Annotated in this window: 192 protein-coding genes, 3 tRNA genes and 6 pseudogenes; 86 read left to right on the top strand and 115 right to left on the bottom strand. The window is 68.3% G+C overall.

Annotated elements, in window-relative coordinates; genetic code table 11:
• Positions 1 to 73: 73 nt before the first annotated feature.
• The 7 genes and pseudogenes from proA to KO481_RS15175 all read right to left on the bottom strand — a co-directional run.
• Positions 74 to 200: pseudogene (gene proA / locus KO481_RS44750) on the bottom strand (glutamate-5-semialdehyde dehydrogenase); the annotation flags it as partial.
• Between the two features lie 113 nt (positions 201 to 313).
• Positions 314 to 3562: pseudogene (locus KO481_RS15200) on the bottom strand (DUF6531 domain-containing protein); the annotation flags it as partial.
• 59 nt (positions 3563 to 3621) lie between these two features.
• Positions 3622 to 5007: an ADP-ribosylglycohydrolase family protein gene (locus tag KO481_RS15195; protein ID WP_215917742.1), complete on the bottom strand. Its 1386-nt coding sequence runs from the start codon at positions 5005 to 5007 to the stop codon at positions 3622 to 3624.
• Positions 5008 to 5025: 18 nt separating this feature from the next.
• Entirely contained in the window at positions 5026 to 9072 is a 4047-nt protein-coding gene (locus tag KO481_RS15190) for a putative T7SS-secreted protein (RefSeq protein WP_215917741.1), read from the bottom strand.
• Positions 9073 to 9669 (bottom strand): type VII secretion target, encoded by a 597-nt coding sequence (locus KO481_RS15185; protein WP_215917740.1) that lies wholly within the window; start codon positions 9667 to 9669, stop codon positions 9073 to 9075. It lies immediately after the preceding gene.
• A 3-nt stretch (positions 9670 to 9672) separates the two neighbouring features.
• Entirely contained in the window at positions 9673 to 10077 is a 405-nt protein-coding gene (locus KO481_RS15180) for an SseB family protein (RefSeq protein WP_215917739.1), read from the bottom strand.
• A 227-nt stretch (positions 10078 to 10304) separates the two neighbouring features.
• Positions 10305 to 11651, bottom strand: coding sequence for a glutamate-5-semialdehyde dehydrogenase (locus tag KO481_RS15175; protein ID WP_215917738.1), 1347 nt, complete (start codon positions 11649 to 11651; stop codon positions 10305 to 10307).
• A gap of 32 nt (positions 11652 to 11683) precedes the next feature.
• On the opposite strand from KO481_RS15175, the gene KO481_RS15170 reads away from it, so the two are divergent.
• Together KO481_RS15170 and KO481_RS15165 are read left to right on the top strand one after the other, a co-directional pair.
• Complete coding sequence (locus KO481_RS15170) at positions 11684 to 12583, top strand: FadR/GntR family transcriptional regulator (RefSeq protein ID WP_215917737.1); 900 nt, start codon at positions 11684 to 11686, stop codon at positions 12581 to 12583.
• Positions 12583 to 13989 carry a CynX/NimT family MFS transporter gene (locus KO481_RS15165; protein WP_245400996.1) on the top strand — a complete coding sequence of 469 codons (1407 nt, stop codon included), beginning with the start codon at positions 12583 to 12585 and terminating at the stop codon, positions 13987 to 13989. Before KO481_RS15170 ends, KO481_RS15165 begins: the two co-directional genes overlap by 1 nt.
• Before the next feature lie 27 nt (positions 13990 to 14016).
• Here the strand turns inward: KO481_RS15165 and KO481_RS15160 are convergent, their stop codons facing one another.
• The gene (locus KO481_RS15160) at positions 14017 to 14583 is read right to left on the bottom strand and encodes a TetR/AcrR family transcriptional regulator (RefSeq protein WP_215917735.1); all 567 of its coding nucleotides are present in this window, start codon (positions 14581 to 14583) and stop codon (positions 14017 to 14019) included.
• A gap of 120 nt (positions 14584 to 14703) precedes the next feature.
• On the opposite strand from KO481_RS15160, the gene KO481_RS15155 reads away from it, so the two are divergent.
• Positions 14704 to 16443 (top strand): nitroreductase family deazaflavin-dependent oxidoreductase, encoded by a 1740-nt coding sequence (locus KO481_RS15155; RefSeq protein ID WP_215917734.1) that lies wholly within the window; start codon positions 14704 to 14706, stop codon positions 16441 to 16443.
• Positions 16444 to 16569: 126 nt separating this feature from the next.
• Here the strand turns inward: KO481_RS15155 and KO481_RS15150 are convergent, their stop codons facing one another.
• From KO481_RS15150 to KO481_RS15135, 4 genes are all read right to left on the bottom strand, one after another.
• A complete protein-coding gene (locus KO481_RS15150; RefSeq protein ID WP_215917733.1) occupies positions 16570 to 17445 on the bottom strand; it encodes a VOC family protein in 876 nt (291 codons plus the stop codon).
• A gap of 12 nt (positions 17446 to 17457) precedes the next feature.
• Positions 17458 to 17715 (bottom strand): hypothetical protein, encoded by a 258-nt coding sequence (locus KO481_RS15145; protein ID WP_215917732.1) that lies wholly within the window; start codon positions 17713 to 17715, stop codon positions 17458 to 17460.
• A gap of 11 nt (positions 17716 to 17726) precedes the next feature.
• Positions 17727 to 18860: a 3-ketosteroid-9-alpha-monooxygenase, oxygenase component gene (locus tag KO481_RS15140; protein ID WP_215917731.1), complete on the bottom strand. Its 1134-nt coding sequence runs from the start codon at positions 18858 to 18860 to the stop codon at positions 17727 to 17729.
• 105 nt (positions 18861 to 18965) lie between these two features.
• Positions 18966 to 19484: a flavin reductase family protein gene (locus KO481_RS15135; protein ID WP_215917730.1), complete on the bottom strand. Its 519-nt coding sequence runs from the start codon at positions 19482 to 19484 to the stop codon at positions 18966 to 18968.
• A 194-nt stretch (positions 19485 to 19678) separates the two neighbouring features.
• Here KO481_RS15135 and KO481_RS15130 point away from each other — a divergent pair, with 194 nt between their 5' ends.
• Both KO481_RS15130 and KO481_RS15125 read left to right on the top strand, forming a co-directional pair.
• Positions 19679 to 20560, top strand: a complete 882-nt coding sequence (locus KO481_RS15130) for an IclR family transcriptional regulator (protein WP_215917729.1) — start codon at positions 19679 to 19681, stop codon at positions 20558 to 20560.
• Positions 20561 to 20598: 38 nt separating this feature from the next.
• Entirely contained in the window at positions 20599 to 21225 is a 627-nt protein-coding gene (locus KO481_RS15125; RefSeq protein ID WP_215917728.1) for a PadR family transcriptional regulator, read from the top strand.
• A 25-nt stretch (positions 21226 to 21250) separates the two neighbouring features.
• Here the strand turns inward: KO481_RS15125 and KO481_RS15120 are convergent, their stop codons facing one another.
• Positions 21251 to 21916 (bottom strand): class I SAM-dependent methyltransferase, encoded by a 666-nt coding sequence (locus KO481_RS15120; protein WP_215917727.1) that lies wholly within the window; start codon positions 21914 to 21916, stop codon positions 21251 to 21253.
• 152 nt (positions 21917 to 22068) lie between these two features.
• Between KO481_RS15120 and KO481_RS15115 the strand changes: the two genes are divergently transcribed.
• Entirely contained in the window at positions 22069 to 23298 is a 1230-nt protein-coding gene (locus KO481_RS15115; protein WP_215917726.1) for a bifunctional 3,4-dihydroxy-2-butanone-4-phosphate synthase/GTP cyclohydrolase II, read from the top strand.
• 26 nt (positions 23299 to 23324) lie between these two features.
• Here KO481_RS15115 and KO481_RS15110 read toward each other — a convergent pair whose 3' ends face one another.
• Together KO481_RS15110 and KO481_RS15105 are read right to left on the bottom strand one after the other, a co-directional pair.
• Entirely contained in the window at positions 23325 to 23687 is a 363-nt protein-coding gene (locus tag KO481_RS15110; protein ID WP_215917921.1) for an MmcQ/YjbR family DNA-binding protein, read from the bottom strand.
• 57 nt (positions 23688 to 23744) lie between these two features.
• The gene (locus KO481_RS15105) at positions 23745 to 24656 is read right to left on the bottom strand and encodes an LLM class F420-dependent oxidoreductase (protein WP_215917725.1); all 912 of its coding nucleotides are present in this window, start codon (positions 24654 to 24656) and stop codon (positions 23745 to 23747) included.
• 121 nt (positions 24657 to 24777) lie between these two features.
• Between KO481_RS15105 and KO481_RS15100 the strand changes: the two genes are divergently transcribed.
• A complete protein-coding gene (locus tag KO481_RS15100) occupies positions 24778 to 27102 on the top strand; it encodes a LuxR C-terminal-related transcriptional regulator (protein WP_215917724.1) in 2325 nt (774 codons plus the stop codon).
• 74 nt (positions 27103 to 27176) lie between these two features.
• Here KO481_RS15100 and KO481_RS15095 read toward each other — a convergent pair whose 3' ends face one another.
• Entirely contained in the window at positions 27177 to 27341 is a 165-nt protein-coding gene (locus KO481_RS15095; RefSeq protein WP_215917723.1) for a hypothetical protein, read from the bottom strand.
• A gap of 89 nt (positions 27342 to 27430) precedes the next feature.
• Here KO481_RS15095 and KO481_RS15090 point away from each other — a divergent pair, with 89 nt between their 5' ends.
• From KO481_RS15090 to KO481_RS15075, 4 genes are all read left to right on the top strand, one after another.
• The gene (locus KO481_RS15090; protein ID WP_215917722.1) at positions 27431 to 27799 is read left to right on the top strand and encodes a DUF397 domain-containing protein; all 369 of its coding nucleotides are present in this window, start codon (positions 27431 to 27433) and stop codon (positions 27797 to 27799) included.
• A gap of 123 nt (positions 27800 to 27922) precedes the next feature.
• Positions 27923 to 32512 carry a DUF6531 domain-containing protein gene (locus KO481_RS43940; protein ID WP_215917721.1) on the top strand — a complete coding sequence of 1530 codons (4590 nt, stop codon included), beginning with the start codon at positions 27923 to 27925 and terminating at the stop codon, positions 32510 to 32512.
• Positions 32509 to 32892, top strand: coding sequence for a hypothetical protein (locus KO481_RS15080; RefSeq protein ID WP_215917720.1), 384 nt, complete (start codon positions 32509 to 32511; stop codon positions 32890 to 32892). Before KO481_RS43940 ends, KO481_RS15080 begins: the two co-directional genes overlap by 4 nt.
• Positions 32893 to 33052: 160 nt before the next feature.
• On the top strand, positions 33053 to 33631 hold the full coding sequence (locus KO481_RS15075; RefSeq protein ID WP_215917719.1) for an Imm15 family immunity protein: 579 nt from the start codon (positions 33053 to 33055) through the stop codon (positions 33629 to 33631).
• A gap of 46 nt (positions 33632 to 33677) precedes the next feature.
• On the opposite strand, the gene KO481_RS15070 is transcribed toward KO481_RS15075, so the two are convergent.
• From KO481_RS15070 to KO481_RS15060, 3 genes are all read right to left on the bottom strand, one after another.
• Positions 33678 to 34199 carry a DinB family protein gene (locus KO481_RS15070; RefSeq protein WP_215917718.1) on the bottom strand — a complete coding sequence of 174 codons (522 nt, stop codon included), beginning with the start codon at positions 34197 to 34199 and terminating at the stop codon, positions 33678 to 33680.
• A gap of 69 nt (positions 34200 to 34268) precedes the next feature.
• The gene (locus KO481_RS15065) at positions 34269 to 35207 is read right to left on the bottom strand and encodes a tyrosine-protein phosphatase (RefSeq protein ID WP_245400907.1); all 939 of its coding nucleotides are present in this window, start codon (positions 35205 to 35207) and stop codon (positions 34269 to 34271) included.
• A 93-nt stretch (positions 35208 to 35300) separates the two neighbouring features.
• Complete coding sequence (locus KO481_RS15060) at positions 35301 to 37676, bottom strand: PEP-utilizing enzyme (RefSeq protein WP_215917717.1); 2376 nt, start codon at positions 37674 to 37676, stop codon at positions 35301 to 35303.
• 188 nt (positions 37677 to 37864) lie between these two features.
• On the opposite strand from KO481_RS15060, the gene KO481_RS15055 reads away from it, so the two are divergent.
• Positions 37865 to 38893, top strand: coding sequence for a glycoside hydrolase family 172 protein (locus KO481_RS15055; protein ID WP_215917716.1), 1029 nt, complete (start codon positions 37865 to 37867; stop codon positions 38891 to 38893).
• Between the two features lie 65 nt (positions 38894 to 38958).
• A complete protein-coding gene (locus KO481_RS15050; protein ID WP_215917715.1) occupies positions 38959 to 39729 on the top strand; it encodes a maleylpyruvate isomerase family mycothiol-dependent enzyme in 771 nt (256 codons plus the stop codon).
• Between the two features lie 26 nt (positions 39730 to 39755).
• Here KO481_RS15050 and KO481_RS15045 read toward each other — a convergent pair whose 3' ends face one another.
• Positions 39756 to 40751, bottom strand: a complete 996-nt coding sequence (locus KO481_RS15045; protein ID WP_215917714.1) for a GlxA family transcriptional regulator — start codon at positions 40749 to 40751, stop codon at positions 39756 to 39758.
• A 71-nt stretch (positions 40752 to 40822) separates the two neighbouring features.
• On the opposite strand from KO481_RS15045, the gene KO481_RS15040 reads away from it, so the two are divergent.
• A complete protein-coding gene (locus KO481_RS15040; protein WP_215917713.1) occupies positions 40823 to 42226 on the top strand; it encodes an MFS transporter in 1404 nt (467 codons plus the stop codon).
• 60 nt (positions 42227 to 42286) lie between these two features.
• Here the strand turns inward: KO481_RS15040 and KO481_RS15035 are convergent, their stop codons facing one another.
• The 4 genes from KO481_RS15035 to KO481_RS15020 all read right to left on the bottom strand — a co-directional run bounded on the left by KO481_RS15035 (position 42287) and on the right by KO481_RS15020 (position 46843).
• Positions 42287 to 42760: a thioredoxin family protein gene (locus KO481_RS15035; RefSeq protein WP_215917712.1), complete on the bottom strand. Its 474-nt coding sequence runs from the start codon at positions 42758 to 42760 to the stop codon at positions 42287 to 42289.
• Between the two features lie 272 nt (positions 42761 to 43032).
• Positions 43033 to 43878, bottom strand: a complete 846-nt coding sequence (locus KO481_RS15030; protein ID WP_215917711.1) for a glycoside hydrolase family 32 protein — start codon at positions 43876 to 43878, stop codon at positions 43033 to 43035.
• A gap of 69 nt (positions 43879 to 43947) precedes the next feature.
• Positions 43948 to 44706: a tyrosine-protein phosphatase gene (locus tag KO481_RS15025; RefSeq protein WP_215917710.1), complete on the bottom strand. Its 759-nt coding sequence runs from the start codon at positions 44704 to 44706 to the stop codon at positions 43948 to 43950.
• A complete protein-coding gene (locus KO481_RS15020; protein ID WP_215917709.1) occupies positions 44696 to 46843 on the bottom strand; it encodes a pyruvate, phosphate dikinase in 2148 nt (715 codons plus the stop codon). The genes KO481_RS15025 and KO481_RS15020 overlap by 11 nt, the downstream gene beginning before the upstream one ends.
• A 238-nt stretch (positions 46844 to 47081) precedes the next feature.
• On the opposite strand from KO481_RS15020, the gene KO481_RS15015 reads away from it, so the two are divergent.
• On the top strand, positions 47082 to 48704 hold the full coding sequence (locus KO481_RS15015; RefSeq protein ID WP_215917708.1) for an AMP-binding protein: 1623 nt from the start codon (positions 47082 to 47084) through the stop codon (positions 48702 to 48704).
• Between the two features lie 87 nt (positions 48705 to 48791).
• Here KO481_RS15015 and KO481_RS15010 read toward each other — a convergent pair whose 3' ends face one another.
• The 3 genes from KO481_RS15010 to kstD are packed head-to-tail and all read right to left on the bottom strand — an operon-like array spanning position 48792 to position 52062.
• The gene (locus tag KO481_RS15010) at positions 48792 to 49613 is read right to left on the bottom strand and encodes an SDR family NAD(P)-dependent oxidoreductase (RefSeq protein WP_215917707.1); all 822 of its coding nucleotides are present in this window, start codon (positions 49611 to 49613) and stop codon (positions 48792 to 48794) included.
• 20 nt (positions 49614 to 49633) lie between these two features.
• Positions 49634 to 50365, bottom strand: coding sequence for a glucose 1-dehydrogenase (locus KO481_RS15005; RefSeq protein ID WP_215917706.1), 732 nt, complete (start codon positions 50363 to 50365; stop codon positions 49634 to 49636).
• A gap of 2 nt (positions 50366 to 50367) precedes the next feature.
• Positions 50368 to 52062 carry a 3-oxosteroid 1-dehydrogenase gene (gene kstD / locus KO481_RS15000; RefSeq protein WP_215917705.1) on the bottom strand — a complete coding sequence of 565 codons (1695 nt, stop codon included), beginning with the start codon at positions 52060 to 52062 and terminating at the stop codon, positions 50368 to 50370.
• A gap of 196 nt (positions 52063 to 52258) precedes the next feature.
• On the opposite strand from kstD, the gene KO481_RS14995 reads away from it, so the two are divergent.
• The 5 genes from KO481_RS14995 to KO481_RS14975 all read left to right on the top strand — a co-directional run bounded on the left by KO481_RS14995 (position 52259) and on the right by KO481_RS14975 (position 56789).
• The gene (locus KO481_RS14995) at positions 52259 to 53386 is read left to right on the top strand and encodes an LLM class flavin-dependent oxidoreductase (protein ID WP_215917704.1); all 1128 of its coding nucleotides are present in this window, start codon (positions 52259 to 52261) and stop codon (positions 53384 to 53386) included.
• A gap of 27 nt (positions 53387 to 53413) precedes the next feature.
• A complete protein-coding gene (locus KO481_RS14990; RefSeq protein ID WP_215917703.1) occupies positions 53414 to 54172 on the top strand; it encodes a glucose 1-dehydrogenase in 759 nt (252 codons plus the stop codon).
• A 10-nt stretch (positions 54173 to 54182) separates the two neighbouring features.
• A complete protein-coding gene (gene lipP1, locus KO481_RS14985) occupies positions 54183 to 55124 on the top strand; it encodes a LipP1 family hormone-sensitive lipase (RefSeq protein ID WP_215917702.1) in 942 nt (313 codons plus the stop codon).
• Entirely contained in the window at positions 55121 to 55462 is a 342-nt protein-coding gene (locus tag KO481_RS14980) for a hypothetical protein (RefSeq protein WP_215917701.1), read from the top strand. Before lipP1 ends, KO481_RS14980 begins: the two co-directional genes overlap by 4 nt.
• A 103-nt stretch (positions 55463 to 55565) precedes the next feature.
• Positions 55566 to 56789: an RtcB family protein gene (locus KO481_RS14975; RefSeq protein ID WP_215917700.1), complete on the top strand. Its 1224-nt coding sequence runs from the start codon at positions 55566 to 55568 to the stop codon at positions 56787 to 56789.
• A gap of 124 nt (positions 56790 to 56913) precedes the next feature.
• On the opposite strand, the gene KO481_RS14970 is transcribed toward KO481_RS14975, so the two are convergent.
• Positions 56914 to 57396 (bottom strand): hypothetical protein, encoded by a 483-nt coding sequence (locus tag KO481_RS14970; RefSeq protein ID WP_215917699.1) that lies wholly within the window; start codon positions 57394 to 57396, stop codon positions 56914 to 56916.
• A gap of 144 nt (positions 57397 to 57540) precedes the next feature.
• Between KO481_RS14970 and KO481_RS14965 the strand changes: the two genes are divergently transcribed.
• Positions 57541 to 58431, top strand: coding sequence for an alpha/beta fold hydrolase (locus tag KO481_RS14965; protein WP_215917698.1), 891 nt, complete (start codon positions 57541 to 57543; stop codon positions 58429 to 58431).
• A gap of 207 nt (positions 58432 to 58638) precedes the next feature.
• Here KO481_RS14965 and KO481_RS14960 read toward each other — a convergent pair whose 3' ends face one another.
• Entirely contained in the window at positions 58639 to 59502 is an 864-nt protein-coding gene (locus KO481_RS14960) for a hypothetical protein (protein WP_308166615.1), read from the bottom strand.
• Between the two features lie 770 nt (positions 59503 to 60272).
• Between KO481_RS14960 and KO481_RS14955 the strand changes: the two genes are divergently transcribed.
• Entirely contained in the window at positions 60273 to 62360 is a 2088-nt protein-coding gene (locus tag KO481_RS14955; protein ID WP_215917918.1) for a RecQ family ATP-dependent DNA helicase, read from the top strand.
• Between the two features lie 16 nt (positions 62361 to 62376).
• Here KO481_RS14955 and KO481_RS14950 read toward each other — a convergent pair whose 3' ends face one another.
• Together KO481_RS14950 and KO481_RS14945 are read right to left on the bottom strand one after the other, a co-directional pair.
• Complete coding sequence (locus tag KO481_RS14950; RefSeq protein WP_245400906.1) at positions 62377 to 62856, bottom strand: DinB family protein; 480 nt, start codon at positions 62854 to 62856, stop codon at positions 62377 to 62379.
• Between the two features lie 167 nt (positions 62857 to 63023).
• Positions 63024 to 63659 carry a maleylpyruvate isomerase family mycothiol-dependent enzyme gene (locus tag KO481_RS14945; RefSeq protein ID WP_308166614.1) on the bottom strand — a complete coding sequence of 212 codons (636 nt, stop codon included), beginning with the start codon at positions 63657 to 63659 and terminating at the stop codon, positions 63024 to 63026.
• 440 nt (positions 63660 to 64099) lie between these two features.
• On the opposite strand from KO481_RS14945, the gene ligD reads away from it, so the two are divergent.
• Together ligD and KO481_RS14935 are read left to right on the top strand one after the other, a co-directional pair.
• Positions 64100 to 65077: a non-homologous end-joining DNA ligase gene (ligD, locus tag KO481_RS14940; protein WP_215917696.1), complete on the top strand. Its 978-nt coding sequence runs from the start codon at positions 64100 to 64102 to the stop codon at positions 65075 to 65077.
• A 273-nt stretch (positions 65078 to 65350) separates the two neighbouring features.
• Positions 65351 to 66280, top strand: a complete 930-nt coding sequence (locus tag KO481_RS14935; RefSeq protein WP_215917695.1) for a D-isomer specific 2-hydroxyacid dehydrogenase family protein — start codon at positions 65351 to 65353, stop codon at positions 66278 to 66280.
• Between the two features lie 6 nt (positions 66281 to 66286).
• On the opposite strand, the gene KO481_RS14930 is transcribed toward KO481_RS14935, so the two are convergent.
• A complete protein-coding gene (locus tag KO481_RS14930) occupies positions 66287 to 66775 on the bottom strand; it encodes a pyridoxamine 5'-phosphate oxidase family protein (RefSeq protein WP_245400905.1) in 489 nt (162 codons plus the stop codon).
• Between the two features lie 130 nt (positions 66776 to 66905).
• Positions 66906 to 67385 carry a DUF4254 domain-containing protein gene (locus KO481_RS14925; protein WP_215917694.1) on the bottom strand — a complete coding sequence of 160 codons (480 nt, stop codon included), beginning with the start codon at positions 67383 to 67385 and terminating at the stop codon, positions 66906 to 66908.
• Between the two features lie 362 nt (positions 67386 to 67747).
• Between KO481_RS14925 and KO481_RS14920 the strand changes: the two genes are divergently transcribed.
• The 3 genes from KO481_RS14920 (at position 67748) to KO481_RS14910 (ending at position 70327) form a co-directional block, all read left to right on the top strand.
• On the top strand, positions 67748 to 68452 hold the full coding sequence (locus KO481_RS14920; RefSeq protein WP_215917693.1) for an ESX secretion-associated protein EspG: 705 nt from the start codon (positions 67748 to 67750) through the stop codon (positions 68450 to 68452).
• A 478-nt stretch (positions 68453 to 68930) separates the two neighbouring features.
• On the top strand, positions 68931 to 69305 hold the full coding sequence (locus tag KO481_RS14915; RefSeq protein WP_215917692.1) for a hypothetical protein: 375 nt from the start codon (positions 68931 to 68933) through the stop codon (positions 69303 to 69305).
• Positions 69302 to 70327 carry a hypothetical protein gene (locus tag KO481_RS14910; RefSeq protein WP_215917691.1) on the top strand — a complete coding sequence of 342 codons (1026 nt, stop codon included), beginning with the start codon at positions 69302 to 69304 and terminating at the stop codon, positions 70325 to 70327. The genes KO481_RS14915 and KO481_RS14910 overlap by 4 nt, the downstream gene beginning before the upstream one ends.
• A gap of 130 nt (positions 70328 to 70457) precedes the next feature.
• Here the strand turns inward: KO481_RS14910 and proB are convergent, their stop codons facing one another.
• The 9 genes from proB to KO481_RS14865 all read right to left on the bottom strand — a co-directional run bounded on the left by proB (position 70458) and on the right by KO481_RS14865 (position 83357).
• Complete coding sequence (proB, locus tag KO481_RS14905; protein WP_443677996.1) at positions 70458 to 71585, bottom strand: glutamate 5-kinase; 1128 nt, start codon at positions 71583 to 71585, stop codon at positions 70458 to 70460.
• Between the two features lie 250 nt (positions 71586 to 71835).
• On the bottom strand, positions 71836 to 73296 hold the full coding sequence (gene obgE, locus KO481_RS14900) for a GTPase ObgE (RefSeq protein WP_215917690.1): 1461 nt from the start codon (positions 73294 to 73296) through the stop codon (positions 71836 to 71838).
• Positions 73297 to 73440: 144 nt separating this feature from the next.
• Positions 73441 to 73707 (bottom strand): 50S ribosomal protein L27, encoded by a 267-nt coding sequence (gene rpmA, locus KO481_RS14895; protein WP_215917689.1) that lies wholly within the window; start codon positions 73705 to 73707, stop codon positions 73441 to 73443.
• A gap of 40 nt (positions 73708 to 73747) precedes the next feature.
• A complete protein-coding gene (gene rplU, locus KO481_RS14890; protein ID WP_215917688.1) occupies positions 73748 to 74059 on the bottom strand; it encodes a 50S ribosomal protein L21 in 312 nt (103 codons plus the stop codon).
• Positions 74060 to 74463: 404 nt separating this feature from the next.
• Positions 74464 to 77805, bottom strand: a complete 3342-nt coding sequence (locus tag KO481_RS14885; RefSeq protein WP_215917687.1) for a translation initiation factor IF-2 N-terminal domain-containing protein — start codon at positions 77803 to 77805, stop codon at positions 74464 to 74466.
• 484 nt (positions 77806 to 78289) lie between these two features.
• The gene (gene ndk, locus KO481_RS14880) at positions 78290 to 78706 is read right to left on the bottom strand and encodes a nucleoside-diphosphate kinase (RefSeq protein WP_215917686.1); all 417 of its coding nucleotides are present in this window, start codon (positions 78704 to 78706) and stop codon (positions 78290 to 78292) included.
• A gap of 84 nt (positions 78707 to 78790) precedes the next feature.
• Positions 78791 to 79198 carry a DUF4233 domain-containing protein gene (locus KO481_RS14875; protein WP_215917685.1) on the bottom strand — a complete coding sequence of 136 codons (408 nt, stop codon included), beginning with the start codon at positions 79196 to 79198 and terminating at the stop codon, positions 78791 to 78793.
• A gap of 2 nt (positions 79199 to 79200) precedes the next feature.
• Positions 79201 to 80643 carry a bifunctional tetrahydrofolate synthase/dihydrofolate synthase gene (gene folC, locus KO481_RS14870; RefSeq protein WP_308166613.1) on the bottom strand — a complete coding sequence of 481 codons (1443 nt, stop codon included), beginning with the start codon at positions 80641 to 80643 and terminating at the stop codon, positions 79201 to 79203.
• An 11-nt stretch (positions 80644 to 80654) separates the two neighbouring features.
• Complete coding sequence (locus tag KO481_RS14865) at positions 80655 to 83357, bottom strand: valine--tRNA ligase (RefSeq protein ID WP_215917684.1); 2703 nt, start codon at positions 83355 to 83357, stop codon at positions 80655 to 80657.
• A 347-nt stretch (positions 83358 to 83704) separates the two neighbouring features.
• Here KO481_RS14865 and KO481_RS14860 point away from each other — a divergent pair, with 347 nt between their 5' ends.
• On the top strand, positions 83705 to 84067 hold the full coding sequence (locus KO481_RS14860) for a hypothetical protein (protein ID WP_215917683.1): 363 nt from the start codon (positions 83705 to 83707) through the stop codon (positions 84065 to 84067).
• A 12-nt stretch (positions 84068 to 84079) separates the two neighbouring features.
• On the opposite strand, the gene KO481_RS14855 is transcribed toward KO481_RS14860, so the two are convergent.
• The gene (locus tag KO481_RS14855) at positions 84080 to 84967 is read right to left on the bottom strand and encodes a diacylglycerol kinase (protein WP_215917682.1); all 888 of its coding nucleotides are present in this window, start codon (positions 84965 to 84967) and stop codon (positions 84080 to 84082) included.
• Positions 84964 to 86607, bottom strand: coding sequence for an FAD-binding oxidoreductase (locus KO481_RS14850; protein ID WP_372452031.1), 1644 nt, complete (start codon positions 86605 to 86607; stop codon positions 84964 to 84966). Before KO481_RS14850 ends, KO481_RS14855 begins: the two co-directional genes overlap by 4 nt.
• An 86-nt stretch (positions 86608 to 86693) precedes the next feature.
• Here KO481_RS14850 and KO481_RS14845 point away from each other — a divergent pair, with 86 nt between their 5' ends.
• The 3 genes from KO481_RS14845 (at position 86694) to KO481_RS14835 (ending at position 89700) form a co-directional block, all read left to right on the top strand.
• Positions 86694 to 87332, top strand: coding sequence for a TetR/AcrR family transcriptional regulator (locus KO481_RS14845; protein ID WP_215917681.1), 639 nt, complete (start codon positions 86694 to 86696; stop codon positions 87330 to 87332).
• Between the two features lie 28 nt (positions 87333 to 87360).
• Positions 87361 to 88902, top strand: a complete 1542-nt coding sequence (locus tag KO481_RS14840) for a glycerol-3-phosphate dehydrogenase/oxidase (RefSeq protein ID WP_215917680.1) — start codon at positions 87361 to 87363, stop codon at positions 88900 to 88902.
• A 228-nt stretch (positions 88903 to 89130) separates the two neighbouring features.
• Positions 89131 to 89700, top strand: a complete 570-nt coding sequence (locus tag KO481_RS14835) for a DinB family protein (RefSeq protein ID WP_308166612.1) — start codon at positions 89131 to 89133, stop codon at positions 89698 to 89700.
• 57 nt (positions 89701 to 89757) lie between these two features.
• On the opposite strand, the gene KO481_RS14830 is transcribed toward KO481_RS14835, so the two are convergent.
• Positions 89758 to 90555 carry a VOC family protein gene (locus KO481_RS14830; RefSeq protein ID WP_215917679.1) on the bottom strand — a complete coding sequence of 266 codons (798 nt, stop codon included), beginning with the start codon at positions 90553 to 90555 and terminating at the stop codon, positions 89758 to 89760.
• 152 nt (positions 90556 to 90707) lie between these two features.
• Between KO481_RS14830 and KO481_RS14825 the strand changes: the two genes are divergently transcribed.
• Together KO481_RS14825 and KO481_RS14820 are read left to right on the top strand one after the other, a co-directional pair.
• Positions 90708 to 91397: an SDR family NAD(P)-dependent oxidoreductase gene (locus KO481_RS14825; protein WP_215917678.1), complete on the top strand. Its 690-nt coding sequence runs from the start codon at positions 90708 to 90710 to the stop codon at positions 91395 to 91397.
• 54 nt (positions 91398 to 91451) lie between these two features.
• Positions 91452 to 92498 (top strand): S-adenosylmethionine:tRNA ribosyltransferase-isomerase, encoded by a 1047-nt coding sequence (locus tag KO481_RS14820; protein ID WP_215917677.1) that lies wholly within the window; start codon positions 91452 to 91454, stop codon positions 92496 to 92498.
• Between the two features lie 30 nt (positions 92499 to 92528).
• On the opposite strand, the gene KO481_RS14815 is transcribed toward KO481_RS14820, so the two are convergent.
• A complete protein-coding gene (locus tag KO481_RS14815; RefSeq protein ID WP_215917676.1) occupies positions 92529 to 92966 on the bottom strand; it encodes a MarR family winged helix-turn-helix transcriptional regulator in 438 nt (145 codons plus the stop codon).
• 100 nt (positions 92967 to 93066) lie between these two features.
• Here KO481_RS14815 and KO481_RS14810 point away from each other — a divergent pair, with 100 nt between their 5' ends.
• Positions 93067 to 94500, top strand: coding sequence for an MFS transporter (locus KO481_RS14810; RefSeq protein WP_215917675.1), 1434 nt, complete (start codon positions 93067 to 93069; stop codon positions 94498 to 94500).
• A 135-nt stretch (positions 94501 to 94635) separates the two neighbouring features.
• On the top strand, positions 94636 to 97944 hold the full coding sequence (locus KO481_RS14805) for an arabinosyltransferase domain-containing protein (protein WP_245400982.1): 3309 nt from the start codon (positions 94636 to 94638) through the stop codon (positions 97942 to 97944).
• Positions 97945 to 97979: 35 nt separating this feature from the next.
• On the opposite strand, the gene KO481_RS14800 is transcribed toward KO481_RS14805, so the two are convergent.
• A complete protein-coding gene (locus KO481_RS14800; protein WP_215917674.1) occupies positions 97980 to 98942 on the bottom strand; it encodes a hypothetical protein in 963 nt (320 codons plus the stop codon).
• 216 nt (positions 98943 to 99158) lie between these two features.
• Positions 99159 to 99620 (bottom strand): hypothetical protein, encoded by a 462-nt coding sequence (locus KO481_RS14795; RefSeq protein ID WP_215917673.1) that lies wholly within the window; start codon positions 99618 to 99620, stop codon positions 99159 to 99161.
• Positions 99621 to 99780: 160 nt separating this feature from the next.
• Between KO481_RS14795 and KO481_RS14790 the strand changes: the two genes are divergently transcribed.
• The 4 genes from KO481_RS14790 (at position 99781) to KO481_RS14775 (ending at position 105201) form a co-directional block, all read left to right on the top strand.
• Entirely contained in the window at positions 99781 to 102084 is a 2304-nt protein-coding gene (locus KO481_RS14790; protein WP_215917672.1) for an FdhF/YdeP family oxidoreductase, read from the top strand.
• Positions 102085 to 102293: 209 nt separating this feature from the next.
• Complete coding sequence (gene fdhD / locus KO481_RS14785) at positions 102294 to 103160, top strand: formate dehydrogenase accessory sulfurtransferase FdhD (protein ID WP_215917671.1); 867 nt, start codon at positions 102294 to 102296, stop codon at positions 103158 to 103160.
• A 117-nt stretch (positions 103161 to 103277) separates the two neighbouring features.
• Entirely contained in the window at positions 103278 to 103649 is a 372-nt protein-coding gene (locus KO481_RS14780; protein WP_215917670.1) for a nuclear transport factor 2 family protein, read from the top strand.
• 952 nt (positions 103650 to 104601) lie between these two features.
• Positions 104602 to 105201: a TIGR03086 family metal-binding protein gene (locus tag KO481_RS14775; protein ID WP_308166610.1), complete on the top strand. Its 600-nt coding sequence runs from the start codon at positions 104602 to 104604 to the stop codon at positions 105199 to 105201.
• Positions 105202 to 105271: 70 nt separating this feature from the next.
• Here the strand turns inward: KO481_RS14775 and clpX are convergent, their stop codons facing one another.
• The 4 genes from clpX to KO481_RS14755 form a co-directional block, all read right to left on the bottom strand.
• Positions 105272 to 106552, bottom strand: a complete 1281-nt coding sequence (clpX, locus tag KO481_RS14770) for an ATP-dependent Clp protease ATP-binding subunit ClpX (protein ID WP_215917668.1) — start codon at positions 106550 to 106552, stop codon at positions 105272 to 105274.
• 324 nt (positions 106553 to 106876) lie between these two features.
• Positions 106877 to 107545, bottom strand: coding sequence for an ATP-dependent Clp protease proteolytic subunit (locus tag KO481_RS14765; RefSeq protein WP_215917910.1), 669 nt, complete (start codon positions 107543 to 107545; stop codon positions 106877 to 106879).
• Between the two features lie 382 nt (positions 107546 to 107927).
• Positions 107928 to 109313, bottom strand: a complete 1386-nt coding sequence (gene tig / locus KO481_RS14760; protein ID WP_372452028.1) for a trigger factor — start codon at positions 109311 to 109313, stop codon at positions 107928 to 107930.
• 129 nt (positions 109314 to 109442) lie between these two features.
• Positions 109443 to 110021 (bottom strand): FKBP-type peptidyl-prolyl cis-trans isomerase, encoded by a 579-nt coding sequence (locus tag KO481_RS14755; protein ID WP_215917666.1) that lies wholly within the window; start codon positions 110019 to 110021, stop codon positions 109443 to 109445.
• Positions 110022 to 110137: 116 nt separating this feature from the next.
• On the opposite strand from KO481_RS14755, the gene KO481_RS14750 reads away from it, so the two are divergent.
• Positions 110138 to 112621, top strand: coding sequence for a phosphoketolase family protein (locus tag KO481_RS14750; protein ID WP_215917665.1), 2484 nt, complete (start codon positions 110138 to 110140; stop codon positions 112619 to 112621).
• Position 112622: 1 nt separating this feature from the next.
• Here the strand turns inward: KO481_RS14750 and KO481_RS14745 are convergent, their stop codons facing one another.
• Positions 112623 to 113324: an NAD(P)-dependent oxidoreductase gene (locus tag KO481_RS14745; RefSeq protein ID WP_215917664.1), complete on the bottom strand. Its 702-nt coding sequence runs from the start codon at positions 113322 to 113324 to the stop codon at positions 112623 to 112625.
• A 98-nt stretch (positions 113325 to 113422) separates the two neighbouring features.
• Here KO481_RS14745 and KO481_RS14740 point away from each other — a divergent pair, with 98 nt between their 5' ends.
• Positions 113423 to 114124, top strand: a complete 702-nt coding sequence (locus KO481_RS14740) for a TetR/AcrR family transcriptional regulator (protein ID WP_215917663.1) — start codon at positions 113423 to 113425, stop codon at positions 114122 to 114124.
• A 25-nt stretch (positions 114125 to 114149) separates the two neighbouring features.
• Here KO481_RS14740 and KO481_RS14735 read toward each other — a convergent pair whose 3' ends face one another.
• The 9 genes from KO481_RS14735 to KO481_RS14695 all read right to left on the bottom strand — a co-directional run bounded on the left by KO481_RS14735 (position 114150) and on the right by KO481_RS14695 (position 125661).
• Complete coding sequence (locus KO481_RS14735) at positions 114150 to 116732, bottom strand: polynucleotide kinase-phosphatase (RefSeq protein ID WP_215917662.1); 2583 nt, start codon at positions 116730 to 116732, stop codon at positions 114150 to 114152.
• Positions 116729 to 118444, bottom strand: coding sequence for a 3' terminal RNA ribose 2'-O-methyltransferase Hen1 (locus tag KO481_RS14730; protein WP_308166609.1), 1716 nt, complete (start codon positions 118442 to 118444; stop codon positions 116729 to 116731). The genes KO481_RS14735 and KO481_RS14730 overlap by 4 nt, the downstream gene beginning before the upstream one ends.
• A gap of 86 nt (positions 118445 to 118530) precedes the next feature.
• Positions 118531 to 120543: an ArnT family glycosyltransferase gene (locus KO481_RS14725; RefSeq protein ID WP_215917660.1), complete on the bottom strand. Its 2013-nt coding sequence runs from the start codon at positions 120541 to 120543 to the stop codon at positions 118531 to 118533.
• A 463-nt stretch (positions 120544 to 121006) separates the two neighbouring features.
• On the bottom strand, positions 121007 to 122335 hold the full coding sequence (locus tag KO481_RS14720) for a bifunctional glycosyltransferase family 2/GtrA family protein (RefSeq protein WP_215917659.1): 1329 nt from the start codon (positions 122333 to 122335) through the stop codon (positions 121007 to 121009).
• Between the two features lie 118 nt (positions 122336 to 122453).
• On the bottom strand, positions 122454 to 124118 hold the full coding sequence (locus KO481_RS14715) for a sensor histidine kinase (RefSeq protein WP_308166608.1): 1665 nt from the start codon (positions 124116 to 124118) through the stop codon (positions 122454 to 122456).
• Positions 124119 to 124385: 267 nt separating this feature from the next.
• The gene (locus KO481_RS14710) at positions 124386 to 124859 is read right to left on the bottom strand and encodes an NUDIX hydrolase (RefSeq protein WP_215917658.1); all 474 of its coding nucleotides are present in this window, start codon (positions 124857 to 124859) and stop codon (positions 124386 to 124388) included.
• Complete coding sequence (locus KO481_RS14705; protein ID WP_215917657.1) at positions 124856 to 125350, bottom strand: VOC family protein; 495 nt, start codon at positions 125348 to 125350, stop codon at positions 124856 to 124858. Before KO481_RS14705 ends, KO481_RS14710 begins: the two co-directional genes overlap by 4 nt.
• A gap of 119 nt (positions 125351 to 125469) precedes the next feature.
• A tRNA-Pro gene (locus tag KO481_RS14700) sits at positions 125470 to 125546 on the bottom strand.
• 44 nt (positions 125547 to 125590) lie between these two features.
• Positions 125591 to 125661 (bottom strand) — tRNA-Gly (locus KO481_RS14695).
• Between the two features lie 475 nt (positions 125662 to 126136).
• Here KO481_RS14695 and KO481_RS14690 point away from each other — a divergent pair.
• From KO481_RS14690 to KO481_RS14680, 3 genes are all read left to right on the top strand, one after another.
• On the top strand, positions 126137 to 127141 hold the full coding sequence (locus KO481_RS14690) for a GGDEF domain-containing protein (RefSeq protein ID WP_215917656.1): 1005 nt from the start codon (positions 126137 to 126139) through the stop codon (positions 127139 to 127141).
• 90 nt (positions 127142 to 127231) lie between these two features.
• Positions 127232 to 128032: a F0F1 ATP synthase subunit B family protein gene (locus KO481_RS14685; RefSeq protein WP_215917908.1), complete on the top strand. Its 801-nt coding sequence runs from the start codon at positions 127232 to 127234 to the stop codon at positions 128030 to 128032.
• A 25-nt stretch (positions 128033 to 128057) separates the two neighbouring features.
• Positions 128058 to 128660 carry a class I SAM-dependent methyltransferase gene (locus tag KO481_RS14680; protein ID WP_215917655.1) on the top strand — a complete coding sequence of 201 codons (603 nt, stop codon included), beginning with the start codon at positions 128058 to 128060 and terminating at the stop codon, positions 128658 to 128660.
• Positions 128661 to 128683: 23 nt separating this feature from the next.
• Here KO481_RS14680 and KO481_RS14675 read toward each other — a convergent pair whose 3' ends face one another.
• The 3 genes from KO481_RS14675 to KO481_RS14665 form a co-directional block, all read right to left on the bottom strand.
• Positions 128684 to 129499 (bottom strand): Fpg/Nei family DNA glycosylase, encoded by an 816-nt coding sequence (locus tag KO481_RS14675; protein WP_215917654.1) that lies wholly within the window; start codon positions 129497 to 129499, stop codon positions 128684 to 128686.
• 103 nt (positions 129500 to 129602) lie between these two features.
• Positions 129603 to 130076 (bottom strand): ribose-5-phosphate isomerase, encoded by a 474-nt coding sequence (locus KO481_RS14670; RefSeq protein ID WP_215917653.1) that lies wholly within the window; start codon positions 130074 to 130076, stop codon positions 129603 to 129605.
• Positions 130077 to 130155: 79 nt separating this feature from the next.
• Positions 130156 to 130803 (bottom strand): mycothiol-dependent nitroreductase Rv2466c family protein, encoded by a 648-nt coding sequence (locus KO481_RS14665; protein WP_215917652.1) that lies wholly within the window; start codon positions 130801 to 130803, stop codon positions 130156 to 130158.
• A gap of 148 nt (positions 130804 to 130951) precedes the next feature.
• On the opposite strand from KO481_RS14665, the gene KO481_RS14660 reads away from it, so the two are divergent.
• The 4 genes from KO481_RS14660 to KO481_RS14645 all read left to right on the top strand — a co-directional run bounded on the left by KO481_RS14660 (position 130952) and on the right by KO481_RS14645 (position 134633).
• A complete protein-coding gene (locus tag KO481_RS14660; protein WP_215917651.1) occupies positions 130952 to 132172 on the top strand; it encodes an NAD(P)/FAD-dependent oxidoreductase in 1221 nt (406 codons plus the stop codon).
• A 124-nt stretch (positions 132173 to 132296) separates the two neighbouring features.
• On the top strand, positions 132297 to 132698 hold the full coding sequence (locus KO481_RS14655) for a YciI family protein (RefSeq protein ID WP_215917650.1): 402 nt from the start codon (positions 132297 to 132299) through the stop codon (positions 132696 to 132698).
• Positions 132691 to 134241, top strand: coding sequence for an RNA polymerase sigma factor (locus KO481_RS14650; protein ID WP_215917649.1), 1551 nt, complete (start codon positions 132691 to 132693; stop codon positions 134239 to 134241). Before KO481_RS14655 ends, KO481_RS14650 begins: the two co-directional genes overlap by 8 nt.
• Positions 134238 to 134633: a DUF1801 domain-containing protein gene (locus KO481_RS14645; RefSeq protein WP_215917648.1), complete on the top strand. Its 396-nt coding sequence runs from the start codon at positions 134238 to 134240 to the stop codon at positions 134631 to 134633. Before KO481_RS14650 ends, KO481_RS14645 begins: the two co-directional genes overlap by 4 nt.
• A 6-nt stretch (positions 134634 to 134639) precedes the next feature.
• Here the strand turns inward: KO481_RS14645 and KO481_RS14640 are convergent, their stop codons facing one another.
• Positions 134640 to 135497 carry a phosphoribosylaminoimidazolesuccinocarboxamide synthase gene (locus KO481_RS14640; RefSeq protein WP_215917647.1) on the bottom strand — a complete coding sequence of 286 codons (858 nt, stop codon included), beginning with the start codon at positions 135495 to 135497 and terminating at the stop codon, positions 134640 to 134642.
• Positions 135498 to 135986: 489 nt separating this feature from the next.
• Here KO481_RS14640 and pepN point away from each other — a divergent pair, with 489 nt between their 5' ends.
• From pepN to KO481_RS14625, 3 genes are all read left to right on the top strand, one after another.
• The gene (gene pepN / locus KO481_RS14635) at positions 135987 to 138617 is read left to right on the top strand and encodes an aminopeptidase N (protein WP_215917646.1); all 2631 of its coding nucleotides are present in this window, start codon (positions 135987 to 135989) and stop codon (positions 138615 to 138617) included.
• A gap of 197 nt (positions 138618 to 138814) precedes the next feature.
• Positions 138815 to 139420, top strand: coding sequence for a ClpP family protease (locus KO481_RS14630; RefSeq protein WP_215917645.1), 606 nt, complete (start codon positions 138815 to 138817; stop codon positions 139418 to 139420).
• Positions 139417 to 140007 carry a ClpP family protease gene (locus KO481_RS14625; protein ID WP_215917907.1) on the top strand — a complete coding sequence of 197 codons (591 nt, stop codon included), beginning with the start codon at positions 139417 to 139419 and terminating at the stop codon, positions 140005 to 140007. Before KO481_RS14630 ends, KO481_RS14625 begins: the two co-directional genes overlap by 4 nt.
• Here the strand turns inward: KO481_RS14625 and KO481_RS44745 are convergent.
• From KO481_RS44745 to KO481_RS14590, 7 genes are all read right to left on the bottom strand, one after another.
• Positions 139946 to 140404 (bottom strand): carboxymuconolactone decarboxylase family protein, encoded by a 459-nt coding sequence (locus tag KO481_RS44745; RefSeq protein WP_372452043.1) that lies wholly within the window; start codon positions 140402 to 140404, stop codon positions 139946 to 139948. The genes KO481_RS14625 and KO481_RS44745 overlap by 62 nt on opposite strands.
• 121 nt (positions 140405 to 140525) lie before the next feature.
• Positions 140526 to 140975 carry a hypothetical protein gene (locus KO481_RS14615; RefSeq protein WP_215917643.1) on the bottom strand — a complete coding sequence of 150 codons (450 nt, stop codon included), beginning with the start codon at positions 140973 to 140975 and terminating at the stop codon, positions 140526 to 140528.
• A 363-nt stretch (positions 140976 to 141338) separates the two neighbouring features.
• Positions 141339 to 141671 carry a helix-turn-helix domain-containing protein gene (locus KO481_RS14610; protein ID WP_215917906.1) on the bottom strand — a complete coding sequence of 111 codons (333 nt, stop codon included), beginning with the start codon at positions 141669 to 141671 and terminating at the stop codon, positions 141339 to 141341.
• A gap of 580 nt (positions 141672 to 142251) precedes the next feature.
• Positions 142252 to 142728: a DUF5130 family protein gene (locus tag KO481_RS14605; RefSeq protein ID WP_308166607.1), complete on the bottom strand. Its 477-nt coding sequence runs from the start codon at positions 142726 to 142728 to the stop codon at positions 142252 to 142254.
• A complete protein-coding gene (gene ctaJ, locus KO481_RS14600; RefSeq protein ID WP_215917642.1) occupies positions 142715 to 142987 on the bottom strand; it encodes an aa3-type cytochrome oxidase subunit CtaJ in 273 nt (90 codons plus the stop codon). Before ctaJ ends, KO481_RS14605 begins: the two co-directional genes overlap by 14 nt.
• A 78-nt stretch (positions 142988 to 143065) precedes the next feature.
• Complete coding sequence (locus tag KO481_RS14595) at positions 143066 to 144604, bottom strand: glycoside hydrolase family 13 protein (protein ID WP_308166633.1); 1539 nt, start codon at positions 144602 to 144604, stop codon at positions 143066 to 143068.
• A gap of 230 nt (positions 144605 to 144834) precedes the next feature.
• A complete protein-coding gene (locus KO481_RS14590) occupies positions 144835 to 145281 on the bottom strand; it encodes a globin (RefSeq protein WP_215917640.1) in 447 nt (148 codons plus the stop codon).
• A 383-nt stretch (positions 145282 to 145664) separates the two neighbouring features.
• Between KO481_RS14590 and KO481_RS14585 the strand changes: the two genes are divergently transcribed.
• On the top strand, positions 145665 to 146372 hold the full coding sequence (locus KO481_RS14585) for an HNH endonuclease (protein WP_215917639.1): 708 nt from the start codon (positions 145665 to 145667) through the stop codon (positions 146370 to 146372).
• Positions 146373 to 146917: 545 nt separating this feature from the next.
• Positions 146918 to 147859, top strand: coding sequence for an NAD-dependent epimerase/dehydratase family protein (locus tag KO481_RS14580; RefSeq protein WP_215917638.1), 942 nt, complete (start codon positions 146918 to 146920; stop codon positions 147857 to 147859).
• A 196-nt stretch (positions 147860 to 148055) separates the two neighbouring features.
• On the opposite strand, the gene KO481_RS14575 is transcribed toward KO481_RS14580, so the two are convergent.
• Positions 148056 to 148628, bottom strand: a complete 573-nt coding sequence (locus KO481_RS14575; RefSeq protein WP_215917904.1) for a helix-turn-helix domain-containing protein — start codon at positions 148626 to 148628, stop codon at positions 148056 to 148058.
• Positions 148629 to 148704: 76 nt separating this feature from the next.
• Between KO481_RS14575 and KO481_RS43025 the strand changes: the two are divergent.
• From KO481_RS43025 to KO481_RS14560, 3 genes and pseudogenes are all read left to right on the top strand, one after another.
• Positions 148705 to 149367, top strand: a pseudogene (locus KO481_RS43025) (AzlC family ABC transporter permease); the annotation flags it as partial.
• A 356-nt stretch (positions 149368 to 149723) separates the two neighbouring features.
• Positions 149724 to 150038, top strand: a complete 315-nt coding sequence (locus tag KO481_RS14565; RefSeq protein ID WP_215917636.1) for an AzlD domain-containing protein — start codon at positions 149724 to 149726, stop codon at positions 150036 to 150038.
• A gap of 77 nt (positions 150039 to 150115) precedes the next feature.
• Positions 150116 to 150877 (top strand): phosphatase PAP2 family protein, encoded by a 762-nt coding sequence (locus KO481_RS14560; protein WP_215917635.1) that lies wholly within the window; start codon positions 150116 to 150118, stop codon positions 150875 to 150877.
• A gap of 22 nt (positions 150878 to 150899) precedes the next feature.
• Here the strand turns inward: KO481_RS14560 and KO481_RS14555 are convergent, their stop codons facing one another.
• The 3 genes from KO481_RS14555 to KO481_RS14545 form a co-directional block, all read right to left on the bottom strand.
• Positions 150900 to 151601: a DUF8185 domain-containing protein gene (locus tag KO481_RS14555; RefSeq protein WP_372452026.1), complete on the bottom strand. Its 702-nt coding sequence runs from the start codon at positions 151599 to 151601 to the stop codon at positions 150900 to 150902.
• A gap of 13 nt (positions 151602 to 151614) precedes the next feature.
• Positions 151615 to 152076, bottom strand: a complete 462-nt coding sequence (locus KO481_RS14550) for an acyl-CoA thioesterase (RefSeq protein ID WP_308166606.1) — start codon at positions 152074 to 152076, stop codon at positions 151615 to 151617.
• A 127-nt stretch (positions 152077 to 152203) separates the two neighbouring features.
• Positions 152204 to 153061 (bottom strand): MerR family transcriptional regulator, encoded by an 858-nt coding sequence (locus KO481_RS14545; RefSeq protein WP_245400901.1) that lies wholly within the window; start codon positions 153059 to 153061, stop codon positions 152204 to 152206.
• A gap of 119 nt (positions 153062 to 153180) precedes the next feature.
• Between KO481_RS14545 and KO481_RS14540 the strand changes: the two genes are divergently transcribed.
• Together KO481_RS14540 and KO481_RS14535 are read left to right on the top strand one after the other, a co-directional pair.
• Positions 153181 to 153591, top strand: coding sequence for a hypothetical protein (locus tag KO481_RS14540; RefSeq protein ID WP_215917633.1), 411 nt, complete (start codon positions 153181 to 153183; stop codon positions 153589 to 153591).
• Between the two features lie 8 nt (positions 153592 to 153599).
• A complete protein-coding gene (locus KO481_RS14535; protein WP_215917632.1) occupies positions 153600 to 154397 on the top strand; it encodes an alpha/beta fold hydrolase in 798 nt (265 codons plus the stop codon).
• Positions 154398 to 154847: 450 nt separating this feature from the next.
• Here KO481_RS14535 and KO481_RS14530 read toward each other — a convergent pair whose 3' ends face one another.
• The 5 genes from KO481_RS14530 to KO481_RS14510 form a co-directional block, all read right to left on the bottom strand.
• A complete protein-coding gene (locus tag KO481_RS14530; protein ID WP_215917631.1) occupies positions 154848 to 159740 on the bottom strand; it encodes an NAD-glutamate dehydrogenase in 4893 nt (1630 codons plus the stop codon).
• A 281-nt stretch (positions 159741 to 160021) separates the two neighbouring features.
• Positions 160022 to 161698, bottom strand: coding sequence for an energy-dependent translational throttle protein EttA (gene ettA / locus KO481_RS14525; RefSeq protein ID WP_215917630.1), 1677 nt, complete (start codon positions 161696 to 161698; stop codon positions 160022 to 160024).
• A 10-nt stretch (positions 161699 to 161708) separates the two neighbouring features.
• Positions 161709 to 162203 (bottom strand): single-stranded DNA-binding protein, encoded by a 495-nt coding sequence (locus KO481_RS14520; RefSeq protein WP_215917629.1) that lies wholly within the window; start codon positions 162201 to 162203, stop codon positions 161709 to 161711.
• A gap of 173 nt (positions 162204 to 162376) precedes the next feature.
• Positions 162377 to 163321: a threonine/serine dehydratase gene (locus KO481_RS14515; RefSeq protein WP_308166605.1), complete on the bottom strand. Its 945-nt coding sequence runs from the start codon at positions 163319 to 163321 to the stop codon at positions 162377 to 162379.
• Positions 163318 to 165357 (bottom strand): bifunctional copper resistance protein CopD/cytochrome c oxidase assembly protein, encoded by a 2040-nt coding sequence (locus KO481_RS14510; RefSeq protein WP_215917628.1) that lies wholly within the window; start codon positions 165355 to 165357, stop codon positions 163318 to 163320. Before KO481_RS14510 ends, KO481_RS14515 begins: the two co-directional genes overlap by 4 nt.
• A gap of 184 nt (positions 165358 to 165541) precedes the next feature.
• Between KO481_RS14510 and KO481_RS14505 the strand changes: the two genes are divergently transcribed.
• Positions 165542 to 165615 (top strand) — tRNA-Arg (locus tag KO481_RS14505).
• Positions 165616 to 165759: 144 nt separating this feature from the next.
• Here the strand turns inward: KO481_RS14505 and KO481_RS14500 are convergent.
• A complete protein-coding gene (locus tag KO481_RS14500; RefSeq protein ID WP_215917627.1) occupies positions 165760 to 166350 on the bottom strand; it encodes a hypothetical protein in 591 nt (196 codons plus the stop codon).
• A 209-nt stretch (positions 166351 to 166559) separates the two neighbouring features.
• Between KO481_RS14500 and KO481_RS43020 the strand changes: the two are divergent.
• Positions 166560 to 166767, top strand: a pseudogene (locus tag KO481_RS43020) (transposase); the annotation flags it as partial.
• A 92-nt stretch (positions 166768 to 166859) separates the two neighbouring features.
• On the opposite strand, the gene KO481_RS14495 reads toward KO481_RS43020, so the two are convergent.
• From KO481_RS14495 to KO481_RS14460, 8 genes and pseudogenes are all read right to left on the bottom strand, one after another.
• A complete protein-coding gene (locus KO481_RS14495; protein WP_215917626.1) occupies positions 166860 to 167642 on the bottom strand; it encodes a DUF8020 domain-containing protein in 783 nt (260 codons plus the stop codon).
• A 185-nt stretch (positions 167643 to 167827) separates the two neighbouring features.
• Positions 167828 to 169216 (bottom strand): DUF1254 domain-containing protein, encoded by a 1389-nt coding sequence (locus KO481_RS14490; protein ID WP_215917900.1) that lies wholly within the window; start codon positions 169214 to 169216, stop codon positions 167828 to 167830.
• Positions 169217 to 169482: 266 nt separating this feature from the next.
• A complete protein-coding gene (locus tag KO481_RS14485; RefSeq protein ID WP_215917625.1) occupies positions 169483 to 170436 on the bottom strand; it encodes a 3-hydroxyacyl-CoA dehydrogenase in 954 nt (317 codons plus the stop codon).
• 51 nt (positions 170437 to 170487) lie between these two features.
• Positions 170488 to 170712, bottom strand: a pseudogene (locus tag KO481_RS14480) (AMP-binding enzyme); the annotation flags it as partial.
• A gap of 304 nt (positions 170713 to 171016) precedes the next feature.
• A complete protein-coding gene (locus KO481_RS14475) occupies positions 171017 to 171577 on the bottom strand; it encodes a 2,4'-dihydroxyacetophenone dioxygenase family protein (protein ID WP_215917624.1) in 561 nt (186 codons plus the stop codon).
• Positions 171574 to 171819, bottom strand: coding sequence for a hypothetical protein (locus tag KO481_RS14470; RefSeq protein ID WP_215917623.1), 246 nt, complete (start codon positions 171817 to 171819; stop codon positions 171574 to 171576). The genes KO481_RS14475 and KO481_RS14470 overlap by 4 nt, the downstream gene beginning before the upstream one ends.
• A gap of 154 nt (positions 171820 to 171973) precedes the next feature.
• Positions 171974 to 173260, bottom strand: coding sequence for a PucR family transcriptional regulator (locus tag KO481_RS14465; protein ID WP_215917622.1), 1287 nt, complete (start codon positions 173258 to 173260; stop codon positions 171974 to 171976).
• A 389-nt stretch (positions 173261 to 173649) separates the two neighbouring features.
• The gene (locus tag KO481_RS14460) at positions 173650 to 175524 is read right to left on the bottom strand and encodes a T6SS phospholipase effector Tle1-like catalytic domain-containing protein (RefSeq protein WP_215917621.1); all 1875 of its coding nucleotides are present in this window, start codon (positions 175522 to 175524) and stop codon (positions 173650 to 173652) included.
• A gap of 254 nt (positions 175525 to 175778) precedes the next feature.
• Between KO481_RS14460 and KO481_RS14455 the strand changes: the two genes are divergently transcribed.
• The 3 genes from KO481_RS14455 (at position 175779) to KO481_RS14445 (ending at position 178968) form a co-directional block, all read left to right on the top strand.
• Positions 175779 to 176567, top strand: a complete 789-nt coding sequence (locus KO481_RS14455; protein ID WP_215917620.1) for a hypothetical protein — start codon at positions 175779 to 175781, stop codon at positions 176565 to 176567.
• On the top strand, positions 176564 to 177556 hold the full coding sequence (locus KO481_RS14450; protein WP_215917619.1) for a hypothetical protein: 993 nt from the start codon (positions 176564 to 176566) through the stop codon (positions 177554 to 177556). The genes KO481_RS14455 and KO481_RS14450 overlap by 4 nt, the downstream gene beginning before the upstream one ends.
• 209 nt (positions 177557 to 177765) lie before the next feature.
• A complete protein-coding gene (locus KO481_RS14445; protein ID WP_215917618.1) occupies positions 177766 to 178968 on the top strand; it encodes a N(5)-(carboxyethyl)ornithine synthase in 1203 nt (400 codons plus the stop codon).
• 30 nt (positions 178969 to 178998) lie between these two features.
• Here the strand turns inward: KO481_RS14445 and KO481_RS43015 are convergent, their stop codons facing one another.
• The 4 genes and pseudogenes from KO481_RS43015 to KO481_RS44740 all read right to left on the bottom strand — a co-directional run.
• Complete coding sequence (locus KO481_RS43015; RefSeq protein WP_245400900.1) at positions 178999 to 179202, bottom strand: DUF5994 family protein; 204 nt, start codon at positions 179200 to 179202, stop codon at positions 178999 to 179001.
• A 488-nt stretch (positions 179203 to 179690) separates the two neighbouring features.
• Positions 179691 to 182159, bottom strand: a complete 2469-nt coding sequence (locus tag KO481_RS14440) for an FHA domain-containing protein (protein WP_215917617.1) — start codon at positions 182157 to 182159, stop codon at positions 179691 to 179693.
• A gap of 340 nt (positions 182160 to 182499) precedes the next feature.
• The gene (locus KO481_RS14435; RefSeq protein WP_245400899.1) at positions 182500 to 184857 is read right to left on the bottom strand and encodes a serine/threonine-protein kinase; all 2358 of its coding nucleotides are present in this window, start codon (positions 184855 to 184857) and stop codon (positions 182500 to 182502) included.
• Positions 184858 to 184887: 30 nt separating this feature from the next.
• A pseudogene (locus tag KO481_RS44740) lies at positions 184888 to 185079 on the bottom strand (PhoU domain-containing protein); the annotation flags it as partial.
• A 322-nt stretch (positions 185080 to 185401) separates the two neighbouring features.
• On the opposite strand from KO481_RS44740, the gene KO481_RS14430 reads away from it, so the two are divergent.
• Genes KO481_RS14430 through KO481_RS14410 form a run of 5 tightly spaced genes read left to right on the top strand, consistent with a single transcriptional unit; the run spans position 185402 to position 190376 of the window.
• Complete coding sequence (locus KO481_RS14430; RefSeq protein ID WP_308166603.1) at positions 185402 to 186757, top strand: MFS transporter; 1356 nt, start codon at positions 185402 to 185404, stop codon at positions 186755 to 186757.
• 55 nt (positions 186758 to 186812) lie between these two features.
• Positions 186813 to 187460, top strand: coding sequence for a GntR family transcriptional regulator (locus KO481_RS14425; RefSeq protein ID WP_308166602.1), 648 nt, complete (start codon positions 186813 to 186815; stop codon positions 187458 to 187460).
• An 11-nt stretch (positions 187461 to 187471) separates the two neighbouring features.
• A complete protein-coding gene (locus KO481_RS14420) occupies positions 187472 to 188233 on the top strand; it encodes an aspartate/glutamate racemase family protein (RefSeq protein ID WP_215917614.1) in 762 nt (253 codons plus the stop codon).
• Complete coding sequence (locus KO481_RS14415) at positions 188230 to 189648, top strand: amidohydrolase family protein (protein WP_215917613.1); 1419 nt, start codon at positions 188230 to 188232, stop codon at positions 189646 to 189648. Before KO481_RS14420 ends, KO481_RS14415 begins: the two co-directional genes overlap by 4 nt.
• A gap of 5 nt (positions 189649 to 189653) precedes the next feature.
• Positions 189654 to 190376: a maleate cis-trans isomerase family protein gene (locus tag KO481_RS14410; RefSeq protein ID WP_215917612.1), complete on the top strand. Its 723-nt coding sequence runs from the start codon at positions 189654 to 189656 to the stop codon at positions 190374 to 190376.
• 11 nt (positions 190377 to 190387) lie between these two features.
• Here KO481_RS14410 and KO481_RS14405 read toward each other — a convergent pair whose 3' ends face one another.
• Together KO481_RS14405 and KO481_RS14400 are read right to left on the bottom strand one after the other, a co-directional pair.
• Entirely contained in the window at positions 190388 to 191686 is a 1299-nt protein-coding gene (locus KO481_RS14405; protein ID WP_215917611.1) for an MFS transporter, read from the bottom strand.
• A gap of 216 nt (positions 191687 to 191902) precedes the next feature.
• A complete protein-coding gene (locus tag KO481_RS14400; RefSeq protein ID WP_215917610.1) occupies positions 191903 to 193870 on the bottom strand; it encodes a carbamoyltransferase C-terminal domain-containing protein in 1968 nt (655 codons plus the stop codon).
• A 319-nt stretch (positions 193871 to 194189) separates the two neighbouring features.
• Between KO481_RS14400 and KO481_RS14395 the strand changes: the two genes are divergently transcribed.
• The 3 genes from KO481_RS14395 to KO481_RS14385 are packed head-to-tail and all read left to right on the top strand — an operon-like array spanning position 194190 to position 196241.
• Positions 194190 to 195572, top strand: coding sequence for a hypothetical protein (locus tag KO481_RS14395; RefSeq protein WP_215917609.1), 1383 nt, complete (start codon positions 194190 to 194192; stop codon positions 195570 to 195572).
• 55 nt (positions 195573 to 195627) lie between these two features.
• A complete protein-coding gene (locus tag KO481_RS14390; RefSeq protein WP_215917608.1) occupies positions 195628 to 195957 on the top strand; it encodes an AraC family transcriptional regulator ligand-binding domain-containing protein in 330 nt (109 codons plus the stop codon).
• The gene (locus KO481_RS14385; RefSeq protein WP_215917607.1) at positions 195942 to 196241 is read left to right on the top strand and encodes a helix-turn-helix transcriptional regulator; all 300 of its coding nucleotides are present in this window, start codon (positions 195942 to 195944) and stop codon (positions 196239 to 196241) included. The genes KO481_RS14390 and KO481_RS14385 overlap by 16 nt, the downstream gene beginning before the upstream one ends.
• 25 nt (positions 196242 to 196266) lie before the next feature.
• On the opposite strand, the gene KO481_RS14380 is transcribed toward KO481_RS14385, so the two are convergent.
• The 4 genes from KO481_RS14380 to KO481_RS14365 form a co-directional block, all read right to left on the bottom strand.
• Positions 196267 to 197493, bottom strand: coding sequence for a CHAT domain-containing protein (locus tag KO481_RS14380; protein WP_245400968.1), 1227 nt, complete (start codon positions 197491 to 197493; stop codon positions 196267 to 196269).
• Positions 197494 to 197865: 372 nt separating this feature from the next.
• Positions 197866 to 199413: a tetratricopeptide repeat protein gene (locus KO481_RS14375; RefSeq protein WP_215917606.1), complete on the bottom strand. Its 1548-nt coding sequence runs from the start codon at positions 199411 to 199413 to the stop codon at positions 197866 to 197868.
• A gap of 125 nt (positions 199414 to 199538) precedes the next feature.
• The gene (locus KO481_RS14370; RefSeq protein WP_215917605.1) at positions 199539 to 200870 is read right to left on the bottom strand and encodes a hypothetical protein; all 1332 of its coding nucleotides are present in this window, start codon (positions 200868 to 200870) and stop codon (positions 199539 to 199541) included.
• Positions 200867 to 202177, bottom strand: a complete 1311-nt coding sequence (locus tag KO481_RS14365; protein WP_215917896.1) for a hypothetical protein — start codon at positions 202175 to 202177, stop codon at positions 200867 to 200869. Before KO481_RS14365 ends, KO481_RS14370 begins: the two co-directional genes overlap by 4 nt.
• A gap of 159 nt (positions 202178 to 202336) precedes the next feature.
• Between KO481_RS14365 and KO481_RS14360 the strand changes: the two genes are divergently transcribed.
• A complete protein-coding gene (locus KO481_RS14360; protein WP_215917604.1) occupies positions 202337 to 202993 on the top strand; it encodes a lipoprotein LpqH in 657 nt (218 codons plus the stop codon).
• Positions 202994 to 202995: 2 nt separating this feature from the next.
• A complete protein-coding gene (locus KO481_RS14355; RefSeq protein ID WP_215917603.1) occupies positions 202996 to 203793 on the top strand; it encodes a hypothetical protein in 798 nt (265 codons plus the stop codon).
• Positions 203794 to 203809: 16 nt separating this feature from the next.
• Here the strand turns inward: KO481_RS14355 and KO481_RS14350 are convergent, their stop codons facing one another.
• On the bottom strand, positions 203810 to 204187 hold the full coding sequence (locus tag KO481_RS14350; RefSeq protein ID WP_245400897.1) for a winged helix-turn-helix transcriptional regulator: 378 nt from the start codon (positions 204185 to 204187) through the stop codon (positions 203810 to 203812).
• A gap of 52 nt (positions 204188 to 204239) precedes the next feature.
• Here KO481_RS14350 and KO481_RS14345 point away from each other — a divergent pair, with 52 nt between their 5' ends.
• The gene (locus KO481_RS14345) at positions 204240 to 205220 is read left to right on the top strand and encodes an NAD(P)-dependent oxidoreductase (RefSeq protein ID WP_443677995.1); all 981 of its coding nucleotides are present in this window, start codon (positions 204240 to 204242) and stop codon (positions 205218 to 205220) included.
• Positions 205221 to 205289: 69 nt separating this feature from the next.
• Here KO481_RS14345 and KO481_RS14340 read toward each other — a convergent pair whose 3' ends face one another.
• On the bottom strand, positions 205290 to 206264 hold the full coding sequence (locus KO481_RS14340) for a pirin family protein (RefSeq protein WP_215917601.1): 975 nt from the start codon (positions 206262 to 206264) through the stop codon (positions 205290 to 205292).
• 100 nt (positions 206265 to 206364) lie between these two features.
• On the opposite strand from KO481_RS14340, the gene KO481_RS14335 reads away from it, so the two are divergent.
• Positions 206365 to 207357 carry a Gfo/Idh/MocA family protein gene (locus tag KO481_RS14335; RefSeq protein WP_215917600.1) on the top strand — a complete coding sequence of 331 codons (993 nt, stop codon included), beginning with the start codon at positions 206365 to 206367 and terminating at the stop codon, positions 207355 to 207357.
• Positions 207358 to 207574: 217 nt separating this feature from the next.
• Here KO481_RS14335 and KO481_RS14330 read toward each other — a convergent pair whose 3' ends face one another.
• Complete coding sequence (locus KO481_RS14330) at positions 207575 to 208519, bottom strand: oxygenase MpaB family protein (RefSeq protein WP_215917599.1); 945 nt, start codon at positions 208517 to 208519, stop codon at positions 207575 to 207577.
• 160 nt (positions 208520 to 208679) lie between these two features.
• Here KO481_RS14330 and KO481_RS14325 point away from each other — a divergent pair, with 160 nt between their 5' ends.
• The gene (locus KO481_RS14325) at positions 208680 to 209366 is read left to right on the top strand and encodes a TetR/AcrR family transcriptional regulator (RefSeq protein ID WP_215917894.1); all 687 of its coding nucleotides are present in this window, start codon (positions 208680 to 208682) and stop codon (positions 209364 to 209366) included.
• Positions 209367 to 209542: 176 nt separating this feature from the next.
• On the opposite strand, the gene KO481_RS14320 is transcribed toward KO481_RS14325, so the two are convergent.
• From KO481_RS14320 to KO481_RS14305, 4 genes are all read right to left on the bottom strand, one after another.
• On the bottom strand, positions 209543 to 210745 hold the full coding sequence (locus KO481_RS14320; protein WP_215917598.1) for a cytochrome P450: 1203 nt from the start codon (positions 210743 to 210745) through the stop codon (positions 209543 to 209545).
• Between the two features lie 27 nt (positions 210746 to 210772).
• Positions 210773 to 211639 (bottom strand): DUF3159 domain-containing protein, encoded by an 867-nt coding sequence (locus KO481_RS14315; protein ID WP_215917597.1) that lies wholly within the window; start codon positions 211637 to 211639, stop codon positions 210773 to 210775.
• Between the two features lie 278 nt (positions 211640 to 211917).
• On the bottom strand, positions 211918 to 213267 hold the full coding sequence (locus tag KO481_RS14310; RefSeq protein WP_215917596.1) for a sensor histidine kinase: 1350 nt from the start codon (positions 213265 to 213267) through the stop codon (positions 211918 to 211920).
• A 69-nt stretch (positions 213268 to 213336) separates the two neighbouring features.
• On the bottom strand, positions 213337 to 214071 hold the full coding sequence (locus KO481_RS14305) for a response regulator transcription factor (protein WP_308166601.1): 735 nt from the start codon (positions 214069 to 214071) through the stop codon (positions 213337 to 213339).
• Between the two features lie 162 nt (positions 214072 to 214233).
• On the opposite strand from KO481_RS14305, the gene KO481_RS14300 reads away from it, so the two are divergent.
• Complete coding sequence (locus tag KO481_RS14300; protein ID WP_215917595.1) at positions 214234 to 215466, top strand: FAD-dependent oxidoreductase; 1233 nt, start codon at positions 214234 to 214236, stop codon at positions 215464 to 215466.
• A gap of 27 nt (positions 215467 to 215493) precedes the next feature.
• On the opposite strand, the gene KO481_RS14295 is transcribed toward KO481_RS14300, so the two are convergent.
• Entirely contained in the window at positions 215494 to 216348 is an 855-nt protein-coding gene (locus KO481_RS14295) for a helix-turn-helix transcriptional regulator (protein ID WP_215917594.1), read from the bottom strand.
• 74 nt (positions 216349 to 216422) lie between these two features.
• On the opposite strand from KO481_RS14295, the gene KO481_RS14290 reads away from it, so the two are divergent.
• The gene (locus KO481_RS14290; RefSeq protein ID WP_215917593.1) at positions 216423 to 217100 is read left to right on the top strand and encodes a class I SAM-dependent methyltransferase; all 678 of its coding nucleotides are present in this window, start codon (positions 216423 to 216425) and stop codon (positions 217098 to 217100) included.
• A gap of 45 nt (positions 217101 to 217145) precedes the next feature.
• Here the strand turns inward: KO481_RS14290 and KO481_RS14285 are convergent, their stop codons facing one another.
• From KO481_RS14285 to KO481_RS14275, 3 genes are all read right to left on the bottom strand, one after another.
• Positions 217146 to 217637, bottom strand: a complete 492-nt coding sequence (locus KO481_RS14285) for a nuclear transport factor 2 family protein (RefSeq protein ID WP_308166600.1) — start codon at positions 217635 to 217637, stop codon at positions 217146 to 217148.
• 21 nt (positions 217638 to 217658) lie between these two features.
• Positions 217659 to 218021 (bottom strand): hypothetical protein, encoded by a 363-nt coding sequence (locus KO481_RS14280; RefSeq protein WP_215917592.1) that lies wholly within the window; start codon positions 218019 to 218021, stop codon positions 217659 to 217661.
• Between the two features lie 141 nt (positions 218022 to 218162).
• Entirely contained in the window at positions 218163 to 218750 is a 588-nt protein-coding gene (locus tag KO481_RS14275; RefSeq protein ID WP_215917591.1) for a TetR/AcrR family transcriptional regulator, read from the bottom strand.
• 52 nt (positions 218751 to 218802) lie between these two features.
• On the opposite strand from KO481_RS14275, the gene KO481_RS14270 reads away from it, so the two are divergent.
• Positions 218803 to 219681, top strand: a complete 879-nt coding sequence (locus KO481_RS14270; protein ID WP_372452020.1) for an alpha/beta fold hydrolase — start codon at positions 218803 to 218805, stop codon at positions 219679 to 219681.
• Positions 219682 to 219690: 9 nt separating this feature from the next.
• Here KO481_RS14270 and KO481_RS14265 read toward each other — a convergent pair whose 3' ends face one another.
• On the bottom strand, positions 219691 to 220239 hold the full coding sequence (locus KO481_RS14265) for a helix-turn-helix domain-containing protein (protein ID WP_215917590.1): 549 nt from the start codon (positions 220237 to 220239) through the stop codon (positions 219691 to 219693).
• A 58-nt stretch (positions 220240 to 220297) separates the two neighbouring features.
• Here KO481_RS14265 and KO481_RS14260 point away from each other — a divergent pair, with 58 nt between their 5' ends.
• Complete coding sequence (locus KO481_RS14260) at positions 220298 to 221137, top strand: alpha/beta fold hydrolase (RefSeq protein ID WP_215917589.1); 840 nt, start codon at positions 220298 to 220300, stop codon at positions 221135 to 221137.
• Between the two features lie 9 nt (positions 221138 to 221146).
• On the opposite strand, the gene KO481_RS14255 is transcribed toward KO481_RS14260, so the two are convergent.
• A complete protein-coding gene (locus tag KO481_RS14255) occupies positions 221147 to 222151 on the bottom strand; it encodes a LacI family DNA-binding transcriptional regulator (protein WP_215917588.1) in 1005 nt (334 codons plus the stop codon).
• 171 nt (positions 222152 to 222322) lie between these two features.
• Between KO481_RS14255 and KO481_RS14250 the strand changes: the two genes are divergently transcribed.
• The 6 genes from KO481_RS14250 (at position 222323) to KO481_RS14225 (ending at position 229246) form a co-directional block, all read left to right on the top strand.
• Complete coding sequence (locus KO481_RS14250; RefSeq protein WP_245400896.1) at positions 222323 to 223315, top strand: sugar ABC transporter substrate-binding protein; 993 nt, start codon at positions 222323 to 222325, stop codon at positions 223313 to 223315.
• A complete protein-coding gene (locus KO481_RS14245) occupies positions 223312 to 224316 on the top strand; it encodes an ABC transporter permease (protein ID WP_308166599.1) in 1005 nt (334 codons plus the stop codon). Before KO481_RS14250 ends, KO481_RS14245 begins: the two co-directional genes overlap by 4 nt.
• A gap of 9 nt (positions 224317 to 224325) precedes the next feature.
• A complete protein-coding gene (locus tag KO481_RS14240; RefSeq protein WP_215917586.1) occupies positions 224326 to 225090 on the top strand; it encodes an ATP-binding cassette domain-containing protein in 765 nt (254 codons plus the stop codon).
• 141 nt (positions 225091 to 225231) lie between these two features.
• Entirely contained in the window at positions 225232 to 226179 is a 948-nt protein-coding gene (locus KO481_RS14235) for a ribokinase (protein ID WP_215917585.1), read from the top strand.
• 76 nt (positions 226180 to 226255) lie between these two features.
• Positions 226256 to 226645: a D-ribose pyranase gene (rbsD, locus tag KO481_RS14230; protein WP_215917584.1), complete on the top strand. Its 390-nt coding sequence runs from the start codon at positions 226256 to 226258 to the stop codon at positions 226643 to 226645.
• A 150-nt stretch (positions 226646 to 226795) separates the two neighbouring features.
• Positions 226796 to 229246 (top strand): MFS transporter, encoded by a 2451-nt coding sequence (locus tag KO481_RS14225; protein ID WP_372452019.1) that lies wholly within the window; start codon positions 226796 to 226798, stop codon positions 229244 to 229246.
• Positions 229247 to 229309: 63 nt separating this feature from the next.
• On the opposite strand, the gene KO481_RS14220 is transcribed toward KO481_RS14225, so the two are convergent.
• Positions 229310 to 230662 carry a 2OG-Fe(II) oxygenase gene (locus tag KO481_RS14220; protein WP_215917583.1) on the bottom strand — a complete coding sequence of 451 codons (1353 nt, stop codon included), beginning with the start codon at positions 230660 to 230662 and terminating at the stop codon, positions 229310 to 229312.
• Positions 230663 to 230686: the final 24 nt, after the last annotated feature.

Below are 230686 nucleotides of genomic sequence, written 5' to 3'. Positions count from 1 at the left end.
CAGTAGTGCGGGACAGGATCTTTCGCCCTGTTTCGACAGCACCTAATCGATTTTCACGATCTGCCGCACCCACCTACACCGGACGAATCTGCCCGCCTCCCCAGACGATCCACTTGGTGGAGGTCAGTTCCGGTAGCGCCACCGCGGGCGGGCAGCTTCCGAGTCCAGGTGCCGAATTCCGTGCCGAAGCCGAATCCTTCCGGCATCCGAGCTGGACCGGGCGCTGGTCAGGCATGCCGCAAAGGCCCAGAAACGCATAGACGTCGGAGGCGGTGACTATTGTCGGCAATCGGGGAATGTTTTGATAGACGAGAGGATTCGGACTCGAATCGCGACCGAGCGGGTCCGGAGTGATGTATCGACCGGTCCCAGGATCGTAGTAACGCTGATCGTCGTAATGCAGGCCGGTCTCGGGATCGTGGAACCCGCCCGGGAATCGCAGCGGTGTGCTGTTACCAGCGTGCCAGACGATTTGCCCCCACAGGTCGCTTTCCGCAGAACCCGCGATCTGCCCGGTGTCGGCCTCGATGAGGTCTGTTCGTGAACCGGTGGGATCGGTGAGTACGGCGAGGAATTCGCGGTCGACGACACCCGCCCGGTCCGTAGTCTGCGTGACGGGCACGAAGGTGTGGGGTTCGTAGTTCCACCGGGTGATCGAGTGTTCTGTTTCCTGCTCGATCAGACGGATTCCATCCCAAGTGAAGTCGGCGCTTTCGACGACGGTTCCATCGGTTCGGAGGAGAAGTTTGGTGACGCGACGCCCCAGGCCGTCGTAGGTGTAGTGCCACCATTGCCGGGTGGGAGTCCACACATCGGTGAGCTGGCCGAATGCGTTGTAGCGGTGGTGCCAGGCTTCGGTTTCCCGCGACCGGTGGGTTCTTTCCTTCCGAATGAGCCGCGCGGACCGGTCGTAGTGGTAGCGGGTGTGACCGGCACGAATGAGCAGGTTGCCGCGGTACTCTCGGCTGCCGTGCTCGTCGAACACCAGCCCTGTGTCACCGGCGGTGGCGTGTGGAACAGTCGCGGCGACGATGTTGCTCAGTGGATCGTATTGGTATGCCGTGGAGGGGATTCCGTTCCGTGAGACAGCGGTCACCCGGCCGACGGGGTCCAGGGTGTATTGCCGTTCGACCGGTTCGGCCCCGGTGCCATCGCTCCTGTGGGCGGTGACGTATCCGTCCGGGCGGTAGGAGTATTCGTCGCGGCGTATCGACATCGGGTCGGGACGGTCGCCCGACCCCAGGTCTAGACTCAGCGACACCGCGGGGAATGCGATGACCTGTTGTTCGGAAACACATCCGTATTCGGTGTGAGCTCTGCTGCAATCGATTTCACCGACGCGCCATCCGGTAAGACGGCCGAGCGGATCATACGAGAAGTCCACACAATGATCGTCGGTATCCATGCTTCGGATGTGGCCGGCGGAGTTGTACTTCCACGATGTGACAGCACCGCTGGGACTCGTTCGTCGGGTCGGCCGTCCCTGCGAGTCGTATTCGTACCGCATGGCAGGCTCGTCGTCGAGCTGCTGGGCCGCACACTCGCCGGTCACGGTGTAGCCGAAGGCCAACGTGTGCCCGATCTCGTCGCCGGTCCCGGAGGTGGCGGTGCGGACGCGCCCAGCCGGGTCGTAGGTGTACCTGACGAATTCTCCTGTGTCGGCGATGGTTTCGATCGGGCGGCCGAGGAGGTCGTAGCTGTGATGAACGGTGACGCCGGTGTCGGCGATAGTCGTCGCGACGCGCCCATTCCGGTCGTAAGTGAAGCGCGTGACCACGCCACTGTAGTCGGTTTCGGCGATGAGTCGCCCGGCGAGGTCGTATTCGTAGCTCCAGCGCTGGCCCAGTGGGTTGATCACACCGACGAGACGGCGCTGCGAGTCGTAGCGGAAGTCGGTGGTGGAGCCGTCGGGGTCGGTTCGGGAGGCGAGAAGGGCGAACGGTCCGTAGGTGAACGAAGTCAGTCCCCCGGCGCGGTCGGTGTGGGTGAGCAGACTGCCTTCCCCGTCGTAAGACCACGACTCCGTGTGCCCGTCAGAATCTGTGCGGCTCAGCAGCTTTCCTGCAACCGACCACTCGTAGTGGATCTGCGCGCCGAGGGGATCGATGCTCAGGACCGGGCGACCGAACCCATCACGATCGACGCTGGTGACCGCGCCCGCGGGATGGGTGATCCGCGTCGACAGCCCGGCCCCGTCGACTTCAATCATGGTTCGAACACCACCCTCGCCGATCACCTCGGCGACAGCGCCATTGGGATGGTACCGGTATTCGGTGCGGGCTCCGGCGGGATCGGTCACCGCAATGAGGTTGCCCGAGCCATCCCATTCCTGATGGCGCACACTGCCGTCGACATCGGTGCACACTGTCGGCCGCCCGCGGAATGCGTACTCGAACGACAGGGCATGCTCGTCGGGCCGCCTGATCTGCGCGATGTCACCGTCGGCGGTGTAGCGATAGTGGGTAAGCGCGCCATCGGGGCCGATGACCTTCAACGGGCGGCGGTCGACGTTGTAGTCACGGTGCGTGTGCCCGCCGCCAGGGTCGACCAGATCCCGCAACTGTAGATCGTGGTCGAAGCCGTAACGGGTGACCGCCTCGAGAGAATCAATCACAGTGGTGAGAGAACCAGTGTTGTCGGGGAATTCGGCGTATATGAAGTCGCAGTCGAGGACGCCGAAGATGCCGCGCTGGAACACCACACGCCCGGAATCGTCGTAGGTGTTCACCATCTGGTTGCTGTTGGAGTCCGTCCACGCAGTCATCCGATGCTCGTCGTAGGTGTACTGTGTGCTCGCACCAACGGCGTTGGTTTCAGTAACCAATTCACCTGCCTCATAGGCGAATTCGCGCATCGGAACGACCGAACCGCGGTCGTGTACCGACAGCCGCGTAACCCGTCCGGACTCGGTATCGATCAACACCCGGTATCCACCGGAATGTGAAACCTCCACCGGCACACCGCGTCTGTCGTAATGGAACCGGACGCGGTTGCGGAACCGGTCGGTGATCGCCGACACCGCATAGTTCCCGAGCTGAGACTCCTCACCGCCCAGTCCCGGCTCGGGCGCGAAATGCCAAATCAGTTCCCGGCGTTGATCCCACAACTGATAGGCGCCGACCTCGGTGTGCGTCAGCGTCCACCGCTGCACGCCGGTAATCGGTTGCACCGCGACGCCGTCTCCAGGGTGCGGAAACGCGAGCATGACACCGTCCTCGCTGAGGAAGGTCACCCCCTCGCGCTCGACCACCAGTCGCACATCCAGCGTCGCCGACCACGACGGACCAAACCACCGCCCGAACCGGTAATTCGAGCAGTGCGTGCGCCGCAATACCAGTGACAGCACACCGGGTAGCTCGACATCGGTCTGCGCCAGAAAGAGCTCACCCGTAGCGAGGTCGACATGGTTGTCGGAGACAGTTTTCTCGTGCTCGGTACGGTTGCGGGCGGCGCCGGAGGTCAAGGCTTCTTCGTGAGCGCCCTGGTCGGCGGCGGCTCGGCTGTGCGGTGAATGATCAGCGTTGCCATGTGGAAGTGATTGTGGTGCAGCGGTATCGGGCATTTGAACCACCCGCTCGACATCTGGCTGAACACCGCGCCCGGCTTCCTCGAATCCCGCCATCAGGTCGGCGGATAGCGCCGGCGCCATTCGTCGTCGGTGAGGACGTCGCGGAGTTCGGTGGCGATATCGGTGGCGAGCATGTCGATGATTTCGGTCGACTCGACCGGGTCACGAAAGACCTTGGGAACCGCACGAATCCCATACTCGGCGCCGATGAGCATCCCCGCCGTCGCGGCGACCGGGCGGGCATGGGCGTCGGCATAATTCAATGCCAACAGCAGCGCCTCGCGCACGTAATCACCGAGCATTGCGCTGTAGAGCGCGATGCCGAGTACCTCGGTGGCGTCCGCGCCACCGCCGGGGAAATGTCGGCGCAGATTCTCCGGCTGCATGGGTGCACGCTCATTACGCACCAGACCGACTACATTGTCGATCATCGCAGAGGTTCGCTCATGACCGGGCCTGGCCATCAACTGGCGATAACCATCGGCCAGGCAATCCATGAAGGGGCGGGCCCGGATCTGCTGGTGCAGAACCACGGCCAGCGTGCCCGCGGCCAGATAGTCATCGGGATGAGGGTGGGTCAGTGCGGCAATGGCGACGGCGAGATCGAAAGTCTCCGACAGATCTTCCGACCAGACTGCGGCAAGAGCGGCCCGCGCCAGGACATCGCCGCCGCGCGCCGCGCTGCGCGGATCCGCGGGGGTCGAGCGAATGCCGGTGGCGGCGAATGCTTTCAGGGCATCGATGACCGCTGCATCAGGCTCCTGCTGCACCCTGAACTCGGTTTCTTCCGACAGTGGGCCGTCCGGGGCGTCGTCGTCACCTGATTCGCGCGCATAAGGCCCCCCGTAGGTGCGCCACTCGCCCGGCACTCTTACATCCCGCAGCATACGGTAGAGCCACCGCTGATAACCGTGCTGCACGGTCGATACCGGATCGACCGAATGCCCGGCACGTCGCCCCGTCAGCGCCCGGATCAGCCCTTCGCCGGTGTACCCCATCAGTTGAGTGATCCAACACGACAGCATTCGGTCGATCGGCAAGTAGTCGACCAGCGCCTTGCCCGGCACGCCGCAATACCAGGAATACTCCTTCAAGGCACCGCGAGAACCTGCGAAGGCATCACCAATTGCCGCTGATACCATTGCCCCCCGCAACCGCTCGGCCCCGGTCGGCAACGGCAACCGCACCACGCGTCTCGGGCGCTCACCGCTGATTTCGTTATCCCGCTCGCCGTATTCCACCTCGGCTTCCAGCGGTGCCTCGACATCCACGTAGTGCAGGTTGTAATCACTGTTATCAACTACTCGACTGTCCGGCCGGAACGGCACCCGCTCGCTCCATCGATCCGACCAGTCGAAATGCCAGTTCTGCCCTTTATCGCGAAGTCGCTTCTTCTCGTCGGTCGGCCAGCCCTTCGGGGCGATCCGGGGATCTCTCACGATCCAATCCTACTCATACTAGAAAACGTACTTCCCATGCCAACTGATCCTCTCACCGAATTCCATGAACACGCGCTTCCCCAAATACGACAACTCCTCCGACTGCCCGGGAAGCAACCCCGCCGGCCTACCAAGCTCTGTGATTGCCCTCGGCGTGGGGAAATCAGGAGAGCCGACCCTGAAGTCATCGAGCATCTTTTCGCCTTTTTCGATCATCGAACTATGCTCTTTAATCTGTTTTACAAGGGCGTCCCTCTCCGGTCCCACAGGCAGCGAATCCCGGTCACGCGCGAGCTGCTCGACCTCGCTACGTGCATTGGACAGCTCGTTCTCCAGTCGGGGTCGAATAAGCTCGACGGCCTCCGCTTGGTCCGCGAACTCAAAGCCCTGCCGCGCAAAAGCGTAGCTTCCGACATCGATATTAGCCAGCAACCTCGACTCAGCTACTCCAGATTGTCTATACCAGTCAAACATGGAATTCTGCCACTCCTTGGCAAACCCGTTGCCCTGGAATTGGGGCCTCAGCGTGGAAAGCTCATGATGGGCGATCAGATTATCCCCCTCCTTGAAATAGAACCGGTCAGCCAACCCGGCATGCCTGCCAATTTGGTCGGTGAACTTTATCTCCACATGCAGCCTGCCCTTTTCTATATCGAAATTCACGTCGTGGATTTCGACACGCAGTCCACGATATTCGCCCTCGATCGCTTGCCGGAACTGCGGCAACAGCCGCTCCTTGTCGAACGGCATGCCGTCCTGCGGAAACAGATCGCGAAGATTCGGTTTGGGCTCGCCCGGTTCGGACCGGCCCGCGGCTCCCGGGGGTTCGGGTGGCTCGGGCGGGCCGCCGGGCGGACCGTCATGTTCCGGTGCGGCACGCCCCGGCTGCCCCGGACCCGGACGCTCGGGGCGAAGGTCATCCCTCGGCCCTGGTTCGGACCGAGGCCCCTGGGGCTCACGAGATTCCCCGGGGTCGTCCGGGCGCCGAGGCTCATCCGCGCGTCGAACCGCATCCGGACGCCGCGGCTCCGGCGAGCTGCGTGGTGTGTCGGGTTCTGGGTGCGGTGAGGCGTCAGCAGAGCGTGGTTCGGGTGCCCGCGGTTCGGACGTCGGCTCGGGCAGATCAGCAGGGAACCGGTCGGGTTCCTGGTCGAGCCAGCTGGGCCGTGATGATTCGGCAGGAGTGTCGTATCCGGGCGCTGCGTCGGTGGGGCGTGGTTCCGGTGCGGATCTGGGGCCTAAGGGGTCGGGGAGGTCGAGTGAACCGAACTGTGCGGGTTCGGGTTCCGGTGTTCGGGGTTCGGCGGATCGCGCTGGGTTGTCGGGGGCATCCGGGTCGGGTGTGGGATCTGTGGCTTCTGGTGAGTGCGGGCTGTCGGGAGTATCGGTGGCGGGTTCTGGTGATGTGAGTTCTTCTGGGTCGGCGGGGTCAGGTGAGTTGTGCGGTGCGGGTTCAGGTTCCGGTGGTTCGGGGTGGGGGTCCGGGGCCGATGTGTCGGGCTCGGTCGGCTCGGGGTGGGTGTCCGGGGCCGATGTGTCGGGCTCGGGTGCTTCGGGGTGGGTGTCCGGTGCCGACGTGTCGGGCTCGGCTGGGCTGGTGGGGGTTTCGGGTGTGTGTGGGCCGGCGGGGGCCTCCGATGGGCCGGAGGGCGCCATCGACTCGGGTTCCGCGGGCGCGGGCCGTTCGTCAGCGGAATGTGGGGCGGTGGTCTCAGGTTCGGGCGTTGGGCGAGCCGGTGTGGGCGCTTCTGGCGCTCGTATGGGCTGGTCGGGCGGGCTCAGCGACGGCCCGGGGCGGGCGCCGGGGGCATCCGGGCGGGATCCTGTCGGCGTTTGTGGGTTGCGGGTGGGTGCGGGGTCGGATGGTCGTGGCCTAGGGGGCTCGGATGCAGGTTTGGCCGTGGCCGGCTCGGGGCGGGTAGCGGTGCCCGCCGACCGGGGCGCCGATGTCTGCGGGCCACCGGTGGGTTCGAGTGCCGGGCGATCACCCGGGCGGAGGAGCCCGCTGTCGGCAGATCGGATCGACGGCGTCGAATGCACCTGCGAACCCGCCGACGTCGGTTGCGGTCGTGCGGTCGATTCGGGTGCGGTGTTGGTGAGTCCCGGCGAGTCCACCTTCGCCGCTGTGGCGGGTTGAGCTGTGGATGTCTGGACGACGGATGGTTGTGCGTTGGTGTCCAGATGGCTTGCGGTATTGGAAGATTGGCTCGTTGCCTGCGCCGACTCGGGGGCGGCGTCGGTATGGGGGGCCATTGTCGCTGATGTGGGCGCCTGAACAGGTTGTGAAGACTGTGGCGTGGGCGTGGCAGACTGCGCCGGTGCCTCGGAATGACTTGCCAGATCGGCAGACCGACCCGGCACCTGCGCTGATTCCGGCGCCTGAACCGCATGCGACGTTTGCGACGCGGGCGCTGCCGACTGCGCAGGCGCCTCCGAATGACTTGCCAGATCGGCGGATCGGCTCGGCACCTGCGCGGGCTCAGCTGTTTGAGCAGCGTGCGGTGTTTGGGACGCGGACGGAGCAGACTGCGCAGGCGCCTCGGAATGACTCGCCAGATCAGCAGACCGACCCGGCACCTGCGCCGACTCCGGCGCCTGAACCGCATGCGACGTTTGCGACGCGGGCGCTGCCGACTGCGCAGGCGCCTCCGAATGACTTGCGAGATTTGCGGATTGACTCGGCGCCTGCGCGGACTCGGGCGCCTGAACGGCATGCGAGGGCTGCGGCGTGGACGGGGCGGGTTGCGCCGGCGCCTCGGAATGGCTTGTGACACTGGAGGGCTGGCTCGGCGCCCGCGCGGGTTCGGGCGCCTGAGCGGGATGCGCCGCTTGCGGTGCGGGTGCGGTGGGCTGTGCGGGCGCTTGTGGGCGCGGCGCGGGTTCGGTGGCTTTCGGGGCGGATTCGGCAGTCTTTGCGGCGTTGGTCGCGGAGTCTGTGACCTTGGCCGCGGATTGGACTGTGGTGTCGGCGGTTTCGGCGGTGCGAGCGGCGGCAACGGCGGTGTCGGCAGCATCACCCGCGGCGACGACATCGCCCGCGCCTCCGGTGGCGGCCCCGAGGGCGGCCTGCCCGACCAGCGAGCCTGCGAACGCGGCCGGATCGGTGCGGACGCTGTGCAGGAACGAGTGCACCGTCGCGGCCCCGTCCGCGGTGGCGACCACCATGCCCGTAGTCAGGTCGGCCTGAGCCTGGTAGTACTGCGCGGGATGGGTCACGTTGTAGGCGTCGGCCGGGTTCACCTGCCGCAGGAACTTCACGATCCCGGTGAGGCTGGTGACCAGGCCCTTGAGGAAATGTTCCTTCAGGTCGTCCACGGCCGCAGAGGCGTCGCTGAAGTCGTCCTTCATCCGCTGGGTGAACGAGGGTGTCTCGGGAGCCTCGGCGGTCGCGGCCCGCAGCTTCGACGCCGCCGTCACGGCCGCGGCATCCCGCTGTGATCGTGCACCGGACAGAATTTGTTGCGCCGCTTGATATATCGGGGTCCAGGTATCGGTCAGCGGCGTTTCGGCTCGTTGTTCGCTCGTCAGCCGGTTCCACGCGTCCTTGGCGCGGGTTTCGGTCGCACGGGCCTGATTCCATTTCGCGATCGCCTCGCCGGCCTTGGTTTGCGCGGCGGTCACCTCGTGGAACCAGTCGTCGAGCGCGCTCGCCGCGGCATGCATGGCATCCGCGCCGGTCCACCACAGTTTGGGTACACGGTCGTACTCGCTGCGGAATTTATCCGCGGTCGCGCCCTTCCAGTCACCGACGTCGATCTTGCGCAGCGCGTCCCCGGTCTCGCCGATGCCATCGCCCATCTGCCTGCACCGCTGCGCCGCCTGATTGATCTTGCTCGTCTCGCCACGGACCAGCTCGGTCGGGTCGTCGGTTTCGCCGAGCTGCAACTCGATCAGCGAACCGCCGTAGGCGTCAACGATGTGGTCCCCGACCTTGTCGAGTGCCTTTGCCACCGAGTCCGCGCCGACATTGTGTGCCACGGAGGCAACACTGTGCAGCCCTGCGTCCGCGAGTTCGCCGACCGATTTCTCTGCGGCGGAGATCGCGTCGCTGAGGTCGTCGAACATTCACTTCTGTCCCGGCTGCCCGAGAATGGCCCGGGCCTTCACCGCCGCTGCGGGGTCCGCCGATTTCCAGGGTGTGATCGGGTTCGCCACGACTCCCGGTGCGGCCGCTATGACCGCCCGTGCGTCGTTGAAATTGTGCGCCGCCATCTGCTCGAACGACTTCTGGCTGTAGTCGGGATGAAGGGCGTTGTTGACCATGTTGTCCGACAACGTCTGCCCCCACGATTGCGCATCGACCTGCTGGGCGGTCAGGTGCGGATTGCTGGTGAGGTCCGCGTACGCCTCCTTGAACATGTTGGAGAATTCCTCGTCCTCTTCGTGGTACAGCCCAGCGGCCAAATTCAGAGTGTCCGCGATGTCGTTGCCGTCCTGCACCAACGCCCGCACTCCCCACGACCAGCGGTCACAGAACGTGCCGAATGCCTCCCGCACCGATTCGTTTCCCGCCTCCATCGGCGACAGCCTCGTGTCCGAGAATCCACGCCCGACCACGGCGGTCGATTCGATACCCACGTCGGACAACTCGCCGACGATCTTGTTGATGCCGTCGGCCGCCTCCTGCAGCAGCTTCGGGTCGACATCCAGCTGATCGGCCACCGGTCAGACCACTCCCGCCACGGTTCCGTCCGGTGACATGTCACCGACCTGCGGCGGAAACACCATCGGCGCCGTACCCGCCGCATCCACCACCACCCCGGTCGGCTCCGGCCGCGATGCCGCGTGCGCGGCCAGCCGCCGGCCGCGCACCGTGTGGTACCGGTATTCCCGATCGGGGACGACCGTGCGGCGCACCAGGAATCGCGCGAACTCTCCCACGCTGGTGAAGGCGCAGATCCATCCGACGCCCTCGAATTGCGATACCAGGATCCGGTCGTCATCGGTGATCTGGATCAGCAGTACGGCATCGGCGAACGCGTCCATCAAGAGCTCGGGCTGCCCGAACCCGGAGTAGAAGGCGGCGATCTCCGCTTGCAGCGCAGCACTATCCCCCCTGGTGGCAAGCAACCGAGTGTTCCCCCCTCCACGTATCTTCAAGGACCAGATCGTATCTCATGCGAGTTCGAGCAACCCTGGGATCGATGCGCAGGCAACCTGCCGCCGCAACCCGGGCACTGGTATTCATCACCAGCCGTGATCAGCGTTGTCACAGTGCGGATCCCGGTGTGCCGGCAGCGAACCGAATGCCGAGCTGGTCGGCCTGTACACCTCGGCCGGACCAGCTCGCCGGGCACCTACACCGGGCGAATCTGCCCGTCTCCCCAGACGATCCACTTGGTGGAGGTCAGTTCCGGTAGGCCCATCGGGCCGCGGGCGTGGAGCTTCTGGGTCGAGATGCCGATTTCGGCGCCGAAGCCGAATTGTTCGCCGTCGGTGAAGGCGGTGGAGGCGTTGACCATGACGGCGGCCGAATCCACGCGGTCGGTGAATTCGCGGGCGGCGCGCAGGTCGGAGGTGACGATGGCCTCGGTGTGGCCGGTGCCCCACTGGTTGATGTGTTCGACGGCGGCGTCCAGGTCCTCGACCACCTTCAGGGCGATGTCCATCGAGAGATATTCGTCGGCCCAGTCGGTGTCGGTGGCCGGCACCAGGCCGGGCAGATCGCCGTGGACGGTGACCCCGGCGGTCTCGAGCGCCGAGATCAGCCGGGGCACAGCGACATCCGCGACCGCGCTGTCGATCAGCACCGTCTCGGCGGTGTTGCACACACTGGGCCGTCGGGTTTTGGCGTTGAGCAGGATGGACTCGGCCATGTCCAGATCCGCGGCGGCGTGCACATAGACGTGGCAGTTGCCGGTGCCGGTCTCGATCGTGGGCACCTGCGCGTCGCGGACGACCGCGTCGATCAGTCCGGCGCCGCCGCGCGGGATGACGACGTCGACCAGGCCGCGCGCCTGGATCAGATGGGTGACGCTGGAGCGGTCCTGGCTCGGCAGCAGCTGCACCGCGTCCGGCGGAAGATCCTGCGCCGCAAGCGCTTCCCGCAGCACCTCGACCAGTGCGGCATTGGAGCGCGCGGCCGAGGAGGAGCCGCGCAGCAGGGCCGCGTTGCCGGATTTCAGCGCCAGCCCGAAGGCGTCGACGGTGACGTTCGGCCGCGCCTCGTACACCATGCCGAGCACGCCGAGCGGCACCCGCACCTGCTTGATCTCGAGGCCGTTGGGCAGCGTGGAGCCGCGCACCACCACGCCGACCGGATCGGGCAGGCCCGCGACCTGACGCAGCCCGGAGGCGATCCCCTCGAGCCTCGCCTGGGTCAGGCGCAGCCGGTCCAGCATGGAAGCGGCGGTGCCCGCGGCCCGCGCGGCCTCGATGTCCCCGGCGTTGGCGGCCAGCACGCGATCGGCGGCGGCCAGCAGCGCATCGGCGCACGCGTGCAGCGCCGCATTCTTCTCGGCGGTGGTAAGGCGGGCGAGCGTGCGCGAGGCCACCCGGGCCCGGCGCGCCGCGTCGTGCACCGCCGCGCGAACGTCGGTGCCGGTGGCGGTGGGAGCATTCATGCCCACCAGCCTACTGACCGGGTGATTCAACCCACGCCGGCATCCCCGCCGCCCCCTTGTCCGGCCGTCGCTCCCGCCCATAAGATGTCTGACATCTGACAGGAGGAGCAGTGGTGGAACTGACACCGGTCTCGGCCGGATCGACGGTGGACGCGGTCCTGGACCAGCTGCAGGCGACCGTGCGGAGCGGGGCATGGGCCGTGGGACAGCGGATTCCCGGCGAGCTGGAGCTGACCCGGCAACTGCGGGTCAGCCGCCCGGCGGTGCGCGAGGCGATCCGCGCCCTGACCCATATCGGCGTGCTCGAGGTGCGGCGCGGCGACGGCACCTACGTGCGCAGCGCCGCCGACCCCCGGCCGCTGCTGCAGCGGATGCAGCGCTGCGATGTGCGCGACGTGTTCGAGGTGCAGCTGGCCTACGACGTGCAGGCCGCCAAGCTGGCCGCCCGGCGACGCACCGAGGCGGATATCGCGCGGCTGCACACCCTGCTAGAGGCGCGGAATTCCGCTACGGGCGCAGCCGAATTCGGTGATACCGATGCCGAATTCCACCTAGCGATCATCGAGATCACCCGCAACCCGGTGCTCGTGGAGGCCGCGCGCTTCTTCGCGGCGCAGTTGCGGCAGGCGTTGGGAGCGGTGCGCCGGGACCACGAGGTACCCGAGGCGGGTCCGGCCGCGCACCGCGCGGTGGTCGACGCAATCGCCGCCGGTGACGCCGAGGCGGCGGGCCGGGCGGCAGCAGCGGTCGTGGAACCGACACTGGCCGTGCTGGATTCGCTCGCGGAGGCCGAAAATACTGGCGCTGCAGTCGATCCTGCGATGCCCCACCGCGCGACCCGGACGGCGAACGCCAGGGCTCCCCGCGCGAAGGCCGGCGCGGATACCGATACGCCGAACACTCCGGAAGTCCGCATCCGGAGTACGCCGGAGGGCACGAGCGATTCACGAAGACAACCCGGCTCGCGGTCCCCGGAATCGCCTGCGGCACACGACAGAAAGTCGGCGCGGTGATGTCCGGGCAGCAGTGGGCGTACCTCCGCATTCGCTCCGGCCGTGCGCGGTCTACCGACGGCTCCGCCGACAGCACCCTCTCGGCGTACCTCCGCATTCGCTCCGGCCGTGCGCGGTCAACCGACGGCTCCGCCGACAGCACCCCCTCGGCGTACCTCCGCCGTCACCCCGGCCGTGCGCGGCCTCTCGGCGGCTTCACCGACAGCGCCCCGCTCAGGCTCCTACTCATCGTCCTGGTGGCCGTCAATCTGCGGCCCGCGGTGACGGCGGTCGGTCCGATGTTGTCCGAGATCCAGCACGAGCTGCATCTGTCCAGCGCCGCGGCGGGCGCGATGACGACGCTGCCGCTGGTCTGCTTCGGCATGTACGGCTTGATCGCGCCATTCCTGCGGCGCTCGCCAGCGCCGGAGACCCTGCTGGTCGCGGCGATGGGGCTGCTGACCACGACGCTGCTGATCCGGGTCATCCCCGTGACGGCGGTGCTGTTCGCGGGATCGCTGCTGGCGGGCGTGGCGATCAGCATCGGAAATATCGCGGTGCCCGCGATCATCAAGCGCGACTACCCCGATCGGGTCACGACAGTGACCGCGGTGTACTCGGTCGCGGTCACCGTCGGCGCGGCCGGGGCCTCGGCGCTGGCGGTCCCGATCGAGCACGGACTTCACACCGGCTGGCGAATGCCGTTGGCGCTGTTGGCGATTCCGGCGGCCGTTGCGGGGCTGGCCTGGCTCCCCAGGCTGCGCCGCGGCGGAGATCCAGGGGCGGCGGCGCCGGGCGGGCACTGGGAGCTGTGGCGCGACAAGCTGGCCTGGCAGGTCACCGCGTTCATGGGCCTGCAATCCGTGCTGGCCTACGCGATCATCGGCTGGATGCCGACCATCTACATCGATCGTGGTCTGGGCAAGGAGGCCGCCGGGTACGCCGTCTCGCTGGTCAGTCTGACGCAGGCCGTCGGCGCGATGGCGGTGCCGCTGTTCGAACGGCGGCTGCGGGATCAGCGCCCGCTGGTCGCCGCGGCGGTGGTGCTGAACGTCATCGGGTTCGCCGGAATCGCCTGGGCGCCGGTCGGATCGGTGTGGGCGTGGGCGGTGCTGCTGGGTCTGGGCCAGGGCGCTGCGTTCGCGACCGCGCTGTCCTTCCTGGGCCTGCGCTCCTCCGATGCACAGACCGCGCGCCAATTATCCGGCATGGCACAGGGTGTCGGCTACGTGATCGCCGCGGCCGCACCGCTGGCGCTGGGCGCACTGCACGACGCGGTCGGCAACTGGACCGTGCCGATGATCGTCATGCTGGGCGTTGCCGCGCTCACCGGGCTACCCGGCCTGGCCGCGGGCCGCAATCGGACGGTGCTGCCGCATCGCGCGACGACGGCGGCCGGTCAGGAGTGCGCGCCGGCCGCGGGCTGAACTCGCACAACATATTTCGACGCGGCCTCAGGCGGCCCCGGTGTGGTGCGCCACCAGATCGGCCAGCTGCGCCGCGACCCGCTCGAGCGGGGCGGCGGACCGGGTCGCCAGGGACATGACCACCGCGCCCTCGACCGCGGCGACGACGGTGGTCGCCAGCGAGAGCGCCAGCTCGGGATCGACCCGCTCGGCCCGGAGCCGCTCCGCGACGATGCCCTCCCACTCGGCGAAGGTCTCCCCGGCCGCATCGGCCGCCTCGGGCGCCTCGCTGCGGCCTAGTGCAGCGGCCACGATCGCACACCCGGCGGTGAAGTCGCTCGCGATCACCATCTCGCGCCATATCGCCGGGACCTGGGCCACGCACGAGGCCAGGTCAGCGCCCGCGAGCATGGTGCGCATCACCGCGCTGTACGCCTGCCCGACGGTGCGGGTCGCCTCGGCGATCAGCTCGGATTTACCGGACGGGAAATTGAGGTAGACCGAGCGCCGGGAGACGCCGCTGCACTCGAGTAGCTGCGCGATTCCGGTGCCCGCCACACCATTTCGCCGCATCAGCTCGACCGCGCCTTCGATCAGCCGATCCCGGGCTCCCATCGCGCACCTCCCTCGTCCGTTCGGCCCAGCATACTCTTGCGAGTATACCGATCGGTGTACTAGCCTGCTCACTACACCGATCGGTCTACCTGGGCCCGATCCATAGGAGGGCATACGACGATGGCAACCCTGCACGATCCACTGCCGCTCCCCTGCGGCCGGACGCTGCCCAACCGGATCATGAAGTCGGCGCTGAGCGAGGGCCTCGGCACCGCGGACCTCGCGCCCGGCGAGCGCCTGGTCCGGCTCTACGACCGCTGGGGCGCCGGCGGCTTCGGGCTCATCGTCACCGGCAACGTGATGATCGATCGCACCCAGCTCGGCGAGCCCGGCAACGTCGCGGTCACCGACGAGCGCGACCTCGGTGCGCTGACCCGCTGGGCGAAGGCCGCCAAGCAGGGCGGCGCCCCGGTCTGGATGCAGGTGAATCACCCCGGACGCCAGGCCAATCCGCTCGCCACCCGGCATCGGCCGGTGGCGCCGTCCGCGATCGCGCCGGGCATCCCCGGCATGCCGACGCCACGTGCGCTGACCGAGGCCGAGATCGCGGACCTCATTCAGCGATTCGCCACCACCGCCCGGGTGGCCGAGGCCGCAGGATTCGACGGCGTGCAGATCCACGGGGCGCACGGATATCTGGTCTCGCAGTTCCTCTCACCCCTGTCGAACCGGCGTACCGACGACTGGGGCGGAGACGGCCCGCGGCGGATGCGATTCGCGCTCGAGGTGGTGCGGTCGATCCGCGGCGCGGTGGGTCCCGGATTCGCCGTGGGCATCAAGCTCAACTCCGCCGATTTCCAGCGCGGCGGATTCACCGAGGACGAATCGCGGGCGGTGCTCGAGGCGCTGTCCACCGAGGGGCTCGATCTGATCGAAATCAGCGGCGGCAGTTACGAATCCCCGGCGATGATGGGCCGTCCGCGCGCCGGGGCGAGCACCCGGGCGCGCGAGGCCTACTTCCTCGAGTACGCCGAATCGGTGCGGCGGACGGTATCCGGCATTCCACTCGCCGTGACCGGCGGGTTCCGTTCCAGGGCGGCGATGTCCTCGGCCGTCGAGTCCGACGCCTGTGACGTCGTCGGCCTAGGCAGGCCGACGGCCGTACAGCCCACCGCCGCGGGCGAACTGCTGACCGGCCGCACCGATGTGCTACGCCCACCGGTCATCTCGCTGGGCCTGCGCGGCAGGCTCGCGCGCAGCGGCGCCATGAAGTCCTTCGATGGCGCGCTGGATCTGCAGTGGCACACCGATCAGCTCCATCGGCTCGGCGCCGGACTCGATCCCGACCCGACCCGCTCTCCGTGGAAGACCGCTGCCACCATGCTGCGACGCAACGGATTCGATGCCCTGCGTCCGCGCCGCGGCGCGACCGGCGACCCGCGGGACCGGGATGCCCGCAAGTTCGCGATCCTGTTGTGGGCCAACCGCAACGTCATGAACCCGACCATCCGCGGACTAGACCGGATCGGCATCCGGACCACCCTCGCCACCGAACTGGAGACGACCGGCCGCAAGTCGGGGCTGCCGCGCCGCGTGCCGGTCACCGTGCGGTTCGACGAGACCGGCGCGTGGCTCATCTGCCAGCACGGCAAGCTGTCCGGGTGGGGCAGCAATATCGCCGCCGACCCGAATGTCCGGGTACGCAAGGGCACGCAGTGGCTCACCGGAATCGCGGAGCTGCGCCCCGACGACGACGTCGTCGCGCGCGCCCGATCCTTCGCACCGCTCCGCATGCTCGCGCCCCTGACCGCGGCGGGTTTCGCCGCCCTGCAGACCACTCCGGTCTCGGTGCGAATCACCTTCACCGACAAAGTATCCCGGGAGCCGGACCGGAGCCGGGCGGTTCAGTCGACAGCCTAGGCGCGCCAGGATCCGGATGCGATCGTTCGGTGGCACAGCGTCGACCGCGCACGAGCCGACCGGCGAGGCCCCGGACAGCAAACGGCCCGCCGTGCACTGCACGGCGGGCCGCTCGTCGATCAATCCCTACCTAGCCCACTCGTGGCCCCAGTAGCTGTCGGCGGTCATCTCCTCGGCCACATAGTCCGGGCCGACATGCATTCCCTCGCAGCCGAATTCGAGATCCCAGCCGCCCGGCGTGCGGACGTAGAACGAGATCATCTTGTCGTTGGTGTGCCGACCCAGGGTCGAGGACAGGTGGTAGCCCGCCTTCGTCACCCGGTCCAGCGCGCGGCCCACGTCGTCCAGCTGGTCCACCTCCACCATGATGTGGACCAGACCCGGCCCCTCTGAACGGGATCCGGGGATCAGGGCCAGGCTGTGGTGCCGCGCGTTGACGCCGAAGAACCGGATCCAGATCGGATGGTCCGGCGGGCCGACGCGGAACGAGCCACGGGCGGAGAAGTCGAGCACCTCCGCGTAGAACCAGCGGGCGGCCTCGAGGTCCGGCACCGGCAGCACCACGTGGCCCAGACCCAGTCCGCCGGTGACGAATCGGGCGCCGTGCCGAGTCAGCACCGGGCTGTGGTCCAGCAGCGGCCCGTGGAACACCTCGATCGTGACGCCGGAGGGATCGGTGAAGCTGATGGCCTCCTCGACGTGGCGGGCGACGGCCTGCTGGAGCGTCAGTGCGGTGACGCCCACCCCCGCCTTCTCCAGGGCCTCACGCACCAGCGCCAGCGAGGTGGCGTCGGCGACCTGCCAGCCCACCGCCAGCACCTCGTCGCGCTCGCCGGGCACCAGCTCCAGCCGGTAGGTGTGCTCGTCCATCCGCAGATAGATCGAATCCTCGTTGGGCCCTTGACCTTCGGCGAAGCCGATGGTCTCGAACGCGAAGGTGCGCCAGGCCTCGGGGTCGGCGATGCCGATCCGCACATAGCCGAGGGAGCTGAAGGCAGCCACTGTGTTTACTCCTTATCCGATTCCGGGAAGCGGCACGCGGCCGCGGTTGTGCACGTCCATCTCGCGCGTGCTGACGCCGATCACTCCGGCGGCCACGGCGTCGTCGATGCTGTCGCGCAGCATGTGGCAGGTGCGCATGCGCCCGTCGTCGCCGGCGATCTCGGGGCACGCCGCGACGGCCGCGGCATTCCACTGCACGCTCGTGTGCTGCATGCTGTACTTCTCCACCAGCACGCACGAGCCGCACGTCCGGCACGAAACCTGTTCCATGGCACCTACTTTCACACGTCGGCCGCCGCCCGCTTGGCCAGATTCTCGGCCACCTCGGCCTCCCAGGCGGTCACGGCGCGGGTGGTGTCCACCTCGAATTCGAAGCGGTCGGTCATCTCCGCGCTCACCTCGGCGGCATCGGTGTAGAACTGCTCGTACCAGCGGCGCAGCTGGTAGACCGGGCCGTCCTCCTCGCACAGCAGCGGATTGTTGATGCGGGATTTACGCTTCCAGATTGCCGCGTCCTGCTCGAATCCGCGGCCCAACCCGCCGACGAACTTCTCCGCGATCTGCTGCGCCTGCTCCGGCGGAACGCCCTGGGGCCGCTTGGCGATGGCGCCGTACTGCAGCACGAACCGATTCTCGGTGATCGGGTAGTGGCAGTTGATCAGATAGCCCTCCACCGTGAGGCCCGGGCTCTCGCTGCGCAGGTAGTCGATCATGTACGAGGGACCGTAGTAGGAGGCCTCGGACTGCAGGGTGTTCTTGCCGCCCAGCGCCTTCGCGGTCTCGCCCATCATGTCCTCGCGGGAGATGGAGGTCATGTACTGGCTCGCGGTGTGGCCGGAGAAGACGTTCTTGAAGTAGGTCGGGAAACCGTAGTGCACGTAGAAGAAGTGCGCCATGTCCACCACGTTGTCGACGACCTCGCGGCAGTTGGCCTCGACGATCATGGTGTTCCAGGTCCAGTCGGTCCACTCGTCGTCGAACGCGGCGTCGATCCGGGGAATCGCCAGCTCCGCGGGGGGTTTGGAACCCTCCGGATCGTTCCAGACGAATAGCTGCTTGTTCTCCTCCAGCGTCGGCCACGCCCGGGTGCGGGCCAGCGGCGGCACCCGGCGCGCATACGGGATGCCGGTGCAGCGGCCGTTGCCGCCCCAGCGCCAGTCGTGAAACGGGCAGGCGATGGAGTTGCCCTTGACGGTTCCGTCGGCCAGATTGCCGCCCATGTGCGGGCAATAGGCGTTGAGTACGTTGAGTTTTCCGTCCTCACCGGCGAACACCACCAGTTCGGTGCCGAACGCGGTGACGGTGTGCGGGGTGCCGTCGCGGAAGGTGTCCGCGAGACCGAGGCAGTGCCAGCCGCGGGCGTACCGTGCGGGCGGTCCGGCCGCATCTATGACGCGGATCTCGGCGTCGGTCATGTACTTCCTCCAAATACTTCGGTCGATACCGATAGTGCCGTCGGGTGAGCTCGCCGACAGGTCGAAGTCCCGCTGGGCGGGAGCAGGTTCGCGTCGGGCCCGGGTCTACCGCTCGAGCCGCTCGAACGCGGACCGGTAGAACAGCAGCGGCGGCTCCTGCGAGTGCTCGACGAGATCGGTCACCCGGGCGATCACGATGGTGTGGTCCCCGCCGTCGACTTCGCGGTCGAACTCGCAGTCGATGGCCGCCAGCGCGCCGGCCAGCCGCGGCGCCCCGTTGTACGAGGGGGTCCAGTCGACCCCGGCGAACTTGTCGGTGCCGCTGCGAGCCAGCGCGCGGCACACGTCCTGCTGGTCGTGGGCCAGGATGTTGACGCAGAACCGTCCGGCCCGGCGGATGCGCGGCCACGAGGTCGAGGTGCGCGCGGGAAAGAAGCAGACCGCGGGCGGATCCAGGGACAGCGACGAGAACGACTGGCAGCTGAAGCCGACCGGTGCACCGTCGTCCAGGGCGGTGATCACCGTGACGCCGGTACAGAACCGGCTCAGCACGGCCTTGAAGTTCTCGCCCGCATCCGGCGCTTTCACCGTCTCCACGGCGCCCTCCTTATTTCGATCAGTCATATAGCTGACAGTCATCAGACCAGGTCGGGGCGCCTATGGGGCAATACGTAGACCCGGTCACCGGGAACAAATACGTAGTTCCACCGATTCGCCATGCGCGCCGACAGGCCACTGTGACTGGTACCACTAATGACAAAACCGCACATGCCTAGTCGAAATACTTCTAGACTGCATATGAGCCAACGGAGGTACATATGGCCGTCACCGTACTGCCCACCACCGGCCGCGCCATCCCGGCGCACCGCCCCGTGACCGGCACCCGGCCCGCCCCGACCCCCGCCCGCACCACCGTGGCGGCGCCGGCCGCCGCCGCCCCCGCCCGCTCGATTCCCGTGTCGATGATCGAGCGCATGACGCTGATCCTGGACGCGTTCGATGCCGCCACCCCGACCCTGACGCTGCTGGAAATCGTTGAGCGAACCGGACTTCCGCGCTCGACGGTGCACCGGATCCTGGACCAGATGATCCGGCTGCGGTGGCTGGCGCATACCTCCGGCGGCTATCGCCTCGGCATGCGAACCCTCGAGCTGGGCGGGCTCACCGCCGACCACAACGAGATCCGCGACACCGTCAGTCCCCTGCTGCACGAGCTGGCCCAGCGCACCGGCATGGTCGGGCATCTGGCGGTGCTCGACGGCCGCGAGGTGGTGTACCTGGACAAGGTGGGCGGCCGTTTCGCCGCCGGGTTGCCGACCCGCCTGGGCGGCCGGATGCCCGCGCACGCAACCGGTTTGGGCAAGGCCATGCTCGCGGCCCTCGAGCCCCCGATCGCGGAGGCCGCCTTCCGGACGCGGCTGCCGCGGCTGACCCCCCGCACCTTCTGCGAGCCCGAGGTCCTGCAGCGCGAGCTCGCCCAGATCCGGCTGCGCCAGGGAGTGGCGATCGACCGCGAGGAGGCAATGCCCGGAATCGCCTGTGTCGCAGCGCCGCTGCGCGGTCGCGGCGCGGCCACCGCGGCTCTGTCGCTCTCGGGCCCGGCCGATGCGATGAGTTTCGACCGGCTCGCCCGGGTCGTGCTGGAGGTCGCCCACGAGGCCGGGCGCACGCTGTACCCGCGCCGCTCGCGGTGGCGGTAATTCCCGACCGGAATATTCCTGGGCGATATAGTTCGATGATGAGATCTGGCGCCGACCTGCCGACCACCTCCTGGGCCGTGCTCGGGATGCTCTCGCATGCGCAGGAGCTGTCGGGGTACGACCTGAAGAAGTGGGCCGACTGGAGCCTGCAGTTCTTCTACTGGAGCCCCTCGTTCAGTCAGATCTACGCCGAGCTCAAGCGCCTGGAGAAACACGGCTACGTCACCTCCCGCACGGTGCTGAACGAGGACGGGATCCGCGGCAAGCGCATGTACGCGATCACGGCTGAGGGTCGGGAGGCGGTGTCGCACTGGGTCAATCACTCCCCCGTCGAGGCCCCGGTGCTCAAGCACAGCGTGATGCTGCGGGCCTGGCTGGGCCACCTCGCCGAGCCGGACCGGCTGCGCTCGATCCTCACCGAGCACATCGACAACGCGGAGACCCTGCGCCGGCGCGCCGAGGCCGACGCCGAGGGCTCGCACGCCAACCCGGACTGGGCCTTCCCGACCGCCGTGCTGCGCTGGTGCGTGCGCCATTACGAGGCCGAGCGCGAATTCGCCAAGGATCTGCTCGCGGATCTGGACAACCTGCAGAAGCAGAGCCGAAAGACACAGGGCCGCACCAAGTCCCGATCATCCAAGTCCACGCGCACCACGAAACCCTGAGGCCCGGAACCCGACCGTCGCCGACTCAGCGCCGCACGATGCGGGCCAGCCAGGCCGCGGCCCGGACGGTCCCGTCCGGCCCGGCGCTCACCCCGGCCAGCGACTCCGGCGACAGCGCCTCGGTGATCCGCCCGAGATACCGTGCGGGCCGCAGGTCCTCCAATTCCCATCCGGTGGTGAAGGATTCACGGATCAGCCCGTCGCTGATCCGCGGACCGAAGCCCGGCTCGACGTCCGACAGGGCCAGCACGTGCACGCGGCCGCCCGGGGCGCACAACGCGTGCAGGGCGCGCACATAGCTCGCCCGGGCCGGCGGATTCTCCCGGAATACGTGGAACAGCGCGCTGTCCACGACGGTGTCGAAGACGCCGAGCTCGGCGGCGAGGTCCGGATCATCGCCCATCGCCACCATGTCGGCGAGCTCGAACCGCGCGGCGGGCACCCCCTGGCCGGCGGCGTTGCGGCGCGCGAAGGCCAGGGCGCTGGGCGACAGGTCGACCCCGCGCACGTCGTAGCCCAGGCGCGTCAGCGCGATGGTGTGCTCACCGGCGCCGCAGCCGGCATCGAGCACCCGCCCGCGAATCCAGCCGTCGCGCTCGAGCGCGACGATCTCCGGTTGCGGCTGCCCGATCACCCAGGGCGCGGTATCGGTGTCGTAGACGTGGTTCCAGGACTCAACGGGGCGTGTCATGCACTCAGCGTGCGACCTCAACCGAAGTTCACGTCAAGCCGCCGCGCGCCGATCGCGGATGTCGGCGGACACCGATCCCGCTGACCGGAACATCACCTGGTAACTCAGCGGCCGGAATATTTCTATTAGGCATATACAAGGAGGTGGTCGGCATGACAGCTGAACTCGACTCGATCCAGGCCGCGGTGGCCGCGCTGGCGGGCGGCGGGCCCGTGCTGGTGGTCGATGACGAAGACCGCGAGAACGAGGGTGATCTGCTGCTCGCCGCCGAACTGGCGACCGCGCAGACCGTCGGATTCCTGGTGCGCCACACCAGCGGTGTGCTGTGCGTGCCGATGCCGGGCGAGGATCTGGACCGGCTGGCGCTGCCCCCGATGACGGCGGTGAACGAGGATCCCAAGGGCACCGCCTACACCGTCTCGGTGGATGCGGCGGCCGGGATCACCACCGGCATCTCCGCCGCGGACCGCGCACACACCATGCGGCTGCTCGCCGACCCGCGCACCACGCCCGGCGACCTCACCCGCCCCGGTCACGTCTTCCCGCTGCGCGCCCATCCGCGCGGGGTCCTCGGGCGGCCCGGCCACACCGAGGCCGCGGTGGATCTACTGCGCCTGGCGGGGCTGCGCCCGGCGGGCGTGATCGCGGAGGTGGTGCAGGACGACGGTTCGATCGCGCGGCTGCCGGAACTGCTGATCCTGGCCCGCACGCACGGCATTCCGATCATCTCCATCGCCGATCTGATCGATCATCGAAATCGACTGGAGCGCACGGTGACCCGGCTCGCGGAAACCCGGATGCCCACGCGCTTCGGCGAATTCCGGCTCATGGGTTACCGAGACGACAGCGCGGACACCGAGCATCTGGCGATGGTCTTCGGCGATCCGAGCGGCGACGACGTCCTGACCCGGCTGCATTCGGAGTGCCTGACCGGCGACGCGTTCGGCTCGCTGCGCTGCGACTGCGGCGCCCAACTGGAGGCCTCGCTGCGGGAGGTGGCTACCGCCGGCCGCGGCGTGGTGGTGTATCTGCGCGGGCAGGAGGGCCGCGGCATCGGATTGCTGAACAAGCTGCGCGCCTACGAATTACAGGACGGCGGCGCCGACACCGTGGATGCCAACCTGCGATTGGGGCTGCCGATCGATGCCCGCCGCTACGACGCGGGCGCGCAGATCCTCGAGGATCTGGGTGTGAGGTCGGTGCGGCTGCTGAGCAACAACCCCGCCAAGCAGTTCGGCCTGGAGGCGCGCGGGATCCCGGTCACCCGGCGCATCCCCCTGCAGACCGATCCGACCGAACACAATGTGCACTACCTGCGCACCAAGCGCGATCGCATGCGGCATCAGCTCGAGGTGGCCGACGCGATCCCGGCGACGGGGTAATGCGCGCCCGAACGAAACCAGTTGTGTCAGAGACGGTTTTCGGCCAGCCAGCGCCGCGCCCGCGTCGGCGAGGCCCGGCACAGCCAGGCGTCCTGCACCACCTCGCGCAGCTCGTTCAGGGCGAGCTCACCGAGCCTGCTCGCCCGCACCAGTACCGACAGATGGCCGTCGAAGTGCTTTGTGGTGAACCAGGGCGAGTCCGGATCCTGCACCAGCGCCAGCTTGTCGGACTCCGAGGGCACCCAGATCACGATCACGTCGGGGTACCGCTCCCCGGTGTCCGGATCGACCGCGTCCGGGCGCGGGGTCCGGAAGAAGACGAACGACTTGTGCCCGACCTGGTAGACCGGATTTTCACCCGACCCGTACTCGACCGTGACGTACGGCATGGCCAGCGCCAGCTCGTGCACGTCGTCGACTCGCGCACGCCGGGGCCGGGCCACGGGTCAGTCCGCGAGCCGGGAGAGCACGGCGCGGGTGCGGTCGGCGTCCGGCCCGCCGGTGAACAGGGCCGCCACGAATTCGGTCGCGCCCGCGGCGACGACCTCGTGAATCCGTTGTGCCACCTGCTCTTCCGAGCCGATGATGGCCAGATCCGCCGGACCCGCGGCACCCTCGCGGTCCATCATCTCCCGATACGACGGCAGCGTGTTGTACACGGAGAAGGCCTTCGCGGCCTTCTCGCGGGCGCCGTCCACGTCGTCGGTGACGCAGACCGGCAGCGAGCACACCACGCGCGGCGCGGGCCGGTTCGCCTCGGCCGCCGCGGCGGTGATGATCGGCGCGATGTGGTCGCGGATGGTGGCCGGGCCGGTCATCCAGAGCACGGTGCCGTCGGTCGCGCGGCCCGCGAGCTTCAGCATCGCCGGGCCCATCGCGGCCAGCAGCACCGGGACCGTCCCCTCGTTCGGCACGGACAGGGCCAGATTGCCCGTGACCGTCTCGCCCGCGAAGGCGACCGGCTTGCCCTCCAGCAGGGGCATCAGCACCGACAGGTACTCCTTCATGTGCCGGGCGGGCCGTTCGAAGTCGTAGCCGAACATGTTCTCGATCACGATCCGATGCGACAGGCCGATTCCGAGCGTCAGCCGGCCCGGGCCGGTAGCCAGCGCGGCGGTGCGTGCCTGCTGGGCCAGCGCCCCGGGGTGGCGCGGATAGGTGGGCACCACGGCGGTGCCGATCTCGATGCCGGGCACCTGACTGCCCGCGACGGCGAGCGCGGTGAGCGCGTCGACGCCGAAGATGTTCGCCAGCCAGGCCGAATCGAGACCCTCGTCGGCGGCGCGGCGCAGCTCGTCGGTGAGGGCGCGGAGCCCATCCGATCCGGTAGGTTCGCTCAGCTGAATGCCGATCCGCACGGTAGGCCTCCTGGGGACGGTGGGTGGCGTGTCGATACGCCACTCAGCGTATCGCCCAGGAGCCGTGCGGTCCGGCCGGAGACGGTCCGCGCGCGACCGGTTCCCGTATAGGGTTGCGGGCATGGCGCGGCGTGTCACCGGGAATCTTCCCGCCGAGGTCACCAGCTTCGTCGGCCGCCACGACGAACTGGCCGCCGCGCGGCGACTCCTGCCGACCACGCGGGTCCTGACGCTGCTCGGACCCGGCGGGGTTGGGAAGACCCGCCTGTCCCGGCAGCTGGGCTCGGCGGTGGGGCGAGCCTTTCGCGACGGGGTATGGCTCGTCGAACTGGCCGATGTGCGCGATCCGGACCTGGTGACGCTCAGCGTCGCCGAGGCCCTGAATCTGCGCGACGACACCACCGACCCGCTGCCGCGGCTGCTGGAATTCCTGGCCGGGCGGCGGCTGCTGCTGATCCTGGACAACTGCGAACACCTCATCGACGCGTGCGCCGCGGTGACCGAGCGCATCGTCACCGCGACCGACGACGTGCGTGTCGTGGCCACCAGCCGGGAGGTGCTGGGCATCGGGGGCGAGCAGGTGATGCCGGTGCCGCCGCTGCCGGTCGGCGACCGGCCCGGCGCGTCCGGGGCCACGGCCGATCGGGACGCCGACAGCGATGCGGTGCGGCTGCTGGTCGAGCGCGCGAGCGCCGTCACACCGGGATTCGCCAGCACGCCGGCCAATCGGGCGACGCTGGCGCAGATCTCGCGCCGGCTGGACGGCATGCCGCTGGCACTCGAGCTGGCGGCGTTGCGATTCCGGGTCTTCAGCCCGGCCCAGATTCTGGACCGCCTGGACGACACCATGGACCTGCTGCGCTCGGGTCCCCGCACGGCGCCGCAGCGGCAGCAGACCATCGAGGGCGCGATCCGCTGGAGCTATGAGCTGTGCACTCCCGCCGAACAGGTGCTGTGGCAACAACTCTCGGTCTTCGCGGGCGGTCTGGACATCGATGCCGCCGAGGCCGTGTGCACGCTGCCCGGGGCCGAGCCGGACCTGCTCGGCGCGCTCACCGGCCTGGTCGACAAGTCGGTGCTGGTATTGCGCTCCGAGGAGGACTTCGCCAGATATTCGATGCTGGAACCAATTCGGCAGTTCGGGCACGACCGGCTGCTCGAATCCGGCGCCGAGGCCGCGGTCCGGGCGCGACACCGCGACCACTACCGGCGCCTGGCGCTGCGCGGCCAGCGCGCCTACGGCAACGCCGAGGACCTGGACTGGTTCCGCACCCTGGCCCGCGAGCACGCGAATATGCGTTCGGCCCTGCAGTTCTCGCTCACCGATGCCCCCGAGCTGGCCATGGACGCGGCCACCGCGCTGCGGCCGTACTGGGAGCACTACCGGTTCCTGTCCGAGGGCTATCGCTGGCTCACCGACGCGCTGGCCCGCACGCCGGCGACCGCCTCGCCCGAACGCGCGCGCGGGCTGGCCTCGGCGGCCTCGCTGGCCGCGCTGCTGGCCGACCGCGAGTCCGCGGCCCGGCTGACCGACGAAAGCGTCACGATGGCAACGGAACTGGGCACCGCCGACGTACTGGCCGAGGCACGGCTGGACGCGGCACTGATCGCGTTCGCCGACGGCGACACCGGCCGGGCGCTCGCACTGTCGGACCAGGCCGTCGCCCTGGCTCGCGAGGCGGGCGTCGCCGCCACCGAAATGGACAGTCTCTCCTTCGGATTCATGTGCGCGACCCTGCTGGAGGACGATCGCTCGACCGCGATCGCCGAGGCGTTCCGGGCGATGACCGAGCGCCGGGGCCCCCACATGCTCGGCGGCCTGGCCCTGTGGTCGGTGGGGATCGATCACTGGCGGCACGGCAATCAGGATGCCGCCGCGGCGTTCATGAGCCGCGCGGTCGAGACGTTCGCCGATTTCGACCGGTGCGTATGGCTGGCCTCGGTCTTCGACGGGATGGCCTGGTCGGCCGCCGCGCGCGGGGATATGGAGCGCTCGGCCCGGCTGATGGGCGCGGCGCTGACGTTGCAGCGCAGCACCGTGCGCCTGGCCCACACCATCACCACCGCGATCGGCGACAAGGTACGCGTGCGGGTCCGGGATGCACTGGGCGAGGAGGAATTCCGCGCGGCCTACGACAGCGGGTCGGCGCTGCCGCTACCCGCCGCCATCGACTACGCCCTGGGCCGCACCACCGAGGCCGCGGCGGCCCTGACACCGGATACCGTGCAGCCCAAGCGCGTCGACGGCGCCGCCCCCGCGGTGCTGACCCGCCGCGAGACGGACGTCGCGCGCCTGATCGCCGCCGGGTACAGCAACAAGCGCATCGCCACGGAGCTGGTCATCTCGGTCCGCACCGCGGAAACCCACGTCGACCACATCCTGACCAAGCTCGACTTCACCTCCCGCACCCAGATCGCGGCCTGGGCCCACGACCACGACCTGTGAGGCGGGCTGCATCGCCGAATCGAACCTGTCTGCCACATAATGACGTGCGAATCTACTGCCCCAGCCCGTGATACCTACCAGGACTCGTATTCGTCCTCACGGAGGCAGGTTCGGGCTCTGTCGATCCAGGTGGCGAAGCGGGCGCTGAAGTCCTGGGGCGCGGCGGGACGGAGGGTGATGTGTTCGGCGCGGGTCTCCAGGTAGCGACCGTCGGCCGCGTCGTCCGGGAACTCAATCATCTCTACAACACTTGCTTCGCACTCGTACCAAGTCGGAACGAGTCTCTCGAACTGATCAAGCGAACAGAACACGAGCTAAGCTCGGCCACATGAGCAAAAGGCACTCTCTCGGTGAGATTCCCTGGTTCAAATCCTCGTTCTCCCGTGACGCCGCCAGCTGCGTCGAGGTCCGCTTCACCCCCGGCACCGCCCTGATCCGCGACAGCAAATACCTCCGCAACCCCGCCAACCCCCCTGCCGCACAACCGATCATCGCGATCCCCGTCGCCTCCTGGAATGCCTTCCTATCCCTGGCGACCGGCCACCCGACCACCGCCCCCGGCCTGCCCGCCCTCACCGTCCACCCCGACGGCGGCGCCACCCTGCGCTCCCCCGACGGCACCACCCTCACCTACACCCCCGCCGAATGGACCGCCTACGTCTCCGGCATCCACGCGGGCGAGTTCGCCGCCGCATAGCACCGGATCGCGCGGCACGAACCGCGGCAGCAGGTCGATACTCACGACGAGGATTGGCTATATTGCTGGGACGATGGTGATTCACGCGATCGAGCGACGGTCCCAGGGGGCGGGGGTTCTGCGGTGGGCGATACATCCAATCCGCTGATCGCTTCGCGGCAGGATTCCACGCAGTGGTATTCGGGCATCGGCATCGCGGAAGACGTTGCCGGCCTCCACGACTCGATCTCGTCGGGATCGTGGATCGAGAGTGGCCTGTCGATCCTGGGCGCCGGGATGGACGTCGCCCAGCTGGTGGTCGATCCGGTCGGCACCCTGGCCTCCTACGGTGTCGGATTCCTGATCGAGCATGTCAAACCGTTGCAGGAGGCCCTGAACTACGTCGCCGGGGATCCCGACGCGATCACCGCCTACGCCAAGACCTGGTCCAATGTCTCCACGTTTCTGACTCAGGCCGCCGACAAGCACAAATCCTCTGTCGCCAAGGATGTTTCGGACTGGCAGGGCGCGGCCGCCGACGCCTACAAGACCCACGCCCAGGCCACCACCGACCTGCTGACCACCGCCGCCACGGCCGCGGCGTCGGCCTCGAGCGCCATCGAACTCGCTGGCGGCATCGTGGGTTTCGTCCGCCAGACCGTCCGCGACATCGTCGCCCAGGCGGTCGGGCACCTGGCCGCGTGGGCCGCGGAGGAGGCCTTCACCCTCGGCGCGGCCACACCCCTGGTGGCCGCCCAGGCCACCACCTACGTCGCCAAGACGTGCGAGACGATCGCGAAACTCTTCGAAAAGCTCGCCGCCTCGATCAAGAGGCTCACCCCGCTGCTGAAGAAACTCAAGGGCGTTTGGGAGGACCTGACCAAGGCGCTCGAACGCCGCGGGCACACCCCGCACGAGAGTAGCCCCCACACCAAACCCGCGAGCACCCACCCGGTCTCGGACAAACCCACCTCGACGCACGACACCGACACCCACACCAGCAGCCATAACAGCGACACCGACACCCACACGACGTCCCACGAGTCCACCGACACCCACACCTCCTCACACGACGCCGACACCCCGCAAGACCGCGCCACCAAAGACCACGGCGCGAACGAGGAAGCCACCAAACCCGGCTCCGAACACAACCGCACCACCGAGCAGACCACCGGCTGCGGTGACCCGGTCGACGGCGCCACCGGCGAATTCCTGCTCCCGGAAACCGATCTCGACCTCCCCGGCATCCTGGCGCTGACCCTGACCCGCCGCCATCGCTCGAGCTACCGCTTCGGCCGCTGGTTCGGCCCGTCCTGGTCCGCCACCCTGGACATGCGCATCGTGATCGAGTCCGACACGCTCACCTTCCTCGGCGAAGACGGCATCCTGCTCCCGTATCCGCATTCGGAACCCGGAATCCCGGTCCTCCCGCAGAAGCCGGGCCTGTCATGGCCGTTGACCCGCACCGACACCGGTGGTTACCGAGTCCACGACCCCGACCGCGAGCTCACCTACCACTTCGAACCCGAACCGACCCTCGCCGGTTTGGATGCGCAATTGGGCAACTACGCCATCAGCGGCATCAGCGACCGCCACGGCAATTGGACCCAATTCCACTACGCCCCCGACGGAACCCCCACCCACATCACCCACTCGGGCGGCTACCACGTCCGCATCGACACCGCCGCGGGCCGCATCACCGGCCTATCGGTCGTCGGCTCTCCCGATAGCGGCGCGAACGATCACGACGAGATCGTCACTCGCATCCGCGACTTCGGTTACCGGGCAGGTGAACTCACCACCGTTAGCAATGGGGTCGGCGCGACCACCACCTACACCTACGACCCCGAGCACCGCATCACCTCCTGGACCGACTCCAACAGCACCTCCCTGACCAACACCTACGACCCGGCCGGACGCGTCATCTCCCAGCACGGCACCGACGGATTCATAAACGCGGAGTTCGACTACTTCACCTACCCCGACGGGTCCGGCCACCGCACCACGGTCACCGACTCCCTCGGCGCGGCAACGGTATTCGAGTTCAACCCCGACCTACAGTTGACCGGCACCATCACCCCCGACGGTGGCCGCACCACCACCCTGTACCTGCCCAGCCGCAAGCCGGTCCGCGTCACCGACCCCAACGGCAACACCACCACCTACCACTACACCCGCGACGGCGACCTGACGAGAATCACTCGCCCCGACCAGCACACCCTCACCATCGATTACGCCGCCCGTAACCGCCCCGTGACGGTCACCGACGCGGACGGCTCGACCCGCCACCGGGAATGGGACGCCCGCGGCAATCTCACTGCCGCAATCGACGAGGCGGGAGTCCGCACCGAATACGGCCACCATCCTAACGGCGCGATCAGCACGATCACCGAATCAACCGGCGCCACAACCACTATCGTCGCCGACGCCGCGGGCAATCCGATCGCGGTCACCGATCCCTACGGGTCCGTCACTCACATCGAGCGAGACCACCTCGGCCGCCTGTCGACGGTGACCGACGCCCTGGGCGGTATCACCCGATACGCATGGTCCGGTGAGGGAAAACTCCTGTCCCGCACCGATCCCGACGGCCACACCGAATCCTGGACCTGGGACGGCGAGGGCAACCTCCTGACCCACACCGACCGTGCCGGCGGCGAAACCCGCTACACCTACGGCACATTCGACCTCCTCGGGACCCGCACCGATCCCGACCACACCACCACCCGCTACACCTGGGACACCGAGCGCCGCCTCACCGGCGTCATCAACCCCCTCGGCCAAACGTGGAAATACACATACAACACCGCCGGGCTACTCGCGTCGGAGACCGACTACTCCGGCGCCACAACGCAATACACGCACGACCCCGGTGGGCGGGTCGCCGCCGTCACCGGCCCTACCGGCGTAACCCGCCGCCACTGGTACGACCCCCTGGGCAACCTGGTCCGCATCCAAGCCGACACCGGCGAATACCTCCACTACACCCACGACCTCGTCGGCCGCCCTCTCACCGCAACCTCCGGCACCGGCCAAGACCCCACCCACACCCTGGATTTCACCTACACCCCCACCGGCCAGCTCGCCTCCCAGCGTGTAGACAACCATCCCCCGATGCAGTGCGCCTACGACGCCCACGGCTACCGCACGGCTCGCCGCTCCCCCACCGGCTCGCTCACCACGTGGGACCGCGACCCCACCGGCCGCATTTCCGCTTTGACCACCGACGGCCACCGCATCGGATTCACCCACGACCTCCTGGGCCGCCCCACCGGCTGGACCCTGGATGCCCTGACCTTCGAACAAACCCTCTCCCCCGTCGGCCACGTCACGCACCGCGAACTCACCGCCACCCCACCCTCTCCCGGCGCACCGACCCGAATCCTGCGCCGCGACAACTACACCTGGCGCCCCGACGGCTACCTCACCCACCACACCACCACCCGCCCCGGCGTCACTCCCGAACACCGCACCTACACCCTCGACCCCGCCGGCCGAATAACCACCCTCACCCACACCAGCCACCCCACCCAGCACTACCAATACGACCCCCTCTCCAACATCACCGGCACCCTCCCACCGAGCACCCCCACCCCCATCTCACCCCTGCCCACCGACCACGCCCCCGACTCCACCACCCCCATCACCGCCCCCGGCGACATCCCCGAAGGCCGCCGCGAATACCGCAACAACCTCCTGCTCCGCAACGGCCGCACCCGCTACACCTACGACCCCGCCGGACGCCTCATCCGCAAGGAGGTAAAACGCCTCTCCCGCCAGTCGGCCGTCTGGCACTACCGCTACAACGCCTTCGACCAACTCACCGACATCCAAACCCCCGACCGCCAATGGTGGCACTACACCTACGACGCCCTCGGCCGCCGCACCACCAAACAACACCTCACCAACGAAGGCCACGTACTCGAACGCACCGACTACACCTGGGACAACACCCACCTCACCGAGCAATACGCCAATAGAATCACCACTCGGTGGACATATGAGCCCGGCACATACACCCCGCTCACACAAACGATCGCTCGGGCGACAATCGACCGTGAGTTCTACGCCATCGCCACCGACCTTGTCGGCACTCCTACCGAACTTATCGACCCCGCTACCGGATACCCCGCAGCTCTAGGCGACGCGGATATCTGGGGCTACACTACCTGGCACGGCACAACACAAACCCTCCTGCGCCTCCCTGGCCAGATCCATGACGTCGAATCCGGCTTGCACTATAACTGCAATCGATTTTACGACCCTTCAACTGGCCGTTATCTCACTCAAGACCCACTCGGCCTAGTACCTGCACCGAACCCTAACATTTATCCGCACAACCCAACCGCATGGATCGATCCGCTGGGTCTCGCCTGCGAAGGCACCGGCCAGGGAAAAAGCAATACTAACGATCTGGCCGGGTACCCCGATCGAGGCGATAAGTTCGATACAGATGGTAATCGGCTCAAAGGAGGACTTCCGAGAGACAAGCACGGAAATCCGGTTCCGGATACCAATTATCCACATTCTCAGCTAGGAATAGCACACGGAAGGAACGGCGATTATCGAACTGCACGCGAATGGATCGACGGCAAACCAACGCGAGATATCCATTTCACCGATCACGGACGTCCCAGCAACCACGAGAACCCACACCAACACGACTGGGTACCAAATCCATCCGGTGGAACACCACAGCACGGACCTGCGATCACACTAAGGTATCCCAAATGATCACAATTTCAATACCCATGTGGAGCAAAGACCAAACACTGGTTCCGCTGGTCGATATAGTCGAAGTATTCAAGACGAATGATTTCAGGTGGACGATTCTGACTCTTGACGGATCGGGCCGTTTCCCGAACGGGTCTACCTGGGAGGACTTTCAGCGCCAAGTGGACGCAGGGGAAGCAGTATTCGACTGGTCAGAGATTCTCGAATTTGCCAGGAACCTGCAACAGGCATACGAAGGGGAGATTGCCGCAACCAATTCACAGGGCGATGTCGTGGCCGATATCGAGATATCGGATAGCACGGAGTACATCATCTCTTTCGATCCGCTGATCTTCGATAGAGAATCTATTGAAAAGCGTGCGGAAAAATTATCAAAATGAGACGCCACTCCGACAAAGAACTGCGGATGTAACCGTCACAGCAAAATTGAGCTTATAGATGACGATTACACCTCGTTGACCGGGCCGGACAGCCATTGATTCAGTAGTTAACAGAACTGGCCGAAACATGTAACCAACTGGCTACGAGACTATGGATGGAATGTATAAAATGCTGGAATTAGATTCCCGATACCAAAGCGATTTCAAGCATCTTATACAGATAGAGCAGCTCCAAGATGTCTGCAGACCACCGTTTCGCACACAAACGTTCGACGAGGTACCCTTATATTCCCGGCTCACTCAAATCGCCTTTCTCCAAGGCGAGCCCGTTCAGACGCAGAACACATTACTGGTCAGAGCCGCGGTACGTCACCTGATCGAATCCACAAAACCCGATAGTAGATGGACAGCAAGCACAGAAGGCTACCTCGTGATGGTTTCGATTACCGATTGGTGGGACTACGACGACGGCGGCCAATGGCGCGAAACATCCGGCGGCGACTGGATAATCACACCTCAGTTCTGGATCGGAAACATGAACGCTCCCGAAATGCGCCGGTTTCGGATGGAGCAACCGAGATCAGCATCCTCCGAATTCGTGAAATCAGCGCTGGAGGATCTTCCTGAGATGCAATGCTTCGAAGGCTGGCGGCATAGCAACTTTTCAGATCCTTTTCTCGACCGCATCTACCTGGTACCGGCTGCCGAGGATGTCGGGGAGCTTGTTTCAAACGAGTAGGTGAGCAGCACACAAGGAGACCGCTCCATCGATTCATGGGCCGAACTCAATCCCCCGTAACCCCGTCGATCCGCTCGCGCAGCAAATCCGCGTGGCCATTGTGGCGGGCGTATTCCTCGATCATGTGCTGGTAGACCCAGCGCAGGCTCAGCCGGGCGCCCGAGCGCGGGTGGACGAAGGTGTGCTCGAGCGGCAGCGTGGCCACCGCCTCGTCACTGAGCCGGATTTCGGTGTGGAACAGGGCGATATCGCGCTCCGGATCGGCCTCGGCGAGGTCGTCGAAGTCGCCGTCGGGGTGCTCGGCGGTGGAATAGGGGGCCCGCACCTCCTGGCCCGCCGAGCGACGCCGGAACCACGCCTGCTCCACCTCGGTCATGTGCCGGATCAGGCCCAGCAGCGACATCGCCGAGGGTTCCACGCTGCGGGTCTTCAGCTGCTCCGCGGTCAGGCCGCGGCACTTCCACAGCAGCGTGGCCCGATGGAAATCCAGCCACGACTGCAGCGTCTCGCGCTCGCCGCCCACCGCCATCGCATGGGTGCGCTGCACCTCGGGAACGGTCCAAGTCATGTCCCGACACTAGAGCGCCCGCCGCCGCGGCGACACCGAATTCCGGGGTCGCCGCGGCGGCTGGGTGAGTCAGTGCCCGGAGCTGTCGACCAGCTTGGCCGTCAGCGCCTGCCGGGTCGCGGCATCGATGCCGAGCCCGTTGGACAGGAAGCCGTCGAGGGATCCGAACGACTTGCTCGCCTGGTCGAACGCCGCGTCCAGGAAGTCGCGCTGCACACCGAGGATCGGGGCCAGCAGGGAGGGATCGGTGACCAGGCCCGCCTTCTGCAGTGCCGCCAGCTCGGCCTGGTTCGAGGCCGCCAGGTACTGGTTGGAGGCCAGGTAGTCGTTGTAGATCAGGCCCCTGGGCACGCCGAGCGCACTCATCACCAGGGCCGTCATCCAGCCGGTCCGGTCCTTGCCGGCAGTGCAGTGGTAGAGCACCGCGCTCGGTGCGTGAGCCAGATCCTTGATGGCCGTGGCGAATTGGGCGCGCGCGGTGGCGTCGGTGATCATCCAGCGGTAATAGTTGCTCATCAGCGCCACGCCCTTGCCGCCGCCGAGGTTCGCCTGCTGCGCCTGCGGGCCGCCGTCGATGATCTTCTCGATCTGCAGGTAGAAGTCGTTGCTCGGATTCCACACCGGCAGTGCCTGATACGAGATCGAGGACGGCAGCTGGTCGGGGGCGGCCTTCACCTCGTTCGGGCTGCGGAAGTCCAGGACCGTGCCGATATTGTGCGAGGCCAGCGCCTGCTGGTCGGCCGCGGTGAGCTTGTTCAGCGCGTCGCTGCGAAACACCTGGCCGTAGCGGATCATTCCGCCCTGCTGGGTCGGATAGCCGCCGATGTCACGGGCATTGGGCGCGGTGGCGATTCCCAGGGTATGAATACCGGACGCGGTGGCCGCCGGCGCCATGTGGACGATGGCGGCAGGCTCGGCCGATGCCGCGGTGGTGACCACCGGGCACAGCGCCAGTAACGCCGCCGCCGCACCGGCCATAGGCGCGCGCAGGACATGTGAAATCGACATATGTTCCCCTCTCCTGTGTCGGGCCCGTGCAGGTCGCCGGGCCCGGACCCGTCCGCGTGGCCTCACGCGGAACGTCGTTGCGCCCCAGCGCCGTTAGGCATCGGCGAGGACCGTGATGGTGCCCGCCGCGCCGTCCACCCGCACGCGCTGGCCGTCGACGAGTCCGGTGCTGGCGGTCTTGGTGTCCACCACGCAGGGAATGCCGAATTCGCGCGCGACGATCGCCGCGTGCGAGGCCGCGCCCCCGATATCGGTGACCACCGCCCCGGCGTAGGCGAACATCGCGGTGTGACCGGTGTCCGTGACCGGGGCCACCAGGATGTCGCCGGGTTCGATGTCGTCGTCCTGGGACAGCATGAGTTTCACGGTGCCCTCGACCACGCCCGCGCTCACGCCCAGGCCGGTGAGGGTTTCGCCGACGGCGAGCGCACCCGATACCGCCTCGGGCTCCCAGGTGCCGATGATCAACTCGGGCATGCGAATCCCCTGCAGGCGCGTCCGCTCGGCGCGGCGGCGAGCTACCCGATCGGCCAGATCCTCAGGAGCCCAGAGGATTTCGTCCAGCGTCAGGTACGCCGAATCCTCGGCCTCGTGCAGCAGTCCGGCGCGGATCAGCCGTGCGGCCCGCTCCCGGGTGGCCATGCGCAGGCAGTTGGTCAGGCGCACCACCGCATCGCGAGCGCGCTCCCGATACACCTGCGCGCCGACCGCCATCGCCGCGGTGCGACCCTTGGGCGGTGCCACCGGATCACGGTGTGGGGCAGGCAGTTCCGCGGCCCGAGCCGCCGCGGTCACCAGCAGTCCGGGACGGTCGCCGAACGGCAGGTTGAGCAGTTCGCACTCGCCGGGACCGCGATGGCCGATCCGGGCCAGCTCCTGATCGAGCGCGGCGGCGAATTCCGGGGACTTCTCCCGTGCCGCGGCCACATCGCCGGTGCGGGCCACGGCCTGCAGCCCGGCGTCCGCGCGGCACAGCGCGGCGAGCCGCTCGACCGCCAGCATCGGCTTGGCCGATTCCAGGCGATCCAGATCGATCTTCACCTCGCCCTTGTGCGTCGCCGCGGCCGCGCCGACCAGCATGACGCCGATGGCCGCGGCCTGCCAGGCCTGATTGAGGCGGTCGCGCCACAGCAGCGCGCGGGCATGCAGCTGCTCGTCGGCGAGCTCACCGATCTCGGTGCGGGTCAGCGCCTCTCGATGGGAGGCGGCGTTGATGAGTTCGGCGGTCTCCCGGTATTTCAGGGCGGTCGCCGCGACCCGGCCGGTCGCGGTGAGCGTGCCCATCCGCCCGGCCAGACCCGTCGGCATCGGCGGGGGGCCCTGCGGCTGCAGCGGCACCTCGGCCGGGATGGAGCCGTAGACGTCCCTGCGGATGGTCTCCTCGTCCCAGCCGGGCATGTTCGCCGCGGCCAGCACACCGATGGAGGCGTTGATGTAGAAGTTGTGGCCCAGCACCGAGGTGACACGGGATACCCAGTGTTCCAGGGCTATTCCCTCCAGCGCGATCATGTGGCCCATGGCCTCGTTGCCCAGCCGGATCGCACCGGCCTGCAGATCGATCGTCAGCGGGGTCATCGGGCCCGGCATCGCCTCGGAGGTGTTGGTGGCGGTGCACACCGGGATGCGGGGATCGATGCGATCGTCGAATTCGCCCTCCCAGCCCTCGGGTGCGGCATCAACCAGCGGACCGTCGTCGGAGACCGGCGATCGGGACGGCACGACGTGCGCGGGCAACGGGATATGTCCTGAGCGAGTGGCGAATCCGTCGCCGGACGGCTTGCGGCCGACGAGACCGCGGGCGATGTCCTCGAGCACCTCCGAGGCGTTCCAGCCGCACCGGAAGCCCCAATCCTGCTGCGCGGCAGTGGTATCCAGCCGCGGCGGGACGATTCCCGAACCGGCGCGCACACCCGAGGATCCCAGTGCCCGCCGCGCGTCCGCCGCGGAGACCTCGCCGGGAGCGGCCAAATCGACCACGCCGGAGCGATCCCCGGTCGCGGCCAGCACCAGAAAGCGCTCGAGATCGTCGGTGTGCAGCAGCTGAACACCCTGCGGCGCGGGCGTTCCCAGCAGGGTCCGCACGACGGTCCGGCCGCCGGACTCCACTCGGCGCCCGGCGACCAGCGCGGTGCGAACGAGCAGGGCCGCCTCCGATCCGGCCAGCGCGGCGGCCACCGCGGTGTCCTCCCCGGCCAGCGCGGGAACGATGACCCGTGCACCCGCCGCGCGCGCCGCCCTCGCCACCGCCGCGACCGGCCGGCCCGACAGGTGAATGATGCTGTCGCAGCCCTCGATCGCCGCGGCCACCGTCGCCGCGTCGGCGCAGTCGCCGACCCGGACCGGCACCCGGGGATCGACGTAGCGATGGCGCCGGACGTCCAGGCCCGCGACCTCGTGGCCCGCGGCCAGCAGCATGCGCGCCACCGCGCGACCGGTGGGCTCGGTGATTCCGGTGATCAGAACCCGCATCGACTCATTCCTCCTCGCGGCTCACGAATGGACGTGATGCCGTTCACACACCTTCACCACCACAGCGCCCCGCGATCGGGTCAAGTCTCGGTCAGCGGGACCCCGGGATTGCTGATCGGGACCCGCACCGGTAGGCCGGTCCGGCGATTTACCTCCGCCCCCCGCCCGGGCGTGCAAAAATCCGCTAGGTGCACGAGATATGGCGGCTCGATCAGGGACGAACCCGCTCCATCAGCCCGGAGAATCCGACGGGCGCGCCCGGGGCGGGCGGCCGCGCGACAACCGGAACCGGTGCGGGCGCGGCCGGAGACCTCGGCGTCGGATGGAAGGTGTCCCCCTCGATCGATCTCGCGGCGGGGCAGACCGCGACGCTAGCCGATATCGAGGGCCCCGCGATCATCCGGCACTTCTGGCTCACCACCGACCGCACCGCGCTGCAGGACATCACACTGCGGGTCTACTGGGACACCGATTCCGAACCGGCCGTGGACCTGCCGCTGGGCTCGTTCTTCTGCAACGCGTGGGACCAACTGGCACTGGTCGATTCGGAGATGATGGTGGTCGCCCCGGCGGGCGGCCTGAACAGCTACTGGCCCATGCCCTTTCGCGCACACGCCCGCATCACGCTGACCAACGGCGGCGATCACGCGGTTCCGGTCTACTACCAGGTGACCTATCTGGAACAGGATGTGCCGCGCGCGGCCGGTTATCTGCACGCACGGTGGCGGCGCAGTAATCCGCTGGGGCATCCGGCCGTGCACACCGTCCTGGACGACATTCCCGGCCCGGGCCGGTATGTCGGGACGTACCTGGCGATCTCGCCCAACGCCCCGGGCTGGTGGGGCGAGGGCGAGATGAAGTTCTACCTGGACGGCGACACCGAATTCCCCACGATCTGCGGCACCGGCACCGAGGACTATTTCGGCGGGGCATGGAATTTCGATCTCGACAACGCCTATCGCACCTACTCGACGCCGTATCTGGGATTGGTGCAGGTGCTACCGCCGGACCAGATCTATCAGCCGCAGCAGCGATTCGGCATGTACCGCTGGCACGTGCAGGATCCCATCTGCTTCGACCGTGGCCTGCGGGTCACCCTGCAGGCCCTGGGCTGGGGCAATGACGGCAAGTATCTCCCGCTCGAGGACGCCGATATCGCCACCACCGCCTGGTGGTATCAGCATCGCTCGGTCACCGGACGCCGGCAGCGGCCCTGATCGTCGTGCCCCGCGGTGCAGCTCGGCCGTAGTCATCCGGATTCCGGTCCAGTACGGTCGAATTCGTGACCACACTCGACACGTCCGCGGTGCGCGGCGCGCTGCTGACGGAGAACGACCGGCTCGCCGAGTTCTACCTGTCGACCGACCCGGCCACCCCGATTCCGGCGTGCCCGGGCTGGTCGCTGGCCAATCTGGTGGCCCACGTCGGGGGCGGGCACCGGTGGGCCGCCGCGATGGTGACCGATCGCGCCACCGAGCGCCTGGACTTCGCCGAGGTGCCCGGCATCCGCCGTCCCCACGAGGTCCAGGAGGCTGCCGAGTGGCTGCGTGAGGGCGCGCGGGCGGTCATCGAGGCGGTCGACGCCACCGGCCCCGACGCGCCGGTGTGGACGCCGTTCGGGGGCCCGCGCCCGGCCGAGTGGTGGGTGCGCCGGCGGTTGCACGAGGTGACCGGGCATCGCGCGGACGCACTGCTGGCCCTGGACCGCACGGTGGACCTCGAGGGCGCGCTGGGCGCCGACGGACTCTCCGAACTGCTGAGCATCATCGAGGGCGCCTCGGCACAGCCGGACCTCGCGCGGTTCACCCACCCGCTGGACGAGGGAACGCTCGCGCTGCACTCCACCGACGGCCACGGCGGATGGTTCGTCCACCGTGCGGGGGACGGGATCGCATGGACCACCGAACAGCACGCGGCCTCGGTCACCGTCGCGGGTACGGCCACCGATCTGTACCTGCTGCTGTTGCGCCGCATCCCGGCCGACCACCCGGCACTGACGGTGTCCGGCGATCCGAAGGTCCTCACCACCTGGCTCGAGCGGACCGCGTTCTGACCGGCGTGCTTGCGCCACACCGTAATTCAGGTCGTGACGACCTCGTGCCTGCCGGACCGATACGAGCGGCGATACTCGCTCGGTGAGACGCCGACCTCGCGGCCGAAATGGGCGCGTAGATTGGCGGCGCTGCCCAGGCCGCAGCGCTCGGCGACGATGTCGACCCCGAGATCGGTGGCCTCCAGCAGTTCCCGGGCGCGAATGAGGCGCTGAGTAAGCAGCCACTGCAGCGGGGTGGCGCCGAGTTCGGCGTGGAAGCGCCGCGCCAGCGTCCGCTCGCCGAGCCCGGCACGCTTGGCGAGATCGCCTACGGTCAGCGGACTTTCGAGACGCTCCAGCGCCCATTGCAGGGTGGCGGTGAGCCCGGAATCGGCCGCCGCGGCGAGCGGCACCGGCGAGGGCACATACTGTGCCTGCCCGCCCGCGCGGTGGGGCGGCACCACCATGCTGCGGGCCACGGCGTTGGCGACCTGGGCGCCGAGATCCTTGCGGATCAGGTGGATACACAGATCCATGCCGGCCATCGTGCCCGCGCTGGTCAGGATCCGGCCGTCATCGATGTAGAGCACCGACGAGTCGACGTCCAGCCGGGGAAACCGATCCAGCAGCGCGCCAACATGTTTCCAGTGCGTGGTCATGCGGTGCCCCTCCAGCAGCCCGGCCGCGGCGAGCACGAACGCGCCCGAGCACAGCGCCACCACCCGCGCCCCCGCCTCGTACGCCGCGCGCACGGCCTCCACCAGATCCGCCGGAGGGTCCTGCCGCACATCGGGAGTGGCCGGCACGATGACGGTCTCGGCGGCGATCAGATCGTCGTAGTCGTAATCGGTGAGCGTCACGAACGGATCCCGCAGTGTCGCATGGCGTATGCCGCGCGGGCCACACAGTCGCAGGTCGTACCAGCCCGCGGCGTCCACGCCCGGGGGCGGCTCGAAGAACACCTGATACGGAATGGCCACCTCGAAGATCGGTTGCCCGGGGGCGACGGCGATCGCGATGGTTCCGGCGCGATTCTCGGTCATGTCAGTAATCTAGCGCATATTGTCGTTTCTGACACTTCTCGCCGAAATCCCGTGGCGGAATAGTTGCACTCATGACAGTTACCGCCAGCGTCAAGACGCCACAGTTCACACCGGGCACCGGGTCACCGCGGCGATGGCGGGTCCTGGCCGTGGCCGCCGTCGCCCAGTACCTGGCCATCCTGGATCTGTTCGCGGTCACGGTGGCCTTCCCGACGCTGCAGGCCTCGTTCGGCCACGCCGGCGCGAGCACGGTGTCCTGGGTTCTCAATGCCTACACGATCGTGATGGCCGCGCTGCTGGTCCCCGCGGGCCGCCTCGCCGACGACACCGGCCGCAAGCGCGGATTCCTCATCGGCATAGCGCTTTTCGGGCTGGCGTCGATCGCGTGCGCCGCCGCACCGAGCCTGGGCCTGCTGATCGCGGCCCGCATCGCGCAGGCGGTGGCCGCGGCACTGCTGGTGCCGACCGGACTGGGGCTGGTGCTGCCGGTGTTCGATACTCGCGAACACGCGACGGTGATGGGGATCTGGACCGCGATCGCCGCCGCCGGAGCGGGCAGCGGGCCGGTCATCGGCGGGCTACTGCTCGAGGCCGGGTGGCGCTGGATCTTCCTGCTGAATGTCCCGTTCACGGTGGCAGCCTTCGCATTCGGGCTGCGAGTGCTGCCCGATATCCGCCAGCAGGCCAAGCGGCGCCTGGATCTGCTCGGAGCCGCGCTGATCCTGGGCGCGACCGCGGCACTGACCACCGTCTTCGTGCAGGCCGCCACCTGGGGGTACACCTCCCCCGCCACGGCGGGCATGCTGGTCGCGGCGGTGGCCCTCGGCGCCGTGTTCGCCTGGCACGTGCGGCGGCACCCGGATCCGGTGGTGAGCCCGGTCATCCTGCGGCACAAGCCGTTCCGCATCGCCACCGCCGGAGTGTTCAGCTACTACCTGGGTTTCGCGGCGCTGATCCTGTCCGCGACGCTGTTCCTGAGCGAGCGGTGGCACTATTCGCAGCTGAACGCCAGCCTGGGCATCGCGCCGATCCCGATCGCCTGCCTACTGCTGTCGCCGCTGTCGGGGCGCATCGTGGCCCGCATCGGCGCCCGCGCCTCGGCCGCCCTGGGCGGCGCGACCATTGCCGCGGGCGTGGCCTGGTGGATCGCGACCTCCGGATTCTCCACCTCGTACCCGGTGATGTTCCTGCCCGGCGCGATCCTGGCCGGGGCGAGCACCGCCCTGCTGCAGCCGCCGCTCTTCGGCGCCTCGGCGCTGCTGCCCGCGGATCAGCTGTCGCTGGGCTCGGGCACGCTGATGATGGCGCGGCAGACCAGTTCCGCACTGGGCGTGGCGATTCTGACCGCCATCCTGGCCCGCACCGCGGTGCCGGGGCTGAACGACTACCGCGCCGGATGGGCGTTCATGATGGTCGTCGGGCTGCTCGCGGCGGGCACCGGGCTGGCGTACCGGCCCGACGCGCGTACCGCCTGAAACGAATTCGACTGTGGCGCATCCGTAAATCCTCGGATGCGCCACAGTTGTGTGTGAAACTCAGCGGGCGACGAGCCCGGGCCAGCCGTAGCGCAGGGGCCCGGCCGCAATCCCCGCGCCGCGCACGACAACCGCGGCCTGCTGCTTCGGAGCATTGGTGACCTGTGCGAGCTCGGGGTGCATGGCGGTCAGCTCGCGCCGGACATCGTCCATGTTCAGCCACATGATTTCCTGGACGATCTCCTCGAGCTGCCCGGCGTTCTTGAAGCCGGGCGAGGAGTAGACCGGCAGACCCTCCCGGAAGGCCAGGAGCGTGGGCAGGCTCTGAATCTGCGCGGTGGCCGACAGTTGCTGTTCGGCATCGGCGTCGACGGTGGCGTGCAGGATGTCCGGATGCATCCGCGAGGACTCCTCGTACACCGGCGCGAATTTGGTGCACCAGCCGCACCAGGTCGCCCAGAAATCGACGAGCACGATGCCGCCCTTGGCAATGGTGGGCTGAAAGGTCTGCTGCGTCAGCGGTTGTGTCGGCATGCGGCCCTCCCGGCTCTCGAAATCGAACTCGCCCGTACAGCCGGATTCTTCCACGAATTCCGGGCCGCGTCATCGTCGCGGGTGGCTGCTGACCTATTCGAACACCTATCCGATATCACTCACCAGCATCAATACGCCTCGACTATAGCCAACTCCGGTCGTGCCGACCGGCGGCCGTATCGGATTGCGGACACAGCGGCGCTCGCATGCGAGCGAATTCCTGTGCAATCGGCACGCGGCATTCCGGCACATCGTTCGCTGGAACCGGTCGATCAGGCGCGGTCCGGAAAGTGCAGCGGCGCGATGTGGACCCCGCCCTGCCCCCAGCCCGCACTGGTGATCCACCACGTGCCATCGTCCTGCAGGATCTCCGCGGCGTGCGCGTGGATGTGGCCCACGTGATCCTCGGGCCGGAAGTGCAGGGGATCATCGCTGCGGAAGACATCGGTGCCGACATAGTCCGGGCGCGGACCGATGAACAGATACCAGGAATCATTGTGGCGCACCACGAACGGCGATTCCGTCGGACCGGCGCCGGTGCCGGTCGCGGGATCGGTGTACGCGATCGCACGCTCGCTCCAGTGCACGAGGTCGATGCTGGTCCGGTAGGCGACCACATGGTTGCCGCCGGCGGGGTCGCTGGTGGCGCAGTAGTACATGACCCAGCGGTCCCCGATGCGCAGCACCATCGGATCGCGGGCGTCGTAACCGTCGCGGAACTGTGGCCCCTCCGGATGCCTGGTCCAGGTCCGCAGATCGGTGGAGGTCGCCAGGTTCATCGCGGTCCCCGTGCGATCCTCGCCGCCGCCGTCGTAGTACATGAAATACCGTGCGCCGTCGTAGATTACGTACGGCGCCCACAGGTGGGTCTCCCCGTAGTCACGATCCACCCGCAACGCGGGCGGCTGCCCGGTCCACGGCCCGAGCAGCGTATCGGCGCCGGCGTGCGCGAATTCGGTCTCGTCCCAGGGGTCCGCGGGCTCGGGATGGGTGATCCCGAACAGATGCCAGCGCCCGGACTCGTCGCGCATCAGGGTGTGATCGTTGATGTACCAGGGCTGTTCGCGGCCCTCGCTCGGATCGTAGAGGAGCCGGAAGGAGCCCGCTGTGACCTGCATACCGCCTACGGTGCCGTCTCGGGCCCTCGCGCACACCCCGACACGCTGAGCCCGTGGACATTCGCCGCGTTACTCGACGATCAGCGCCTCCCGCAGCGCATCGAGCTCGCTCTCGGAGAGTCCCTGCGCCAGTAGCCACGCCGCGGCCCCGCCGTGATCGGCGTGCAGGTTCTCCAGGAAGCGCAGCATCACCTTGTCCTCGACGGCGAGGATTCCCGTATTCGCCGCGGGCAGGCCCTGATACGAGGGCAGCGCGTCCAGCCGGTCGCGCACCCGCTGGATTCGCTCGTTGGTCAGCGCATAGTCCGCGGCAATGGCCTCGGCCGGCACGCCGACCGCGTCGAGCAGAACCGCCGCGAGCACACCCGTGCGATCCTTGCCCGCGGCGCAATGGAATACGACCGCGCGCCGAGCAGGGTCGGCGATCACGCGCACCGCGGCGAGGATTTCGGCGGGACTACCGGCCAGCAGCTGACCGTACAGCTGCACGAGATCCACCCGGGATTTGTCCGGAACCAGATCCCTTGCAGCCAAAGATGATTGGGCGGACTTGCGGATCGGCAGATTCACCACCTGCACCGGAGCGCCGGTCATCGACCCGTAACCCTCACGCTCGACCTCGTCGGGCAGCCGCAGATCGATCACCGTCCGCACGCCCGCCTGCCCCAGCAGCAGCCGGCGATCGGATTCGGTGGCATGCTGCAGGGTGCTGGATCGATAGGCGACACCGAAACGCGTACTGCCGCCGCCGGTTACGGGCAGTCCGCCCAGGTCCCGCACGTTGTCGATCTCGGCGAAATCGACCCACCTCGTGGCTTTACTGGGCACGCCCGGCCTCCGCCTCCTCGGACCGGGTCAGCCCACACAGTCCGATCAGATCCTCGTGTAGTTCGAACCACACCGTGTGATAGCTGTCCATGATCGGGCGCGCCACCCAGGCGTGGTCGCCCTCGCCGATGCGCTGCACGGCCAGATCCAGCCGGGTCAGGTATCGCGCCAGTCGGGGCGTGATCGCACCCAGCCACGACCCCAGCGGGCGCACCCGCTCGTGCAGGTCGGTGAGCCGAAGCAGCACGCCCGCATCGTATTCGGCGTCACTGTGATCGTTCACCGTGGCCGGGTCCCGCATCTGCCACTGCGTCACGATCGTCTTCAGTTCCGCGTTGAATGCACAGAAGTCGTCGTACGCCGCCTCGAGCGCGACCGGGTCCAGGGCCGAACGTTCCTGCGCCAGCAGATTTTCCAGCTCGGTGCGACCCTCGGGGGTGAGCCGGACTCCGGCGGGAGTCGCTACACAGAGCGCGCGACCGGCAAGATCCTCGAGGCGGGCGGTCAGCTCGTCCTGGGCGCCGCCCAGGCTGGCCGCGGCCGCCTCGGCGCGCACGCGCCCCTTCACCCCGATCAGGCGCAGCAGCGCCAGCTCGGAGATCTGCTCCGTCTTCGGCTCCGCCGCAGCGGCTTTCGTTTCCGTGTCGGCGAGCCGATCGGCCAACAGGTCCGGCGCGACACCGGCCCACCCGGCCAGCGTGCCGATATCCTCGACGGTCCCCGCGTCGACGGCCGTGCCGACCACCTCGCCGTCCCACACCACCCCGGCTCCGCCGTCGACCGTCACCGTCCGCCCGGCCAGCGCCGCGACGACGCCGTCGCCGCACCCGACCACGCACGGCCGCCCGAGCTCGCGGCTCACCAGCGCCGCATGCGATGTCGCGCCGCCCAGTTCGGTGACCACGGCCCGCGCGGCGATCATGCCGTGGAGATCGTCGGGACTGGTGGTGCGGCGCACCAGAATCACGTCGGCGCCAGCCTCGGCACGCCGCTCGGCCTCGGCCGGATCGGTGACCACGACGCCCGAAACCAGTCCCGGACAGGCCGATTCGCCGTGAGCCAGGGCCTCGTGCCCGGTGTCGTCTCCCGAGGTCGGGCGCAGCACCGCCCGCACCTGATCGGTGGTCACACGGCCCAGGCCCGTCGCCGTATCGATCAGTCCCTCCTGCACCATGGCCACCGCGGCGCGGACGGCCGCGCGCGCCGAACGCTTCGCCACGCGCGACTGCAGCAGCCAGAGCGCGCCGGATTCCACGGTGAATTCGATGTCCTGGATATCGCGGCCGTCGCGTTCGAGGAGTTCGGCCGCGGCAATCAGCTGCCGGTGCACCGCCGGTTGGGCGGCGGCCAGCTCGTCCAGCGGCCGCGGCGTGGTACGGCCCGAGACGACATCCTCGCCCTGCCCGCCGACGAGCCATTCGCCGAAGGCCGGGCCGTCACCGGTATTCGGGTTGCGGCTGAACAGCACCCCGGTGCCCGAATCGTCGTCCAGATTGCCGAACACCATGGCCTGCACGGTCACCGCCGTGCCGAGCGTGTCGGGCACACCGCGCGTGCGCCGATAGGTCTTGGCCCGCGCGGAATCCCACGACCGGAACACCGCGGTGATCGCCCCGCGAAGCTGCTGCCACGGATCCGGCGGCACCTCACCGGCCGCATCGCCGAGCACGGTCTCGCGGTACTGTGCCACGAACCGGTCATGAGTGTCCCTGGCATACGCCGGATTTCGGGTCTCGGCGGCCAGCGCCTGCTCGACCTCGGGATTGATGCCCAGATTCAGCACGGTGTCCATCATCCCGGGCATGCTCACCGCGGCGCCCGAACGCACCGACACCAGCAGCGGCCGGTGGCCGGCACCGAACCCGCGCCCGGTTCCGCGCTCGAGGGCGGCAATGCCGTCGCGAACCGCGCGCCAGATTTCGTCCGCGATGTCGCCGCGCGCGGTGAAATCCGCCCACGCCTCGGTGGTCAGCACGAACGCGGGCGGCACCGGCAATCCCAGCGACCGCATGTGGTTGACGCTCCAGGCCTTGCCACCGATCCGCTCCCGCGACAGGGTGCAGCCGCCGTCGAGTCCGACGACGGTGTCCTCCGCCGAGACGTCGGGTCGTCGATCCAGCTCCGCACCCGCGGTCATAGCACTCCTCGTAGGTCGTGAATTCATCTCGGGACCACCGTTGTCCGCACCGGTGGGCGGTTTCCCGGCCTCGGGCACGGACGGGTCCTCTCACGAGCGTGCCGCGCGGCGGCCCGTAGCCAGTAGCCATGATCCCGCTGAGCAGGATGTCTCCGGCAGGGGCCGGATCCGCCCGGTGACCGGGACTCACCGCGTCGTTCGGCCGAAAATGCGGGTTCCATGGGGCACGATGGCGGGCATGAATCGGCCCGAACCAGCATCGAGCGTTGGCGACGGGCACGCGACGATACCGGCCGTGCTGGCGCGGCGGGCCCGCGAGCACGGGACGTCGGCGGCCATCGCCGGGCCCGACGACACGCTGACGTACGCCGAACTCCACGCCGCGGCGCGCGCGGTGACCCGAGCCGCGATGGCTGCCGGGCTGCGCGCCGGCGATCGGGCCGCGATCTGGGCGCCGAACAGCACGCGCTGGATCGTCACCGCGCTCGGACTACTGAGTGCCGGGGCCACACTGGTGCCGGTCGGTACCCGCCTGCGCGGTCCGGAGGCCGCGGACATCCTGGCGCGCAGCCGATCCCGCGTGCTTTTCACCGTGCGCGGCTTCCTGGACACGGACTATCCGCGCCTGCTCTCCGAATCCGGCAGCGCCCTACCGGATCTCGAAACGATCGTGCTGCTGGCCGACACCGGCACGACGCATCCGGACGAGAACGTCGTGCCGATCGCCTCCTGGCCGGGCTTCCTCGAATCCGGCCACCGGATCACCGAGGCCGAGGCCGAACTCCGCTGCGCCGCCGTCACACCCGACGATATAGGTGACATCCTGTTCACCTCCGGAACGACCGGCGCCCCCAAGGGGGTCCTGGCCACCCAGGGGCAGACCCTCGCGGTGTTCGAACACTGGGCCACCGCGGTCACGCTGCGGCACGCCGACCGGTACCTGCTGGTGAATCCGTTCTCGCACACGTTCGGCTACAAGGCCGGGATCATCGCCTGCCTGCTGCGGGCAGCGTGCATGGTGCCGGTCGAGCGATTCGACGCCCGCCTGGTCGCCGAGCAGATCGAGCGGCATCGAATCACCGTGCTGACCGGTCCCCCAACACTTTTCGGCGACCTCATCCGGGCCGATCGGGCGCTGCCGACGGTACGCCTCGCCGGGACCGGCGGCGCGAGGATCCCGGTCGCGCTCGTCGAGCGGATCCGCGACCGGCTGGGCATCGCGCACGTGTTCACCGCCTACGGGCTCACGGAGTCGATCGGCGTGGTGTCCATCTGCCCGCCCGATGCGCCCGCCGAGCTGATCGCCACCACCGTCGGGCAAACCCTGCCCGGCAGCGAGATTCGCATCCTGGATTCGGCCGGTAATCCCGCACCCATGGGAGAGAACGGCGAGATCGCCGTCCGGGGACCGAATGTCATGCACGGCTATCTGGACGATCCGGCCGCCACCGCCGCAGCCATCGATCCCGAGGGCCTCCTGCACACCGGCGACGTGGGCTACCTGGACGAATGCGGCTACCTGCACGTCACAGACCGGCTCAAGGACATGTTCATCGTCGGCGGCTTCAACGCCTATCCGGCCGAGATCGAGCGAATTCTCCTGGAGCATCCCGGAATCGAGGATGTGGCGGTGATCGGCGTACCCGATGCCCGGCTCGGCGAGGCGGGCGCGGCGTTCATCGTCCCGGCCGGGCCCGGCGCGGACGCCGAGGCGATTCTCGCCTGGGCGCGAAACCGTATGGCGGGCTATAAGATCCCTCGTCACATCTACTTCGTCGATACCCTTCCGCGCAATGTCGCGGGCAAGGTGCGCAAGACCGACCTGCGGGCGGAATATCCGGCGCCGGATCAATCCGGCTGAACACCACCAGGTTTCCCGCAGATACCGATGATGCGTGCGACCGATCGGCCGCACGCATCATCCACAGGCACACCGGGAACTACTCCCCTACTTGTTGACCTCGTTCTTCATCTGCGCGGTGATGATCTTCTGATAGCCGGACCCGAACAGGCGCGGCAGCCAGTCGATCATCCGCGCGTCGTTGCCGATCAGGACCTTCGCCTTATCCTTGCGGATGCCGTCGAGGATGGCGTGCGCCGCCTTCTCGGGACTCGTCTTGGCCAGCTTGTCGAAGTTCGCGGCCAGGGCGTCGCGGCTGTGGTTGCCACCGACGTGCGCCTTCCACGCGATCCCGGTCTTGATCATGCCGGGATGCACGCAGTTGACGACCACATTGTGCCCGGCGATCTTGATCTCCTGGCGCAGCGCGTCGGTGAATCCGCGCACGGCGAACTTCGTCGCGTTGTACGAGCCCTGGGTGGGGCAGGCGGCCAGGCCGAACATGCTCGAGACATTGACGATCGCGCCGTCACCCGAGGCGATCACATGCGGCAGAAAGGCTTTCGTGCCGTAGGCCACGCCCCAGAAGTTGATGTTCACGATCCACTCGAAGTCCTCCCAGCTGACCTCCTCCACGCTGGCGATCAGCGAAACACCCGCGTTGTTCACCACGATGTTGATCGTGCCGAAATCCTCGAGTACCTCCTCGGCATGGGCGTAGACGGCATCGCGGTCGGTCACGTCGAGCCGATAGGCACGCGCGGTGGCGCCCTCCTTCTCGCACAGCGCGGCGGTCTCGGCCACGTTGTCCAGATTGTGCCCGGACAGCGCCAGCCGCGCACCTTGCCGCGCCAGCTCCAGCGCCAGCGCCCGGCCGATTCCGGCCCCGGCGCCGGTGATCACGGCGGTCTTGCCAGTAAAATTCTTCACCGCGAATGTCCTTGTCTAACTTATTGGGTGGTGTAGCCGCCGTCGGCGACGAATTCGGAGCCGGTGCTGTAGCCGGACTCGTCGGAAATCAGGAACAGCACCAGATTCGCCAGCTCCTCGGGCGTGCCCGCGCGCGAGATCGGCTGATCCTGGAACATCGAATTCGAGCGCTGTGAATCCGCGGTCATCTCGGTGATCACGACGCCTGGGTGCACCGAGTTGACCCGAATTCCCAAGGGGCCGAACTCCTGTGCGGCGGCCTTGGTCATGCCGCGCACGGCCCACTTCGAGGCCACGTAGCCCAGGATATTCGAGAACGAGATGATGCCGCCGATCGAGGAGATGTTCACGATCGAGCCGCTGCCGGCGCGGCGCATCGAGGGCACAACCGATTTCATGCCGAGGAATACCCCGACCTGATTGACGTCGATCACCTTGCGGTAGTCGGCCTCGGCCAGGTTCTCGATCGGGTCCACGTGGACGATCCCCGCGTTGTTCACCAGCCCCGACACCGGTCCGAACGCCTCCTCGGCGCGCGCCACCACCGCCTGCCAGGCGGCTTCGTCGGTGACATCGTGCGCCATGAACTCCGCGGCCGAACCCAGTTCCGCCGCAACCGCTTTGCCCTCGTCGGCAAGCACGTCGGTGATCAGCACCGAGGCGCCCTCGGCGACCAGACGGCGAGCGAAGGCCGCGCCCATGCCGCGCGCGCCACCGGTCACGATGACCGTTCTACCCTGAACCCTGCCCATCGTCATTCCTCACTTCCCACGGTTGTGGTCGATTCCGCGTTCGCGGCGATATGGGTGGCGGCGATGTAGCCGAAGACCATGGCGGGGCCGATCGTGGCGCCGGCGCCGGCGTATTCATTGCCCATCACCGAGGCCGAATTGTTGCCCGCCGCAAAGAGTCCCGCGATCGGGCGGCCACCGTCGTCGAGCACCCGGGCCTGCTCGTCGGTGACCAGGCCGCCCTTGGTGCCCAGATCTCCGGGCACCATCTCGACCGCGTAGAACGGGCCGTGTTCGAGCGGGGCCAGACAGGGATTGGGCTGTACCGTCGGGTCGCCGTAGTAGCGGTCGTAGGACGAGTCGCCGCGCCCGAAGTCCTCGTCGCGCCCCTTGCGGGCGAATCCGTTGAACCGCTCCACCGTCGCCGCGAGCGTCGCGGCCGGGACGCCGATCTGATCCGCCAGCCCGTCGAGCGTCTCGGCGCGCTTGATGATGCCTGCATCCAGATACTTCTGCGGGATCCCCTGCCGGGGAAAGGTTCCCAGGAACAGATACCGATCGCGGAACTGCTGATCCATGATGAAGTACGCCGGGATGTGGCCCGCACCGGAGCTGTGCTGCTCGTACATCCGGTGCACCACATTCACATACGGCGCGGATTCGTTCACGAACCGCTCGCCGGCCTGATTGACCATGAGCCCGCCGGGCTGGGCGCGCTCGGCCAGGCAGAAGAACGGCGGCCCCTCGGGATTGCGGACCGACGGGCCCCACCACGCATCGTCCATGAGATCCACTGCGGCGCCCGCCTTCTGGCCCGCGACGATGCCCTCGCCGAGGTTCTCGGTGGCGCCCACGGTCCAGTCCGTGGACTGCGGCCCGGACATGTACTGCTTGCGCATCTCCAGGTTGTGCTCGAATCCGCCGGCGGCCAGGATCACCCCGCGCCGGGCCTTGATGACCACCGGCGCGCCCTGATGCTCCGCGCGCACGCCGGTCACGGCGTCACCCTCGGTGAGCAGCTCGAGCAGCGGGGTCTCGAGCCAGACCGGGACCGCCGCATCGCGCAACGAGAGCCACAGCCGAGCGGCCAGGGCCTTGCCCAGCGACAGCGGCAGGCCGCCGCGCAGCTTGTTGGCCACCGCCTGGGCGCCCACCCGCATCGCGGTCCGCTTACCGGTCCACGTGCGGGCGATCATGTTCAGATCGTGGAAATCCTTGGCCGTGAAGGCGATTCCCTTCGGGCCCGACATGGTCGGCTGGTTGATCTTGTGCAGATCACCGCCGAGCAATCGACCGTCGAGAACGACCGGCTCGATGCTGCGGCCCTGCGCCAGGCCACCGGGGAATTCCGGGTGATAGTCGGAATACCCGCGGTCGTAGAAGAACTCCCAGTACTTGCTGCGCGCACCGATATAGCGCATCATCTCGGGGCCGTTGTCCAGGAAGGCACGCTGCTTGACCTCCGGAACTCGATCGCCCACAACCGCTTTCAGATACGTGCGCGCCAGCTCCGGACTGTCGGGCACGCCGGCGCGCTGCAACACCGGGTTGTTCGGAATCCACAGTGCGCCGCCCGAGCGCGCGGTGGACCCGCCGAAACTGCGGCTCTTCTCGATGAGCGTGACCGACAGCCCGCGATAGGCGGCGGTCAGCGCCGCCGTCATCCCGGCGGCGCCGGAGCCCACCACCACCACGTCGAACTCGAATTCCTGTGTCATCCATCCTCCTGGGCTCGACGCTATGACCGACCACACACCTGGGACATCGGGCGGTCCCGGCCACCGGGACTTGTGACTGACCTCCTGCAATTCGGCTAGGAGTATTTCGATTAGGCATAACGCCGCCGGCACTCGCTGCCCCCAGGCGCCGCCGACCGACTCGCACCGACGATACGAAACAACCCAGGAGACCCGGATGAAGTTCTCGATGATCTTCGAGGCCCAGATGACCAACCCGACCGCCGAACACGAGGCCCAGGTGCTGCGCGACTGCGTCGAGCAGGCGGTGCTGGCCGACGAGATGGGCTTCGACACGGTCTGGGCCGTGGAACACCACGGCCTGAAGTGGTATGCGCACATGAGCGCCCCGGAGATCTTCCTGACCTGGGTCGCCGCCAAGACCGAGCGGATCCGCATCGGCCACGGCGTGGTGTGCATGCCGTTCAACTTCAACCACCCGGTGCGCGCGGCCGAACGCGCCGCCATGCTGGACGTGCTCTCGAACGGCCGCTTGAACCTCGGCGCCGGCCGCGGCGCGACGCCCGTCGAAACCTCCATGTGCGGTGTGGATCCCGACCGCACCTATCAGGAGGTCGAGGAGTCGCTGCGGATGATCGGCCAGGCCTGGCAGGATCCGGAGGGCGAATTCGAGTACCACGGTGAGCTTTTGGACATCGACCCGCATTCGCTGCTGCCGCGTCCCGTGCAGCGCCCGCATCCCCCGCTGTTCATGGCGTGCACCAAGAAGGACACCCTCAAGCTCGCCGCCGACTACGGAATCGGCGCGCTGGTACTGGGTTTCGCGGGCGCGGAGGAGATCGCCGAGCTGCGCCGCACCTATGACGAGGCGATCGCCGCCCGCACCGGGGAGCGGTTCGTCTCGACCGTGACCAACGACCACTTCGCGGCGCTGTGCCCGACCATCGTGCTGGACGACCGGGAGAAGGCCCAGCAGATCGGCGCGCGCGGTCAGCGCTTCTTCGCCCAGTCGATCAAGCACTACTACGGCGCCGGGCCCGTCCCCGACGAGGCCGTCGACCCGACCGTGGACGAGGTCGCCCGCATCCGCGAGGCCGCCGACGAGCACGTGGCCTACCTGCACGAGGCGAAGATCCCGGTGAAGACCGGTTCGACGTCGGTCTTCAACGCCGAGCACGCCTACGGCAGCCCCGAGGACGCCATCGCCTACGTGGAGCGGCTGCAGGAGGCGGGCGCCGACGAGATCCTGTGCCTGATCCAGATGGGCACCGTGCCGCAGGAGGCGTGCCTGGAAACCATCCGGCACTGGGGCGAGAAGGTGATCCCGCACTTCCGCAACAAGTAGCCCGCCCGAATCGTCAAGGAGCTCATCATGGTTGATCTCGCGGGCAAAGTCGCCCTCATCACCGGCGCCGCCCGCGGCCAGGGCGCCGCCGAGGCGGAGCTGTTCGTTTCCCGTGGCGCCAAGGTCGTGATCAGCGACGTGCTGGAGACCGAAGGCAAGGCGCTGGCCGAATCCCTCGGCGACGCGGCACGTTTCGTGCGGCACGACATCACCGACGACAACGACTGGAACGCCGCGATCGCGGTGGCGGTCGCCGAATTCGGCAAGCTGGACGTGCTGGTGAACAACGCGGCCATCTACACCGCGAAGCCGCTCGTGGATACCGCGCCCGAGGAGTTCGACCGGATTCTGCGAGTGAACCTCGTCGGCGCGTTCCGCGGCATCCGGGCCGTGGTCGAGCCCATGGCGCGGGCCGGGGGCGGCTCGATCGTCAATATCTCCTCGCAGGCGGGCCTCGAGGGACTGCTGCGCCACAGCGCCTACGGCGCGTCCAAGTGGGGCCTGCGCGGCTTGACCAAGACCGCGGCGCTCGAGCTGGGGCCGCAGGGCATTCGCGTCAACTCGGTGCATCCGGGGCCGATCGCGACCCCGATGGTCCCGACGCTGACGACCGGGCCGGGCAGCTTCCCGACGCTGCCGCTGCAGCGCACCGGTCTGCCCGTGGAGGTCGCCGAGCTGGTGGCGTTCCTGGCCTCGGATGCCTCGGCGTACATCTCCGGCGCGGAGGTGGCGATCGACGGCGGTCTGGCGGCCGGGAAGTTCATCGTGCCCGACCTCGGGGCATAGGGGCGCGCCGATGTCGATGACACCGCATACCCGGGCGGTAGTGGACGCGGCCGCGGCCGCGTTCCCGGCCCTGGGCACGAAGGTACTCGACGCCGCCGAGGCGCGCCGCCTGCTCGCGGCCCGTCCACCGGCGCCGATCGAGCCGATACCCGTTGCCGTCGTGGAGAATCGAGTGGTTCCGGGGCCGGATCACGCTGCCGGTGTTCCGGTGCGCATATACACCCCGCTCGATGCCGTGGGGCCGCTTCCGGTCGTGATGTTCTGTCACGGAGGCGGATTCGTGATCTGCAACCTGGACAGCCACGATCAGTTCTGCCGGGAGATGGCCAACACCACAGGGGCCCTGGTTGTTTCGGTGGACTATCGCCGCGCCCCCGAGCATCGTTTCCCGGCGGCCGCGCACGATGCGTATGCCGTGCTGACCTGGATCGCCGCCCACGCCTCCGAATTCGGCGGCGATCCGGCCCGGCTGGCGGTGGCCGGGGACAGCGCGGGCGGCAACCTGGCCACGGTGTGCGCGCTGCTGAACCGGGACCACAACGGGCCCGCACTGGCGCTGCAGCTGCTGCTGTATCCGTTCCTCGATCCCACCCGATCCAGCGACTCGTACCGCGAGAACGCGCAGGGCTACTTCGTCACCGACGATCATCTGCGCTGGTACTGGGAGCAGTACCTGGGCGACGCGGACCCCGCCGATCCGCACGCGGCCCCGGCCCATGCGGATCTCACCGGCCTGCCTCCCGCCTACATCGTGACCGGCGAATACGATCCGCTGCGTGACGAGGGCGAGGCGTACGGGCGCGCGCTGACCGCGGCCGGCGTCAAGGCCGAAATACATCGGTACGACGGGATGTTCCACGGATTCATGACCATGTCCGACTTCCTGCCGGATGCCCGGCGGGCCGATGCCGCGGCATTCGCGGCACTGCGCAAGGCACTGGAGCCGAAATGACAGTACAGCGAATCAGCCCGGCGTATCCGGCCGAAAACCTGACCGCCGCAGTCGAACTGCTCACCGCGCTGATCGGCGCTCCCACCGTCGTCGACGGCGACCGCTTTGCCCAATTCGACTCGGGCGGGGTCCGCATCATGCTCGCCGGGACCGATCGCGACGAGTCGAGCCCGTTCCTGGCGGTCAAGGTCGACGACCTCGATGTGACGCTGAATGACCTGCGCACCAAGGGATTCCAAGTGGGTGACCCCGTCCGCGGACCACACGAGCGCCGCGCGACAGTTCAGCTTCCGGGCGAATCCGCCTGGCACATCTCGGTATACGAGCCCGCAGGCTGACATCATCGCGCCGGCGCGAGGTCGCCCGGATTAATTGGGATGCGATTCCAACCTCCGGCCCCCTACCGTGAACTGGTAATCCAGTACACGAGAGGTGAGAAGAATGTTTCCCGTCGAGCTGCGCGGTACCCGCGCGCAGACGCTCATGTGGGCCCACGAGCACGAGGTCGAGCCGGCCGCGCTGCAGCAGCTGCGAAACATCGCGCAGCTGGAATGGGTACACGGCGTCCGCGTGATGCCCGATGTGCACCTCGGCAAGGGGGCCACGGTCGGGTCGGTCATCGCCATGCGAGATGCGGTCGCACCGGCCGCGGTCGGGGTGGATATCGGCTGCGGCATGGAGTCGGTGCGGACCTCACTCAAGGCCTCGGATCTGCCCGACGATCTCGGTTCGCTGCGCTCGCGGATCGAGGCGGCGGTTCCGATGGGCTTCGCGGCGCATTCCGATCCGGTGGACGTCACCCGGCTGGAGGCCCGGACGTTCGGCCAGCACCGCGCCGGGACTACTCTGCGCGCGGGCTGGAAGCGGTTCTGGGATGCCTTCGCGGACCTGGATCCGGCGGTGCAGGCACGCGAGTCCAAGGCACACAAGCAGATGGGTAGCCTCGGTGGAGGAAACCACTTCGGAGAAGTGTGCATCGATACCTCCCATCAGGTATGGATCCTTTTGCACTCCGGAAGCCGGAATATCGGTAAGGAACTCGCCGAGCGGCACATGAGCGTGGCCCGGGCACTGCCGCACAACCAGCAGCTGCCCGATCGCGATCTGGCGGTATTCCTGTCGGGCACACCCGAAATGGATGCCTACCGTCGCGATCTGACCTGGGCGCAGGAGTACGCCGCGCGTAACCGCGCGGTCATGCTCGCTCTGATCTGCCAGGCCGTGCGCGACGAATTCCCCACGCTGCCGGTGCATTTCGACAAGCCGATCTCCTGCCATCACAACTATGTGGCGGAGGAGACCATCGACGGGGTGCCGATGCTGGTGACCCGTAAGGGCGCGGTGCGGGCGGGGTGGGGCGATCTGGCGCTGATCCCGGGATCGATGGGTACCCGCTCGTATGTGGTGCGCGGTAAGGGAAACCCCTTGTCGTTCAATTCGGCCTCGCACGGTGCGGGTCGCCGGATGAGCCGCAATGCCGCCAAGCGGCAGTTCACGGTGGCCGACCTGGTCGCGCAGACCGAAGGTGTGGAGTCCCGCAAGGATGCCGGGGTGCTCGATGAGATCCCCTCGGCCTACAAGGACATCGATCAGGTGATCGCCGCGCAGCAGGATCTGGTCGACGTCGTGGCGACGCTGCGGCAGGTGCTCTGCGTCAAGGGCTGACCGACCCGGGCGTGCGCCGATCGCGTTCCGCGCAAGCCTTTTCGCGACACGTCGATCGGTGCATGCCCGGTCCGAACCGGCCGGGTGTGCGCCCGCCGCGGGGTTGCGGCGATTTCAGGGTCCGTCAGCGGCGGCGGACGAAGCCCGCGAATCCCGCTCCCAGCAGCATGAATCCGGAGATCAGCGCGAATCCGTTGGTGACCCACGAATGCAGTGCCACCTGCCAGACGGAATTGACGAGCGGCAGATCACCGATCAGCCGGAAGGTGTCGTCCGGGAACAGAATGTGCAGGACCCCAGGGAAGATGCCCCACACGAGGCTTCCCACCACGGTCCCCACCGGGGAGAAGGCGGCCAGCGCCGCCACGAGCATAAGCAGCACCGATCCGACGAGGATCTCCCCGGCGGCGGTCCACCGATCGGTCACCGCGCCGACGATCACCCAGTAGCGGATGTCCGCGCCGCCCTTGGCCGCGAAGGCGATTCCGACCGGGGTGAGCACGAGCCCGATCAGCACGCCGAGCAGGTTGCCGCCGGTTCTGCGCCGGCTCTGGAACTGTGCGCCGGGCGGAGCCCAGCCCGGGGGTGATTCGAACTTCTTCGGCATCGCCCGTCCTCCCTGCTTCCGCGGTGCCCGAGAATCATCGCCGCTGCGGCAACCATTGTCCCGCCCGCCGCCGGATTTATCGGCGCTGACACGGAAATCGCCGGGAGGCGACTCGCCAGGGCCGGAGTAGATAGCATCCGTGACATGCCCGATTCGATCTCCGGACCGCCGACCATACCCGGGGTGCGCCGCAGTCACGTCACCGCGCGTGGCGTGCGGTTCCACGTGACCGAGGCGGGCCCCGCCGACGGCCGGCCGGTCCTGCTGCTGCACGGCTGGCCACAGCACCACTACGCCTACCGCCACCTGCTCGCCGATCCGCCCGAGGGGATGCGCCTCATCGCACCGGACCTGCCCGGATACGGCTGGTCCGGACCACCCCCGCATCGCTGGGCCAAGGACGACGTCGCCAGCGACCTGCTGGCCCTGCTGGATTCGCTGCTTCCCTGCGATCCCCGCACGGCGCTGCTGGTCGGGCACGATTGGGGCGGATTCATCGGATTCCGCATGGTGCTGCGCGAGCCGGAACGGTTCGCCGGTTTCGCGCCGCTGAACATCGCCCACCCGTGGCAGACCCCGCGGACCCTCGCACCCCACGCCTGGCGCTTCCTGCTGTACCAACCGCTGGTGGCCACGTTCGGCATGCCGCTGCACCGCCACACCAACTACCTCGACCGGATATTCCGGTTCGGCGTCACCGACCACACCGAATTCACCCCGGATGTGGTGCGCACCTACACCGCCCGCTTTCGCGATCCGGTCGTCGCGCGCACCGCAACCGACACCTATCGCACGTTCCTGCTGCACGAGGCGCTGTCCGGGCGAGGCGCCGCGCACCCCCGCCCCACCCTGCCGATCCGCGCCCTGTTCGGCCTCGACGACGGCGCGATCCACCATTCCCTCGCCGCCGCCGAGACCGCAGCGGCCGACGACTACACCGTCGAATACGTCCCCGGCTGCGGACATTTCATCCCGGAGGAACGCCCTGCCCTGGTGCGGGCGCATCTCCTCGCGCTGGCCGCGGAGACCGCCTGATCAGCTCGGCGCGCCACCCCCCGCACAAGTGCGAGCCTCGCGCGCGTCGATCCCGGCGAGCCAGGCGGATCGGCTGACCCGACCAGCTGATCACCGCCGACCGCTCGAAAACGCCCGCGCGGGTGCGGGCCTCGCGTAACGCTTCCGGCCGGGCGGGCGGAGTTCGACGCGCCATGAGGCTAGCGACCCTCGCATCTGTCGCGCTGCTCAGGTGTGGTCGTTTGCGGGTTGCACGTGGAGTCTCCTGATGTGCAGTGGCCGAGGGTCCGGGAGAGCGGCCTGGCGAATGTAACCGGAGGGGCGGTGGGTATCCGCCAAGGCGGCGAGGAGGCGAACAGCGACGGTGTTGGCGGCCAGCTCGCTCGAGGTCCACGTGACCACCTGGAATCCGTTGTCACGCAGTCTATTCCATCGGATCCGCTGCGAAAGCGCCGCGTCGACGGGGCTCTCGGCAATGGCGCTGCCCTCGAATTCACCGACGACGCCGCTGTCACCGAAGTAGAAGGCGACCCGGCCCAGGAAGCGACCGTCGCGGGTGAATACCTCGCCGTCGGGTGCGGGCATCGGCAGATCAAGGCCTCGCAGCATGATCCGGCTGATCGACTCGCCGGTGCTCCGGCTGTGCGGATTGAGGAAATCGACCACGCGCCGCGCCGCCTGGATGCCGCGGCGGTATCTGGCGAATTCCAGTTCGGACGCGAGATCGGCTGCGGTGATACCGAATTCGCGGACCAGTCGATCACCGGCCACGACCGCGGTGCCGAAGGGCAGAGTCAGCCCGAGGTCGACGATGGTGCGCGCGGGCGTGGTAAGCAGCATGCCGTCCACCTCGGCGGCGGATTCCAGTGGGGCGCAGTGCACCGTGACGTGCGGCTTGATTCGGCCGCCGTGCCGTCGATTGCGGGTGACGTGCAAACGATCGAGCGACACGCTCCACACCGGCGCACCGTAGACCACCGCCGCCGACTGGTGGCTCAGCACCGTGTCCGCGGCCATCGCGGGAAGCGCCGCGGCGGCCAGCAGCCGATGGCGGGCAACAGGGCTCAGCGCCGCGCGAGATTCCGCGGTCACGCATACATTGCGCCGCACTCGCTTCCACGTCGGCACCGCACACTTGCGTCGAATCTCGTCGTCAACGGCATGGCCCCCGCCACCCTCCAGGTTCGCCGCTTCGCGCTGCCGGTCCTGGGCCCGGGCGCTGCGGGCCGAAACCGCATCGCGCTGCCCGTTCCAAGACCGGACACTCCCGGCCGGAACCGCGTCACACGGCTGATCGCGGACCCGGGCACTTGCCGCCGGAACGGCGTCACCGCAGCGACCTGTCGATCTCTCGGCGCCACAGCCCGGCGCATCCGAACGCGTCCTGTCCGGAGCAGCGAGCGGACCGTGCGCGCACAAGGAGGGCGCCGACCGCGGCGCGGTGGCGTTCATTCGCACCCCTCCTGACTCGGTGGGCGCCGAGTGGGCCGCGGGGTGAGCCGCTCGCAGAGCTCACCGGGCCGATGGCCGCGGCCTACCCGCGGCGGGCGGGGGTTGATTCCGTTGCGCCACGAGATGCGGCATCCCTGACTCTTTTTCACGCTCGACCTCCCCGTACGAAGTGGCTGCAGATCGTTTCGTCTAGTTCGACGTGGGGTTCGCCGATCCGGTTCCGTAGTCATATGACCAGGTCACGGCCGCACCCGCGGGCGAGATGTCGCATTCTTCGCAACGCCGGGCGCCGGACCGGACACCGCGGCCGGTCAGCAGCCGGAACCGTCCGCTGCGAATACTTTGAACACGACGACCGAAAAGGTGCGGATGCGCAGGGTAGTGGATGGGTGTCGGTGGGGTCGGGCACGATGGGCGGCATGACGACGACCGAGCTGCGGGAATCCGCCGAGGGGCTGCTGCGCGAGCTGGCCGGGGCGGGCGCCCGGCTGCGGGAAGACCAGTGGACCGCCATCGAGGCGCTGGTGCGGCAGCGGCGCCGGGCGCTGGTCGTGCAGCGCACCGGCTGGGGCAAGTCGGCGGTCTATTTCATCTCCGCCAAACTACTGCGGGCGTCCGGGCGCGGGCCGACGGTGATCGTGTCGCCGCTGCTGGCACTGATGCGCAACCAGGTGGCCGCCGCGCGGCGGGCGGGCGTCGTTGCCGCCACGATCAACTCGGGCAACATGACCGAGTGGGACGATATCCACGCCCAGGTCGCCGCCGGCGACGTCGATGTGCTGCTGGTCAGCCCGGAGCGGTTGAACAATCCGGATTTTCGCGATTCGGTGCTGCCCAAGCTGGCCGCGGATGCCGGGCTCGTGGTCATCGACGAGGCGCACTGCGTCTCGGACTGGGGTCACGACTTCCGGCCCGACTACCGCCGCATCCGCACTCTCATCGCGGATCTGGGCGACGATGTCCCGGTGCTGGCCACGACCGCAACGGCGAACGACCGGGTCGTCACCGATGTGGCCGCCCAAATCGGCACCGACACACTGGTTCTGCGCGGGAGCTTGGATCGCGAGTCGCTGCACCTCTCGGTGGTCCGCATCGAGGATGCGGTGCGCCGCACCGCCTGGCTCAGCCGATATCTGCACGAGCTGCCCGGCTCGGGCATCATCTACACCCTCACCGTGGCGGCCGCGCACGATCTGGCGGATGTGCTCAGCTCGCACGGCCACCGGGTCGCGGCGTACACCGGCCAGACCGATCCGGCCGAGCGCGAGGTCCTCGAGCAGGCCCTGCTGGACAACGAGGTGAAGGCGCTGGTCGCCACGTCGGCGCTCGGGATGGGTTTCGACAAGCCCGATCTGGGTTTCGTCGTGCACGTGGGCGCGCCCTCCTCCCCGATCGCCTACTACCAGCAGGTGGGCCGCGCCGGCCGCGCCACCGCCCGCGCCGAAGTGGTACTCCTGCCGGGCCCTGAGGACAGGCGCATCTGGAGTTACTTTGCCTCCGTTGCCTTTCCGCGTGAACACATCGTCCGCGCGGTGTTGGAGGCCCTCGATACCGAACGCCCGCTGTCGACCGTCGCGCTGGAACCGCTGGTCGAGCTCAATCGGTCCCGGCTGGAGATGGTGCTCAAGGTGCTCGACGTCGACGGCGCGGTGCGGCGGGTGCGCGGCGGCTGGCTCGCGACCGGACGGCCCTGGGACTACGACACCGAGCGCTACGAACGCCTCTCGGCGGCCCGGGAGGTCGAGCAGCAGGCGATGATCGACTACCAGTCGACGACCGAATGCCGGATGAGCTTCCTGCGCCGCCAGCTGGACGACCCGGCCCTGCAGGGTGATTCGGCATGTGGCCGCTGCGACAACTGCACGGGCCGCCGCGCCGATACGACGGTCGACACCGACGATCTGGCCTCCATCCGCACCCGCCTGGATCGGCCCGGCATCGACCTGTCACCGCGCAAACAATGGCCGTCCGGCATGGCGAAGCTGGGAGTTCCGTTGTCCGGCAAGATCACCGAGGGCGCCGAGACGGGCCGGGTGCTGGGCCGCCTGAGCGACCTGGGCTGGGGTCAGCGGCTGCGCCCCCTGCTCGACGGCCCCGACGATCCGGTCCCCGATCACATCGTCGATGCCTGCATCGCCGTGCTGCGCGAGTGGACCTGGGCCCAGCGCCCCACCGCGGTGCTGGCCCTGCCGTCGCGGACGCATCCGCGCCTGACCGCCGATCTGGCCGCCCGCCTGGCTCGCATCGGCCGCCTGCGCGACCTGGGCACCCTGCCCCCGCGCCCGGGGCGCCCGCCGGTCTCGGCCGCCAATTCGGCCCACCGCGTAGCGGCCCTCTTCGATTCTTGGGAGGCCCCGGACCTCACGGAGCTCGACGGCCCGATCCTGCTGGTGGACGCCCTCACCGACACCGGGTGGACCTTCACCCTCGCCGCCCACAGCCTCCGGCTCGCCGGGGCACCCGCGGTCCTGCCCTTCGCCCTGGCCACACCCAGTTAGACCAGGCCGGGAGAATTCACTCGGCCAGTATCTGCTCGCGCAGGATGTCGGCGTGCCCGCAATGCTGGGCGAGCTCCCGCAACACTTGCAGGTACACCCAGCTGAGCGTGCGAGGCCCGCCCCGGTGGCCGGTCACGACGGTGTCCAGCGGCAGGCCCTCGACCACTTTCCGGGCCGTGGCGCAGGCATCTTGGTGGGCCGCCGCGATCGAGGCGATGGTGTCGTCCGGCGCGAGCCGGAAGGACTCGTCCGGACTCTGCACCAGCCCGAGCTCCCGGCGAGACGTGCCACCCACGCACTCCTCGAACCACACCCGCTGCATCCACGTGACGTGCTTCAGCAACCCGAGCAAGGTCGTCGCCGAAGGAACGAGCCGACGGCGAGCCTGTTCCTCGGTAAGTCCGTCGAGGGTCGCCTCGATCGCGGTGCGATAGTCCTCGATGAACGCGTCGAGCTGGGTACGCTCGTCGTCCAGCAGCACATCGAACGAACCCAACAGAGGTCTCCTGTCATGCGGCGGGCCGAGGGGCCACAGTACTCGGGCTGGTGCCGACGCGGAGGGGACCACGTGGCTGCCGGACACTCGACACCCTCGAATCACAGCACAGCGTGGCCCCGAGTGCATGGCGCACACCCGTTGGGGTGACACACCATTCACTCCGCCTAACGTCCGCGCAGCGTAGTTACACCCGGCCCGGTCAAATCGTCGAGATAGGCGGTGCGGCCCGCCATCACCATCGTCAGCGCGATCGTCGTGCCGCTCACCATCGGACCGGATCCGGCCGCGAAGGGACCGTCGGTCGCTTCGAGGCGCAGCCCCTCGATCATGGTCCGGCTGGGAACAGTGAAGTTGCGACCGGCGTAGAAACGTGCGACTTCGGTCGCGGCTTCGATCGAGGGCTGGCGCGGCATCCCCAGCGGTCGCCGAATGTCCTGGGCGTGCACGACAACCTCCCCCAGCCACGCCGCCGTGTGCCCGGTCGGCGCCGTGGTGCTGGTACGGATCGCCTTGAACCGCTCCAACGTCTCGGCCGGGGTGGCGCCGCGATGTCTTGCCAGCTGACGCTCGTTGTGCTTGTCGAAATCGAACCGGACCCGGACGACACTGGCCAGCCAGGCCAGCCGGCCCGTACTCGCCGCCGCGGTCAGGTGGGCCACCACCTCCTCGACCGTCCAGCGCCCGCAGAGCGACTGCCGCGCCCACTCGCTGCCGTCCAGGCCGGCGAGATCGTCGGCCAGGGCCGCCCGTTCGGTATGGGCCATGGCCCAGAGCTCATCGCTCGTAACGACATCCGACACCCGAGAATCCTCCTGCTCCGAGCCGGCCGGCCCGCCGATAACCTAGCCGCGCGGCCCAGCGGCCACACGGTTGCGCTTCAGAAGGCAGACGGCGCCGCCCCTGCAAACTCATCGACCGCGGCGACCGCCGTACTCGGTCCGCGCGGGCGCCCGGGCCCGGACTCGGACATCAAACGCCGCAGGGCATCCAGACAGTCGATCAGGCGGCCAAGGTCGTTTCAACAGCGGCCTGTCCGCAGTCCAGGTGCCCGCCATGCACCGGCGACTCGCCTAGGCGCGCAGCCGTGCACCTGGCGCCGGTGGCGCCCGATGGGCCACCGGCGTCGAGGCGGTCGTGCCCCGAGCTACTCCGCCGCCACAACCGAGTCGGACACCGCCCGCCTCGCCCCGGTTCCGTGTTAGCGCGATGCGAACATGATCGAGTCGCTATTGTCGGGCGGGTGGCCAGTAAGTCTGCGTCGCCGGCGATCGAGCTGACGGTCGGCGATCATTCGGTGCGGGTGTCCAATCCGGATCGGGTCTACTTCCCCGATACCGGGGCCACCAAGCTCGACCTGGTGCAGTACTACCTGAGCGTCGGCGACGGCATCGTGAACGCGCTGCGGGACCGGCCGTGCATGCTGCACCGATTCCCGAAGGGACTGCCCGGGGGCAAGGTCCACCAGAAGCGGCTGCCCGGGGGCGCACCGGACTGGATTCCCACTGTGCGCGTGTACTTTCCACGCTACGGGCGGCATGCGGACGAACTCTGCGTGCGCGAACTCGCCGATGTCATCTGGGCGGTGCAGATGTCGACCGTGGAGTTCCACCCCTGGAATTCCCGCCGCTTCGACACCGAGAAGCCCGACGAGTGGCGCATCGACCTGGACCCGATGTCGGACTGCCCCTGGTCCCGGGTGCAGCGGGTGGCCGGGGTCGTGCACGAGGTGCTCGACGAGCTCGGCGCGGTCGGGTGGCCGAAGACCTCAGGTGGTAAGGGCCTGCACGTCTACGTGCGCATCGCGCCGGAGTACGGCTTCCAGGACGTGCGCCGGGCCGCACTGGCCTTCGCCCGCGAGGTCGAGCGCCGCGCCCCCGAGGACGTGACGACCACGTGGTGGCGGCGCGACCGCGACCCCTCGCTGCTGTTCGTCGACTACAACCAGAACGCTCGCGACCACACCATCGCCGCCGCCTACTCGGTGCGCGGCAATCCCCAGGCCACGGTCTCCACCCCGGTCCGCTGGGACGAGGTCCCCGACATCGAACCCCGCGACTTCACCATCACGACGGTTCCCGCGCGCTATGCGAAGCTGGGCGACCTGCACGCCGGGATAGATGAGGCGGTCTTCGACATCACCCCCCTGCTGGAATGGGCCGACCGCGAGAACGTCGAGGTCGACCTCGACGAGGACTCCGACACGGCCGACCAGGTCTAGCCCGCCACCCCCACGGCCAATCGCATCCCTGGACGCCGCTCACCCCGGGACCCGTCCCCACGCGATACACCGCCCGACGGTCGCTCGCCGGTTCAGCTCACCGCGGCACCCGTCCCCACGCCATGCGCCGCCGGACGGTCGCACACCGGTTCACCTCACCCCGGCATTCGGCCCCGCACGACGCGTCCCACGCCGATCAGCGGCCGGTGTGCCGCCGCCGATCACACCCGCTACCGTCGAAACCGACCGCCCCGAGCACGTACAGGAGACACCATGACGCCCACCCCCATCGCGCTGGGCCCGACCCGCACCCCGCTGCTGGAGAAGGCGATCACCGCGGCAGGTGGGGAACCGGCCGAGCTCGACCGCGCCCGCGCGCTGATCTGGAACGGCGGCCCTGCCGGATTTCCGGACCGGTTGCCCGCGGGCATCGAGTGGGTGCAGCTGTTCTCGGCCGGCGTGGAGGAATGGTTCGGCACACCCGTCTTCGACCGCCATCGCGACGTCGTATTCACCTCTGCGGCAGGCGCCTTCGCCCACAGCGTCGCCGAGCACACCCTGATGCTGCTGCTGGCCGGCGTGCGCCAGCTGCCCGCGCACCTGGCCGCCCGCGGCTGGCGCCACAAGGAGCTGGCCCCGCGGATGGGCACCCTGCGCGGCGCCACGGTGGCGGTCGTCGGCGCGGGCGGAATCGGCCGCGAGCTGATCGACATGCTCGCGCCGCTGGGCGCGCGGGTGATCGCGGTGAACCGCTCCGGCGCACCGATCGACCGGCCCGGCGTGGTGGAAACCGTTCCCGCCGATCGCCTCTCGGAGATCTGGTCGCGCGTCGATCATGTGGTGGTGGCCGCGCCCGCCACGCGGGAGACCCGCCATCTCGTCGGCAGGGCCGAGCTGGCCCGGCTGAAGCCGACCTCCTGGGTGATCAATATCGCCCGCGGCAGCCTGGTCGACACCGACGCGCTGGTCGAGGCGCTGCGCGCGGGCACGATTGCCGGGGCCGGGCTGGACGTCACCGATCCGGAACCGCTGCCCGATGGCCACCCGCTGTGGGATCTGCCGAATGCGATGGTGACCCCGCACGATTCGAATCCCCACCAGCTGCGCAGCGTCGCCTTCGCCGAGCACGTGACCGATAATGTGTCCCGCTTCGTCCAGGGCCGCGAGCTGCTCGCCCGTATCGACGTTGCGGCCGGCTACTGAGGGCGCCTAGGAAACCGCGCCGTCCGGATCGATGAACTCCAGCCCGGTGATCATGTCCGGGACAATCCGCACGATGTGGTCCCCCGGCCCCGGCAACCACGGCCGCAGCCGCTCGCGGTAGCGCTTCGCCTCGACCGGATCCTCGATCATTTCGGTTGTCCCGGTGACGATCACGCACCAACCGCGACGCGTGTGTTCGTCGATGCGATCGGCCTCGTACGCGACCACCTGCCGCTCCGCGGACAGGGTCGCGCTGTGATTCGTGCGCACCACGATGGTCTCGCCGTCGACGAGATGGTTGACCGGGCGAATGGTCGGCAATGCGTACCGCGAGAACACGATTCGGCCGAACGGCACCAGGGCCAGCCGCCGCAGCGATTCCGCCGATGTCAGGTCGCGGGAGGACTGTGGCGCTCGGGGACCCCCATCGGACATGATCCCGCCCGGCCCGGTTGCGCTGGACGGCCTCGGGTACTCCTCGGCTCGGCTGTTCATTGCGATGTCCGCCCCGCTGATCATGAACCTGTTGTTCCGGGTCACATGAAGATTCCCGAAAGCGGCCCCGATCAAACCCCGGATATCCGAACGGCCGAAGTTACGGTGGCGACCGGCGACTGCACGCGGATCACTGTCCCGCGGCGCGGAACCGTCCGATCCGGCGCGCCGCGGAATCGGGCTCATTAGTTGAATCCGTCCAGCCGTCGGCGAGTTCGGCCAGCGCGAACCAGGCCGCGTGCACCCGCTCGTCGGCGGCGTCGTCCGCCGTCCGCAGCAGCGCGATCGCGCGTACCTGCGCGGCGGCCATGCCGTCGACCAGCGAGCCCAGCGATTGGGCGTGCGGACCGCGGATGTACCGACCCACCCAGTCGTCGATTCGCACGATGAGTTCGGCTCGGCGGCTGTCGATTTCGGCGGTGCGCAACGGTAAGTCACGCCTGGCCAGATGCAGTTCGGCAAGTGCGCGGGCCCAGCCGGTCACCGGATGGGTGTCGGGCTCGTCGCCGATGTGCCCGCAGAATGCCGCGAGCAGCTCGTGCCAATCGGGCAGAGCGGCGCCGGGACCACCGGCCCAACTCTGGGGATCGCCGGGTTGCGGTACGTACACCTCGTGTACCTCCCAGGACTGCGGCGTGCGGGAGCGGTCTGCACAACCCCTTGCAGACCGCACCGCGCCCGCTATCACTCTGTGTGCGCACCCGGCACCGCACACACGGGTACCGGACCGCGAGCCCGGCGCGGCAAGGGCGGGCCGCGCCGGATCCGGTGCGCCGCAATCGCGAAGGGACATCTACTGCGGCACCGGGTGCACATTCCAGCATGCACGTTCCCGGCGGCCCTCTCACTGCCCTTTCGGTGGCCCAACGGTGACCGTTGGGACCGGGATCGCACACCGCCTGGCCGCCGGTGCGGGACACCGTTACGCTTGTTCAGGCTTCGGGGGGATTCGGGTGAAAGGTGTGTTTCAGCGTGAGTTGGTCTTTCACCCCGGATGAGTTCGCACACATCTGGCGCGAGACCGGCCTGGACCGTCACCCGTTCCCGATCCGGATCCTGGAAAGCCCGCACACCGAGGCACAGGCAGAGGCGCTGCACGGAGAGCTGCAGGGCCGCCTGCCGTCGGGCTACGATCCGGATCTGTCTGCGTGCCTGCGCATTCTGGCCCGCCCGCACACCCGGGTGGTGGCCATCGGCGGCGGGCACACGCCCGGAAGCGAGATCCGAGCCCTGGGCGCCACCGTCTACGACCATGCGGTGCTGGCCGTGCAGGACTCCGGGCCGTCCGCGGATTTCGGTGGACACGTACATATTTCGATCGGACACAGTGCCAAGCTGGGCAACCGGATCGCCGCGCTGCTGCCGGACGCCCCGCCGGGACGGGAGCCCGCACGCACGGCCGCCGCCGAGGCGATCCGCGACGAGGAGACCGTGGTCGCCGCCGACCCGGTGGCGCCCCGCATCCGGCGGCTGCTGCTCAAACCCCATACCGCCGAGGGGCATATCCGCATCGAACCGCGGCTGGACCGCGAGACTCCGCCCGCACCGGTCTATTACACCTGGATCGACGTCGCCGGGGACGGCCGCTACCTGATCCGCGCGGGCGATCAGGTTCATCTGGCGCCCGCCTCGGTCCCACAGATCGCCGCCCACCTGCAGAAGCGCATTCCGCGATGACGACGACCGATCACCCGGCAGCCGCACATACAGATCGCCGCCCACCTGCAGAAGCGCATTCCGCGATGACGACGACCGATCACCCGGCAGCCGCACATACAGATCGCCGCCCACCTGCAGAAGCGCATTCCGCGATGACGACGACCGATCACCCGGCAGCCGCACATACAGATCGCCGCCCACCTGCAGAAGCGCATTCCGCGATGACGACGACCGATCACCCGGCAGCCGCACATACAGATCGCCGCCCACCTGCAGAAGCGCATTCCGCGATGACGACGACCGATTACCCGGCGGCCGCGCATACCGCGCCGTGTCCGGCACAGCGCCGATCTGCCGCGTCCGCGCGATCCGGAAAACGCGGCACACCTGCACAAACGTATGCTGTGCTGAAGTGCAACGACATCGTTTCACATCCCGGCCCGGCCCCGGTGCCGTTAGGCTGGGCACGACCGAGGAGAGCCCGAGGGGGTGCGCAGTGACGACCGATTCCAGCCAGGCCGACATCGCCCGATTCCTGCAGGCGGCACGGACCGGCACAGTACGTTTCGACACGGACGCGGCGCGCAGCTGCGCCGCGCTGTACGAGGACCAGGCCGAGAGGTTGCTGTCGTTACAGCAGAACCTGGAGTCGGCGTCGCGGTTGGAGGGTTTCGGCGGCTTCTTCTCCGCGCAGCAGTTGCAGGCCGGGTTCGCCCGCAAGGCCCGCGACGCCGCCGAGGCGCTGGACAGGTACATCGCGGCCTCCTACCGGATGAAGGAGGCCTTCCTGATCAGCGGCGGACTGTACGCGGAGGCCGACGCCGCCAATGCCGCTGCCCTGCGGGCAATCTCGTCGAGGCTACTCCGATGAGCGCCGCGCAACCGCGCCGCAGCGACCCCGAATACATCAGTGCGATGGAACATTTCGAGTCGATGCCGCCGCAGGAGATCTACGCGAAGGCCCAGCAGATTGATGCCGCGCAGATTCTGCAGGCGTCGACGGTGTGGCTGGAGAGCGCCGCCGCCATCGCCGGGTCGATGCCGATCACCGGCAATTCCAGTGACCAGGTGATGAATTCGGCGGGCTGGGAGGGCGCGGCCGCCGACGCCGCGCGCGCCGGCGCCCGCAGCCTCGCCGCCGCCCTGGACGAACTGGCCGAGGTGATGGCCGAGGTCGGCGGCCGGCTGGGTGCGGTGGCCGCCGCGGCCGAGGCGGTGAAGCTTGCCGTGGCCCCGCCCGGCGAGGCCGGACCGATCGGCGCCATTGCCCGCGTCCTGGAGGGCGCGCGCGTCATCGATGCCCAGCAGGTCCAGGAGACGCTGCGCCAAGAGGCGGTGATGGCGATGAACATGATCTACAAACCCGCATATTCGGTGGCGGGCACCGGCGTTCCGGCCCTACCCGACCCCCCCGAGCTCCCGGGCGCCACCACCCCGAGCACCCCGCACGCGAATACCACTGCGCCGCAACAACATCTGCCCCAGCAGCAACCCTCCGCCCCCCACCAACAGCAGCCTTCGCAAAACCCCACTCCCCCAGCAACTCCCGCGCCGTCACAGTCGACCCCGAACACGGCACCACCACCGACCACCCACGCCCCCGCCCCACAGTCGACGGCCCCCGCCCCACAGACGCCTACCCCCGCCCCACAGTCGACGGCCCCCGCCCCACAGGCGCCTGCGCCCGCAGCGCCTGCGCCCGCAGCGCCCGCGCCCGCAGCGCCCGCGCCCGCAGCACCCGAATCATCAAGCCCCCCAGCACCTCCGGCGCCCGCGACACCGGCGGGCCCACCCCTCAACGACCCGGGCGGTCAGCCGGGCATCACCGGTCCCATCCCGAACAGCACGGCAGCACCCGCCCCGGGCCAGTCCGGCGTCACTCCCGACCACTGAACCTGGCGGTGCGGCGCGCGAAGCGGCGGATCGCCGCCGCCGTGTGAGGGACCCCTCACGACTAGTCCGTCCGTGCGCGGCGATCCCGTCCGGATGCCATCCCGGCACAAGCTGCCGGAACGGGAAACCGTTACACCTTGACCAGGTCGTCGGCGTGAATAACGGGGCGCTGCATGCCTTCCGGGAGTTCGTTCGTGGAACGCCCGATCATGGTCTGCAGTTCGGTGCTGTCGTATTCGGCGACGCCACGGGCGACCACCGCGCCGTCGGGGGCGATCAGGTCGACGACGTCGCCGCCGTAGAAGCGGCCGCGTACGCCGGTGATGCCGGCGGCGAGCAACGAGTGGCGGCGCTCGGCCACCGCGCGCACCGCACCGTCGTCGAGCAGGACGGCGCCGCGGCTGTCGGCGGCATGGCGGACCCAGAACTTCCTGGCGGACAGGCGAACCGGGCGCGCGGCGAACGCCGTCCCGGCGCTCGCGCCACTCAGCGCGGCCTCGGCGTCGGCGGCGGCGGCCAGCAGCACCGGCACCCCGGCGTCGGCGGCCAGCCGCGCCGCGGACAGTTTCGAGGCCATGCCGCCGGTGCCGAGCGCGCCGCCGCTGCCCGCGATCACCCCGTCCAGATCGGCGCTGCTGCGCACCTCGGGAATGAAGGTCGCCGAACCCTTGCGCGGGTCGCCGTCGTAGAGGCCGTCCACATCGGACAGCAGGACCAGGGCGTCGGCGCCGACCAGGTGCGCGACCAGCGCGGCCAGCCGGTCGTTGTCGCCGAAGCGGATCTCGTCGGTGGCGATGGTGTCGTTCTCGTTGACGACCGCGATCGCATGCAACGCCCGCAGCCGGTCCAGGGTGCGCTGGGCGTTGCGGTGATGTTCGCGCCGGGAGAAGTCACCGGCGGTCAGCAGCACCTGCCCCACCGTGCGGCCGTACCGTCCGAAGGAGGTCCCCCACGCATGCGCCAGGGCCAGCTGCCCGACGCTCGCCGCCGCCTGCTTGGTCGCCAGGTCTTTCGGCCGCGAGGACAACCCGAGCGGGGCGATGCCCGCCCCGATGGCGCCGGAGGACACCACGACAACATCGGATCCCGCGCGCATCCGCGCCTCGACGGCATCGGCCAGCCGATCGAGCCGGCCCGTGTCCAGCCCGCCCTCGAGGCTCGTGAGCGCCGATGACCCGATCTTGACCACCACGCTGCGTGCCGACGCGATCGCCCGGCGCGCCTCACTCAACTCGCTGTCCGAATCCACCTGTGTCATACCGGAACTCATCAACCTTCACCCGAACCGATCAGCACCACAATAGTTTCCGCATGCCGCCGCCCGCACGAGTCCGTCGCGCAGATCACACCGCGCGGCGGCGGACTACCCGGGCGGGAGAACGCATTTCGCTGACGAAACGCGGAGGGCATCGAGGGCAGGCCGGGGTCACCCGCTGCCCGGACCGCCGCGTCCGTTCGGAGGCCCGGCAACGAATGCGGGTCCCTGCAACGAATGCGACGCGCTGCGATCATTCGGATATTTCGTCCTCGGTGACCAGACCACGGCGAACCCGGGAGGCATGCTTCCGCTCGGCGGCCGAGATGCGGTCGCTCTGATCGAGGCGCGGGTCCACGCCGCGACGAGTCAGCAGCGTCTCGACCCCGGCGGAAATCGCGGGCTCCCAGTCGAAGCAGTAATCCGCGATGGTCACCGACGCGCCCGGCTCGGCACCCATCTTGACCAGCTGCTCCTCGACACCGAGCCGGGCCAGCCGGTCGGCCAGGTAGCCCACGGCCTCGTCGTTGTCGAACTGGGTCTGGTGCACCCAGCGCTCGGGCCGCTCGCCGATCACAATGAACCCGCCCTCGACCTCGGGATCCCGAATGACCCGGAAACCGCTGTCGCCCTTGGCGACCGGGCGAATGACCTGCCGCTTCGGCTCCGCCTTCGGATGCGCGGCTCGGTACTGCGCCACCATCTCGGCCAGGGCGAAGGTCAAGGGCCGCAAGCCTTCCCGGCTCACCGCGGAGATCTTGAAGACGGGCCAGCCGCGCTCGGCGAACTCGGGCGTCACGAAGTCGGCCAGCTCGTCGGCATCGGGGACATCGGCCTTGTTCAGGATGACCACGCGCGGCCGATCGGCCAGATCGCCCAGACCGGCGTCGCCCTTCAGCGCGGGCTGGTACGCGGCCAGCTCGGCCTCGAGCGCGTCCACGTCCGAGACCGGATCGCGCCCGGGTTCCAGGGTGGCGCAGTCCACCACGTGCGCGAGCACCGCGCACCGCTCGATGTGCCGCAGGAAGTCCAGCCCGAGGCCGCGGCCGTCGCTCGCACCGGGAATCAGACCGGGCACATCGGCCACGGTGAAGGTCGTGTCACCCGACTGCACCACGCCGAGGTTCGGCACCAGCGTCGTGAAGGGATAGTCCGCGATCTTGGGCTTGGCCGCCGACAGCACCGAGACGAGCGAGGACTTGCCGGCCGACGGAAAGCCGACCAGCCCCACGTCCGCTACCGATTTGAGCTCGAGGACGAGATCGCGCTCCTGCCCGTCCTCGCCGAGCAGCGCGAAACCGGGCGCCTTGCGCGATTTGGACACCAGCGCGGCATTGCCCAGCCCGCCGCGTCCGCCCTGCGCGGCCACGTACGTCGCGCCCGCGCCGATCAGATCCGCCACTACCTCGCCGTCGGGGCCCAGCACGACGGTGCCGTCGGGCACCTTCAGCAGCAGATCCTGGCCCTGCTTCCCGTCGCGGTTGCCTCCCTCGCCGGGCTTGCCGTTGCCGCCCTTGGCGTGCGGATGGAAGTGGAAGTCCAGCAGGGTGTGCACGTTCGGGTCGACCTCGAGGATCACATCCCCGCCGTTGCCACCATTACCGCCGTCGGGTCCACCCAGCGGCATGAACTTCTCACGACGCACCGAGGCACATCCGTGGCCGCCCTTGCCCGCGTGCACGTGCAAGACGACACGGTCGATGAACTTGGACATATCGGTGATCATCCTCCTTCAGGACTGTTCGTTTGCAACGCCACCCGGACGAGCGGCACCTGTAGACAGCAAAGCGGGCCAGGGGTTCTGACAAACCCTGACCCGCTTCGGAAAAAGCTTGTGGAGCGAACTCCGGTGCGCCGGTCAGGCCTGCACCGGCTCCGGAACCACGATGTTCACGGTCTTGCGGCCACGCTTGGTGCCGAACTGCACCGCGCCCGCCTCGAGGGCGAACAGCGTGTCGTCGCCGCCACGGCCGACGTTCACGCCGGGGTGGAAGTGCGTGCCGCGCTGGCGAACCAGGATCTCGCCGGCCTTGACGGCCTGACCGCCGAAGCGCTTCACGCCGAGCCGCTGGGCATTCGAGTCGCGACCGTTGCGCGAGCTGGATGCACCCTTCTTATGTGCCATTTCAGAACTCCTCGTGCCGGGGTGCGAACCCCTGGTCGGACTACTTGATGCCGGTGACCTTCAGGACCGTCAGCTTCTGACGGTGGCCCTGACGCTTGTGGTAGCCGGTCTTGTTCTTGAACTTGTGGATGCGGATCTTCGGACCCTTGGTCTGGTCGATGATCTCGGCGGAGACCGAAACCTTCGCCAGCTTGTCCGCATCGGTGGTCAGCTCAGCGCCATCGACGACGAGCACGGGCGCCAGCGACACCGCGCTGCCCAGCTCACCCTCGATCTTCTCGACCTTCACCAGGTCACCGACCGCGACCTTGTACTGCTTTCCGCCGGTCTTGACGATCGCGTACGTTGCCATCGGTCGGCTGCCCTCTTCTCTGCTAGTGCTCGGCACTCTGCTCGCGGCGGTTTGCCGGTTCACACCGGAAAACCACCGTACGACTGGTCTGGTAATCACGCCGCCTCAGCGCTTGGTGGCCCTTGCGGAGCCTTGAGAGCTCGTTCGAACCGGGGCCACGGGCACAGCACAAGACAGTGCTGTCGCCGAGCAGCGACTGTCCAAGATTACAGGACGCGGCCTGCTGTACCTAATCGGGCCCGGGCCGCACGCACCCACCGACTCGACGCTCGGCGGCCCCGCCCAGCTCGGGCCCGCCATGCCCGCAGGTACGCAGGGGTGAACTCGCCGCAACCGCGCGCGGGCTCAGGAAAGCCCGTGGCCCCGCCGTCGAGACGGCGGGGCCACGGGCTGTGATCGATCACTCAGTCGTTCTGCTCCGGGGCGCCCGCAGCGCGACCCGCACCACGACGGCGCGGGCGACTGCGCGGCACCACGACCGGCGGCTCGAAATCGGTGAGCGAGACCGCGGGGGCCTGCGACTGGTCCGAGCTGTTCAGCACGAACACCGCCGCGGTGTTGTCGGTGCTCGGCGCGGACGACGTGCGGGCCACCCGGCGACGCTCCCGACGCACCGGGGCCGACGCGGATGTCGCCGTGGCGGCGTGGGCCGGGGCCGCCTGCGACCGATCGGAGTCACGATGCGGCTGCGCGGTATCGGCGCCCGAGTCGGCATGCGCTGCAGCCGGTTCGCGGTGGGCGGTGCCATTTTCACCCGCCGCGACACGGTCCGGCGCACTCTCCGCCGGGGTCGAAGCAGCGGTGGCAGATCCATCCGGCTCCCGGGTCGATGCCGACTCCGATGCCGCATGCTCCCGGCCCGCCTCGCGACCGGACCGCATCCGGCGCCGACGGGTGCGAACGCCCTCGTCGGCCTGAGCCGCCGCGCCGGACACCTCCGCCGCCTCCGGCTGTGCCTCCGACTCAACCGCTTCGGCCTCGGCAGCCTGCACGCCGTGGGCCTGCGCCTCGTGCGGCTCGACATCCTCGCCGTGATGCGCCGCCATGGCCAGCGCCACCGGATGCGCCCGCCGGGCGGCCGCCTCCTCCTCCGCGGCATGCGCATCGACCGGAGCGGGGATCGCGACGACCGGAGCCGGTGCGGCCGGCTTCTCCTTGTCCTTGCGGCGACGCCGGCCCTCGCGACGGCCCGCGCCCTCCTCGGCGGGTGCGGATTCGACCGGGTAGTCGTGCACCAGGATGCCGCGACCGTGGCAGTGCTCGCAGGTAGTCGAAAACGCCTCGACCAGTCCGGTGCCCAGCTTCTTGCGGGTCATCTGGACCAGACCCAGCGAGGTGACCTCCGACACCTGGTGCCGGGTGCGATCGCGCCCCAGCGCCTCGGTCAGCCTGCGCAGCACCAGATCCCGGTTGGACTCGAGCACCATGTCGATGAAGTCGACGACGATCATGCCGCCGATGTCGCGCAGCCGCATCTGGCGCACGATCTCCTCGGCCGCCTCCAGGTTGTTGCGGGTGACCGTCTCCTCGAGGTTGCTACCGCCCGCGCCGGTGAACTTGCCGGTGTTGACGTCGATGACGGTCATCGCCTCGGTGCGGTCGATCACCAGCGTGCCGCCCGAGGGCAGCCACACCTTGCGATCCAGGGCCTTGGCCAGCTGCTCGTCGATGCGGAAACTGCCGAAGACGTCGACACTCTGGTTGTCGTACTGCTCGACGCGGGCCAGCAGATCCGGCGCGACGGTGCGGATGTAGTTCTCGACCGTCGTCCACGACCGCTCGCCCTCGATGACGAGCTTGGAGAAGTCCTCGTTGAACAGGTCACGGATGACCTTGACCAGCAGGTCCGGCTCCTCGTAGAGCGTCTTGGGCGCGCCCGAGCCGTTCTTGGACTGCTCCTCGATGGTCTTCCAGGTGGCCTGCAGCCGCTCCACGTCGCGGGCCAGCTCGGCCTCGGCCACGCCCTCGGACGCGGTGCGGATGATCACCCCGGCGTCCTGCGGCACGATGTCGCGCAGAACCTCCTTGAGGCGCTTGCGCTCGGTATCGGGCAGCTTGCGGCTGATGCCGGTGGAGGTGCCGCCGGGTACGTACACCAGGAAGCGACCGGCCAGGCTGATCTGAGTGGTCAGGCGGGCACCCTTGTGCCCCACCGGATCCTTGCTGACCTGCACCAGCACGGTGTCGCCGGGCTTGAGCGCCTGCTCGATCTTCCGCTCCTTGCCGCCGAGCCCGGCGGCCTCCCAGTTCACCTCGCCGGCGTACAGCACGCCGTTGCGACCGCGGCCGATGTCGACGAAGGCCGCCTCCATGCTCGGCAGCACGTTCTGCACCCTGCCCAGGTACACGTTGCCGACCATCGACGCCGAACCGGTGCTGGTCACGAAGTGCTCGACCAGGATGTTGTCCTCGAGCACCGCCACCTGGGTGACCGCGCTCGGGTGGTCGGTGAAGTCCTTCTCACGCACGACCATCACCCGGTCCACCGACTCGCGGCGGGCCAGGAACTCGGATTCGGTCAGGATCGGCGGGCGACGGCGCCCGGCCTCGCGGCCGTCGCGACGGCGCTGGCGCTTGGCCTCCAGGCGGGTCGAGCCGCTGATGCCCTGCACCTCGTCGACCGAGGCGGATGCGCGCCGTTTGTTGCGCGGCTCGCGCTCGTGCACGACGGTGTTCGGCGGATCGTCGTCCGACGGCTCGGACTCGGCATCCTCACCGGCCTTGCGGCGGCGACGGCGACGACGGCGGCGGGTCGAGCCCTCCGGCTCCGCTTCACCCTCGGACGCGCTCTCCTCGCCCTCGGTGTCGGCGGAATCCTCGGCGGATTCGGCGGATTCGGCCGGCTCGTCGATCTCGTCGGACTCGTCGTTCTCGTCGCCGTCGTTGTCCGCGGACTGCTCGCCCCGGCCCCGGCCCCGGCCGCGGCGACCCCGGCGGCGGCGGCGCGAACGGCCGCCGTCATCGGTGTCGTCGTGGGACTGATCGTCGTCCCAGTCGCTGGTCGCGGCGGCGTCCTCGGTCTCGGCGGAATCGTCGGACTCGGCCGCGACGGCCTCGGAACCCCGGGCCGATTCGGCCCGAGCGGGCTTGTCCTGCGTGGTGGAGCCCGTGACGACCGGTTCCTCCGCCGTGCGCTCCTCGGCGCGCTCCTGCTCGGCCTTGGCCTGCCGGGCCGCCCGGCGCTGACGGCGGGCCTCCTCGGCGGCCGCGGCATCCGGCGACAGGAACAGCGGCGCGGCAACCACCGCGGGCTGTTCGAAGGTGACCGGCTCGACGGTCTGTGGCTGGTGACTCTGGAAGGGGCTGGTGAACAGCGACTGCCGACGCGGCTCGGCCGGCTCGGCGGGCTTGCCGGGGGCGGACTCCTCGGCGGCCTGCGCCGCGACCGCTGCCTCCGGGGCGGCAATTGTCACCGGCTCGGGAGCCGACTGCTCGACCGGCTCCGCGGGCGCGGTCTCGGCCGGTGTGGTTTGCGCTGCTGCGGCCTCGACCGGTTCGGCGGGTACGAACGCCTCCCGCACGGATTCGGCGACCGTACGGTCGAGGCTCGATTGGGCGCTGCGTGCCTCGGACCCCATGTCGGTCAGATGGGCCAGAATGCGTTTGCTGGTGGTTCCCAGCAGCTTCGCCAGCGCGTGCACCCGGATACGTTCCGGCAACTGCGCCGCCTCCCCTACCCCTGGCGCCGACGCCGGCGCGCGTCCATTGTTTTCTTGCGACGTTTCCTGCGGCTCTTGATCGGCCACGAAATCTCCTCGGACCCCCGGGCGCGTCCCACTCACATACGAGAGTGACGCGGCCGACGCGGGGGCGCTGTCTGTTCGCCTGCCGCCCCGTGGACGTCAGGCCATATGGTCTTCGCTCCGCGTAACCCGTTATCACGGTGTTTGTCGTCGTTCGGGTAACCGATCACGCGGCGCCTGGCTGTTGGCTTCCAACACCAGGGCCCGAGCGCTCATCCAGCGTGCGCCGGACAGCCGAGTCTTGGTAACCGTCCGGGGCAGCGATGATCGGCGTCGAGCCGAGGTGCCATGCGGTTGCGCTCCTCACCAGCATATACGGCCGATATCGAAGCACATCCACAGCCAGTATCCCACACCCGAGGTAGTTACCCTGCCTTCACTGTGCCTGAGTTGCCGCCGCCGGACTTCCGGGCGACCGCACGACCAGCACCCGGATGGCATTGCGGGCATCCGGGACGAGCGAGGCGAGAGTGTGCGGGACCAGCGACTACTGGGCGAACTGCGGGAACCAGAGGGCGATCTCGCGCTTGGCGGATTCGGGCGAGTCCGAGCCGTGCACGAGGTTGTACTGGGTCTCCAGGGCGTAGTCGCCGCGGATGCTGCCCGGGACCGCCTTCTCGACCGGGTCGGTGCCGCCGGCGATCTGGCGGAAGGCGGCAATGGCGCGCGGGCCCTCGAGGACCGCGGCAACAACCGGCCCCGAGGTGATGAACTCGATAAGCGAGCCGTAGAACGGCCGCTCGGCGTGCTCGGCGTAATGGGCGGCCGCGAGCTCCTGCGGCACCTGCTTCAGCTCCAGCTCGGCAATCTTCAAGCCTTTGCGCTCGATGCGGGTGATGATCTCACCGACCAGGCCACGGGCCACGCCGTCCGGCTTGATGAGTACCAACGTCTGCTCAGTCACGCGGGCAACTCTAACCGGCACGCCCGTGGTACCACGAACCACCGGGTCGTATCGTCGTCCGGCCCGCGGTGACGCCGGGCGCCGCTAAGCGCGCTGACTCGGCAGCAGGCCGCGATCCATGCGCTTTTTGACATCGGCGCGCAGGATGAAGATGAACGCCCACACCGAGACGAAGACGATGCCGATGATGCCGATGGACAGGTGGATGAACGCCCCCACCAGCAGCAGCACCTGCATCGCCACATTGAATCCCAGCGCCCACGGGCGCCGCTGCAGCCCGGCGCCGAGGATCATCAGCACCGCCAAGCCCACCAGATAGGTGATGGACCACCAGCTCAACCCGCCGCCGACCGAGGCGACCACCGGCAGGGCCAGCAGCACGGTGATGGCCTCGAGCACCAGCGCACCGGCCATCACCCCGCGAAAGCCCTTCCACGGGTCGGTGGCCGGGGGCGGCACGGATTCCTTGTTGGAGGCTGCGTCATCGGACATGGCTAAGCAGGATCCTTTCCGAACAGCGAGCGGGCCGCGCCCGCGGTGACGACCGATCCGGTGACCACGATTCCCGCCCCGGACACCGGCTCGCCCGCATCGCCCGCCTCCTCGGCCAGGGCGATGGCGGTTTCGACCGCATCGGCGAGGGTGTCCGCGGTGACGACCCGTTCGTCGCCGAACCGCTGGACGGCGATATTCGCCAGATCGTCGACGGGCAGCGCCCGGGGAGAGCCGTTGGTGGTCACAACGATCTCGTCGAAGACCGGCTCGAGCGCCTCCAGGATGCCCGCCGCATCCTTGTCGCCCAGCACCGCGATCACCCCGATCAGCTTGCGGAAATCGAACTCGTCGGTCAGCGTCGCGGCCAGGGCCTTCGCGCCGTGCGGGTTGTGCGCGGCGTCCAGGAAGATGGTGGGCGCGCTGCGCATGCGCTCCATCCGCCCCGGGCTGATCGCGCTCGCGAATCCGGCACGGACGGCGTCGATGTCGAGCTGCCGGTCCGCGCCCGCGCCGAAGAACGCCTCGACCGCCGCCAGCGCGAGCGCGGCATTGCGAGCCTGATGTTCCCCGTGCAGGGGCAGGAAGATCTCGTCGTACACGCCGCCCAGGCCCTGGATCTCGAGCACCTGCCCGCCGACCGCGATGCGGCGCGAGAGCAGCCGGAACTCCGACCCCGCGCGGGCAACGGCGGCGTCGGCCTCGACCGTCCGGCGCAGCAGCACATCCATCGCCTCGGGCTCCTGCTCGGCGATGACGGCGACGGTCTCGCGCGGGGACAGCGGATCCTCGGGCGCCTTCTTGATGATCCCGGCCTTCTCCTTGGCGATGGAGGCGAGATCGTTGCCCAGATAGTCCATGTGGTCCATGCCGATCGGGGTGATCACCGCGACCTGGCCGTCGACGACGTTGGTGGCGTCCCAGGTGCCGCCCATGCCGGTCTCCACGACCGCGACGTCCACGGGCGCCTCGGCGAACGCCGCGTAGGACATCGCGATGAGGACCTCGAATTTGCTCAGCCGCGGCCCGCCCGCGGCCTCGGACTGCTTGTCGATCATCTCGAGGTAGGGCTGCAGTTCCCGGTAGATCTCGACGTACTTGCCGGGCGTGATGGGCTCGTTGTCGATCGCGATGCGCTCGGTGGCCAGCTGCAGGTGCGGGCTGGTGATGCGGCCGGTGCGCCGATGCAGCGCGGTCAGCAGCGCGTCGATCATCCGGGTGACCGAGGTCTTGCCGTTGGTGCCCGCAATCTGGATGGAGGGATAGGTGCGCTGCGGCGAGCCGAGCAGATCCAGCAGGGCCACGATCCGGGTCAGCGAGGGCTCGAGTTGCCGCTCACCCCAGCGCTGGTCGAGTTCGGCCTCGACCAGCGCCATCTCGGCCAGATCCACGGGGGACGGCCCGGAATGCAGGCGATCGGGTGCTCCGAAATCCGGCGAATTCACGTGCTCTCCCTTCACTTCCCGGCCGCCAGCCGCGCGATCTCCTCGAGACGCACGGTGATTCGCGCCACCTCGGATTCCGCGACGTCCCGGCGGGTGCGGATCTTCGCCACCACGTCGTCCGGGGCCTTGGCCAGGAAGGCCTCATTGCCGAGTTTGGCCGTGGTACCGGCCATCTCCTTCTGCGCGGTGGCCAGATCCTTCTCGAGGCGGCGGCGTTCGGCGTCGAGGTCGACCGTGCCGGAGGTGTCGAGTTCGACGGTGACCGTCGCGCCCGACAGCCGCACCTCGAGCGACGCGGTGGCGGTGAAGTCGTCCCCGGGCTCGGTGAGCCGGGCCAGGTTCGCGATCTCGGCCTGCTGCGCAACCAGATCCGCGGCCTCGATGCCGATCAGCCTGGCCGCGACCTTCTGCTTGTCGGTCAGGCCCTGGTCGCTGCGGAACCGCCGGATCTCGCTGATCATGCGCTGGGCATCCGAAATGCGGCGCGCGGCAACCTTATCGGCCGCGACGCCCGAAGCCTGCGGCCAGCTGGCGACGACAATGGAATCACCCTCGCCCCCGGCGGTCAGCGCCTGCCACAGGGATTCGGTGACGAACGGGATCGCCGGATGCAGCAGGCGCAGTACGGAATCCAGCACATTGCCGAGCACGATGCGGGTACTCGCGGCACGCTCGTCGGACTCGGCGAATTGCACCTTCGCCAATTCCAGGTACCAGTCGCACAGTTCGTCCCAGGCGAAGTGGTACAGCCCCTCGCATGCCTTGCCGATCTCGTAGCGATCGAAGGCCGAATCGACCTCGGCCCGAGCGGCTTCCAGCCGATCCAGGATCCACCGGTCGGTATCGGTCAGGGTGGCCCGATCGGGCAGCTCGCCCGGCGCCGCGCCGTTCATCAGCGCGAACTTGGTGGCGTTGAACAGCTTGGTGACGAAGCTGCGCGAGGCCGTCACGTGCGGGGTGCCCACGGACAGGTCGCTGCCCGGCTGGGCGCCGCGCGCGAGGGTGAATCGCGTTGCGTCCGCACCGTATTCGTCGATCCACTCCAGCGGGTCGACACCGATGCCCTTGGACTTGGAGTACTTGCGGCCGAACTCGTCACGAATCAGGCCGTGCAGGAACACGTCCCGGAACGGCACCTGCGGCTCGCCGGCCGGCTTGCCCGCCGTGAGGACCGCATCGTCGGCGACGAACGTGCCGAACATCATCATCCGCGCCACCCAGAAGAAAAGGATGTCGTAGCCGGTCACCAGCACGCTGGTGGGATAGAACTTCGCCAGCTCCGGGGTCGCGTCGGGCCAGCCCATGGTCGAGAAGGGCCAGAGCCCGGAGGAGAACCAGGTGTCCAGCACGTCGGGGTCCTGCACCCAGCCCTCGGGGGCCTGCTCGTCCGGTCCGACACAGGCGATCTCGCCCTCCGGGCCGTACCAGATCGGAATGCGGTGGCCCCACCACAGCTGGCGCGAGATGCACCAGTCGTGCATGTTGTCCACCCACTCGAACCAGCGCGGTTCCTGGCTCGCGGGGTGAATCGTGGTGTCCCCGTTGCGAACCGCGTCGCCTGCGGCCTTGGCGAGGGATTCCACCTTCACCCACCACTGCATGGACAGGCGGGGCTCGATCGGCTCGCCGGAGCGCTCGGAATGCCCGACGCTGTGCACGTACGGCCGCTTCTCCGCGGCGATCCGGCCCTCCTGCGCCAGGCGCTCGCGGATCTTGACGCGGGCCTCGAACCGATCCATGCCATCGAATTCGGTTCCGCTTTCGGCGATCTTGCCGGTCTTGTCCATGATGGTGGGCATGGGCAGGCCGTGACGCAGGCCGAGCTCGAAGTCGTTGGGATCGTGCGCGGGGGTGATCTTGACTGCGCCGGAACCGAATTCGGGGTCGACGTAGTCGTCCGCAACGACCGGGATCTGCCGGCCGGTGATCGGGTGGTAGAGGGTGGTGCCGACGAGCGCGGCGTAGCGCTCGTCCTCCGGATGCACCGCGACCGCGGTATCGCCGAGCATGGTCTCCACTCGGGTGGTGGCCACGATCACGTGCGGCTCATCGTCCTTCAGCGACCCGTAGCGCAGCGAGACCAGCTCGCCCTCGACGTCCTCGTACTTCACCTCGACGTCGGAGATCGCCGTCTCCAGCACCGGGGACCAGTTCACCAGGCGCTCGGCGCGGTAGATCAGGCCCGCGTCGTACAGGCGCTTGAAGATGGTCTGCACGGCCCGGGACAGGCCCTCGTCCATGGTGAAGCGGTCGCGGTTCCAGTCCACGCCGTCGCCGAGGCGACGCATCTGGCCCTGGATCGCACCACCGGATTCGTGCTTCCAGTCCCAGACCTTCTGCACGAACAGCTCGCGGCCGAAGTCCTCCTTGGACTTGCCGTCGGCGGCGAGCTGCTTCTCGACCACGGACTGGGTGGCGATGCCGGCGTGGTCCATGCCGGGCAGCCACAGCACCTCGTAGCCCTGCATCCGCTTGCGGCGGGTGAGCAGGTCCATGATCGTGTGATCGAAGGCGTGGCCCATGTGGAGGTTGCCGGTGACGTTGGGCGGGGGCAGCACGATCGAGTAGGGGGGCTTGTCGCTGCTCGCGTCGGCCGCGAAGTAACCAGCGGCTACCCAGTGCTCGTACAGGTCGGCCTCTACCTCGCCGGGATTCCAGCTCTTGGGGAGGACGTCGGCACGATTTCGCGGGTTCTCAGGGGCTGTGCTGGTCACCGTGTGATTCTAAGGGTTGACTTTGCGCCCGAGCCGGGGGCCCGGCGGAGTTGTGGGAGAAACCCGAAGGGCGGGGTTTTCGGCGGATGAGGGACACCGAAAACCCCGCCCACGAGATTCAGATTACCGCCGTTTCGGGCCATAATCCCTTTTCCATATGGAATTCTCAGGTTTTTCCCGAACCCATTGTGTTGGTGCAGCTTTGCTGTTCAGGCGCCCCTCAGGTAGTCGCCCGTCGAAATCGCGCGCTGGACTGGCGAAAAGCCGAAACGTCTGCTGCACTTACTCCCCGGAAAGCCGGGCCGCGCCGCAGCCGTGCGGCGGCCACGCACGAAAGAGGGGTATCCATGCGTACTCGAACGTTGGTCGTCGCCGCCGCCGCGGCCGCCGTCGCGGGAATGGTGGGCGCGGGCTCGGCCGCCGCGGCCGCACCGGTCGTCAATCCGAAGACCGGCGGAATCGGGATCGAGTTCGACCACGGCGAGACGCAGTCGCTGGCCAACGGTCCGGTTCCCGCGCTGCTCGAGCAGGTCGTGCCCCGCAGCGCCCTCAGCGTGTCCATCCGGCCGGATTCGCAGCTGCGCGCGATCGGTAATCACGTCTACGCGGATATGCCCGATGTGATCAACGAGGCCGCGAGCCACCCCGACGGCAGGTTCGCCCTCGTTGTCGCCCCGGGGCCGCGGCTGGTCGTCGTGCAGGCCTGGTAGGACCGCGCCGGGTTACGGCACGATCACCGGCTGTGCGCCCGGCAGCGCGCGAAAGTGCGCGGGCAGGGCGCCGGCCGGGTCACCGTCGGCGGTCACGGGGGCGCCGGGCGCGGTCAGGGTGATCTCGGCCGCGCGATACTGGCTGATCGCCGGGTGATCGATGCGCTTGCCGGACGACAGGGCCGGCAGCATGCGCAGCATCTCCCGCCTGGACATCGCGCCCACCACCGTGAGATCCAGCAGGCCGTCGTCGACGACCGCGTCGGGGCAGATCATCATGCCACCGCCGTAGGTCCGGGTGTTGCCGACCGCCACCATGATCGCCTCGGTCTCGACGATCGTGGCGTCCGACAGCTCGATGCGATACGGAACCGCCAGCCCCCGGGCGAGTTCCGCCAGCGCCGCGACGGAATACCGCAGCGGGCCGCGGGGATAGCGCATCCGGTTGGCGCGCAACGTCACCCGGGCATCGAATCCGGTCCCCGCCACGGTCGCGAACCGCAAGGTGCCGTGTACCTCGCCGAGATCGATGTCGCGCACCGACCGGTTGCACACGATGTCGGCCGCCGCAATCGGATCGTGCTGCGGCACACCGAATTCACGCGCCAGATCGTTGCCCGTGCCGCCGGGCACCAGCCCGAGCGGCACCCCGGTCCCTGCCAGCGCCTGCAGCACCAGGCACACCAGACCGTCGCCCCCGGCGCAGACCACCGCATCGGGCCGCTGGTCTCCGGACAGCCGATCCCGCACCAGGCGAAGCGATTCCGCGGCCGTGGCGCCACTCACCTCGGTGACCTCCGCGCCACGCTGGCGCAGCCGGGCCGCGGCCTCGGCGGCCGCCGCCGATCCCCGTCCGTGACCGGACAGCGGATTCGTCACCAACAGCACCGACCCCGTCATGGAATCAGCTTTCCCGGGTTGAGGATTCCGGCCGGGTCGACGGCCTGCTTGACCGCGCGCAGCACCCGCACGCCCAGCTCGCCGATCTCGCCGGTCATCCACGGGCGGTGGTCCGCGCCGACGGCGTGGTGATGGGTGATGGTGCCCCCGGCCGCGGCGATGGCGTCGCCGACGGCGTGCTTGGCGGTGTGCCACTGGGCGATCGGATCGTCGAGCTGCTTGGCCACCACGGTGAAGTACAGCGAGGCGCCGGTCGGATAGGTGTGCGAGATGTGGCACATCACCAGCGGCGGAGTTCCCTGTCCGGCGAGGGAATCCGTCAGTGCCGCAGTGACTTTCGCCTTCAGCTCGGCCAGATTGGACCAGCTGGTCGCGGTTTCCAGCGTCTCGCAGAGGATTCCGACGTCCAGCAGCGCGTCGCGCAGATACGGCGCGGCGAAGCGGCCGTGTTCCCAGTCCCGAGCCGCCTGCTCCCCGAGCGCGGTGCCGCCCGCGGCGGTGAGCAGCGCGGCCGCCTCGGCGCCGCGGGCCTCGACGTGGGCCGCGGATCCCTCGATCGTCGTGATGGCCAGGCAGCCGGTCACCGGGTTGCCGCCGATGTCTCCGGCGCGGGCCAGATTCAGGCCGGTCTCGGCCTCGTCGGACAGCCGCAACACGGTCGGGGCGGCCCCGGCCTGCACCACGGATCGCAGGGCCGCGGCGCCGGCGCCGAAATCGGGAAACGACCAGGCCTGATAGCCCACGGTCGCCGGAACCGGATGCACCCGCAGTGTGACCGCGGTGATCACGCCCAGCGTGCCCTCGGACCCCGAGAACAGCTCGCGCAGATCGGGTCCCGCGGCCGAGGCGGGGGCACGACCGAGGTCCAGGGTGCCGCCGGGGGTGGCCACGCGCAGGCGCTGAATCATGTCGTCGAAGCGGCCGAATCCCGCCGAGGCCTGGCCGGACGACCGGGTGGCAGCGAATCCGCCGATACTGGCGAATTCGAAGCTCTGCGGGAAGTGCCCCAGCGAAAGACCGTGCGCGGCAAGCAGTTTCTCCGCCTGCGGCCCGGTCAGCCCGGCGCCGAGGGTGGCGGTGCCACTGACCGGATCCAGGTCGGTGAGGCTGTCCAGACGCCGAAGATCCAGGGTGACAACGGCATCGAATGCGCCGCGAGCCGGATCCACGCCGCCGACCACGCTGGTGCCGCCGCCGAAGGGCACCACGGCGATGCGCTGCTCCGTGCAGTACTCCAGGACGGCGAGTACCTGGTCGTGATCGGCAGGGAACAGCACCGCGTCGGGCGCGTCCTGCGGCCCGTCGAGACGACGGCGCAACAGATCGGGGGTGCTCTTACCACCGGCGTGCAGGAGCCGGGCACGGTGGTCGGTGCGGACCTGGTCCGGGCCGACCACCGTGGACAACCCAGCGAGATGCGCCTGCGACAACGCCGAGGTGCGTAGTGGCACGCTGCCCTCATCGCGACGCGTCACCGACTCGCCGGACACTCCGAAAACCTGCGCCAGCAACGTCCGGATCTTCTCCGGCAGCGGCGCATGCTCCGACGGAATGCCCCAGGCGTCCCACACCATACTCGGCCGCGACGACGACTCGCCCGGCATTTCGAAGGATGACGCGTCTTGTCGGTTTTCGGTCATGCGTTACAGTTTGACATATAGTGTCAAGTAGTAAACGACTCATACGCGCGGTTCGCAGTGGTCCGCGCCCGACCCGGCGGTGATCGATGTCCGTGCCATCCAGCTCCGAGGACGCTGCAGCGGCGCCCGACGGCGCCAGCTCCATCGACCGAGCCATCCTGGACGCCGCCCGCGCCTGCGTCGAGGAGTTCGGGGTGCGCCGGACCACGCTGACCGAGGTGGCGCGCCGCGCCGGTGTCAGCCGCCCGACGGTGTATCGCCGTTGGCCCGACACCGGGTCGCTGGTGGCCGAGCTATTGGTTCAGGAGCTGCACGGCATCATCGGGCGGACCGTGCCCGGCGCCGGGCGCGCGCGGGACCGCCTCGTCGGGGGCGTGGTCGCGGGCGCGGCTACCGTGCGCGCGAATCCGCTGTTCGCCAAGATCTTCCGCACCGACACCGACCTGATGCTGACCTATGTGTTCGGCCGCCTCGGCCGCAATCAGCGGGCTCTCATCCAGCTGTTCGCCGGCCTGATCGGCGAGGGCCAGCAGGACGGTTCCATCCGCGCCGGCGCCCCGGACGAGCTGGCCACCATGCTGCTGCTGATCGCCCAGTCCACCGTGCAGTCCGCCGCCATGGTCGGCGATCTGCTGCCCGAGCACCGGCTGGACGCGGAGCTGACCCGTGCGATCGAGGGCTACCTGCGCCCCGGTGACCCGACCCCGGAATGCGAGAAACAGTGACCGCCCGATACCCGATGGGAATGGTGAAATGAACGGATCCGCACAGGCTTTCGGAGATTCGGCGCTGAATGCGGCGCGGCGCGAGCGGGAGCTGCGCGCGCTCGGCGACGGCGGCGTCGTCGACGTGCTGGTGATCGGCGGCGGAGTGACCGGGACCGGGGTGGCGCTGGACGCGGCCGCGCGGGGACTGCGAACGGTCCTGGTGGAGAAGCACGATCTGGCCTTCGGCACCAGCCGGTGGAGTTCGAAGCTGGTGCACGGCGGGCTGCGCTATCTGGCCAGCGGCGGAGTGGGGATCGCGCACGAGAGCGCCGTCGAACGGCACGTGCTGCTCACCACCACCGCACCGCATCTGACCCGGCCCATCCCGCAGCTGGTGCCCCTGCTGCCGGAAGTCGGTGCGGCACAGCGAATGCTGATCCGCACCGGATTCGTGGCCGGAGATGTGCTGCGGCGCACCGCCGGAACCCCCGCCGCGGTGTTGCCGCGGTCGCGGCGCGCGGCGGCCGCCGAGGCGCTGCGAATGGCTCCCACCGTGCGCCGTGAGGGCCTGGGCGGCGCCCTGCTGGCCTGGGACGGTCAGCTGGTCGACGATGCGCGGCTGGTGGTGGCGATCGCCCGCACCGCCGCCGCGCACGGCGCCGCGATCCTCACTCGTGTCGAGGCCGAGCGGGTGAGCGGCGACGAGGCGGTGCTGCGCGATACCTTGTCCGGCGAAACCCTCACCGTGCGAGCACGTTCGGTCGTCAACGCCACGGGCGTGTGGGCCGACCGGCTCGATCCGAGTATCGAGCTGCGGCCCAGCCGGGGCACCCATCTGGTCTTCGACGCCGCCGCGTTCGGGGGGCTCGGCGCGTCGCTGACGGTCCCGATTCCGGGCAGCACCAGCCGGTTCGTCTTCGCCTTCCCCGCCGCGCACGACCGGGTGTACCTGGGCCTGACCGACGAGGACGCCCCCGGTCCGGTGCCGGATCGGCCCGAGCCCACCGACACCGAGATCGACTTCCTGCTCGACACCGTCAACACGGTGCTGCGGGAGCCGTTGCACCGCAGCGATATTCGTGGCAGCTTCGCGGGCCTGCGCCCACTGCTGCGCACCGGCGGGGACAGCACCGCCGATATCTCCCGCGAGCACGCGGTGCTGCACTCCCCCGGCGGCCCGATCACGATCGTCGGGGGCAAGCTGACCACCTACCGGAAGATGGCCCAGGACGCCGTCGATGCGGCCGTCGCCCATGCCGGGCTGGCCGCGGGGCCGTGCCGGACGCGCCGAATCCCGTTGACCGGCGCGGTGACCGGCGCCGCCCGCGACCGCCTCGACGCCCCGACGCGGCTGATCGAGCGTTACGGCAGCGAGGCGCCCGCGATCGCCGAACTCGCACACCGGGATCCCGCCCTGGCCGAGGCCGTCGCCCCCGGAATAGATGTGCTACGAGCGGAATTCGCCCATGCCATCACCCACGAGGGTGCATTGAACGCGGATGATCTGCTGGACCGGCGCACCCGGATCGGCCTGGTGGCCACCGACCGCGCCGCCGCCCTGTCCGCCGCGGAGGCCGCCTTCGGCTGAAATACCGTGCCGTCCGGGCGCGTATCCGGCCGCCCGGCGGGACTGCCGCCCCGCTCGGCGCCAAGTGGGCTGCGGCGCGCAAACATACCGCATATCCTTACTTCGTAGGAAGGTCGATGTACCGCCGAGGAGTTCCGGCAAACGGCCGCACGCGATATCGTCCGGGTCGTGCCCGATCGGTCGAGCCCGCTGTGAGCCGGCCGGAAGCCGCGATGTGAAGGAGGCGGAGTGGCCGACACCCGGCAGACGCCGACCGATACCCGGAGGGCCGAGATGTTCGTTGCCCCGGAACATGATCCGCGCACCCACCTGCACACGACCGGGGACGAGCGCGCCGTGCTGACCGAGATCCTGGCAGGTCAGCGCGCTACCCTGGAACTCAAGTGCGCCGGACTGGGTACGGAACTGGCTCGGCGCGCGGTCGCGCCCTCGACGCTGTCGTTGCTGGGACTGGTGCGGCACCTGGCCGATGTCGAGCGCCGCTGGTTCCGCCGGGTCCTGGCGAGCGAACCGGCCCCGCCGCTGTTCACCTCAGAGGAACGCCCGGACGACGATTTCGACGGGGCGAGCACCGATTCGGGCTCGATCACCGCGGCCTGGGGTGCCTGGCGCGCCGAGGTCGCCTTCGCCGAACGCTTCACCGTCGCGGCGCCGGATCTGGGTATCACCGGCGACGACAAGTGGCTCGGGGAGGTCTCGCTGCGCTGGGTGCTGGCCCATATGATCGCCGAATACGCCCGGCACAACGGCCATGCGGATCTGCTGCGCGAACGGATCGACGGCGCGGTGGGCCTCTGACAATCGGGACGGCCCGGCGCTGCGAGGAACACCCGGCCGTCCCGAGGTACCCGGCGCTCAGATGGTGTTGCCGCCCAGGCTGAACCGCACGCCGCCGGGGTCGACGACGGAGGTGATGCGGCCGTAGGGGGTGTTCTCGGGCTCGCGTTCCACCGAACCACCGAGGGACACCAGGGTTTTCACCGCGGCATCGACATCCTCGACGCCGAAGTAGGGACGCCATCCGCCGGGCGCGCCCGCGGGCAGGAAGGCCGTGGAGTCCATCACGCCACCCAGCATCGGGGACGTGGAGTGGATTGTGGTGTAACGGAATTCCGGGGCGTCGGACACGGTGAACGGGTCCTGCCAGCCGAAGACCTCGCGGTAGAACCGCAGCGCGTCGGCGTAGGCGGGGGTGTGCAATTCGAACCAGGACGGGTTGCCGGCGTGCTCGCTCCACTTGCCGTCGGAGACGGTGCCCATCGCGCCGAATCCGGTGTGGACGCCCGGCTGCCACGCCCCCACCCCGGCACCGCTGGGGTCGCCGAGGATCGCCATGCTGCCCATCTCGCCGACCCGCATCGCGGGCACCACGACGCGGCCGCCCTGCTCGGCGGCCTTGGCCGCGGTCGCCTCCGCGTCGGCGGTGTGCAGATAGATCGTCCATTGATCCGGACCGCCGGAGGTGCCGTCGTTGTGCATGCCGCCCGCCACGGCATTGCCGTCGTTGCGGAAGGTGATGTAGCCCCCGTATTCGGGGCCGCCGCGCTCGGCGGTCCAGCCGAGCAGCTCACCGTAGAAGGCGATCGAGCGGTCCGGATCGGAGGTGAAGAGCTCGACCCAGCAGGGATCTCCGGGCTTGAAGGCGTAGGTCATGATGGCTCCTGTCGGTGGCTGTGGAGACTGACAACCCTTCGGACGACGCCGCGCCGCGAAATTCATCGCCGCGCGCCACACTTTCGCAGGTTCACTCGAGGCGGAATCCTGCCCCTTGACCTGAAGTTGCCTTCAGGTTTCACGATGGGTGCATGTCCGATACGAAAACCGCCCTCATCACCGGCGCGTCCGCCGGGCTCGGACGCGCGACGGCACTGGCATTGGCCGCGCGCGGCTGGGATCTGATCATCACAGCCCGCGGCCTCGAGCCCCTGGCCCGGGTGCGGGAGACGACCGGCGCGATGGCCCTGGCCGGCGATGTCGCCGATCCGGCGCACCGCGCGCAGCTCGCCTCCGCGCTCGCCGAGCTGGACCGGCTGGATCTGGTGATCAACAACGCCAGCGCCCTGGGCCCGAGTCCGATGCCGCGCCTGGCCGACTATCCGCTCGGGGAGTTCACCGCGGTGCTGGCCACCAATATCGTTGCCCCCCTGGCTATTCTGCAGATCACGGCACTGAAACTGCGGGCCGGCAACGGCATCGCGGTCGACATCAGCTCGGACGCCGCAATCGCCCCCTACGAGGGGTGGGGCGGTTACGGTGCGTCCAAGGCCGCGCTGGACCAGCTGACCGCGATCTTCGCCGCCGAGAATCCGGAGTTGAGCGTCTACAGCTTCGATCCGGGCGATATGCGTACCGCGATGCACCAGGCAGCATTTCCGGGCGAGGACATCTCCGACCGCCCGGAGCCCGAGACGGTCGTGCCCGCGCTGCTGCATCTCATCGATAACCGCCCGGCCAGCGGGCGATACATCGCCTCGGAGCTCACCGTCTCGCACTGACGACTCAGGAACGCCGCCCGGCGGGGAACCCGGGCGAGAAGGAAGGTACGCGCAATGACCGCCGTCCTGCACGATTTCACGCTGTCCGCCGACCGGGCCGCCACCGCCCCGCCCGAGGCCCGCGGCCTCGCGCGTGATGCTGTCCGAATGCTGGTGTCGGACAACGGAATCCTCACCCATGCCCGATTCCGTGAACTTCCGCGTTTCCTACGACCGGGAGATCTCGTCGTGGTGAACAATTCCGCGACCCTGTCCGCGGCGGTCGAGGCCCGGTACGGCGGCGAGGCAGCCGTGCTGCACTTCGCCACCTGGCTCGACGACGGCGGCTGGGTCGCGGAACTGCGCTCCCCCGAGGGCGTCCCCTTCACCGCCGTCGCACCGGAATCCGGTGCACGCGTGGAGCTTCCGGGAGCCACCGCGACGCTGCGCGCACCCTGGCTGCCGCCCGCGGCCCGGCTGTGGGTCGCCGACATCGATACCGATGTCCCCGCCCTGTTGGCCCGGCACGGCCGCCCGATCACCTATTCCTATGTGACACAGCACTGGTCGCCCGACTACTACCGCACCGTATTCGGGCGCGAGCCCGGTAGCGCCGAAATGCCCAGCGCCGGACGCCCGTTCACCGAGACGCTGGTGACCGAGCTGGTGGCCGCGGGCATCACCGTAGCCCCGATCACGCTCCACACGGGCCTTTCCTCCCCGGAAAAGGGCGAGCCACCGAGCCCGGAACGCTATGCGGTACCGGCGATCACGGCCCGGCTGGTCAACGCGGCCCACGCCACCGGCGGCCGGGTCGTCGCCGTCGGCACCACGGTCACCCGCGCCCTGGAGTCGGCCACCGACCGGTCCGGACGGGTCCACCCCGCCGCCGGCTGGACGAACCTGACGCTGGGCCCCGATCGCCCGGCCCGCGCGGTGGACGGCCTTATCACGGGCTGGCACGAACCCGGCGCCTCCCATCTGCGCCTGCTCGAGGCGGTCGCCGGCGCCGAGCGCGTCGGCCAGGCCTATCGCACGGCCCTGGATACCGGCTACCTGTGGCACGAATTCGGCGACACGGCACTGCTTTTCGCCCAACCGGCTCCGACGGCCGACCGGTAGCTCGGGGGCCGAATCTCCCGCGCGCGCACCCTATTCCGCCGCCTCCAGTTTCGGCACCAGCCGCTCCAGCATGCCCTCGAGCTGCAACTCCTCGTCGGGGGTGAGCTCGGCCAGCGCCTTGTAGGCCCGCACCTGGGAGGCCCGGATCTGGCCGGCCAGTTCGGTGCCCTCATGGGTCGAGGCCAGGTATTTCACCCGACGGTCGGCCGGATTGACCGTGCGCCGGACCAGCCCACGCGTCTCCATCCGGTCCGCGACGCCGGTCAGATTCGACGGATCGCACGCCAGGCGCCAGGCGAGCTCACGCATCGGCAGTTCCTCGGGCGGCTCGTTGAGCGCCAGCAGCAGCTTGGCTTGAGTCCAGGTCAGGTTGTGCTCCTGGGCCGCATCCAGGAAGTCCTGCAGGTAGGCCGACACGAATCGCCCGATCAGCAATGCGAGCGGACTCGGTGTTGTGGCCTCACTCATAGTCGCGATCGTACCGGTTCGATTGACAACGGTTATCTTTGAAGCCTTAAATGCTTGAGGTCTTCAAATATATCTGTCATCAAATTTCTGGAGGTGTGGCATGGCCCGGAGAGGGGCGCTGCTGACCGGCGTGCTGGCGTTCGCCGCGATGATCGTGACCGTGATGCAGACCCAGGCGGTGCCGATCCTGGGACTGATCGCGACGAAACTGCACGTATCCACCACATCGGTGAGCTGGGTGACCACCGCGACGCTGCTGTCCGCGGCCGTGTTCACCCCGCTGCTGGGACGCATCGGCGACCTCTATGGCAAGAAGCCCACCCTGCTGGGTGTGCTCGCGGTCGCGGTGGCCGGCTCGACCGTCTCCGCGATGGCGGACTCGCTGGGCGTGCTGCTGGCCGGACGGGCCCTGCAGGGCGTGGCGACCGCGATCTTCCCGCTGGCGCTGTCGGTGCTGCGCGAGGAGATCCCCGCCGAACGGCTGCACGGCGCGATGGCGATCGTCAGCGGCACCCTCGCCTTCGGCGGCGGTATCGGCCTGGTGGCCACCGGCCTGCTGACCCAGGGCAGCAACCCCGGCTACCACGTGGTGTTCTGGTTCACCGCGGGGCTGGCGGTGCTGGCACTGGCGCTGGCCGCGGTGGCTGTCCCGAACACGGGTAAGCGGCATCCCGGCAGCGTGGATCTGCCCGGTGCGCTCACCCTGGGCGGGTTCCTGGTGCTGTTGCTGCTGCCGATCTCCCAGGGTCACACCTGGGGCTGGACCTCGGCCGCGACGCTGGGCTGCTTCGCCGGGGCGATCGTGCTGGCGGTGCTGTGGGTACTGGTCGAACGCCGGGCGTCCGCGCCCCTGGTCGACCTGACGATGTTCGCCCACCGGCCGGTGCTGTTCACGAACCTGTCCGGGGTGTTCATCGGATTCGCGATGTTCCTGCTGTTCATGGGGGTGTCGTATCTGGCCCAGATGCCCGCCCGCCTCGCCGGGTACGGCTTCACGGCCTCGATCCTGCGGGCCTCGGTCGAATATCTGCTGCCCACCACCCTCGCGTCGATGGCCGCGGCCCCGATCGGCGGCCTGCTGGTGGGCATGATCGGCGGGCGCTGGGTGCTGGCGCTGTCCGGCATCGTCGGCACGGCGGGATTCGCCTGGATGGCCCTGGCACACGATGCCACCGCGGCGGTGATCGCGGCCAGCGTCGTCATCGGCGTCGCCATCAGCTTCGCCTACGCGGCCATGCCCGCCCTGATCGCGGCCAATGTGCCGCATCACCAGAGCGGCGTCGCCAACGGCATCAACTCCATCTCCCGCACCGTGGGCAGCGCGCTGGGCAGCGCCATCATCACCACCCTGCTCACCGCCAAACTCCTTCCGCACCTGCCGCTTCCGCAGGAGAGCCAGTTCACGGTGGCGTTCTGGGTCGGAGCGGGAGCCTGTGCCGCGACGATTCTCGCGGCCCTGGTCGGTCTGCGACCGGAAACCCGCACCCACGCACCCGAAACGGCCGCGGCGGAACTGGTCACCACCGCTTCCTGAATCGGCCCGAGCCCAGCCCGGCATCCCGTAGTGGTTCCCCAACCCCGCCGCAGGATGGTCCCCGATTCGTTCACCGCCCGGTCGGCGAGCGGATCGGGGTCTCGAGTCCGGTTGATAGCATGCCGGACCGTGAACCTGACGCTCAGCCGGCCACCGGCCGAAGAACGGCCGTTGACCACTCCCGCCCAGCTAGGTAGGGGTGTGCGGCTGTGGCGCATCATCGCCATCGTGGCGGGGATCGCCGGGGCCCTGCTGGCCGTGGCGGTGCCCCTGCTGCCGGTCCATCAGCAGCAGTCGTCGCTGAGCTGGCCGCAGGCGGGCCGGGCGGCAAACGTCACCGCGCCCCTGGTGTCCTACTCGCCGACCAGCGTGCACGCCGAGATCCCGTGCTCCGCCGCGGCAGCGCTGGGCCCCCGCGGCGGCACCCTGCTCGACACCGTCCCGCAGGCGTCCGGATCGGCCTATCACTACGGCCTGAACGTCCTGGTGACGCCCGCTGTCGAGGGCGGCACGCCTGCGGGTCCCGCGTCGTCGCACCCGCCGCAGCCGGGCGACACCCGCCTGCAGGTGGTGCTGCGCGACCAGACGATGATCGACACCCCGATCTCCGCGCTGCCGCACGGCTGCGTGATCACGATCACCTCCGACAGCTCGAACACCACGGTCACCGCGGGCGGCGACCCCGTCGTGCTGGCGGGCGACCACCGACCGCAACTGGTCGGCCTGTTCACCGATCTGACCGGCGCGGCCCCGGCGGGAATGCACGCCGACGTGGTGATCGATTCGCGATTCACCACGTCCCCGACCGCGCTGAAACTGATCGCGATCATCGGCGCGCTGCTCGCGACGGCCGTGGCCCTGTACGCCCTGCACCGCCTGGACGGCGCCGACGGTCGCGGCAACCGGCGCGTGCTGCCGCGCCGCTGGTGGCGGCCGCGACTGGTGGACGGCGTGATCGTCGGCACGCTCATCGTCTGGTACTTCATCGGCGCGGGCACCTCCGACGACGGCTACATCTTCGGCATGGCCCGCACCGCCGGGCACGCCCGCTATCTGGCGAACTACTTCGCCTACTTCGGGGTGCCGGAGACCCCCATCGGCATCCCCTACGACAACCTGTTCGAACTGCTTTCGCGTCTGTCCACCGCGAGCATCGTGGTGCGGCTGCCGGAACTGCTCCTGGGCATCGCGTGCTGGTTCCTGATCAGCCGTGAGGTGGTGCCGCGCCTGGGCATCGCCGCCCGCCGCGAGCGGGCGGCGATCTGGGCGGGCGGGCTGATGCTGCTGGCGTTCTGGCTGCCCTACAACAACGGCCTGCGACCCGAGCCCGCCATCGCCCTGGGTGTCCTGCTGACCTGGGTCTCGATGGAGCGCGCGCTGGCCACCCGGCGGCTGACCCCGGCCGCACTCGCCCTGATTCCCGCCGCGCTGGCCGTGGTGACCAACCCGTCCGGGCTCATCTGCTTCGCCGCGCTGCTGGCCGGGGCGCGCCCGCTGGTGCAGATCATCGTCGAGCGCGCCCGCACCGCGGGCTGGACCGCGCTGATCGCGCCCGCGCTGGCCTCGGGACTGGTGGTACTCACCATCGTGTTCGCGGGCCAGCCGATCTCCGAGGTCCGCACGATGCAGGCCGCGCACAAGGCGGTGGGCCCCGATATGCCGTGGTACACCGACTATCTCGTCTATCAGGACCTGTTCCAGCCGACCCCGGACGGGTCGCTGGCGCGCCGGTTCGCGATAGTGATGATGTTCCTGACGCTGGCGCTCGCGGTGGTCGCACTGCTGCGCAAGAACGGCCGGATTCCGGGACTGGCGGCGGGCCCGACCCGGCGGATCGTGGGCACCACGATCGCCGCGGTGCCGCTGATGGCGTTCTCCCCCACCAAGTTCAGCCACCACCTGGGTGTGTTCGCCGGACTCGGCGGCGCGGTCGCGGTCGTCGCCGCGGTCGCCGTCGCCCCGCACGCGATGCGCTCGGCCCGCAACCGCACCCTGGCCGCGGCCGGGGTGGTCGGGATCCTGGCGATCTCTTTCACCAGCTCGAACGGCTGGTGGTACGTGGCCAGCTACCGGATCTCCTGGTGGGACAAGCCGATTTCGGTGCACCACATCGGGGCGGGCACGGTGCTGCTGGCCCTGGCACTGCTGCTGGTCGTGCTGGCGGGCTGGTTCCATATCCGGGAACCGTTCCGGACACAGCAGGCCGCGCCGCGCCGGACGGTCCCGATGATCACGGTCGCCGCGGCACTGGTCGTGCTGTTCGAGGTGGCATCGTTCGTCAAGGGCGCCGTCGCGCAGTACCCCGCCTTCTCGCTGGCCTCCTCGAATCTCGCGGCCCTGGGCGGCAATGCCTGCGGCATGGCCAACGACGTGCTGGTCGAGCCGGACGCGAACACCGGTGTGCTGCACCCGTTGTCGGGCAGCCCGGCGACCGCGCTGGGCGGCGGCACGAACAGCGGCTTCACCCCCGACGGGCTCAACCTCAACGACCTGCTGCCCGACTCCTCGGCCGCCGCGGCGGCCTCGGTCGGCCAGTCGCTGGGCAGCGTGGGCACCACCACCAAGACCGGTAAGGACAGCACCGGCGGCCCGAACGGGACGGCGCAGACCGGCATCAACGGCAGCAGCATTCCGCTGCCGTACGGCCTGAATCCCGCGGCGACGCCGATGCTCGGCAGCTACGGCAGCCCGGGCGCGCAGAAGTCGCTCACGTCGGGCTGGTACCGGCTGCCCGACCCGGATGCGAGCGGCAGCCGCGGGGACATCGTCTCCATCGCCGCCGCCGGGCGCATCGCCTCCACCGATATCGACAACCTGCCGGTCGCCGGTCAGAGCGTGCAGCTGGAATACGGCGTCGCCGGGACGGGCGACGATGTGCAGGCCCTGGGCAAGGTGACCCCGGACGATGTCAGCGTGCTGCAGCCGTCCTGGCGCAATCTGCGAGTTCCGCTGCGGCAGTTGCCCGCCCAGGCGAACGTGGTGCGGATCGTGGCGTCGGTGGACAGCTCGGATCCGCTGCAGTGGGTCGCGGTGACACCACCGCGCGTGCCCAAGCTGCAGACCGTCGACCAGCTGGTCGGGCACTCCGATCCGGTGCTGCTGGATTGGCTTGTGGGCCTGGAGTTCCCGTGCCAGCGTCCGTTCGACCACTTCGCCGGCGTCGCCGAGATCCCCAAGTACCGCATCACACCCGACCTCGCGGCCGCGATCATGACCACCAACTGGGAGAGCCACACCTCCGGCGGCCCGCTGGGCTACATCCAGCTGCTCACCAGCACCCAGGTCATGCCCTCCTACCTGAAGGACGACTGGAAGCGCAACTGGGGCGAGATCGAGCGGCTGGTGCCGCTGGATCCGAATGCGGTTCCGGCACAAGTGGATACGGTGACCGAGAAGCGTTCGGCGCGGTGGACGCCGGGCCCGATGAACCTCGACATCCGCTAGGAGCGGACCGTGGATGTACCCCGGGTCCGGCAGCGCTAGGGCCCGGGGTGGGGTAACTGCCGGAATCGGACATCGTGATAGGGCTCGGAGCGGGCCATACGCCTCGCGATCACTCCGAATCGGTATTCGACCGGGGAGCATGCGGTCCACCACCGCCATCCCGTGGTGTCCTCACTACGGCCATGCAACCAGGCCGTAGCAGCGCGATGCGCATCGAAGTCCGCTCCGAGCTCGGACGCGATCCGATAAGCCCGGGTGATTCGATGCCGCTCGAGCGCCCACACACCATAGGGCGCCACGGCATCCGCAAGGGCAACCGCGAGCGCGGCGTGCAGGCCCACGATCGGTGTGCAGAGCCACGCCGCGACTGCCACGAATCCGCAGAAGAACGCCGCATAGGCCAATTTCCTGGCCGTCCACGACAACCGCGCCCGCACGTGCGGATTCAGACGTATGGCAAAGACACCCGCCACCAGGCCGACCGCCACGCCGGCAACAACGGTGGGTACGAGCCAGAACCAGCCGATCGGCCGTTTGGTCCACCGCACGAACCGCGCCACCCGGGGCGTGTTGTACAGCTGCCGCCCGAGCTGCAGCGCCAGCAGCGCCTCCAGGTCGGACCGTGTCAACGTGGTCAGTGCGCCCTGCGTGACGCCGATGAGGTCATCGCCGAACGCACAGATATCGGCGTATGCCCCCTTCCCCACCGCCAGCTGACACACCGAGCGGTCCACGCCGACCGCACGGACCACCGAATCCCATGCCGCATCCAGCGTCTCGGCATCCGCGGCATCCGGGCGACACCAGGTGTCCTCGGCGACCCGAACCAGCGTCTGCGCCTTCGGCCACGCTCCACGGGCGAACCACCAGAACAGCAGCCACACCACCGCGACCGCCAACGCGGGCCAGGTTCCGAGCCACATCCGCACCCTGTCGACCAGCAGTACGCTGATCATCAGACCGGGCACCGCTAGTGCAAGCTGCACAACCGAGTTCACGAACAGCACCGAGCGGCCGACTCTGGAGCCTCGCCCTCGCGCGAACATCGCCCCTCACTCTCTTGACACCCACAGGCGATGTACCCGCGTGACTCGACACGGAAACGTCTATGGGCGAGGCACTTTCGGCCGTGCACATGCGGCGTTCCGGGCAGACGACGCCCGCGCGGGATAACCCGCGCGGACATTCACCGCGGCGGAACGCCCTCGCGCCGCTCAGCCGACGACGGCGCAGTTGTAGCCCATGTGCGTGCCGTTGGCGACGCGGACGTCGACGTAGGGGGTCGGGGCGCCGGGTGGGGTGCCCGCCTGTACCGCGGTGATGCGATGCTGCCCGACGGTGGCGGGGGTCCACGGCACGATCGCCTGCGCGCCCGAGGGGCGGAACCAGCCGATCGGGGTGTTGTTGTCGAAGACCTGGACCGGCTGCGCGCCGTCGGTGACGGACACCTCGACGGTGTACTGGCAGCCCGCGCCGTAGTTGGTACCCAGGCCGTAGTTCATATCCGCGTTCACGCCGACACGGGTGGCGGTCGCGTGTGCCGCGGGCGCCGCGGCGAGCAGGGCCGCCGGAACCATACCCAGCACCGCGGCTGCGGTTGCGAACCCGGCGGCGAGCGCCGGGCGGTGGGGATGCGCCCCCGGGCGACGGTGTGCGGTCCTGACTCTGATGTCCATCCGGTTCCTGTTCCGATCCGTGCTTCCGGGTCCCATATCCCGGAATGTGGCATTGATAATTGCGCCCCGGCCGTAAGAATGGGGGCGAATCGCCGCTTCGGTTGTCCGGCATGTTCCGGGTCGGCCGACGGGTCCCCGCGCGCAAGAGGACGATGGAACCATGCACCGCAACGCCCCGGCCCGCGATATCGACGAGTCCAAGGTCTCGATCACCCCGCCGAAACAGCAGGCCGCAGGCGTCACGGCGGTGACGGTCGCGCTGGAGCGCGCGGTGGAGGAGATGGGTGTGGTCCGCACGGCCCGCACCCTGGCCCGGGTGAATCAGCGGCACGGCTTCGACTGCCCCGGCTGCGCGTGGCCCGAGCCCACCGGTCGCCGGCGGCCCGCGGAATTCTGCGAAAACGGCGCGAAGGCCGTCGCCGAGGAGGCGACGCTGCGCACGGTCACCCCGGAGTTCTTCGCCCGGCATTCGATCGCGGAGCTGGCGGAGAAATCCGGCTACTGGCTGGGCCAGCAGGGCCGCCTGACGCACCCGATGGTGCTGCGGCCCGGCGATACCCACTACTCACCCATCGACTGGGACGAGGCCTACCGGCTGATCGCCGACACCCTGCGCGGCCTGGACTCCCCCGACGAGGCCCTGTTCTACACCTCGGGCCGCACCGCGAACGAGACCGCATTCGTCTATCAGCTGCTGGTGCGCAGCTTCGGCACCAACAACCTGCCCGACTGCTCGAACATGTGCCACGAATCCTCGGGCGCGGCGCTGAGCTCCTCGATCGGCATCGGCAAGGGTTCGGTGACCATCGACGACTTCTCCGCGGCCGAGGTGATCGTGGTGGCGGGGCAGAATCCCGGCACCAACCATCCCCGGATGCTCTCGGCGCTGCAGCAGGCCAAGGAGCACGGCGCACAGGTCATCGCGGTCAATCCGCTGCCCGAGACCGGGCTGCTGGGCTTCCGTGATCCGCAGACGGTCCGGGGCCTGACCACCGGCATCGCCATCGCCGACGATTTCCTGCAGATCCGCCTCGGCGGGGACATGGCGCTGTTCCAGGGCCTGGCCAAGCTGCTGTTCGAGGCCGAGGACGTCGCGCCCGGCACCGTGGTCGACCGCGCGTTCGTCGATGCGCACACCGCGGGCTTCGCCGAATACGAAAAGCAGATGCGCGCAGTCGATCTGGACGTGGTACTGGAGGCCACGGGCCTGACGCGCGAACAGCTCGAGCGCACCGCACGACTACTGGCGCGGTCCAGGTCCACCATCATCTGCTGGGCTATGGGCCTGACCCAGCAGGTGCACGGCGTGGCCACCATCGAGGAGGCCACGAATCTGCTGCTGATGCGCGGCATGATCGGCAAGCCGGGTGCGGGCGTGTGCCCGGTGCGCGGGCACTCCAACGTCCAGGGCGACCGCACCATGGGTATCTGGGAGAAGATGCCCGAAACCTTTCTGGCCGCACTGGATTCCGAGTTCGGCATCACCAGCCCGCGCGAGCACGGCCACGACACCGTCGATGCCATCCGCGCGATGCACGAGGGCCGGGCGCGCGTATTCCTGGGCATGGGCGGCAATTTCGTCTCGGCCACCCCCGACACCGAGCTCACTGAGGCCGCCCTGCGCGGTTGTGCTCTGACCGTGCAGGTTTCGACGAAGCTGAACCGCAGCCACGTCGTACACGGGCAGACCGCACTGATTCTGCCGACGCTCGGGCGCACCGATCTGGACCTGTCCCCTGCCGGCGTGAAACAGCAGGTGTCGGTGGAGGATTCGATGTCGATGGTGCACCTGTCCACAGGCCGCCTGACCCCGGTCAGCGACCAGCTGCGCAGCGAGGTGGCGATTGTCTGCGAACTCGCGCGGGAGCTGTTCGGGGCCGACCACCCCGTGCCGTGGGCGCGCCTGCGCGACGACTACGACGCGATCCGCGATTCGATCTCCCGGGTTATCCCGGGCTGCGCGGACTACAACGCGAAGGTCCGCGACCGCAACGGTTTCCAGCTGCCCCATCCCCCACGCGACGCCCGCGAGTTCCGGACCTCTACCGGCAAGGCGAATTTCGCGGTCAACGACCTACGCTGGCTGCCCGTGCCGTCGGGGCGGCTGATCCTGCAGACGCTGCGCAGCCATGATCAGTACAACACCACGATCTACGGCCTGGACGACCGCTATCGCGGTATTCACAACGGCCGCAGGGTGGTACTGGTCAATGCCGAGGACATCACCGCGCTCGGATTCACCGAGGGCGATCTGGTGGACGTGATCTCCGAGTGGACCGATGGCGTCGAGCGCAAGGTCACCGGCTTCCGGCTGGTGTCCTATTCCACACCGCGCGGCAACGCCGCCGCCTACTACCCCGAGACCAACCCGCTGGTCCCGCTGGACCACGTGGCCGAGCGCTCCAACACCCCAGCCTCCAAGGCGGTCACCGTCCGGCTGGAACCGCACGTGCACACCCGATGAGCGGCCGGATCCCCGGCGCCGACGATGCCATTGTCCGACAGCAGGATCGAGGTATTTCCATGAGCGGAGTGAACCAATGAGCCGGCGCGCGCTGCGCACGACGGAGCCGAGCGCTAGCGAGGCGGAGTCGTGAACGGAGCGAAGCGGAGTGAACCAATAAGCCAGCGCGCGCTGCGCACGACGGAGCCGAGCGCTAGCGAGGCGGAGTCGTGAGCAGAGTGACCGCGCGGCGCAAGATGGTGCGGATCACCCCGGGGGGGCAGATTCAGCGGCCGGACACGCTGACCGTCGAGGAGCCGCTGGAGCTGCGCGTCGACGGGCGGTCGTTGACCGTCACGATGCGCACGCCGGGCAACGACATCGATCTGGCGCACGGATTCCTGTTGAGCGAGAACATCATCGGCTCGGCGCAGGATGTCCTGTCCGCGCGCTACTGCGCCGGAACCGATGCCGACGGGCAGAACACCTACAACGTGCTCGACATCCAATTACGAACGTCCGCAACGATTTCCACCCGGAACTTCCTGACCAACAGCTCGTGCGGACTGTGTGGCAAGACCGCATTGGACGAGGTCCGCACCCGCAGCAGATTCGCGCCGCCGACGGCCGGACCAATCGTCGGCTCCACCGTTCTGGCTGCGATGCCGGATCAATTGCGCTCCCGCCAAGCGGTTTTCGAATCCACCGGCGGACTGCACGCGGCCGGGCTCTTCACCGCCGACGGCGTCCTGCTCGCCGTGCGGGAGGACATCGGGCGGCACAACGCGGTCGACAAGGTGATCGGCTGGGCGCTGCTGGAGGATCGTATCCCCGCCCACGATCTGATCCTGGTCGTCAGCAGCCGGGCCTCGTTCGAACTGGTCCAGAAGGCCGTCATGGCGGGCATTCCGATGCTGGGCGCGGTCTCGGCCGCCAGCTCGCTGGCCGTGGACCTCGCCGTCGAGTCGGACCTGACTCTGGCGGCGTTCGTCCGGGGCGGCAGCATGAACATCTACAGCGGCCTGCACCGCATCCGGCAGGCGGCCGCCCCCGAGTCACTGCCCGGGCAGTACGACTCGGCCCGCGCGGGCGGCTAGCGCCCCGGCTCACTCTGCGGACGGCCGGTCTCAGTCACCGCGACGGCCGGGCCCCGAGCCGCATCGGCGGTGTTACGCTCCCCGATAGAACAGGTTTCAATTCTGGCAGGAGTACAGATGGCGGCGCAGATCCGGGACGTGGTGGAGCAGTACGTGAAGCTGGTGGCCACCGGCCCGACCGAGGACATCGTGGCGCTGTACGCGCCGGACGCGGTGGTCGAGGATCCGATCGGCAGCACCCCGCGCCGGGGCCACGACGCCATCCGGGAGATGTACCAGACGCTGGAGGCCGCACAGCGCGAGACCAGCATCGACATCGTGCGCGTGGTCGGCTCCCACGCGATCGTCGGCTTCACGCTGGTCACCCGCTTCGGCGAGCACAAGATGACGCTCTCGCCGATCGACGTGATGGAGTTCGACGAGCAGGGCCGCATCGTCAGCATGAAGGCCTACTGGGGCCCGGACGACATGGTGACCGAGTCGGCCTAGGACCACCCCGAACGCCCCTGCCCGTCGGCCGAATTATCGTGACCACCAGGGGCGTTCGGCACCGATGAGCTTTCGGCCGCAGGGCCGTCGTAACAAATGAGAACGCCACGTAACGGCACACATCCCGGTGGCGATTCCCCAATATCGGACAAAGGTTCAACGGCGAACCAGGGGAGATCAACGGCGATCTCCGACCGCGGGCGCGAACAGCTACACCGTTCGTCACCGGTCCGATACGAGTGTTGTACCGACGCGACACGAGCTGCCACCGCAGCATCGGTCCAGCGTAAGCCGCACCGGCACAGCATGTTCGGGATCCGTGGCGAAAGGGGCCGCCACCTCCGATCCCGCCCGCTCCCGCAGTAGTCAGACCCGTCGGGCCACTCTCCAGGGCCTAATACCCAGCTCACGACGGTCGGGCCCCACGCTCCAGCGCCAGGTACCCAGCTCACGACAGCCAAGGCCCGCACTCCAGCGCCAAGTCCCCGACTCACAACAGCCGAGGTCCACGCTCCAGCGCCAAGTCCCCGACTCACGGCCACCAGGCCCCACCAGGGCCTCGTGCCTGCGCAGCGCAAATGCCGAACACCGCGGAGCAGATCCTGGTCCTCGAGTTTCGAACCGCCCATCCGGCGGCGATCTCTCACCCTTCCCGCCCAGTAGCGCGCCAGCTCTCATCGCGCGTCCGCGTATGCCCCATCCGCGGCCGACGATCGACCGTGAGCCGTGCAGCGACCCCGCATTCCGCCGACCTCCGGCCATCTCCCATTGGCTATTGGCTATCGGCTATCGGCTATCGGCTATCGGCTATCGGCTATCGGCTATCGGCTATCGGCTATCGGCTATCGGCTATCGGCTATCGAGGCAACCTCGAGGTACGTACCCCGCCGCAGCATCCACTCGTCAGACAATGGGCATGGACATACCGTATGTATCAGCTTATTATCACGTTGTGACTACCGATATCCGAGACCTGAACCGCCGCGTCGTCGACTACAGCGTCGAGATCGTGTCCAAGCTGACCGCCGACGATCTCGACCGCCCCACCCCCTGCTCCGAATGGACCGTCGCAGACCTGTTGGCCCACATGACCGTTCAGCACCGGGGCTTCGCCGCCTCGGCCCGCGGCAACGGCGCCGACCTGGATGTCTGGAAGGTGCAGCCGCTGGCCGCGGATCCCGTCCGCGACTATGCCGAGGCCGCCGCGGACGTCATCGCCGCCTACTCCGAGCTCGACTCCCTGGACCAGCTCTTCGAACTCCCCGAGTTCGGCCCGGGCGTCAAGGCCCCGGGCGCCATGGCCATCCGAGCCCACTTCATCGACTACGTCGTGCACGGCTGGGACATCGCCCGCGCGCTGGGCGTCCAGTACCACCTCGACGACGACTTCGTGGCGCTCTCCATGAAGGTCATCCAGATGGTCCCCACCGGCGAGGAGCGCGCGGCGTCCCCGTCGAAGGCCTTCGCCGCGGAACTCCCCGTCCCCCCGAACGCCGATCCCCTCGACCACATCCTGCTGCACCTGGGCCGCAACCCGGCCTGGCAGCCCTGACCTGAAAACCCCTGAATACGAATCGGGGCCGGGAGATTGCTCTCCCGGCCCCGATGTGTTCGTGGGGAACCTACGCCGACTTCTCCCGGCGCTCCTGACGCTGGGCCTTGCGCGGGACGATGGTCGGCAGCACGTTGTCGTTGACGGTGTCGGCGTTCACGACCACCTTGGCGACGTCGTCGCGGCTGGGGATGTCGTACATCACCGGCAGCAGCACTTCCTCCATGATGGCGCGCAGGCCGCGGGCGCCGGTGCCGCGCAGGATCGCCTGATCCGCGATGGCCTCGAGCGCGTCCTGGGTGAACTCCAGGTCGACCCCGTCCATGTCGAACAGCCTCACATACTGCTTGACCAGGGCGTTCTTCGGCTCGGAGAGGATCTTGACCAGCGAATCCTTGTCCAGGTTGGTCACCGAGGCCACGACGGGTAGGCGGCCGATGAACTCCGGGATCAGGCCGAACTTGATCAGATCCTCGGGCATCACGTCGGCGAAGTGATCGCTGGTGTCGATCTCCGACTTCGAGCGCACCTCGGCGCCGAATCCGATGCCGCGCTTGCCGACCCGGTCCTGCACGATCCGCTCCAGGCCCGCGAACGCGCCCGCCACGATGAACAGCACGTTCGTGGTGTCGATCTGGATGAATTCCTGATGCGGATGCTTGCGCCCGCCCTGCGGCGGCACGCTGGCCTGGGTGCCCTCGAGGATCTTCAGCAGCGCCTGCTGCACGCCCTCGCCGGAGACGTCGCGGGTGATCGACGGGTTCTCGGACTTGCGGGCGATCTTGTCGACCTCGTCGATGTAGATGATGCCGGTCTCGGCGCGCTTGACGTCGTAATCGGCGGCCTGGATCAGCTTGAGCAGGATGTTCTCCACATCCTCGCCGACATATCCCGCTTCGGTGAGCGCCGTCGCATCGGCGATGGCGAACGGGACGTTCAGCATCTTCGCCAAGGTCTGCGCCAGGTACGTCTTACCGCAGCCGGTGGGGCCGAGCATGAGGATGTTGGACTTGGTGAGCTCGACCGGCTCACCGCGGCCGTCGCGGCTCTTGTCGCCGGCCTGGATGCGCTTGTAATGGTTGTAGACCGCGACCGCCAGGGTGCGCTTGGCGGTGTCCTGGCCGATCACGTAGTTCTCGAGGAACTCACGGATCTCGGCGGGCTTGGGCAGCTCATCGAGTTTGACCTCGCTCGACTCGGCGAGCTCCTCCTCGATGATCTCGTTGCACAGGTCGATGCACTCGTCGCAGATGTACACACCTGGCCCCGCAATGAGCTTCTTGACCTGCTTCTGACTCTTTCCGCAGAACGAGCATTTGAGCAAGTCGCCGCCATCACCGATGCGCGCCATCTCGTGGGTCCCTACTTCCTTGTCCGCGTGCAACCGTCTGTTCCGATTGCCGACAAGCCGCCTTCAAACAACGCTACCCGCCCAATCCGGGTCGGTGTTCACCACGGAGGAATGTTCGCTTCGAAGCGCTACGCACGAACGTCATCCGAGAGTTGTATGGCTTTGTCGGCAACCATGAGCAAAGGTCCCTGGAAAGACCGTACCTGCTCGGCGTGATACAGGTCGATAACTTGGCCCGTTTCGCGGGCCCATCGTGTCCGGGTTCTCACAGCGAGCGCGTCCCGGCGCAGGTCACGACCACCGGGACGGCCCACCACGAGGTCCTCACTTCTTCTGGGCGCTCAGCTTGCGGTAGTCGAAGACCTGGTCGACGATCCCGTAATCCTTGGCCTCCTCGGCGGTCAGGATCTTGTCGCGATCGGTGTCCTTGCGGATCGTCGCGGTGTCCTTGCCGGTGTGCAGTGCCAGGATGTTGTCCATCTGGGAGCGGATACGCTCGATCTCGGCGGCCGCGATCTGCAGGTCCGAAACCTGGCCCTGCACACCGCCGGTGCGCGGCTGGTGAATCAGCACGCGGGCGTTGGGCAGGCACGCACGCTTGCCCGGGGTACCCGCGGCCAGCAGCACCGCCGCGGCGGAGGCGGCCTCGCCGAGGCAGACTGTGGCAACGTCCGCCCGGACGTACTGCATCGTGTCGTAGATGGCCATCAGCGCGGTGACGTCGCCGCCGGGCGAGTTGATGTACATCGTGATGTCGCGGTCGGGATCCAGCGACTCCAGCACCAGCAGCTGCGCCATGACGTCGTTGGCGACGGTGTCGTCGATCGGCATGCCGAGGAAGATGATGCGCTCCTCGAACAGCTTGTTGTACGGATTCGACTCCTTGACACCGTAGCTCGAGTGCTCGATGAAGGACGGCAGGATGTAGCGCGACTGCGCACCCTGCGGCGCCATACCGCCCGGTGCTGTGCGTGGGTCGAAAAGATTGGCCATCATCGTCTCCAAAGTCCTTGTGGGTGTGCTTGTTCGCTACCGGCCGTCATCGGCGGCCCGGGTGGTGCTGGTCAGGCATCGCCTGTCACGCGGTCCGGACGACCCCGACCGGCTCGCCCCTCGCGGTGACCGCCCGATTGATTCTCACGGATACCTGCCCTCTCTCACCCGGCTCGCCACTCGCAAGCACGCAGCCATTCCTGATTCGCTGACACAAACCCTAACGAAGCAGGGCGGCACCGATCTCCCGGTACCGCCCTGTCTTCGCTTACAGCGCAACTTTCGAACCGCTCAACTGCGCTGTAAGCGAAACGCGCTGTGCTGTACGGCGCGCTCGCAAGCTCCGCGCGCGACGCAAACCCGCTGCGCCGCAGCCTTTTACTTACTCGGCGGCCGCGGCGGCCGGCTCGGCCGCCGTGTCGTCCTGCTCCTCGGCGTCGGAGTCGGCGGGGGCGCCGAACATCTCCGAGGTGTCGACCGCATTGCCGGCGGTGTCGGTGACCTTGGCCTGGCCCACGACGGTGGCCAGCGCCTTGCCGCGGCGCACGTCCGCGAAGATCGCACCCAGCTGGCCGGCCTCCTGCACCTGCTGGATGAACTGCTCGGGCGACATGCCGTAGCGCTGGGCCTGGAACAGGATCCGCTCGGTCAGCTCGTCCTGGCCGACCTGGGTGTTCGCGGACTCGGCGATGGCGTCCAGCAGCAGCTGGGTCTTCACCGACTTCTCCGCGGCCTCCTTGGTGTCCTTGTCGAACTCCTCGCGGGAGGAGCCCTCGGCCTCGAGCGCCTCGGCGAGCTTGGCCTCGTCGTGGTCGAAGCCGTGCACCGCGTCGTGCAGCACGGCGTCGACCTCGGCCTGCACGGCGCCCTCGGGCAGCGGCACCTCGGTCTGCTCCAGCAGCGCCTCGAGCACCTTGTCGCGGATCACGCCGGCCTGCTCGACCTTCTTGGCCCGCTCGACGCGGGTGCGCAGATCGGCCTTCAGCTCGTCGATGGTGTCGAATTCGCTGGCCAGCTGAGCGAACTCGTCGTCGGCCTCGGGCAGCTCGCGCTCCTTGACCGAGTTCACCTTGACGGTCACGACCGCGTCCTTACCGGCGTACTCGCCGGCGACCAGGGCGGAGGTGAAGTCCTTGGACTCCTCCGCGGTCATGCCGATCAGGGTCTCGTCCAGGCCCTCGATGAGCTGACCGGAGCCGACCTCGTGCGACAGCCCGGTGGTCGAGGCGTCGGCGACCTCTTCGCCGTCGACGGTCGCGGACAGGTCGATGGAGACGAAATCGCCGTCCTGCACCGCGCGCTCGACGGCGGTCAGGGTGCCGAAGCGCTGACGCAGCGACTGCAGCTGCTGGTCGATGTCCTCGTCCTCGACGGCGATCGGGTCGACCTCGACCGCGATGGTGTCGAAGGCGGGCAGGGTGATCTCCGGGCGGACGTCGACCTCGGCGGTGAAGGCCAGCTCCTGGCCGTCCTCGATCTTGGTGATCTCGATCTCCGGGCGGCCGATGACGTTGACCTCGGCGGCGCTCACGGCCTCGCTGTAGCGGGCGGGCAGCGCATCGTTGACGACCTGCTCGAGGATCGCGCCGCGACCCAGCCGGGCCTCGAGCAGCTTGGCCGGCGCCTTACCCGGACGGAAACCCGGGATGCGCACCTGTCCGGCCAGCGTCTTGTAGGCCCGATCGAAGTCCGGCTTCAGCTCCTCGAAAGGCACCTCGACGTTGATGCGGACCCGGGTCGGGCTCAACTGCTCGACGGTGCTCTTCACGGACATGCTCCTTGTTAGTGGTTCGTTGTTCGGTATTGACGTGTATCGGTCCCCCCGATCGCATCCTGAATAGCCTAGTCGACCCCGGCATCCGAGCAGAAACTGCCTAGGATGCCGATTTCGCCGGTATCAGCTTCCGATCTTCACCGCGTCGGTCACGAAGACGAGCGTCTCGTTCGGCTTGATACCGTTGCCGCCCTGCCCGTAGCCCAGGTCCGGCGGGATGATCAGCAACCGGCGCCCGCCCTGCTTGATACCGACCAGGCCCTGATCCCAGCCGGGAATGACCTGGCCCGCGCCGAGGGTCAGCGGGAAGGGCTGGTTGCGGTCGAAGGAGCTGTCCAGCTTCTTCTTGTCCGACCAGGTGACCAGCGTGTAGTTCATGGTGACCGGATCGCCCGTCTTCGCGGCCGGGCCGGTGCCCGTGACCAGATCCTTGGTGATCAGGTGCGCGGGCGGGGTGCAGTCGTCGGGGATGGTGATGGCCGGCGGCTGGCCGAAGCCGCCGGTGACCTTGATGTCGTCGGCGGTGCATGCGCGGCCCGCGGGCGCCGGCGCGGCGGACTGGGTCTGCGCGCTCGACGCGGCCGCGGCCGTGGTGGCGCTCGAGGACGACGAGGACTTGGTCTCACTGCTGCCGCATGCGGTGAGCGCGACCGCGGCGGCCACGACGACGGTCGAACCGATGATTCTGGCCAGTGTCTGCATGCGCCGCACCCTAATCGGGCGTACCGACGCCGCCCTCGCGCGGGTAGCCTGACAACCGACTACCGCACGTCAGCACTTTCCGCGAGCACCACCTCGACGCGAGGAGAGTCTGCGCAATGAGCCAGCTGGCACCGGCGGGCGGCACTGCCGCCGCCACCGATACCTCCGCCGACAACGTGGGCGGACGCGGCGGCGAGACTCTCGCACCCCGCCCCTATCACCTCTCCGACATCCCCGGACCGCTCGGGCGCGAGGAACTCGCCGGGCTCGATGCCTGGTGGCGCGCGGCGAACTATCTGGCAGTCGGGCAGATCTATCTGATGGCCAACCCGCTGCTGCGCAGGCCGCTCGAGGCCGAGCACGTCAAGCCGCGCCTGCTCGGGCATTTCGGCACGGTCCCGGGGCTGAATCTGGTGTGGGCGCATGCCAATCGCGCGATCCGCGCCCGCGACCTGAACGCCGTCTTCGTGGCCGGGCCCGGCCACGGCGGCCCCGGGCCCAACGCCTGCGGCTGGCTCGAGGGCACCTGTTCCGAGCTCTACAGCCATATCTCGTTCGACGGCGACGGCATGCGCGAGCTGTTCGCGCAGTTCTCCTATCCCGGCGGGGTACCGAGCCACTGCGCACCCGAGACGCCCGGCTCCTTCCACGAGGGCGGCGAGCTGGGCTATTCGCTGCTGCACGCCTTCGGGGCGGCGCTGGACAATCCCGATCTGACGGTGTTCTGCGTCGTCGGCGACGGCGAGGCGGAGACCGGTCCGCTGGCGGGCAGCTGGCATGCGAACAAGTTCCTCAACCCTGGCCGGGACGGGGCGGTGCTGCCGATCCTGGCGCTGAACGAATACAAGATCGCCAATCCGACGCTGCTGGCGCGGATCCCGGAGGGCGAGCTGCTGTCGCTGCTGCGCGGATACGGATACGACCCGGTCATCGTCGCGGGCAGCGATCCGGCCACCGTGCACCAGGCGATGGCCGCGGCGATGGACGGCTGCCTGGACCGCATCGCCGAATTCCAGCGGGCCGCGCGCGAGGGCGGCGACACGACCAGGCCCAGCTGGCCGATGATCGTGCTGCGCACTCCCAAGGGCTGGACCTGCCCTCCGATGGTGGACGGCGAGCCGGTCGAGGGCACGTTCCGGGCGCATCAGGTGCCGCTGCCCGCCGCGCGCACCGATGCCGGTCACCGCGCGGTGCTCGAGCAGTGGCTGCGGTCCTACCGCCCGGAGGAGCTGTTCGACGAGGCGGGCGCGCCGGTGCCGGGCCTGCTCGCGCTGTCGCCGATCGGGGACCGGCGGATGAGCGCCAACCCGGTGAGCAACGGCGGCGCGCTGGTGCGGGATCTGAAGCTGCCTGACTGGCGCGAGTACGGCGTCGAGGTCATCGCGCCCGGCGCAACGGATCACGAGGCGACGCAGGTGCTGGGCGGGTGGCTGCGCGATGTCACCGCGGCCAATCCGGACAATTTCCTCACCCTCGCCCCCGACGAACTGGCCAGCAACCGGCTGCAGGACATCCTCACCGTGACCGGGCGCAACTGGCAGGCCGAAATCGGCGAGTACGACGTGAAATTGGACCGCACCGGCCGGGTGATCGAGGTGCTGTCCGAGCACATGTGCCAGGGCCTGCTGGAGGGGTATCTGCTCACCGGGCGGCACGGGGTGTTCACCTGCTACGAGGCGTTCATCCACATCGTCGATGCGATGTTCAACCAGCACGCCAAGTGGCTCGACGCGAGTTCGGCGGTGGCATGGCGGCGGCCCATTCCGAGCCTGAACTACCTGCTCTCCTCCCATGTGTGGCGGCAGGACCACAACGGGTTCACCCATCAGGATCCGGGATTCCTGGACGTCGTGCTGAACAAGAGCCCGGAGATCGTGCGGGTATATCTGCCGCCGGATGCGAACACCCTGCTGTCGACCTACGATCACTGCCTGCGCTCGCGGCACTACGTGAATGTCGTGGTTGCGGGCAAACAGCCGCAGGCGGACTGGCTTTCGGTTCCCGACGCCATCGCGCACTGCACCCGCGGCATCGGCATCTGGGAGTGGGCCGGGCACAACGACGAGGTGGGCACCAGCCCCGACGTGGTACTGGCCTGCGCCGGTGACGTGCCGACGCTGGAAACCCTTGCCGCCGCGGCGATTCTGCGAGAGCGCCTGCCACAGTTACGGATTCGCGTGGTGAACGTCGTGGATCTGATGCGCCTGCAACCGAGCGACCAACACCCGCACGGCCTGCCCGACAGCGAATTCGACACCCTGTTCACCGCGGATCGTCCCGTCATCTTCGCCTTCCACGGCTACCCGTGGCTGATCCACCGTCTCGCCTACCGCCGCACCAACCACGACGGCATGCATGTGCGCGGCTACAAGGAAAAGGGCACCACTACAACACCTTTCGACATGGTCATGCTGAACGACCTGGACCGCTACCACCTGGTCATGGACGTCATCGACCGGGTGCCCGGCCTGGGCGAGCGCGCGGCGGGCCTGCGCCAGGACATGTCCGATGCCCGCGCCGCGGCCCGCGCCTGGACCCGCGAACACGGCCAGGACATCCCGGAGGTCGCCGAGTGGCGCTGGCCGTATTCGCGGGCGTGACTCAGTAGCCGATGGTGAAGCGGCGCTGGAGGTATCGCGGCTCCTCGATCTCGTCGAGCAGCGCCACGGCCGCGTCGGGGTAGGAGACGCGGCTGTTGCCGTCGGCGTCCAGGACCGGTTGGTCGCCGCCGACACGGTAGCGGCCGGTACGTTCGCCGGGGCCGATCTGTTCGGCCGGGCTGAGGTAGGTCCAGCGACGGTTGGAGGTGCGCAGCAGGTCCAGGGCGTCGCGGGCGCCGCGCACGGCGGCGGCATACTCCCGCGGGAGACCTATCGTGTCGAGAATCCGGTGCACCCGCTCATCGTCGTCCGCGGTCACGCGTCCGGGCGCGTACTCGAGACTGCCGGCGCCGCCGATCACCATCAGGCGGGTACGCGGGTGGGTGGCCAAAGCCTGTAAGAGCGATCGCGCCACGGTCGCGTAGCCCGTCGGATCGGCGATGGACCTGGCGACGGTGTCGTCGAAGTCGATGGACGAATTGCCGGGTTGATATCCGCTCACCAGCACGTCGAGACCCGGTAGCTGCGCGGCGACGGCGGCGCTGTCGAAGACGTCGAGCTGTGCCCAGGTCAGGTTCGGATGCGTGGCGGTGACGCCCGCGAGGTCCCGAGTGAAGGCCCGGACGTGATGGCCGCGCTCGAGCGCCTCGGTGACCACATGCCGGCCGATATTGCCCGTGGCCCCGATTATGCCGATGAACATGATGCTCCCTGAAAAGATTTGCATGGCGTGAGGAAACTATACGCCGTGCAGTTTATACATGCCGTCTAGAAATTTCACAGGCGTGTACGGTTGTGCCCGTGGGTACCGATGTGCCGACCAGGCGGCAGCTGCGGCGGGCGGAGACGACGGCGGAGATCAAGGACACCGCGCTGCGGCTGATGGCGGCGAACGGTCCGGGAGCGATCACGCTGCGAGCGATCGCGCGCGAGATGGGCATGACGGCGAACGCCGTCTACAGCTACTTCCCCACGCGCGACGATCTGGTGACGGCGCTGATCCGGGATGTGTACGACGAGATGGCCGATGCGCTGCAGGCGGCCAGGGATTCCCGCCCCGACGACGACCCGGCCGGGCGAATCCTGGCGTGGGCCTGCGCCTTCCGGGACTGGTCACTCGCGCACACCGAGGGCTTCCGGCTCGTCTACGGCGACCCCATCCCCGGCTATCGGCCGCCCGAGGGCGGACCCGCGCCCGAGGCCGAGCAGCGGGTGTGTGCGATCCTGACCGGGCTGGCGGCGGGCGCGCACCGGCGGGCCGGACCCGCCCGCGCCGAGGCCGAGTTCTCCTGGGGCGACTTCGATCCTGGGCTGGTCGCCGAGGTACGCACGCTGTTCCCGGACCTGTCCCCCGCCGTGCTGGCCGTCGCCCTGCGCATGTGGGGACGCCTGCACGGCCTGGTCTCCCTGGAGATCCTCGGTCACCTGCGGACGCTGACCACCGATCCGGACAAGCTGTATCGGTCCGAGGTCGATCAGATGATCCGCGGCATGGGATTGTGACGTCCGCCGCGCATGGGCGGCGAAACTACAACCTCGGATCCACGGGCTCGGACTCCAGGGCCAGTACGGCGAACACCGCCTCGTGTACTCGCCACAGCGGTTCTTCGGCCACGAAGCGGTCCAGGGACTCCAGGCCCAGGGCGTATTCCCGTAGCGCCATCGACCGCTTGCGGCCCAGCCCGCGGCCGCGCAGGCGGCGGAGCTGGTCGGGGCGCAGGTATTCCGGGCCGTAGATGATGCGAAGGTATTCCGCGCCGCGGCATTTCACGCCCGGCTGGACGAGTCGCCCACTGCGCGTGGCCGATCCGTTCACCAGGGAATCGACCGGCTTGACCACCATGCCCTCACCGCCGGACACGGTGAGGGCGGTCCACCAGTCGGTCGCCTCCCGCTCGCCCTCCGGCGCGGACAGGTCCACGATCTTGCGCCGGGTCGGGGTGAACAGGTCGGTATCGGCGGCGACCAGGGCGTCGAGCAGACGCAGGTGCCACTCGTGGTCGCGCACCGCGTAATTCACGCCCTCGGCGGCCAGAATCTGGAACGGGGCCAGCCGGAGTCCGGTCAAGCCGTCGACCGGCCAGCAGTAACGGCCGTAGGCGGTGGTGAACGAGTCGGCGTCGGTTCGGCGCGCCGCCGTGCGTTCGGCGAGCTCGCCGACGTCCAGGCCGCGCGCGGCCGCGGCCGCGACGATATCGGTGGCCGCGCCCAACGCCGCCCGCGCCGCGGCTCCGACGGCCGCGTACTGATCGCGCAGCAGCCCGATCGCCTTGGCCGACCACGGCATGAGCTCGGCGTCCAGCGCCAGCCAGTCCGAGCCCAATTCGCCGAACAGGCCCGAGGTTTCGGCGGCCGCACGGATGCGCGCCAGCACGACCTCGGTCAGCGCGGAGTCGTCGAAGAACGGGCGGCCGGTGCGCGTGTACAGCGCGCCGGTACTGCCGTCGGCGATGCCGAACCGGTCGCGGGCGACCTCGGGCGTGCGGGTCAGCACCGCGATCGCGCGCGAACCCATGTGCTTCTCCTGGCAGACCACGCGCGCGACGTTCTCGGACCGGTAGTACTCGAACGCCTGGGCGGGATGCTCCAGCAGCTCGCCGGAAGATGCTGTGGCACAGGGCGACATCGTCGGCGGCAGGTAGATCAGCCAGCGCGGATCGATGGCGAAGCGGCTCATCACCTCCAGCGCCGCGCTCGCATTCTCCTCCTGCACGCTCACCCGTCCGAGGTGCCGGGTCTCCACCACGCGCCGGCCCAGCACGTCGTCAAGATCGAGCACGCCCGGATCGCGATGCACGGCACCGGCGGCGATCTCCGGCGCCGCGGCGTCCTGCAGTGGCCGCACCGGCTCGCACCAGACCTGCTGCGCCGGAACCGATACCGGCTCACGCTCGGGATAGCGCAGCGCCGTGAGCTGCCCGCCGAAGACCACTCCCGTGTCCAGGCACAGCGTGTTGTTGACCCAGCGCAGCTCGGTCGTCGGGGTGTGGCCGTACAGCACCGCGGCGCGACCGCGGTAGTCCTCGGCCCACGGGTAGCGCACCGGCAGCCCGAATTCGTCGGTCTCCCCGGTGGTTTCGCCGTACATGGCGAAGGCGCGCACCCGCCCGGAGGCCCGGCCCTGGTACTCCTGCTTCAGCCCCGCGTGCGCGACCACGAGATTGCCGCCGTCCAGCACGTAATGCCCGATGAGGCCGCGGCAGAAATCGTGTGCGGCCTTGCGGAATTCCTCGTCCTCGACCTCGAGCTGGGCCAGCGATTCGGCCAGCCCGTGCGCGATGCGGACCTTCTTGCCGTCCAGGGCGCGCACCAGCTTGTACTCGTGATTTCCGCTGACGCACAACGCATGTCCGGCCGCGATCATGCCCATGACCAGCCGCAGCACCCCCGGGGTGTCGGGGCCGCGATCGACCAGATCGCCGACGAACACCGCGGTGCGGCCGTCGGGATGCTGCGCGTCCACCGGCCGCCCGCGGTCGTCGCGGCACAGCCCATAGCCCAATTCGCCCAGCAGCGACTCCAATTCGGCGCGGCAGCCGTGCACGTCGCCGATCACGTCGAACGGGCCGGTCAGCTCACGCCGGTCGTTCCACAGCTTCTCGTCGACGACGGTCGCCGACTCGATCTCCTCCACACCGCGCAGCACGAATACCCGGCGGAAGCCCTCGCGTTCGAGATTGCGCAGGCTGCGGCGCAGATCGCGCTGCTGGCGCTTCACCACGTGCGCGCCGAGATGAGCGCGTTCGGCGCGGCCGACGTTGCGGTCCAGGCATATCCGGTCGGGGACGTCGAGCACGATCGCCACCGGCAGCACATCGTGCTCCCGGGCGACGCGAATCACCTCCTGACGGGCCTTGGGCTGCACATTGGTCGCATCGATCACGGTCCGCAGCCCGCGCCGCAGCCGCACGGCGGCGATATGGTGCAGCAGCGCGAAGGCGTCGTCGGTGGCCGACTGATCGTTCTCGTCGTCGCTGACGATGCCGCGGCAGGCGTCCGAGGACAGGATCGCGGTGGGCCGGAAGTGCTTGCGCGCGAATGTGGATTTGCCCGAGCCGGTGCAGCCGACAAGCGCCACCAGGGACAGTTCGGGAATGGACAGTTCCGTCATGATGCCGCGCCTTTCTCGCTGGTGTGCGTGGCGGTCGGTCCACTGCTCGTGGCCGATTTCTCGAAGACGGCCAGCTGCGTCGGCGATCCGAGATCCGGATCCGTCGGCCCGATGGGGCCGAAACGGACACTGTATCCGTAGGTTTCGGCGACACGACGCGCCCAGTCGTCGAATTCCGCTCGGCTCCACTCGAACCGGTGATCGGTATGCCGGAACTTGCCCGCGGGCAGGCCCTCATACAGGACGTTGTATTCGCCGTTCGGCGTCGTCACGATCACCGCATTCGGCGCGGCGGCCCCGAATACCGCCCGCCCCAGCGCCGTCAGCCGCGGCGGATCGACGTGCTCGATCACCTCCATGAGCACCGCCGCGTCGTATCCGCGCAGCGCGGCGTCCGCATAAGTGAGCGCGCCCTGGCGCAGCGTGATCCGCTCGACGACCCGCTTGGGCGCGCGATCCAGCCGCAGCCGCCGGTGCGCCGTCCGCAGCGCCCGCATCGACACGTCCACCCCCACGATCTCGGAGAACTCCTTGTCCCGCAACAACTCCCGCAACAGCGCCCCCTCGCCGCAGCCCAGATCCAGCACCCGCCGGGCGCCGACGTCGTGCAGGGCTCGTACGACCGCGGCCCGCCGGGCCACCGCCAACGACGGCCGCGCGGCGTCATCGGCGACCGCCTCACCGGCTGCGGCACCGCCGACGCCCGTGTTACCAGCGCCCGCGTCGCAGGCCCCCGCATCACCCGCGGCCGCTTCACCGACACCCGTCCAGCCAACAGCTGCTCCGCTGGTGCCCGTTTCATCGGCGTCGGTGTCGCCGGTTTCCGCAGGTCCGGCGCCCGCGTAACCAGCGGCCGCCGCATCGGCACCCACCTCACCGACGCCAACATCACCTACACCCGCGTCATCGACATCGTCGATATCCGCGTCGTCGACCGCATCCAGGCTCTCGGCCGTCGCGTCGTCGATCTCGGCGAGGCGGGCCAGGGCCGAGCGCACGAAGGACTGCTTGCGCGCCAGGTAGCGGCGGGTGATCCAGGCGCGTTCGGGATGTCCGGCGAGCCATCCGACCCCCGCGCGCAGGAGCTTGTCGATCTCGTCGGCGGCGAGCCAGTAATGCTTGCTGCCGTCGAGGACCGGGAGCAGCACGTACAGATGCGACAGGGCATCGGCCAGGCGCATGTCCGCGGTCAATTCCAGTCGCACGTAATGGGATTCGCCCCACTCCGGGAAGGCCGGATCGAGCGGGATCGGGGTGGCCGCAACCCGCCAGCCCAACGGCCCGAAGATCCGCTCGGCGACCTCCGGGCCGCCCTTGCAGGACACCACGGGCAGCTCGAGGCGCAGCGGCAGCGCGGTGTCCGCCAGCCCGGGCCGCTGCTCGCATTTCCCGTGCAGCGCGGTCTTGAACACCGTCGAGATCGCGACCGACAGCAGCGACGACGCGGCATACGGCCGGTCGTTCACGTACTGTCCGAGGCTGAATTCCGCTGTGCCGCGCGACTTTCCTCGAACCAGCCCGACCGGGTCGATCTCCAGCAGCAGCGCCGCGGTGCACCGCTGCTCGGTGGCCTCGGGGTACAGCACCTGCGCCGACCCGTACGACTGCTCGAACATCTGAACCCGCGCCGGGTTCTTGTGCAGCAGGAAGCCCAGGTCGGTGGCGACCCACTCGGCGCCCTCGGCCCGCGTACAGGTAATGGTCAATAGCACCCAGCGATCTTCACTCGGCGGTCCGCGCCGGGGCAACCGCTTTGTCCAACAGTCGTCTATGGGAAGCTCGCCGCCGAACGGCCGGATTACTTCGCGGCGGCTTTCGGCGCGGTCAGGTCGTAGACCTCGAGACCGCCGATCGTCGTCGCGGAGTACCGGTCCCGCACCCACTGGGTGATGTCGGCGGCCTCGGTCTTCCTGTTGCCGAAGCCGGGGCCGCGTTCGCCCGCCGGACGTGCGACGAAGTAGTGGATGCGGCGGCGGGAGACGTCGTCCTGGAATTGCGGCAGCGTTGGGGACGGGTCGATGCCCGCGAAGCCGCCGAGCGGCATGACGGGGTAACCGGACTCGAGTTGCAGATTGGAGGACATCATCGAGCTGACCGCGGCCGCCGTCCACGTGTAGTTCGCCCCGCCGTTCCGCAGGCGGGCGACCAGTGCAGGATCGGGCGCGCCGCCGAACATCGGATGGTTCCGATCATGCTGCGCGGCAGGCGTTCCCGCTGTCGTCGGCGGGTGCTGACCGCTCGGCGTCTTCGTGCCATCGGGTGTGCCTGGCGCTATGTCACCGTCCGGCTTACCCGGTCCGGGCGGCGGACCGAAGGGGAAGGCGCCCGGGATCTTCGGGCCCGCCAGCACGATTCCGCCGTCGTGGGGTATGGAGATCGTCTCGAGCGAGTACGCCAGAGGGCCCGCCACCGCGGCCAGCACGGCGGCGAAAGCCATCACCGGGAAGAACACGCGCGCAGCGGGAATCAGCAGGGCGAGGGTCGAGGCGATACCCACCGCCAGCACCGTCCAACGCAGCCACGGCACGAAATCGGCTGTGCGCGAGAGCAACAGCACAGCGGTGGCGGTGGTGAGTGCCACAGCCACCGCGAGGGCGACGCGTACCCACAGTCGGTCGCGATGGCGCCAAGCCGTCACCGCGCCCAGGCCCGCCGTTCCGGCGACCGCCGGCGCCAGCGCGACGGTGTAGTACTGATGGAACAGGCCCTGCATGAAGCTGAACACCAGCATCGTCACCAGCATCCAGCCGCCCCACAGCAGCAGGGCCGCGCGGTGCGGGTCCGTGCGAGAGACCGTGCCGCGCAGCATGATCCCGATAACGAGCAGCACCAGTGCGGCGGGGATCAGCCAGCCGATCTGACCGCCCACCGTCGCCTGGAACATCCGGGTGATGCCGGGCTCGTTTCCCGCGAAGAAGCCGCCCATGCGGCCACCTCCACCGTGCGGCGGGCCGGGGAACGGGCTCGACGATCCCACGCCCAGCCGCCCGAGACCGTTGTAGCCGATGGTCAGCTCGATGATCGAATTGTGCTGGGATCCACCGAAATACGGTCGCGATGCGGCGGGCCAGAGCTGGGCGGTCAGCACCCACCAGCCCGCGCCCGCGAGCATCGCCGCCCCGGCCGCACACAGCTGCGCCACGCGCTTGCCCAGCCGCGGCGGGCCCGCGAACAGATAGGTCAGCGCGAGCGCGGGCAGCACCAGCAGCACCTGTAACTGCTTGGCCAGGAAGCCGAATCCGACCAGCGCGCCGCAGAGCACCAGCCACCGCCAGCGCCCGTCGTCCAGGGCGCGGGTCATCGCCCAGACCGCGGCGATCATCAGGAAGACCAGCAGCGCATCGGGGTTGTTGTACCGGAACATCAGCGCCGCAACGGGAGTCACGGCCAGCGCGAGCCCGCCGAGGAGCCCGGCCGCGGTGCCGTGGGTGCGCCGCAGCGTCACCACGACCAGCGCCACCGACGCGATGCCGAGCAGCACCTGCGGCAGCATCATGCTCCAGGCGTGCATGCCGAACAGCCGCACCGATATTTCCATCGGCCACAGCGAGGCCGGGGTCTTGTCGACGGTGATCGAATTGCCCCAGTCCGAGGAGCCGAAGAAGAACGCCTTCCACGAGTGCGCACCCGACTGGACCGCGGCCGCATAGAAGGAGTTCGCCCACCCGTTGATGCCCAGATTCCACAGATACGCGACCGCGGTGCCGATCAGCAGCCCTGCCACACCCAGGATTTCCCAGCGCTCGAGCCGCCGGTCTGCCGTTTCGGGCGCGGGGATCGCCGGACTCGGCGCGATCGCAGTGTCGGTCATGGTGCCCCATCATTCACGATCCACCCCAGCCCGACCTGAGCCGAGCCTGGGAACAATCTGGGAGCGGACACAGGATGCCGATGAGCCACGTCACGCTGCACATGCCTGTCCCGCGAACAGGCCTCCTCGAGGTGCACGGCTCGGCTACCGCTCCACGCGCCGGCCCGGTGCAGGAAGATCTCCGCATGCCGTCGCTGGCGAGCGGGTTCCCGCGCCGGGCCCGCGTACGGGACCTGGGTGCCGCGAATCGTACGCGGCCGCACGCACCTGTCCTCCGTACAGAACCTCCGGATGCCTCGGCTCACACGCGGGTTCCCGCGCCCGGCCCGCGGACAGGACCGCCGAGGCGCCGCGAATCGTATACAGCGCGACCTCTGCTGCTTCCGGCGCAGGCCGGACACGACAGCGGCCGGGACCCCACCGGGATCCCGGCCACATTCGATGACCGAAAGTGTTGTGGCGCTTACAGTTCCGCGTACAGCCGCTCATCCTGAGCGGCCAGCCGCAGCTCGGCGGCGGCCAGTTCGTTGTCGATCGCGGCGGCGGGCACCGCGTCGCGGAACACCCAGCGCAGCGCCACGAACCGGATCACCGTCGCCACCAGGTTCGCCACGACCAGCACCGTCAGCTCGAGGTGCACCGCGGCCGCGGGCGCCCAGTGGTGCAACGCGAACAGCGAACCGCTGGTCAGCCCCCAGGTGAAGGCGAAGATGAGCAGGCCCTGGATCTGATGTGAGACCGCCTTGGTCGAGCCGCGCACCCCGAAGGTGAAGGCCCGGTTGGCCGCGGTATTGCCGATCGCGGTGATCAGCAGCGCCAGGAAGTTCGCCGGCTGCGCACCCGTGAGCGGCTGCAGCAGCATGTACAGCACCATGTAGGCCAGCGTCGAGACCACGCCGATGATGCCGAACCGCACGAGCTGGCCCACCATGCCCAGCGGCACGCCGTCGACCAGGGGCTCGCGGCCGATCGCGGCCCGCAGCTCGTTCACCGGCAGCGCACCCGAGGCAAGTCCCTTGCTGACCCGCCACACCCCGAGCAGGTCCTTGCGGGCGGTATCAACGATGTCGACGCGCGAATCGGGATCGTCGATCCAGTCGACGGGCACCTCGTGGATGCGCAGCCCGGCGCGCTCGGCGATCACCAGCAGCTCGGTGTCGAAGAACCACTCTCCGTCCTGCACCAGCGGCAGCAGCTTGCGCGCGACATCGGTACGCATGGCCTTGAAGCCGCACTGGGCGTCGGAGAAGCGTGCCTGCAGGGAGGCCTTGAGGATCAGGTTGTAGCAGCGGGAGATGAATTCGCGCTTGGGTCCGCGCACGACCCGTGAGGACTTCGCCAGCCGGGTGCCGATCGCCAGGTCCGAGTGGCCGGACACCAGCGGGGCCACCAGCGGCAGCAGGCCGTTCAGGTCGGTCGAGAGATCCACGTCCATGTAGGCGACGACCTGAGCGTCGGAGGCCTCCCAGACCGCCCGCAGCGCGCGGCCGCGGCCCTTGCGGTCCAGGTGCACCACGCGTACGCCGTCCAGCTCGCCGGCCAGGTAGTTGGCGACATCGAGGGTGGCATCGGTGGAGGCGTTGTCCGCGATGGTGATGCGCGCGGAGAACGGGAAACCGTCGCCGAGGAACTCGTGCAGGCGGCGCACGCACACGCCGAGATCGCGTTCCTCGTTGTAGACGGGAATCACCACATCCAGTACAGGAGCGGGCTGTGCCGCATCATGGCGCTTCGGGCGCGCCACCGCCGCGCCATTGCGGTTCGTTGCGGTAACGATCGAAGTCTCGGTCATGTCACCAAGATTCGCGGCCCAGGCTTGGCGGGCACTGGATCGCAGCTGCGAGATCCCTGGGAGGCCCCGGAACAGCCGCTGCACTCACCCACCCCGCCGACTCCGCAAGCTCCGCCGGCTAACCGTCCCCGTGTCCCCTCGGCAACACAACGGTGAACGTGGTCCCCCGCCCGGGGGTGCTGTCCGCGCCGACCGTGCCGCCGTGCGCGGTCACCAGCGCCTGCACGATCGACAGGCCCAGCCCGGTGCCGCCGCTGGCGCGGGCACGGGAGGAGTCGGTGCGGTAGAACCGCTCGAACACGCGGGCGGCGGCCTCGGGCGACAGGCCGGGCCCCTCGTCGCACACCTCCATCCGCACCTGATCCTCGCTGGGCGTCAGGCGCACGGTCACCGGGGTGCCGGGCGGGGTGTGGTTCAGCGCGTTGCCGACCAGATTCGCCAGCACCTGCCGCAGCCGGGCGGCATCGCCGGACACCTCCAGCGTGCCCGCACCGGGCCGAACCTCCAGTGCGACAGGATGATCCGCGCCCGCCTGCCTGGCGGCCAGCGCCTGGGCACCGTGCACCACATCGCCGGCAAGCGCGAGCAGATCCACCGGACGGACCTCGAGCGGGCGCTGCGCGTCCAGGCGGGCCAGCATCAGCAGATCCTCCACCAGCAGGCCCATGCGCCCGGCCTCGGCCTCGATGCGCTCGAGCACCTGTCGCGGATCCTGGCTCGCCCCTTGCCGATACAGCTCGGCGAAGCCGCGGATGGTGGTCAGCGGGGTACGCAGCTCATGGCTGGCGTCGGCGACGAACTGCCGCATCTTCGCCTCCGAGCGCCGGGCGGCCTCCTCCGAGCGCCGCGCCGCCTCCTCGGACGCCTCGGTGGCGGTGACACCGTGCTGAATCCGGGCGAGCATCGCGTTCACCGATTGGGCGAGGTGATCCACCTCGGTGTCGACATTGCGCACCGGGACGCGGCGATTCAGGTCGCCGCCGGCGATCGCCGCGGCGGTCTCCTCGACGTGCCGGAGCGGGCGCAGGCTGCGCCGGACCACCAGATAGCCGCCGACGCCGAGCAGCACCAGGGCGCCCAGGCCGGTGGCGAGCTCGAATCCGATCAGTTTCGACACGGTGTCGACGTTGTCGGTGAGCGGCAGCCCGATCGTCGTCGTGCCATAACTGTTGGAGACCACCAGGATTCGCCAGTGGATCGACGAGCCGCCCACCGAGGGCACCGTCACCGGGGTGTGCGCGGGCAGATTCGTCAGGTTCGGCGCCGGCTTGCCGCGATCGGTCTGCAGGCGATATTGCTCCCCCTCGGGACCGCGGCGCAGTTCGAAGAAGTGGCGCGGCTGATCCCAGGAGGCCGCCGTCTCCGGCTGGACGGGCATGTCCGCGGGCACCCAGGAGGTGCCCCCGGCGGGAGTGCTGATCAGCTTCATTGGGCCGGGGCGTGCCCAGGTGTGCGCGGCGTCGTAGAGCTGCTCGTCGGTGCGATCGGTGAGCGATTTCGACAGTGCCGAGGTCACCGCGAACCCGGAGACCGCCAGCGCCAGCCCGGCCAGGGTCACCATCGCGACGACCAGGGTGACCCCGAGCGGTATGGCGGACACACGACGCCCCAGCGCGGCCCGGACACGGTGATAACCGCGCGTCACCGCGGCGGGCCGGCGCTGCCGCGTCCCACATGCGGCATCATCGGCGGGCACGGGCAGTTGGGCGGGTGTCGCAATGCCATTCGGCGTGTCATCCGAGGACGCAGCGTCAGGAGTCATGTCGGTCGCAACGTCACTCATGCTCGCGCCTCGCCGAAGCCCGAACGTGCCCTTCCCAGGCGCGTCCGGCCGCGGTCGGCTCCGACCTGAGCGCAGCCCGCGATCTTCACGAGCCGCCGCTTCGATGTCGGCTCGCTTCGCCCTCTCTCGCCTGCGCCTCGCTGAGGCCCGGCGCCGGCGCGAGCGAGCAGCTCGGCCGCGTCAATTAGTCGCTCGCCCATGCGGCCTACGTTTACCGAGCCAAGCTGGGAAATCCCTGCATGCGGTCTGAGCGTTTGCTCCCAGGGACTATCCGGCCGAAAGATGATCGGCGAGCCGGTCCAGATACGGGCGTTGACCCGCGCCGAGCTTGTCCCGGGCGGTGTCCGGATCGAACCATTCGGCGCGGTCGATCTCCGGGAACCGCTGCATCCTGCCCGAGCGCGGCGGCCACTGCATCTCGAAGGTACCGGGGACGACGAGGGCGGGATCCAGGTCGGCCTCGACCGCCCAGACCGTCAGCTCCTTGGCGCGGCTGCCGCTGCCGTAGCGGACCTCGCCCAGCGGGATCCAGTGCCCGTCGGGCACCGCGAGTCCCAGTTCCTCGTGGAATTCGCGGCGCGCGGCGGCCTCGGGTCGTTCGCTGCCGGGGTCGTACTCCCCCTTGGGAATCGACCATGCGCCAAGGTCTTTGCGGGCCCACAGCGGGCCGCCCATATGCCCCAGCAACACCTCGGCTTCCGCCGCGCGGCGGAACAGCAGGACTCCGGCGCTGTATTTCATGCCTGCGCCTTGATCTGTTCGAACATCGTGCGCATATTCGGCCCGATCTCCGCGAGCTCCAGGAACGGAACCCCCGATGCGGCGCCGTCGAGATAGGCGAATCGCATCTGCCCGGACATGTCGCCCTGCTGCACGATATCGATGCCGCGATCCGCCGCGGCCCGTATCGCGGCGTCGAAATCGGCGGGCTCGGAACAGATGTGGTGCAGCCCCGGGCCGCTGTGCTCCAGGAATTCGGTGTAGATCGATACCCCGCGCACCGGCTGGATCAGCTCGAACTGCATCTCGCCGTGGTAGGACAGCGCGATGTGGGCGGTGAAATCCGCCGGTTCGCCTCGGTACGTGCAGGTTTCGGGGCCGAAGTGCACATCGGGCAGGCGCGCCCACTTCCGCACGCCGAAGGAGGCGGTCAGGAACTGTTCGGTCGCCGCGATGTCGGTGACCACCCAGGCGATCTGGGTGATCGGCCCGGGTGCGAGGGCATCTACCATGCGACGATTCAATACCCCGGAGGTGCAACCGGCCACATTTACCAGTTGGGGCGTGCCGAGAAACCCCGGCAGTGGTCCGGGTTCTCGGTTCGGCATCGAGCGTGAGAGATGGTGAAATGTGGTCGGGGTGACAGGATTTGAACCTGCGACCGCCCGCTCCCAAAGCGGGTACGCTACCAAGCTGCGCTACACCCCGTAGGGGGTCCGCTACTCCTTGACAAGGGGGCTGAGGACCACCAGAGCGGGCGACGGGAATCGAACCCGCACCATCAGCTTGGAAGGCTGAGGTTCTACCATTGAACTACGCCCGCAGGCACACGACACCGACGGGATCGCCTCGATGTCGTCTGCGCCTGAGACTGTACCGAATCTCACTCGCCGAACGCCAATCGCCCCGCCCGAGGGGTGTCTCGCCCGGTCGGCGAGCCCTCGGCGGCCCCGGGATCAGCCGTCCTCGCGCCGCGCGGGAGCCGACCGTTAACCGAGGGTCACGCGGGTTCGGATTGCCCGGCGCGTCGCCGAAGACACGCTGACGAGAGGTGTAACGCCGCAGCTCGCCGGACGATAGCTCTGACAGTTGCCACTCGCGGAACTTCGGAACAGGTTGTAAAACATCATTTTTCGAAGTCGAGAGGCTTGCTAGGATCCTTTTTGCCGGACGGGGGTATCTGGAAAGGGGGCGGTGAGCATGCACCGAGCTAGGTGGAGCGGACCGCATAGCAGTAGGCACGATCCGGAGGGCTGTAGTCCGGAGTACGCGACAACCGTCTGCGTGAGGTGAGCGGCATGCTCACCAAGCTGGACACGGTGACCGCCGCGGCGGTCAGGCTCACCTCGCGAGACTGGGTGGCCGCGGTGTACCGCGACACCGGCCTGACGGTTCCGCGCGAGCATCTGGAGCGGGTGTTCACCGCGCTGATCAACGAGCTGATGGATCTGGCGCGCTCGGAACCCTTCCCGGTGCCCACGGCCCGCCGGATCGGCCGCAGGCTGGCCGAGGAGCCGTTCGATCGCACCCGGATGCTGGCACCGACCTCGCGGGCCCTGCTGGGCTTCGCGCCCGGCGAGCCCGGATCGCTCGTCTTCACCCGCTGGCCGCTGGTGGCCAGCCATGCGATCGAGAGCTATGCCGAGGCGCTGCAGCAGCGGGCGCTGGCCCAGCAGGAGGCCAGCCTCGAGGCCGCGGTGTCGGTGCGGGTCCAGGAGATCGCGGCCCTGCAGACCCAGCTGCGGCACGAGGCGACCCACGACGCGCTGACCGATCTGGCCAACCGCTCGCTGCTGCAGGAGCAGGTGCGCCTGATGGCGGCCGACCGGTCCCGCGGCGTCGGCCTGCTACTCATCGACGTCGACGATTTCAAGCAGATCAACGACGGCTACGGCCACAGCGTCGGCGACGAGGTCCTGGTGGAGATCTCACGCCGGCTGCGCGCGGCCTGCCCGCAGGAGACCGTGGTGTGCCGGTACGGCGGCGATGAATTCGTACTAGCCCTCCCCGCCCGCCGCAACACCCTCGGCGAGGTCGCCATGCGGGTGCTGACCGCGCTGCACAATCCGGTCCCCACCTCCTCCGGACCGGTGCCGGTCTCGGCCAGTGTGGGCACCGCGTACTGCCCGGCGGGGCGCGCGTGCGACTTCTCCGACCTGCTTCGCAGCGCCGATCGCGCGATGTACTCGGCCAAGACGGCGGGCAAGCGCCGGTTCGCGGTGTCGGAGCTGGACGACGAGGAGTCTGAGCCTAGCGGCTTCATCCCCGCCCAGCTCCAGTACGACGCGGCCGCCGCGGGCTGACAGCAACTGGTCAGCTATCGATCCGCGTAGGCTGACTGCGTGGCGATACTTCTGGTCATCCTGGTTGTCGTGCTGATCGTCTTCCTGGCGATGAGCCTCGCGGGCCGCAATACCGCCCGCAGCCACCAGGCGGCTCAGCTCGCCGACGCGAAGGCCGACGCCCGGCGGATCATCGAGCGGCTCGGCGGGCAGGTGTACAACCTGACCGGCCGGGACGAGGCGTCCACCCAGGCGCTCGCCGACGCCGGAGAACGGCTCAATGCCGCCGGATCGCAGATCGACCAGGCGACCACCGTCGCCCAGGCCCGATTGGCCAAGGAAACCGCCCTGGAGGGCCTGTACTACGTGCGGGCCGCGCGCAGCGCGATGGGCCTGGACCCCGGGCCGCCGGTCCCCGAACTCGACGGGCAGCGCTCGGCCGGACACGTCTCGGAGCAGCGGGCCATCGACTTCGAGGGTCGTCAGGTGCAGGCATCCCCGATGCCCTCACCGCAGACCCCGAACTACTACCCGGGCGGCCGTGTCGCCGGACGGCCGGTCCCGGCCGGCTGGTATTCCGAGCCGTGGTGGAAGACCGCGCTCGTGGCCGGGGCCTGGGGCGTGGGTTCGGCGCTGCTGTTCGACACGCTGTTCCACGGGATGTCGGGCGTGGGGTACGACACCGCCGGATTCGAGGGCGGGTACGGCTCGGGCTACGACGCGGGATTCGATACGGGACAGGACTATCAGACGGGATACGACCAGGCCGGGTATGACCAGGATGGTTACAACCAAGGCGGTTACGACCAGGGCGGGTACGACCAGGGCGGGTACGACCAATCCGGCTGGGACAACGGCGGATTCGACGGCGGCGGCTGGGACGGCGGCGGCGGATTCGACGGGAATTTCTGATGGCCCGACATGAAGGAGGCCTGACATGAACGTGCTCCGGTACCGCCTGCTACATGGACTTCGCGTGCGACCGTGGGAAAACGCGGCCCGACGCGGTGATTCGCCTCGAATTCTCGGCTCGGCGTTCGACAGGGAGCAGGAGGGTCTGGCGCCCCCGTTCGGCAGGGCGCTGGATCTGGGCTGTGGGACCGGCATCCACTCCGTCGACCTCGCGCGCCGAGGCTGGCAGGTCACCGGCGTGGACTTCGTCCCCGGCGCAATCCGTTCCGCGCGAGCACGATCGGATGCCGCCGGCGTTCAAATCCGTTGGCTCGTAGGGGATGTTACCGACCTGCCCGCCGAGGTCGGTACGGGTTACAAGCTCATACTCGACTTCGGTGCGTTCCACGGCCTGACCGACCCACAACGCCATGCAGAGGCACGGCAAGTCGACACTGTCGCCGCCGGCGATGCCACCCTGCTGATGGTCGCCTTCGCACCGGCCAAACGCGGGCCGCTGCCCCGGGGTGTAAGCGCCGCCGACATCACCGCCGCATTTTCCGGGTGGGAGATCACCGACGACTCACTCCTGGCGCCGTGGCCGGGCCCGATCCACCTCTACCGGCTCCGCCGCACCGGCTCACTGTGACAGGTCACGGGCCCGATAAGCATTCAGCGCGGCTGGCAGCTGGGGCACCAGAACAGGTTTCGACCCTCCATCACGGCATGCAGGACAGTAGCTCCGCACAGGCGGCACGGCTCCCCGACGCGGCGGTACACATAGGTGCGGGGACGATCGGCGGCGTAGGACGGCGCGCCATGATCGTCCTCGGGACGTACCACGTGCATCTTGCCGCGCCGGACGCCGACCTTCATTAGCTCCACCAGGTCGACCCACAGTGCGTCCCATTCGGTGCGGCTCAACGATTTTCCGGGACGATACGGTGAGATGCCGTGGCGGAAAAGGACTTCCGCCCGGTAGACGTTGCCGACCCCGGCCAGCACGCTCTGGTCCATCAGCAGCGCACCCAGCGAGCGCGCAGACCGGTGGATGCGCTGCCAGGCCTGGCCGGGATCGGCGTTGCGGCGCAACGGATCCGGGCCCAGCCGCGCGGTGAGCGCGGCGACCTCCGGATCGTGCAGCACCTCGCATGCGGTCGGACCGCGCAGGTCGGCCCCGTACAGCTCCGCTCCGGACTTGCCGGCCCCGGCCATCCGCATGCGCACCTGCCCGACCGGATCCCCCAGCGGCCCCGTCGATTCGGTGAACTTCCCGTACAGCCCGAGGTGCACGTGCACCACGAGCCCCGAATCATAGTGGTGCAGAAGATGTTTGCCCCACGCCTCGGCACGCACGAGGACCCGCCCGTCCACCAGCGCGGCCCCGTCGGCGAAGCGACCCTGAGGACTGGATACCCGGACCACACCGCCGGCGAACCGCGCGTGATGCGCCTTCGCCAGGCGATGCAGCGTATGCCCCTCCGGCATGAGCGCCGCGTACCTCCTGTCCCGGACCCGACGACCGCACGGTGCGGGGCGCGGACGACATCGGCGCTACGACCGACGATCCGCGCCCGCCCGCGGACGGTTGTCAGGCGACGGGAACCTCCGGCGCCACGCCGGACTTCTCGTACTCGGAGATGATGTCGATGCGACGCTGGTGCCGGTCCTCGCCCGACCACGGGGTCGTGATGAAGGCGTCGACGATGGCCAGCGCGTCCTCGAGCGGGTGCATGCGGCCGCCGATGCCCATCAGCTGCGCGTTGTTGTGCTGGCGGGCCAGCTGCGCGGTCTCGATGCTCCAGGCCAGCGCGCAGCGGGCGCCGGGCACCTTGTTCGCGGCGATCTGCTCGCCGTTGCCGCTGCCGCCGATCACGATGCCGAGACTGCCCGGGTCGGCGACCACGCGGCGCGCGGCGTCGATGCAGAACGCCGGGTAGTCGTCCACGGCGTCGTACTCGTGGGCGCCGGAGTCGAACACCTCGTGTCCGGCCTTCTCCAGGTGATCCTTGATGTGGTTCTTCAGCTCGAAGCCGGCATGGTCGGCACCCAGGTATACGCGCATGGCAGCGATTGTGTCAGGCCCCGCGAGCCGCGGAACCGCGGGGCCGACACCTCCACCGGTGAAATCCGGGTGGGTGCGCTCAGTCGAACTGCGGATCCTCGGTGCGGGTGCGCTTGAGCTCGAAGAAGTGCGGGTAGGACGCCAGGGCGACCGCACCGTCCCACACCTTTCCGGCCTCCTCGCCGCGCGGGATGCGCGAGAGCACCGGGCCGAAGAACGCCACGCCGTTGATGTGAATGGTGGGGGTGCCCACGTCCGGGCCGACCTTGTCCATGCCCGCGTGGTGGCTCACGCGCAGCGCCTCGTCGTACTCGGCGCTGGTGGCGGCCGCGGCCAGCTCGGCGGGCAGGCCCGTCTCGGCCAGCGCCTCGGCGACCACCAGGGCGAACGTCTCGGCGCGGTCCTCGCGCGCGTACTCCTCCTTGCGGTTGTGAATGCGGGTACCCATCGCTGTGTAGAGCGGGGCCAGGACCTTGTCGCCGTGATCCTGGGCGGCGGCGATGGCCACCCGCACCGGACCCCAAGCCGTCTTCATCATCTCGGCGTACTGCTCGGGCAGATCGCGGCCCTCGTTGAGCACGGCCAGGCTCATCACGTGGAAGTTCGTCTCGATGTCCCGGACCTTCTCGACCTCCAGAATCCAGCGGGAGGTGATCCAGCACCAGGGGCACAGCGGATCGAACCAGAAGTCCACCCGGTCCTTGGCGCCGTTCGTCGCATCGCTCACGTCAATATCCTCTCGAAGTGCGGGAAGCGGCGACACTGCCGCCGTCAATTCTCATCAACGACGGAAAGTTCCGGATATTTCCCGAACCGTGTCGGTTGGTCGCAGTAGGGTCGAGGACAGCCTGGTTCCCGGCACACGGAGGGTTTTCATGACCACAGATTCCAGGTTCGTCATCGTCGGCGGCGGTCTCGCCGCGGCCAAGCTCGCCGAGGCGCTACGCGACAACGACTTCGAGGGTTCCCTCACGCTACTCGCGGCGGAGGAGCAACTGCCGTACGAGCGGCCGCCGCTGTCCAAGGAACACCTGCTGGGTAAGAAGGCGCTGGCCGAGTTCACGGTGCAGCCCGCGCAGTGGTATCGGGACCACCACGTCGAGGTAATGCTCGGCACCGCGGTATCAACGATCGACCGGGCCTCGAAAACCGTTGCGCTGCCAGATGGTTCGACACTGCCGTACGACAAGCTGGCGTTGGCCACCGGGTCGCGGGCGCGGCGGCTGCGAATTCCGGGCGCCGATGCGCAGGGCGTGCACGTGCTGCGGACCATCGAGGAGTCCGATGCGCTCGTCGAGTTGTTCGGCTCGATCCGGCGGCTGGCGGTGATCGGCGCGGGATGGATCGGACTGGAGGTGACGGCCGCGGCCCGCGCGGCCGGTGTCGAGGTCACGGTCCTCGAGGCCATGTCCGCGCCGCTGCTGGCCGCGATGGGGCCGGAGATGGGTGCGGTGTTCGCCGACCTGCACCGCGCGCACGGGGTCGATCTGCGATGCGATGTGACGGTCGCCGAGATCCGCACCGCCGAGGGCCGCGTCGCCGGGGTGCGGTTGGGCGACGACACCGTGATCGAGGCCGATGCGGTGCTCCTGGGCGTCGGCGCGCGGCCCAATACCGAACTGGCCGTGGACGCCGGGCTCGCGGTCGAGGGCGGGGTGCTGGTCGATGAGAGCCTGTCCACCAGCGACCCGGACATCGTCGCCGTCGGCGACATCGCCGATCAGCAGCATCCGGTGCTGGGGCGGCGCGTCCGGGTGGAGCACTGGGCCAATGCGCTCAATCAACCCGAGGTAGCGGCGCTCACGATGCTGGGCAAACCGGCCACCTACGACCGGCTGCCCTATTTCTTCACCGATCAATACGACCTCGGCATGGAATACACCGGCTACGTCGCGCCCGGCCAGCAGACCACGGTGGTGACCCGCGGGGACGTCGGCGCCCGCGAGTTCGTGGCCTTCTGGCTCGACTCGGGCAACCGGGTACTGGCCGGGATGAACGTCAATGTCTGGGACGTCGGCGATCGCATCAAGGAGCTGATTCTGTCCGGTGATCCGGTCGACCCGCGGCGCCTGGCCGATACGTCGGCCGAGCTGTGACGGGGCTCACCATCAGGGGTAGGTCGATTTCGCGCGGCGGGCTCCGACCTCTCGGTAAGCGCACCGCCCGGGCCGCGTCCGTCGCGGCCGGAGCGGTGCGGACGACGAACGCGAGGAGCCGGAAATGAAGTACATGCTGCTGAAGACCTACACGCCCGCCGCCTACTGCGACACCCCGATGGGCGAGTGGACGCCCGAGGAGATCACCGCGCACATCGACTTCCAGCGCATGCTGGGCGAACAGCTGCGCGGCTCCGGCGAACTCGTCGACGCCCAGGGCCTGGCCTTCCCCGACCAGGCGCGGATCGTGAGCTCCGACGGCCGCTCGGCCCCCGTGGTGACCGACGGCCCCTTCCCCGAGACCAAGGAATTCCTCGCCGGGTACTGGATCATCGACGTCGACACCCCCGCGCGCGCGGTCGAGATCGCCGCCCAGGCCTCGGCCGCCCCGGGCCCCGGGGGCAAGCCGATCGGCGAATACATCGAGGTGCGCCAGGTCATGGATGCCCCACCCGCCGATGCCTGACGCACCCGGCACCTGCACCCCACCGCCCGCCGCACCGGTCGGCGGCTCGGTCCGCGCCCGTACCGCCGAATCGGAGCCTCCGGCCGCGGGCACACACTCCGCTCCCTCGGACCGACGCGACACACCGCTGCCCGAGCGGCCAGGGCACGACGCGCCCGCCACGGGGCTCGGCGCGTCCGCGCCGGACCCGGAGCGGGCAACTGGCTCGGATCCGGGACGAGACGCGAGTTCACCCCAGGCTCAGCTGGATTCGAGCCGAGTTTCGAACGGCTCGGCGGGCACACCGCATCGGCCGGAGACCACAACCGGGGCCCACGCCGAGGTCGCCTACCTGCTGCGCGAGCTGGCACCGATCGTGGTGGGCGTGCTGGCGCGGCGATTCGGCGATTTCGACGCGGCCGAGGATGCGGTGCAGGAGGCGATGCTGGCGGCGGCGACGCAGTGGCCGGACGCGGGACTGCCGGACAATCCGCGGGGCTGGCTGATTCAGGTGGCGCAGCGGCGGATGACCGACACGGTGCGTGCCGATGCCGCCCGGCGCCATCGCGAGATCGCGGTCGCGGTGCGAGACATGGAGCAGCACAACGATATCCAGCCCGCGCGCGACGACACGCTGACGCTGTTCGTGCTGTGTTGCCATCCGTCGCTCTCGCCCGCCAGCGCCATCGCGCTGACGCTGCGCGCGGTCGGCGGCCTGTCCACCGAGGAGATCGCGCGCGCGTTCCTGATTCCGGAATCGACGATGGCACAGCGCATCTCGCGGGCGAAGAAGCGCCTGTCCACCCTGGAGCGCCCCTTTGCCATGCCGCCCGCGCTGGCGGCCACGGCCTGGCGCGATCGCCGCGAATCGGTGCTGCAGGTGCTGTATGTGATGTTCACCGAGGGACACACCGCCTCGGGCGGCCCCAGCCTGCAGCGCACCGACCTGTCGGCCGAGGCGATCCGCCTGGCCCGCATGGTGCATCGCCTGCTGCCCGACGACCCCGAGGTCACCGCGCTGCTGGCGCTGATGCTGCTCACCGACGCCCGCCGCGCGGCCCGCACCGGCACCAGCGGCGAACTGATCCCGCTCCCCGAACAGGACCGCACCCGCTGGCACCGGGGCCAGCTCGCCGAGGGCATCCGGCTCACCACCGCGGCGATCTCGGCCGGCCTCGAGGGTCCCTACCGCATCCAGGCCTCGATCGCGGCCCTGCACGCGCAGGCCCGGCACGCCGAGGACACCGACTGGGACCGAATCCTGTTGCTGTACACCAGATTGGAGTGCCTGACCCCTAACCCGATGGTCACGCTGAACCGCGCGGTCGCCACCGCCATGGTCCACGGCCCGGCCGCGGGCCTGTCCGTCACCGACACCGTCGCCGACATCCTCACCGGCAACCACCGTCTCGACGCCGTCCGCGCCCACCTGCAGGACATGGCGGGCGACCGGCAGGCCGCCATCGCCGGCTACACCGCCGCGGCCCACCACACCGCCAGCACCCCCGAACGCGACTACCTCACCCTGCGCGCCGCCCGCCTGCGGAACCGAGACACCGCATGACGTACGTGACCGATCCGCGAGTCGACACCTACATCGATCCCCTGCCCCCGTGGCAGCGCGACATCTGCCGGCAGGTGCGCGATATCGTCCACGACGCCGACCCCGAGGTCGTCGAGACGATCAAGCGCACGGTCCAGCCGTATTTCGTGCTACAGGGCAATATCTGCGCCCTGCTGGCCACCAAGGACCACGTGAACATATTCCTCTACGACGGCGGCATCGTTCCCGATCCGCACGGCATCATCACCGGCGGGCACGAGAACAAGACCGGCCGCACCATCGCCGTCTACGAGGGCGACAAGATCAATGTCCCCGCGCTGACGGAGATGTTCCGCCGGATCATCGCGAACAACCGCGCGGGCGGCTGGCGAAAACTGAAGGGCGCGGGCTGAATCGGCTCAGGCCGGGGTGCCCGCCCACTCGATACCGGTGATCAATTCGTATGCCTCGCGGTACTTTTCGCGGGTGGCCGCGACGATGTCGGCGGGGATCTCCGGGCCCGGGTATTCCTTGTTCCAGCCGGTGGAGGTGGACCAGTCGCGGACGAACTGCTTGTCGAAGGACGGCTGGGCGTGGCCGGGTTCCCACTGGGCGGCGGGCCAGTAGCGGGAGGAATCGGAGGTGAGGACCTCGTCTCCCAGGGTGAGAACCTCACCGTCCCAGCCGAATTCGACCTTGGTGTCGGCGATTATGACCCCGCGCCCGGCGGCGTAGGAGGCGCCGCGCGTGTAGATCTCCAGGGTCAGCTCGCGCAGGCGCTCGGCGACCTCGCGGCCCTCCTGCCGCACGACATCGTCGAAGGTGATCGGCTCGTCGTGGCCCTCGGAGGCCTTGGTACTCGGGGTGAAGATCGGCTCGGGCAGCCGGTCGCCCTCGCGCAGGCCGGGCGGCAGGGCGATGCCGGAGACCATGCCTGTGCGCTCGTACTCCTTCAGGCCCGAGCCCGACAGGTAGCCACGGGCGATGCACTCCACCTGCACCATCTTCAGCGGTTTGACCCGGACGGCGCGGCCGGCGAATTCGGCGGGCACATCCGTGGCCGACACCACGTGGTTGGGAATGTCGGACAGATAGCCGAACCACCAGTTCGACAGCTGGGTCAGCAGCGCGCCCTTGTCCGGGATCGGCGTCGGCAGCACCACGTCGTAGACCGATACCCGATCCGAGGCGACCAGGATCAGCGAATCGCCGTCCTCGTACAGATCGCGCACCTTGCCCGCGTGGATGTGCTTCAACTGTCCTCCTGGTCTGCGCATCGATGAAACGTCCGATCCCGCTCGGGCTACCACGCGCGGTGACAGCGATCATCCTGTCGGCACGTACCGAAGGGCGCGGACGCCGCACAGCCTACCGAGCCGCCCCTCGAGTCCGTTCGCACACCGCCATGCCACCGGCGCGACGCGGGAACAATTCGGACGCTCATCGACACAGCACCGCCTCCGGTGCCCTATCCCGAGTCGGCGATTCCCACGTCCCGAAGCGCCCAGGCGGACGGCACCGCCACCTGGGGCACTGCGGCGAACGGCCCGCACGCAGCATGCCCGCACCCGACTCCCCTGCGGCGTGGCAAGCTGGGCATCGTTGCATCCGCACCCGCAGGCGCGCGGGACCGTGTCAGACCGGCCGGTCGCCGCTCTCACCGCGGGCCGCGGTCCGCACCACGCACCGAGCCGACGCCGCCGCTCGTTCCCCACCCCGGAGTGGGCGGCCCGCCGGTATGTTCTTCGACCAGCGAAGGAGTCTGGATGTCCGCACCGAACCTCACCCGTGAGCAGGCCATCACACGTGCCGCGACGATCAGCGTGGAGAACTATCGCATCGAGCTGGACCTGACGGGCCAGCCGACCAACCCCGAGGCCGGCTCGGGCGAAACCTTCGTTTCCCGCTCGACGGTCACCTTCACGGCCGAACCCGGCGCGGAGACTTTCGTCGATATCGTCGCGGCCGGGGTGCGTTCCGTGGCGCTGAACGGAACCCCCGTCAAGATCGGCGAATACGACGAGTCCAAGGGGATCGCGCTGACCGGCCTGGCCGAGCGCAACGAACTGGTCGTCGAGGCCGACTGCGAGTACTCGCACACCGGCGAGGGTCTGCACCGGTTCGTCGACCCCACCGACGACAAGGTCTACCTGTACTCGCAGTTCGAGACCGCCGACGCCAAGCGGATGTTCGCCTGCTTCGACCAGCCGGACCTCAAGGCCACCTACGACATCACGGTCACCGCGCCCCAGGACTGGGAGGTGATTTCCAACGGCGCCGCGGTCGAGGCCGCTGTGCTTACCCACCCCGCCGGCTCCGCCAGCTCACCATCCCCGGAGACCGGAACGGTCGTCCGGCACACTTTCGCCACTACCCCGCGCATGAGCACCTACCTCGTCGCGCTGATCGCGGGCCCGTATGCGAAGTGGACCGACGCCTACACCGACTCGCACGGCAGCATCCCGCTGGGCATCTACTGCCGTGCCTCGCTCGCCGAGCACATGGACTCCGAGCGGCTGTTCACCGAGACCAAGCAGGGATTCGGTTTCTACCACGAGAATTTCGGTGTGCCGTACGCGTTCGGCAAGTACGACCAGTTATTCGTGCCCGAATTCAACGCCGGCGCAATGGAAAACGCGGGCGCGGTCACCTTCCTCGAAGATTACGTGTTCCGCTCCAAGGTGACTCGCGCCTCCTACGAGCGGCGCTGCGAGACCGTGCTACACGAGATGGCGCACATGTGGTTCGGCGACCTGGTCACCATGAAGTGGTGGGACGATCTGTGGCTGAACGAGTCGTTCGCCACCTTCGCCTCGGTGCTGTGCCAGACCTCTGCGACCGAATACACCAGCGCCTGGACCACATTCGCGAATGTGGAGAAGTCGTGGGCATACCGGCAGGATCAGTTGCCCTCCACCCATCCGATCGCCGCCGACATTCCGGACCTGGACGCGGTGGAGGTGAACTTCGACGGAATCACCTACGCCAAGGGTGCTTCGGTGCTCAAGCAGTTGGTCGCCTACGTGGGCCGCGAGCCGTTCCTGGCGGGTCTGCGGGACTACTTCACCGAGCACGCCTACGCGAACGCCACCTTCGACGACCTCGTGGGCGCCCTCGAAAAGTCCTCGGGCCGTGACCTTTCCGGCTGGGGTGCGCAGTGGCTCAAGACGACGGGCCTGAACATCCTGCGGCCGGAGTTCGAGGTGTCCGATGGGAAGTTCACCTCGTTCTCGGTGGTGCAATCCGGTGCGCAGCCGGGCGCCGGCGAGTACCGAGTGCACCGCCTGGCCATCGGCGTGTACGACGAGCAGGACGGAAAGCTGGTGCGCACCAAGCGCGTCGAGATCGACCTCGCGGCCGCCGAGCGCACCGAGGTGCCCGAGCTGGTCGGCGTCGAGCGCGGCAAGCTGGTGCTGGTCAACGACGACGATCTCACCTACTGCTCGGTCCGCCTGGATCCGGAATCGCTGACGACGGTCACGACGCGCATCGCCGACATCGCCGAATCGCTGCCCCGCACGCTGTGCTGGTCGGCGGCCTGGGAGATGACCCGCCAGGCCGAGCTGCGGGCCCGCGATTTCGTCGCGCTGGTACAGCACGGTGTCGGCGCGGAGTCGGAAATCGGTGTGGTGCAGCGCCTTCTGATGCAGGCCCAGACCGCGCTGGGCAGTTACGCCGATCCCGGCTGGGCGCAGTCGCAGGGCTGGGCCGAGTTCGCCGATCGCCTGATCGAGCTGGCCCGGGCGGCCGAGCCGGGGTCGGACCATCAGCTGGCCTTCGTCAACTCCCTGACCGGCGCGCGCCTCTCGCCCGCGCACACCGAGGTGCTGGGCGCGCTGCTCGAAGGCGATCCGGCGCAGGTGGGCCTGGCCGGGCTCGTGGTCGACACCGATCTGCGCTGGCGGGTCGTGCAGGCGCTGGCCGCGGCCGGCGTGATCGACGCCGACGGGATCGCCACGCCGGTCATCGATGCCGAGCTGGATCGCGATCCGACCGCCGCGGGGCGTCGTCAGGCGGCCGCGGCCGCCACGAGCCGCCCGCAGGCCGCGGTGAAGGAGAACGCCTGGAACTCGGTGATCAACGACGACACGCTGCCGAACATCACCACCCGCGCGATCGTCGCCGGTTTCGCCCCCGTCGGTCAGGCCGATCTCCTGGCCCCGTACGTGGACCGCTACTTCGCCGACATTCCGGCGGTGTGGGAGCGCCGGTCGAGCGAGGTCGCTCAGACCGTCGTCGTCGGCCTCTACCCGCACTGGGCGATCACCGACGAGTCGGTCGCCGTGGCCGACAAGTTCCTGGCGGGCGATCATCCCCCGGCCCTGCACCGCCTGGTGAGCGAGGGCAAGGCGGGTGTCGAACGCTCCTTGCGCGCAAGGGCTTTCGACGCCAGCTAGCCGACGACCGCACAATCGGCCGCATTCCCTCCGAGACCCGGGGGAATGCGGCCGTATTGCATTGCGCACCAGTACAAAACGAGCGCACCCGAATCACACCGTGCGGCACTGGTTCCGGCGAGTCTCGCTGCTGTGGGCAGATCTGCCGTGAGCAGCGTCGGGCGACAATGGGCACGGTCCCGGCGCACCGTGGACGTATGGCTCACGACGACAACAAGATTCCGATGTTCAGCTGGCGAATGCGCGAGCAACTACTCAGCCGGCGCATTCTGGTGCTCGACGGGGCGCTCGACGACGACAACGGCACGCTGCTCATGACGCAGCTGCTCACGCTCGCCGCCGAGGATCCCGACGGGGCTGTCTCGCTGTGGATCCACTCGCCGGGCGGCTCGGTGCCCTCGATGCTCGCCATCCGGGACACCATGCGGCTGGTGCCGTGCGAGGTGTCCACGCTGGCACTGGGACTGGCGTGCAGCGCCGGGCAGTTCCTGCTGTCGGCGGGCGAGCCGGGGCGGCGGTTCGCCCTGCCGCACGCGCGCATCCTGATGCACCAGGGTTCGGCAGGCATCGGGGGCAGCGCGGGCGAGGTCGAGGTGCAGGCCGACGACCTGCGGCACACGGTCAACACCGTGCTCGGCCTGATCTCCGCGGACACCGGGCAGCCCTTCGACCGCATCTACGAGGATTCCCTGCACGACCGCTGGTTCACCGCGGAGCAGGCTCGGGAGTACGGCTTCATCGATCACATCGTGGAGTCGTTCGGTCAGGTCGTGCCGCAGCGCCAGCGAGTGGGGATCAGCTGATGACGTACACGATTCCCAATGTCATCGCCCAGCATCCGCGGGGCGAGCGGATCATGGACGTCTACTCGCATCTGCTCACCGAACGCATTGTCTACCTGGGCACGCCGATCGATTCCGGGGTTGCCAACGCGCTCATCGCGCAGCTGCTGCACCTGGACGCGGACAGCCCCGGGCAGGACATCCACCTCTACATCAATTGCGAGGGTGGCGATCTGCCCGCCATGCTCGCGGTGTACGACACCATGCAGCACGTGCACTCCCCCGTGGTGACCACGTGCGTAGGCCAGGCCATCGCGGTCGGCGCGGTGCTGCTGGCGGGCGGCGCGAAGGGACGACGCTCGATGCTCCCGCACGCCCGCGCCGTCCTGCACCAGCCCGCGGGCCGCGGTCAGGGCGCCATCCCCGACCTGATCCTGCAGGCCGACGAGCTGGTCCGGATGCGGGCGGAAATCGAGACGATCCTGTCCGAACACACCGGCCAGCCGGTGGAAACCCTGCGCCACGACACCGACCGCGACCGCGTCTTCACCGCCCGCACGGCCGTCGAGTACGGCCTGGCCGATCAGATTCTCGCCGCAACCGATTGATCGGCGCGGACCCGATCCGCCCAGCCGCCGACGGGGTGGGCCGCCTGGAAGGCGCGCCGCCCGTCGGCGCTATCGGCGCAGCGACACTGCACGAGTGGAGCGAAACCACGGTCGCGCACTTGATCACGAACAGTATTTCCGAGCGTGTCGCTCCGGCCGCAAGCGCGGCACGCATATGCCGCCGCGTCGCCTGTACATCAAGATTGGTACACGCCACGGCCAAGCCGACACTGACCAATTCGACGAACTTCCGGCTCAAGACCCCACTACGCCACGGATTGGTCGCCATCTCGTTGCACGCGTCGGCCCATGCTGGGTCCCACGTCCGCAGCAATGACAAAGCTGCGCCATCCCAAGGACCAGCATCGGCCGCGGCAGCATGAATCGGATCGGGCATCGACATGTCATCAGCGGGCATAGATGCATCCTTGGTCTGATTGACGCGGCTCGTTGGCAGGAGTCGCTGTCTGGAAGGAACTGCGCGCCTCAGGGGCGCCGGCTGGCACGCACGCTGTCGATCAGTCCTTCATGCGCCGGTAAGCGAGTAGGGATCTGCGCAGACCGCTGAATGCATAGACGGCCGCCCACACTGAAATCAAAACGAGCACAACGAACATCGGTAGCCAGCTGCTCTTATGATGATCGACGCCCCACCAGACCGCCGTAAACAGAATCGTGCAGATGAACAGCAGGATGTCGCGCAAGCCGCCGCGATAGGAGGCGGCCGCTCTGCGCAGCGGCCGGTATCGATTGACGGTCGCGACCAGGTCGTCGATGCGATTATCGATGGTCCGTTGGAGTTCGGCGCGCCGCTCCACTTCCTCCGGAGGTATGCGGTCCAGCAGTTCCATATCCTGCTTGATCGTCTTGCGGACGTCCGGGCCCTTCAGATATCCCGCCGCTGCACCGAGAGCCAATCCACCAGCGATGGGCGCGACCCCCATGGCAAGGTCAACCAAAGCAGGCATGCCTCCGTCTCCTCAGCCACCCCATCAACATCGCGGCAAGAGCATTGCCTGGATCATATGCCCGCTGGCGTATCTCTGTGCCGATCGCAACGCCGACCTCGGACTCGCCTGCTTCGGCATGGCCGCCGTCCACATCGCCAGGTCGACGCCGGTCGTGACAGTGCCTGGCGCCGGACCATCACATACAGCGTCTGGTTCGGCCATTTCATCGTGTGGCTGTCGCACGCCATCCAGGACCATGGCAGTTCTACTTTGGGGCTGGGGCCAGCTTCAGAATTCCCGGGCCCAGTTGCAGCGGGCAGCGGGCAGCGGGCAGCGGGCAGCGGGCAGCGGGCAGCGGGCAGCGACCGGGGTGTACAGCGATTAGGCGGCGAGGGCCAGCATCGTCGGGCCGGAGCGGCGTGGGGGAGCCGGGGTGGCGAATGGGGTGGGGCCCTGCTGGTGCAGGTCTCGGACCACCTGTTCGGTGAGGCCGATCAGGGTGGTGCCGAGGGCACCGGCCAGTGCGGCGATCATCTCGCTCGACGGGTCCTTGCGCCCCCGCTCGACCTCGGACAGATACTGCGGCGAAACACCCGCCCGCCCGGCTGTCTCGACGAGCGTTTCCCGCTGTTCGGCCCGCAGCGCCCGCAGCCTGCGGCCGAGAGCCTCCCGCCACAGCGGCTCGGCGTGGGCAGGCGCCGGTTCGGCTCGCAACCGGGGCGGGGTGTGCCGCGCCGAGTTCGGCCGCGACCGAGCCTGCTCGCGGCGTGCCGAATCGGACTGCGGCTGAGCCGGTTCCAGCCGCAACCGCGGCCGTTCCGAATCCGACGGGGCCGGGGCTTCAATCACCGAATCCGACCGCGGCCGCGCCGAGCTGCGGGCCGAATCGGACTGTGGCTGTACGGGTTCCAGACGCAGCCATGGCCGTTCCGAACCCGGCCCGGCCTCGCACACCGAATCCGACGGGGGTTGCGGCGATTCCGGCCGCGGCGATTCCGGTTCCGCACCGAGCCGAGCCGAGTCCGGCCGCGGACGATCATCCCGTCCGCCGGGGATCGCATGGAGTCGCGGGTGCTGGACCATGCCCTGAGCCTACGAGCACGCCAGCGGATTCACGGCCCGATTCTGCTCACAGCAGATAACGCTGAAACGCTCCGGTTCGGCGACCTTCGAGGAACAGTCGCAGAACACACGTGCACCCCGTGCCCGGACCTGCGCTCGTCTCAGGTCACTGAAGCGAGCGCCGATCCGCGCACGGGGTGCACGACGCTGTTCGGTTGTGCCGGGCGCTACGTCAGCTCGGGCGGCCGATGGCCGCGCCCATGACGCGGACCGCGGAGACCAGGCCGTCGATCAGCTGGCCCTGGCGCAGCGAGCTGAGCAGGGCGGACGCGCCGAGCTCACAGATGCGGTCGTTGACCCGATCGGCGACGTCGCGGCCCGAACGGACCTCGACGGCGTTGTCGTTCGGGGAGACGGCGATGAGCACCGAACGCGCCGCCTCGGGGGTACCCGGGAAGATCGCGTCCGCGCCGGCGGCGGCATCCGCGCCGAGGTCGCCGATGTAGATGTTGAACCTGACCTTGGTGGACCGCGTGACCTCGGTCAGCGTGTTGTCCATGATCAGCCGCTCGGTGTCGCTGAACGGCGCCTCCCGGAACATATCGCCGGATTCGTGGACTCCGGAAACGCGTCCACTCGTCGTCACGACGTATCCGTGCGGGAGGTCGGCCTCGACCACCGCGGGCCAATTCCAGTTAGAACTTGCCACTTGCCCGGCCTCCGATCAGGTCCGACTCGGCGGCTTCGATCGCCGCGTAGGTGCCGTGCGAGGTCTCGTGGTGTCCGGAACCGGTCACCTCGTCGGTCGCGCTCCACAGCACCGGGTCCGCGGTCCACTTCTCACCGAGGTTGTAGTGGGCCGGCTTCTCCCCGGGGAACGGCTTGCCGAGGAACGACAACCCCGCGATCACCCCGTAGATCACCAGTGGGATGCCGACAAAGATCAGCACTGTCTCGAGAATGCTCACGGCCCAACGGTAGACGATGCGTCCGAGCGACGGTTCGACTGGTGAGCATGTGGTGGATCCGTGTCGGGGTGCGCGCGCCTACACGAGCCACGCGGCCGCGTCGACCGGCAGCATGTTCCCCTCGATCGGCGCGCTGGCCAGCAACACCTCCCCGGGCGGCAGCGGGATCGGCGCGCCCGAGGCATTCAGTGCGCACACCAGCCCGCCCGTGCGCCGGAACGCCAGGCAGTCCGCCGGACTGCCGTACCAGTCCAGCCCCGAACCGGCGAACTCCGGTCGCGAACTTCGCAACTCGATGGCCATCCGATACAGCGACAGCATCGAATCCAGCCGTTCGAGCTGGGCCTCCACGGTGAGCTCGGCCCACTGCGCCGGCATCGGCAGCCAGGACCGCTCGGCGGTGGTGAAGCCGAACGGCGGCCGCTTTCCCTCCCAGGGCATCGGGACCCGGCAGCCGTCGCGCCCACGCTCGGTGTGCCCGGAGCGCTCCCACACCGGATCCTGCAGCACCTCGTCGGGCAGATCGTCGACGTTCGGCAGCCCCAGCTCCGAGCCGTTGTACACGAATACCGCGCCGGGCAGCGCCAGCTCCAGCAGCATCATCGCCCGCGCGCGGGCCGGCCCGACCGTGCCGCCGCCGTAACGGGTGACCTCGCGCTCGATGTCGTGATTGGACAGCGTCCAGGTGGGACCGGCGCCGACGGTGTGCACCGCCTCGATCGAATTGTTCACCGCGGCACGGATTTCCGCGGCATCGTAGGCGGCCTCGGCGAGCCGGAAGTTGAACGCCAGATGCAGCTCGTCCGGGCGCACGTACTCCCCGAAGCGGGTGTTGTCGTCGACCCAGACCTCGCCGATGGACACCGCGCCGGGATATTCGTCGAGCACCTTGCGCAGCCGGCGGTGGATGTCGTGCACGGCGGGATTGTTGAACCGGGGATCGGTGTCGTCGTGCACCAGCATCTTGGTCTCGACGCGCTCCATATCCGGTAGGCCGGACGGCTTGGCCATGCCGTGCGCGACGTCGATGCGGAATCCGTCGACACCGCGGTCCAGCCAGAACCGCATGGTCTGCTCGAAATCCGCGATGACCTCCGGATTGTCCCAGTTCAGATCCGGTTGCTCGGCGGCGAAGATGTGCAGGTACCACTGCCCCGGCCTGCCGTCCGCCTCGGTCACCCGGGTCCAGGCCGGGCCGCCGAAGATGCTCGGCCAGTTGTTGGGCGGCTGGTCGCCGCCGGGCCCGCGTCCGTCGCGGAAGATGTAGCGGGCACGTTCGGGGCTGTCCGGCCCGGCGGCCAGGGCCGCGGTGAACCAGGGATGTCGCGAACTGGTGTGGTTCGGAACCAGGTCCATCGTGACCCGGATCCCACGGTCGTGCGCCTCGGCGATCAGCTCGTCGAACACCGCGAGATCGCCGAACAGCGGGTCGATATCGCGTGGATCGTCGACGTCGTATCCGCCGTCGGCCATCGGTGAGCGCATCACCGGGCAGATCCACAACGCGTCGATGCCGAGCAGTTCCAGATAGCCGAGCCGATCGACCAGCCCGCCCAGATCGCCGACGCCGTCACCGTTGGAATCGGCGAACGAGCGCGGATAGACCTGGTAGAACACCGCCGACCGCCACCACTCCCCGTCCGCGTCCGCAACCTCGCAGGCCCCCGATTCCGGCGCCGCCGCGGCCGGATCTCCAGGTGATGAAGGTGTCACAACATTCAATACTGCCAAAGGTTTCCGGTGGCCGGTCCCGAACTCGGCAGTGTTGACCAGTTTTGGCAAATCATCGGCAGACGCCGACCGTCACGGAAAAGCTCTGAGTTGCAGCGGATTCTGCGCGCCGACCGTTAGATCGGGGAGTTGACCAGCGAATTTGCCGCCATTTCCAGATAATCCAGCAGCGCGCGGCGATGCGCATCATCCATGGCCGCGGAATCGATCTCGCCCACGGCGATGTGCATGCAGCGCAGCCACGCGTCACGCTCGACGGGACCGACCCGGAACGGCATGTGCCGCATCCGCAATCGCGGATGCCCGCGCTCGTCGGAATAGGTCCGCGGGCCGCCCCAGTACTGCTCGAGGAACATCCGCAGCCGGCGCTCGGCCGGGCCGAGATCCTGCTCGGGATACAGGGGCCGCAGCACCTCGTCGCGGGCCACCTCGCGATAGAACGCCGCCACGAGCTTGTGGAACGTCTCGGCCCCGCCGACCGCCGCGTAGAACGACGCGGGCTCGGCCGGGGACGCCTGGCTCGATGTGCTCGCCGCCCCGAGGGCTCCACGCTCAACCGCCACGTACTCGCTCCTTCATCGCATTGGTTCCGGGATCACCCCGGTGGCGCACGCGCCGACAGCCCCGCCGCGGCGCAATACCTGCCGTACTCGCAGCATAGTCGCCGCCCCGGTCCGCCCCGGTCGCGCTCGCAGAGCCGCGGGCGGCCCCGCCAACACGGCACGCAATCGAGATCGGACCGTATCCCACGGTCCGGCGCCGCTCCGGGATCCTGGGAGTACCGACCGGGACTCGGGGCCTACCACCACCCCAACACCTGCCGTTAACCCGAACGTGCCCGACAATGTGCGAAATCACCGTGCATTCGTACGAGTTCCATGGTCAACTGGGTGACAGTGTCTGCCCAGATACCACATGAACCGGACTATACGAACTCGGGGTCCCCATGAAGCAGCGGCACGGCGCCCGGTCACACGAGGTGAGAGCGCACCGACAACTCCAGCCCGCCGACGTCCACAATCGTGGGTCGGGGGCTACTCCGCTGCACATCTTGTCCGCCAATTCGACGCCAGACCATCACCACCCCCATCCCGATGCGCCCGTGCATCGAACCCTGGAAATTCCCCCACCGGCCGCGTGGGTCAAGCGCCGGGTGTTGCTTCTGAATGCCACCTTCGAGCCGCTGACCGCCCTGTCCGCACGCCGCGCCATCGTGCTGCTGATCTGCGACAAGGCCGATGCCGTCCACCACAATGCCGAGGGACCCGTCGTCCATTCCGCCGAGGCGTCCGTCGCGCTGCCATCGGTGATCCGCCTGCGCAACTACGTCCATGTGCCGTATCGCGCGCGGGTGCCGATGACCCGCGCGGCACTCATGCACCGCGACCGCAATCGCTGCGCGTACTGCGGCGGCAAGGCCGAGACCATCGACCACGTGATTCCGCGCAGCCGCGGCGGCGCGCACTCGTGGGAGAACTGCGTGGCCTCCTGTGCCCCGTGCAACCACCGCAAGGCCGACAAGCTGCTCAGCGAGCTGGGCTGGACGCTGCATCATCCGATGGTGGCGCCCAAGGGGCCGCATTGGCGGCTGCTGTCGACCAGCTCGGACCTGGATCCGGTGTGGTTGCAGTATCTCGGGGAGGGCGCCGCCTGATCGGGCGGTGACTCGCCCCGCTGCCGAGCGGCCGGCATCTCGAAGACACCCACCATGACGCCCCGACGTCGTGACGGTAGCGGGTCGATCGCCGTACCCGGGGTCCGCGAGGGATTGCGGCTCGCCGGGCGGAACGATTCCAGGCACCGGATGCGAACGGGCCGACCCGTCCGCGCCTGCGGTCGTACCCCGGTTGGACGCAAGGCTGCGACGTTGCCGCGTGGGAACGGTGGAGTTGCCGATGCCGGGGCCGCACGTCCGCATGGCACCGCACCGCGGATCGGTACTCGGGACAGAGTCGTCGGCCCGCTCCGAATCGCGAGCTGTGATGTCGCGGCGATGTCCCTGGGCGGGGCTGGTCGGCCGTCCCAGCTGCGCGGCAGGAGAAACTTTCCGCTGGTGGGACCGCATTTCCTGGCGATCGGTAGGCCATCTTCCGGATCGGCGCTCACAAATGAGAGCACTGCTCTTGACAAGCGGGCACGGGAGGAGCATGCTCTTCATCAGCAGAGAGCAACGCTCTCTAAAACGAAAAGGAGAGCGCAATGTCCGAACTGCACGTAGTCACCGGCGCAGGCCCCGTCGGCACCACCGTTGCCGAGCAACTGGCCGCCGAGGGCAAGAACGTCCGCATCCTGACCCGCTCCGGCAGCGGCCCCGAGCACCCGCTGGTCGAGCGCCGGCGCGTGGATGTGACCCAGCGCGAGCAGCTGGCCGCCGCCGTCGACGGCGCGGTGGCCGTGTACCACTGCACTCACGGCTCGAAGTATGCCGCGAGCACCTGGTGGGCGGAACTTCCCTCCACCGAGAAGACCGTCATGGAGGTCGCCGGGGAGGCCGGGGCCGTGGTCGTGTTCCCGGAGAGCCTCTACGCCTACGGCCCCGTCGACGGGCCGATGACCGAAAACACACCCCGCGAGGCCGATTTCGGCAAGCCTGCGGTACGAGTGGCGCTACTGAAGGCCCGCGAGGAGTCGACCACCCCGACGATCAGCGTCGCCGCCGCGGACTTCATCGGCCCGCACGCGCGGAACTCACACGCCGGTGAGCGCATGGTGCCGAACATCTTGACCGGCAAGTCCGTTCAGGCCCTCGGCAACGTGAATCTGCCGCACTCGTTCACCTACATGCCCGACCTCGCGGCCGCGATGATCCGCGCCGCGCAGGACCGCACACTGTGGAACAGCTTCCTGCACGCGCCGACCGCACCGGCGGTGTCGATCCGCGAGCTGGTGCAGCTGCTGGCCGACGCGGCGGGCAAGCCCGCGCCGAAGATCATGGGGATCCCGGGCTGGGCGCTGCGTGGGATGGGCCTGTTCAACGAGGAGATGCGCGAACTGGCCGAGATGAACTACCAGTTCGCACGGCCGTTCCTCTTCGACTCCACCGCGAGCGAGGCCCGGCTGGGCCTGAAGCCGACCCCGCTGCCGGAGGTTGCGGCCGGGACGGTCGCCTGGTGGAAAACCGTTGTCGCCGAGTCGAACTGATACCGATCTCGGAAATCCTTGGAGCGCAACGCAGCACCGACCCTGATACCGCCCGTCACCGACGCCGGGCGGACGGGACGGTCCGGACGGGTCATCGGCGACTCGTCCGGAAGACCGGGATCGCTGATCAACCGACGCCCGGAATACGTTGCAACTCGGACGGATATCGGTTCGACCGTCTCGAATCCGTTGTCACTCAGATGTAATCGCTGATCATCGTGCCCCACGTGCCCGGCTCCAGCGCCTTGAACACATGCCTGGAGTCTCCCGGATAGCTGATGTAGTCACCGGGATTCAGCTCCACGGGCGACTCCGCGAGACCGACCAGGGCACGGCCCGCGGCCAGCACCACATGTTCGACCACACCGCGCTGATGCGGATCCGAATCGCGGGGTTGCCCGGGCTCCGCGGCGATCCGGTAGATGTCGTGACGCGGACTGGGCGGGCAGGCCGCCAGCAGCGTCGCGGTGTACTCCGAGCGCGCGGAGGCGAGCCGCGGCCCCTCGTCCGCCCGAATCACCTTGACCTGCGGCTGCGGCTGCTCCAGCAGACTGGAGAACGGAATTCCCAGGGCGGTGCACAGCGCCCACAGGGTTTCGATGCTCGGATTGCCGGTGCCCGATTCCAGTTGCGACAGAGTCGATTTCGCAACCCCGGCCCGGCGGGCGACCTCGGTCAGTGACAGCCCGGATCGACCGCGTTCGCGGCGCAAGGCCGCGGCAATCACTTCCTGTGGCGTCGGCTCCTGGATACTTCCCTGCTCGATCATGGTGACTTCAGAGGGTACCCGGGCGAGCGCGGCACCAAGTTGACGAACCGTCGCGACGATGTTCATTATAGAAGTCATGCGTTCGATATGGCGAACACTGGATCGGGGTGACCTCACCGGTATCGCGACCGTCTGCCTGGCGGTCGGTGTCACCGGCGCATCCTACGGCGCGACCGCGGTGACCTCGGGCCTGCCGGCCTGGCTGCCCATCGTGCTGAGCGTGCTGGTGCTCGCGGGCGGATCGGAATTCCTGTTCGTCGGCATCGTTGCCGCAGGTGGTGGGCTCGCACCCGCGGTGCTGGCCGGGCTGCTGGTCAATGCCCGGCACCTGCCGTACGGGCTGTCGCTGCCCGACGTGCTGGGCACCGGCTGGCGGCGCCTGATCGGCACGCACGTGATGAACGACGAGTCGGTGGCACTGGCCATGGGCGAATCCGACCCTACCCGCAGCCGCGCCGCGTATTGGATGTGCGGTCTGGGCGTGCTGCTAGCCTGGCCGCTGGGCGCGCTGCTCGGTGTCGGCATTGGGACCGCAGTGCCGAATCCCGCCAAATTCGGCCTGGACGCGATCTTCCCCGCGATTCTGATCGCGTTGGCGCTCCCCGCCCTACGCCAGCCGGACACGCGGCGCGCAGCCCTGGCGGGCGCCGCTGCCGCCGCTGCCGCCGCGCCGTTCCTGCCTGCGGGGCTGCCGGTGCTGCTGGCATTGCCCGCCGCGTATGTGGCGCTGACCGCGGGGGACGTCATCGGCAGACTGCGGGACAGGCGTCGGCGGAGCAGTCGGGACAACGACGCCTCGGCGCAGCCCGAAACCTCCGGCATGCCAGCGGTGCAGCGCGTCCAGACCGAGGCGTCCGTGGCGTCGCTCAGCACCGCGGGCGGATCATCGACACGGCACAGGCCGTCAACACAGTGCGGGCCTTCGCCCCGGCGGGAATCGTCGACCGAGCGCCGTGTGTCCACGCAGTGTGTGCCATCAACACAGCATGGGCCGTCGACGCCGCACGAATCGTCGACGGATGACGGGCGCATCCGCGAATCCGCAACACCACATGCGGTGCTGACCGTGAGGTCCGGCACCGGCGAGGTGGCGTCGTGAATGTCACGCTGATCGCCGGTGCGGTCGCACTCGCCACCGGTACGTACGGCATTCGTTTCGCGGGTCCGGCGCTGCGCCGTCGCATCACCTTCGCGCCGCGCATCGCCCAACTGCTGGAGATCGGCTCGGTGGTGCTGTTGATCGCGCTGGCGGTCACCACACTGGTCCCCGCCCATCACAGGGCCGACATCGCGCTCCCTGCCGGAGTCCTGGTCGCCTTGATCCTGGCCTGGCGGCGCGCCCCGCTTGTCGTTGTGGCACTGGCCGCGGCCGCCACCACCGCGCTGCTTCGGCTACTCGGCGTCGCCTGAGCCGAGACTCGGCCACACAACTGCGCCGTAGGTCAAGCCAACGGCACCACATCGCTCAGTGAATTCTCAGCGACGGTATGTCAGTGTGGTTTGTCGGCCACGACGGCGCGGACCTGCGCCCCGACCGAGGAATCGAGGATATGACCGCGCCCGCAGCACCGTCGCCAGGCTCCATCCTGAGCCTGGACGCATCGAACATCGACGGATCCTGGTATGTCGACATGACCCGGTTCGCGCGGGACACCCCGTGGCTGAACACGCCGATGACGGCGTACAGCACCCTCGGATTCGGGTTGTTCGTGGTGCTCATCCTCATCGGCTGGTGGATCGCCCGGCGACGCGACGCGACGGCGATGACCGCCGCGCTGGCCGTGCCCGCCGCGGCGGTCATCGCGTACCTGGTGAACGACTCCATCAAGCTGATATTCGCCGAACATCGGCCGTGCTACCGCTTCCCGCACGCATTCCTGCTCGAGAAGTGCCCCGTCATCGACGACTACTCGTTCCCCAGCAATCACACCGTGGTGGTCTTCGCCATGGCCGCGGCGCTGCTACTGGTCAGCCGCGCGCTCGGGATCTGGGCGCTGATCGCCGCGGCGGTCATGGGCGTCTCGCGCGTCTACGTCGGCGCGCACTACCCGCACGATGTCGCCGTGGGTGCCGTCGTGGGACTCGTCGTCGGCTATGTGTCCGCGGTCCTGCTCCGCCGGTACGCCACTCCCCTGGTCGCCAGGCTCTCGACGGGTCCCCTGCGGCCCCTGCTCACGACGACCTCGTCCGGTCGGAACAGCGCCGAGGATCACGCCGGAACCGTTCCGGACCACATCGGTCGGGCATGAACGTCGATGCCGCGCCCGAATGTCAGCGCGCGAGCAGCGCGGGACCGCGGCGGCGGGCCACCGAGCCGTAGCGGGCGTCCAGGCGGAGCCAGGTACGGGTGGCGCGCACGCGGACGATCTCGCCCGGGGCAATACGCCGCGCTTCCGCGCGTTCACCCGCATGCGGAATGAAATCCATTGCGGTCAGCGCGAATACGACCCGCATCGGGACCTCGACCCGGTCCCCGTCGCCGGTGACCGTGAGCACCGTCTGATCCAGCAACGAGGCCGGCGGGCCGTGACCGCTGCCGTGCTCGCTGGCCAATTCCGCACCGCGCTCGGCCAATTCGACGAGCGTGCGGGCCGGAACATCGTCGATGTGAGCGAATCCCGACGTCGGCGGAAGCGCGGTGCGCCAGGCCGAGTCCATCGAGAATCCCAGGTCTACGCGGCCGTTCGCGGCGGGCCCCTGCAGACCCGACAGCAGGACGTCGCCCGCGGCGGTGACGTCGTCGACGCCCAGCTCGCCGACCACCGTGCGCACCGCGAGCGCCTCGAAGCCGGTCGCGGCCCACGCCGATACGTACCGATCACCGCGCCGACGCAGCCGGATGACGGCGGCCGGATCCAGGCGCACAGCGCGTGCGACGAAGGTGGCCAGATTCTCTCGTTCGGCGGGATCGGGGATCCGCAGCGTCCCCTGCCCGGGAGCGAGCGGTTCGGGTGTCGGTGATCCGGGCATCATGGACGTACGCGATTCACTTCCAGAGCGCCAGATAGTCGCGCTCGACCGATGTCAGGCGGCGCAGGCGCTGGGTGTCGATATCGAAGGCGGCCATCTGGGTGGTGGCCAGCACCGCGGCCGGGGAATCCGGCGCCGCGCCCGCGGCGCGCACCTCGTAGCCGATCGTGAAGTCCACCGCGCGCAGCCGTTCGATCCACATCGCCACGTCCAGCGGGGTGTCCTCGTGCCGGAGCTGGCCCTTGTACTGCACGTGCAGGTCGGCCAGCACGCAGCCGGCGCGCAGGCCCTTGGTCGGCCGGTCGTCCTCGAACAGCCAGGGAATCCGCGCCTCCTCGAGCAGCGTCACCATTCGGGCGTGGTTGATGTGCTGGAAGACGTCCATATCGGACCAGCGAACCTCCACCTTGGTGTGGAAACGCCGGGGTAGCACGGCATCCTGCGCTCCCTCGCCGCTGGGCGAACCGATACTCGTCACGCAATACCTCCCGATCGGGCTACCGCCCACCCGCCACGGCAGCGCGGGCGCGATGAGCATGGGCTCGGCCGACCCGCCGCGCCGCTGCGTTCGGACCGATCCGGCTATCCAGTATGCCTGTGTCGCGTCACCGCTCCGGAACGGCGGTGGTTGTCGCGGTGTTGGTGAGAAATACCGGCCAGCCGATTTCGGTGCGCCATCGGGAAGCGTCCGTGGTCTCGCGCGGGCCGACGACGTAGTACTCCCTGATCGGCCCCGGCACTCCGAGCGCACTGCGGGCAACGTAGTCGGCCAGGTTCGCATAGGTGCGGTCGACGTCGACCGGCGAGCCCAGATGGCATATCACCGCCAGTTCGGCCGCGGGAATCACGGCCGGACGCACCCGGCCGATGGGGCGGACGGTGCCGGTACACGGTACGAAGACTGTCGTTTCACCACGATGGTCGGTGAACACCTCGTCGGAGTAGATGCCACCGGCGGGACCGGACGGTGCCAGTTTCTGCGCGGTGAGCGTGGCATGGAGTTCCCCCAGCGCGCCCTGCAACCATGCCGGGCCATCCTCGGCGGAGACGATCTCGGTGACGGCCGCGGCGGTGGTCACCGGAGTGGCACGCAGCTCGATCGGGACATCGTCGGATGGGTTTGCACCCAGTAGATTTCGCAACTGGTCCACGGCGCGACGGGTGCGGTCGAGCTGCTGGTGCAGGCGTTCCAGGTGCGTCTCGATGCGTGCGTTGCGTGTGCCGGGATCGGGCGCCTCGAGAACCTCCTGGATCTGCTCGAGCGGCATGTCCAGATCGCGGAATCGCCGCACGATCTGCGCGGTGGCCAGCTGGTCGGTGGAGTACCTGCGGTAACCGGTGTGCGGATCGACATCGGCGGGTGCGAGGAGTCCGATCTGGTGATAGTGACGCAGCGTCTTGACCGTCAGATGGGTGGCACGGGAGAAATCCCCGATCGACATGTAGGCGGACACGAGCACCATTGTGCAACCTCCCCCTACGGGAGAGTTCGCACCTGTTTGCGACTTGACCGTCCCGCCGCGGCAGCACCGAGGCTGGTGTCAGCGGCTCATCGGGGGTCGCGGAAAGGACACTCGCAGCCATGAGGCACATGATCGAATCGACCGAGCGCACCGGCGACGAAGACACCGCGGTCGTCGCCCGCTACACGGCGGTCTGGAACCAGCGCGACGCGCTGGTGCGCCGTCAGGGAATCGCCGAATTGTGGGTCGACAACGGCGTGGAGTACGTCGAGGGTGCTCGCTTCGAGGGGCTCGCCGAGCTCGACACCCGGATCACCGAGGCCTACGACGAGTTCGTGGGCAGCGGGAAGTACCGGGTGACCCACGCCGAGGACGCTCGCCGCTCCGGCAACATCGTCAGCTTCACCATTCAGCTGGTCACCGGTACCGGTGAGATCGATTGGGCAGCACGCGTTTTCCTGATCCTCGACGGTGACGGCCGGATCCGGGAAGACTATCAGCTCACCACACGCCCCCTGGCTGCCGCGTAGGCCCGCTGATGTCTTACCTGACCACGCCCGACGGAACCGACCTGTTCTATCGAGACTACGGCGCCGGCCGGCCGATCGTATTCGTGCACAGCATGCTGATGAGCAGCGACATGTGGCAGCACTCGATGCTGCACCTGGCCGAGCACGGCTACCGGACCGTCGCCTACGACCGACGTGGGCACGGGCGTTCCGACGATCCCGGTACCGGATACGAATTCGACACTCTCGCAGACGATCTGGCCGCGCTGCTGGACCAGCTGGAGTTGACCGACGTCATGCTCGTCGGCCACTCGATGGGGGGCGGCGAGGTCATCCGGTATCTCACCCGCCATGGCAGCCAGCGCGTCTCACGCATCGCGCTGGTCGGCGCGACGGCCCCGTACCTCGATGTCGACGCGAGTGCCGCGGCGGCACAGGTGGAAAGGATCCGCACCGAGTACGGCGACTGGGTCGCCGACAATGCCGGGCTGTCGTTCGGCGACCACCTACCCGGCTGCACCATTTCACAGCTCGAGCGGGAGGCCACTGTCCGCGACTGGATGCGAGTGTCGCTGCACGCCGCCGTCGAATGCACGCGGGCGAATGTGGCGGCCGACTTCCGTACCGAGGCTCGCCGAATTACGCTGCCGGCGCTGGTGATCCACGGTGACCACGATGTATTCGCCCCGCTGCACACCTGCGGGCAGCGCTCCGCGGACCTCATCGCAGACAGCAAACTGCTGATCTACGAGAACGGATCCCACATGCTCCATCTCTCCCATCGCCCCCGACTAGGCCGGGACCTGCTGGACTTCGCAGCCTCATAGGCGGCTGTTTTGCCGCCGAGTACCCGCGTGCAACCACCACCGGCTACGGCACGCGGGTACAGGGGCACGATCAGGCCGGGCGACGGCGGTGGTTGCAGTAGATTCGGCGCGGGGATTGTGATGTCCTGCCGGAGAATGTCTCTCACCGCGGGGGCGTCCCGAACCGCACCAGAATCCTGGAGCTGCATCGCGCCTGGTTCGAGGGCGGGACCCCGCTGGTAGTGGACTTGCGCCCCATCGACAGGAATCGCGCTGCGCCGCGGCAGCATTGATACACGGAGCACGCCGAGGTCCGACCGCCGGGGTGGACGGGCCCTGTGAACTCGACTCGCGCGATCGCCGAGACAACCCCGGATCCCCGAGCCATGGCCTGGAGCAGCAGAGTCGGTACCGGACTGGGGAAGTCCGGTCCGTGCCGGTGCCTCGCGTGAAGGCACCGGCACGGATCACTCAGCGCATGGTCTCCGACTGCGCGCCGACGCCGCTGACCATGCTGCGAACCTGGCGAGCGGCCACCGAGAGGGTGGCCAGATCGTGGGTGCCCGATTCGAACAGTTCCGACAGGGCCGCGCGGGCGCGGCCGAGGCGGGCCTGGTTCTTCGACTCCCAGTACGCGATCTTCTCCTCGGCAGTCTCCTCCGGTTCGCCACCGGAGAGCACGTCCAGGGTGAGCGAGCGCAGCGATGAGTACATATCGTCGCGCAGCGCGAGCCTGGCCAGTGCGTGCCAGCGGTCACCGCGTTCGAGATGGCTGACCGCCTGCAGCAACCAGTCGATCTTGAGGTGCTCGTTGAGCGCGTAATAGAGCGCACCCACCTCGGCTCCGTCGCGTTCGGTGATGTCGGCGATGTCGATCACATCCAGCAGCGGGAACAGGTTCAGCAGGCCGAACACCTCGGTCGCCAGCTCTTCCGGCGCGCCGCGCGAGATCAGCGTCGTCGACTGCTCCTGCAGCGTGTCGATATGGTGGCCGCGCAGCCAGCCGGGCACCTTCGGCGCCAGCTCACGCACCCCATCGCTGTAGCGGTGGATCTCCGAGCCCACAGCGATCGGCTGCGGGCGGTTGGTCAGCAGCCAGCGCGAGGCACGGTCCAGGGTGCGCTTGGTCTCGAGCTCCAACTCGTCCTTGACCGCGATGGAGGTGTCCGCGGTGCGGATGCGATCCCAGATCGACTGCAGATCGAAGATCTGACCGGCCGCGGCGAACGCCCGCACCGCATCGCTGGTGCTGGCGCCGATCTCCTCGTTCAGGCGATGCGCATAGGTGATGCCGCCGAGATCGACCATCTCGTTCACCACCATCGTCGTGACGATCTCACTGCTGAGCCGATGCCGCTTGATCGCCGCCCCGAACCGCTCGCGCAACGGAGCCGGGAAGTACTGCGGCAGCCGCGCGGAGAAGTAGGGACTGTCGGGCAGATCGGTCTGGTGCAGGTCGGCCTTGAGCGAAAGCTTCACGTGCGCCATCAGGTTCGCCAGTTCGGGCGAGGTGAGTCCGCGACCCTCCTCGGCGCGGCGCTTCATCTGCGCGTCCGTGGGCAGCGCCTCGAGCTCGCGGTCCAGGCCGCGCTGCGCCTCGAGCTCGTCGATAACGCGCATGTGCACGTTCAGCATCCGGCACGCCTCGGCGCGGGACATGCCCATCAGGAAGTTCTGGGAGACATTGTCCGCCAGCACCATCGTGGACACATCGTCGGTCATCGAGGCCAGCAGCGGGTTGCGATCGGCGGCCGCGAGCTCGCCACTGGTCACCACGCCGTCGAGCAGAACCTTGATGTTGACCTCATGGTCCGAGCAGTCCACGCCCGCCGAGTTGTCCAGCGCGTCGGTGTTCATCTTGCCGCCGTTGGCGCAGAACTCGATCCGGCCGTGCGCGGTGGCGCCGAGATTACCGCCCTCGCCGATCACCTTGACCCGCATCGCGTTCGCATTCACGCGGATCGCGTCGTTGGCCTTGTCGCCGACGTCGGCATTCGATTCGGTGCTGGCCTTGACGTACGTGCCGATACCGCCGTTCCACAGCAGGTCCACCGGGGACAGCAGGATCGCCCGCATCAGCTCCGGCGGGGACAACGAGGTGATTCCGTCGCCCAGGCCCAGCACCGCGCGCGCCTGGGCGCTGATAGGCACGGCCTTGACCGTGCGGTCCCAGACCCCGCCGCCCTCGCTGATCAGCGAGGCGTCGTAATCGGCCCACGACGACCGGGGCAGGGCGAACATCCGCTCCCGCTCGGCATAGGAGGTCGCGGCGTCCGGGTTCGGATCCAGGAAGATGTGCCGGTGATCGAACGCGGCCACCAGGCGGATATGGCGGGACAGCAGCATGCCGTTGCCGAAGACGTCGCCGGACATGTCGCCGACGCCGACCACGGTGAAATCCTGTGCCTGCGTGTCGATGTCCATCTCGGCGAAGTGACGCTTCACGCTCTCCCAGGCGCCCTTGGCGGTGATGCCCATCGCCTTGTGGTCGTAGCCCGCCGAACCGCCCGAGGCGAATGCGTCACCGAGCCAGAAACCGTATTGCTGCGCAACATCATTGGCGATGTCGGAGAACGTCGCGGTGCCCTTGTCGGCAGCGACCACCAGGTAGGTGTCGTCGCCGTCGCGGCGCACCACCCGCGCTGGGGGCACCACCGTGCCCGAGGCGTGATCGACATTGTCGGTCACATCGAGCAGACCCGAGATGAATGTGCGATAGCACGCGATGCCCTCGGCCTGCAGCGCCTGGCGATCGGCCACCGGATCCCCGGTGGTGGCCGGCGCGTGCTTGACCACGAATCCGCCCTTGGCGCCCACGGGCACGATCACCGCGTTCTTCACCGCCTGTGCCTTCACCAGGCCCAGAATCTCGGTGCGGAAATCCTCCAGGCGGTCGGACCAGCGCAACCCGCCACGCGCCACGGGGCCGAACCGCAGGTGGACGCCCTCGACCCGGGGCGAATACACGAAGATCTCGAATTGCGGCCTGGGCTTGGGCAATTCGGTGATCTCGCGCGGCTCCACCTTGATCGACAGATACGGCCGCGAATCGCCGTTGTCGTCGGTGCGGTAGTAGTTGGTCCGCAGCGTCGCCTTCACCAGGCTCAGGATGGCGCGCAGGATGCGGTCCGCATCCAGGCTCACCACCTCGTTGATCCGCTCGGCCACCGCGGCCTCGAGCTCGGCCGCGCGCTCCGCCGAGGCCGAGTCCGGGTCGAACATCGCCGCGAACAGCTCTACGAACAGCCGCGCCACATCGGGCGCGCCCAGCAGCACGCGCGCGATGTTGGCCTGGCTGTAGGGGAAATCGGCCTGCTGCAGGTACTTCGAGTACGCCCGCAGGATCGACACCGTGCGCCAGTCCAGCGCCGCGCGCAGCACCAGTTCATCCAGCGCGTCTGCCTCGGCGCGCTCATACCACAGCGCGCGGAACGCGTCGGTGAACCGCTCGCGCAGCCCGCGTTCCCGAGCCTCGAGCTCGTCGAGCCGGGCGGAGGTCTCGACGAGCTGCGCGTCCATGTTGCGGTCCAGTGACAGCCGCAGCAGGTCGGGACGTGCCTGGAGGCCGAAATCGTAGATCCAGCAGACCTGTTCGTCCTCGAACGTCAGCTGATAGGGGCGCTCGTCGACCACCTCCACGCCGAGGCTCTGCAGCAGCGGGAGTACCTGGCTCAGCGAGATCCCACCGCTGACGTAGAGGGTGAAACGCCATGAGCCGGGCTCGGATTCGGGACGCCGGTACAGATGCTGGTCGATGCGACCCTCGCCCAGGCGCTCGAGCCGGACGATATCGGCCAGCGCGCGGACGGGCTCGAAATCCTCCTTGTACGCCTCGGGCAGTGCGGACGAATACCGTTGCACGACAGCGGGATCAAGCACGGCGGAGGTGGAAACCTCCTCGCGCAGATCGTCGTCCCAGGTGCGGCTGGCCCGCGCGAGCAGATCCTGGATGCGCACCCGGTTCGCCTCGGAGGAATCCACCGGGGTGCCGGGCTGCGCGAGACGCACCGTGAAATACACACTGGCGAGCTCGTTTTCGGACACGCGTGCCGAATAGTCGATCGAGACGCCGCCCAGTTCGCGGACCAGAATGTCCTGCATCTCGAGGCGGACCCTGGTGGTGTAGCGGTCGCGCGGCAGGTAGACCTGGCAGGCCACGAATCTGCCGTAGGAGTCCGAGCGCATGAACAGTCGCACCTGACGGCGCATGCTGACGTTGAGCACCGCGCTGGCGGTGCGGCGCATCGTGTCCACGTCGGAGGAGAACAGCTCGGTGCGCGGGAAGGACTGGATCACCTCGAGCATGCCCTGGCCGGAGAACGAATCCAGGTCGAACCCGCTGGCCTCGATGACCGACCGCACGCGGCGCTCGATGACCGGGATGTCCAGCACGTTCGCGTGCAGGGCGCTCACGGTGAAGACGCCGATGAACACGTGCTTGCCGATGACCTTGCCCGCGTCATCGAAGTCGGCGACGCCCACGAAGTACGGATAGACCGACCGGTGCACCGTCGCCGGCACCAGGCCCTGGGTCAGCAGCAGCAGCGGCTTGTCGCCCCCGTTGACAGGTACCCGGAAGTCCGTGCCGACATCCGGGCGCAGCACGCCGAGGCAACTATCCGGCACCACAACCGATTTCGAGTCCGAGGCGTCGCGTTCGTAGCGGGCGTAGCCCAGCACGGTGAAATTGCCGGCGGCGAGCCATCGCAGCAGGTTCGCGCAGTCGACCAGATCGGTCGGAGAGAAGGGCGGCGTGCCCTTCTTGGCCGCGCGGCTCAGCTCGTTGGCCAGGCTGTCCTGCATGGCGCGCATGGCCTCGGTATCGCCGATGACCTGGCGCACGTCGGTGAGTACGTCGGGAATCTCGTTCTCGACCCGGGTCAGTAGCTCGCGGCTGGTCGACGGGTGCAACTGCACGTGCATCCACGATTCACGCAGCCCGGTCACGCCGTTCCTGTCGACCTCGTGGGCGGCGGCGGATTCGAGCCGGCCATCGGCATCGCGGATGACCTCGAAGATCGGATGGATCACCTCGCTGACGCTGACCCCGATGCGGGTCAGGGCGGCGGTCACCGATTCGACCAGCAGGGGCATGTCGTCGGTGACCAGCTGTACCGCGGCACCCAGTCCGGAACCGTCGTCCGGATTGTGCACCAGCACCCGGCGCTCCCCGGCACGGCGTTGCATACCCAGCTCTAGGTGTCGGCGGAACACCTGGCTCGAGCTTCCTGTGATAGCGCAGTCCACATCGCCGGCGTCCACGTGGCGGAAGTACGCCTCTTCGAGCGCCGCGAGTTCACTTCGCAGCGGCTCCGGCAAACCCGCCGCCCACGCGGCACTGGACAATTCGGACGAGACGGTCATTTTCTTCGCCAACTCCTCGGACTCGGTTCCGTAACAAAGTGACGCCGGAGTCGAGAGTAGCTGGGCGCCGTACGCGTCGGGGGCGGATTTACTCCCAATGCGAGGACGACGCCCAGCCGCCAGAACGGCCCGGTTGGTACGACCACACCCGGGCGTCACCGAAAAAGCAGGTGAAGCCCGACAAATGTTGCGCCGGAGATCATTTGGCACCTCGACGAAATGTGGCGAATCACACGTTTCGCCGGATTGTTACTCCTTGGTAGCCGAAGCCTTGCCGGGTATCAATCCCGGGTGAGCTTGCGGTGCGTGACCCGATGCGGACGGGCCGCCTCCAGTCCGAGCCGCTCGATCTTGTTGGCCTCGTATGCCTCGAAGTTGCCCTCGAACCAGAACCACTTGGCCTCGCTGTCGTCGTCGCCCTCCCACGCGAGGATGTGGGTGCAGGTGCGGTCGAGGAACCAGCGGTCGTGGGAGATGACCACGGCGCAACCGGGGAACTGCTCGAGCGCGTTCTCGAGCGAGCCGAGAGTTTCCACGTCGAGGTCGTTGGTCGGCTCGTCGAGCAGGATCAGGTTGCCGCCCTGCTTGAGGGTCATCGCCAGGTTCAGGCGGTTGCGCTCACCACCGGAGAGCACCCCGGCGGGCTTCTGCTGATCGGGCCCCTTGAAGCCGAACGCGCTGACGTACGCGCGCGAGGGCATTTCCTGGTTGCCGACCTGAATGAAGTCCAGCCCCTCCGACACGACCTGCCACACGTTCTTGTTCGGGTCGATGCCGGCGCGGTTCTGGTCGACGTAGCTCAGCTTGACCGTCTCGCCGACGGTGACGGTGCCGCTGTCGGGCGACTCCAGTCCGACGATGGTCTTGAACAGCGTGGTCTTACCGACGCCGTTGGGGCCGATCACGCCGACGATTCCGTTGCGCGGCAACGTGAACGACAGATCCTTGATGAGCTGGCGGTCGCCGAAGCCCTTGTCCAGGTGCCCCACCTCGACCACCACGTTGCCCAGGCGGGGACCCGCGGGAATCTGGATCTCCTCGAAGTCCAACTTGCGGTGCTTCTCGGCCTCGGCCGCCATCTCCTCGTAGCGGCCCAGGCGGGCCTTGTTCTTGGCCTGACGGGCCTTGGCGCCCGAACGCACCCAGGCCAGCTCCTCCTTGAGGCGCTTCTGCAGCTTCTGGTCCTTCTTGCCCTGGACCTCGAGCCGCTCGGCCTTCTTCTCCAGATAGGTGGAGTAGTTGCCCTCGTACGGGTAGGTGCGGCCGCGGTCCAGCTCGAGGATCCATTCGGCGACGTTGTCCAGGAAGTACCGGTCGTGGGTGACGGCCAGCACGGCGCCCGCATAGGAGGCCAGGTGCTGCTCGAGCCAGAGCACGCTCTCGGCGTCCAGGTGGTTGGTCGGCTCGTCCAGCAGCAGCAGATCGGGCTTGCTCAGCAGCAGCTTGCACAGCGCGACGCGGCGGCGCTCACCACCGGACAGGTTGGTGACCGGCTCGTCCGGCGGCGGGCAGCGCAGCGCGTCCATGGCCTGCTCGAGCTGGGAGTCGACATCCCACGCGTCGGCGTGGTCCAGGTACTCCTGCAGCTTGCCCATCTCGTCCATGAGCTCGTCGGAGTAGTCGGTGGCCATGAGCTCGGCGATCTCGTTGAAGCGGTCCAGCTTCACCTTGACCTCGCCGAGGCCCTCCTCGACGTTGCCGCGAACGGTCTTCTCCTCGTTCAGCGGCGGCTCCTGCAGCAGGATGCCGACCGTCGAGCCCGGCGCGATCCAGGCCTCGCCGTTGTTCGGCTGATCCAGTCCGGCCATGATCTTCAGTACGCTCGATTTACCGGCGCCGTTCGGACCGACGACACCGATCTTGGCGCCGGGCAGGAAGTTCAAGGTCACATCGTCCAGGACGACCTTGTCGCCGTGTGCCTTACGAACTTTCCTCATCTGGTAAATGAACTCAGCCATGCTCGGGATCCTATCGGTGACGCGGAGCGTCTTCGTCGAGGGTGGTGGGGGTATCGGGGGGCGCCTGCACGACGCCTTCGGCATCGAGTGGGGCAGCGTACGGGACAGCCGCAGGGGTAACGCTCGCGACCTGCGGGGAGTTCCGGTTGCGGCGCTGCACCGTCGCGGTGCAGCGGCCCAGATCCGGCCCGAGGGCGCTGGCCCGCAGCTCCAGATCATGCCTGGCGACGCCGTCCTTGGTGTGGTACTCGTTCGAGCGCAATTGCCCGTAGGCGATGATCGGATCGCCCAGCCGCAGCGAGGCGTCGACCCCGTCGACGAGCCGCCGCCAGCAGTTGATGGTAACGAACAGCGAGCCGCCGTCGACCCATTCGCCACGGTCGCGGTTGAGCCGGCGGGCATTGCTGGCCATCCGGAACGTCACCATCTGTTCCCCGCTGGCGAGCGTGCGCCGTACCGGATGTGTCACCACATTGCCGATCAGGGCCGTATATGCCTCGTACATGATTCCACCCCTCGATGTTCGACATTGCACGCGATTCAGCCCCCACTCCGCGAGCCCTGCGGCCCTGGAGACGAAACCCAGCGTTGTCGATCCCGGACCGTCCCGCCACCGAGAATCCGAAATTGTGGATAACTTTTCCGGATGTGAACATCCATTGTTCCGGATAATCTCGCCTACAGCGTCGTCGGATCGGTATTGGCACCGCACAGCACCACCACCGGCCGCTCCCCCGGTTCGGGCACGTAGACCCCGCTCTGAATCGCGGCCAGCGCTGTCGCACCCGCCGCCTCGACCACGATCCGGAACTCCCGCCACAGATACTCCCGCGCCATCGCGATCGCGTCGTCGCCGACCAGGACCGAACCGATGGCGTACCGCTGCGCGAGCTCCATCGCGATGGCACCGATCCTGGTGGCGCCCAACGCATCCGCGGCAATACTGTTGACATGCACGTCGACCGGGCGGCCCGCGGCGAGTGCGGCGTGCAACGTCGGCGCGCCCTTGGGTTCGACACCGATCACCCGCCCGCGCGGGCCCAGCGCGGCGGCCATGCCCCCGGCCAGGCCCCCGCCCCCCACCGCCACCAAGACCGGCGGCCGCCCCCGCACCTGCCGCTCGATCTCCAGCCCGAGCGTGCCCGCCCCGGCAACCACCGCCGGCAGGTCGTAGGCGTGCAGCTGCACCGCGCCGCGCTCGGCGGCGAGTTCGTCGGCGTGGCGGTGGGCGTCCGCGTATGTCGTTCCGTACCAGAGCACTTCCGCGCCGTAGGCCCACATGGCGGCCACCTTGGTGTGGGGTGCGGACTCGGGCACCACGGCCGTGCACGGGCGGCCCAGAATCGCGCAGGACAGCGCCGCCGCGATGCCCGCATTGCCGCCCGAGGCGATGATCACCGGACGCTCGTCGGCACCGGCCGACAGCAGGGCGTTGAGGCTGCCGCGCACCTTGAAGGTGCCGCCGTGCTGCAGATGCTCCAGCTTGAGCGTCACCTTGACCGGCCCGTGCGGCCCGAGGATCTCGGTGTGGAACACCGGCGTCACCCGGATGTGATCGCCGAGGCGCGTCCGCGCCGCGCGCACGTCGGAGCGATACAGGCGCGCCACCCCGCTGACCGTCACCGCTGCTCCCGGTCCTGCCGGGCCAATTCGGCGAACATGGCGTTGTACGCGGCCAATTCGGCGTCGTGATCGCGTTCGGCGGCCCGGTCGATGCGCTTGGCCTCGCGCGAATCACTGCGCGACCACTGGATCAGCAACGCGAGCATCACCACCACCAGCGGGATCTCACCGCTGGCCCACGCGATGCCGCCGCCGGTGTGCTGATCGCCGAGCAGATCGTGATCCCAGCTCAGCCCCAGACCTCGATAGAACCAGCCGCCCATGGCCGTGGTCGTCAGGCTCATCAGCGCCAGGCCGAAGAAGGCATGGAAGGGCAATGAACCGAACACCATGCCGACCTTGGTCATCGGCTGCACCTGGCGCGGCTTCGGGTCGATCCCGAGCACCACCCAGTAGAACAGGTAGCCCGAGAGCAGGAAGTGCAGATTCATCGCCAGGTGCGCGCCGTGCAGATTCAGCGAGGCGTCGAAGATCCCGCCGAGGTACAGCGCGTAGAAACCGGCGACGAAAATGACCGCCGCGATGACCGGCTGGGTCAGGAACCGCGACACCGGATTGTGCACCGCCGCGAGGATCCACTCGCGCGGTCCGGGCGCGCCGTCCTTGCCTGCCGGGGGCAGCACCCGCAGCGCCAGCAGCACCGGGCCGCCGAGCGCGAACAGGATCGGCGCCAGCATGGCCAGCATCATGTGCTGGGCCATGTGCACGCTGAACATGGCGGGGGCGTACCGGCCGACGCCGGAGCTGGTGGCGAACAGCAGCACCGCGCACCCGCACATCCAGGAGACGGTGCGCCCGACCGGCCACGCGTCGCCGCGGGCCCGCAGCCGCCGGACCCCGACCAGGTACAGCACCGCCAGCACGATCGCGAGCGTTCCGAAGATCAGGTCGAAGCGCCAGTCGAACAGGATCCGCGTGATCGTCGGCGGCCCGGGCAACGAATACCCGATCTCCACCTCGACGGGGGTCGGCACCGTCTTCAGATCCGGCGGCGGCGTGCGGCCCAGCCCCACCGCGAGCCCGATGGTGGCCGCGAAGATCAGCGCCTCGACACCGGCGAAGCGAATCAGCGCGCCCCGATCGGACGGATCGGCGGCCAGCGCGGGAATCGCCTTGCGCCGCTGCACGAATCCCATGACGCCCAGCACGCACAGCGCCGCGGTCTTCGCGACGACCAGCTGTCCGTAGGTGGTCGTGAACAGATCGCTCAACGGCACCCGCACCCAGGCGTTGATCACGCCGCTGATCGCGACGATGCCGAAGGCCCAGGCCGCGACGGCGGAGAATCGGCGCGCGGCCAGATCGGTGTGCGCGCCGCCGCGGACCGCGTGCGCGAGCACCGCGAACAGCCCGCCGGTCCACACCGTGACCCCCGCCAGATGCAGAATCAGACTGTTGGTCGCGACGTCGTGTGCCCCGCCTGCCGACGAGTGCCCGGTGAGCGCGATCGGCAGCAGGCACAGCAGCGACAAGCCGAACAGCGGCGGCGTCCATCCCCAGCGCAGCGCGAGGCGGCACCCGATCGCGAGCACCAACGCCATGACGGCGGTGAACCGCCACGCCCCGGCGACCTCGACCTGACCGATCGCATGCCACACCTGCTCGGGGCGCCAGATGGTGCGCACGGGTTGCCCGGTGGTGTCCGAGAGCGTCAGGGGCACCAGCAGCGCCGAGGCGCCCGCCCAGACCAGCGCGCAGATCCCGGCGCGCCGCAGCGCGCGGTACCCGCCCACATCGAGCAGGCCGTCGCGCTGCGGCGGGGTCAGGAACGCGGCGAATAGCAACGATCCGATCGTCATAGCCGCGCACAGATCGGTGATCGCCCGCAGCGCGGGCAGCCCGTAGGTGGTCAGCGGCCCGGGATCGGGAATGCCGAGCAGGGTCAGCGCCTGCGCCGCGGACAGACCCACGACCAGCGGTGCGACGAATGCCGCCAGCGCCACCGCCATGGTGGTGAGTACCGGGAACATCGCCGCGGAATCCGACCGGGTGGCCTGGCTGACAGGTTCGGCGGACGGGTCTTGCGGCGACGACATGCCGTCGAGCCTAATGCCGTTCGAGGGCCCCGGCGCCCCCGCCCCGACCCCGGCGGCAACCGCTGTGACGTGGCTGACAAGCCCGTTGGTTGCTCACCATCAACTCGGATGGACCTGGACGGTCGCTATAATCAACCCGCTGGACAGCATGCCTCCGACCAGGCATGGTGTTTGGTGCCGCACTGCCTCCGTAGCTCAGTTGGATAGAGCAAGGGCCTTCTAATCCCTAGGTCGCAGGTTCGATTCCTGCCGGGGGCGCTTTAGGGCTCTGAACTGCGACAACGTCGTCGGGTTCAGGGATTCCCCGCCCGCACAACGCTCAAACACCAAGGAACTCTTCCAGAGAGTGCGCTCAGCTTCCGGACGCTCACCGGTTCGGTGAGCGTCCGGAAGGCTCGGGGATCAGAAGGGGCGGGGCGGCAGCGGCTTGATGAGCGGGGCGAGCAGTTCCCCCGAACGCTCGACGGTGAGGACCTCCGTGGGGTCCAGCGTGATGATCTCGCGCTGGGATTCGTCGATCTCCCACACGTCCTCGCCGACCAGTCGGCCCTGGTCGTCGTAGGGCCAGATCATGTGCTCGACGTTCTTGACGAGGTAGGTCGCGTCCGGGTCGACGTCGACTCCGCCTGCGGCGAGGATCGCACCGGGTGTCTGCTGGTAGATCGCCGCGGTCGAGCAGATCATGTTGTCGCCGACCGCGAGCGTCTCGTCAGCGGCATAGAAGATGCACTGGCCGGTGCCAGTCCACTCGCTGTAGACGGCCTGCACCGCCTCGGCGCCATCGAGGACGGTGTTCATTCCGAATACGTTGAAGTGGTAGACGGGATGTTCGATGGTCATGTCCGGGGCGAAGATCTCCTTCCATCGTCCAGCCATCTCCAGATTGCGATGCCGGTCGTAGGCTTGCAGCAGGTATCGGTGCCGCGGGTTGTCGGTGGTCTCGATCAAGCGCCGCACGGCGATGTTGGTCATGGTGATGTCGAATCGGTCCACGATGGTTCCTTCTCTTTCTGTTGCAGTTGGCGTTGCGAAATGGGTTGTGTCCGTGTGATCTCGGCGGCTGTTCGAGCCGGGCAGTGCCTCGATACGGGCAGGGGAAGGTCCGCCGCGGTGGCCGGGTCTGTTCGATCCCGCGGGGCGGACCGGCATCACCTCGTCGCGGAGGTAACGAGTTGAAGTCATCCGCCACGGGACCCGGCAGCCGGGTGGTCAGCGTGGACGACTTCGCGCTGCGGCGCCGAAACCGTTACGGCACAGCGGTGATCGTGCGGTCACCCGCGAACGGATCACTGTCCTGGCCGACCGGAAGTCCGAAACTCTCGCAGCCTGGCTACGGACCAGCCCCGGCGTCGGCGTGTCGTCCGCGATGGGTCGGCCACCTATGCCGAAGCCATCCGCAGGACCTTGCCCGGCACGGGCATCGGCGGCGGTGATCTTATGCGGCTGGCGCCGCCTGCCGTCCGCGGGTAACGATCGACGACAGGCAGTTGGCCGCGAATTCTCTACTGGCGCGGCGCGGCCGGTTGCGCGGGATCTTTGCAGTAGGCGGTATCGGGCGGGCAAGGCGCGAGGATCGTGGAGAAGTATTGGATCGCCGAGAACAACATGATGGGCCCGCCGGCGAGGACGAGTCCACCCATGGTCCCCACGGCACCGAGGGTGGCGGCGCCGAGGACGCAGCCCGCGACGGCGGCACCGACGAAGGGGACGAGCAGGACCAGGACGGGGCTGGCGAGCGCGGCGCCGGCGGCTGCTCCGACGAGGCACCCGACACCCGCGCCGACTACGGCACCCAGGACCGCGCTGACGGCGGCTGCGACGGCGGAACGTCCGGCGAAGGCCTGGAGGGCTTGGGCGTCGCGCGGGGTGAAGGATTCGGCAACCGGCTTGGCGGCTATCTGCTTGTCGGCCTGATCGGGGGTGATGATCTTGTCGGCGGTGACGGCCTCTGCGGCCGGTACGGGTCGTCCGGCGTTCTTCTCGGGGGTCAGTGTTGCTGTGTCACCGTCGATTCGGGCGGCGATCGGGTAGGCGGTGTTGTCGATTCGGTAGGTGAGCGGGATCGCCGCGATCGGCTGGTTGGTGGGATCGGTGAGGACGAGTTGGCCTGCGACGACTCTCAGGGCTCCGCCGCTGATGGTCAGTTGCGCGGCATCGCCTTGCCGAGTGACTTCGTAGTGGACGCCAGCATTCTCGGTGTGGTCGGGCGGCGGGGTGGCGTCGGCGGTCGCGGCGGTCAGCGCGAGGGCGGTCGCTGCGAGCACGGCGGTGGTGGTTTTCCTCATCGGTTGTTTCCTCGGTTCATCGGTGTACTTCCGTGGTGGAAGGCTTTGTGCGCGAAACCAGTTCGGCCAGGGTTGAGCGGCGGCCTGCCAGCGGGGGCAGGGGTGCAGGCCGAAACCACGTATCCCCTCGAGTGGTGGAGCATCCAAGTTGCTGGGGAGGGGACGATCGAGCGTGTGGCTCGTGGTCAGTCGGAGATTTGTCTGACCGCCGGTACTTTCCAGCTTCCATCGAGAAGCGATGGTGGATTGTCTGTCGGCCAGTACATGCGCAGCATGAGGTTGAACCGGTCCCTGGGTGCAGGTAGCCAGTTCGATTCCTTGTCCGCACCCGGGGAGTCGGCCTGGATGTACAGGTCGACCGAACCGTCGGGGTTCTCCTTCAGCGGGTTGCGTTGGCTCAGGGTGTATCGGTTGAGTGGATTGGCGACGAAGAAGTAGTCGGCGTCGTACATTGTCAGCGACCAGAAGGCCTTGACCGGCGGCATATGTCCTTTGTCGAAGTGCATGACGTATTTGTTGGCGCCGCTGTATGTCTGTGTCGGGCTCGGCCCCGGGGACATGGGATAGATGGCGTCCTGCGGCAGGTTGGCGCCCAGTCCGACGGCGGTGATGTAGGCGCGTTGGATGTAGTTCGTGCCGTACTGGCCGGTCTTGGTGGTGAACAGCCAGCCGTCCTGCAACGAATTGTCACCGGCGGCCACACCGGCCTTCGCCCAGGCCATGATCCTGCTCTGCGCAGTTTTCGGTGCGTCGGCAATGGCTTTGGTCACCACCGGATCGAGCGTGGTCGCGCCGAAGTCCCGGCCTGGCACGATGCCCAGTTTGCCCAGTTGGGCGCGCATCGGGGCGTCGGCGGCGGACGGCGGGTTGGTCGCGAGCAAGCTCGCGAACAGCTTGAAGAAGGACGCCCCGTCCAGGGCATTGACCTGATCGCGGACGGCGGTCTTCATGTCGATCGACGGGTCGACCGTGCCGGGTGTGGGGGTGTAGGGCTTGCCGTAGGACGACAGCGGCACTGCGGTGATCTGGTCTTGCAACGCGTGCACGGCTGCGTAGTCTTCGGGGGTGCCGGTGGAGTAGATCCGGCCGAGTAGCCACACCATGTCGGTGTCCGACTTGTATTCGGTGACACCGGCGGGCAGCGTGCCCTTCCAACCGGGGCCGGTAATCGCGAATGTTTGGGCCTTGGTGCCGGTGGTGCGGCTGCCCGGAGAGGCGAACACGTTGGTCCAGCCGTCGAGCATCGGCAACAGGTAGTAGCGGCTTCCCATGTCGGGCACGCTGACGATCCACGGTTCCTTGGCGACATCGAACCATGCCGTCGTGTAAAGGGTGTCGGCATTGGGTGCGGTAACGGCCCTGAATTGTGCGTCCGGGTATTCGCGTTTGCGGACGAACTGCCCCTGCGGGGCGTGGCCGGCGTCGGGCGATGCGACGTTGGTGAACGCCCGTCGCGTGTATTCCATTGTCACCAGGGGGTACGCGTAGGTGTAGGCATCGACTGCGGTGGCCGCGAGCTCGGTAGCGGATTGCCCGCCCGTCTTGGTGTTGTCACGGCCGCATGCGGCGAGCATGCCGACGACGAGAGTGAGGATGGCGACTACGCTCGCCAGGGTTCTGCTCTTCACTCGGTTCACCTCTGTCCTCGTGATGTGCCGCGCCTGTCGTCGTGGGACGCGGCGAACCGATTCGGGTGCGCGACACGCTCATCGGGTGGTGCGATGTTTGGTGCTGCATGGGTTGACATCGTCGGAGTACCTTTCGATCGAACGGGGTCGGTCCGAGGTGAAGGGCGCCGGTAGGTGCGGGGCGCCGTAGCCGCCCTGCTTCGGTCGCTTCTCTAGGTGAGCCGCGCCAACGCGGCGATCTCGGCTGCCTGGGAAATGGCGGGCACCGCAAGGAATCCGGGGTCGGCGTAGGCGGGATCGGGGTAGGTGTAGTAGCCCTCGCCGGTTTGCATGCCCAGCTTGCCCTTGTCGAGGAAGTTCTCCTTGATGTAACGGGCGTTGGCGAGCATCTGCTCGTCGCCGGTCACCGAACCCCAATGGGCGACAACGTTATACGCCGTTTGCATGCCCACCATGTCGAAGGCTCCCATCGGGCCGCGGGGTGCACCGGGATTGACGATCAAATAGGTGCGGTCGATGTCCTCGGGTGTGGCGATGCCGTTCGTGACGAGGGTCTGACTCGCGTTGAGCAGTTGCACGAACCAGGTGTTGAGGATGTAGCCAGTCTGTTCTTTGCGGACCGGAATCGGGATCATGCCGATCTCGATGGCGTACTCGGTCACCGCGGTGAGGGCGTCGTCCGCTGTTCCGGGATGGGCCATGATTTCGACAACGTTCATCGCCCAGATCATGTTGGCGAAGTGCATCGCGCAATACTTGGCTGGACGTCCGGTAACTTCCGCGAAGTCGCGGGGCAGCAGCGTCGAGGAGTTGGTGGCGATGAGGGTGCGCGGGGAAAGCAGTGGCGCCATTTCCCGATAGACCTGGGTCTTGACCTCGGGAATCTCGGGGACGGCCTCGATTACCAGATCCTTGCCCGATACCGCTGAGGCGAGGCTGGTCGCGTAGGTCAGCCGCGCGCGAGTGTCAGCGATGTCGTGAACCGACACGCCGACCTCGGCGAGGTAGATAGCCGCGTACTGGTCATGAGCGGCCCGGCAGCGATCCAGGGCCTGCGGTGAAATGTCGTAGACGGTAACGGTTTTCCCTTTGAAGGCCGAGTGCCAGGCGATCTGTCCGCCGAGTACTCCGGCGCCGAGCACCGCGACCTTGTCGAGAGTGGACATGAAGATCTCCTTCGATCGAATGGGTGTACTTCCACCGGTGGCGGGGCACCATCAGGCCAGCTCGATGACGTCGAGTCCCCCGTCGGCGTGGGTACGTCGCAGGCGCTTCTTGTCGTATTTGCCGACGCTGGTCTTCGGGACCTGGTCGATGAACGCCCACCGCTCCGGCAGCTGCCAACGCGCCACCCGGTCGGCGAGGAACGCACGCAATTCGCCGGCGGTGATGTCGGTGCCCTCGTGCACGACAACGGCCACCAGCGGGCGCTCATCCCATTTCGTCCTGCATCGTGCTCAACATGGATCTATCCCTCTGGGTTTGCGGAAGAGCGGCATGGTCGGCGGCCATCGCCTCCGGGGTCGGGTGGGGCCGGCCTGTGGTCGCGGCGGCGAGGAAGAAGGTCAACGCCATTTACGGTGGCGAATTCACGCGTGGTCTGGTGCATGACGAAGCCGCGGCCGGGCTGGCCGGCTATCGCGAGCACGTGATCGATTCGCCCCCTGGTCGCCAACGATCGGTTCGGCGAAGACGGCGCGCTCGTGCACCGCCGGCCCTCCCGGTGGCTAGCGCTGCACGAGGTGGTCAGGCGTCGACGCTGACGACTCCTGCGGCCCCGCCGCCGATGTACTGCACGCCGTTGAGGCCCTGAGCCTGGCTGAGGGCATCGGTGAGGTGCCGGATGGTGACGCCGTCGAGGATGGAGTGGAAGTGGCCGTCCTCGGTGAAGTTCACGTTGCCCCCCTCGACGAAGGCCAGGAGCACGGTGTCCTCGGTGTTGTCGGCGGGGCTGACGAAGGTGTGCACCGAACCGGCCGGCTCGTAGAGGTAGGAGCCCGCGGTCTGCATCTGGTCCGGGTACTCCAGGTAGTGCCAGCGGCCCGCCAGGGTGTACCCCTGGGCGATGCCGGTGTGGTAGTGCAGTGGCACCGCGGCACCGGGCTCGAAGATCGCGAGCACGACCCACTGGCCGGTCTCGAGGTCGAGGCGCAGCGGCTTGAAGTGGACGCCGGGACCGAGAGCGTCGCGGATCAGCGGGATGTCGTTGGAATTGACGGTGAGCAGTTCGCCCTGGGGCAGGGCGACCAGCGGCAGCGGTGTACCTGTGCTGGTGGTGGCAGGCTTCGGTGCGGCGGTGAGTGTCATGACGGTTCCTCTCGAGGGGTGTCATCGGCAGGTCGGTCGACGTTGCCGAAGGTGGTGCGAAGCTCGTCCTTCTTGAACTTGGCGGTGGTGTTGGTGGGGATCGCCGGGACGAACTCGAACTGTTCGGGCACCTGCCACTTGGCGAACTCAGTTCCCAGATGGCTGCGCGGCGCGGGCGCATCGGCGCGGGCGTCCTCACGCAGGGCGACGTCGGTCGGGCTCGAATTACACGGATAACTCAATGGTCATGGCAGTCTCCTGGGCAATCTTCGGTGGGCCATGTGGCCCTGTGATGCAGGACACTACGAACCGCAGGCATGTGCCGTCTCGGTCAGCCGCGACAGATTTCGGTCGCCTCACTGTGCCGCCGCAACAGTCGGCAACTCACAGGTGGGGTCAGCTGGAGAGGAGCCCGCGCATGGCAGGCAGCAGGGCCAGCGCCACGCGGAGATCGAGATCGCTGCCCCCGATCACGTGACCGAGGATGCTCTCGGCCTGCCGGACCCGGTAGTTGACCGTGTTCGGGTGGATGTGCAGCCGCGCGGCGGCACGGTTGCGACTGTGGTTCTCCTCGAGATAGACCGCCAGCGTCTCGGCTATCCGATAAGTCGCCTCGTCGTCGGCGGCCAGACCGCCCAGCACACCTACAACGTGTGCCCTGGCCTGCTCAGGGTCCACCGTGGCCATCGCGACCACCGCGACCTCGTCGTACCGGGTCACCGAGCCGGTCGCTGCACCGGTCATGGTCGCCACGCGCCGGGCATGGCCGGCCTGCGCCTGACTGAGCCGGAAGCCCGACAACCCGTGGCCCGGGTTGCCCACCGCCAGCAGAGGGGCGAACTCGTTCGTGGTCGCCTCAACCGAGATGGCGATCCCGCCGAGATCGCCGTCGTCGAACGCGCGAGCCCGACTGATCCAGGCAACGCTGCTCTTCGCACCGCGAGGACACACCAGCACGGCATCGGCACCGACCAGCCGACCCAGCTGCTGCAGAAGCCGGTTGAGCGCCGGCTGCGGATCCGATCCCTCCGGTGCCGAGTTCACCCACGCGACCACGCCGACGTGGTGGCGCCCCAGCTCGTAGCCGAGCCGCGCGGAGGCCCGTCGCGCGTCACGCTCACGACCGGACAGGATCGCCTCGACCGCCTCGACCCGCGCCGCCATCGCGCTGCGCATCCACTGGTCACGCTCGGTCTCGTACAGCTGCTCACCCAGGCTCGAAGCGGCATCGATGAAAGCGAACAACCATGCCGAGAGCAGATCTGCAGCCCTGGCCAGCACAACAGGCTCCAGGGTCCGCTCGGAGATCCGCGCCAGCAACCACTGCCACACGACCTGGTGGCCCAGCCGGTACGAGCGCAGCATCGGGGTCAGCGCCACCAGCCGGTGCACCCCGGTTCTCGCTACCGCCACCGTAGCCTCGGGCAGGATCACCGCTCGGGGGTCACCCCCGCGCTGGAGCTGACCCGAGATCGCGCGCAGGGACGCCTCCACCGAAGCGACCTCCTGTGTGTAAGCCTCGGCGTCGGAGATGAACTCCGGTAGCTCCGCAAGCATCAGGTCAGCCACCCGGACGGCAAGGTCGGCGGCATGGGCACCCAGGTCGGTGGCGACTCCGGTGACCACGTCGTCCCAGATGCGCTTCGACTCCGGTTCCTGTAGAGGTGGCCAACCCGACTCCATACCGCGCACCTTACTGTCGCGGGACGAACAACTGCCCGGGTGAATGCTGGCGCCGTCGTACGAGCGGGTGGAGGCGCCCACACCTTGTCCCGCAACGCATGAAACCGTCGCCGAGGATCGGCTTTGGCCGCCCGGTAAAGCGCATGCTGCAAAGCTCGAACCGGGTCCAGACCGGACCCCGACGTGGTGGAAGGTCGATCATCCGGTGTTCGAACAGCTTTGGGCTACCTCGCGCAAACAGGGCGACGGTGTGGCGTTATCTGGACGCCGCCGCGGCCGAGCGGGTTCCTCGCACCGCGCCCGGTGTCGAGGTATGCGCGCGCCAGCCCAACTTACTTGTGGTCGCAACCGGCGGGTGACCGTCGGGCCGAGGGAGCGGCTCTGATCGCTCAGCTGTTCCTGGTCACTTCGAGTTGCACACTGCCCTGGTTGTTGCCGTAGAAGCCCCACGCGTTGTTGGCGAAGGCGTACAGGTACCCGGGGCGGCATACCCGGTGGTTCGTGCCGGCTCCGATGGCGATCTGCTCGTGCAGGGCCTGTGCTCCTTCCAGCGGGATCGCGTCGTTGGCGACGAGGCCGATGAGCGACATCCACGGCATGGCCTCGTCGCGGGGGGCCAGCGGGAAGTAGGCCGTCGGGTTCCGGGTCACGCGCCGGAAAAGTCGCTCTGCCTGGCCAATCAGCGTGCCGACCAAGTGGATGGCCTCTCCCGGTTGGAACCGCCTCCAGCCGCTAGGGCCCGCGGGCCCGGACGGGATGCCGAGATCGGTCCACTCACCGGCCGCGGCGAAGGTGTAGTCGCCGGCGTCGAGGTAGAGGCCCGTCCAGTTCAACGGATCACGGGCGGACACGGTGACGGTGCTGGACTCGCCCGGCGTCAGCATCTTGGTGGGCCGGTACGGTCCGGTGACGATCGGTGGAGTCTGGTGACGCTCGTACACCGACGAGTGCAGCAAGGGGTTGTTCCCGTCGTTGTCGATCATCGGGGTGGCACGGGGCCGCGGTTGGAAAATCGGTTCGAGAAGTGGGCGCAGCAGCGGCTCGTACAACGGCTCGAACAGGCCGTAGATCCCCTGGTTGTCGTCGTGCAGTGTATCGAGCGCGTTGGGCCGGATCTGGTCCTCCACCTGCTTGCGGAATTCGACTCCGATCGCGGCACGCGCCTCCTCGATCATCCACTTCAGCGCGCCATCGCTCAGCCCCTTCTCCTGATGGCCGCCGCCCACGTCGGTGTGGCTTCCCGGGAACCAGACCTGTTTGACGTCCTGATCCGGCTCCGGCTCGGACCACAACGTCGGGGTGAACTCACTCCGCCGCTCATCGAGCGCTATCGCGTGGCGACCGTGACGCACAGCTGGGTTCAGCTTCACGTCGAGGAACGCATATCGGCGGGCGGGGTCCAGCAGGCTGAGCCCGCCGAGGGTGTCCGGGATGCCCAGTGACCCGACGGTGTCCCACACGCCGATGAAGTCCACCGGCATCGGATCCCGCTCAGGGGCGTAGCTGAATCGGAGACCGTCGCTCCACCTGGGATCTGCGGCCTGCCCTAGGTGGTACCTCCGCTGGTAGACCTGCCGGATCTGACGCCGGATCGTGTCTTCATCCACGCATCGGGTATCGATCAATCCGCACGCGGCGATCATGCCCGCGGTGCTGCGCGCCGTGTACGCGCCACGACTGAAACCGAATAGGGCGATTTTGTCTCCGGGTCGGTACGTAGAAGTCAGCCAGTGATAGGCGTCCATCACGTTGCTCGATAGTCCCGCCCCGGTGATCCCTCCCAGCAGCCAGCCGAGCAGCTCACCGCTCTCGGTACCCACCCCAGGCTGATACTGCGCGAGCTGCTCCTCCCCGTTGCTCATGGAATCTGCCAGGGCGTTGTACATGCGGCGCACATTCGTGACCGCCAACTGGCTCGGTGTATCCCACGTGCCGTCACAGCACATGATGAGACGACGCATCGTTGCACCTCCCTCGACCAGGCGGATAACTTTCATGAAGCGGTGAAACCCCAGCCAACGCGTGTTGGATCCATCCGTGTCGATGACAGCCCTGCACGGGCGGTCCATCCATGCTGCTCTCGAGGGCGGGCGGTTGTCACTGGTCATTAGGCTTCGAAACGACGCAATCGAGACGCGGCGTGAGTTGGGGTGGGCATCGATCTGCCGGGGAATCGATCGGGAATGCACGGTAAGCAGGCTTTCGCCACCGTCACGCACTGCGGTACTGCGGCGGCTCACCAACCTCACCCGGGTGAAGACCACGACCGCGCGGGAGGGCCGCGACTCCGTCCGGGCCCGGAAATCGGCCGGTGGTCGCCACCGCCGGTATCCGGGGTACGCCCGGCGAACCGCACGACGCACCCTGGCCCAGTCGGCGAGTGTCAAGAAATTGAACTGCGGCCTGAATACCCCTTGACAGTTTCCGTTTGCAGGCATGAACTTGAGACAAGAGGCGTCAGGCGAGTTTCGACACGACCCGGAATCCCGCGGCGGGGTGTGACAGAAGGATACGTGCGATGCCTAACGGTATTTTCAATACTAATGCGGCTAATACAGCAGCGGTGCTGGCTACCGCCACTGGTGCCGGCCCTGGCAGTAACGCGGTACATGCGACTACAACGAGTCCGAGTGACAGTGCGGTCTACGGCGAGCATACTGGAACAGGTATCGGCGTATTTGGGCGCGGCGGAATCGACGGAGGAGAAGGCGTTTTCGGTCAGGTCGACAACACTACGGCCAGCGGCGTTTATGGAAAGAACCAGAGCGCAGGTAACGGGGGCATAGGTGTAAGTGCGGAAAGCGTGAACGGGATCGGCCTGGTCTCGACCGGCGGCATCCTCGCGGGATTATTTCAAGGTGACATTCGGGTCACCGGCGATGTTTATCTGACCGGCGGAGACTGCGCCGAGCAGTTCGATATTTCCGCAGTTGGGCAATCAGAACCCGGAACGGTGATGGTTATCAGCTCCAGCGGGAAGACTTTGGAACCAAGCTGCAGACCATACGACACAAAGGTCGCGGGTGTGATCTCAGGCGCGGGCAACTGCAGGCCGGGCATTGTGCTCGATAAGCAGATCTCCGACGCCAAACGAGCGGATATTGCATTGATCGGCCGAGTTTACTGCAAGGTCGACGCCGACGTGGCCCCGATAACGGTTGGCGATCTGCTCACTACGTCTGACATACAGGGTCATGCCATGAAAGCGGTCGACGAAAGACGCTCGTTCGGAGCTGTGATAGGCAAGGCTCTGCAGCCACTCGACACCGGCCGCGGACTGATTCCCATCATGGTGGCGTTGCAATGAATGCGGGCGCTCCCATGGGCGATTCACCCGATCACCTGGCCAGTCTTTCGCGGGCACGGGTCTCCTCGGCACTCGGATCTACCGATGCTGAGAGCACGAACGCCGTATGCCGCTGCGACACGAGTGGAGTTGCCGCCGATGAAAACACCAAATTTGTCATCGCCCACCCTGCAGTCGCCGTCATCTGCTGGGGCACTTACTACCACCCGATAATTCGTGTCGGTGCCGGTACACGGATCAACGCCGGTCTGGATGCCGCGAAGCGGCTTTGCCAAGACCTCCTCGCGGGCCAATACGTTAACCAGCTGTCACAGTATGGTGTCGGGCACGGCTCCGTCGTACAAGCCGTACAACTGAACGTCAACCCACCGGCGACATTGACTGAAGCCGAAGCTGCGACCTTTCTGAAAGGAAACATTCCCGGCGGCGTCCGGTCGCCTGCGGTTGACGAGGCCAACCTGCTCTATGTTCTGTTCCTGGACCCTGCGACAAAGCCGACCGTGTTGGACTCCTCGGGGATGCCGTTGCCAACCGGAAGTTTCTGCGGCTACCACAAAAGCGCCAAGTACAACGATAATTCGGTAGGCGACGACTTGTTCTACGCAGTCATCCGAACAGACAACCGGAAGGGAAACACTCCCGCGGGAACAATTGCCAACGTCGCCTACTGCGTGAGCCATGAGCTCGCCGAAATCGTCACGAACCCCAGAGACACGCAAGGCTATACGGGAACGCAGGGCTGCGAGATCAGTGACCTGTGCGAGACCGGGGGTAAATGTGGTACCAACTGCTGCACGACATTCGGGTACCGGAACTGGAACGTCGAGCAATACTGGTCGAACTGGGCCAGCAATTGCGTCCGGGGCGACGACCCGGTCAGTATGCGCAATGTACTTTCCACCACCGTTGGCGGGTTCAGTTTCAGGGCACTGAAAACCCCAATAATCAACATAGAGTATATCGCCTCACGGTACCGGAACTTTCCGTAATCTGCGGAATTGCAGGCGAGCAGGGGCTCCTGCGGGTGTGCTCAGCCACCGCTGCGTGGGGTGTCGGCCGGGTTGTCCGTCGCAGGCGCGGTCTCGGTCAGTTCTGTACAGCGGGGCTGCGAGCAGTTGCGTGCTGTCGGTGTTGTTCTGGTCCGTGGCGGTGGTGAAGGTGTGCTGCGCGAGGTCGGGACCGGACACCACCCAAGTACATGACAATTGCGCTGGGTGTGTTAAGACTGGCTTCTACCGAAGGGCCTCCGGTGCACCAGCTCAGTCTCGGCGTAGTCGCGCGTTCACGAAAAGAAAACGAACGGCGGTTGCCGATCCACCCGCGCCACCTCGACCGGATCGACGCCGATCTCCGGGAAACCATCTACCTCGAACACGGCTACGGTGAACCCTTCGGCGTGCCCGACGAGCGACTGGCGGGCACGGTCGGGGGGATGCGCACGCGCGAGCAGCTCATCGCCGAGTGCGACGTCATCCTGCTGGCCAAGCCGCTGCGGGAGGACGTCGCCGAACTGCGGATCGGCCAGGTGCTGTGGGGCTGGCCACACTGTGTCCAGGACGCCGAGCTGACCCAACTGGCCATCGACCGGCGGCTGACCGTGATCGCCTTCGAGGCGATGAACCACTGGCGGCGCGACGGCTCGTTCGGCCTGCACGTCTTCCACAAGAACAACGAGCTGGCCGGCTACTGCTCGGTGCTGCACGCCTTGCAGTTGATCGGGTCGACCGGGGACTACGGCCGCCGGCTGCGAGCGGTGGTGATCGGCTTCGGCGCGACGGCGCGCGGCGCGGTGACCGCGCTGAACGCCCACGGGATCCACGACGTCGAAGTTCTCACCGCCCGTGGCCTCAGCACGGTCGGCTCGCCGATCCATTCCGCCACGATGGTGCATCTCGACCACGATGCGAACAACCCGGGCGACCCGCGTCGCAGCTACGCGCACACCGGGCACGGCCGGGTTCCGTTGGCCGGGTTCCTCGCCGAGCACGACGTCGTCGTCAATTGCGTGCTGCAGGACACCGACGCACCGCTGACGTTCCTCATCGAAGACGACCTCGCCGCTTTCACTCCGGGTAGCCTCATCGTCGACGTCTCCTGCGACGAAGGCATGGGCTTCAGCTGGGCACGGCCCACGACGTTCACCCGGCCGACCTTCCCGGTTGGCGACGGCGTCACCTACTACGCCGTCGATCACAGCCCGTCCTACCTGTGGAACTCGGCGACCTGGGAGATCAGCGAAGCGCTGCTGCCGCACCTACGGTCGGTCCTTTCCGGACACTCCACCCGGGACGATCACGAAACCCTCCGACGCGCGATCGAGATCCGGAACGGCACGATCCAGAATCCGGCGATCCTATCCTTCCAGCAGCGCCTACCGGAATACCCGCACCACCGCCGCTGAACACCGGCGACCGCGGCAGCGCCGAGCTCTTCAAACGCCCGTCGCGCAGACCGCGAGGATGATCAGGTCGTGCAGCTCACTGGTGAGATTCGCGGTCCGGGGCCACCAGGCTCCATCGACCAGTCCGGATCCGGCATCGGGGCGGCGTAGCAGCGCGCCTCGCTCTGATCCGGGCCGGAATCTCCCCGGAGGCGTACTGTCGAGGGAACGAGACCGCCTAGGTCTTGCAATCAAAGGATGCCCAGTTGTCCGACAAATCTCCGCGTAGCACGATGTCCAAAAAGCAGGGGAAATCGCTCAAGGAGAGACGAGCGGAGAAGAAGGCCAAGTCGGCCGCCGCTCAATCCGGTGTTGAAGCCTTGGAGAACAGGGACAAGAAGCGCAGGTAGACATACTCCTGTCCGCCGTCGGAGTTCAGCCCTGACGGGCTCAGCTCCGATAAGAGGAGATCGACGTCGTGCGAGTCGACGAACGGATACCGCCCGGGCTCGTCACGGCTCGGTTCAAGGCAACGGGTACGCACCAGAGTCCGTTTCCATGTCACACCAAGGTATTACATCGAAACGATAATCCGGCCGATAGCTTCGAATCGTCACCTTCGAACCGACGCACCGAGCAGTTCCCGCTGAAATCACAGTCTCCGGTTGGAATTCAGGACGGGCGAAGGTGGCATCTCCGACCCAGCCCGATGATGACCGCCCAGCGGTAGTCCTCGAGCAGGCTCACATCTGGGCGAGGCGGGCGCCGCGCCGCCGTGGCCGCATCTGGTACAGGCGATACCAGGCCAGTGCGAGGAAGATCGCCGCCAGGCCGGCGACGACTCCCATATCGAGCAGCCACGTGCCGATGGTGTGCTTCCACAGCGGGTCGGGCCCGCCATTGTGCGGCGAGAGGGTGTCGAGGTCGATGCTGGCCGCTGCAGCGCCGTAGCCCCAACGGGACGGCGACAGGTAGGCCAGCTGTTGCAGAACGGGCGTGCCGGGAAGCCGCACCAGCCCGCCGGTGAGCACCAGTTGCGCCATCGACAGCACGATCAGCAGCGGCAGTGTCTTTTCCGAGGTGTCCACCGCGGCCGACACCAGCAAGCCCAACGCCAGCGACGCGATGCCCAGCAACGCCATCGCCAAGATCAACTCCAGCTGGACCGAGGTGAATATCCCTTTCGGCGGGAACTTCTCACCGATGGTGCCGATCAAGAACAGCACCGCCGTCTGAAGGACGGTGATCACGCCCAAGACCAGCAGTTTCGACATCAAATAGACCCCGACCGACAGTCCTGCCGCGCGTTCTCTGCGATAGATCGTCTGTTCCTTGACGATCTCGCGAATCGCGTTGCCGGTGCCGACGAAGCAGGCACCGAATATCAAGATCATGAGCTTGGTCGAGGCATCGGTGTTGGTTCCCGGCGCCCCGGTGAAACCGGCGCCCGACGGCACCGCGGCGATCAGACCGCCCAGCAGCAGCGGCAGTACGCCGAGCAACGCCAGATAACTGCGGTCCGAGGCGATTACCGCCAGATACCGCCGGCACAGTGTGCTGAGCTGGCTGAGCTTGGACTGCGGCGCGGGCGGCGGCGAAGCCGGTGTGTGTACTTCCGCCGGTCCGATGTCGTCGATCGGCCCGACATCGACGTAGTTCTCGAAGCGCGGGGAGTCCCGGAACTCTCCGGCCCAGTCGCGGTCCTCCTCGTGGTCGAATGCCTGGAACACCTCGGCCCAGGTGCGCTGGCCGAACTCCTCCAAACCCTCGGCGGGCGGTCCATAATAGGCCAGCTTGCCGCCGGGCACCAGCACCAGGAGGCGGTCACAGGAATCGAGATTCGCCACGCTGTGGGTGACGACGATGACGGTCCGCCCGTCGTGGGCGAGTTCGGACAGCATTTCCATGACCGTCTTGTCGAGGCCGGGGTCCAGGCCGGAGGTCGGTTCGTCGAGGAACAGCAGGGACGGTTTGGTCAGCAGTTCCAATGCGACGCTCACCCGTTTGCGTTGCCCGCCGGAGAGCCGAGCGATGCGGGTGTCGGCATGCCGCGACAAGCCGAGTTCGTCGAGGACTTCGTCGACTCGCTGTTCGCGCTCCTCGCGGGCTGTGTCACCGGGGAAGCGCAGCTCAGCCGCGTAGAGCAGGGCGCGTCGCGTCGGGAGCTGGTTGTGCAGGATGTCCTCCTGCGGAACCAACCCGATCCGGTGTCTCAGCTCGTCGTAATCGGTGTACAGGTCGCGTCCGTCGTAGCGGACGGTCCCCTCGGTCGCGGGCTGCAACCCGGTGACCGCGCCCAACAGCGTCGACTTGCCCGCTCCGCTGGGTCCGATGACCCCGACGAGTGAGCGCTGCGCGATGGGGAAGGTCACGTCGTCGAGCAGCACTTTGCCTTCCGGTGTCCGCACGATCAGGTTCTGGACACAGACCGAGATGTCACCGGTGTCGACGGACTCGCGCAGTTCGTTGCCGACGAGCCGGTAGGTGGTGTGTCCCATGCCGATCAGGTCGGATTCGGACAGGTTCGCGATCTCGATCCGGTGGCCGTTGACGTAGGTGCCGTTGTGGCTGTCGAGGTCGACAACTCGATATTTGCCTTCGGCGATCACCTGTAGTTCGGCGTGATGGCGAGAGACCATGAGGTCGGGCACGACGATGTCGTTATCGGCGGCGCGTCCGATCCGGAGTGTGCCCGAGATGATCCGTACCAGCGCGCTGGGGTGGGCGGCCTGAGGCGACGACCGCGACACTCGGCGGGGCAGGCCCGGCTCGAACTTGGTGACCGTGGCTTCATCATCGAGGTCATAGCCAGGATTCGGGACGACCATCGTGTCCCCGCCGATCTCATCATCGAGCTCGGGCGCGGGGCCGGAGTCGGGTGAGGTTTCCAGCGAGCAGGACAACTGCACACCGTATTTGGCATGCCCGAGCTGGAAGGTCTCGTCGTGGTCGATCACCATCCGCTCGACACGGTGACCGTCGAAAAAGGTGCCGTTCAGGCTGTGCGCGTCCTCGATTTCCCAACCGTGGGATCCCCGCTCCAGCACGGCATGCAAGGCCGAAACACGCGGATCGGTGACAACAATGTCGGAGGCCGGATCGCGGCCGATGTTGTATGCACCATCGGGGCGTAGCCGATAGACGTGTTCTCGCGTCTGCACCACGAGAACCGGCGACTCGGATAATTCCGTGGAGGACCGCTCATCCGCCATAACGGAAGTATACGACCGTGCCGAACTGTCGCGGCGACAAACCGCAATTCCGTCCCGGCTCGCGGAATCCGCAGCGAGGCCGCTCAACGGCCATACGACCGAGGCGGGACGAAGAAGTTCCGATGAGATCCGAAATACTGATCCGATAAAATCTGATGCAAGATCGAAGCCGAATATTTCTCAATTTGTTTCATGTACCGAATTCCGTTACATCTGCGGCGAGGTCCACAGCAAGACGGGCCGCGACTTCGTCATTGATCTGGACCTGGAGGTCCAGCGGAGCGTTCGCGAATACTGGTGCAGCGCGTGCACCGCCGGAACAGTTGCATGTGTTGTGCACTCATAGTGGACCGGCGGTGGCATCCGGCTTCCGCAGTGCGCCGGCAGGATCCACCACACGTTCCAGTGCCCGCAGATCGGCCTCGATCGACCGGAACAGCATGTAGGCGGCGATGAACGCGGCGATCGCGCCCAAGCACACTACCCGTACCGTTGGAATCACCAGCGGAATATCGTCCGGAGGCAGGACCGTCACCCCCGCCACCGCCAGCAGCGGCACCGACGCCGCCATGGCCAGAAGCAGGATGCAGTGGCGATCGAGTCGGTGGAGGTGCGCCACGTCGCCCGCGCCGATGTCGCCGTGCCGCAGGAACGACGGGTAGATGCAGCGCACCGTGTAGAACGTCACCAGGAAGAACGGATAGGCTACCGCCATCCCGCCGAAGACCAGCACATCCACCAGCAAATGCAGCACCGCATGTCCGGTGAGCTCTCCGATCGCGAAGTGCATCACGATCGGAAACATGATCGCCGCCAGGCTCCACATCGAGAACGCCACCAGCACAGCGCGGTCGCCGAACAGCAGCGCATCCGATCGAGCTCGAGCCAGCACCCGCGGGTCGTACCGACGTCCCCGGCGCAGCCCGGGCAGGACCGTGATCAGACTCCGCGACAGATACAGCACCGTCGCGATGCCCACCGGGAAGAGCACCGCGTTGAACGGGGCGATGATAAGCCAGAAGGTGTGCTGGGCCGGCGGGCTCAGCCGGTCGACGATCAGCGACTTGTTGTAATTGATGTTGGCCAACGCCGCGAGCAGGCTCGGTCCGCCCATAGCCAGCACTACCAACGGCACCAGCCACGGCCGCAGCCGCAGCCGCCAGCTGTCCGGCGGCGGGTCGACCAAATCGCGGGCCCGCTCGTCCAGGCACAGCTCCAACTGCTGAGCCAGTGCCACCCCATCGGCCCAGCGCTGGTCACGTTCGGGCGCCAGACAGGTCAGCAGGACCCGCCGCAAGGCCGCCGGACAGTCGGGCGGGATGTGCTGCAGCGCCGCCGAATCAACCCCGATGCGGCGGCGCTGCAGCATGGCTGTCAGCGCGGCGGTGTCGTTCCCGGCGGCTGCGGTGCTGTCGTCGAACGGCTTGGCTCCGGTAAGCAGCTCCCACAGCACCACCCCCAGGGAGTAGATGTCCGCGCGGGTGTCGAGATCGTCGGCGCTGTGTTCGCCCCCCGGAAGACAGGCCTCCAGATGCTCCGGCGACATGTACGACAGTGAACCGCCGAAATACGCGACGGGGTTCGCGCCCGCCAGATCCCGGCTGAAACTGATGTTGAAATCGGCCAGTTTCGGCACCGCCTCCGCGGTGAGCAGCACGTTGGCCGGTTTGACGTCGCGATGCAGCACCCCGTGCGCGTCGGCGTAGGCCAGCGCCTCCGCCAGTCGGCGGCCCAGCCAGGCGACCGTCTCCGGCCACGACAGCGCCGCGATCTCCGCGCGCACACTCGAATCGGTGGGCCGGATCTCGCCCTTCTCCTCCATCGCCGCGTCGACCGCGTCCAGCAGCAGCCGCCCGCTACGCTGCTGGGGCGGGGTGGCCCGCACCCGGCGCAGCACGCCCAGCAGCGTGCCGCCGGGCAGGAACTGCATGTACAGCAGCCGCAGCCGCCGTGTATGGGGCCCGTCGGGGCCCGGATCGTCGAGCAACCGCTGATCGAAGACCCGCACGATGTAGTCGTGATCGAGCTGCGCCAGAGTCTGCGGTTCGGTGCCGCTATCGGCGGAGATCTTCACCGCCACCAGCCGCTGCATCGACCGCTGCCGAGCCAGGAACACCCGCGCGAAGGCGCCGCTGCCCAGGCCGGTGAGCAGGTCGAAATCACCGATGCGGTCACCGACTTCGATCCGGTCCAGTCCGTCGACACCGATGGCGCTGCTGTCCACCACGCTGGAAAGGTCGCCGGTGGTGTGCCCGGCATCCCCCGACCAAGTCGCCGAAACGGCAGAGACCTCGACCGTCGATTCCGGACTCACCCGCTGCGTGCCCTGATCCTCGTCTCCACCGCTCGCCATGATCACCGTCCCGCGCCCGACCTGGACGGAATAATCGGCGAATTGCTTGTAATACCGGCCGAGCGAGGTCAGATCGACCGCGGCGGTAGTCCCGCCGGTCCAGTCGTCGGCCCGCACGGCGGCCAGCAGGTCGTGATGCAACCGATCCATGGTGTCGTCTTGACCCGCGAGTTGTGCGGCGACATCGCCCGGATCACCGGACTCGAGCACCGCGGCGGCGCTGGTCGCCATTGCGGTGGCGGCCGCGCCCATGCGGGCCACGACCGGCTTCACCGATTCCGGAACCGCAGGCGCTGGGTGACGGCGGCGGCTGACGTCCGCGATATGTTCGGACAGGTCGGCCATCCCGGCAAGGTCGCCGACGAGCCGAATGGCCGTGACCACCTGCCGCAAGTCGCCGGCGACGGGCGCTTGCACAGCGAGCAGCCGCACTGCCTCGTGCTCACAGTGATCACGCGTGAGGTCGATCTCGTGGCAGATGTCGATCGCTTGCTCGGCCAACTCGAGATCGGCGTTCAGCAAGGAATCCGTGGCAGCGGCGACAGCCACACAGTCACGCAGACACATCACTCGCAACCGCCCGGCAAGCTGCTCTAGATCCTCCTGGAAGCTAGTCCGCATAGCTAATCATCAGCTTTTGCCGGCACCGGCGCCAGTCTGGCCACCTACCGGGCCCGGCGAGTAACCCCCGCGACGGCCGGATCGGCGACCACTGAACGACGAATTTTGGGATCCCACTTTGGGATCCCAAAGCATTGACTATGACCTAGCACACACTTACAGTCTGATGGGATCCCAATATGGGATCCCAAGCTATCCGTCACCTACCTCCCGTAGGACGGCCGCGCGAGCAGGCCCGATCAATCCCACAATCGCGAAGGAGGAACCCGTGTCCCTGCAAGAGGAAGCCTCGGGCCGAGGCGCCGTCGGCGCACCATACGCCGCACCGGCATCGGACGGCGCCGTTCCGGTCGGGCGCACGAACGTCCGGTGGAAACTGTTCGTGCTGCTCCTGGTCCTCGTGACTATCAACTACGTCGATCGGGGCTCGATCTCCGTCGCGCTCCCCCTCATCCAGAAGGACTTCAAGCTCTCGCACTCGCTCGTGGGCCTGCTGCTGTCGGCGTTCTTCTGGTCCTATGCCGCGATGCAGGTGCCGGTCGGCTGGCTGATCGACCGCTTCGGCCCGCGCAAGGTCGTCACGGCCTCGTGTGTCGGATGGGGCGCCGCGACCGCGGCCTCGGGATTGACCGGCGGATTCACCAGCATGTTCATCGCCCGGCTGGGCATCGGCGTCACCGAGGCGGGCGTGATGCCCGCGGGCGGCAAGCTCAACGCGATCTGGATGCATTCACGCGAACGCGGCCGGGGGGCAACGATTCTCGACGCCGGCGCGCCGCTCGGCGCGGGCGTGGGCGGCATCCTGGTGACGGGACTGATCGCGGCGTTCGGCGGCTGGCGGATGGCGTTCATCGTCGCGGGTCTCGCCACCGCCCTGCTCGGCGCGGCCGTCTGGTGGTACGTGCGCGACAGCCCGCGCCAGCACCGCGGTGTCAACGAGGCCGAGGTCGAGTACATCGAGGCGTCGCACCGGGCCGAGGACGAGCAGGCGCGCGCCGGCGGCAGCACGACCCGCCGCGGCCTGCTGCCCTACCTGAGGTTCCGCTCGTTCTGGGCAATGTGCCTCGGCTGGCTCGGCTTCAACGGTGTCTTCTACGGCCTGCTCACCTGGGGTCCGCTGTACCTGTCGGAGGCCAAGGGTTTCAAGCTCGCCTCGATCGGATGGTCGACGTTCGTGATCTTCGGCGCGGGCTTCGTCGGGGAGATCCTCGGCGGCCTGCTCGCCGACCGGCTCCGCGCCCGGGGGTACCGCACCAACGTCGTCATGCGTTCGATGCTGGGCATCGCGAGCCTCGTCGTCGTAGCGGGCCTGGTGGGCGTGACGACTGTGAGCACACCGATCACCGCGGTGGTGCTGCTGTCGGTGGTGCTGTTCTTCCTGCGCTGGGTGGGACTGTTCTGGTCCGTACCGGCGACCCTCGGTGGCCGCACCAACGCCGGAATCCTCGGCGCCGCAATGAATCTGGGCGGCAACATCGCGGGGTTCGTGACGCCGATCGCGGTCGGGTTCATCGTCGGCGCGACGGGCGGCTACACGGGCGCGCTGCTGTACTTCGTGGGTGCCGCGGTCCTCATGGGCGCCAGCGTCCTGACCCTCGACTACAGCAAGCGACTCCCGGTGTAAGCCGGTGTGCTCGAATAAAAATCGACCGACATCAGTCCGACCCCGAGGAGAAGACGTGGTGACACCGCCCGTCGAGGAGCCGCACCGGGACCGCCCGCTGCGCGAGGTGATTCGCGACAGCCTGCGGACGCGCATCTTCGAGGGGCACTACGCCCCGGGCACGCGCCTGGTCGAGCGCGACCTCGCTGCCGAGTTCAACGTCTCGCGCCTCCCGGTGCGCGAGGCGCTGCGCATGCTCGTGCAGGAGGGCCTGGTCACCGAGCGCGGCCGCGGCTCGGTGGTGGCGGAGCTGAGCGACAAGGACGTCGCGGACCTGTTCGATGTGCGGCTGTCGCTGGAAGTGCTCGCGTGCAGTCTCGTCGCCGAGCGCGCCACCGCCGAGGATCTCGCGCGGCTCGGGGACATTCTCGACCGGGCGCAGGACGCGTTGTCTCGCGGCAGCATCAACGAGGCGCACCGGGCCAACAGCGAATTCCACGACGAGATCACCCGCATCGCCGACAACCGTTTCCTGCGTGCGGCACTCGAACCGCTGCAGGGCCGCATGCACTGGCTGTTCCGCCACGTCACGGATCTGCCCGAACTCGTGCAGGAGCACCGCGACCTCCTGGCCGCCATCGCCAGCGGCGACCAGCAGCGCACGGCGGAGCAGTCCGCGAAGCACATCGGCAAGTACCGGGCGCAGTACCCGGAAACCATCTGAGAGAGGGATCCATGAGACTTCTCGTCGTCAACCCCAATATCAGCGACGACGTCACCGAGTTGATCCGCGCGGAGGCGATGCGCTCGGTCGCGCCCACCACGGAACTGCTCGTGCGCACCGCCGCCCGCGGCGTCGAGTACATCGAGACCAGGTTCGAGGCGTTGCTCGCCGCGGAGGCCGTTGCGGAGGTGATCGCGGAGCATCGCGACGTGGACGGTGTGGTCGTTGCCGCGTTCGGCGATCCGGGCATGCCCGCGCTCAAGGAGCTCGTGAGTGTGCCCGTCATCGGGATCACCGAGGCGGCGCTGTGCGCGGCGGCGCTACAGGGACAACGCTTTTCGATCATCGCGATCTCGGACCGCATCACCGCCTGGTACCGCGAATGCGTCGAGCATTTCGGTTTCGGGAATCGTCTCGCCTCGATCCGGTCGATCAAGGAGGCCCTGCGCGGAATCGGTTCGGTCCAGGAGGATTTCCGCGCACCGCTGGTCGAGCTCGCGCGACGCGCGGTCGCCGAGGACGGCGCGGATGTCGTGATCCTCGCGGGCGCACCGCTGGCCGGGCTGGCCCGCGACGTCATGGCCGAGATCCCGGTACCCGTCGTCGACGGCATCGGCGCGGGGATCCGGTTTGCCGAGGCGGTGGTCGGTCTCGCGTCCGGGCCGCACCGGGCCGGTTCGTTCGCGGTCCCGCCGCCCAAACGCCGCGGCGGGCTCAGTCCCGCTCTCGAGTCCGCGCTCGACGCGGCCCAGACCGCAGGGAGCACCCGATGAAGGCCGATCTCGTGATCGCCGACGGTCTCGTCGTCAACTCCTCCGGCACCCGGGCTGGGCACGTCGTCGTCGCGGACGGACGGGTGAGCGCCGTACTCGACGCGTCCGAGACCGTGCCCGCGGCGATGCGGACCGTGGACGCGGCCGGGCGCGCGGTGATTCCCGGCGGGGTCGACGGGCACTGCCATGTCGCCCAGGTAACCGGCCGCTATCGCACGCTCGACGACTACGCGGTGACCTCGACGGCCGCACTCTGGGGCGGCACGACGACGATTCTGGACTTCGGCATCCCCCGCGACGCAGGCGAATCTCCGCTGGCGGCAGCGAAGAACAAACTGGAGCTGGCCCGCGAGGCCCGCTGCGACGTCGCGCTGCACGCGTCGGTCGTCAGCTGGGACGAGACGGTTCCGGCTCAGCTCGAAGAGCTTGCGGCGCTGGGCATTCGCTCGGTCAAGATGTACATGACCAACCGCGGCACCACCATGGCAGACAACGACACCGTGCTGCGCGTCATGCGGGAGATGGTGCGCCTGGACGGCCTCACCTACATTCACGCCGAACACGACGCGCTGGTCACCGATTGCACGGACCGCCACGCCGCCGACGGCCGAACCGCGATCGAGCACCTGCACCGGACCCGGCCTGAACTCGCCGAGGAGGCCTCGGTCCGGGAGGTCTTGGCGATGGCCGAATACACCGGCGCCCCGGTGTATTTCGTCCACCAGTCGACGCCCGGCGCCGTCGATCTGGTCACCGAGGCCCGCGCCCGCGGCCTCGACATCCATTCCGAGACCTGCCCGCACTACCTGGTTCTCGACGACGGCGTGTATTCCTCGCGCTTTCCGGAGTGGTACGCGTGCTGCCCGCCCATGCGCTCGCCGGAAACCGTTGCGGCGCTGCGGAAGCAGTTCGCGGACGGCTCGATCCACACCGTCGCCAGCGACCACTCCTGTTACGACCTCACGCAGAAGCGCGAGCGCAGCGACGACATCCGGCAGATGCCGCACGGGCTGCCCGGCGTCGAGACACGCATGCCGGTCGCATTCACCGCGCTCGGATCCCCGATGCCGCAGCTCCTCGAACGGTTCGTGGAACTGTTCTCCGCCGGCCCGGCCCGCATCAACTCGCTGTCCGGCAAGGGCGTGATCGCGCCCGGCTACGACGCCGACCTCGTCGTCTTCGACCCCGCCGAGGTTCGCGCCGTCGACAGCGCGGCACTGCACATGGGAACCGACTTCTCGCCGTTCGAGGGACAGCGGTTGCGCGGCTGGCCGCAGCTCGTTGTGGCGGGCGGCCGAGTGGTCCTGGACGAGAACGGTTTCCACGACCCCGGACCGGTCGGCCGGTTCCTCGCGCGCCCGGGCTATCGCGAGTTCGCCACGCGCGGTGAGCTTCTCACGGCGGCGGGACGGTGAGCCCGATGGATACCCAGCGCCCCACCAGAATCGGCATGATCGTGCCCTCGTCCAACACGTGCCTCGAACCGATGAGCTACCGAATCATCGGCGACCGTCCGGATGTCACGATCCACTCGACGCGCATCCCCGTCACCCGCATCGCCCTGGATGCGGGCTCGGACCGCCAGTTCGACGTCGAGGGCATGCGGCGGGCCGCCGAACTGCTCGCCACCGCCGACGTCGACGTCATCGCATGGAACGGCACGTCGGGCTCATGGCTCGGGCCGGAACACGACCGGCAGATCGCCGCCGAGATCACGTCCGCGACAGGCATTCCCTCGACCACCTCGACCCTGGCCTATCTGGACGCCTTCGCACAATTCGGCACGCGCACGATCGGCCTCATGACCCCGTACACCCCGGATGTCAACGACCGCATCATCGATCGCTACACCGAGGAGGGCCTCCGCGTGACCGCCCACCGCGCCCTCGGCCTCAGCGACAACGAGTCCTTCGCCCGCGTCCGCCCGGACGAACTCCTCCCGGGCTCACTCGAATTGACCAAGGATCGCCCCGACGCACTGATCTTCCTGTGCACCAACCTGTATGGTGCGCCAATCGTCGCCGACCTGGAGTCGCGCACCCGCATCGCGGTGCTCGACTCGGTCGCGGTGACCCTCTGGCGCTGCCTGCAGCTCGCGAGGGCTCCCCTGCTTGCCCCTCGCTGGGGCAAGCTATTGGCCTGAGCCCGGTTGGATCACCGGTCGTCCGGATCAACCGGCCCCTTGCTCGACACTTGTGCGATCCAATTGGTGGCCCCTTGCGAAGGGACGGGTGCCGGAGCCGGAGCCGACCTTCGCGGTTTCGGCAGGCCACGAGCATATCGCACCACCAGAACCAGTCCGACCACCAGTACCCACCCGGTTGCCCGGATACCGAGCCATTCCACCAGCGGCCCGGCGACGAGCGCACCAATTGCCGAACAACCGTAGGCGATGAACTTGGTTGCGCCCCAGATCCTACCGACGTGGTCCTCAGGGAAGGCACGCACTCGATGCAGCGTGAGGGAAACGCCCAGGATCGCGGCGGCGCAGCCAACGCCCGCGAAACCGAACCAGAGCACCATCACGTTGGAACTAGCGGCAACGGCCACGCCGCACGCGACCCACGCCCACCCCACACAAATGAGCACGATCCTCGGGCCGTGCCGGTCGGCGATCCGGGGCGCGACGGCTGCACCGAGCATGCCGCCCAGGCCGGTAGATCCCAATACCACACCAATCGTCCACACGGAATGGCCGCCATCCTTGACCTTCAACGTGAGGATCAAAACGACGACTTGAAAGATGGCGTTGGTCACCGCAAGGACGACCGTGGCGCCGCGCACGAACGGGTCGCCCCACAACTCCCGTATACCGGCCGTGGTCTCGCTCCAGCTCCAGATCTGGACAAGCTTGCGGCCATTCGGCTCCGATTTCTCGGGGATCCGGGTGCGCAGCTTGGCCAGGGTCCACAGGCAGTAGAGGTACGCGGCCGCATTGGCGAGGAAGGGCAGGCTGCGGGCGATGCCGAAGGTCGCCGAACCAAGCATCCGGCCCACCATGTTGGCGAAGGGTTGCTCGGCCTCGAGAAACGAGAATGCCTCGGGCCGTTCGCTTTCCGTGACGATGTCACGGACCACGACCAACTCGGTCGTGCTGAAGAAGACGTAGGCGGTTCCCTCGATGAAGCTCGCTATGCACAGCAGGAGTGTCATCCCGAACGGATGCGCGACGGTCGCTATCGCCGCCAGCAGCGTAGCGGCAAGGCCCATGCACTGGCATCTCACCAGGGTCCGCCGCCGGTCCCAGTGGTCCGCCACGATGCCCGAGGGAACCTCGAAGAGCATACTGGGTAGTAACAGCGCGAAGGACACCAAACTCACGGAGATCGGCGAACCGGTCATGACCAGCGCCAGAATCGGATAGGCGAAACTCGCCCCTCTGAGCCCGACATACGCGACGGTATTGCCGAACCACAGCCGCATGAAGTCCCGGTTTTTGAGAATGCTCGGCATGGTTACCTCAGACTGCTGTGGCCCCCGCGGGCTGGGTCTTCATGCTGCACGAATGATCCAGGGCGCCAGGAGCGGGACGAGTATTGGGCGACTGTGAGGGCATGTACAAGTGTCGCGCGCCTTCTTTACTTGCCACTTCCCAGCGAGAGGAAGTCCACAGCGGGCCGAATCGAGAAGTGTTGCCCACCGACACCAGCGGGTCGAGAAGCCACGGGGCTATGAGGCTCCGGAAACGTTTTGCTCCAACATGTTTCGCCAGTACAGGTGAAACTGAGGAACGCGCCTGTCGAATGTCTCGTCGCGGCTGGCTAGCAGTCGTGCGATCGACTTCAACTGACTTGTCTGACCTTCGTCCGCGAGCCGGCGTAGCCAGGGCCACATGAGGAGAAGTAACTGAATTTCGGGGTCGACATCCTCGTTGTATACAGCCGCCGGACGAGCGTTTTGTGTCCGATAGAAATCGGCCCACGGCCGCGGCTGGGGCGCGCTGGACTCGCTCGCATGTGATACGTCGAGTTGATACCGGCGTTTGCCGATGTAAGCGACGGCAATACCCTTCCGGAGGCAGAAATTGAGCGCCTGCTCCGCGTTGTCGATAATTGGCTCACCGGCGTCGTTCAGCGATGTGTTGCATATAATAGGCACTCCGGTTCTCCGATAGAACGAATCGAGTGCGGCAGCGAGAAAAGGTTCATCGGAGGTCGACAGGGTCTGGATTCTTGCGCTCCCGTCGATATGTGCGACCGCGGGCACGAGCGATCGGAATTCGGGATCGATCGGGAAAGTCTCCAGCATGAACGGCGACGGGCGTCCGCCCGTAAACCATCTCGCCACGTGATCCTCCAGCACGATCGGCGCCACCGGCCGCCACCACTGGCGCTGCTTTATCCGGTTGAGGATGTCTTTGGTTTCGATTCGACGCGGATCGCCTAACAAGCTTCGATGGCCCAGCGCACGCGGTCCGACTTCCGCAGCGCCGTCGACCCACGCCACCGGATAATTCTCCAGATCATCGACGAAGGTCGCGGCATCGAAATCGCGCACGTCGAGAATGCGCCGACCGAAGGCCGCCAGGGCCGGGGCGATGTCAAGTCCGTCGTCACCCCGATAAGGCAGCCCGGTCCTTACGTTCTTGGTATCGAGGTCACCCCTGGCATAGAAGCCGAGCAGGCCGATCCCGAGCGCCTGCCCCGAATCATTCGCACAGGGCGGTACGAGCAGCCCGCGGAATCCATACTTGGCCAACAGATGTGAGTTTGTCGGACAGTTCAGCGCGAAGCCGCCCGACAGGGAAAGAAATGCATCGCAGGGAGAGATGCTTTTCGCTGAAAGCAGCCTCTCGATCGACCGCTCGACGATCGATTTGGATACGGATTCGATAATCTTCATCGTGGCGCTTGCCACCAATTCGTCACGACTGAACGGATTATCGCCGTCGATGCCGGATCGGATCGCGTTGTCGGCGGCATCGGCGACCGACGCAACAAGCTCATCGCATCGATCGAACAGCGAGAAGCCTCCCCAGAATTCCTGGCTCAGCAGGCTCGATTGATCGAACTCGATACTGGCGGGCGACGCGTGCGCCAGGGCCATCAATGTCCCCGGTTCCTGATTGAAGCGGCGCTTCGACGCATGCCACAACAGGCCGGGGGATTCCACCGGAAACAAGGACAAATCGCCACCGCGGGAAACTGCTCCGGCGTACCAGTGGTCGCCGAGGAGATCCTGCTCGAGGGTGAAGTCCGGCCCGCCGTCCATTGCCAACGCAACGATTGTCGAGTCGCGAAACCGGTCCGTATCCAGGCAGAGCCCGGAGAACAGGTGCGATACGCTATGGATTGGCAACCCCTGGGTTGCATAATTCGGCAGCACCGGCGTGGAGGCCAGCCCTGGCGTGCCCCACACCTGGGCAATATCGGCCAACGTTAAATCCTCCTGCGCAAGCAGGCCATTCAGCAGGTCGATCGGTGAGCGCGTGGAGTCGTAGATCGGCATATGATGATGTTTCATACCCGAAATCCGTTCCAGTTCCCAGTATCGAACCAGTGATATCTCGTCGCCCCGGATCGCCCACAGGGCAACGCTTTGGTCATGCCGAATCGTTGTAAATGCCGTGGGACCCGGCGGGCTCAAGTAGGCCGACAGAACGTATTCCACCTGGTTTGGTTCACGCATCGATTTCATGCCGTTCCATCGCTACATCCAAGCAACACGCCATCTTGTGTCCTTCCGGGGGGTGGTGGCGCCACGCCGGACCGCCACATGAAACAGGTCGACCAGCAACGCCTCCCGGTACGTGCTGGCCGGCACGCCGGTGACCTACTCCGGCGGTGTGGTCAGATCCGCCGGTTCGCGTAGCGACCCGGCGTTGCGACATCTTCACCTGAAGGGCCTTCCAATCGACATCTCGATACTGCAGAGGAGTAACAGTATGCCTTGCAGGGCAAGCACTTTCGTATTCCCACTACCGGCGAACCGTCGCGCCGAAATCTAGGCTGGAGCCGTGACGATCGACACTGGATCAGCCAGGCACTCGCGGTACGTGACTCGAGATCGAGAAGACTTGGCTACCTCGAACCTGATCAAGGCGGATCCACTCGGGGCGCAGGAGCACCTCGATCGGCTACGGGTGTTTCTGGTCGAATTCCATAGCGACAGCCGCATTTTCGGCGCAAAACAGTTGGAGCCGCTACACATCGCGCACCGGGTGGTCCACGACGCGCGCCGGAGCATCCAGCGGGTCTTTTCGGACAAGGTGTGCTACGCCATGCTGAACGCGGCCCTGGACTTCCTGGATCCCAACTACGACGCGATCTCGGCTATCAACAAGCGGCTCCACGACCAGGGCCTCGGGCGCACGGTGGATAACATCACCAACTGGGAAGCCGCGCGCCACTATTGGCTGAGTGGCGATCAGGCTCGCGTCGCCGCTTCTCTGGAGGTCGTGTTGGCCGAGTGTTTCGACGTGCCCATGCACTCGATGCCACCGGAGCACCTGGCCGCGTTGCACCAGTGCAACAAGTCGATCACCGCGGAGCTCGGCGCCCTCGGCGACCAACTCCTCAGCGAGGAGCGGGCCACCCTGGAAGGTGTCAACCGCGCTGCGACCACGCTGGTTCGGGAACCTTATAGCGAAGAAATGCAAGTTCCTTTCCGAGTACGGACAGCCGCTTTTTGGAGCAATGTAGACAAGGAGCCGGAACGTGCGAACAACGGTCTGCAGACAGATATGTTCAAGCAGTTTCCAGCCAACTACATCTCAATGAGCGCGCTGGGGGCGGTGTCGATCGAGGCGGCCATGGCGGCTTTGGCCGACGCCGGGATTCCACCGGAACAATGGCCGGCCATGCTGCTCGCAGCCAATGCGGAACTGTCCGTGACCGCGGCGGTAACCGACGCCGTAGGCAATTCCGTGTACTTTGCCGACCGGGAGCCGAACCCATTTCGGGTGAGCACCGCGGCCGATGGGCTTCGTTTAGCGGCCTGCGGGCGGCCGTCATTCCTTTCGCACAGCGAGAAAATAGCGGCGTGCACTCATGCGGTGCTTGGCCAGATCGTCCCCGAATCCAGTGAGATCATGTACGGGCGCGGCCGATGCCCAGCCAATGAGGCACTGCAGCCGACGGCCGAGGAGCAGGAGCTTTGCCGACGTATGTCGCGGCGACTGGGTGGTCTACTGGGCACCCGCTACCCGAGCCATTTGGATCGTCCCACTTCCGCTAACACGTTCGCGGTGCTGATCGCCGCCCTCAGCATCAGGTTGCTTACGGCCGAGAAGATTTCACCACCGGCCCCCGGGCACATCCTCGAGGATCTGCCACAACTACTGACCGCGGCGGCAGAGGAATCGTTCAAGCGGGACTGCGAGTTGCGTCAACGTGGTTAGCACCTCGGCTGGTCGATGAGATGAGGGCCGAGGCACAGCCGGCCAGGCTTGACGAATGCAGCGGCGGCGCTTCACCATCGAGCGCGACGCGGCCGGCATCCAGACCCTGCACCGCGACCTGCTCGCGGAACCGAACGCGTTGGCCCGGGTGATCGCCTTCCCCGCGCCACCGGCCGAGAGGCTACCGCTCCACGACGAGATCTTCGGCATGTGGCCGGAATTCGACGCGGACGAGAACGTGCTCGCCTTCGACAGCGAAAACGCGGACGCACACTGCCGCAGGCGAATGAGCAGACCGCCGCCGTTGCGCTGCAACACTGTTGCGACCTGCTCGACAACCGCCGCGCCCGGACCGGCGTCGCCGGGCAGGTGCGCAACATCCTGATCGCGCACATGGTCTCCTCGCCCGATGGCGCCGCGATCGCCGGGCAGCTGCACCGGAGCGAGCGAACGCTGCGCCACCAGCTCGCCCGGGAGGGCACCTCCGACCGGGCACTGCTGGACGAGATTCGGGAACAACTGGCCGAGGAGCTGCTCATCACCCAGGGCCTGTCGGTCGCCGAGATCGCCCACCGGCTCGGGTATGTCGAGGTGTCGAGCTTCTCGCAGGCCTTCCGCCGCTGGAAGGGCATGAGCCCGCGCGCTTTTCGGCAGCTGCAGCCGACGTAGCGAGCACGGGCGTAGTTTCCCGAGCTCACGCGGACAGGGTCGCGAATGCCGCCCACAGCATCGGTGAGTCCGGCACCGAGCGACCGGCGCGCCAGGCCGCGAGGCGCTCGCGCTGCCATTCCGTAAGCGCGGCAATGGGATCGGGTTGCTCGTGTGCGGCGTCGATCGCGCAGACGGTTTCCTGCAGCGGGCGGCGGTCGGCGGCCACGTCCGCGAAGCGACGGAAGGCAAGATCGGTGGGCAGCGCCCAGCGGCCCGCGGTGACGAGTTCGGCGCCGCCGTTGATCATGGCGGCCAGCAGGCCGAGCGTCTCACCGAAGCGCAGGTCGCCGCCGCTCTCGCAGGCGATCAGTGCCACGCGGCTCGGAATCGGCCACAGCTCGGGACCCGTGCGCGCCGCGCCGTCGAGGGTCTGGGTGCCGAGGATGAGGTCGCGGGCCGACAGCGGCCGGTGGGTGCGCTCCGGCGCGGCGAAGCCGGGGACGTCGTCGGCGCACGCGAGGTGGAGGCGGGCCTCCTCGCTGCGCCCCGATTCCGGCGCGGCCGCGGTGACATGGCCGACATAGAGCAGCCGGGAGGCACCGGCCCGCAGCGCCGCGCTCAGCCACGCCCGATCCTGATCGGTGCGGCGAAAGGCCTCGACGGGATCCGGCACCGCGGGCCGCATGCGATCGTCTGCGAGGTAGTCTGCGATCCGTTCGGTGAGCGTCGCGTGCGTGGACATCCGTCCCAGCACCGAGCCGAGGGCCGAATCGGCCCGGAATCCCGGTACTCGCGGGTCGAGCACGGCCACCACCGGCAGATCCCGGGTCCGCACCCACGACCGGGGTACGCGTCCGGGCGCGTTGATCAGGCCTGCCGGTGCGAGCTGGCTGATATCGGCGATGTCGAGCAGGCGCAGACCCGGATCCGGCGCCAGCAGCTCCCAGGGGAGCTGGGCCGTCCGGGGCGAAGGCTGCAGCCTGATGTGTGGCCGCACGCCGCGCAGGTACAAATCGTGCAGCTGCGCGGCGAGACCGTGAGGCAGCAGTGTGCGCGAAAGCGCCTGGGCGAGTTCATGTTCGGAGTCATAGTCGGCGAATGCCCCTGCAGTCAGAGCATATTCGATCCGGTCCGCGGAGGGGGCGGGCAGGGCGGTGCTCACGCGGGCCACCAGCTCGGCCACCTGCGCCTCCGGAATCGCCTCCACTCCACCGCCGGTGATGTCGTCGCGCCAGCGCCACGATACGTAGAGATCGCCCGCGTCGGCCATGCGAACCAGTACTGTCGGCCGCTGCGAGTCGGTCACGGCCGTCTCTCGCGGGTGCTCGGCGTCGTTGCTGACGCCGATGCTTGTGCCTCGCTCGTTGCGGGTGCCGGAGCTCATGGCTCCCGCGTCGCTCATGCCGGACCCCACGACTCCCGCGTCACCCGTGCCGGACCCCACGACTCCCTCGTCACCCGTGCCGGACCCCACGACTCCCGCGTCACCCGTGCCGGACCCCACGACTCCCTCGTCACCCGTGCCGGAACCCATGGCTCCCTTGTCGCTGGTGCTGGGCCCATGGCCCCTCGTCGCTGGTGCGGGTACCCGTGGTTCCATCGTTTCTGGTGCCCGTACCCGTGGTTCCCTCGTCGCGCTCGGTCATACGGGCAGCACCCGGTCGTCGCGAATACGGCGGCCGTATCGGCGCTCAGCCTCGGCGATGTATTCCTCCAGCACGATCCGGCCACCCGGCTCGTACCGCAGGCGCGGCGGCGGCGCGATGGCGACGCCCTCCCCCGCGGCGACCTCGGCCAAGGCGGCGGCCATGGTCAGGGTTCCGGTGAGCGCCTCGGGCGGCTCCTGTGGTTCCAACGCGGTCCACCGATCGGCGGGGCCGACGGGTGCCTGGTCGGTGAATTTCACTGTCGCCCCGGCACATTGGGTCTCGATGAGATCGGAGACGAGGCGGGCGTCACCGCTGCGGTAGGCGAGCCGGAAGGCGGACCGCATGGCAGGTTCGGCGAGTTCGCGGTGCCAGCGGTGGCGTTGCTCGCCGCCGGGGAAGATGTGGCGCACGGCGTCGATGGCCAAGGCCGACGGCACGGCGAGCCACAGGGCCTCCACGAGCCGCGGCGGGTCGGGCCGGGAATCGTCGAGCGTCGATTCGAGCAGTCGCGCGTGCCAGAAATCGACCTGCGCGCAATGCAATCCGAGGCCGTGGTCGGCGAACACCCGGAACGATTCCCCGAACAGCCGTCCCGCCTCGTCGTGCCGGCCGAGCGAAAAGGCCACTGTCGCAACGCGGATTCGCGCTTCGGCGGCTTCGAGGACGGCACCCGAGTCGGTGAACTGATCGAGGCTGCGCCGGTACAGCTCGTACGCTCGCGCGTGCGCGCCACGCATCTCGGAGGCAAATCCCTGTGCCTTCAGACCGATCCCAGCGCGCGGGCCCAACCCGGCGCCCTCGAAATACGCCTGGCTCGCCGTCAGCAGCGGCTCCGCCTCCTGCGGGCGTCCCGACCTGATATGCATGAGCGCGAGATTCTGCTGGGTCTCCGCGACACCGTTGGCGTCCTGGGCCGCGCCGAAAGCATCGAGCGCTTGGCGCGCGAAGTCCAGGGCCAGCTCGCCGCGCCCGGTCTCGAAGTAGGCGGCGGCCAGATTCATCAGCGGGTGTCCGGCCAGGTGCGGCGCGAAATATCGTGCGGTATCGAGTGATTCGGTGGCCAGATCGATCGCGTCCACCCAGTGCTGGCGATGGATCGCCACCGCGGTGCACGACAGCAGGCAGGCCACCCGCAGCGTGCCCTGCTCGGGATCGTCCGTGAGCAGCGATCGCGCCCGGTTCAGCGCCTCCTGCGCCCCGTCGAGATCGCCGAGATGTTGCAGCGCCTGCGACATGTTGAGCAGGGCGGTGGGCCGCATCGCACCGGCGTCGCCGGGCATCTCGGCCAGCGCCGTCCGAAACCAGCTCACCGCCCGCCGGTGCTCGCCGAGCCCGTCGGCCATGCTCGCCGCATTCACCATGGCCGCCAACCGGATTCGCCCCGAGGTGGTTCGCGCCGCATCCTCGAAGATGCGCAGGGCGCCTGTCGCGTCACCGTTGCCGTAGGCGGTAGCCCCGGCTTGCAGTAATTCGCGCCCGTCCGATTCTGGGGGCGCGGCCTGTGGCTGATCGGATCCATCCGTCTCGGCGACTTCGTCCATCTCACTGCTCCCGAGGTTCGGCGGCCGCCACATCGCGGACAGGATCACGCGTTGGTTCGTGTGTGCGATCCCATGGCGTCGACTGAGGGGTCGCACGCCGCGATTTTGTTGTCCCGCATCGCATGTCAGAAGTCCGTATCCGTGGTGGCGGCCGCGATCTCGGCCAGCAGCATGGTGTCGTCGGGCGCCGAGCGCGCGTCGCGGAGGCGGTTCCTGGCGAATTCCCTCAGCCGCGGGCGAATTCGCACATCGTCGGGAGTGGCGGTATCGGAGGGACCCACCCCGGGTACGTGGATCTCCACTGCCAGAGTGAATTCCCACTCGTCGGGAGCGAGAACCGATCCCGTCCAGGCATCACCGGCCAGAGTCAACTCGGTGGCGGCGATCCCGGCGGCGGTGCGGACCAGCGCCCGAGGCCGCAGGTGGGGCGGCACGGCGGCGGGCATGTGGGGCGCGGCTACGGCGGATATCTGGATCGTCGTCACGCCCGGGTGCCGTCGGACCTCCCAGGACAGCGCTCGTTCGGAGGCGTCGACGATGCCGGGCGGGCAGCGGCGCCAGTCCCAGCCGCCGGAGCCGCGGGCAAGGACCAGGGCTTTGACCGCGGAGTCGGCCGCCGGACCGGCCGCGAGCGCGTAAGCCTCGGCGCGGTCCACGCCGGGCGCGGACCTCCCGTTGCGGTGCGCGCCCGGCGCGGAACTCTCGTCACGGTCCACACCCGGCGCGGAACTCTCGTCACCGTCCACACCCAGCACGGAACCCTCGTCACCGTCCACACCCAGCACGGAACCCTCGTCACCGTCCACACCCGGCGCGGAACTCTCGTCACCGTCCACACCCAGCACGGAACCCTCGTCACCGTCCACACCCAGCACGGAACCCTCGTCACCGTCCACACCCAGCACGGAACCCTCGTCACGGTCCACACTCAGCACGGAACTCTCGTCACGGTCGAGTCCAGGGACAGTCGCGAGATCATCGTCGGTGTGCCCGTCCAGGGCATCGGCCCCATCGACCAGCAGATCGCATTCGGTTGTGAGCGTTGCGATGTCGATATCGACGAGCCGTTCGTCGAGCGGAGGGATGTCGTCGAGGGTGGAGGCGGGCCACCATCGCGCGGCCCAGTGCGCATAGCCGAGTTTGCGGGCCCGTTCCACCAGCATGGGCAGACCGGGTTCGGGCGCGAATTCCGCTGGTGTGCTGTCGAAATCGGCTGCGGCAAGCGCGATCTGCGGGCCGTACATCGCCCAGATCCATTCCTGTGCGGCATCCAGATCATCGATGACCGCCGCCGGAAAGTGCTGCCCGGCAAGCACACTCCACACCAGATATCCGCCGTGTACCTCCAGCACCGCGGTATCCAGTGGTGCGGTGCCCTCACCCAGCACGGGCGCGGTCTCGGGGCCGAGGTACAGCGTGCCCGACGGGCCGCCCCGCACGATGATCCGATCCGTCACGGGATTGCCCTCGATTCCGCCGAATCCACCTCGGCAGCTATGGAACTCGTACTGAGTGCCTGTTTGACCCGCATCCGGTGATCGAGCATCACGGACCTGGCGACGCCATCCAGGACATCCCAGAGTTCGCCGCCGTCCGGCAGCGGTAGCTCCCGGACGTCGCGCCCGTGCAGCCGGACCCACAGCCGGCGCAGATAGGGCCGCCACGGGCTGCGCAGGTCGGCGGCGACGGCGTCCAGCGGGCCACTCGATTCCTCCGACGTCCGCAGGGCGAGCCGACGGGCCTGCAGCACGTAGGCCTCGCGCCGCCAGCGCCCGTTGATTACTCGGTGCGCGGCCGTTCCGGTCACCGCCTCGCCGCCCAGGGGCCGCAGCCCCAGAGCCAGGACCGCCCCGGCCGCGGCGGCCAGTCGCAGCGACTCGTCCAGCAGGGCCCACGGCGCACAGCTGCGCGCGATCTCCGCGCCGACCAGTTCGGGGACGGTCGGCAGATCGGCCCGATCCAGGGCCGCGTGCAGGACGGTGAAGACTCGCTCATAGATCGACCGATCGAACGGCCGCGCCAAGGTGGCCGTGGACGCGGTCGAGCCCAGGGGCGGCGGTGCGGGCGCCGGATGCTCGGTCAGGCCGAGCTGCCGCGCGCTCGGATCGGTTGCGGCGGACCACAATCGGATCCCGGAATGGGTTCCGGCATGCCCGGCCAGGAGCTCGGCGAGCGCGGCCCGCCCGCCGTCGCGCAGGCTCCGGGCGGCGACGCAGACCTCGAGCAGGGCGGTGAGCTCGGCGGTGCGATCCGCGCCCGCGACGTCACGCAACGGCCTGCGCGCCCATGCCACCTGGATCAGTCCGGTCAGCTCGCGGGCCCGATCCGGCTCGGTCAGATACTCCCGCAGCGCCCGGGTGGTGCGGCCCGCGGCAAACCCGTGCATTTCGAGCAGTGTCGTCTCGACGATCTCGCCGTCCCGCGATCGGTCCGGCGCACCGGCGGCCGTGGCCAGCTCGAAGCAGCGCTGAAAGTACAGGTCCTGCGGGTTTCCGTCGGTGATCCGCAGCCCCCGCCGGACCTGCTTGAGCAGGGTGAACCATTCGGCGGTGGCCCGGAGCACCGGGGCGGCGGCCTCCACCAGGGTGATCACCTCGGCCGCGCCCTCGGCCGTCACGATCGGCCCGGCGCACCGCGGATTCTGCACGGGGCGGATCACCAGTGGGTCGAGGATCAGTTTGACGGTGCGGCGCAGCGGGCCGCCCTGGGCTCCGCTGAGCGCCTCGACACCGTCGAGCGCGCTCCAGGCCTCGTGGAGCACCATGTCGCGAGGGCGTCGCATTTGCTCAGGTTAGATGGTATTTCTGCCCTACTCCACCCGTCGGCGCGGTGGAAACCTGGGATCGGTAGGGGGTCGGTCTTTTCTACGTTTGCCCCATCGGCTCCACCCCAGGCGAGCCGCATCCGAACTGAAGGAAATCCCATGATCACCACTCCCATTCGCCTGTGCGCCGCCGTCGCCGTCGCCTCCGCGACCCTCGCCCTGGCCCTGACCGGCTGCAGCAGTTCGTCGAAGACCTCCTCGCCCGCGCCGGCCGCCCCCTCGTCGGCGGCGCCCGCGTCGTCGCTGGTGGCGGGGCCGCACCCGCCACCGCACCCGCCACCGCCACCGCCACCGGCGCCCGAGTCGTCGGAGCCCGACACGTTGGCGCCCGAGATGTCGCCGCCCGACACGTCGGTGCCCGACATGGGCACCTCGGCGCTGTCGGTGGACGGCAAGGCGGTCGCCGGACATTTCACGACCACCTGCGCGAGCCAGGGTGGCCTGCTTGCCCTCGCCCTGACCGACACCGGCAACTCGGCCTATGGCGATCTTGCGGTGAGCGCCACCCTCACCGGCGGCAACTCCGTACAGGCCGTGGGCATCACCGGAAGCAAGGATGGCACGTCCGGGCTGCCGTATGCCATCGGGTTCGGCAAGGGCGCGCCGGGTGGATCCGCGTCTGTCGTCAAGAGCGGCAACACCTTCCGGGTCACCGGTGAGGCCGTCGGCACCCCGGACCCGAGCAATCCCCTCGCGGGGGCGAAGACCTCGAAGTTCGACATCACCTTCGCCTGCCCGACCATGATCGGAGGCTGATCATGGCCCCCAGGATTCGGGCACTGATGCTCGCCGCCGCCGTCGTGGCCATCGGGTACTACCTCTGGCACGGGCTGACCTACCCGTCCACCGGCCCCGAGGGCGACCTCGGATGGTTCGGCTGGCAGATCGCGCTGCCGATCGCCGCCGTCACCGTCGTTCCGATCGTGTTCGCCTTCAGCGGCGAGGGCATCGGCCAGGCCTTCACCGGACGCAACAGCGTGGCGTTTCGGGCGGGCCTGGTCGGCATCGGGACTGTGACCTCGGTCCGGCAGACCGGGGTGAGCGTGAACGACCAGCCACAGGTCCGCCTGGACCTGAGCGTGCAGGGCACCGAGGGCGAGACCTTCGACTCCCGGGCGAAGATCATCGTCCCGCTGACCGAGCTCGCGCTGCTGCGGCCCGGGGTCGTGCTCCCGGTCCGCTACCTCCCGGGCCGCACCGACAGGGTCGAGATCGATCGGTCCGGCGACCGCGAGGCAATGCAGAACACGTGGAACGAGAACATGATTCGGCGTGGCCTGACCAGTCGCGACATGCTCGACGTCGCCGCCCGGGGCATCGCCGCCCAGGCCGTCGTCCAGTCGCTCTCGGTGCCGGGCGAAATCCGGGACGGCTACGTCAAGGTGGTACTCGATCTGGCGGTGACCCGGCCCGACGGCAGCACCTACACCACTCACACCGAAAAGTTCGTCCCGTCCGGCAGTGTCGAGCTCGTCCAGATCGGCCGAGTCGTCCAGGTGCACTACCTGCCCGGTGTCGAGGACCGCGTCGCCCTCGCGCTGCCGGTCCAAACCTGAACCGGCACAAGGGAAATTACCGCGGACCGCCCGGGGCCGCGGTAATTTCGTCGCGCTGGTCCGTAGTGAGGCGGTCGCGGTGCCTGTCGCCCCACTCGCCCAGGGCGCGCAGCGCGGTATTGAGCTCCTCGCCGACCGCGGTCAGCGAATACTCCACCCGCGGTGGAACTTCCGGATAGATCTCGCGATGTACGATGCCCCGGGCCTCCATCTGGCGGAGGTTCTCGGCCAGCACCTTCTCGCTGACCCCGGCCAGGACGCGCCGGATCTGCCCGAACCGCCGCGGGCCCGCCCCGAGCACCCACATCAGGTGCAGCTTCCACTTGCCGCCCACGGCGTCGATGGCCACCGACATGCCGCAGACATCGTGATCCGCCTCACCATCGACTCCCATCGCGGCCTCCTGACCAGATTCCGAACCTGTCGGTAAGCAACCCCACTCGAACGTGCGTTCTTCCCGGGCACATCGATCGCGACCACGATCGGAGTCCGGCGCCGATACCGGTTCGCCACGCAGATCGAAGGAGAAACGCATGACCGCGCAACACACGTCGACAGGATCGATCACCGTCCTCGGGCTCGGACCGATGGGCCGGGCGATGGTCACCGCGTTCCGGAACCGCGGCATCGAGGTCACGGTCTGGAACCGCAGCCCCGACAAGGCCGAGGCCATGGCGGAGTTCGGGGCCACAACGGCGGCCACCGTCGCCGAGGCGCTGGACGCCAACGAGGTGGCGGTCCTGAGCCTCACCGACTACGCCGCCATGTACGACGTGCTGAACCAGGCAGCAAATCACCTGGGCCGCAAGGTGATCGTGAATCTTTCGTCGGATTCGCCCGAGCGGGCGCGCGCGGGCGCGGCATGGGTCCGCTCGCACGGCGCCGAATTCCTGTCCGGCGGGGTGATGTCGGCGGGCGACAACCTCGACCACCCGGCCTCCTATCTGTTCTACAGCGGACCGCGCGAGGTGTTCGATGCCCACGCCGGGCTGCTGCGCCCGCTGGGCCCGCAGGAGTATCTCGGCGTCGACGACGGGCTGGCGCAGGTCTTCTATCAGGGCCTGCTCACCGTCTTCCACCCCTGGCTGCTGGCCTTCGACCAGGCCACGGCCATGATCGCCCAGTCCGGGCACGACATCGCACAATTCCTGCCGTACGCGCTGCGCTCCAACGCCGCCTTTCCCTATTTCATGGAGGCGATCGCGGCGCGCAACCGAACCGGAGGGCACGCCGAACTGGCCGGACTGCGGATGATGCATGCGGGTGCCCGGCACATCGTCGACGCCAGCGCGGAGGTCGGCGTCGATGCCGCCCTCTCCCGTACCGCAGAGGCCTTCTGGCACAACGCCATCGACGCCAGTGCGCGACTGGGCCGACCGGTTTCCACCTACGAACTCATGCGCACACCCGGCACGAGCGGGGAGTAGCGCCTACGCCATCGACGACCACGACGGCGCCGAGAACCGCGGGCTCACTCGTATCACCCTGGCGGGCAGTCAGATTCGCCGTGTCCTGGGTGCCAAGTGGATCGGGGGCAGCGGCGGCGCCGGGATGCGCTGCTCGGGCGTGTGTCCGGCGATATCAGGGAAGCGGCGCAGATCGTGTGCCTCCCAATCATTTCGGGCAGCCTCGATCTCCTCGTGGCTGCGCGCCACGAAGTTCCACCACATCACCAGCGACTCCCCGAACGGCTCACCGCCGAGCAGGATGGCGTGCGCACCAGCGGAACTGGTGAGCGCGAGGGTGGGCCGATCACTGCCGAGGTAGAGCAGCGTGCCGGGCTCGACGGTGTTGTCCGCGACGGTGAGCGAGCCCTCGACGACGAGGATCGCGTATTCGAATTCCGTTGTGACGGGCAGTTCTACGTCCACTCCGGCGTCCAGGCGCAGGTCCGCGCCGACGATGGGGGTGTAGGCCTTGGCAGGTGAGGTGGCTCCCGCGAGGGTGCCGATGAGCACCGTCGCGTGCAGCCCCGGCAGCTCGACGGCGGGCAGGTCGCGATGCTGCTCGAAATGCGGTGCGGTGTCGCGGGCCTCATCGGGCAGCGCGATCCACAGCTGCAGGCCCGCGCCCGAAGCATGGCCCGGCACACGGTATTCCGAGTGCGCTATGCCGTAACCGGAGGTCATCAGGTTCAGCTGGCCCGGCAGGATCTCGACGTCGGATCCGATGCTGTCGCGGTGGCGAATGCGACCGTCCAGGGGCCACGTCACCGTCTGCAGCCCGATGTGCGGGTGCGGATCTATGTCGTGACCGGCGGGCGTCTTCGGACCGCCGGATCCGAAGTGATCCAGGAAGCACCACGCACCGATCGTGGGCAGGCCGCGCTGCGGCAGGGACCGGTGCACGGTCACACCGCGCACTCCGCCGAGGGGGACCTCGCGAGACGGGAAGAAGTCGGCGCGCGGGCCCGGTCGCCCCGCCGCACAGGGCAGAGCCGCCACATCTGGCCTACAGTCCAGGTCGCTCATCTACACACCTTCCGTCGCGGGGCATATGCCCAGAATAGGCATGCGGCGGGGCGCGCCGATCACGACCACGGATTCCAGGCCCGCAAGTTAAGGTTCTCCCGTGACCAACGCCCCGCTGCGCATCGGTATCCTGGGTGCCGCGCGCATCGCACCGCCGGCCCTGATCCGCCCCGCCGCGCGTAACCCCGAGGTGATCGTTGCCGCGGTGGCGGCGCGCGACCACGCGCGGGCCCGGCAGTTCGCCCACAAGCACGGTGTGCCAACAGTATTCGGCAGCTACCAGGAGCTTCTCGACGCGCCCGACATCGATGCGATCTACAACCCGCTGCCCAACGGCCTGCACGGGCGGTGGACGCGGGCGGCCCTGGCCGCGGGCAAACACGTGTTGTGCGAGAAGCCCTTCACCGCCAATGCGCAGGAGGCCCGCGAGATCGCCGAACTGGCGCGGCACTCCGATCGGGTGGTCATGGAGGCGTTCCACTACCGCTACCACCCACTGGTCCGGGCCGCGGAGGAGGTCATCGCCTCGGGCGAGCTGGGCGCGCTGGTGCGAGTCGAGACCGCGATGTGCTTTCCGTTGCCCATGTTCTCTGATATCCGGTATGACTACTCGCTCGCGGGCGGCGCGCTGATGGATGCCGGCTGCTACGCGGTGCACATGGCCCGGGTCTTCGGCGGCGGCGATCCAGAAGTCGTTTCCGCACAGGCGAAGTTGCACAAGCCCGATGTCGATCGTGCGATGACGGCCGAATTGCGTTATCCCGCCGGGCATACCGGCCGGATCCGCTGCTCGATGTGGTCCTCGGATGTGCTGCGGATCGATGCCCGGGTGGTCGGCGAGCACGGTGAACTGCACCTATTCAATCCGCTCGCGCCGCAGATCCTGCACTGGATGTCGGTGCGGTCGCGGCGCGGCAAGCGGATCGAGCGCTTCGACCGCCGGCCCACGTACGCCTATCAGCTGGACGCCTTCGCGGCCGCGGTGCTGCGGGGCGAACCGGTGCCGACCTCGCCGCAGGACTCGATCGAGAACATGACCGTGATCGACGCGATCTACCGAGCCGCCGGAATGCCTCTGCGCCAACCGAGTTGAGTGGTCCGGTCTGCGCGGATCCGGCGGTGCACCCCGCGTCGCGCCGCCGCTCCGTCGGACCGTGCTTCATTCCGTGGTCGGCGATCACGGCGGGCGAGTCGAGCTGTACGCCAACCGATTCGGTCTCGGACTCCGCGGAAGGCCCGCAGTGGCGGAAGGTTCGACCGGGCGTTCGATTGTCCGCCCGCAGAAGCAGCCGTTGAGGTCGGCCCGGCGATCAGCCCACCGCGGAGATCGTCGACCCGCGCGAGCCGTACAGCTCACGAGCACGCGCCGGTGTGATCGTCTCCGGCGTGATCGGTTCGGGCGCGGCGAGGTGCCGGGCCAGGATCTGCCCGGCCATCGGGGCGATGTACGGGGCGGCCGCGAGGAGGCCGAACGAGTTGAATCGCGAAGTCGCCCAGACGATTACCTTCGTGGGCAGCCGGACCGCCAGGTCCACGACACCGGGCCGATCGAAGTGTCCGAGCGTGCGCATCCATTTCGGCAGCGTCGCCACCGAGGCGAGCGAGAGCAGCCTGCTGCCCAGCGCGTAGGACCAGCCGGCGCCGTTGCGCGGTGAGGTCCACAGCAGGTGGTGCATGCCCTCCTCCGCGCGTTCGGAGCTGCACAGGCGCGGGCGCACCCGCTCGAAGTAGGCCCGCACCTCCTCGCGGGACCGTGGCACATCTTCGGGCTTGCACGTCTGCAGTTCCGCTGCGACGGCGCATTCGGCCCAGTAGCGCCGCTCCTGCTCCGCACTCAGCGGGCCGGGACCGAACGCCTCGTACGCCGCGAGCACCGAATGCCATCCGGTGATATGGATCCACAGCTGCGTTTCAGGGCTGTTGGCCGCGTAGCGCTTGCCGCTGATCGGCTCGATGCCGGTCATCTTCGCGTGCACCGTCATCAGGTGCTCCGACGCCTGTATGGCGGTACGGCCATCGCCGACGGCAACGATCAGGAAGTAGGCGAAGGTGTTGTCGAGGCGGCTGCGCGGTTCGGTGTAGATGCCGCGCGAATCGGCCACGGCCGCGGTCAGGAACGGGTCGAAATGTTCCAGCACAACCGCGCGCTGGAAGCCGATGACGGCGGTGGGGGACGTCCAGACCTTCCAGCTGGGCGAGCCGGGCCCGAAGAATCCGTAGTCGTCGCGGCGGAGGGTGGTCGGATCGAAGCCCATCGGCTACTCCTTGTGCGCGCTACCCGCCCGGATGGCGAATACAACACCACCGTAGCAATTGCGATGTTTGAATACAACGGCACCGTAGGATTTGTCATGACAGTATGGATCCGACGGAGGTGAGCAGGCGGTGACGGTCGAGCGTTCGGCGGCGCGAACAATGCGTTCGGCGCGGCCGCCCCAGGGGGGACAGCCCGGGCCCGCCGAGCACTCCGCGACGGATCGCCCGCGTCGCCGCTATGCCAAGCGCCTACCCCCCGAGCAGCGGCGCGCGCAACTGCTCGATGCCGCGTTCACGGTGCTGGGCCGCGTCGAGCTGCACGAGCTGAGCATGGAGGCCGTGGCCCAGGAGGCGGGCGTGGGCAAGCCCGTGCTCTACACGGTGTTCGCCACGCGCGCGGAGCTGGTCGCCGCGCTGCTCGAACGCGAGCGCGAGCGCGGCCTGGAGCAGGTCGCCGGCACCCTGCCCGCCGATCTGCTCGGCGCCGATCCCGTGACGGCGGCCTCCGCGACGGTAGCGGCTTTCGTCGATGTGACGCTGGCGAATCCGACCCGCTGGCGGCTGATCCTGGCCACCCCGGCCAGCGCCCCCGACGAATACCGTGCGGCGCTACGGGATTCGCGTGCCGACATCATCGAGCGCGCCGAGGCGCTGGTCCGGGTCGGCGCGACGCTGGACCGGCGGTGGGCGGCAATGGATTCCGGGCTGCTGGCCCGGTCCGTGCTCACCGTCGCGGAGATGCTGGGCCGCCTGGCGGTCAGCGATCCGGAGGAGTACCCGCGCGAACGGCTTGAGGACTACGTGCGCTCGGTAGTCCGACTACTGGCCGGCGCACCCCCCGAATAGCGTTCTCCCACTGGCTGTCCAGGAGCACGACGCCAGCCTGGCCGACACGGCAGCACGGGCTACCGACGGTCCGGTTCGCCAGCGGCCCCGGCGCCCGCGATCACACCGAATGCGCCGCGGCTCACCGGACCCTGCCGGCTCGCCGAACCGTATCGGTTTCGCCGGACCGTATCGGTTCACCTGTGCACGGGCAGCGCGCGATACCCGCGCACGATCGACTCTGTGCGCCAGGGTAATTCGCCGGCCGGGACCGCGAGGCGCAGGCCCGGGAACCGGGCGAAGAGGGTGCCGAGCATGACCTCGAGCTCGAGCTTGGCCAGGTTCTGGCCCAGGCAGACGTGTTCGCCGAAGCCGAAGGTCAGGTGTGGGGCCGGGGCACGGTCCAGGTCGAGCCGGGCGGCGTGCGGGCAGACGCCCGGGTCGAGGTTGGCGCCGGGCAGGCTGACCGCCACCCACTCCCCCGCGGCGATCCGCCGGCCGCCGAGCTCGACATCGACCAGCGCGCGGCGCAGCAGTCCGCCGCCGTCGCCGAGCGCGCCCAGGTAGCGGACGATCTCGTGCACGAATTGCCGTGCGTTGCCCGAGTTTTCACGGAGTGTGGCGAGCTGGTCCGGATTCTCCAGCAGCAGGCCGATGGCGACACCGGCGGCATTGGCCGTGGTCTCGTGCCCGGCGACCAGGAACAGCACGCAGAAGTTCCGTACCTCCTGCCGGGCCAGTCCGGGCTGCTCGGCCAGCAGCCGGGACACGACGTCGTCCCGCGGCTCCCGCGAGCGCGCGTCGATGACGTCGTCCAGGATCGTCCCGAGGTTCGCGATCGCCGTATCACGGGTCTGCACAGTCGATTTCAATCCGAGCATCCCCATCGCCGCGGCCTGGAAGGCGGCTCGATGTTCGGGGGCGACACCGACCAGATCGGCGATGACCAGCGAGGGCACAGGCAGGCAGAAGGTGGACACCAGGTCCACCGGCTCCGGCGCCGCCGCGACCTCGTCCAGGCAATGGTCGACGATCTCCTGCACGCGCGGGCGCAGCGCGGTCATCCGCTTCACCATGAACTCGCCGTTGACCATCGCGCGATACCGCCGATGCAGCTCGCCGTCGACGCCGAGCAGGAACGCCGGGGAGGGCAGCGACGGTAGCGGTTCGGCCTGCCGACCGGGTTGGGTGCCGTCCTTCACGACGGTGAATCGCGCACCGTCGCCGAGCACCTGGCGCGCGAGATCGTGCCCGGTCACCAGCCAGGCTACCCCGCCGTTGGGGTACCGGACGCGCCGAATCGGGGTCCCGGCCAGGCGCTCCAGCACCGCCGGGACCGGCCGTAAAGGATCGTCGCGGTCGATGTCGAGCGGGATCGGTTCGGTGACAGGCGTATTCATGGATACTCCTCGAGGTGTCCGGTCGAGCTATTCCGAGATCGATATCGCCGCGGCCGGGCAGGATCGCGCGGCCAGGCGCGCCGAATCCCATTCGGCCGAGGGGGGTTCCGAATGCCGTAGCAGCGCGGTGCCGTCGGAGTCGTTCTGATCGAAGACCTCCGGGGCGGTCAGGGCGCACACCCCCGAGCCGATGCAGCGGGAGGGGTCTATGTCGAGGCGCATCAACGATTTCCTTTCCTCGGGCGAGCACGTTCGGGGATCGTCCTGACAGCGATGTGTTCCTATGAGCCGCACCGCAATGCGCCAAGCGGCCAGGAACGACAGCAGATGTATTCCGTTGGTGAGCATTTCGGTGCTGCCGAGCAATGCGACCTGGCCGTGCGTGTACAACCACAGCGCGACAACCATTTCCACAGTGGCCAGGCTCCAGGGCAGGAGTGAGGCGAGAGTGTAGGCCCGGCGCTGCACGGCGCAGCGCCGCCACTGCCCCGGATCACCGCTCAGCCGGCCGACGGCCCAGCCCAGCGGCGGGCGTCCGGCCAGGATCAGCACGAGATGCACCGGGGACCACACCACTGCCCACAGGATGCGGGGTAGGAAGAAGTTCGCGGCATTGCCCGTCACGGCCGCCAGCGTCACCTGCAGCACGACCACGGCCACCACGGCGGCGGTGGTGCGCCCGGGCCGCCGGGTCGCGATGCGCCAGCAACTCACCACGAACGCCGCGGCGAGCGCGGCGCCGGCGGCGACCACCAGCGACCCCGTCGCGGAGATCGCAATGGTGAAGGTTCCGATCGGCGCGCCCGACACCGCCCCGACCAGCAGGCGTTCGCGCAGCTCGGGAGTCGGCGCGAGCGCCGGGGCGGGATCCGATGTGGTTGTCCTGGCAGCCAACGGCGTGTACCTTCCTGGTCGCGGATCGGTTGTGAATCCAGGACATCAGGCGGGGCTGACGCGGCTGCGCCGGAAAGCTGACCGAAAGCTGACGGTTTCCGGGTGGGAGCGAGCGGCGGACGGCTGGCGTGATCGGGCCACAAGCATGCGGAGCAGGTGTGGGCGGGATGGTCCGACGCCACCGGCGGCTCGCGAGGCGATGGAGCCGGCCGTCGCGCTACCCGACGAGTGAACGGCACGGGTCGACGCTGGATCCGCGCTGCGGGACCGGCTGCGCGTCAGCGGCAACGCGGAAAGGTCGCGGTGAAGATCGCTCCACCCTCGGAGCGGACGGTGATCGTACCGCCGTGCCGCTCGACGATCTCCTTGACGATGCTCAGCCCGAGCCCGGTGCCGCCCCCTCCGGAGCCCCCGCCCCGATAGAACCGCTCGAAGACCCGCTCGATCGACGAATCATCCAGTCCCGGACCGGAATCGGCCACGGTCAACTCGACCTCGCCCGTCTCGGAGACCGCGACGGTCACCGAAATCGTTGCCTCCGAAGGGGTGTGCCGCAGCGCGTTGGACAGCAGATTCTGCAGCACCTGGCGCAGTTGATCGACATCGCCGGAGACGTAGACATGTTCGGCCGCGGAAACCTCCACCACCCGGCCGGGATCGACCGCCCGCACGTCGCCGGCGGCCTCGCGCGCCAGTGCGCCCAGATCCACGGGCTCCTCGCTCGCGGCGCTCACCTGATCCAGGCGGGCCAGCTGCAGCATCGCCGCGACCAGCCTGTGCATGCGCGCGGCCTCGGCGTCGATCCGCGCGATCGCATGATCCACGGACTCGCGGTCCTGGGCCAGGCCGTGCTCGTAGTTCTGCGCCCAGCCCCGGATGGTGGCCAGCGGGGTGCGCAGTTCGTGCGAGGCGTCGGAGATGAACTGCCGCAGCCGCGCGTCGGCACGCTCGCGGGCATCGAACGCCCGATTCAGCGCCAGCCCGACCTCACGCGCCTCGTCGCGGCGCTCGGCGACCGGCACCCGGCGACCGAGCTCGCCCGCCTCGATGGCCGAGGCGGTGGCGGTCATGTCGCGCAGCGGCCGCAGGCCCACGCGCAGCACGGTCCGGCTCAGCACCGCGATGCCGATCAGCACGACCAGCGTCGCGACGACCTCGACACCCAGCAGCCAGCTCAGCACACCGTCGTCGAATCGCAGGCTGCGCGCGACCACGATCCGGGCTACCGGGATCGGGGGTGCACCCTTGACCGCCTCCACCGCCCGGCCGGGCGGCGCCGCGAAGGCCAGCACGCGGTACCGGTGGGTCCGGTTGCCCACCGCGGCGGCGGCCACGGGTCGCGCCGCGTAGCCCGGGCCGATCACGGCGGGCAATGCGGGCCGGTCCGTCGCATTTGCTTGCGCACCACCGGATTCCGCTATGACGTGTCCGTCCTCGCCGAGGAAGGCGACATAGAACGCCTCGGGCTCGAGCTGCTGCACCGAACTCAGCACGTACGGTCCGGGCGCGGCGCGGACAATGCGTTCAGCCTGGTACAGCCCGGAATCGGCATTGTGCCGGAAATAGAACCACAGGGTCACCACGGGCGCGGTGTCCGCGATCAGCAGCCCGATGCCCGCCAGCAGCACGATCCCGACCGTGAGCCGTGAACGGAGCGGAGCGGAGCGAACCGATGACCCCCGCCGGCTCGCGGCCATTCAGCGGGCCTTTCCGCTGCCGAGGCGGTAGCCGAAGCCGCGCACCGTGTGGATCAGCGCGGGCGACTCGGCGTCGATCTTGCCGCGCAGCCGCGAGATCAACTTCTCCACGACCTGCTCCCGAAATCGGTACTCCCACACGTGATCCATGATCTGATCCTTGGACAGCACCCGCTCCGGGTTGGCCAGGAACAACTCGAGCAGCCGATACTCGGTGGGCGTCAAGGGAATTCGCCGCTCCCCGCGCCGGGCCTGGCGCTGCCCCTCATCCAGGGACAGCTCGCCGTACCGCAGCGCCGCGGGCGGCTCGGCGGCGCCCCGCACGCTGGCCCGCCGCAGCAGCGCATGCACCCGGGCCAGCACCTCGGGCACGCTGAACGGCTTGACCAGATAGTCGTCCGCCCCCTGCGCCAGCCCCGCGATCTTGTCCTCGACCGCATCGCGCGCGGTCACGACCAGAATCGGCACCGACTGCCCGCGCTCGGTCAGCGCCCGGCAGATACTCAGCCCGTCCCGGTCCGGCAGCGTCAGATCCAGCACCAGCAGATCCGGCGGATCCTCCAGGCACACCCGCAGCGCCTCAGCCCCGCTACCCGTCACCGCGGCGTCGTACCCGGCCAACCGCAACGTCGTGACCAGCAGATCCGCCATCCCCGGATCATCATCTACAACAAGCAGCCGCTGCCCGCTCCCGCGGATCAGCGTCATATCGGTAGGTGCGAGGTCCTGCGCCACCCCCGCATCATGCCCCTCGATCGTGAGAGCATCCTGAGGTCGGGTCGGCCCGCTTATCTTAGGGTCCCCTCATCTCATGAACGAGCCGGATGTCGGTGCAAACCGGAGAGCGGCGCAATAGCATCGAAAAGACACGGATGCGCCGTGCGGCTGGAGGGACCGATGGATCGAACGACCTGTCTCGTCGCCGGTGGGGGCCCCGCCGGAATCGTCCTGGGGCTGTTGCTCGCTCGTGCCGGTGTCGAGGTCACCGTGCTCGAGAAGCATGGTGACTTCCTGCGTGATTTCCGCGGCGACACGGTGCATCCGACGACCCTGGACCTGCTCGATGAGCTGGGGCTGGGTGAGCGATTCGCGAAGATACCGCACCGGCGGTTGACCTCGGTGCAGTTGCCCCTCCGCGGAGGCATGTTCACCGCGGCCACGTTCGACCGGCTGCCGGGTCCGCATCGGTACATTGCGATGGTGCCGCAGTGGGATCTGCTGAATCTGCTGGCCAGCGAGGCGGATTCGGAGCCCGCATTCCAGCTGCGCATGAATACCGAGGCGGTCGATGTGATCCGGGAGAACGGGCGCGTTGTCGGCGCGCGCTACCGCACCCGGGACGGGGAAACCGGAGAGATCCGCGCGGATCTGACCGTGGCGTGCGACGGGCGAAGCTCGGCCCTGCGGGCGGCGGCCGGGCTCGGATCACGACGCTGGGCAACGCCTTTCGACGTGTGGTGGTTCCGGATCCCGCGCCACGACAGCGATCCGGCCGGAGCGCTCGGATTCCTCACTCCGCACCGAGTGGCCCTGATGTTCGACCGTGGCGACTACTGGCAGTGCGCGACCCTGATCGTCAAGGGCAGCGATCCTGCACTGCGAGAGGGCCCGATCACCGGCATCATGCGCCCGATCACCGAGATCGTGCCCTGGCTCTCGGACCGATTGCACGCCCTGTCGAGCTGGGACGAGGTGAAGCTACTCGACGTACAGCTCGACCGCCTCGACCGCTGGTATGCCGACGGCCTCCTGTGCCTCGGCGACGCCGCCCACGCCATGTCCCCCGTCGGCGGCGTCGGCATCAACCTGGCGGTCCAAGACGCGGTCGCCGCAGCAAGAATCCTTGCCCCGCACCTACTTTCACACTCGGTGACAACCGCAGACCTCGCCCGCGTGCAGCGCCGCCGCCTGCTTCCCACGGTCATCACGCAGGGTTTGCAACGCCTGCTGCACGCCCGCGCCATCGCCCCCGCCCTCCAGGGCGACCTGAACATCTCCGACGCCACCCGAGCCCCACTACCGCTACGCCTGCTACGCCGCATCCCCATGCTGCGAGACGCACTGCCCTACCTGGTAGCACGCGGCGTCCTACCCGAGCACGCCCCCGAATTCGCCCGCCGCCCTGGGTAATCGAGTGGCAGATCGATTCTCTCGGGGTCACCCGACCGGGCCCGCCCGCCAACTGCGCGGCGGCACACCGAAGGTCTTGCGAAACTGGCGGCTGAAGTAGCCGGGGTCGGAAAGGCCTATGCGGCGGGCTATCTCGGCGATCGGGAGGTCGGTCTCGGAGAGTAGGCGGCGGGCCTCGGTCATGCGGCGGTGCAGGATCCATTCCTGGACCGTGCGGCCTGTGCGGCGGCGGACCAGGGTGGTCAGGTAACCGGGGGTCATGCCGACCGTTTGTGCCACGTCGCGCAGCGACAGGGTCTCGGCGTGGCGCTTGTCGATCACGTCGAACACCTCGGCCAGGAGCGGCTCGCCGCTGCGGCGCAGGTCGCCCGCGACGTCGGCGGTCAGCCGCGCCAGGTCGATCAGGAGCAGGGTCAGGTGGGCGCACGCCGCCTGCCGGTAGCCGTCGCGCCGTTGCTCCAGCTCGGCCTCGATGGCCTCGATCGTGTTGTCCCACAACGGGCGCCGTTCTGGCGGCACGGTGAGGCGCAACAGCCCGTCGCGCTCCTCGTGCAGGAACGGATACAGCAGCGGATGTGAGCGCCACGCGGGCCACGGCGCCCGCGCATTGTCACCCAGTGCGGCGGGATCGAAGAACACCGCGACGCCCGGTCCGAGCTTGTGCGCCTCGGAGCCGTCGACCACCTTGCCGGCCGCGACGACATAGAGCTCGCCGGTCGCGCCGACGTACCACAACGCGGGGAAATCGTGAATGTGCCGATGCTTGTCGGGCAGCGAGAACGGATAGCGCATGGTGGACACCGGAGGCGTGTCCGGATCGCCCCGGTAGTCGTAGACCGGCACGCCGCGCTGCTGACGAACCAACCGGGCCGCCTCGAACATGCAACCGAAGATAGTCCAATTCTTGCCGATTATCACCCCACTTCCACACTTCCCCGCGGCTCACGATGGAGTTCATGAGCAAACATAATCCACATTCCCTCCTCCCCGCCGGAAGCGCCCGGCACGACTACCTGCCCGCGGCCGGGTCCGATCTGATGCTGCCCGCCTTCGATCTGATCTCACGGCTGTTCGGCACGCCCGCGCTGCACGATCGGCTCATCGAACAGGCCGAGCTCGAGCCGGGACACCGGGTACTGGAAATCGGCTGCGGCACCGGTAATCTCGTCCTCAAGGCCAAGCGTGCCCAGCCCGACGCCAAGGTGACCGGCTCCGATCCGGACCCGAAGGCGCTGGCCCGCGCGGAGCGAAAGGCCCACGGCCTGAGAGGAATACGATTCGAGCGCGGCTACGCCCAGGAATTGCCTTACCCGGACCAGGAATTCGACCGGGTCCTCTCGGCGCTCATGCTCCACCACATCCCCACCGAGATCAAGGCCGCCGCCATCGCCGAGGCGTTCCGGGTGCTGCGCCCCGGCGGCCGCCTGCACCTGCTGGACTTCGGCGGCGACAGTACCCCGGCCGACGGCTTCCTCGCGCGGCAGATACAGCGCAGCCACGCCGTCGCGGGCAACCTGGGCGACAGCATCCCGCAACTCCTGAAGTCCGCCGGATTCGACTACACCCTGGTCAGCTCCACGCCACACCGCCACATGGGCCGCATCGTCTGCTACCGAGCCACTCGCCCGGCGTAAACCTACCCGTCGCACAATGGCCCCGACTCCCCGCGATGGCGCGGCCTACCTGGTTAGACCCCCGCCTGGAAGGGGAAGAGCGGTGTAGTCGGCCATGGTGTGCCCAGTCCGCCAGGGCCGCGCCACGCCCGAGGTCCACCAGCGCCACCACAGCGACGGATGCCTGGCCACCCAGCCGAAGACCGGCAGCGGATCGAAGTAGTTCGTCCGCACGATCGCCTTGCCGTCGCGCAGCACGAAGCGGTCGATATTCGGCCACTCGATCAGCTCGCGCCCGACATGGGCCCGCAACCGAAACTCGATGAACAGCAGCTCGGAATCGCCACTCCAGCGGTCGATCTGGGCACGCAGATCGGGAAACAACCGCCAGATCCCCTCGAACTCGGCACGAGCGGCATCGAGGCCCCGCATCGGCGCGGCCAGCGGCTGGGTCAGCACGATGTCCGGGTGCAGCAGCTCCGGCATGCGATCGGTGGACGGATCACGCCAGAAGTCGATGAAGTTCGCGACGAATTGTTCGTGCTCGGATACGGGCACGCCGCCCCTCCCGGTGATCGGCTATGTCGGACAGTCGGTTTGCAGTTTGTTGATGGCGGCCATGATCTGCGGCGCGGCCGAGGGCGAGGTCGCGTTCTGCAGGGCGTCGATGTATGCGTGCAGATCGGCCTTGCCCTGGGCGGTGGTCAGCCTGCCCTCCTGCCCACGCAGCTGCCCCAGATATGCGTTGAGCTTCGGAGCCGCCTGACTCTGCGGCATGTTCTGCAACGGCGCCAGGGTGGGAACCGCGTTCGAGCCGATGGGCCCCAGCACCGCGCAGTCCGAACCCAACGCCGACCCGGCCTGTGCCTGACCTGCCATAACGCCGGTCAACACGGTGGCAAGAGCCGAGATGACCAGCACGAGAGTCGTCCGTTTCTTCATGACAATCTCCCTCGAGAACCGATATCGAATGGTACCTCCGGGGCCGTCACCGCCAGTGGTGATCACCGATCGCCGCGGCCTCCGCACCACCGTCGGCGAAGATCACCTGCCCGGTCACGAAGCGGTTGTCCGGGCCGGATATTACCGATCCGCCACCGGTTCTCGCGCCAGCACCGATTCCACGAGGTCTCCCATCGCGCGGCCGGCGGCGAGGAGTGGCTCGGTGGAGCGGAGCGTGCGGCTGAGGATGAAGGCGCCCTCGAGCGCCGACAGGACGGCCAGGGTCAGCTCGCGGGCGTCGGGTTCGGCTAGTCCGCGGCGGACGAAATACGTTGTACCCTCAGCGATCCAGGAGGTCATGACCTCGGCGGCGACCTCGCGCAGATCCGGCTCGCTGTCGGCGATCTCGCCCGCGACGGTGGCGACCGGGCACATGTTGATCCAGCCGTTCTGCTCGATGGTCTCCGCGGCCGCGGCGAAGGCGGCAGGGACGGCCTCGCGCAGGTCTTCATACGGGTCCATGAGCAGCGGCAGCAGCTGGATGTATGCCGCGCCCGAGGTGCGCAGGGCCACGGCGGCGATCTGCGGCTTGCCGCCGGGGAAGTGGTGATAGAGCGAGCCCATGGGGGCCCGCGAGGCGGCGGTGATCTGTTTGACGGTGACGGCGCTGTAGCCGCGGCCGCGCATCAGCTCGCCGACCGCAGTGATCAACCGGTCTCGGGTTGACATCTTCTCGACCATCCACCCAGACTAGAGCAAAGGCTCTAGAGCGTTCGCTCGAATGGAGGTCGAGATGCCGGTCGTCGAGATACCCGCAGGTCGGATTCACTACACGGAGCACGGCGACGGGCCACCGGTGGTGCTGCTGCACGGATTGCTGATGAATCACACGCAGTGGGACTCGGTCATCGGACGACTCCCGGCGGGTTTCCGGTACGTGCTGCCGGACCTGCCGCTCGGCGCGCATCCCGAACCGCTGCGCCCGGGCACAGACCTGAGCCTGCGCGGCATGAATCGCCTCCTCGCCGATTTCCTGGCGGCGCTCGAGCTGCGCGATGTCACACTGGTTCACAGCGATTGGGGCGGCGGCCTGTTCCTCACCGCGTACGGCCTGGACGAACGCGTCGGACGGCTGATCGTGTTGCCCTGCGAGGCATTCGGCAATTTTCCGCCCGGCCTGCCCGGCAGGATGGCCATGGTCGCCGGCGCGCTACCCGGCGGCGTCACGCTGGCGTTGCGGCAGCTGCGGATCGGGTGGCTGCGCCGATCGCCACTGCTGTTCGGCTGGATGGCACGCCGCCCACTGCCGGACGAATTGGTACGCGGCTGGACCGAATCCGGTCTGCACAACCGGGACATTCGGCGAGACCTGCTGGCCTACACCAGATCCAGCTTCCCTAAGGCTGATCTGATCGCGAATACCGAAGCACTGCACAACTTCCCGGGCCATGCCCTCATTCTGTGGTCCTCGGCGGGCAAAGTCATGCCTCGCGAACACGGCCGCCGCCTGGCCGAGCTGATCCCCCACGCCCGGCTGGTCGAGATCGACGACGCCTACGTCCTGTCCATGCTCGACCGGCCCGAGGCCGTGGCCGCGGCGATGTCCACCTTTCTGACCGACACCGCGGCCGAATCGAAAGGGCCGCTGCCACTTTCGTGACCGTAACGATCACTCGCCATCGCCCGGCGCGGGTTCTTCGCCGGGAAAGAGGATCGGGCTCACCACATACGGCCTCCGCCCGGGGCCCGGCTGGTTCGCCGCGAGCGGCGCGACGATCCCGTGGAGGCCCGCGAGCATCGCGTCGAGCTCCTCGGCACTGAGCCACAGGGTGCCCTGCCGGTAGCTCACCGAGTCCGCGAACGGGGCGGCTCCGGGCCGGTCGAGATACGCGTTGAACTCGGCGATCAGCACGGCCATCGACGCGGCGAACCCGCGCCGGTGATCGTCTGCGGTCATCGTGTCCCCCGCCTCCGGGGCGATCGTCGGGCGGTCGCCGCGCAGCCGGTAGAAGCGCTCCACCGCGCCGCGCACCCGCCGCTCGTCGCCGATCTCCAGCATTCCGCCGTCGACCAGCAGGCCGAGCTGCCGATAGATGCTCGTGCGCGGCACGTCGGGCAGGCGCTCGCACAGCTCGCTCGCGCTGCGCGCCGGCCCGCCGGACAGCGCCCGCACGATGCGCAGTCGCACGGGGTGCAGCAGCAACTCGGTGGGGTCCATAGCTCTACTATCCCATTTTTGGTACCATTTCCAAAACTGGAACTAATGGGGAGCGGGCATGACAAGAAATGCATCCGGACGCCGACTCACGGTGCGCGGCACCGAGATCTACCTCGAGGAAGCCGGTTCCGGCGACACCTGCGTGGTGTTCGAATCCGGAGCCGGGGCCGGGCGGATGCTGTGGGATCCGGTCGTGCCACTGGTCGGTGATATCGCGCGCACCGTCGCCTACGACCGCGCCGGGCGCGGGCGCAGCGGCCCTGCGAAATCACCCCAGAGCCTCGACGACATGGCCGACACACTCGTCGCCATGGTCGAAGCGCTCGCACCGACCCGGCTGATCCTGGTGGCGCACAGCATGGGCGGGTTGGTCGTCCGCCGGACCATCGAACGGCTCTCGCCCCACCCCGACGGGCTCGTACTGGTCGACACCACCCCCGAGGCGGCCCCGATCTACGACGACTGGTCGGCCACGGCGCGGCAGACCGACCGAATTCTGGCCGTGCAGCAGGCACTCGCGCGCTCGCGCACGCTCATGCGCGTGCTGACCCGGCCCTACGGCCGCATGTTCCCCGCCGACACTTACGAGGCGATGCTGACCGACGACTTCTCTCCCGCGGGCATCGCCCAGAACCGACGCGAGATCGCGGCGGTCGCGAGCGGGATCGGCGAATTCCGAAGCCGCCCACCGAAACCGCCGCACTGCGACATCGTCCTCATCTCGGCATCCCGGGCCGACCGGATGCATGCCCGCAACCACGGCACCATCCGCGAGTACCAGCGCCGGTACGCCGAACAGGTCGGTGCGCGGTTCGAGGACGCGGACTGCGAACACGTGGTGCCCGCGGAGAAACCCGAACAGGTGGCCGCCGCGATTCGCCGCCTGGTGAGCGCGTAGACGTCCGGCTCAGAAGTCGTCGGGACAGCCGCAGGAACCGCGGGTCCGCAGCGTCGCATCGAGGTGATGGACGCCGGGATCCGTTGTGCGGCTGTCGATCTGCTCCAGGAGCAGATCTACCGCCAGTTCTCCCATCCGACGGGTCGGCTGCACCATGGTGGTGAGCCCCGGCCGGGTGTAGCGGGCGTATTCGATCCCGTCGAACGCAACCACCGCGAGATCGTCGGGCACGCGCAGGCCCGCGTCGTAGGCAGCGCGGAGCATGCCCATGGCCTGCAGGTCGCTGGTGACGAAAACCGCCGTGGGCCTGCGCGGTCCGGCGATGATCTCCGACAGGGCGCGGTAGCCGGCCGCGCCGCCGAAATCGGTCCGGACGATCGGCCCCTCGGGCAATCCCCCGGCGGCCAGCGCATTCCGGTAGCCCTGCACCCGATCGTCGGCCGTGGAGACGCGCGGCCCTGCCAGACAGGCGATCTCGCGGTGGCCGTGGCCGACGAGGTGGGCGACGGCCTGCTCCGCGCCGCCGACCGAATCGCACATCACGTGGGCGAACCGGACCGGATCGATGATGCGGTCCAGGGCTACCAGCACCATGTCCGCCGCCGCGCAGGCATCGCCGATTCCGGTCTCCCAGGACGACGAAATGGCAAGCATCCCTTCGACTCTGCGATCGATGAAGGTACGCACGTAGGCCTGCTCGCGCTCGGAATCCCCCGCGGCGTTGCCGACGAACAGCGGGTATCCCCGGGCGAACGCCGCCGCCTCGATCACCGCGGACAGCTCGGCGAAGAACGGATTGGCGCCGTCGGGAATCACCATGCCCAGCGCGTGCCCGCGGTTCATCCGCAGGCTGCGCGCGGACATGTTGGGCCGGTAGCCGAGTTCGGCGATGGCGGCCTCGATGCGGGCCCTGGTCGCCGGAGCCACCTGCCGCGGCCCGCCGTTGAGCACGTAGCTCACCAGAGCCGGGGAGGTACCCGCCAGGCGCGCGACGTCGGCCCGTGTCACTACCATTCCAGCTCTCCTGTGTTCGCCTCGTGCGTCGTTGCCACGCTATTGCGCCCAGCCCCTTGACAGCGGGTGAGTCAGGTCACAGACTACTCATCAATTCGTGTTGATCAACACGAGTTGATGATCGGAACAGGGAATAGGTCGTACCCCATGAATGCTCGATTCAGGCGTGCAATGGCGCCGCTTGTCCTCGTCGGAGCGCTCGCCGCGGCCGCGTGTGGGCGCGGTGATCACAGCAGCTCCGGCGACTTCAAGATCGCCATCGTGACCCGCAATTTCACCAACCCCTACTGGGCCGCGCTGCGCGACGGCGCGATGGCTGAGGCAGCCAAGCTGGGTGTGAAGGTGACCGTGCAGGCCGGGCAGTCGGAGACGGACGCCGACGGGGAGAACGCGCAGATCTCCACCATGGCCGCGCAGGGCTTCAACTGCTTCGGCGTGGTTCCGGTCAACGGCACCAACGTCATCACCCCGCTCACCGCCGTCGCCCGCAAGAACATCCCGATCCTGGATCTGGACACCCAGATCGACCCGGACGCCTCCAAGGCGGCCGGGGTGAGCTACGCCAGTTTCATCGGCTCGGACAACGTCGAGGCCGGCAAGACCGCGGGCCAGGAGATGCTGAAGGCCCTGGGCGGCACCGGCAAGGTCGCGGTGCTGCAGGGCATCGCGGGTGAGCAGAACGGCATCAACCGCGACAAGGGCTTCAATGATGCGGTCGCCGGCAAGCTGCAGGTCGTCCAGGAGGCGCCCGCCGACTACGAGCAGGACAAGGGCCTGCAGGTCACCGAGGCGATCCTGAAGGCGCACCCGGATATCACCGGCATCTACGCCGCCAACGACACCATGGGCCTGGGCGCCGCGCAGGCGATCAAGAACGCGGGCAAGAGCGGGCAGATCAAGGTCATCTCCACCGACGGCATTCAGGCCGCGCTCGACGCGACCAAATCGGGAAGCCTGACCGGCACCGTCACCCAGTACCCGTATGCCGAGGGGCAGATCGCCGTGCAGTCCTGCCTGGCCCTGCACCAGGGCAAGAAGCTGCCCGCCCGCGTGGTCTCCCCGATCGCATTCATCAACTCGGACAACGTCGCTGCGCAGATCTCCGCGTTCCCGAAGCCGATCGTCACCTTCGACAACCCGGTGGAAGGGCTGTTGAACAAGTGACCGCGGCAGATATCGCGCCCGCTGATCCCGGCCGGGACGCCAAGGACACGAAGGGCGACGGTGCGCGTGAGGGGCGCACGGAAATCCTTGCCAAGACAGCCGAATACGCGGCGCCGATCGCACTGGTGCTGCTCTGGGTGGCGTTCTTCATCGCCACTCCGGACTTCCTGACCATGTCCAACATCGGCGACCTGCTGGTCTCGGCCACCATCCTGACCGTGCTGGCCCTGGGTCAGCAGTTCGCGGTCACCGTTGGCGGCATCGATTTGTCGGTGGGCGCGAATCTGCCCTGGGCCGCAGCACTTCTCGGCTTCATGAACAGCCGCGGCTATCCGCTCGCGGTGAGTATCGCGGTGGCGATCCTGGGCGGGCTGGTGGTCGGCGTGCTCAACGGCTATCTGGTCGGCAAGCTGCAGATGACCGACTTCGTGGTCACCCTCGGCATGCTGAGTGTGATCAGCGGTCTGACACTGCTACTGACACACGGCAATACGACCGCGGTGAGCTCGCCGTTCCTGTCCAAGTTCGCCCTGGACGGCATCGGCCCGGTGCGCTGGTTCTGGCTGATGGCGCTGATCGCGGCGCTCGTGGTGGCGGGCATCATCTTCCGCACCCGCATCGGCACGCATCTGCTCGCCACCGGCGGGCGCCTGGAGGCCGCGCGCGACACCGGCATCTCGGTGAATAAGATCCGGCTGTTCGCCTATGCCATGTCGGGGCTGCTGTGCGGCATCGCGGGGGTGATGCTCGTGGCGCGCAACGGCGGCGCGGATCCCTCACTGCAGACCACTTACCTGCTGAGTTCGATTGCGGCGGTGGTGCTGGGCGGGTCGTCGCTGAACGGTGGCAAGGCCTCGGTGCTGGGCACCGTCGCCGGGGCGGTGCTGTTCACCTCGCTGATCAACGGGTTCACCATCCTGGGCATCTCGCAGTACTACCAGCCGGTCGCGGTCGGCGCGGTGCTGCTGCTGGCCGCCGGCATCTCCCGCTTCCGAAAGTAGGTGCGACACATGACCATTCCCCTGCTCGAGGCACGGGACCTGACCAAATCCTTCGATTCGGTGCGCGCCCTCGGCGGCGTCTCGCTGACCATTCCCGCGGGCGAGGTCACCGCGCTGGTCGGCGACAACGGCGCCGGAAAGTCCACGCTGGTGCGCTGTCTGACCGGCGTGCAGTCGCCCGACACCGGGCAGATCTTGTTCCGCGGCGAACCCGTCCGGCTGCGCTCCCCCGAGGACGCCCGCAAAATGGGCATCGAGACCGTCTACCAGGATCTGGCACTGATCGACGATCTGGCGGTGTGGCAGAACCTGTTCCTCAACCGGGAGCTGGTCTATCCGCTGGGAATCGTCAACCGGCGCAGGATGATCAGCCGCAGCGCGGAGATCATGCGCGAACTGGACGTGGACGTGCCCACGGTGCGCACGACCGTGCGACGGATGAGCGGCGGCCAGCGCCAGTCCATCGCGATCGCCCGCGCGGTGGCGTGGGGCGAGGCGATGGTGATCATGGACGAGCCGACCGCGGCGCTGGGCGTCCGGGAGACCGCTGCGGTGGAGAAGCTGGTGCGCAAACTGCGCGAGCGCGGCGTCACCGTGCTGATCATCAGCCACGATATGGCGCAGGTGATGCGGATCTGCGATAACGTCCGGGTGCTGCGGCGCGGTAGATCGGTAGCGGCGCATCCGATATCCGAGGTCGATGGAGACAAGTTGGTCGGGCTGATCACCGGGGCGACCCCTGGGAACCTGGAGACCGCGGAGGCGGAGTCGTGAGCGAACCAATAAGCCAGCGCGCCACGCGCACGACGGAGCCGGGCGCCAGCGAGGCGGAGTCGTGAGCGCAGCGAAGCGGAGCGAACCAATAAGCCAGCGCGCCACGCGCACGACGGAGCCGGGCGCCAGCGAGGCGGAGTCGTGAGCGTTGTCGTGATCGGCTCGGTGAACCGGGACGTGGTGAGCGAGGTGGCGCGGCTGCCCGCGCCGGGCGAGACGGTGCTGGCATTGGGCTCGCGAACCAATCTGGGCGGCAAGGGATCCAATCAGGCCGTCGCGGCCGTCCGTGCCGGGGGTCGAGTCGAGTTCATCGCCCGCGTGGGCGCCGATGCCGATCCCGGACTGTGGAAGTCGTTGCTGGAGTATGGCATCGGACTCGCCGCCGTGCGCGAGGTCCCCGACACCCGGACCGGGACCGCGTACATCACGGTGGCGGGCGGCGAGAATCAGATCGTCGTGGATCCGGGCGCGAACTTCCGCTGGGAGACCGATCACCAACTCGACGCACTGGTCGCCGAGACCGACCTGATCGGCACGGCGCAGGTCGTGGTCGCGCAGCTGGAAGTGCCTCTGCGCGTGGTGCATTGGGCCGCGGCGCGGGCCCGGCGATTCATTCTCAATGCCGCCCCGGCCACACAGCTGCCGGACGACCTGCTGCGCCGCTGCGATCCGCTGATCGTCAACGAATCGGAGCTCGCCGCCTTCGGCGGCGTGGTCCCGCACACGCCCGAGAAGGCCTTCGAACAGGCACGCGCACTGTGCCTGAGCGGGGTGCCGTCGGTAGTGGCGACGCTCGGCTCCGCGGGCTCGGTGTGGGCGCGGCGCGAGTCGGGATACAACGCGGTAGCGGGCGCGTATCAGCCGGCGCCCCGGGTGGAATCGGTGGATTCGACCGGCGCGGGCGATGCCTTCGTCGGGGCCCTGGCCACGGCGCTGGCCGAAGGCACGGACCTCGGCGAGGCGGTCCGGACCGCCACCGCGGCCGGCGCCCTGGCCGTGCAGGCGCCCGGCACCCACAGCTCCTACCCCACCCGCGAGCAGATCGCGGCGACACTACCGACAGTGCCCGAGTCTCAGCCCCTCAGTTAGAGATTCGCGTCCCGGGCTGGGCACGAGATGAGAGCCGAGCACCCCCCTTGCAATGCTTTTCGACAGGAGTCCCACCATGCGCACCACCGGCATCATTCACGCCGAACTAGCCTCGGCCCTCACGGGCCTGCGCCACACCGACCTGTTCGCGATCAGCGACTCCGGACTGCCGGTACCGACCGGGGTGCCCGTCATCGATCTGGGCATCAGCTACGGATTCCCACACTTCGAACCGGTCCTGGACCTGATCCTGCACGAGGTCACCATCGAAGCCGCCTGGGCCAGCCGCGAGGTCTCCACCGAAAACCCGGACACCGCAACCCTTCTCGACGAACGAGTACACGCCGAGCTGATCGACCACGAGGATTTCAAGCACCGCATCGCCGATTGCCGCTTCGTCGTGCGGACCGGCGAGGCCCGCCCCTACGCGAATGTGCTGCTTCGCGCGGGAGTGCCCTGGTTGTAGGTCACTGCGTGCCCCCTCCGCCAGCGGCCGGATATACCCGGGCGGATCGGACAACCCGCGCGTGATCCCCGATCCAAATTCGTTTTGCTGACGAATAACCACTGTTTGTGCGTCATCACCTTCACGACCCGACGGCAGGGACCCACGACAGTGACCAACAGCATGATTCAGGAGAAGCAGGCGCCCGCAATCCCGGCGACGGCCGATCGCGCGGTGCTGTCGCCACGCCGAATCCGCACCGTGCTGACCGGGCTGATGCTCGGCATCTTCCTGGCCGCGCTCGATCAGAACATTGTGAGCGTGGCGATCGTGCGAATCGCCAACAGCCTGCACGGATTCGATCAGCAGGCCTGGGCGACGACGGCGTACCTGATCACCGCGACGATCACCACCCCGCTGTACGGCAAGCTGGCCGATATCTACGGGCGTAAGCCGCTGTATCTGACGTCGATCGCGCTGTTCCTGATCGGGTCCGCGGCCTGCGCGTTCGCCACCTCGATGTACGAGCTGGCCGGGTTCCGGGCGTTCCAGGGTCTGGGTGCGGGTGGGCTGATGGCGCTGGCGTTCACGATCCTGTCCGATATCGTCCCGCCGCGCGAGATCGTGCGGTACCAGGGCGGATTCATGGTGGTGTTCGGCGTCGCGACGGTGCTCGGACCGGTCCTGGGCGGCTTCCTGTCCAACTACGACAGGTTGCTTCTCGTGGACGGCTGGCGGTGGGTATTCCTGGTGAACGTGCCGATCGGGGTGGTCGCGTTCGCGGTGGTCGCGAGGGTACTCAACGTGCCGCACGCGCGCCAGGACCATCGGATCGACTGGTTCGGCACCATAACGCTCACCGCCTGCGTGGTGCCGCTGCTCATCGTGGCCGAGCAGGGCCGCGAGTGGGGCTGGGGCTCGCACCGCGCGCTGATCTGCTACGGGATCGGGGCCGCGGGATTCGTGCTGTATCTGATCGCCGAGTTGCTCATGAAGGATGCGGCGCTGATTCCACTGCGCATGTTCCGCAGCTCGACGTTCAGCGTCTCCATCCTCGGCGGGATGATCGTGGGCGTCGCGATGTTCGGGGTCATCGTCCTGGTGCCGCTGTATTTCCAAGTGGTGCGCGGCTATTCGCCGACTCGCGCGGGACTGCTGATGCTGCCGCTGGTCGTGGGAATCATGGTCGGCGCGCAGCTGTCCGGGGTGGTCACCAAGCTCACCGGGCGGTACAAGATCCTGCCGGTGCTCGGCAGTTTCGCCTTCGCCGCCGGTGCGGGGCTGTTCGGCCGCGTCGAATACGACAGTCCGCTCTGGCAGCCGCTGTTGTATTGCGGGATCATCGGATTCGGTCTCGGTGGCTGCATGCAGACCCTGATCATCGCCGCACAGAACGCCTGCCGCCCCGAGGATCGCGGAACCTCCACGGCTACGGCCACATTCGTGCGTCAGATGGGCGGCACGCTCGGGGTGGCGGTCTTCCTGACCATCCTGTTCAATCTCGTCCCTGGACGAATCGTCGCGGCCTTCGGCGGACATCCGCCGGGCGCGCTCGGCGGTCGCCTCGCCGGACTGCAGCGCGACACCAGCGACATCGCGGCGTTGCCGAAACAGCTCCGGATTCCGATCCTGACCGGATACACCGATGCGATGCGGGAGGTATTCCTCATCGCCGCCGCCGTCGCGGTGCTGGCGGGGATCGTGCTGTTGTTCATGAAAGAGATTCCGCTGCAGGATGATCCGGTCGCCGAGCCGATCATGTCCGTGGCCGTTCCGGATGACGCCGCGGAACTGCTGGACGATCCGGAGTCGGCGTCCGACCACTTCGACGCGCTGCTCGCCCGCGTGGACGCCGGAACCGAGCACTGTGTCCTGGGCCGGGTCCGCCGCGACGACGGCCAGCCCGTCCCGCACGCCGCACTCACCCTGATAGACACACGCGGGCAGCAGGTATCGCGCACGACCGGCGACCCGGACGGCGACTTCCTCATCGCCGCACCGGAACCGGGAAACTACGTGCTGATCGTCTCCGCGCAGGGCCATCAGCCGAACGCCACCGGAGTAGCGATCGGCTGGATGCCAAGGCAATTGGATGTGCTGCTGCACGGCGCTGGAGAGCTCTCGGGCGTGATCCGCTCGGCCACGACCGGCGCGCCGGTCCCGGACACCATCGTTACCCTCACCGACGAACAGGGCGAGGTGGTGGGCACGGCGGTCAGCTCCGTAGACGGCGCCTACCTCTGCCACGGCATCGTCCCGGGCACTTACACCCTGGTCGCCCTCGCGAAACACATGCGTCCCGGCGCCGCCACCCTGACCGTCCCCGGCGGCCGCATCCTGCACCACGACATCGTCCTGGCTCCCCGCGCGGTCCTCGCGGGATCGGTTCTCGCGGACGATAATCGCCCCGTCCACGACGCCCAGATCGCGATCCTCGACGCCACCGGCGACCTCACCGCCACCGTCCGCACCGACGACACCGGCCACTATCTGATCCCCGACCTCGCCGACGGCCAGTACACCGTCGTCGCCCGCGGCTATCCCCCGGTCACCAGCAGCATCACCGTCGCGGGCGGCGAGGCCACCCACCACGTCCGCGTCGGCTACTGGACCGACGCGTGAGCCCGGATCCACGACAATGGGTCGCATCGAAGGCTGACGCCGGAAATTGCTTGCCGGGCAGTCCTACCGACGGGGCCGGACGACGATCGCCGCGCGCCTATACCAGAAATTCGCGGTATTTCCTTGATTGCCCGTGTAGCCCTCGATTTCCGACGCGAACGGCTCGAGCATCGACCTCGATGCGCCCGTGCACAATTCCTCATCCCAGACCTCACGCACCGCGGGCTCACCGGCCGCCCCGGACCGATCGATCAGCCACGTCAATGTGATGTCCGACCAGCGCAGCTCGCCGAGATCTTCCGATCCCGGGTCCACAGGAAGGTCGGCATCCACCGGAAGGCTCGCGGGGTCATCGAAAACGGGCTCCACCATTTCCCCGTCTTCATCGAACTCCATGTCTGCGCTTTCGACGCACTTCCACCCGCCCTCGACGCGCTCCCAGCGCTGACGATAAATCATCATCGAGTACTCGTCCTCCTCGTAGGAGTCCTCGACCTCCGCGAGCGCCAGCGACGTGTCGTATCCCGCGATGTCGGCCGCCGCGAGCATCAGCCCGGTACGGGCAGCATCGCCGCCCTTGAGCTGATCCCACCCGAATCCGTGCTGGGAATACTGATGATCCAGCAGGTAAACGAGTTGATGAGGCGGGCCTATCTCCCGCTGGCGATCGACGGACCACGTCGACAATTCCATCGGTGTTGTGAAATGCGCGCGTAGCTGCTCGGCCAGTAACGCGGCCGACGGATGTGTGGCGAACGCGGCGGTGTCCGGGCGGGTACGCCCCTTCGCCACGAGGTTGTAGGTCAACGTGATCCGGAAACCGTCGGTGACGGGCAGCACCTCATGCTCGCAGTCGCCGTAGAACGCGACGAAGGACAGCTCCTCCGGCGAACCCTGGTCGGTGACCTTCGTGCCCTGCTGCTCGATCACCAACTCACCGCCGGTGAACGCCGAGGGCAGAGTAACCACCAATGTGCCGATCATGCCGTCGGCCTTCTCCGAATCCTGATGGCGCCGAAAGAATTGTCCCGGCTCATACACCAGCATCGAATGCAGCTCCGCGGACAACTCGCAGTCCGGCGCCAGACCCAGCTCGGCCCGAAGTGTGTCCAGCATGGGCAGCAACGTCTCGAGCCACCGCCGCTCGTCGACCGTCACCCGGTCGCGCGGAACCTCCCAGGTGTCACGAACATTCGCGTCCAGGAGGGTTTGCTCCCGCCGACCGTACCGCGCCGGCCGCGCGACCTCGCACAATCGTCGCGCCTGAACCGGCGTCACCGGCAACCGGATCGGCCCCACCCCAACCACCTCGATCACCAGGTTCTCCGCCGAGCTCGTCCGGCGCGTAGCAAATGACCCCGCCGCCGGCACCGAACCCATGAGCTCGCTGATCACCCGTAAAGTCTTGTCCGTCATGCACTTCTCTCGTGTTCGACAACC

Source organism: Nocardia albiluteola, assembly GCF_018860155.1.
Classification (GTDB): Bacteria; Actinomycetota; Actinomycetes; order Mycobacteriales; family Mycobacteriaceae; genus Nocardia; species Nocardia albiluteola.
This window is presented reverse-complemented; position numbering and strand designations above follow the sequence as displayed.

Bases quoted from the DNA above. Each gene is read 5' to 3' on its own strand.
- KO481_RS15190 (WP_215917741.1), bottom strand. From the start codon at position 9,072: ATGTTCGACGACCTCAGCGACGCGATCTCCGCCGCAGAGAAATCGGTC.
- KO481_RS15175 (WP_215917738.1), bottom strand. From the start codon at position 11,651: ATGGGCGGGAGCGACGGCCGGACAAGGGGGCGGCGGGGATGCCGGCGT.
- KO481_RS15165 (WP_245400996.1), top strand. From the start codon at position 12,583: ATGTCCGGGCAGCAGTGGGCGTACCTCCGCATTCGCTCCGGCCGTGCG.
- KO481_RS15160 (WP_215917735.1), bottom strand. From the start codon at position 14,583: ATGGGAGCCCGGGATCGGCTGATCGAAGGCGCGGTCGAGCTGATGCGG.
- KO481_RS15155 (WP_215917734.1), top strand. From the start codon at position 14,704: ATGGCAACCCTGCACGATCCACTGCCGCTCCCCTGCGGCCGGACGCTG.
- KO481_RS15145 (WP_215917732.1), bottom strand. From the start codon at position 17,715: ATGGAACAGGTTTCGTGCCGGACGTGCGGCTCGTGCGTGCTGGTGGAG.
- KO481_RS15140 (WP_215917731.1), bottom strand. From the start codon at position 18,860: ATGACCGACGCCGAGATCCGCGTCATAGATGCGGCCGGACCGCCCGCA.
- KO481_RS15135 (WP_215917730.1), bottom strand. From the start codon at position 19,484: ATGACTGATCGAAATAAGGAGGGCGCCGTGGAGACGGTGAAAGCGCCG.
- KO481_RS15130 (WP_215917729.1), top strand. From the start codon at position 19,679: ATGGCCGTCACCGTACTGCCCACCACCGGCCGCGCCATCCCGGCGCAC.
- KO481_RS15125 (WP_215917728.1), top strand. From the start codon at position 20,599: ATGAGATCTGGCGCCGACCTGCCGACCACCTCCTGGGCCGTGCTCGGG.
- KO481_RS15120 (WP_215917727.1), bottom strand. From the start codon at position 21,916: ATGACACGCCCCGTTGAGTCCTGGAACCACGTCTACGACACCGATACC.
- KO481_RS15115 (WP_215917726.1), top strand. From the start codon at position 22,069: ATGACAGCTGAACTCGACTCGATCCAGGCCGCGGTGGCCGCGCTGGCG.
- KO481_RS15110 (WP_215917921.1), bottom strand. From the start codon at position 23,687: ATGCCGTACGTCACGGTCGAGTACGGGTCGGGTGAAAATCCGGTCTAC.
- KO481_RS15100 (WP_215917724.1), top strand. From the start codon at position 24,778: ATGGCGCGGCGTGTCACCGGGAATCTTCCCGCCGAGGTCACCAGCTTC.
- KO481_RS15095 (WP_215917723.1), bottom strand. From the start codon at position 27,341: ATGATTGAGTTCCCGGACGACGCGGCCGACGGTCGCTACCTGGAGACC.
- KO481_RS15090 (WP_215917722.1), top strand. From the start codon at position 27,431: ATGAGCAAAAGGCACTCTCTCGGTGAGATTCCCTGGTTCAAATCCTCG.
- KO481_RS15080 (WP_215917720.1), top strand. From the start codon at position 32,509: ATGATCACAATTTCAATACCCATGTGGAGCAAAGACCAAACACTGGTT.
- KO481_RS15075 (WP_215917719.1), top strand. From the start codon at position 33,053: ATGTATAAAATGCTGGAATTAGATTCCCGATACCAAAGCGATTTCAAG.
- KO481_RS15070 (WP_215917718.1), bottom strand. From the start codon at position 34,199: ATGACTTGGACCGTTCCCGAGGTGCAGCGCACCCATGCGATGGCGGTG.
- KO481_RS15065 (WP_245400907.1), bottom strand. From the start codon at position 35,207: ATGTCGATTTCACATGTCCTGCGCGCGCCTATGGCCGGTGCGGCGGCG.
- KO481_RS15060 (WP_215917717.1), bottom strand. From the start codon at position 37,676: ATGCGGGTTCTGATCACCGGAATCACCGAGCCCACCGGTCGCGCGGTG.
- KO481_RS15045 (WP_215917714.1), bottom strand. From the start codon at position 40,751: ATGACCGAGAATCGCGCCGGAACCATCGCGATCGCCGTCGCCCCCGGG.
- KO481_RS15040 (WP_215917713.1), top strand. From the start codon at position 40,823: ATGACAGTTACCGCCAGCGTCAAGACGCCACAGTTCACACCGGGCACC.
- KO481_RS15035 (WP_215917712.1), bottom strand. From the start codon at position 42,760: ATGCCGACACAACCGCTGACGCAGCAGACCTTTCAGCCCACCATTGCC.
- KO481_RS15030 (WP_215917711.1), bottom strand. From the start codon at position 43,878: ATGCAGGTCACAGCGGGCTCCTTCCGGCTCCTCTACGATCCGAGCGAG.
- KO481_RS15020 (WP_215917709.1), bottom strand. From the start codon at position 46,843: ATGACCGCGGGTGCGGAGCTGGATCGACGACCCGACGTCTCGGCGGAG.
- KO481_RS15015 (WP_215917708.1), top strand. From the start codon at position 47,082: ATGAATCGGCCCGAACCAGCATCGAGCGTTGGCGACGGGCACGCGACG.
- KO481_RS15005 (WP_215917706.1), bottom strand. From the start codon at position 50,365: ATGGGCAGGGTTCAGGGTAGAACGGTCATCGTGACCGGTGGCGCGCGC.
- kstD (WP_215917705.1), bottom strand. From the start codon at position 52,062: ATGACACAGGAATTCGAGTTCGACGTGGTGGTGGTGGGCTCCGGCGCC.
- KO481_RS14995 (WP_215917704.1), top strand. From the start codon at position 52,259: ATGAAGTTCTCGATGATCTTCGAGGCCCAGATGACCAACCCGACCGCC.
- KO481_RS14990 (WP_215917703.1), top strand. From the start codon at position 53,414: ATGGTTGATCTCGCGGGCAAAGTCGCCCTCATCACCGGCGCCGCCCGC.
- lipP1 (WP_215917702.1), top strand. From the start codon at position 54,183: ATGTCGATGACACCGCATACCCGGGCGGTAGTGGACGCGGCCGCGGCC.
- KO481_RS14980 (WP_215917701.1), top strand. From the start codon at position 55,121: ATGACAGTACAGCGAATCAGCCCGGCGTATCCGGCCGAAAACCTGACC.
- KO481_RS14975 (WP_215917700.1), top strand. From the start codon at position 55,566: ATGTTTCCCGTCGAGCTGCGCGGTACCCGCGCGCAGACGCTCATGTGG.
- KO481_RS14970 (WP_215917699.1), bottom strand. From the start codon at position 57,396: ATGCCGAAGAAGTTCGAATCACCCCCGGGCTGGGCTCCGCCCGGCGCA.
- KO481_RS14965 (WP_215917698.1), top strand. From the start codon at position 57,541: ATGCCCGATTCGATCTCCGGACCGCCGACCATACCCGGGGTGCGCCGC.
- KO481_RS14955 (WP_215917918.1), top strand. From the start codon at position 60,273: ATGGGCGGCATGACGACGACCGAGCTGCGGGAATCCGCCGAGGGGCTG.
- KO481_RS14935 (WP_215917695.1), top strand. From the start codon at position 65,351: ATGACGCCCACCCCCATCGCGCTGGGCCCGACCCGCACCCCGCTGCTG.
- KO481_RS14930 (WP_245400905.1), bottom strand. From the start codon at position 66,775: ATGAACAGCCGAGCCGAGGAGTACCCGAGGCCGTCCAGCGCAACCGGG.
- KO481_RS14910 (WP_215917691.1), top strand. From the start codon at position 69,302: ATGAGCGCCGCGCAACCGCGCCGCAGCGACCCCGAATACATCAGTGCG.
- proB (WP_443677996.1), bottom strand. From the start codon at position 71,585: ATGACACAGGTGGATTCGGACAGCGAGTTGAGTGAGGCGCGCCGGGCG.
- obgE (WP_215917690.1), bottom strand. From the start codon at position 73,296: ATGTCCAAGTTCATCGACCGTGTCGTCTTGCACGTGCACGCGGGCAAG.
- rpmA (WP_215917689.1), bottom strand. From the start codon at position 73,707: ATGGCACATAAGAAGGGTGCATCCAGCTCGCGCAACGGTCGCGACTCG.
- rplU (WP_215917688.1), bottom strand. From the start codon at position 74,059: ATGGCAACGTACGCGATCGTCAAGACCGGCGGAAAGCAGTACAAGGTC.
- KO481_RS14875 (WP_215917685.1), bottom strand. From the start codon at position 79,198: ATGTCCGATGACGCAGCCTCCAACAAGGAATCCGTGCCGCCCCCGGCC.
- KO481_RS14860 (WP_215917683.1), top strand. From the start codon at position 83,705: ATGCGTACTCGAACGTTGGTCGTCGCCGCCGCCGCGGCCGCCGTCGCG.
- KO481_RS14855 (WP_215917682.1), bottom strand. From the start codon at position 84,967: ATGACGGGGTCGGTGCTGTTGGTGACGAATCCGCTGTCCGGTCACGGA.
- KO481_RS14850 (WP_372452031.1), bottom strand. From the start codon at position 86,607: ATGACCGAAAACCGACAAGACGCGTCATCCTTCGAAATGCCGGGCGAG.
- KO481_RS14845 (WP_215917681.1), top strand. From the start codon at position 86,694: ATGTCCGTGCCATCCAGCTCCGAGGACGCTGCAGCGGCGCCCGACGGC.
- KO481_RS14840 (WP_215917680.1), top strand. From the start codon at position 87,361: ATGAACGGATCCGCACAGGCTTTCGGAGATTCGGCGCTGAATGCGGCG.
- KO481_RS14830 (WP_215917679.1), bottom strand. From the start codon at position 90,555: ATGACCTACGCCTTCAAGCCCGGAGATCCCTGCTGGGTCGAGCTCTTC.
- KO481_RS14825 (WP_215917678.1), top strand. From the start codon at position 90,708: ATGTCCGATACGAAAACCGCCCTCATCACCGGCGCGTCCGCCGGGCTC.
- KO481_RS14820 (WP_215917677.1), top strand. From the start codon at position 91,452: ATGACCGCCGTCCTGCACGATTTCACGCTGTCCGCCGACCGGGCCGCC.
- KO481_RS14815 (WP_215917676.1), bottom strand. From the start codon at position 92,966: ATGAGTGAGGCCACAACACCGAGTCCGCTCGCATTGCTGATCGGGCGA.
- KO481_RS14810 (WP_215917675.1), top strand. From the start codon at position 93,067: ATGGCCCGGAGAGGGGCGCTGCTGACCGGCGTGCTGGCGTTCGCCGCG.
- KO481_RS14795 (WP_215917673.1), bottom strand. From the start codon at position 99,620: ATGGACATCAGAGTCAGGACCGCACACCGTCGCCCGGGGGCGCATCCC.
- KO481_RS14790 (WP_215917672.1), top strand. From the start codon at position 99,781: ATGCACCGCAACGCCCCGGCCCGCGATATCGACGAGTCCAAGGTCTCG.
- KO481_RS14780 (WP_215917670.1), top strand. From the start codon at position 103,278: ATGGCGGCGCAGATCCGGGACGTGGTGGAGCAGTACGTGAAGCTGGTG.
- clpX (WP_215917668.1), bottom strand. From the start codon at position 106,552: ATGGCGCGCATCGGTGATGGCGGCGACTTGCTCAAATGCTCGTTCTGC.
- KO481_RS14765 (WP_215917910.1), bottom strand. From the start codon at position 107,545: ATGGCCAATCTTTTCGACCCACGCACAGCACCGGGCGGTATGGCGCCG.
- KO481_RS14755 (WP_215917666.1), bottom strand. From the start codon at position 110,021: ATGCAGACACTGGCCAGAATCATCGGTTCGACCGTCGTCGTGGCCGCC.
- KO481_RS14750 (WP_215917665.1), top strand. From the start codon at position 110,138: ATGAGCCAGCTGGCACCGGCGGGCGGCACTGCCGCCGCCACCGATACC.
- KO481_RS14745 (WP_215917664.1), bottom strand. From the start codon at position 113,324: ATGTTCATCGGCATAATCGGGGCCACGGGCAATATCGGCCGGCATGTG.
- KO481_RS14735 (WP_215917662.1), bottom strand. From the start codon at position 116,732: ATGACGGAACTGTCCATTCCCGAACTGTCCCTGGTGGCGCTTGTCGGC.
- KO481_RS14725 (WP_215917660.1), bottom strand. From the start codon at position 120,543: ATGACCGACACTGCGATCGCGCCGAGTCCGGCGATCCCCGCGCCCGAA.
- KO481_RS14720 (WP_215917659.1), bottom strand. From the start codon at position 122,335: ATGACCGAGACTTCGATCGTTACCGCAACGAACCGCAATGGCGCGGCG.
- KO481_RS14715 (WP_308166608.1), bottom strand. From the start codon at position 124,118: ATGAGTGACGTTGCGACCGACATGACTCCTGACGCTGCGTCCTCGGAT.
- KO481_RS14710 (WP_215917658.1), bottom strand. From the start codon at position 124,859: ATGAAATACAGCGCCGGAGTCCTGCTGTTCCGCCGCGCGGCGGAAGCC.
- KO481_RS14705 (WP_215917657.1), bottom strand. From the start codon at position 125,350: ATGGTAGATGCCCTCGCACCCGGGCCGATCACCCAGATCGCCTGGGTG.
- KO481_RS14690 (WP_215917656.1), top strand. From the start codon at position 126,137: ATGCTCACCAAGCTGGACACGGTGACCGCCGCGGCGGTCAGGCTCACC.
- KO481_RS14685 (WP_215917908.1), top strand. From the start codon at position 127,232: ATGAGCCTCGCGGGCCGCAATACCGCCCGCAGCCACCAGGCGGCTCAG.
- KO481_RS14680 (WP_215917655.1), top strand. From the start codon at position 128,058: ATGAACGTGCTCCGGTACCGCCTGCTACATGGACTTCGCGTGCGACCG.
- KO481_RS14675 (WP_215917654.1), bottom strand. From the start codon at position 129,499: ATGCCGGAGGGGCATACGCTGCATCGCCTGGCGAAGGCGCATCACGCG.
- KO481_RS14670 (WP_215917653.1), bottom strand. From the start codon at position 130,076: ATGCGCGTATACCTGGGTGCCGACCATGCCGGCTTCGAGCTGAAGAAC.
- KO481_RS14660 (WP_215917651.1), top strand. From the start codon at position 130,952: ATGACCACAGATTCCAGGTTCGTCATCGTCGGCGGCGGTCTCGCCGCG.
- KO481_RS14655 (WP_215917650.1), top strand. From the start codon at position 132,297: ATGAAGTACATGCTGCTGAAGACCTACACGCCCGCCGCCTACTGCGAC.
- KO481_RS14650 (WP_215917649.1), top strand. From the start codon at position 132,691: ATGCCTGACGCACCCGGCACCTGCACCCCACCGCCCGCCGCACCGGTC.
- KO481_RS14645 (WP_215917648.1), top strand. From the start codon at position 134,238: ATGACGTACGTGACCGATCCGCGAGTCGACACCTACATCGATCCCCTG.
- KO481_RS14640 (WP_215917647.1), bottom strand. From the start codon at position 135,497: ATGCGCAGACCAGGAGGACAGTTGAAGCACATCCACGCGGGCAAGGTG.
- pepN (WP_215917646.1), top strand. From the start codon at position 135,987: ATGTCCGCACCGAACCTCACCCGTGAGCAGGCCATCACACGTGCCGCG.
- KO481_RS14630 (WP_215917645.1), top strand. From the start codon at position 138,815: ATGGCTCACGACGACAACAAGATTCCGATGTTCAGCTGGCGAATGCGC.
- KO481_RS44745 (WP_372452043.1), bottom strand. From the start codon at position 140,404: ATGCCCGATCCGATTCATGCTGCCGCGGCCGATGCTGGTCCTTGGGAT.
- KO481_RS14615 (WP_215917643.1), bottom strand. From the start codon at position 140,975: ATGCCTGCTTTGGTTGACCTTGCCATGGGGGTCGCGCCCATCGCTGGT.
- KO481_RS14585 (WP_215917639.1), top strand. From the start codon at position 145,665: ATGAAGCAGCGGCACGGCGCCCGGTCACACGAGGTGAGAGCGCACCGA.
- KO481_RS14580 (WP_215917638.1), top strand. From the start codon at position 146,918: ATGTCCGAACTGCACGTAGTCACCGGCGCAGGCCCCGTCGGCACCACC.
- KO481_RS14575 (WP_215917904.1), bottom strand. From the start codon at position 148,628: ATGATCGAGCAGGGAAGTATCCAGGAGCCGACGCCACAGGAAGTGATT.
- KO481_RS14560 (WP_215917635.1), top strand. From the start codon at position 150,116: ATGTCAGTGTGGTTTGTCGGCCACGACGGCGCGGACCTGCGCCCCGAC.
- KO481_RS14555 (WP_372452026.1), bottom strand. From the start codon at position 151,601: ATGATGCCCGGATCACCGACACCCGAACCGCTCGCTCCCGGGCAGGGG.
- KO481_RS14545 (WP_245400901.1), bottom strand. From the start codon at position 153,061: ATGGTGCTCGTGTCCGCCTACATGTCGATCGGGGATTTCTCCCGTGCC.
- KO481_RS14540 (WP_215917633.1), top strand. From the start codon at position 153,181: ATGAGGCACATGATCGAATCGACCGAGCGCACCGGCGACGAAGACACC.
- KO481_RS14535 (WP_215917632.1), top strand. From the start codon at position 153,600: ATGTCTTACCTGACCACGCCCGACGGAACCGACCTGTTCTATCGAGAC.
- KO481_RS14530 (WP_215917631.1), bottom strand. From the start codon at position 159,740: ATGACCGTCTCGTCCGAATTGTCCAGTGCCGCGTGGGCGGCGGGTTTG.
- ettA (WP_215917630.1), bottom strand. From the start codon at position 161,698: ATGGCTGAGTTCATTTACCAGATGAGGAAAGTTCGTAAGGCACACGGC.
- KO481_RS14520 (WP_215917629.1), bottom strand. From the start codon at position 162,203: ATGTACGAGGCATATACGGCCCTGATCGGCAATGTGGTGACACATCCG.
- KO481_RS14510 (WP_215917628.1), bottom strand. From the start codon at position 165,357: ATGTCGTCGCCGCAAGACCCGTCCGCCGAACCTGTCAGCCAGGCCACC.
- KO481_RS14495 (WP_215917626.1), bottom strand. From the start codon at position 167,642: ATGAGGAAAACCACCACCGCCGTGCTCGCAGCGACCGCCCTCGCGCTG.
- KO481_RS14490 (WP_215917900.1), bottom strand. From the start codon at position 169,216: ATGCTCGCCGCATGCGGCCGTGACAACACCAAGACGGGCGGGCAATCC.
- KO481_RS14485 (WP_215917625.1), bottom strand. From the start codon at position 170,436: ATGTCCACTCTCGACAAGGTCGCGGTGCTCGGCGCCGGAGTACTCGGC.
- KO481_RS14475 (WP_215917624.1), bottom strand. From the start codon at position 171,577: ATGACACTCACCGCCGCACCGAAGCCTGCCACCACCAGCACAGGTACA.
- KO481_RS14465 (WP_215917622.1), bottom strand. From the start codon at position 173,260: ATGGAGTCGGGTTGGCCACCTCTACAGGAACCGGAGTCGAAGCGCATC.
- KO481_RS14455 (WP_215917620.1), top strand. From the start codon at position 175,779: ATGCCTAACGGTATTTTCAATACTAATGCGGCTAATACAGCAGCGGTG.
- KO481_RS14450 (WP_215917619.1), top strand. From the start codon at position 176,564: ATGAATGCGGGCGCTCCCATGGGCGATTCACCCGATCACCTGGCCAGT.
- KO481_RS14445 (WP_215917618.1), top strand. From the start codon at position 177,766: ATGACAATTGCGCTGGGTGTGTTAAGACTGGCTTCTACCGAAGGGCCT.
- KO481_RS14440 (WP_215917617.1), bottom strand. From the start codon at position 182,159: ATGGCGGATGAGCGGTCCTCCACGGAATTATCCGAGTCGCCGGTTCTC.
- KO481_RS14435 (WP_245400899.1), bottom strand. From the start codon at position 184,857: ATGGCCGACCTGTCCGAACATATCGCGGACGTCAGCCGCCGCCGTCAC.
- KO481_RS14420 (WP_215917614.1), top strand. From the start codon at position 187,472: ATGAGACTTCTCGTCGTCAACCCCAATATCAGCGACGACGTCACCGAG.
- KO481_RS14415 (WP_215917613.1), top strand. From the start codon at position 188,230: ATGAAGGCCGATCTCGTGATCGCCGACGGTCTCGTCGTCAACTCCTCC.
- KO481_RS14410 (WP_215917612.1), top strand. From the start codon at position 189,654: ATGGATACCCAGCGCCCCACCAGAATCGGCATGATCGTGCCCTCGTCC.
- KO481_RS14405 (WP_215917611.1), bottom strand. From the start codon at position 191,686: ATGCCGAGCATTCTCAAAAACCGGGACTTCATGCGGCTGTGGTTCGGC.
- KO481_RS14400 (WP_215917610.1), bottom strand. From the start codon at position 193,870: ATGAAATCGATGCGTGAACCAAACCAGGTGGAATACGTTCTGTCGGCC.
- KO481_RS14390 (WP_215917608.1), top strand. From the start codon at position 195,628: ATGCAGCGGCGGCGCTTCACCATCGAGCGCGACGCGGCCGGCATCCAG.
- KO481_RS14380 (WP_245400968.1), bottom strand. From the start codon at position 197,493: ATGGCCGACGCGGGCGATCTCTACGTATCGTGGCGCTGGCGCGACGAC.
- KO481_RS14375 (WP_215917606.1), bottom strand. From the start codon at position 199,413: ATGGACGAAGTCGCCGAGACGGATGGATCCGATCAGCCACAGGCCGCG.
- KO481_RS14365 (WP_215917896.1), bottom strand. From the start codon at position 202,177: ATGGTGCTCCACGAGGCCTGGAGCGCGCTCGACGGTGTCGAGGCGCTC.
- KO481_RS14360 (WP_215917604.1), top strand. From the start codon at position 202,337: ATGATCACCACTCCCATTCGCCTGTGCGCCGCCGTCGCCGTCGCCTCC.
- KO481_RS14355 (WP_215917603.1), top strand. From the start codon at position 202,996: ATGGCCCCCAGGATTCGGGCACTGATGCTCGCCGCCGCCGTCGTGGCC.
- KO481_RS14350 (WP_245400897.1), bottom strand. From the start codon at position 204,187: ATGGGAGTCGATGGTGAGGCGGATCACGATGTCTGCGGCATGTCGGTG.
- KO481_RS14340 (WP_215917601.1), bottom strand. From the start codon at position 206,264: ATGAGCGACCTGGACTGTAGGCCAGATGTGGCGGCTCTGCCCTGTGCG.
- KO481_RS14330 (WP_215917599.1), bottom strand. From the start codon at position 208,519: ATGGGCTTCGATCCGACCACCCTCCGCCGCGACGACTACGGATTCTTC.
- KO481_RS14325 (WP_215917894.1), top strand. From the start codon at position 208,680: ATGCGTTCGGCGCGGCCGCCCCAGGGGGGACAGCCCGGGCCCGCCGAG.
- KO481_RS14320 (WP_215917598.1), bottom strand. From the start codon at position 210,745: ATGAATACGCCTGTCACCGAACCGATCCCGCTCGACATCGACCGCGAC.
- KO481_RS14300 (WP_215917595.1), top strand. From the start codon at position 214,234: ATGGATCGAACGACCTGTCTCGTCGCCGGTGGGGGCCCCGCCGGAATC.
- KO481_RS14295 (WP_215917594.1), bottom strand. From the start codon at position 216,348: ATGTTCGAGGCGGCCCGGTTGGTTCGTCAGCAGCGCGGCGTGCCGGTC.
- KO481_RS14290 (WP_215917593.1), top strand. From the start codon at position 216,423: ATGAGCAAACATAATCCACATTCCCTCCTCCCCGCCGGAAGCGCCCGG.
- KO481_RS14280 (WP_215917592.1), bottom strand. From the start codon at position 218,021: ATGAAGAAACGGACGACTCTCGTGCTGGTCATCTCGGCTCTTGCCACC.
- KO481_RS14275 (WP_215917591.1), bottom strand. From the start codon at position 218,750: ATGTCAACCCGAGACCGGTTGATCACTGCGGTCGGCGAGCTGATGCGC.
- KO481_RS14270 (WP_372452020.1), top strand. From the start codon at position 218,803: ATGGAGGTCGAGATGCCGGTCGTCGAGATACCCGCAGGTCGGATTCAC.
- KO481_RS14265 (WP_215917590.1), bottom strand. From the start codon at position 220,239: ATGGACCCCACCGAGTTGCTGCTGCACCCCGTGCGACTGCGCATCGTG.
- KO481_RS14260 (WP_215917589.1), top strand. From the start codon at position 220,298: ATGACAAGAAATGCATCCGGACGCCGACTCACGGTGCGCGGCACCGAG.
- KO481_RS14255 (WP_215917588.1), bottom strand. From the start codon at position 222,151: ATGGTAGTGACACGGGCCGACGTCGCGCGCCTGGCGGGTACCTCCCCG.
- KO481_RS14250 (WP_245400896.1), top strand. From the start codon at position 222,323: ATGGCGCCGCTTGTCCTCGTCGGAGCGCTCGCCGCGGCCGCGTGTGGG.
- KO481_RS14240 (WP_215917586.1), top strand. From the start codon at position 224,326: ATGACCATTCCCCTGCTCGAGGCACGGGACCTGACCAAATCCTTCGAT.
- rbsD (WP_215917584.1), top strand. From the start codon at position 226,256: ATGCGCACCACCGGCATCATTCACGCCGAACTAGCCTCGGCCCTCACG.
- KO481_RS14220 (WP_215917583.1), bottom strand. From the start codon at position 230,662: ATGACGGACAAGACTTTACGGGTGATCAGCGAGCTCATGGGTTCGGTG.